This is a genomic window from Fundidesulfovibrio sp. YSD1 (assembly GCF_055397115.1).
This window is the reverse complement of the sequence record NZ_AP043666.1, coordinates 164508-387996: the sequence shown is the minus strand read 5'-3', so window position 1 is coordinate 387996 and position 223489 is coordinate 164508. Positions and strand designations below refer to the sequence as shown.

At 65.5% G+C, this 223489-nt stretch carries 204 protein-coding genes, 5 tRNA genes and 2 other RNA genes (2 of these 211 only partly in view); 125 read left to right on the top strand and 86 right to left on the bottom strand.

Annotated elements, in window-relative coordinates; translation table 11 throughout:
* A protein-coding gene (locus ACZ5V4_RS01915) for an SOS response-associated peptidase (protein WP_464316491.1) crosses the window boundary here: on the bottom strand, positions 1–551 show its 5' portion. It extends 142 nt beyond the left edge of the window; the window shows 551 of its 693 coding nt (coding positions 1–551); the start codon lies at positions 549–551; its stop codon lies off the left edge, out of view.
* 156 nt (positions 552–707) lie between these two features.
* On the opposite strand from ACZ5V4_RS01915, the gene ACZ5V4_RS01910 reads away from it, so the two are divergent.
* Positions 708–1151, top strand: coding sequence for a LexA family protein (locus ACZ5V4_RS01910; RefSeq protein WP_464316490.1), 444 nt, complete (start codon positions 708–710; stop codon positions 1149–1151).
* A 3-nt stretch (positions 1152–1154) separates the two neighbouring features.
* Entirely contained in the window at positions 1155–2417 is a 1263-nt protein-coding gene (locus ACZ5V4_RS01905) for a Y-family DNA polymerase (protein ID WP_464316489.1), read from the top strand.
* Positions 2418–3056: 639 nt separating this feature from the next.
* On the opposite strand, the gene ACZ5V4_RS01900 is transcribed toward ACZ5V4_RS01905, so the two are convergent.
* The 4 genes from ACZ5V4_RS01900 to ACZ5V4_RS01885 form a co-directional block, all read right to left on the bottom strand.
* Positions 3057–3209: a DUF559 domain-containing protein gene (locus ACZ5V4_RS01900; protein WP_464317801.1), complete on the bottom strand. Its 153-nt coding sequence runs from the start codon at positions 3207–3209 to the stop codon at positions 3057–3059.
* Between the two features lie 63 nt (positions 3210–3272).
* A complete protein-coding gene (locus tag ACZ5V4_RS01895) occupies positions 3273–4163 on the bottom strand; it encodes a DNA adenine methylase (RefSeq protein WP_464316488.1) in 891 nt (296 codons plus the stop codon).
* A 39-nt stretch (positions 4164–4202) separates the two neighbouring features.
* Positions 4203–5540 carry a ParB/Srx family N-terminal domain-containing protein gene (locus ACZ5V4_RS01890; RefSeq protein ID WP_464316487.1) on the bottom strand — a complete coding sequence of 446 codons (1338 nt, stop codon included), beginning with the start codon at positions 5538–5540 and terminating at the stop codon, positions 4203–4205.
* A 494-nt stretch (positions 5541–6034) separates the two neighbouring features.
* Positions 6035–6478 (bottom strand): helix-turn-helix domain-containing protein, encoded by a 444-nt coding sequence (locus ACZ5V4_RS01885; protein ID WP_464316486.1) that lies wholly within the window; start codon positions 6476–6478, stop codon positions 6035–6037.
* Between the two features lie 56 nt (positions 6479–6534).
* Between ACZ5V4_RS01885 and ACZ5V4_RS01880 the strand changes: the two genes are divergently transcribed.
* A complete protein-coding gene (locus ACZ5V4_RS01880; protein WP_464316485.1) occupies positions 6535–6933 on the top strand; it encodes a hypothetical protein in 399 nt (132 codons plus the stop codon).
* On the opposite strand, the gene ACZ5V4_RS01875 is transcribed toward ACZ5V4_RS01880, so the two are convergent.
* Positions 6930–7217 (bottom strand): hypothetical protein, encoded by a 288-nt coding sequence (locus ACZ5V4_RS01875; RefSeq protein WP_464316484.1) that lies wholly within the window; start codon positions 7215–7217, stop codon positions 6930–6932. The two genes, ACZ5V4_RS01880 and ACZ5V4_RS01875, sit on opposite strands and share 4 nt — an antisense overlap.
* Before the next feature lie 89 nt (positions 7218–7306).
* Positions 7307–7762, bottom strand: coding sequence for a hypothetical protein (locus tag ACZ5V4_RS01870; RefSeq protein ID WP_464316483.1), 456 nt, complete (start codon positions 7760–7762; stop codon positions 7307–7309).
* 163 nt (positions 7763–7925) lie between these two features.
* Here ACZ5V4_RS01870 and ACZ5V4_RS01865 point away from each other — a divergent pair, with 163 nt between their 5' ends.
* From ACZ5V4_RS01865 to ACZ5V4_RS01850, 4 genes are all read left to right on the top strand, one after another.
* On the top strand, positions 7926–8102 hold the full coding sequence (locus ACZ5V4_RS01865; protein WP_464316482.1) for a hypothetical protein: 177 nt from the start codon (positions 7926–7928) through the stop codon (positions 8100–8102).
* 68 nt (positions 8103–8170) lie between these two features.
* On the top strand, positions 8171–8614 hold the full coding sequence (locus tag ACZ5V4_RS01860; protein WP_464316481.1) for a phage regulatory CII family protein: 444 nt from the start codon (positions 8171–8173) through the stop codon (positions 8612–8614).
* A 2-nt stretch (positions 8615–8616) separates the two neighbouring features.
* Positions 8617–8808 carry a hypothetical protein gene (locus ACZ5V4_RS01855; protein WP_464316480.1) on the top strand — a complete coding sequence of 64 codons (192 nt, stop codon included), beginning with the start codon at positions 8617–8619 and terminating at the stop codon, positions 8806–8808.
* 10 nt (positions 8809–8818) lie between these two features.
* The gene (locus ACZ5V4_RS01850) at positions 8819–9232 is read left to right on the top strand and encodes a helix-turn-helix domain-containing protein (RefSeq protein ID WP_464316479.1); all 414 of its coding nucleotides are present in this window, start codon (positions 8819–8821) and stop codon (positions 9230–9232) included.
* On the opposite strand, the gene ACZ5V4_RS01845 is transcribed toward ACZ5V4_RS01850, so the two are convergent.
* From ACZ5V4_RS01845 to ACZ5V4_RS01835, 3 genes are all read right to left on the bottom strand, one after another.
* A complete protein-coding gene (locus ACZ5V4_RS01845; RefSeq protein WP_464316478.1) occupies positions 9229–10368 on the bottom strand; it encodes a tyrosine-type recombinase/integrase in 1140 nt (379 codons plus the stop codon). The genes ACZ5V4_RS01850 and ACZ5V4_RS01845 overlap by 4 nt on opposite strands.
* 109 nt (positions 10369–10477) lie before the next feature.
* Positions 10478–10554: transfer RNA gene (locus ACZ5V4_RS01840), tRNA-Arg, on the bottom strand.
* 37 nt (positions 10555–10591) lie between these two features.
* Positions 10592–12088, bottom strand: coding sequence for a GGDEF domain-containing protein (locus ACZ5V4_RS01835; RefSeq protein WP_464316477.1), 1497 nt, complete (start codon positions 12086–12088; stop codon positions 10592–10594).
* 117 nt (positions 12089–12205) lie between these two features.
* On the opposite strand from ACZ5V4_RS01835, the gene ACZ5V4_RS01830 reads away from it, so the two are divergent.
* Together ACZ5V4_RS01830 and ACZ5V4_RS01825 are read left to right on the top strand one after the other, a co-directional pair.
* Positions 12206–13855: a glycosyltransferase family 4 protein gene (locus ACZ5V4_RS01830; protein WP_464316476.1), complete on the top strand. Its 1650-nt coding sequence runs from the start codon at positions 12206–12208 to the stop codon at positions 13853–13855.
* Entirely contained in the window at positions 13848–14984 is a 1137-nt protein-coding gene (locus tag ACZ5V4_RS01825) for a glycosyltransferase (RefSeq protein ID WP_464316475.1), read from the top strand. The genes ACZ5V4_RS01830 and ACZ5V4_RS01825 overlap by 8 nt, the downstream gene beginning before the upstream one ends.
* A gap of 90 nt (positions 14985–15074) precedes the next feature.
* Here the strand turns inward: ACZ5V4_RS01825 and ACZ5V4_RS01820 are convergent, their stop codons facing one another.
* A complete protein-coding gene (locus ACZ5V4_RS01820; protein WP_464316474.1) occupies positions 15075–15308 on the bottom strand; it encodes an amphi-Trp domain-containing protein in 234 nt (77 codons plus the stop codon).
* A gap of 454 nt (positions 15309–15762) precedes the next feature.
* On the opposite strand from ACZ5V4_RS01820, the gene ACZ5V4_RS01815 reads away from it, so the two are divergent.
* The 8 genes from ACZ5V4_RS01815 (at position 15763) to ACZ5V4_RS01780 (ending at position 27501) form a co-directional block, all read left to right on the top strand.
* Positions 15763–16827, top strand: a complete 1065-nt coding sequence (locus tag ACZ5V4_RS01815; RefSeq protein WP_464316473.1) for a glycosyl hydrolase family 8 — start codon at positions 15763–15765, stop codon at positions 16825–16827.
* Complete coding sequence (locus tag ACZ5V4_RS01810; protein ID WP_464316472.1) at positions 16824–19589, top strand: cellulose synthase subunit BcsC-related outer membrane protein; 2766 nt, start codon at positions 16824–16826, stop codon at positions 19587–19589. The genes ACZ5V4_RS01815 and ACZ5V4_RS01810 overlap by 4 nt, the downstream gene beginning before the upstream one ends.
* Before the next feature lie 52 nt (positions 19590–19641).
* Positions 19642–19821, top strand: coding sequence for a hypothetical protein (locus ACZ5V4_RS01805; protein WP_464316471.1), 180 nt, complete (start codon positions 19642–19644; stop codon positions 19819–19821).
* A gap of 243 nt (positions 19822–20064) precedes the next feature.
* A complete protein-coding gene (locus tag ACZ5V4_RS01800) occupies positions 20065–22260 on the top strand; it encodes a hypothetical protein (protein WP_464316470.1) in 2196 nt (731 codons plus the stop codon).
* Between the two features lie 270 nt (positions 22261–22530).
* Positions 22531–23115: a rhodanese-like domain-containing protein gene (locus ACZ5V4_RS01795; RefSeq protein WP_464316469.1), complete on the top strand. Its 585-nt coding sequence runs from the start codon at positions 22531–22533 to the stop codon at positions 23113–23115.
* Positions 23116–23309: 194 nt separating this feature from the next.
* Positions 23310–23897 carry a DJ-1/PfpI family protein gene (locus ACZ5V4_RS01790; protein ID WP_464316468.1) on the top strand — a complete coding sequence of 196 codons (588 nt, stop codon included), beginning with the start codon at positions 23310–23312 and terminating at the stop codon, positions 23895–23897.
* Positions 23898–24201: 304 nt separating this feature from the next.
* Positions 24202–25779: a methyl-accepting chemotaxis protein gene (locus ACZ5V4_RS01785; RefSeq protein WP_464316467.1), complete on the top strand. Its 1578-nt coding sequence runs from the start codon at positions 24202–24204 to the stop codon at positions 25777–25779.
* A 615-nt stretch (positions 25780–26394) separates the two neighbouring features.
* A complete protein-coding gene (locus ACZ5V4_RS01780; RefSeq protein WP_464316466.1) occupies positions 26395–27501 on the top strand; it encodes a hypothetical protein in 1107 nt (368 codons plus the stop codon).
* 93 nt (positions 27502–27594) lie between these two features.
* Here the strand turns inward: ACZ5V4_RS01780 and ACZ5V4_RS01775 are convergent, their stop codons facing one another.
* From ACZ5V4_RS01775 to ssrA, 13 genes are all read right to left on the bottom strand, one after another.
* On the bottom strand, positions 27595–30705 hold the full coding sequence (locus ACZ5V4_RS01775) for a type I restriction endonuclease subunit R (protein ID WP_464316465.1): 3111 nt from the start codon (positions 30703–30705) through the stop codon (positions 27595–27597).
* Positions 30706–30731: 26 nt separating this feature from the next.
* On the bottom strand, positions 30732–31658 hold the full coding sequence (locus tag ACZ5V4_RS01770) for a DUF5655 domain-containing protein (RefSeq protein WP_464316464.1): 927 nt from the start codon (positions 31656–31658) through the stop codon (positions 30732–30734).
* Positions 31655–32932: a restriction endonuclease subunit S gene (locus ACZ5V4_RS01765; protein WP_464316463.1), complete on the bottom strand. Its 1278-nt coding sequence runs from the start codon at positions 32930–32932 to the stop codon at positions 31655–31657. Before ACZ5V4_RS01765 ends, ACZ5V4_RS01770 begins: the two co-directional genes overlap by 4 nt.
* Positions 32933–33030: 98 nt before the next feature.
* On the bottom strand, positions 33031–34083 hold the full coding sequence (locus ACZ5V4_RS01760) for a virulence RhuM family protein (RefSeq protein ID WP_464316462.1): 1053 nt from the start codon (positions 34081–34083) through the stop codon (positions 33031–33033).
* Positions 34080–36194 carry a type I restriction-modification system subunit M gene (locus ACZ5V4_RS01755; RefSeq protein ID WP_464316461.1) on the bottom strand — a complete coding sequence of 705 codons (2115 nt, stop codon included), beginning with the start codon at positions 36192–36194 and terminating at the stop codon, positions 34080–34082. Before ACZ5V4_RS01755 ends, ACZ5V4_RS01760 begins: the two co-directional genes overlap by 4 nt.
* 394 nt (positions 36195–36588) lie before the next feature.
* Complete coding sequence (locus ACZ5V4_RS01750) at positions 36589–37602, bottom strand: relaxase/mobilization nuclease domain-containing protein (RefSeq protein WP_464316460.1); 1014 nt, start codon at positions 37600–37602, stop codon at positions 36589–36591.
* Positions 37599–37967, bottom strand: a complete 369-nt coding sequence (locus tag ACZ5V4_RS01745; protein ID WP_464316459.1) for a plasmid mobilization protein — start codon at positions 37965–37967, stop codon at positions 37599–37601. Before ACZ5V4_RS01745 ends, ACZ5V4_RS01750 begins: the two co-directional genes overlap by 4 nt.
* Positions 37968–38182: 215 nt before the next feature.
* A complete protein-coding gene (locus ACZ5V4_RS01740; protein WP_464316458.1) occupies positions 38183–39052 on the bottom strand; it encodes an AAA family ATPase in 870 nt (289 codons plus the stop codon).
* Positions 39053–39158: 106 nt separating this feature from the next.
* Positions 39159–39371, bottom strand: coding sequence for a helix-turn-helix transcriptional regulator (locus ACZ5V4_RS01735; protein ID WP_464316457.1), 213 nt, complete (start codon positions 39369–39371; stop codon positions 39159–39161).
* A 141-nt stretch (positions 39372–39512) separates the two neighbouring features.
* On the bottom strand, positions 39513–39944 hold the full coding sequence (locus tag ACZ5V4_RS01730) for a hypothetical protein (RefSeq protein ID WP_464316456.1): 432 nt from the start codon (positions 39942–39944) through the stop codon (positions 39513–39515).
* Between the two features lie 404 nt (positions 39945–40348).
* Complete coding sequence (locus ACZ5V4_RS01725; protein ID WP_464316455.1) at positions 40349–41563, bottom strand: tyrosine-type recombinase/integrase; 1215 nt, start codon at positions 41561–41563, stop codon at positions 40349–40351.
* Between the two features lie 9 nt (positions 41564–41572).
* Positions 41573–42034 carry an Arm DNA-binding domain-containing protein gene (locus ACZ5V4_RS01720; RefSeq protein ID WP_464316454.1) on the bottom strand — a complete coding sequence of 154 codons (462 nt, stop codon included), beginning with the start codon at positions 42032–42034 and terminating at the stop codon, positions 41573–41575.
* Positions 42035–42209: 175 nt separating this feature from the next.
* Positions 42210–42560: a transfer-messenger RNA gene (gene ssrA / locus ACZ5V4_RS01715) on the bottom strand.
* Between the two features lie 126 nt (positions 42561–42686).
* Between ssrA and ACZ5V4_RS01710 the strand changes: the two genes are divergently transcribed.
* The 16 genes from ACZ5V4_RS01710 to ACZ5V4_RS01635 all read left to right on the top strand — a co-directional run bounded on the left by ACZ5V4_RS01710 (position 42687) and on the right by ACZ5V4_RS01635 (position 59142).
* On the top strand, positions 42687–43250 hold the full coding sequence (locus ACZ5V4_RS01710; RefSeq protein ID WP_464316453.1) for a helix-turn-helix domain-containing protein: 564 nt from the start codon (positions 42687–42689) through the stop codon (positions 43248–43250).
* Positions 43251–43262: 12 nt separating this feature from the next.
* Positions 43263–44927, top strand: coding sequence for an AMP-binding protein (locus ACZ5V4_RS01705; RefSeq protein ID WP_464316452.1), 1665 nt, complete (start codon positions 43263–43265; stop codon positions 44925–44927).
* A 566-nt stretch (positions 44928–45493) separates the two neighbouring features.
* Positions 45494–45895, top strand: coding sequence for an NADH-quinone oxidoreductase subunit A (locus tag ACZ5V4_RS01700; RefSeq protein ID WP_464316451.1), 402 nt, complete (start codon positions 45494–45496; stop codon positions 45893–45895).
* Complete coding sequence (locus tag ACZ5V4_RS01695) at positions 45874–46368, top strand: NADH-quinone oxidoreductase subunit B (protein WP_464316450.1); 495 nt, start codon at positions 45874–45876, stop codon at positions 46366–46368. The genes ACZ5V4_RS01700 and ACZ5V4_RS01695 overlap by 22 nt, the downstream gene beginning before the upstream one ends.
* 3 nt (positions 46369–46371) lie before the next feature.
* Positions 46372–46944 carry an NADH-quinone oxidoreductase subunit C gene (locus ACZ5V4_RS01690; protein WP_464316449.1) on the top strand — a complete coding sequence of 191 codons (573 nt, stop codon included), beginning with the start codon at positions 46372–46374 and terminating at the stop codon, positions 46942–46944.
* Positions 46941–48059, top strand: coding sequence for an NADH-quinone oxidoreductase subunit D (locus ACZ5V4_RS01685; RefSeq protein ID WP_464316448.1), 1119 nt, complete (start codon positions 46941–46943; stop codon positions 48057–48059). Before ACZ5V4_RS01690 ends, ACZ5V4_RS01685 begins: the two co-directional genes overlap by 4 nt.
* A 25-nt stretch (positions 48060–48084) precedes the next feature.
* Positions 48085–49077 (top strand): NADH-quinone oxidoreductase subunit NuoH, encoded by a 993-nt coding sequence (gene nuoH, locus ACZ5V4_RS01680; RefSeq protein WP_464316447.1) that lies wholly within the window; start codon positions 48085–48087, stop codon positions 49075–49077.
* 2 nt (positions 49078–49079) lie between these two features.
* Positions 49080–49523: a NuoI/complex I 23 kDa subunit family protein gene (locus ACZ5V4_RS01675; RefSeq protein WP_464316446.1), complete on the top strand. Its 444-nt coding sequence runs from the start codon at positions 49080–49082 to the stop codon at positions 49521–49523.
* Positions 49520–50050 carry an NADH-quinone oxidoreductase subunit J family protein gene (locus tag ACZ5V4_RS01670; protein WP_464316445.1) on the top strand — a complete coding sequence of 177 codons (531 nt, stop codon included), beginning with the start codon at positions 49520–49522 and terminating at the stop codon, positions 50048–50050. The genes ACZ5V4_RS01675 and ACZ5V4_RS01670 overlap by 4 nt, the downstream gene beginning before the upstream one ends.
* Positions 50047–50373, top strand: coding sequence for an NADH-quinone oxidoreductase subunit NuoK (nuoK, locus tag ACZ5V4_RS01665; protein WP_464316444.1), 327 nt, complete (start codon positions 50047–50049; stop codon positions 50371–50373). The genes ACZ5V4_RS01670 and nuoK overlap by 4 nt, the downstream gene beginning before the upstream one ends.
* A 63-nt stretch (positions 50374–50436) precedes the next feature.
* Positions 50437–51933 (top strand): monovalent cation/H+ antiporter subunit D family protein, encoded by a 1497-nt coding sequence (locus tag ACZ5V4_RS01660; RefSeq protein ID WP_464316443.1) that lies wholly within the window; start codon positions 50437–50439, stop codon positions 51931–51933.
* Positions 51930–52184: a hypothetical protein gene (locus tag ACZ5V4_RS01655; protein ID WP_464316442.1), complete on the top strand. Its 255-nt coding sequence runs from the start codon at positions 51930–51932 to the stop codon at positions 52182–52184. The genes ACZ5V4_RS01660 and ACZ5V4_RS01655 overlap by 4 nt, the downstream gene beginning before the upstream one ends.
* The gene (locus ACZ5V4_RS01650; protein ID WP_464316441.1) at positions 52174–53967 is read left to right on the top strand and encodes a Na(+)/H(+) antiporter subunit D; all 1794 of its coding nucleotides are present in this window, start codon (positions 52174–52176) and stop codon (positions 53965–53967) included. The genes ACZ5V4_RS01655 and ACZ5V4_RS01650 overlap by 11 nt, the downstream gene beginning before the upstream one ends.
* Positions 53968–53988: 21 nt before the next feature.
* On the top strand, positions 53989–55512 hold the full coding sequence (locus ACZ5V4_RS01645; protein WP_464316440.1) for an NADH-quinone oxidoreductase subunit M: 1524 nt from the start codon (positions 53989–53991) through the stop codon (positions 55510–55512).
* 43 nt (positions 55513–55555) lie between these two features.
* Positions 55556–56977 (top strand): NADH-quinone oxidoreductase subunit N, encoded by a 1422-nt coding sequence (locus tag ACZ5V4_RS01640; RefSeq protein WP_464316439.1) that lies wholly within the window; start codon positions 55556–55558, stop codon positions 56975–56977.
* Positions 56978–57363: 386 nt separating this feature from the next.
* Positions 57364–59142 (top strand): methyl-accepting chemotaxis protein, encoded by a 1779-nt coding sequence (locus tag ACZ5V4_RS01635; protein WP_464316438.1) that lies wholly within the window; start codon positions 57364–57366, stop codon positions 59140–59142.
* Positions 59143–59320: 178 nt separating this feature from the next.
* On the opposite strand, the gene ACZ5V4_RS01630 is transcribed toward ACZ5V4_RS01635, so the two are convergent.
* From ACZ5V4_RS01630 to ACZ5V4_RS01610, 5 genes are all read right to left on the bottom strand, one after another.
* Positions 59321–60544 (bottom strand): aldo/keto reductase, encoded by a 1224-nt coding sequence (locus ACZ5V4_RS01630; protein ID WP_464316437.1) that lies wholly within the window; start codon positions 60542–60544, stop codon positions 59321–59323.
* A gap of 28 nt (positions 60545–60572) precedes the next feature.
* Positions 60573–62312: a 4Fe-4S binding protein gene (locus ACZ5V4_RS01625; RefSeq protein ID WP_464316436.1), complete on the bottom strand. Its 1740-nt coding sequence runs from the start codon at positions 62310–62312 to the stop codon at positions 60573–60575.
* A 49-nt stretch (positions 62313–62361) separates the two neighbouring features.
* A complete protein-coding gene (locus tag ACZ5V4_RS01620; RefSeq protein ID WP_464316435.1) occupies positions 62362–63342 on the bottom strand; it encodes a DUF362 domain-containing protein in 981 nt (326 codons plus the stop codon).
* A gap of 37 nt (positions 63343–63379) precedes the next feature.
* Positions 63380–64399: a DUF6599 family protein gene (locus ACZ5V4_RS01615; RefSeq protein WP_464316434.1), complete on the bottom strand. Its 1020-nt coding sequence runs from the start codon at positions 64397–64399 to the stop codon at positions 63380–63382.
* 77 nt (positions 64400–64476) lie between these two features.
* Entirely contained in the window at positions 64477–65088 is a 612-nt protein-coding gene (locus tag ACZ5V4_RS01610) for a hypothetical protein (protein ID WP_464316433.1), read from the bottom strand.
* A 258-nt stretch (positions 65089–65346) separates the two neighbouring features.
* Here ACZ5V4_RS01610 and ACZ5V4_RS01605 point away from each other — a divergent pair, with 258 nt between their 5' ends.
* Both ACZ5V4_RS01605 and ACZ5V4_RS01600 read left to right on the top strand, forming a co-directional pair.
* Entirely contained in the window at positions 65347–65493 is a 147-nt protein-coding gene (locus ACZ5V4_RS01605; RefSeq protein ID WP_464316432.1) for a hypothetical protein, read from the top strand.
* A gap of 26 nt (positions 65494–65519) precedes the next feature.
* Positions 65520–66605 carry an N-acetylmuramoyl-L-alanine amidase gene (locus ACZ5V4_RS01600; protein ID WP_464316431.1) on the top strand — a complete coding sequence of 362 codons (1086 nt, stop codon included), beginning with the start codon at positions 65520–65522 and terminating at the stop codon, positions 66603–66605.
* A gap of 82 nt (positions 66606–66687) precedes the next feature.
* On the opposite strand, the gene ACZ5V4_RS01595 is transcribed toward ACZ5V4_RS01600, so the two are convergent.
* A complete protein-coding gene (locus tag ACZ5V4_RS01595) occupies positions 66688–68199 on the bottom strand; it encodes an alpha,alpha-trehalose-phosphate synthase (UDP-forming) (protein ID WP_464316430.1) in 1512 nt (503 codons plus the stop codon).
* Positions 68200–68228: 29 nt separating this feature from the next.
* Positions 68229–69011 (bottom strand): trehalose-phosphatase, encoded by a 783-nt coding sequence (otsB, locus tag ACZ5V4_RS01590; protein WP_464316429.1) that lies wholly within the window; start codon positions 69009–69011, stop codon positions 68229–68231.
* A gap of 312 nt (positions 69012–69323) precedes the next feature.
* Here otsB and ACZ5V4_RS01585 point away from each other — a divergent pair, with 312 nt between their 5' ends.
* On the top strand, positions 69324–69785 hold the full coding sequence (locus ACZ5V4_RS01585; protein ID WP_464316428.1) for a phage regulatory CII family protein: 462 nt from the start codon (positions 69324–69326) through the stop codon (positions 69783–69785).
* Positions 69786–69799: 14 nt separating this feature from the next.
* Here ACZ5V4_RS01585 and ACZ5V4_RS01580 read toward each other — a convergent pair whose 3' ends face one another.
* From ACZ5V4_RS01580 to ACZ5V4_RS01570, 3 genes are all read right to left on the bottom strand, one after another.
* The gene (locus tag ACZ5V4_RS01580; protein ID WP_464316427.1) at positions 69800–69955 is read right to left on the bottom strand and encodes a hypothetical protein; all 156 of its coding nucleotides are present in this window, start codon (positions 69953–69955) and stop codon (positions 69800–69802) included.
* Between the two features lie 138 nt (positions 69956–70093).
* A tRNA-Met gene (locus ACZ5V4_RS01575) sits at positions 70094–70170 on the bottom strand.
* A gap of 78 nt (positions 70171–70248) precedes the next feature.
* Positions 70249–71049: an undecaprenyl-diphosphate phosphatase gene (locus ACZ5V4_RS01570; RefSeq protein ID WP_464316426.1), complete on the bottom strand. Its 801-nt coding sequence runs from the start codon at positions 71047–71049 to the stop codon at positions 70249–70251.
* 210 nt (positions 71050–71259) lie between these two features.
* Here ACZ5V4_RS01570 and ACZ5V4_RS01565 point away from each other — a divergent pair, with 210 nt between their 5' ends.
* Entirely contained in the window at positions 71260–71445 is a 186-nt protein-coding gene (locus ACZ5V4_RS01565; protein WP_464316425.1) for a hypothetical protein, read from the top strand.
* Positions 71446–71508: 63 nt separating this feature from the next.
* On the opposite strand, the gene yihA is transcribed toward ACZ5V4_RS01565, so the two are convergent.
* Positions 71509–72144, bottom strand: coding sequence for a ribosome biogenesis GTP-binding protein YihA/YsxC (gene yihA / locus ACZ5V4_RS01560; protein WP_464316424.1), 636 nt, complete (start codon positions 72142–72144; stop codon positions 71509–71511).
* A 77-nt stretch (positions 72145–72221) separates the two neighbouring features.
* Between yihA and ACZ5V4_RS01555 the strand changes: the two genes are divergently transcribed.
* The 7 genes from ACZ5V4_RS01555 (at position 72222) to pgm (ending at position 79415) form a co-directional block, all read left to right on the top strand.
* Positions 72222–72692: a type II 3-dehydroquinate dehydratase gene (locus tag ACZ5V4_RS01555; RefSeq protein WP_464316423.1), complete on the top strand. Its 471-nt coding sequence runs from the start codon at positions 72222–72224 to the stop codon at positions 72690–72692.
* A gap of 17 nt (positions 72693–72709) precedes the next feature.
* Positions 72710–73267 carry an elongation factor P gene (efp, locus tag ACZ5V4_RS01550; protein ID WP_464316422.1) on the top strand — a complete coding sequence of 186 codons (558 nt, stop codon included), beginning with the start codon at positions 72710–72712 and terminating at the stop codon, positions 73265–73267.
* 66 nt (positions 73268–73333) lie between these two features.
* Entirely contained in the window at positions 73334–75565 is a 2232-nt protein-coding gene (locus ACZ5V4_RS01545) for a DNA translocase FtsK (RefSeq protein WP_464316421.1), read from the top strand.
* A gap of 6 nt (positions 75566–75571) precedes the next feature.
* Positions 75572–76564 carry a hypothetical protein gene (locus ACZ5V4_RS01540; protein ID WP_464316420.1) on the top strand — a complete coding sequence of 331 codons (993 nt, stop codon included), beginning with the start codon at positions 75572–75574 and terminating at the stop codon, positions 76562–76564.
* An 11-nt stretch (positions 76565–76575) separates the two neighbouring features.
* Entirely contained in the window at positions 76576–77244 is a 669-nt protein-coding gene (lolA, locus tag ACZ5V4_RS01535) for an outer membrane lipoprotein periplasmic chaperone LolA (protein WP_464316419.1), read from the top strand.
* Between the two features lie 28 nt (positions 77245–77272).
* Positions 77273–77746 carry a hypothetical protein gene (locus tag ACZ5V4_RS01530; protein ID WP_464316418.1) on the top strand — a complete coding sequence of 158 codons (474 nt, stop codon included), beginning with the start codon at positions 77273–77275 and terminating at the stop codon, positions 77744–77746.
* 19 nt (positions 77747–77765) lie between these two features.
* On the top strand, positions 77766–79415 hold the full coding sequence (gene pgm, locus ACZ5V4_RS01525) for a phosphoglucomutase (alpha-D-glucose-1,6-bisphosphate-dependent) (RefSeq protein WP_464316417.1): 1650 nt from the start codon (positions 77766–77768) through the stop codon (positions 79413–79415).
* Between the two features lie 204 nt (positions 79416–79619).
* Here the strand turns inward: pgm and ACZ5V4_RS01520 are convergent, their stop codons facing one another.
* Both ACZ5V4_RS01520 and ACZ5V4_RS01515 read right to left on the bottom strand, forming a co-directional pair.
* Positions 79620–80279: a MarC family protein gene (locus ACZ5V4_RS01520; protein WP_464316416.1), complete on the bottom strand. Its 660-nt coding sequence runs from the start codon at positions 80277–80279 to the stop codon at positions 79620–79622.
* A 135-nt stretch (positions 80280–80414) separates the two neighbouring features.
* Positions 80415–80882, bottom strand: a complete 468-nt coding sequence (locus ACZ5V4_RS01515; protein ID WP_464316415.1) for a GNAT family N-acetyltransferase — start codon at positions 80880–80882, stop codon at positions 80415–80417.
* 82 nt (positions 80883–80964) lie between these two features.
* Here ACZ5V4_RS01515 and ACZ5V4_RS01510 point away from each other — a divergent pair, with 82 nt between their 5' ends.
* Positions 80965–82575: an MBL fold metallo-hydrolase RNA specificity domain-containing protein gene (locus tag ACZ5V4_RS01510; RefSeq protein ID WP_464316414.1), complete on the top strand. Its 1611-nt coding sequence runs from the start codon at positions 80965–80967 to the stop codon at positions 82573–82575.
* Between the two features lie 267 nt (positions 82576–82842).
* Here ACZ5V4_RS01510 and ACZ5V4_RS01505 read toward each other — a convergent pair whose 3' ends face one another.
* Both ACZ5V4_RS01505 and infA read right to left on the bottom strand, forming a co-directional pair.
* Positions 82843–83967, bottom strand: coding sequence for a PQQ-dependent sugar dehydrogenase (locus ACZ5V4_RS01505; RefSeq protein WP_464316413.1), 1125 nt, complete (start codon positions 83965–83967; stop codon positions 82843–82845).
* Positions 83968–84091: 124 nt separating this feature from the next.
* Positions 84092–84310 carry a translation initiation factor IF-1 gene (infA, locus tag ACZ5V4_RS01500; RefSeq protein ID WP_027190819.1) on the bottom strand — a complete coding sequence of 73 codons (219 nt, stop codon included), beginning with the start codon at positions 84308–84310 and terminating at the stop codon, positions 84092–84094.
* A 171-nt stretch (positions 84311–84481) separates the two neighbouring features.
* Here infA and ACZ5V4_RS01495 point away from each other — a divergent pair, with 171 nt between their 5' ends.
* From ACZ5V4_RS01495 to ACZ5V4_RS01475, 5 genes are all read left to right on the top strand, one after another.
* Positions 84482–85681, top strand: coding sequence for an aminopeptidase (locus tag ACZ5V4_RS01495; RefSeq protein ID WP_464316412.1), 1200 nt, complete (start codon positions 84482–84484; stop codon positions 85679–85681).
* Between the two features lie 146 nt (positions 85682–85827).
* The gene (locus ACZ5V4_RS01490; RefSeq protein ID WP_464316411.1) at positions 85828–86115 is read left to right on the top strand and encodes a type II toxin-antitoxin system RelE/ParE family toxin; all 288 of its coding nucleotides are present in this window, start codon (positions 85828–85830) and stop codon (positions 86113–86115) included.
* A 132-nt stretch (positions 86116–86247) separates the two neighbouring features.
* Positions 86248–86535, top strand: a complete 288-nt coding sequence (locus tag ACZ5V4_RS01485) for a HigA family addiction module antitoxin (protein ID WP_464316410.1) — start codon at positions 86248–86250, stop codon at positions 86533–86535.
* 150 nt (positions 86536–86685) lie between these two features.
* Entirely contained in the window at positions 86686–87171 is a 486-nt protein-coding gene (locus tag ACZ5V4_RS01480; protein ID WP_464316409.1) for a hypothetical protein, read from the top strand.
* A 109-nt stretch (positions 87172–87280) separates the two neighbouring features.
* Positions 87281–87886 (top strand): TapB family protein, encoded by a 606-nt coding sequence (locus ACZ5V4_RS01475; protein ID WP_464316408.1) that lies wholly within the window; start codon positions 87281–87283, stop codon positions 87884–87886.
* A 176-nt stretch (positions 87887–88062) separates the two neighbouring features.
* On the opposite strand, the gene lysA is transcribed toward ACZ5V4_RS01475, so the two are convergent.
* The 5 genes from lysA to ACZ5V4_RS01450 form a co-directional block, all read right to left on the bottom strand.
* A complete protein-coding gene (gene lysA / locus ACZ5V4_RS01470; protein ID WP_464316407.1) occupies positions 88063–89307 on the bottom strand; it encodes a diaminopimelate decarboxylase in 1245 nt (414 codons plus the stop codon).
* 4 nt (positions 89308–89311) lie between these two features.
* Positions 89312–92008 (bottom strand): DNA mismatch repair protein MutS, encoded by a 2697-nt coding sequence (mutS, locus tag ACZ5V4_RS01465; protein ID WP_464316406.1) that lies wholly within the window; start codon positions 92006–92008, stop codon positions 89312–89314.
* 151 nt (positions 92009–92159) lie between these two features.
* Positions 92160–92537: a LapA family protein gene (locus ACZ5V4_RS01460; protein WP_464316405.1), complete on the bottom strand. Its 378-nt coding sequence runs from the start codon at positions 92535–92537 to the stop codon at positions 92160–92162.
* A 14-nt stretch (positions 92538–92551) separates the two neighbouring features.
* Positions 92552–93052 carry an HIT family protein gene (locus tag ACZ5V4_RS01455; RefSeq protein ID WP_464316404.1) on the bottom strand — a complete coding sequence of 167 codons (501 nt, stop codon included), beginning with the start codon at positions 93050–93052 and terminating at the stop codon, positions 92552–92554.
* A complete protein-coding gene (locus ACZ5V4_RS01450; RefSeq protein WP_464316403.1) occupies positions 93052–93516 on the bottom strand; it encodes a TIGR00725 family protein in 465 nt (154 codons plus the stop codon). Before ACZ5V4_RS01450 ends, ACZ5V4_RS01455 begins: the two co-directional genes overlap by 1 nt.
* Positions 93517–93620: 104 nt before the next feature.
* Here ACZ5V4_RS01450 and uvrC point away from each other — a divergent pair, with 104 nt between their 5' ends.
* The 3 genes from uvrC (at position 93621) to ACZ5V4_RS01435 (ending at position 96425) form a co-directional block, all read left to right on the top strand.
* Entirely contained in the window at positions 93621–95450 is a 1830-nt protein-coding gene (gene uvrC, locus ACZ5V4_RS01445; RefSeq protein ID WP_464316402.1) for an excinuclease ABC subunit UvrC, read from the top strand.
* Between the two features lie 55 nt (positions 95451–95505).
* Complete coding sequence (locus ACZ5V4_RS01440) at positions 95506–96192, top strand: methyltransferase domain-containing protein (RefSeq protein ID WP_464316401.1); 687 nt, start codon at positions 95506–95508, stop codon at positions 96190–96192.
* 71 nt (positions 96193–96263) lie between these two features.
* Positions 96264–96425 (top strand): hypothetical protein, encoded by a 162-nt coding sequence (locus ACZ5V4_RS01435; RefSeq protein WP_464316400.1) that lies wholly within the window; start codon positions 96264–96266, stop codon positions 96423–96425.
* A 101-nt stretch (positions 96426–96526) separates the two neighbouring features.
* Here ACZ5V4_RS01435 and ACZ5V4_RS01430 read toward each other — a convergent pair whose 3' ends face one another.
* Both ACZ5V4_RS01430 and ACZ5V4_RS01425 read right to left on the bottom strand, forming a co-directional pair.
* Positions 96527–97255 (bottom strand): metal-dependent hydrolase, encoded by a 729-nt coding sequence (locus tag ACZ5V4_RS01430; RefSeq protein ID WP_464316399.1) that lies wholly within the window; start codon positions 97253–97255, stop codon positions 96527–96529.
* Between the two features lie 66 nt (positions 97256–97321).
* Positions 97322–97894 (bottom strand): UbiX family flavin prenyltransferase, encoded by a 573-nt coding sequence (locus ACZ5V4_RS01425; protein WP_464316398.1) that lies wholly within the window; start codon positions 97892–97894, stop codon positions 97322–97324.
* 182 nt (positions 97895–98076) lie between these two features.
* Between ACZ5V4_RS01425 and clpS the strand changes: the two genes are divergently transcribed.
* The 4 genes from clpS to ACZ5V4_RS01405 all read left to right on the top strand — a co-directional run bounded on the left by clpS (position 98077) and on the right by ACZ5V4_RS01405 (position 103905).
* Positions 98077–98391: an ATP-dependent Clp protease adapter ClpS gene (gene clpS, locus ACZ5V4_RS01420; RefSeq protein WP_464316397.1), complete on the top strand. Its 315-nt coding sequence runs from the start codon at positions 98077–98079 to the stop codon at positions 98389–98391.
* The gene (gene clpA / locus ACZ5V4_RS01415) at positions 98392–100689 is read left to right on the top strand and encodes an ATP-dependent Clp protease ATP-binding subunit ClpA (RefSeq protein ID WP_464316396.1); all 2298 of its coding nucleotides are present in this window, start codon (positions 98392–98394) and stop codon (positions 100687–100689) included.
* Between the two features lie 207 nt (positions 100690–100896).
* Positions 100897–103074 carry a HAMP domain-containing methyl-accepting chemotaxis protein gene (locus ACZ5V4_RS01410; protein ID WP_464316395.1) on the top strand — a complete coding sequence of 726 codons (2178 nt, stop codon included), beginning with the start codon at positions 100897–100899 and terminating at the stop codon, positions 103072–103074.
* A 39-nt stretch (positions 103075–103113) separates the two neighbouring features.
* Positions 103114–103905, top strand: a complete 792-nt coding sequence (locus tag ACZ5V4_RS01405; protein WP_464316394.1) for a M48 family metallopeptidase — start codon at positions 103114–103116, stop codon at positions 103903–103905.
* Between the two features lie 216 nt (positions 103906–104121).
* Here ACZ5V4_RS01405 and ACZ5V4_RS01400 read toward each other — a convergent pair whose 3' ends face one another.
* Together ACZ5V4_RS01400 and ACZ5V4_RS01395 are read right to left on the bottom strand one after the other, a co-directional pair.
* Complete coding sequence (locus ACZ5V4_RS01400; protein ID WP_464316393.1) at positions 104122–104553, bottom strand: ACT domain-containing protein; 432 nt, start codon at positions 104551–104553, stop codon at positions 104122–104124.
* Positions 104554–104562: 9 nt separating this feature from the next.
* Complete coding sequence (locus ACZ5V4_RS01395) at positions 104563–105867, bottom strand: phenylacetate--CoA ligase family protein (RefSeq protein WP_464316392.1); 1305 nt, start codon at positions 105865–105867, stop codon at positions 104563–104565.
* A 132-nt stretch (positions 105868–105999) separates the two neighbouring features.
* On the opposite strand from ACZ5V4_RS01395, the gene rsfS reads away from it, so the two are divergent.
* Genes rsfS through ACZ5V4_RS01380 form a run of 3 tightly spaced genes read left to right on the top strand, consistent with a single transcriptional unit; the run spans position 106000 to position 108182 of the window.
* The gene (rsfS, locus tag ACZ5V4_RS01390; RefSeq protein ID WP_464316391.1) at positions 106000–106401 is read left to right on the top strand and encodes a ribosome silencing factor; all 402 of its coding nucleotides are present in this window, start codon (positions 106000–106002) and stop codon (positions 106399–106401) included.
* Positions 106398–107936: a 2,3-bisphosphoglycerate-independent phosphoglycerate mutase gene (gene gpmI / locus ACZ5V4_RS01385; RefSeq protein WP_464316390.1), complete on the top strand. Its 1539-nt coding sequence runs from the start codon at positions 106398–106400 to the stop codon at positions 107934–107936. The genes rsfS and gpmI overlap by 4 nt, the downstream gene beginning before the upstream one ends.
* Positions 107937–107939: 3 nt before the next feature.
* Positions 107940–108182, top strand: coding sequence for a hypothetical protein (locus tag ACZ5V4_RS01380; RefSeq protein ID WP_464316389.1), 243 nt, complete (start codon positions 107940–107942; stop codon positions 108180–108182).
* A gap of 114 nt (positions 108183–108296) precedes the next feature.
* Here ACZ5V4_RS01380 and ACZ5V4_RS01375 read toward each other — a convergent pair whose 3' ends face one another.
* Complete coding sequence (locus tag ACZ5V4_RS01375) at positions 108297–109007, bottom strand: TIGR02453 family protein (RefSeq protein ID WP_464316388.1); 711 nt, start codon at positions 109005–109007, stop codon at positions 108297–108299.
* A gap of 143 nt (positions 109008–109150) precedes the next feature.
* On the opposite strand from ACZ5V4_RS01375, the gene ACZ5V4_RS01370 reads away from it, so the two are divergent.
* Genes ACZ5V4_RS01370 through ACZ5V4_RS01360 form a run of 3 tightly spaced genes read left to right on the top strand, consistent with a single transcriptional unit; the run spans position 109151 to position 111186 of the window.
* Positions 109151–109756 (top strand): DedA family protein, encoded by a 606-nt coding sequence (locus ACZ5V4_RS01370; protein ID WP_464316387.1) that lies wholly within the window; start codon positions 109151–109153, stop codon positions 109754–109756.
* Positions 109756–110550 carry a class I SAM-dependent methyltransferase gene (locus ACZ5V4_RS01365; RefSeq protein ID WP_464316386.1) on the top strand — a complete coding sequence of 265 codons (795 nt, stop codon included), beginning with the start codon at positions 109756–109758 and terminating at the stop codon, positions 110548–110550. Before ACZ5V4_RS01370 ends, ACZ5V4_RS01365 begins: the two co-directional genes overlap by 1 nt.
* Positions 110551–111186 (top strand): hypothetical protein, encoded by a 636-nt coding sequence (locus tag ACZ5V4_RS01360; RefSeq protein ID WP_464316385.1) that lies wholly within the window; start codon positions 110551–110553, stop codon positions 111184–111186.
* 21 nt (positions 111187–111207) lie between these two features.
* On the opposite strand, the gene ffs is transcribed toward ACZ5V4_RS01360, so the two are convergent.
* The 9 genes from ffs to hisD all read right to left on the bottom strand — a co-directional run bounded on the left by ffs (position 111208) and on the right by hisD (position 120783).
* An RNA gene (ffs, locus tag ACZ5V4_RS01355) (signal recognition particle sRNA small type) lies at positions 111208–111303 on the bottom strand.
* 8 nt (positions 111304–111311) lie between these two features.
* Positions 111312–111405, bottom strand: a tRNA-Ser gene (locus ACZ5V4_RS01350).
* Positions 111406–111461: 56 nt separating this feature from the next.
* Positions 111462–112226: an enoyl-ACP reductase FabI gene (locus ACZ5V4_RS01345; protein WP_464316384.1), complete on the bottom strand. Its 765-nt coding sequence runs from the start codon at positions 112224–112226 to the stop codon at positions 111462–111464.
* Between the two features lie 163 nt (positions 112227–112389).
* Entirely contained in the window at positions 112390–113412 is a 1023-nt protein-coding gene (locus ACZ5V4_RS01340; RefSeq protein ID WP_464316383.1) for an electron transfer flavoprotein subunit alpha/FixB family protein, read from the bottom strand.
* A gap of 50 nt (positions 113413–113462) precedes the next feature.
* Complete coding sequence (locus tag ACZ5V4_RS01335) at positions 113463–114269, bottom strand: electron transfer flavoprotein subunit beta/FixA family protein (RefSeq protein ID WP_464316382.1); 807 nt, start codon at positions 114267–114269, stop codon at positions 113463–113465.
* A 10-nt stretch (positions 114270–114279) separates the two neighbouring features.
* The gene (locus ACZ5V4_RS01330; protein WP_464316381.1) at positions 114280–116133 is read right to left on the bottom strand and encodes a 4Fe-4S ferredoxin; all 1854 of its coding nucleotides are present in this window, start codon (positions 116131–116133) and stop codon (positions 114280–114282) included.
* 140 nt (positions 116134–116273) lie between these two features.
* Positions 116274–118331, bottom strand: coding sequence for an acyl-CoA dehydrogenase family protein (locus tag ACZ5V4_RS01325; RefSeq protein WP_464316380.1), 2058 nt, complete (start codon positions 118329–118331; stop codon positions 116274–116276).
* 232 nt (positions 118332–118563) lie between these two features.
* Complete coding sequence (locus tag ACZ5V4_RS01320) at positions 118564–119460, bottom strand: phosphoribosylaminoimidazolesuccinocarboxamide synthase (RefSeq protein ID WP_464316379.1); 897 nt, start codon at positions 119458–119460, stop codon at positions 118564–118566.
* Positions 119461–119478: 18 nt separating this feature from the next.
* Positions 119479–120783: a histidinol dehydrogenase gene (gene hisD / locus ACZ5V4_RS01315; protein ID WP_464316378.1), complete on the bottom strand. Its 1305-nt coding sequence runs from the start codon at positions 120781–120783 to the stop codon at positions 119479–119481.
* A 157-nt stretch (positions 120784–120940) separates the two neighbouring features.
* Here hisD and ACZ5V4_RS01310 point away from each other — a divergent pair, with 157 nt between their 5' ends.
* Entirely contained in the window at positions 120941–122203 is a 1263-nt protein-coding gene (locus ACZ5V4_RS01310) for an MFS transporter (protein ID WP_464316377.1), read from the top strand.
* 258 nt (positions 122204–122461) lie between these two features.
* On the opposite strand, the gene ACZ5V4_RS01305 is transcribed toward ACZ5V4_RS01310, so the two are convergent.
* Together ACZ5V4_RS01305 and ACZ5V4_RS01300 are read right to left on the bottom strand one after the other, a co-directional pair.
* Positions 122462–123043, bottom strand: coding sequence for an LOG family protein (locus ACZ5V4_RS01305; protein ID WP_464316376.1), 582 nt, complete (start codon positions 123041–123043; stop codon positions 122462–122464).
* A gap of 168 nt (positions 123044–123211) precedes the next feature.
* The gene (locus ACZ5V4_RS01300) at positions 123212–123700 is read right to left on the bottom strand and encodes a hypothetical protein (RefSeq protein ID WP_464316375.1); all 489 of its coding nucleotides are present in this window, start codon (positions 123698–123700) and stop codon (positions 123212–123214) included.
* A gap of 51 nt (positions 123701–123751) precedes the next feature.
* On the opposite strand from ACZ5V4_RS01300, the gene uvrB reads away from it, so the two are divergent.
* From uvrB to ACZ5V4_RS01270, 6 genes are read left to right on the top strand one after another with little or no spacing between them, the layout of a single operon-like run.
* Positions 123752–125815 carry an excinuclease ABC subunit UvrB gene (uvrB, locus tag ACZ5V4_RS01295; protein ID WP_464316374.1) on the top strand — a complete coding sequence of 688 codons (2064 nt, stop codon included), beginning with the start codon at positions 123752–123754 and terminating at the stop codon, positions 125813–125815.
* A 34-nt stretch (positions 125816–125849) separates the two neighbouring features.
* Complete coding sequence (locus ACZ5V4_RS01290; RefSeq protein ID WP_464316373.1) at positions 125850–126905, top strand: potassium channel family protein; 1056 nt, start codon at positions 125850–125852, stop codon at positions 126903–126905.
* Positions 126902–127558 (top strand): DUF3431 domain-containing protein, encoded by a 657-nt coding sequence (locus ACZ5V4_RS01285; protein WP_464316372.1) that lies wholly within the window; start codon positions 126902–126904, stop codon positions 127556–127558. Before ACZ5V4_RS01290 ends, ACZ5V4_RS01285 begins: the two co-directional genes overlap by 4 nt.
* On the top strand, positions 127558–129621 hold the full coding sequence (ligA, locus tag ACZ5V4_RS01280; RefSeq protein WP_464316371.1) for an NAD-dependent DNA ligase LigA: 2064 nt from the start codon (positions 127558–127560) through the stop codon (positions 129619–129621). The genes ACZ5V4_RS01285 and ligA overlap by 1 nt, the downstream gene beginning before the upstream one ends.
* A 16-nt stretch (positions 129622–129637) precedes the next feature.
* Positions 129638–130423: a 4-hydroxy-tetrahydrodipicolinate reductase gene (gene dapB / locus ACZ5V4_RS01275; protein WP_464316370.1), complete on the top strand. Its 786-nt coding sequence runs from the start codon at positions 129638–129640 to the stop codon at positions 130421–130423.
* Positions 130420–132084, top strand: a complete 1665-nt coding sequence (locus tag ACZ5V4_RS01270) for an NAD+ synthase (RefSeq protein ID WP_464316369.1) — start codon at positions 130420–130422, stop codon at positions 132082–132084. Before dapB ends, ACZ5V4_RS01270 begins: the two co-directional genes overlap by 4 nt.
* 67 nt (positions 132085–132151) lie before the next feature.
* Here the strand turns inward: ACZ5V4_RS01270 and ACZ5V4_RS01265 are convergent, their stop codons facing one another.
* Together ACZ5V4_RS01265 and ACZ5V4_RS01260 are read right to left on the bottom strand one after the other, a co-directional pair.
* Positions 132152–134464 (bottom strand): response regulator, encoded by a 2313-nt coding sequence (locus ACZ5V4_RS01265; protein ID WP_464316368.1) that lies wholly within the window; start codon positions 134462–134464, stop codon positions 132152–132154.
* A gap of 25 nt (positions 134465–134489) precedes the next feature.
* Positions 134490–135920 carry an RtcB family protein gene (locus ACZ5V4_RS01260; protein WP_464316367.1) on the bottom strand — a complete coding sequence of 477 codons (1431 nt, stop codon included), beginning with the start codon at positions 135918–135920 and terminating at the stop codon, positions 134490–134492.
* Between the two features lie 79 nt (positions 135921–135999).
* On the opposite strand from ACZ5V4_RS01260, the gene ACZ5V4_RS01255 reads away from it, so the two are divergent.
* A complete protein-coding gene (locus ACZ5V4_RS01255; RefSeq protein ID WP_464316366.1) occupies positions 136000–136971 on the top strand; it encodes a hypothetical protein in 972 nt (323 codons plus the stop codon).
* 10 nt (positions 136972–136981) lie between these two features.
* Here the strand turns inward: ACZ5V4_RS01255 and ACZ5V4_RS01250 are convergent, their stop codons facing one another.
* Complete coding sequence (locus ACZ5V4_RS01250) at positions 136982–137710, bottom strand: pseudouridine synthase (protein ID WP_464316365.1); 729 nt, start codon at positions 137708–137710, stop codon at positions 136982–136984.
* 273 nt (positions 137711–137983) lie between these two features.
* Between ACZ5V4_RS01250 and ACZ5V4_RS01245 the strand changes: the two genes are divergently transcribed.
* Positions 137984–138355: a PilZ domain-containing protein gene (locus ACZ5V4_RS01245; protein WP_464316364.1), complete on the top strand. Its 372-nt coding sequence runs from the start codon at positions 137984–137986 to the stop codon at positions 138353–138355.
* A gap of 58 nt (positions 138356–138413) precedes the next feature.
* Here the strand turns inward: ACZ5V4_RS01245 and ACZ5V4_RS01240 are convergent, their stop codons facing one another.
* The 4 genes from ACZ5V4_RS01240 to ACZ5V4_RS01225 all read right to left on the bottom strand — a co-directional run bounded on the left by ACZ5V4_RS01240 (position 138414) and on the right by ACZ5V4_RS01225 (position 141671).
* Positions 138414–138761, bottom strand: coding sequence for a hypothetical protein (locus ACZ5V4_RS01240; protein WP_464316363.1), 348 nt, complete (start codon positions 138759–138761; stop codon positions 138414–138416).
* Between the two features lie 98 nt (positions 138762–138859).
* Positions 138860–139891, bottom strand: coding sequence for a hypothetical protein (locus tag ACZ5V4_RS01235; RefSeq protein WP_464316362.1), 1032 nt, complete (start codon positions 139889–139891; stop codon positions 138860–138862).
* 19 nt (positions 139892–139910) lie between these two features.
* Complete coding sequence (locus tag ACZ5V4_RS01230; protein ID WP_464316361.1) at positions 139911–140684, bottom strand: TylF/MycF family methyltransferase; 774 nt, start codon at positions 140682–140684, stop codon at positions 139911–139913.
* 54 nt (positions 140685–140738) lie between these two features.
* Complete coding sequence (locus ACZ5V4_RS01225) at positions 140739–141671, bottom strand: putative sugar O-methyltransferase (protein ID WP_464316360.1); 933 nt, start codon at positions 141669–141671, stop codon at positions 140739–140741.
* A 1130-nt stretch (positions 141672–142801) separates the two neighbouring features.
* Between ACZ5V4_RS01225 and ACZ5V4_RS01220 the strand changes: the two genes are divergently transcribed.
* A complete protein-coding gene (locus tag ACZ5V4_RS01220; protein WP_464316359.1) occupies positions 142802–145135 on the top strand; it encodes a lactate permease LctP family transporter in 2334 nt (777 codons plus the stop codon).
* A gap of 149 nt (positions 145136–145284) precedes the next feature.
* On the opposite strand, the gene ACZ5V4_RS01215 is transcribed toward ACZ5V4_RS01220, so the two are convergent.
* From ACZ5V4_RS01215 to ACZ5V4_RS01200, 4 genes are all read right to left on the bottom strand, one after another.
* Positions 145285–147822 carry an ATP-binding protein gene (locus ACZ5V4_RS01215; RefSeq protein WP_464317855.1) on the bottom strand — a complete coding sequence of 846 codons (2538 nt, stop codon included), beginning with the start codon at positions 147820–147822 and terminating at the stop codon, positions 145285–145287.
* A gap of 39 nt (positions 147823–147861) precedes the next feature.
* Positions 147862–148656: a transporter substrate-binding domain-containing protein gene (locus ACZ5V4_RS01210; protein ID WP_464316358.1), complete on the bottom strand. Its 795-nt coding sequence runs from the start codon at positions 148654–148656 to the stop codon at positions 147862–147864.
* A 595-nt stretch (positions 148657–149251) separates the two neighbouring features.
* Positions 149252–149327 (bottom strand) — tRNA-Arg (locus ACZ5V4_RS01205).
* Between the two features lie 63 nt (positions 149328–149390).
* Complete coding sequence (locus ACZ5V4_RS01200) at positions 149391–149831, bottom strand: pyridoxamine 5'-phosphate oxidase family protein (protein ID WP_464316357.1); 441 nt, start codon at positions 149829–149831, stop codon at positions 149391–149393.
* Between the two features lie 53 nt (positions 149832–149884).
* On the opposite strand from ACZ5V4_RS01200, the gene ACZ5V4_RS01195 reads away from it, so the two are divergent.
* The 9 genes from ACZ5V4_RS01195 to ACZ5V4_RS01155 all read left to right on the top strand — a co-directional run bounded on the left by ACZ5V4_RS01195 (position 149885) and on the right by ACZ5V4_RS01155 (position 159470).
* Positions 149885–150544, top strand: a complete 660-nt coding sequence (locus tag ACZ5V4_RS01195; RefSeq protein ID WP_464316356.1) for a phosphoadenosine phosphosulfate reductase family protein — start codon at positions 149885–149887, stop codon at positions 150542–150544.
* Positions 150545–150651: 107 nt separating this feature from the next.
* Complete coding sequence (gene ispG, locus ACZ5V4_RS01190; protein WP_464316355.1) at positions 150652–151758, top strand: flavodoxin-dependent (E)-4-hydroxy-3-methylbut-2-enyl-diphosphate synthase; 1107 nt, start codon at positions 150652–150654, stop codon at positions 151756–151758.
* Positions 151749–153482, top strand: coding sequence for a proline--tRNA ligase (locus ACZ5V4_RS01185; RefSeq protein ID WP_464316354.1), 1734 nt, complete (start codon positions 151749–151751; stop codon positions 153480–153482). Before ispG ends, ACZ5V4_RS01185 begins: the two co-directional genes overlap by 10 nt.
* Before the next feature lie 49 nt (positions 153483–153531).
* The gene (xseA, locus tag ACZ5V4_RS01180; protein ID WP_464316353.1) at positions 153532–154866 is read left to right on the top strand and encodes an exodeoxyribonuclease VII large subunit; all 1335 of its coding nucleotides are present in this window, start codon (positions 153532–153534) and stop codon (positions 154864–154866) included.
* Positions 154863–155771 carry a M23 family metallopeptidase gene (locus ACZ5V4_RS01175; RefSeq protein ID WP_464316352.1) on the top strand — a complete coding sequence of 303 codons (909 nt, stop codon included), beginning with the start codon at positions 154863–154865 and terminating at the stop codon, positions 155769–155771. Before xseA ends, ACZ5V4_RS01175 begins: the two co-directional genes overlap by 4 nt.
* The gene (xseB, locus tag ACZ5V4_RS01170; RefSeq protein ID WP_464316351.1) at positions 155768–155998 is read left to right on the top strand and encodes an exodeoxyribonuclease VII small subunit; all 231 of its coding nucleotides are present in this window, start codon (positions 155768–155770) and stop codon (positions 155996–155998) included. The genes ACZ5V4_RS01175 and xseB overlap by 4 nt, the downstream gene beginning before the upstream one ends.
* Before the next feature lies 1 nt (position 155999).
* Entirely contained in the window at positions 156000–156887 is an 888-nt protein-coding gene (locus ACZ5V4_RS01165; protein WP_464316350.1) for a polyprenyl synthetase family protein, read from the top strand.
* A 79-nt stretch (positions 156888–156966) separates the two neighbouring features.
* Positions 156967–158877, top strand: coding sequence for a 1-deoxy-D-xylulose-5-phosphate synthase (dxs, locus tag ACZ5V4_RS01160; protein ID WP_464316349.1), 1911 nt, complete (start codon positions 156967–156969; stop codon positions 158875–158877).
* Positions 158878–158879: 2 nt separating this feature from the next.
* Entirely contained in the window at positions 158880–159470 is a 591-nt protein-coding gene (locus tag ACZ5V4_RS01155) for an NAD(P)H-dependent oxidoreductase (protein WP_464316348.1), read from the top strand.
* An 84-nt stretch (positions 159471–159554) separates the two neighbouring features.
* Here the strand turns inward: ACZ5V4_RS01155 and ACZ5V4_RS01150 are convergent, their stop codons facing one another.
* From ACZ5V4_RS01150 to ACZ5V4_RS01140, 3 genes are all read right to left on the bottom strand, one after another.
* Positions 159555–159716: a hypothetical protein gene (locus ACZ5V4_RS01150; RefSeq protein ID WP_464316347.1), complete on the bottom strand. Its 162-nt coding sequence runs from the start codon at positions 159714–159716 to the stop codon at positions 159555–159557.
* Between the two features lie 27 nt (positions 159717–159743).
* On the bottom strand, positions 159744–160130 hold the full coding sequence (locus tag ACZ5V4_RS01145; protein WP_464316346.1) for a RidA family protein: 387 nt from the start codon (positions 160128–160130) through the stop codon (positions 159744–159746).
* A gap of 148 nt (positions 160131–160278) precedes the next feature.
* Entirely contained in the window at positions 160279–161325 is a 1047-nt protein-coding gene (locus ACZ5V4_RS01140; protein WP_464316345.1) for a glycerophosphodiester phosphodiesterase, read from the bottom strand.
* 105 nt (positions 161326–161430) lie between these two features.
* On the opposite strand from ACZ5V4_RS01140, the gene serB reads away from it, so the two are divergent.
* Together serB and ACZ5V4_RS01130 are read left to right on the top strand one after the other, a co-directional pair.
* Entirely contained in the window at positions 161431–162642 is a 1212-nt protein-coding gene (serB, locus tag ACZ5V4_RS01135; RefSeq protein WP_464316344.1) for a phosphoserine phosphatase SerB, read from the top strand.
* A gap of 351 nt (positions 162643–162993) precedes the next feature.
* Positions 162994–163875, top strand: coding sequence for a universal stress protein (locus tag ACZ5V4_RS01130; RefSeq protein WP_464316343.1), 882 nt, complete (start codon positions 162994–162996; stop codon positions 163873–163875).
* A 111-nt stretch (positions 163876–163986) separates the two neighbouring features.
* On the opposite strand, the gene ACZ5V4_RS01125 is transcribed toward ACZ5V4_RS01130, so the two are convergent.
* The gene (locus ACZ5V4_RS01125) at positions 163987–167208 is read right to left on the bottom strand and encodes a DEAD/DEAH box helicase (protein ID WP_464316342.1); all 3222 of its coding nucleotides are present in this window, start codon (positions 167206–167208) and stop codon (positions 163987–163989) included.
* A gap of 75 nt (positions 167209–167283) precedes the next feature.
* Between ACZ5V4_RS01125 and ACZ5V4_RS01120 the strand changes: the two genes are divergently transcribed.
* Positions 167284–168966: a peptide-binding protein gene (locus ACZ5V4_RS01120; protein ID WP_464316341.1), complete on the top strand. Its 1683-nt coding sequence runs from the start codon at positions 167284–167286 to the stop codon at positions 168964–168966.
* Positions 168963–171122, top strand: coding sequence for a RelA/SpoT family protein (locus ACZ5V4_RS01115; RefSeq protein ID WP_464316340.1), 2160 nt, complete (start codon positions 168963–168965; stop codon positions 171120–171122). Before ACZ5V4_RS01120 ends, ACZ5V4_RS01115 begins: the two co-directional genes overlap by 4 nt.
* Before the next feature lie 180 nt (positions 171123–171302).
* On the opposite strand, the gene ACZ5V4_RS01110 is transcribed toward ACZ5V4_RS01115, so the two are convergent.
* Positions 171303–171380, bottom strand: a tRNA-Pro gene (locus ACZ5V4_RS01110).
* 178 nt (positions 171381–171558) lie between these two features.
* Between ACZ5V4_RS01110 and ACZ5V4_RS01105 the strand changes: the two genes are divergently transcribed.
* From ACZ5V4_RS01105 to ACZ5V4_RS01075, 7 genes are read left to right on the top strand one after another with little or no spacing between them, the layout of a single operon-like run.
* Positions 171559–172641: a protein-glutamate methylesterase/protein-glutamine glutaminase gene (locus ACZ5V4_RS01105; protein ID WP_464316339.1), complete on the top strand. Its 1083-nt coding sequence runs from the start codon at positions 171559–171561 to the stop codon at positions 172639–172641.
* A 39-nt stretch (positions 172642–172680) separates the two neighbouring features.
* Positions 172681–174609, top strand: coding sequence for a HEAT repeat domain-containing protein (locus tag ACZ5V4_RS01100; protein ID WP_464316338.1), 1929 nt, complete (start codon positions 172681–172683; stop codon positions 174607–174609).
* Positions 174610–175488, top strand: coding sequence for a CheR family methyltransferase (locus tag ACZ5V4_RS01095; RefSeq protein WP_464316337.1), 879 nt, complete (start codon positions 174610–174612; stop codon positions 175486–175488). It abuts the gene before it with no gap.
* Positions 175489–175536: 48 nt separating this feature from the next.
* Positions 175537–176307 carry a ParA family protein gene (locus ACZ5V4_RS01090; protein WP_464316336.1) on the top strand — a complete coding sequence of 257 codons (771 nt, stop codon included), beginning with the start codon at positions 175537–175539 and terminating at the stop codon, positions 176305–176307.
* A complete protein-coding gene (locus ACZ5V4_RS01085) occupies positions 176304–176996 on the top strand; it encodes a chemotaxis protein CheW (protein WP_464316335.1) in 693 nt (230 codons plus the stop codon). Before ACZ5V4_RS01090 ends, ACZ5V4_RS01085 begins: the two co-directional genes overlap by 4 nt.
* A gap of 9 nt (positions 176997–177005) precedes the next feature.
* Positions 177006–177374, top strand: a complete 369-nt coding sequence (locus tag ACZ5V4_RS01080) for a response regulator (RefSeq protein ID WP_464316334.1) — start codon at positions 177006–177008, stop codon at positions 177372–177374.
* 30 nt (positions 177375–177404) lie between these two features.
* A complete protein-coding gene (locus ACZ5V4_RS01075; RefSeq protein ID WP_464316333.1) occupies positions 177405–180320 on the top strand; it encodes a chemotaxis protein CheA in 2916 nt (971 codons plus the stop codon).
* Positions 180321–180399: 79 nt separating this feature from the next.
* Here the strand turns inward: ACZ5V4_RS01075 and ACZ5V4_RS01070 are convergent, their stop codons facing one another.
* Complete coding sequence (locus tag ACZ5V4_RS01070) at positions 180400–181326, bottom strand: hypothetical protein (protein ID WP_464316332.1); 927 nt, start codon at positions 181324–181326, stop codon at positions 180400–180402.
* A gap of 204 nt (positions 181327–181530) precedes the next feature.
* Here ACZ5V4_RS01070 and ACZ5V4_RS01065 point away from each other — a divergent pair, with 204 nt between their 5' ends.
* The 10 genes from ACZ5V4_RS01065 to ACZ5V4_RS01020 all read left to right on the top strand — a co-directional run bounded on the left by ACZ5V4_RS01065 (position 181531) and on the right by ACZ5V4_RS01020 (position 189932).
* Entirely contained in the window at positions 181531–182730 is a 1200-nt protein-coding gene (locus ACZ5V4_RS01065) for a tetratricopeptide repeat protein (protein ID WP_464316331.1), read from the top strand.
* A 4-nt stretch (positions 182731–182734) separates the two neighbouring features.
* Positions 182735–184114, top strand: a complete 1380-nt coding sequence (dprA, locus tag ACZ5V4_RS01060; RefSeq protein ID WP_464316330.1) for a DNA-processing protein DprA — start codon at positions 182735–182737, stop codon at positions 184112–184114.
* Between the two features lie 25 nt (positions 184115–184139).
* A complete protein-coding gene (locus tag ACZ5V4_RS01055; RefSeq protein ID WP_464316329.1) occupies positions 184140–184466 on the top strand; it encodes a hypothetical protein in 327 nt (108 codons plus the stop codon).
* Positions 184467–184561: 95 nt separating this feature from the next.
* The gene (locus tag ACZ5V4_RS01050; RefSeq protein WP_464316328.1) at positions 184562–185404 is read left to right on the top strand and encodes an HDOD domain-containing protein; all 843 of its coding nucleotides are present in this window, start codon (positions 184562–184564) and stop codon (positions 185402–185404) included.
* A gap of 42 nt (positions 185405–185446) precedes the next feature.
* Positions 185447–186406: a GGDEF domain-containing protein gene (locus tag ACZ5V4_RS01045; RefSeq protein WP_464316327.1), complete on the top strand. Its 960-nt coding sequence runs from the start codon at positions 185447–185449 to the stop codon at positions 186404–186406.
* Positions 186381–187343: a tyrosine recombinase XerC gene (locus ACZ5V4_RS01040; RefSeq protein WP_464316326.1), complete on the top strand. Its 963-nt coding sequence runs from the start codon at positions 186381–186383 to the stop codon at positions 187341–187343. The genes ACZ5V4_RS01045 and ACZ5V4_RS01040 overlap by 26 nt, the downstream gene beginning before the upstream one ends.
* 92 nt (positions 187344–187435) lie before the next feature.
* On the top strand, positions 187436–188206 hold the full coding sequence (locus tag ACZ5V4_RS01035) for an OmpA/MotB family protein (protein ID WP_464316325.1): 771 nt from the start codon (positions 187436–187438) through the stop codon (positions 188204–188206).
* Positions 188207–188224: 18 nt separating this feature from the next.
* A complete protein-coding gene (locus ACZ5V4_RS01030) occupies positions 188225–188944 on the top strand; it encodes an NADase-type glycan-binding domain-containing protein (protein ID WP_464316324.1) in 720 nt (239 codons plus the stop codon).
* Between the two features lie 24 nt (positions 188945–188968).
* Positions 188969–189700, top strand: a complete 732-nt coding sequence (gene aat, locus ACZ5V4_RS01025) for a leucyl/phenylalanyl-tRNA--protein transferase (RefSeq protein WP_464316323.1) — start codon at positions 188969–188971, stop codon at positions 189698–189700.
* Between the two features lie 37 nt (positions 189701–189737).
* Positions 189738–189932, top strand: coding sequence for a hypothetical protein (locus ACZ5V4_RS01020; RefSeq protein WP_464316322.1), 195 nt, complete (start codon positions 189738–189740; stop codon positions 189930–189932).
* Between the two features lie 63 nt (positions 189933–189995).
* Here the strand turns inward: ACZ5V4_RS01020 and ACZ5V4_RS01015 are convergent, their stop codons facing one another.
* Both ACZ5V4_RS01015 and xerD read right to left on the bottom strand, forming a co-directional pair.
* Positions 189996–192686, bottom strand: a complete 2691-nt coding sequence (locus ACZ5V4_RS01015) for a CBS domain-containing protein (RefSeq protein ID WP_464316321.1) — start codon at positions 192684–192686, stop codon at positions 189996–189998.
* A complete protein-coding gene (gene xerD, locus ACZ5V4_RS01010; protein ID WP_464316320.1) occupies positions 192683–193624 on the bottom strand; it encodes a site-specific tyrosine recombinase XerD in 942 nt (313 codons plus the stop codon). The genes ACZ5V4_RS01015 and xerD overlap by 4 nt, the downstream gene beginning before the upstream one ends.
* 79 nt (positions 193625–193703) lie before the next feature.
* Between xerD and ACZ5V4_RS01005 the strand changes: the two genes are divergently transcribed.
* The 4 genes from ACZ5V4_RS01005 to fsa all read left to right on the top strand — a co-directional run bounded on the left by ACZ5V4_RS01005 (position 193704) and on the right by fsa (position 196579).
* Positions 193704–194876: an LL-diaminopimelate aminotransferase gene (locus ACZ5V4_RS01005; RefSeq protein WP_464316319.1), complete on the top strand. Its 1173-nt coding sequence runs from the start codon at positions 193704–193706 to the stop codon at positions 194874–194876.
* 75 nt (positions 194877–194951) lie between these two features.
* Complete coding sequence (gene folK / locus ACZ5V4_RS01000) at positions 194952–195629, top strand: 2-amino-4-hydroxy-6-hydroxymethyldihydropteridine diphosphokinase (RefSeq protein WP_464316318.1); 678 nt, start codon at positions 194952–194954, stop codon at positions 195627–195629.
* Positions 195630–195655: 26 nt separating this feature from the next.
* Entirely contained in the window at positions 195656–195928 is a 273-nt protein-coding gene (locus ACZ5V4_RS00995; protein WP_464316317.1) for a transcriptional regulator, read from the top strand.
* A gap of 3 nt (positions 195929–195931) precedes the next feature.
* Positions 195932–196579: a fructose-6-phosphate aldolase gene (gene fsa, locus ACZ5V4_RS00990; protein ID WP_464316316.1), complete on the top strand. Its 648-nt coding sequence runs from the start codon at positions 195932–195934 to the stop codon at positions 196577–196579.
* 81 nt (positions 196580–196660) lie between these two features.
* On the opposite strand, the gene ACZ5V4_RS00985 is transcribed toward fsa, so the two are convergent.
* Positions 196661–197317 carry a carbonic anhydrase gene (locus ACZ5V4_RS00985; protein ID WP_464316315.1) on the bottom strand — a complete coding sequence of 219 codons (657 nt, stop codon included), beginning with the start codon at positions 197315–197317 and terminating at the stop codon, positions 196661–196663.
* Between the two features lie 287 nt (positions 197318–197604).
* Between ACZ5V4_RS00985 and ACZ5V4_RS00980 the strand changes: the two genes are divergently transcribed.
* Positions 197605–198081 (top strand): acetyltransferase, encoded by a 477-nt coding sequence (locus tag ACZ5V4_RS00980; RefSeq protein ID WP_464316314.1) that lies wholly within the window; start codon positions 197605–197607, stop codon positions 198079–198081.
* A gap of 48 nt (positions 198082–198129) precedes the next feature.
* Here the strand turns inward: ACZ5V4_RS00980 and ACZ5V4_RS00975 are convergent, their stop codons facing one another.
* Together ACZ5V4_RS00975 and ade are read right to left on the bottom strand one after the other, a co-directional pair.
* Positions 198130–200415: a nitric-oxide reductase large subunit gene (locus ACZ5V4_RS00975; RefSeq protein ID WP_464316313.1), complete on the bottom strand. Its 2286-nt coding sequence runs from the start codon at positions 200413–200415 to the stop codon at positions 198130–198132.
* A gap of 438 nt (positions 200416–200853) precedes the next feature.
* Positions 200854–202593, bottom strand: a complete 1740-nt coding sequence (gene ade, locus ACZ5V4_RS00970) for an adenine deaminase (protein WP_464316312.1) — start codon at positions 202591–202593, stop codon at positions 200854–200856.
* Between the two features lie 113 nt (positions 202594–202706).
* On the opposite strand from ade, the gene yedF reads away from it, so the two are divergent.
* Positions 202707–203324, top strand: coding sequence for a sulfurtransferase-like selenium metabolism protein YedF (yedF, locus tag ACZ5V4_RS00965; RefSeq protein WP_464316311.1), 618 nt, complete (start codon positions 202707–202709; stop codon positions 203322–203324).
* 90 nt (positions 203325–203414) lie between these two features.
* Here the strand turns inward: yedF and ACZ5V4_RS00960 are convergent, their stop codons facing one another.
* Positions 203415–204752 carry a UDP-glucose dehydrogenase family protein gene (locus tag ACZ5V4_RS00960; protein WP_464316310.1) on the bottom strand — a complete coding sequence of 446 codons (1338 nt, stop codon included), beginning with the start codon at positions 204750–204752 and terminating at the stop codon, positions 203415–203417.
* Positions 204753–204902: 150 nt separating this feature from the next.
* Between ACZ5V4_RS00960 and ACZ5V4_RS00955 the strand changes: the two genes are divergently transcribed.
* The 7 genes from ACZ5V4_RS00955 to cimA all read left to right on the top strand — a co-directional run bounded on the left by ACZ5V4_RS00955 (position 204903) and on the right by cimA (position 211476).
* Entirely contained in the window at positions 204903–205628 is a 726-nt protein-coding gene (locus ACZ5V4_RS00955) for a pyridoxine 5'-phosphate synthase (RefSeq protein ID WP_464316309.1), read from the top strand.
* Positions 205629–205643: 15 nt separating this feature from the next.
* Positions 205644–206018 carry a holo-[acyl-carrier-protein] synthase gene (locus ACZ5V4_RS00950; RefSeq protein ID WP_464316308.1) on the top strand — a complete coding sequence of 125 codons (375 nt, stop codon included), beginning with the start codon at positions 205644–205646 and terminating at the stop codon, positions 206016–206018.
* On the top strand, positions 206015–207589 hold the full coding sequence (locus ACZ5V4_RS00945) for an NAD(P)H-hydrate dehydratase (RefSeq protein ID WP_464316307.1): 1575 nt from the start codon (positions 206015–206017) through the stop codon (positions 207587–207589). The genes ACZ5V4_RS00950 and ACZ5V4_RS00945 overlap by 4 nt, the downstream gene beginning before the upstream one ends.
* Entirely contained in the window at positions 207576–208028 is a 453-nt protein-coding gene (locus tag ACZ5V4_RS00940) for a CBS domain-containing protein (protein ID WP_464316306.1), read from the top strand. The genes ACZ5V4_RS00945 and ACZ5V4_RS00940 overlap by 14 nt, the downstream gene beginning before the upstream one ends.
* A gap of 3 nt (positions 208029–208031) precedes the next feature.
* Entirely contained in the window at positions 208032–208538 is a 507-nt protein-coding gene (tsaE, locus tag ACZ5V4_RS00935) for a tRNA (adenosine(37)-N6)-threonylcarbamoyltransferase complex ATPase subunit type 1 TsaE (protein WP_464316305.1), read from the top strand.
* Positions 208535–209770: an aspartate kinase gene (locus ACZ5V4_RS00930; protein ID WP_464316304.1), complete on the top strand. Its 1236-nt coding sequence runs from the start codon at positions 208535–208537 to the stop codon at positions 209768–209770. Before tsaE ends, ACZ5V4_RS00930 begins: the two co-directional genes overlap by 4 nt.
* A gap of 101 nt (positions 209771–209871) precedes the next feature.
* Entirely contained in the window at positions 209872–211476 is a 1605-nt protein-coding gene (gene cimA, locus ACZ5V4_RS00925; RefSeq protein ID WP_464316303.1) for a citramalate synthase, read from the top strand.
* Between the two features lie 56 nt (positions 211477–211532).
* On the opposite strand, the gene ACZ5V4_RS00920 is transcribed toward cimA, so the two are convergent.
* The 3 genes from ACZ5V4_RS00920 to ACZ5V4_RS00910 are packed head-to-tail and all read right to left on the bottom strand — an operon-like array spanning position 211533 to position 213572.
* Positions 211533–212285, bottom strand: coding sequence for an alpha/beta hydrolase (locus ACZ5V4_RS00920; protein ID WP_464316302.1), 753 nt, complete (start codon positions 212283–212285; stop codon positions 211533–211535).
* A gap of 14 nt (positions 212286–212299) precedes the next feature.
* Positions 212300–213043, bottom strand: coding sequence for an S-methyl-5'-thioadenosine phosphorylase (gene mtnP, locus ACZ5V4_RS00915; RefSeq protein WP_464316301.1), 744 nt, complete (start codon positions 213041–213043; stop codon positions 212300–212302).
* A 13-nt stretch (positions 213044–213056) separates the two neighbouring features.
* Positions 213057–213572 (bottom strand): adenine phosphoribosyltransferase, encoded by a 516-nt coding sequence (locus tag ACZ5V4_RS00910; RefSeq protein ID WP_464316300.1) that lies wholly within the window; start codon positions 213570–213572, stop codon positions 213057–213059.
* A 162-nt stretch (positions 213573–213734) separates the two neighbouring features.
* Here ACZ5V4_RS00910 and ACZ5V4_RS00905 point away from each other — a divergent pair, with 162 nt between their 5' ends.
* The 9 genes from ACZ5V4_RS00905 to ACZ5V4_RS00865 all read left to right on the top strand — a co-directional run.
* Positions 213735–215039, top strand: a complete 1305-nt coding sequence (locus ACZ5V4_RS00905; protein ID WP_464316299.1) for an amidohydrolase — start codon at positions 213735–213737, stop codon at positions 215037–215039.
* 87 nt (positions 215040–215126) lie between these two features.
* Complete coding sequence (locus tag ACZ5V4_RS00900; protein WP_464316298.1) at positions 215127–215363, top strand: PxxKW family cysteine-rich protein; 237 nt, start codon at positions 215127–215129, stop codon at positions 215361–215363.
* A 238-nt stretch (positions 215364–215601) separates the two neighbouring features.
* Positions 215602–216834 carry a M20 family metallo-hydrolase gene (locus ACZ5V4_RS00895; RefSeq protein ID WP_464316297.1) on the top strand — a complete coding sequence of 411 codons (1233 nt, stop codon included), beginning with the start codon at positions 215602–215604 and terminating at the stop codon, positions 216832–216834.
* Positions 216835–216940: 106 nt separating this feature from the next.
* Complete coding sequence (mnmG, locus tag ACZ5V4_RS00890; RefSeq protein ID WP_464316296.1) at positions 216941–218830, top strand: tRNA uridine-5-carboxymethylaminomethyl(34) synthesis enzyme MnmG; 1890 nt, start codon at positions 216941–216943, stop codon at positions 218828–218830.
* Between the two features lie 18 nt (positions 218831–218848).
* Complete coding sequence (locus tag ACZ5V4_RS00885) at positions 218849–219922, top strand: PilZ domain-containing protein (protein WP_464316295.1); 1074 nt, start codon at positions 218849–218851, stop codon at positions 219920–219922.
* A 43-nt stretch (positions 219923–219965) separates the two neighbouring features.
* Entirely contained in the window at positions 219966–220820 is an 855-nt protein-coding gene (locus ACZ5V4_RS00880; protein WP_464316294.1) for a hemolysin family protein, read from the top strand.
* Positions 220801–222318: an apolipoprotein N-acyltransferase gene (gene lnt, locus ACZ5V4_RS00875; RefSeq protein WP_464316293.1), complete on the top strand. Its 1518-nt coding sequence runs from the start codon at positions 220801–220803 to the stop codon at positions 222316–222318. The genes ACZ5V4_RS00880 and lnt overlap by 20 nt, the downstream gene beginning before the upstream one ends.
* A gap of 6 nt (positions 222319–222324) precedes the next feature.
* Positions 222325–223441, top strand: a protein-coding gene (gene prfB / locus ACZ5V4_RS00870) for a peptide chain release factor 2 (RefSeq protein WP_464316292.1) whose coding sequence is annotated in 2 segments (ribosomal slippage) — positions 222325–222405 and positions 222407–223441 — 1116 coding nt in all. Because the reading frame shifts where the segments join, the coding sequence is not laid out codon by codon here.
* A 16-nt stretch (positions 223442–223457) separates the two neighbouring features.
* A protein-coding gene (locus ACZ5V4_RS00865) for a GGDEF domain-containing protein (RefSeq protein ID WP_464316291.1) crosses the window boundary here: on the top strand, positions 223458–223489 show its 5' end (the start). Its footprint extends 808 nt past the window's final position; 32 of the gene's 840 nt are visible here — the first part of the coding sequence; its start codon is at positions 223458–223460; its stop codon lies off the right edge, out of view.

Here is a 223489-nt window from a genome sequence, read left to right as displayed (position 1 = left end):
GCGTCCGCCCGCGTGGTTCCGGGATCCAGCCAGCGGGCGTCGTCGCCGGGATCGACGATCACGGGCATGCGGTCGTGGATCCCGGCCACCAGGGAGTTGGCCTGGCAGGTGAGGATGGCCACGCTCTCCAGCAGTCCGCCCTGCGGCCCCTCGTGGTGCTCCCAGATCCCGGCCAGGGCCAGCACGCCCCCGTCCTCCCTGGTGAGAAACCAGGGTTGGCGCCTGCCGTTCTCGCTGCTCCATTCGTAGAACCCCTGGGCCGGGATCAGGCAGCGCCGGTAGCGCATGGCCGCCCGGAACGCCGGCTTCTCGGCGGCCGTCTCCGCGCGGGCGTTGATCATCTTGTAGCCGATGGCCGTGTCCTTGGCCCAGGAGGGCACCAGGCCCCACTTGAAGAGCCTCATCCCGCGCCCGGCGGGCGTGGGCGTCACGGCCTCCACCATCTGGCCAGGGGCGATGTTGTAGCGCTCCGGCGCGTCGGGGATCTCCTCGAGGCCGAAGCGCTCCTTCAGGCGCTTGCGCGGCAGGCCAAGGGCGAAGCGTCCGCACATGGGCTGTCTCCTTTTCTTTCCGTGTTTCCTGCCTAGCACGGCGCGCCGGGAAAATCACTCGGGGATGCAAAGACTTGGCTGGACTTTCTGTAGTGCAAAAAGCACCACTGTAAGTATAGCCTTGCCAGCTTTGGAGCGTCCTGCTAGACGACGGACATGGACACCACCCGAAACACCCCTGGAGTCGAGGTCCTCGGATTCAGGCCCGAGGTCATCCTCGAACTGCCGCTTCTGCTGGAGAGCGTCCCGGCCGGGTTTCCGTCCCCGGCCGAGGACTACATCGACAAGCACCTGGACCTGAACGAGCACCTGGTCCGCCATCCGGCCTCCACCTTCTTCGTGCGCGCCACGGGCGAGTCCATGGCCGGGGCGTCCATCCAGCCCGGGGACATCCTCGTGGTGGACCGGGCGCTTCAGCCGGTCAGCGGCCGCGTGGTAATCGCGGCCGTGGACGGCGAGCTCACGGTCAAGCGCCTGCGCGTCAGGGGCGCGCGCGTGTTCCTCGAGCCCGCCAACCCTTCGTTCAAGCCCCTGGAGGTCTCCCCCGAGTCCGACTTCGAGGTCTGGGGCGTGGTCACCTACGTCATCCACAAGGCCTGAGCCGTGGCCCTCTTCGCCCTGGTGGACTGCAACAATTTCTACGCCTCCTGCGAGCGCGTGTTCGCCCCACACCTGGCCACGCGGCCCGTGGTGGTGCTGACCAACAACGACGGCTGCATCATCGCCCGCTCCCCCGAGGCCAAGGCCCTGGGCTTCAAGATGGCCGAGCCCGAGTTCCAGGCCCGGGCCAGGCTCAGGCGCCACAACGTGGCCGTGTTCTCCTCCAACTACGCCCTCTACGGGGACATGTCCGTCCGGGTAATGGCCACCCTGGCGGAGTTCACCCCGAGGATGGAGGTCTACTCCATCGACGAGGCCTTCCTGGACATGGCCGGGCGGCCCGGCGAGCTGGCCCGGCACGCCGCGCGGATCCGCTCCGAGGTGCGCAGGCGCACGGGCATCCCTGTCTCCATCGGCGTTGGCCCGACCAAGACCCTGGCCAAGGCCGCCAACAAGCTGGCCAAGAAGCGCCCTGAGCTGGAGGGCGTGCTGGTGCTGCCGGAAGAGGAGGAGAGGGCTGGGCTGCTGGCCGGGCTGGACGTGGAGGACGTCTGGGGCATCGGCCACCGCCACGCCAGGAGGCTCAAGGCCCGGGGCGTTGCCACCGCGTGGGACTTCTCGCGGCTTTCGCGTGACTGGGTGCTCAAGAAGATGACCGTGGCGGGCCTGCACACGTGGCTGGAACTCAACGGCGTGTCCTGCATCCCCATGGAGCTGGCCCCCAGGCCCAAGCAGACAATCGTGTCCTCGCGTTCCTTCGGGCGGCCCGTGACCGGCCGCGAGGAGATGGTCGAGGCCATGTCCCGCCATGCGGCCCGGGCGGCGGAGCGCCTGCGCGGGGAGAAAGGGGTGGCGTCCTCGCTGCTGGTGTTCATCCAGACCAACAACTTCATCGAGGGCGAACCGCAGTACTGGGCCAGCCAGAGCCGCGCCCTGAACCCGGCCACGTCGCACACGGCGGAAATCGTGCGCGCAGGGCGAGAAGTGCTGGAGCGGATCTTCCGGCCGGGCTTCCGCTACAAGAAGGTGGGCGTGATGCTCTCGGGTATCGAGGCCGAGGGCGCGGCCCAGTATTCGCTGCTGCGCGAGCCGGACGAGCGGGGCGCGCGGCTCATGGAGGCCCTGGACAGGGTGAACGCCAAGTGGGGCAGGGAGACTCTTTTCCCGGCCTCCGTGGGCACCAGGCGCGCCTGGAGCATGAAGCAGAACTTCAGGTCGCCCAGATACACCACGGTGTGGGGGGAGCTGGCGGGGGCGAGGTTGTGATGATCCTTCTGGGCTGCTTGAGAGTCTTCACCTTTGACTGGTCGGGAATTTGAACAATTTCCCAATAATCATGGGATTCTTGGGGTTTTGGGCTTTGACACCGGCACGCCCTGTATTATCAGGACAAATCGTGGTGAAAATGAGAACCAGGAGGATCGGTCCATGGATAAGCATGTCTATTGGTTCGGGAGCAGGGTGAAAGGACTGCACGGTAATTCTCCCGGAACCTGGGTGGCGGAAGGACCTTTCCCCTCTGATGATATTGCCAAACGGGAACGGGAGCTCGCAAAGGCCCCGGACATTGATGTGACTCCGTGTTTTGTGGCTCCCTCTGAAGAGGAGGCTTTGGAGAGGATCAAATGGATGGGTTGATTGAGCGACTATTGAGGGTCTTTGGGCACGACGCGTTGCGGAGCAGGAGAACCCTGGCGACAGCTCTCAAGATACTATAATCAAAGGAGGTGTTGCAATGGTGAAAACAGTGATTCGTAAACCCGGCTGTCAAGCCGCCCTAGTTGCGATTGGTTGGGTCGCATTCGTATTGGGTGTCTTGCTTAAAGTAAAATACCTGTATGTTTCGCTCTTACTACTCGCTGTCGCTAGGGTCCTGCCCAAAGCCTCTCAAAGTTTTTATATCACTTAATCGAACTTGCGTTGGAGTGTTTGGATCACTCCAGCCACCACCGCATCGAAATTCTGTCGCAAATCATGCTCCCAGATACGGATGACAACCCATCCGGCCGATGAGAGTTGCCCGGTGACCAGAGTGTCGCGGGCGACATTACGCGATATCTTGGCTTCCCAGAACTGTTGATTCGTTTTCGGCTGCCGGAAGTGGAGTTGTTGACGCTGATGTTATACGCACGACTGGTTAGTTGACTTATGGAAGTGTTTGCCTGTTGCTGGAGGGAACGGTAATTGGAGGTTGCCGTAAAACATTATCTCTGAACCACGATTGCGTGTTCTGTGCGCAGAATAACATATCGAAAAATCCTCAGCACTTTCATTCTTGTATATGTCTATAATTTCATGTGTTCGATCATATGTTACAATCCAAGGGTGTGCCAAGTCTTTGATAATGGAGGCGACTGAAACATGGTCATCGTGAGAGTAGGAGTTTTTGTAAAGTAAGTCTCCTTTTTTGTAGTATGGCGGATCAAAGTATATGAGCGATTTCTTTGGAAGGTCGTGTTGAATGTTGTTGATTAGTTCGATTGCGTCAGAGTTGTATATGCTAATTCGATTCTTATATTTTGAAATTAACTCAATTCTTTCAATCAGGTTGTCTTTGTTGAATCTGGCGTCAATTTTGTAAGGACCATTTTGATTCTTTCCACCGATAACCCCTCCCTGCAAAATACCTGAACGATTTGTTCTGTTTAAGAAGAAAGTCGAAAAAGCAATATCAAAAGTACTGAAATTGTCTGGTTTATTTTGAATCAATTTCTGTGTATGCCACTCTGATATAGTCACGCGAGTGCTTTTAATTCTATCAATGAAGTCGTTTGGATAATGTATGATTGTATGCCAGAAAGAGTAGATACATTTGTCAATGTCATTGATGACAATGTGGCGAGCAAACCCTTCGAGTAGTAACGTTAAGGCAACGGCTGCTCCGCCAGCATAAGGTTCAACATAAGTCCCATCATGAAGTCGATTTGACCGGAAAATCTCCTTGATAAATGGGGCAAGTTTGCCCTTGCCGCCTGGATAGCGAAGCGGAGTGTAGAATGGTGAGATAGGCATGGGGAGATGGGTAGCAGGAAGTTGTGTGGCTGGCCAGCCTCATTTTGACCAACAACACAAGACGAAAAATTCAATATTGTCCCAGAACATGCAGAGAATTTGAGGGGTTGGGGCATAGTTAGCGTTATGAACCCATTGATTTAAGGTGTGGGCAGACAGAATTTCCTCGCTGTTATTTGTTTTATTGAGAATTTCAAGCTGTTTGTTTGTAATGTGGTTGTTCGACTTTAGGTGGTTAGCTGCTAGTTTAATTTTTTCATAGAGTTTATCCTTGTCGCAGGGTATCGAGTGTTTGTTTAGATAGTAATTCACTCCAAATTCTATTGTCAACCTTAATAGAACTCCAGCTGCATTGGGTGAATTTCTGACATCTATCTTCCTTGAGAGTTCATGGGCAATGTTCCATGCCTTCGTTTCTGTTCTAGGAATGCTGAGACTTGATCTGGGAGGAATGAGTCTCTTCCTGTCCCATGTCGGTTTTATCAGGTGCCGGGATGGATTTTGTTTAGTTGAGGGCGTGGAGTCGGATTCCTGTGTCGGTAAAGTACTGCTTGTTGAATTTGTTACTGTTTCAGATGAAGAACTGGAAGTTGTAGTTAGTGATTTCGGTGTGGGAGGGGTTATTCCTGGGCGTGCCAATAGATTGGTTATGTAGTTCTGTCTATTGTCTTTGTAGTAAATGTCGTCAACTTTGTACCCTCCGTTGACAAAGTCATGAATAATCTCTCTCAAAATCGGGATTAACTCTGAGTTTGTCGTGCTGAATTCCCAGTTTGATCCGTTCCATTTAATGTATAATTTATTCTGTACATCTGAGTCTTGAAATAGTCGCTGTATGTTTGTGATCGGTGCAGATTCAGTTTCGGTAATGCCATTTTCCCGGGCAAAATTAAGAATTTCACGAGCAAGTTTGTTTTCAACTGTTCCGCCGGCAGCTTCACGAACATTGTCCTTTGCTCTGGCATCCCATCGGACTTGCCCGATACCTTCTTGTTCTCCCGCATGAGTAAGAACCATGTATTCGAAAATATGTTCTTCGTCAGATGTTATGCAGTTAATTGAACTTGGTATGTTGCCAAGATGATAATACTTTTCTCTAATTGTTTGGAACTTTTGGCGATATGCTTCTGGTGCTTCTGCTGGATTGTTCAATAATTTGAGTGCTGTAACTCTTCTGTTGCCATCTTTAACAATCCAGTAGCCATCGTTTGAATTAGATACAACTATTGGGTCTGGCGACAATCCTCTTGATGCAATGTCCCGTGCGATAGCTTCAAGTTTTGGGCCACGTTCCTTGTTAAGCATCATTGCAATGCAATCTGATTGGCTTTCAAGTGGACCAAGTCTGTAGTTTGTTTGATCAAGGAGAAGATCCATGACGGGGATTGGTCCAGTGTCAGAAAAGTGTTTGCGCATTAATTGTCCTTTCCTTGTGTATCGTTAGAAGGTTGCCGTTTCGTCAAGCTCTAGCTTGTTGAGTTTGTCAAAAGTTCATTTAATGACTTGGGCGTTGCCTTCTAATCATAGTTTGATATTAATTATTGGATTAATCACTTTTGTTGTGTGAAATCGCAACATGCTCTTTCCCTGCCACATGGCGGCATCGGTCCCCGGCCGGGTTTGTGGCGGCTTCAACTGATGTCATCAACGCTCAGCGAATCTCTTCGGCTGAGACCTCTGCCTTACGTGTCACTCAAACCAGCGACTCCGCCTGTACACAGTCATGATAGTGCAATGAAGACATTATCGTTTTGCGCGGAATTTTTGTGACTCAATATCATTGCACTATATACATTCCGAGTTCCTCACAACAGGGCCTGGCCCTGCCGCACCATCCCGGGCGGTGGCGAGGGCCGCAACCACTGCCCGGGCTACTTGGTGTCGTACGGCGCTTCCGGCTCCTGAACGGAGTAGAGCGGCCTGGGTTCGTTCAGTTGAGGGCTGAGTGCGCGCAGCGAAGCCATGATCGCCTCGCGGACCTCCTCGTCTTTCGCGCCGTGAGCCGCCATGAGGGCCGCGATGCGTTCGGCTCTCGTCACGACAGGGTCAATCGTCAGGTCGTTCGATTTTGTTTCGGCTGAACCGGATACTCCCACCTCATCCCGAAACATCGCTCCTTCACCCAGCAATAGCCAGTTGGCGTTCACCCTGAGTTCTCGAACCCACCGCTCAAGTACATCCAGGCGAGGTTGCGACTCGCCCGTTTTATACTTTGAAAATGTCTGCTTCACGATGCCGCCAACCCTGGCCAGCTCCTGGTCCTCAATCTGGAGAGCATGGGCGAGTTGCTCGAGTCTTTCTTTGAAGTCTGGCAAGGGAGCTCCAGAAAAAATGTTGACTGGTAACTGAAATTTAGTTACCGGATCACTCAATGAATCTGCTGAAACCGACTTCACCAAAAAACCTATTCCGAGGGGACCTTATGCCAAGCCCTGTTGATTTGTCTCCCCTTTGCGATGCCTTCGCCCCGTTCGCCGCTGTCCTTTCACGGCACGGCCTCACTGGCCGCAAACCCTACAGCCAGGAAAAGAACCAGGTCCTCCCGAATGGCGAGCGCAAGATGGTCAGCGCTCTTCTTCATCACTCGCAAAGGTTCGAGGACTCCGTAGCCGTGTACCTCCGCAAGTACGAGTCCCCGCTGATCGAGGGCGACTTTCTCCCGATCCTCACTGTCTGGCGAAGCGATGAGGAAATGGACCGTCCCCTCACTCCAGCCATCCTGGACGGCATCCTGAAACGTCCGGCCGACTTCGAGGCAGGGATATTCTAATGCCCGCCGCCATCGCTCCTGTGCTGGTTTCGCCTATAGAGGCCGTGCTTGGCGTTGGAATCAAGCTCCCTGTTCTCGCCGTAGGCAAGCCTCTCCAGTTCATCTCGCAAGCGGTCCAGCGCCTCCATCGCCCGCAAGGCTCTTCTGTTGGCCACGCTCGTGAGGGGGTATGCCTTGCCAACCTCGACAAAGAGGTCGTTGGTCATATCCCGCGCCGCCAGGAGCTTGTCTCCATAGAACCTGTGCTGGTCCAGGGTGAAGCCTGTTTTCCGCTTGCCAGCCATACGCTTCTCCATGAGGTTTCACGATGAAAGCAAACACAGTGACTGACCGACCCTCTCCTTCATCCGGTGATCGCGATCCTGCAACCTTCTCACTGCTGAGCTGCGTTGGAGGCTTCGTCTGCCTCAAGTGCGGCCAGTATCTGCCGGACAAGACCCGCTGCTCCTGCTTTGGGAAGGCCCAGGCAGATGGGAACACCGCCAACGCGGAAGCCGATCCGGATGGTTCCGTTATCCAAGAGGGCTGCACCCGCATCGTCTGCCATGACAGTTGAGTTAAGCAATAACGGTGCGAGCCGCGGCATGTCGGCGGCGAGTTGCCTTCCGTCGCTTTTGCCACGGGTGTCCAGCCAGGCCTGCAGGAGAGCCATGGCGAAAGGGGGAATCTGGGTGGACGGGAGCAGGAGGGAGGCGCGGTTCTCGGGATTGGACGCCTCAATCAGGACGATATCGCCGTCGGGAGACTTGGCGAGATCCACTGTCTCAGCCAATGTGGCTTTTGCCGCTCTGGCATATTCCAGCCATGCTTTCCTGATGTCATCGTCCATTGTGTCCTCAAGTGAGCCCGACAGGCATGCGCTTGTCTTGTGAGGTTATGCTATGGAATCGACTTTCCCTGATAACCTAACTGATTTATCCCGGGAAGAAAAGCTCCAGATTTTCCTTTCCCGCTCCGGCCTGACCTTTAAGGCCATCGGCGCGCGTCTCGACATGTCCGGCACGGCCGCGGCCAAGCTCTGCCGGGGCGAGACCATACCCACGCGCCGCCACGCCGAGATCGTGGCCCTGGGCATCCCCCCCGAGCTCCTGCCGCGCCCCGAGGACATCAAGCCCGGCCCCAAGTCGCGCCGGGCCCGGCTCGAACCCGGGGCCACCGCTGCGGCCTGAATCCGGCCACATTGCCGTCTAGCGCCCGGCCACGCCCAACACCACGCTAAACCGCCGCGAGGTTTCGCATGAAGCCGTACCCGTCGATCACCTCGATCCTGCACAACCTGGTCCTGCGTTCGCCCTCGGGCATCCCCGCCCAGTCCATCGCGGACCTGCTCTGCTGGCGCTACGCCACCATGATGAGCGAGCTCTCCGGCCAGCCCGGCCACAAGCTGGGCGCGGACCGCATCCTGCCGCTCATGGAGGTCACCGGCTCCGACGCCCCCCTGCATTTTCTCGCCCGTGAGCGCGGCGGGGTGTTCATCAAGCTGCCGCCCGTGGTGGACGGCCTGGCTCCGGTGCAGCAGCAGTGCCTTGTGGCCGTGCGCGAGTTCGGGGAGCTGGTGGGGGGCACGGCGGAGGCCCTGGAGGACGGCACGATCACGAAAGACGAGCGGGAGAGGATCCTGCGGGACGGCCACGAGGCGGTCACGGCCATCATGGGCCTGCTCAAGCTGGTGGGGCAGTAGCCGTGGCCTCCGTCATCACCCATCGCGAATGCGCCGGGCAGGCCCGGCTGGTGCGCGAGATCAAGGGCAGCCTGGACCGCGAGATGGAACAGGATCTGGGTCCGGAGCGCGTGGAGAAGGCCCGCAGGGCCGCCGTCAGGCTCTCCCGCGAGCTCAAGGTGCTTCAAACCATGTGCGCCCGGTGCAGGGCGTGAGGAGGCAGTGATGGAACAGGCAGCGCGTAATCCCATCACCATCGAGCCCGCGGTCAACGGGGTGATCTTCTCGGCCGGTGAGCGCAGGAAGGTGTTCGTGCTGGAGCCCGGCAGCCGCAGCAGGGCGGTGCATGACCTGCTCAAGGAAGTGGCCTCGGCCATGGCCGACGGCCTGGAGGTTAACGTCCAGGTGAGCGACCCCGTGGGCGTGGAGGACCTGGTCTCGACGCGGACCCCAAAGGTCAAGCTCAAGGAGCAGGACGTGTTCCTGGAGTTCGGCGTGCCGGTGAAGACCCTTCAGAGCTGGCGCCGCCAGGGACTCGGCCCCGCATACTCGAAGGTGGGTGCCAGCATCTATTACGACAGGCAGGAGCTCGAGAGCTTCTTCAAGCGTCACACCATCGCCACGACAGGAGGGGCCTAGCCATGCGCACCGCCGAGAATTTCGTCGATGATGCGCAGGCCGTTGCGCTGGTGTCCCGGGATGAGGTGGGCATAGCGCAGGGTCATTTCGATGCGTTCGTGACGCATCAATTCCTTCAGCTCCTGCAGGGTGACCTTGCCGGATTGGGCCAGCCAGGAGGCGTACGTATGCCTGAACGTGTGGAACACGACTTTCCGTCTGTTGTCCGTGACGCCCTCATTGAGCCTGAGCTTGTCGACGGCCCGGTTGAACGTCTCGCTGATGCCGTTGGTGATGGGGCCGCCCTCCCTGGACTGGAACACGTATTCCCCGGGCTTCCGTCCGTAGGCCTTGAGCATCGCGAGGATGTCCTCCCCGGCATGGACGAACTCAGGCTTCTTGGATTTGCCCATGAAATGAATGAGCCCGGCAGCCCGGTCGATGCCCTGGCCCTTGATGGAGAAGATCTCGGTCGAGCGCATCCCGGTCTTGAGGGAGAGCAGGGCCATGTCGTGGATCTGCCGCGACCTGCGGCGATTGAGTTCCTCGAGGAGCAACCTTGCTTCTTCAGGGGAAAGAAACCGCACGGCCGAGTTATCCGCCTTGGGCAGCTGGAAGGGACTTCCCCTGCTGACCGAGAACGGATTCGGGATCTGCAGCCCAAGCGTGGCAATGGCGTGGTTGACGGACTTCCTGACGAAACCGAACGAGTGGCGGATGCTCTGGGCGCTCAGCCGCTTGGACATCCGCCGCTTGAGCCGGGTGAGGATGTCCAGGCTTACGGCGGTGATGGGCAGAGCATCCAGGACGTCCTTCAGGTGATGGTCGTACCGGTTTTTGTCTTGGAGCGTGTTCTTGCCCTCGGCCTCCGCCCAGAGCAGGTATGCCTTGACCGCGTCGCCGACCGTGAAGGTGCGCTTCAAAGCCGGGTTCTTGCCCTGGGCCACCTCGAGGAGCAGTTGCTTGCGGACCTGGCTTGCGTAGGCGGCGCGGACGCCGCTGGAGTGGCGCCCGACGGTTTGCCAGCAGAGCTTGCCGGCGGCGTCCCGGTAGCAGACCGCGTACGTCCTGTCCGGAAGAGCGCCGGGGTTTTGTGCGCTGGACTCCCGGTAGAATACTCCCTCATACTTGGTTTTGAGGTACGGCCTATTCCTCATTGCCGATCAGTAGCCAATGGAAACTTTTCAGGCAATGCCGTTAACCATACGTTAACCAGGGAAAGACGAAGGGGTCACGATTATGCATCGCAACCCCTTGAAATCTATATGGCGGGCAGTACAGGATTCGAACCTGTGGCCTTTGGCTCCGGAGGCCAACGCTCTATCCATCTGAGCTAACTGCCCGCAGAGCCCGATTCAGTATGCCGGGCGGGCAGTCCTGTCAAGCGGGGCGAGCCATCACCATGGACGCGGCCTTCTTCCTGGTCTCGCGCCCCTTGGACACGCAGACCATGTTCCTCCCGCCGGATTTGGCCATGTACAGCGCCTGGTCCGCCTTGCGGATCAGGTCCTCGCGCTTGTCCAGCGACCCGGGGGTCAGGGTGCCCACGCCGATGGACGACGTGACGCGAAACGCCTTGTCCGCGAACCTGAACTCGCGCTGCTCGATCCTGCGCCTGATGCGCTCGGCCAGCACCCAGGCCTGGTCCTCGTTGGTCTGGGGCAGGATGATCACGAACTCCTCGCCGCCGTAGCGCGCCGCGAAGTCCGTTTCGCGGCAGGATTCTTCCAGGATGACGCCCACGTCCTTGAGCACCATGTCGCCGGCCTGGTGGCCGTAGGTGTCGTTGATGGCCTTGAAGTGGTCCAGGTCGAAGAGCAGGAGGCTCATGTCGTGGCGGTAGCGCTGGTGGCGCTTGAGCTCGTCCGCCAGCCTCTCGTCAAAGGATTGGCGATTGTGGATGCGCGTCAGACCGTCGTGGTCGGCCTTGGCCTTCACGTCGCGGTACATCATGGCGTTGCGCAGGGCCAGGGCCAGGTGGTTGCACGCGGCATTGAGCGAGGTGATCTGGTCCTTGCCCAGGCGCACGGCAGCAGCCTTGGCGATGGCCAGGCAGCCGAAGGCGCTCCCGGCGATCTTCAGGGGCAGGAGCATGGCCGTGTCCGGGCCGGGCTCGGGCACGCGGATGTCCGGGCGCGACTGGCAGAGCTGCTCCAGGGTGAAGGCCTCCACGGGGCCGCCCGCCAGCCTGGCGGCGTTGCCCAGCAGGTGCTCCACCCAGAGCTGCCTGGTGTGGGTATCCAGGTCGCAGGCCAGGAAGAGCTCCGCCTCCAGTCTGCCGCCTTCGCCCGGCTGCCAGAACACGCCCTGGAGCGCGGCCAGCGGGAAAAGCAGGTTCAGGTCCTCCTGGGCGTTGGCCAGGATCACGGCCGGGTCCAGCGACTGCGAGGCCCGGGCCAAAAGCGAATTCAGGAAAAGTATCTGGTCGGTCTTGCGGGCCAACAGCTCGCGCTCGAGCATGATCTCGCGGGTCATGCTGAAGATGTCGTCGTAGAGCCCGCGCACTTCCTTGGCCCTGAACACCGCGTCGCGGATCTTGTTTGCCGAGACGGGCGGCGTGAGCGCGGTCAGGAAGCCCAGCTCGAGGATCTCCTCGACGTCCGGGCCGTCGTGCGGCCCGTCGAGCACGAGCACGCGCTGCGTCAGCTCCCAGTCGCGCAGGTGCTTGCGGGAGGAGGGCGGCAGGGCGTTCCAGACCGAGAGCGTGATCCACACGGCCAGGGGGGTGGCCTTGTCCATGTCGCGCTTGGAGGGCAGGCCCGAGACGGGCCAGTTACGCACCTGGTAGCCGTTGCCCAGCGCCACTTCCACGGACTTGGCGAAACCTTCGTCGAGGCCCAGGCCCCAAATGAGATCAGGACGGTTCCCGCGTCGCATCGTATTCCTCCGGGTGTCGTGCTTCCGACGCACCGCCGGTTCCAATGCAAGATGCGGTCCATGCGGCACGGATTGCCGCGATCCGGCATGTTTGACTTCCAGGCGCGCGCGTGATTGATGACCGCCATGACCTCCCCCCGCATTTGGGCCAGCCTGGACCCCTTCATCGAGACAGGCCCCGTGCTCGGCCGCATCCAGGCCAACGCGGGCTTCCTGGGCGGGCTTCTGCGCCTGGACCCCTACGACGCCTACCGCTTCTACCCGCCCAGCCGCTCGGCCTGCGCCGCGCTCTCGGCGGCCCTGGAGGAACTGCGGCCGGACATGTGGGCCGCCGGAAGGCTCCAGGTGGTCGGCCGCGAGGAGCTGCCCCGCAGGCTCGCCCAGGAAGACCACCACGTCTTCCACCTCTCGGACTGCATCGTGCACCCGGGCTATCTGGCGGCCGCGCGCAACAAGTGGTCGCGGCAAATATTTCCGGTCACTTCCGTCACCCACTCGCTGAGCTACGCCCGCTACGGCCTGGAGATGCTCAAGCACCTGGGGCCGCAGGCCACGCCCCGGGACGCGGTGGTGGCCACGTCGCGCACGGCCGCCCGGGTGGTAGCCTCCTTCTTCGGTTTCCTGCGCGAGGGCTACGGGCTTCCGGAGGAGGCCTTCCCTGAGCCGTCCGTCGAAATCATCCCCCTGGGCGTGGACCTGGCCTCCTACGCCCCGGCGGACCCGGGGCTTCGAGCGGGACTGCGCCAGGAGCTCGGCTTCGGCGGCGAAACGGTGTTTCTTGCCCTGGCCAGGCTCTGCCACAGCTCCAAGATGGACTTCCTGCCCATCCTGCGGGCCTTCCAGCGCGTGGCCATGGCCGAAGGCGCGGTCCCCGCGCGCCTGGTCCTGGCCGGATGGACCGACGAGGGCGACTGGGGCCGGGGCACGCTTTCGGACCTGGCGCGCAACATCGGCCTGCCCCTGAGCGTGTTCGAGCGGCCCACGGAGGAGCTCAAACGCAAGCTCTACGCGGCGTCCGACGTGTTCCTCTCGCCCTCGGACAACCTCCAGGAAACCTTCGGGCTCACGCTCCTGGAGGCCCAGGCCTGCGGCCTGCCCGTGGTCGCCTCGGACTTCGACGGCTACAAGGACCTGGTGGACCACGGCGAGACGGGCCTGCTCGTGCCCACCGTGGGGCCGGACCTCACGGACGCCGAGGACGCCATGGCCCCCATGGCCTTCGACAACCACACCCACCTGGTGCTGGCCCAGCGCACCGCCGTGGACGTGGCGGCCCTGGCCCGGGCGGTCACGCGCCTCGCCGCCGATCCGGACGCGCGCGCGGGCATGGGCCGGGCGGCTCGCGAGAAGGCCTCGGGCTACGGGTGGGAGTCGGTCGCGGCGCGCCATGTGCGCCTCTGGGAGGGGCTCTGGGCGAAGGACGTTCCGGGGCGGCCCGCAGCCCGCCATCCTGCGGCCATCCCCTACGCGAGCGTGTTCGGGGGCTACCCCACGCGCACCCTGGACGGGGCGGCGCTTCTGCGCACCAGCCGCTTCGGCAACGCCGTGTACCGGGGGCAGGATTTCCCCGTGGTCTACGAGGCCCTGGCCGGGCGCGTCTCCATGGACGCGGTACGCGCGGCCCTGGTGCTGGCGCGAAAGCCCGTTGACGGGCGCGAGTTGGTCGCGAGGCTTCGCGCCGCGATGCCCGGCGCGGGCAAGGAGGACGCCCAGGCCGTTACCTTGTGGTGCCTGAAGCACGACCTGCTGGAGCTCTGCGATGCCTGAACCCGAAGCCCGGGTGCATCACCACGTCCTCTTGCAGCGGCGCGGGGGCGTGGCCAAGGTGGCGCGGACGCTTCTCACTCTCCAGGGCGCGGGCGCGCGCCTGAGCTACGAGGTCGAGGAGCCCGGGAACACATCCGGAGGCCAGACCGGCCCGGCCGGGGAGCGATGCGGCCCGGGGCAACTGGCCGCAGCCGCGCCGCAGGGCTGGCTGGTCCACGCGCACGCCACGCGCGACTGGCACGCCCTGCTGGCGGGCTTCGCCGCCGCGTCCAGGCCGCTTGTGGTCACGGCACACGACTGCTCGCTCATCACGGGCGGCTGCGTCTACCCGGTCACCTGCCCGCACCACGCCAAGGCCTGCCTGGACCCGTGCCCGCGCGGCTATCCGGAGTCCCAGGCTAACCGCGCCCTGAAGCGCGAGCTCGTGGCGGCCGCGCGCCCGTTGCTGGCCTCGCCGTCCTCGTGGCTGGCGGCCCAGCTGCGCGCGGAGTGGCCCGGACTCGTCGTCAAGGTGGTCCCCAATGGGGTGGACGTCCCGGCCGCGCGGCCGGACAAGGCTTCGGCGCGGGCCCGGCTGGGCATCGCGCCCACGGCCAGGGTGGCGCTCTTCCTGGCCCACGGGGGCGTCCAGGCCGTCTACAAGGGCGGGGACCGCGTCGAGGCGCTGCTTGCGCGGCTGGCGGAGCTCGTGCCGGGATTTCTGGGCATCGTGGCCGGAGGGGAGCGGGCGCGGCGCGACGGGGCCGCGCTTCATTTCCCCTATGTGGAGGACGAGGCGCTGGAGAGGCTGTTCGAGGCGTCGGACGCCCTCGTCTACCCGACGCTTGCGGACAACCACCCCCTGGTGGTCCTGGAGGCCATGGCCAGGGGGCTGCCCGTGGCGTCCTACGCCGTGGGCGGGATCACGGAGCAGGTGGCGGACGGGGAAACGGGCGTCCTGGCCCCTCCCCACCACGACGAAGCGCTCGCCCTGGCCGCGGCGGGCGTGCTCGCGAATCCCGGGCTCGCGCGCTCCCTCGGGGTGAACGCCCGGGCCAGGGCCGAGCGGCTGTTCACGGCGTCGCGCATGGCCCGGGACTACGCCGGGGTGTACGCCCTGGCCCGGCGCGCGGGCTCGCCGGGTTCCTGAGCAGGGGCTGGGCTGGTTTCCGGCCGGCCCGGGAGGCGGCCCCCGCCGGGGCAGGGAAGCTGCCCGGCGGGGAGCGCCGGCAGCAGCGTTCTAGCCGGGAATGCGCCAGCAAAGCTCGATCTTCAGGGAGGCCTTGCTTCCCTCTTCCTTGGACTTCACCTTGCCCTTGGCCTCCAGCTTGACCTGGGGGCCGACCTCCACCTGGCCGGACTCGCAGGCCAGGCGGCCCTGGGCCAGTTCATCGGCCAGCTTCCTGAGCATCACGGCCGCGTCGTAGCGCAGCAGGGTTTCCTCCACGTCCATGAGAACGGTCTTCTCTCCCATGACTTCCTCCGGGATGATGTTTGCGCCACCGTAACCCATCGTCGTGCGTTTTGCATTACAATTGAGAGAAAAAAACAGGCTCGGGCCCGGCGCCTGGATGCGCATCAGACGGTCAGCCACGGCGGAACCATCCCCCCGACTGGGCGGACGGCGGCCCGGTTTTGGGGATTTTCCTCGCTCGATCCAGATTAAAAGGTGTGCGCGTGTGGGTGAAATGCGTTTGCCACGCTTGACATTGCGTTCGAAAAGATATTCAGAAAAGCACGGTATTGTTCGGTGGAGAGCAAGACGCGTCCGTTGTTCGATCCTGGGACGCGATTGCAGTCGGCGAGGCAATCGAACACTTCGCGTGTTGAACGTTGCGACCCGCATGCTGCACCGGTAATGCAGTGAAGCGTCTGTTCCGCTGCGGCCGGGCCGGAATCGCAGGCAACCGCCGAGCCATCCTGAAGGCATGAACGCGATGAAGTCTAGTAAAATCAAACTGTTCCTGGCAGGCGCCCTCATGGCGCTCCTGCCGGTTTTCGCCGGGGCCGCCCTGGCCCAGGACCAGGACGTGTGGGAATACTACAAGGCGCGCTTCATCCAGCAGGACGGCCGGGTCATCGATTTCGCCAACAAGCAGATGAGCCATTCCGAGGGGCAGGGCTTCAGCATGTACCTGGCACTGACCCACGGCGACAAGGCGCTCTTCGACAGGCTCTGGACCTGGACGCGCGACAACCTGATGGTCCCCGGGGCCAAGGGGCTCGCGGCGTGGTCCTGGGGCAGGCGCGACGACGGCTCCTGGGGCGTGCTCGACCTGAACAACGCCACCGACGGCGACATCTTCCTGGCCTGGACGCTCCTGCGCGCGGGCGAGCGCTTCGGCAACGCCGCCTACCTGGAGGCCTCCGGCAAGATCGCCGCCGCTCTGCGTGAAGAGCTGACCAGGGAGGAGGGCGGCCGCCTGGTGCTCCTGCCCGGGCGCGAGGGCTTCGCCAAGCCCGGGGAAACGGCCTTCAATCCGTCCTATTTCATCTTCCCCGCCTTCTACGACCTGACCCGCACCGGCGACCCCGGCTTCTGGCGCAGGCTCCATGCCGACAGCCTGGAGCTCCTGGAGAAGTCGCTCTCCGGGCCGCTCGGGCTTCCTCCCGACTGGGCCGTGCTCTCGGGAGGGGTCGTGAAGCCCTGGGGCGAAAAGGGCGCGCACTTCTCCTACGACGCCATCCGCGTGCCCCTCTACCTCTCCTGGGACCTGAACAGGGCCGCGCTCGCCCGGTTCGAGCCGCTTCTCGCGCTTTTCCGCGACACGGGCCGGATCCCGGCGCGCTTGGCCGTGGTTCCAGGGGCCACGGACCAGGGCGAGGCCCCGGCCGGATTCTACGCGGTCCTCGCCCGCGCCGCGCAGACCCTGGGCGACGCGGCCACCGCGCAACGCCTCCAGGAAAAGGCGCACGGGCTCTTGCAATCGGAAAAGGACGACTATTACTCCCACGCGCTGTACCTGCTCTGCGCCACGCGAGGACTGCAATGATCCGGATTTTTTGCCTCGCTCTCGCCGCATGCGCGGCATTCGCATCCGACGCCCGCGCCCAGTACGCGGTGCGCACGGTCCAGGCGGCCACGGTGGTGCGCGAACAGGCCGCGCCCGAGGTGCAGGCCCCCGCGTCCGGCCAGCCCAAGGTGGAGCGCTCCGCGCAGGAGGCCCGCCGCGCGGGCGGGCAGGACGCCGCCGCGCCCCTCTCGGCCGAGCAGCTCATCGGCCAGGGCTGGGAGCATTTCCGGCAGGGCCGCTGGGCCCAGGCCGAGGAGGCCTTCGCCAAGGCCCTCGGCGTGGCCGAGGGCGAGACGGCCTCGCGGGCGAGGCTCGGCCTTGGCTACGCGGCCGTGCGCCTGGGCAAGCTTCCCGAGGCCAGGGAGAATTTCGAGAAGGCTGCCGCCGCCGGGTACGAGCCGCAGGAGACCCTGCCCGCGCTGCTCACGGTGCTCAAGGCCCAGGGAGACCGCAAGGCCATGGAGCGCTACCTGGCCATGCTCTCCCCGGAGCAACGCGCCCAGTGGCAGGGGGTCAAGCCCGTGGAGAAGGCGGCCCCCGCCGCCGATTCCGGTGTGCGCGGCGCGCTCGCGGACGCCGGGGCCAAACCTTCGGCGGACAGGCTCGAGGCCCTGCTGGAGCGCCACAAAGCCGGGCTCGGTTCCTGCGCGGACGGCGACGTGTACCTGAAGATCGCCCAGGGCCTCGCCGCCCAGGGCCGCCAGGAGCGGGCCAAGCCCGTGCTGGCCAAGCTCGCCGCCTGCCCCGGGGCCGACTTCGGCGTGCGCCTGGGCGCGCTCTACGACCTCGCGTCCCTCACCTCGCCGGACATCGCCCGCGACCACCTGCGCCGCCTGAAGGACGGCGCGCGCGGCCTCTCCGTCAAGCAGCAGGCCGCCCTGGACGAACTCTCACTGACCCTCGACCGCAGGGAGATGGGTCAGGAAGGCCTGGCGAACGCCCGCAGGGTGGAACTCGCCCGGAGCATCCTGGCCGCAAGCCCCAAGGACCCGGACGCCATGGCCGTGCTGGCCTGGGACGACCTCTCCTCCGGCAGGCACGCCAAGGCCCTGGAGGCCTTCGACGCGCTCGCCGCCCGGTTCCCGGAGCGCCCGGACGCGCAGCTCGGACGCGGCTACGCCCTCTACCAGTTGGGCAGGCTGGACGACGCCCTGGCCGTGGCCGGACCCGGCGCGGCCTCCGGCGACCAGGCCATGAGGGAGCTCGCCTACCGCGTCCACGTCAGGAAGGCCTTCGCCGCGCTCGAAGCGAAGGATTACGCGCAGGCCCGCGCCGAAACCGCCAAGGCCCGCGCGCTGTGGCCGGAAGGGGGCGAAGTCCGCGAGGTGGAGGCCTGGGCCGCCCTGGCCGAGGGCGACAACGCCAAGGCCCGCGAGTTCTTCGAAGAGCGCTACAAGGCCACCTCGGACAAGCGCTTCCTCTCGCCCCTGGCCACCACCCTGGCCGGGACGGGGCGGCGCGTCGAAGCCTTCCAGGCCGCCTCGAAGCTCGCCGCCGAGCCCGATCCGCAGGCCAGGAAGGAAGCCGCGCGCTTCTACCAGGAGCAGAAGGCCCCGATGCTCGCGGCCAAGGCCGACCCGGGCAGCGAGTGCTGCGCGGGCGCGGTGACGCAGATGATCGACGCGCGCGGCTTCGTGCGCGCGAAGACCGGCGACCCGGGCACCTCGCGCCTGACCGAGTGGTCCGCACCCGTGGGCTACTCCTGGGCCCACCCGGACGGATGGCGGCTGGGGGCGGTGTACACGCCGAGCCACCTTTACAGCGGCAACTCCCCGGCCGACCCCTACGTGGGCTCCTATTACGCCCGCGTGGCCGGGGCCGGGCTTCGCAACTCGCTGGTCACGGACGTGACCGTGCACACCCCCGACATCTTCCTGGACGTGGAAGGCCCCTACCGCTGGCGCTTCGAGGCCGGAACCACGCCCATCGGCGGCCCGGCCCCGGTGATGGCCACCTTCCTGGCCGGCGTGTCCTCCCCCGATTTCGAGGTTCGCGGGCACCAGAAGCCGGTCACGGAGTCCATCCTCTCCTGGGTCGGCCAGCGCGACCCCTACGGCTCCAAGACCTGGGGGCGCGTGGTGCGCACGGGCGCGCAGGGCACATACGTGTTCTCCCCCTGGCGGGACTGGTTCCTGAGCCTGGGCGGCGGGGCGGACTACCTCTGGGGCCACAACGTGGCGGACAACGCCGGGGTGCGCGGCAACGTGGCCGCCGGGCGCACCTTCACGGCCCTGGACAGCGAGATAGCCCTGGGCGGTTTCGCCACCATCAAGCACTTCGCCAGGAACCTGAATTTCCACACCTTCGGCAACGGAGGCTACTACAGCCCGGACCTTCTCTTCATCGCCGGGCCCTTCCTGCGCCTGCGCTCGCCCGAGTGCCGCGACTATTGGTACGACCTGGAGGGCTCGGTGGGCTACATGTACGAGCGCACGGCCGGGGCCTCCAAGTATCCGCTCGCGGGCGCTCCGTTGGCTTTCGCCGGAAGCGGGCAACTGGCCGAATACGGCGGCAGCTATTCCGGCAAGACCGAATCCAAGTTCGCCTATTCGGCCAAGGGCGAGGCGCTTAAGCTCCTCACCCCGCACTTGGCGGCCGGGGTGTTCGGCGGCTTCGGCAACGCGGCCGACTACAGCGAATTCTACGCTGGGCTCGGCCTGCGGTTCTACCTCGACCCGCAGAAGGCCTTCTGGGCCCCCAAGAGCCTGTTTCGCACCTACACCCCCCTGGACAGGGACTGATGTAACCTGGGGCACCCCCGCGCGGTCATACGATCGAAGAGGAGCAACAGACATGAACAAGTCGCCCTTTCTGGTGAGGCAACCCGGGGCCTGCCCCGGGATGCGGGCCTTTTTCCTGGCCGGGGCCGTCTGCCTGGCCCTGTCCCTGGCCGCCTTGGCCTCCCTGGCCTGTTCCCCCGGCCAGCAGTTCCACCACCACGCGACCTCGCTGGGCTTGTCCCAGCGGCATTGAGAACGCGGCATTGCGCCGCTTCAAACCGAACTGAGTGTTCCATGCTTGTCGTGTAGGCGTTTGTTCACCCCAGGCATTGTTCTAACAAGGTATTTTGATTGAAAATGATGGAGAAGCTGGGAGGAGTGCATGTTGTTCTGGGGTGATTTTGACTAGTTCTCTGTTCGTGGTTGTAATTTTACTTGATATTAAATATCAGTCTCAAGTAATACAATGCCTTGTTAAGCTTCAAGAAGAATTGATATGCTATCATTAGTCGCGGCCCTTGCTGCCGGGGCATGCGCGACCGGCATGACTTGGCTTGTTCTCCCAAAGCTATCCTCTGATCAGCATTGGTATGGAATCCTCTCCCGTATTCTGATTGGAACAGCTCTTTTGTCCTGTTTGCTTGTTCTCCTGCTCTCGGTGCTTCCTGGAAAATATGCCGCATGGATCGCCTTGCTCGTTTCTGCAGGGTGTTCGCTTGTCGCGATGTATAGGGGACTTATTTGTTTTGATAGTTTGAAGATCAATTTATTAATACTTTTGTCAGTGGCGTATGTTGCTTGGAGGTTGGTTGGGTGTCTTGTGGTTGGAAGTGTTGTCCCACTTGAAGGAACTGGTAGCCATGATGAGTTTTGGTTTATTTTTAGCGCTGCGTGGTTGCATGAGAACTCTTTAAGCGATCCTTTTTCTGCGAATGATTTTTTTCCATTTGATTCATCTGCCGGAGTTCAAATTGGACTTCTGCCTCGAATCGGTGCGGAATTATTGCTCGTCATGGCTTCTATATTGAGTGGAAATGGGCCGGTGGAGTCTTTCGTGACGGTTTTTGCTGCAGGAAGCCTTTTGCTTTTGTATTCTGCATTCCTCCCCCTTAGTTCTCTCCTGGAATTGCAACATACGGCGAATCGTGTACCGGTTCTCTTGTTGATAGCCATGTCTCCTGTTTTCTTGTTTATTTATGGGAATATGAATTTTGCAACTGTATTTGGCATGGCATTTCTCGGTGGTTTTATCCATTATTTCTATGATGGCTTGCGCTCGTCGGTCGACAAGGTGACGAATGTCGCCGCTGGTATATTTTTAGGCGCTGTTCTAGCAACGTATCCAGAGATGCTTGCTATTGCACTTCCTGCCGGTGTTATTATATTATTTCAAGTTTATTTTGAAAGCAACCAATTCAAAATACAGTATATTATTCGATCGCTGGGAATTATGATTTTTACGACAATCGTTGTTGCTCCAACGTCAATTGTCGGTGCATTTTCTGTTTTGTTCCATGCCAAGCAGATGGCTTTTTCAAATGGCCCTGAGTTTAGTGAGTTGGTGTCACGCGTCACGTGGTGGAATTTTCCTCTTTGGTTTTCACTGATTGATGTCGATTTTGTGAATAGAGTTGGTGGCAATGTTGGTGTTGCCTTTGTTTCGTTCGTACTCTTTGTTTCGATCCTAGCGGCTCCGATTCGATTGTGGCGTAGATGCCTTGGTCTTATGTGTGCGTGCGCTGTGCTTTATTTTAGTTTTAGAGCGCGAGGGTACGGATACGGGGCAATGAAGTCGTTGGAATTTTTGTCATTACCTCTTGCGCCTCTTTTTGCGACTGGTGCGCTGAGACTTTCTGGGTTGATTTGGAATAATGTATATTATTTGCGTTTTAATTCGTCACTGCGGGTTGCCGCTGCGATTGTTGGTGTTGTCGCAATTTTAACATGGAGCCTTGTTGCTGTCGAACGTAGTGTCTCTTACCTTGCTTTGGCTTATTCAAAACATCTAAGTACTTCATTTCGCGGCTTGGAACAAGTTGTTTCGAAACTAGAGGGGGATCCCGTCGTATTCGTTTCTGGCGACTTAGGCGCGCATCCGTTCATGGCGAGTAGATGGGCTGCCTATCTGCTGCGTTCAGTTCCTCTCATTTTTGAGAAGGTGTTGCATGAAGGAGGATACATTTATAATCTTGGTCGTGTCTATGAAGAGTCTTATCGGAAAATAACTCATGTCTTACGTGTTTCCTCGCCAATTGATTCAGCTATAGATTTTGATGGTCAGATCTTGTCATCTGGTGAATTTGAATTGTACCCTGTTAATAAGGGGGCTGCTATCATTCTAGATGGATTCGGTGCCGCTGAGGGCAATTTCAGATGGATGAGCCAGGAGGGAGTCTTGGCTGTTTTCGGTGATTCTCCAAAACGAATGACTATTGAAATTGTTGGATGTTTCACTGAATCTCCGGAACAGGGTGCGATAGATGTTTTTGTTGACCGCATGGCAGAATCCCAGGTTTTCCTGCCAACAGGAAAGGGGATAATTAATGTATCTTTGCCAGGGGGAGGGCCGCACATAGTTACATTACGTTCTGCAGTTCCCGCACGTTCACCGAAGAGCATGGGGTTGTCTGAAGATTCCCGGATGCTGACCTATTCGGTTGGGAGGATTTCTGTCCAAGCCTCTGGTGGTTGACTCGTTTGGCCCTGCTTATTTCCGTTTCCGGCTTCGCTGGTCGTGAGACAACGGCCAAGCTTTTCGGGTGGGACCTGAAAGGCATCTTCCGCTGCTGGAGTCCTCCCTACTTACCCTGTGTCTTATCGATTCGCTCTTTTCACCGTGTCTCGATGCCCTCACCATGATTCCATAGGGCCATTGCATTCCAAATTACTTGCCGTTACCCTTTGGTCGTGCCTGAAGCACTGTTGTTACCGTTCGACAACACAATATACCTTGGAGGTCGGAATGAGCAGAAGAGCGGCAACGATGGCCTTGATACTGGCACTTTCCCTGCTCGCGGCTCCCGCAGCCATGGCTCAGGACGCAGGAACGAAAGCGCCCTCGGACACGCGCAAGCAGACGACGCTCGGCAAGTACGCAACCGCCATGGAGGCGTATCTGATGTGGCGCGCCAAGCCGAAGGAAGTGGTCATCCTCGACGTGCGCACCCCCGAGGAGTACGTCTATGTCGGCCATCCCGAGATGGCCCCCAACATTCCCGTGATGCTGAACACCGCCAAATTCGACCCCGAGAAGAAGTCCTACCCCCTGGCGGCCAACGAGAAGTTCGCGGAGCAGGTCTCCCAGAAGTACGGCAAGGACACGACCCTGATCGTGATGTGCCGCAGCGGCCAGCGCGCGGCCACGGCCGTGAACCTGCTCGCCAAGGCGGGCTTCACCAACGCCTACAACATGGTGGACAGCTTCGAGGGCGACTCCGTGAGCGATCCCGAGAGCGTCTACAACGGCAAGCGCATGAAGAACGGCTGGAAGAACTACGGCCTTCCCTGGACGTACGAGCTCAAGCCCGAACTGGTCTGGGCCCCGTAGCCCCTCCGCCGGACAGGATTCGAAGGCGGCCGCGCATGTGCTCGGCCGCCTTTCTCGTTTGCGCCGGGCGCATTCCTACCGCGCCGCTTCCTTCGAAACTCACGGATATCACTTGATTTGACACACAGGTAAGGTATTCCCGAAGCAACCTTCGCGGCCGCTTCGCGGACGCGTCCAGCTCAACGGAGGAATACATGTCGGCAAAACGCATCCTCATGCTCGTCGGCGACTTCGTGGAAGACTACGAGGTCATGGTCCCCTTCCAGATGCTCCTGATGGTCGGCCACGACGTCCACGCGGTCTGCCCGGGAAAGAAGGCCGGCGAGAAGGTCAAGACGGCCGTCCACGACTTCGAGGGCGACCAGACCTATTCGGAAAAGCCCGGACACAATTTCCTCATCAATCACGACTTCGACGGGGTTGACCCTGACGACTACGACGCCCTGGTCATTCCTGGCGGGCGCGCTCCCGAGTACATCCGCTTGAACGAGCGCGTGCTGGACATCGTGCGCAGCTTCGCCAAGGCGGGCAAGCCCATCGCGGCCATCTGCCACGGCCAGCAGGTGCTGGTGGCGGCCGGCGTGGTCTCGGGCAAGGCCTGCACCGCCTACCCGGCCGTGAAGCCCGACGTGGTCATGGCCGGGGGCAAGTGGGTGGAGATCAACGACACCTTCACCAACGCCCATGTGGACGGCAACCTGGTGACCGCGCCAGCCTGGCCCGCCCATCCCGAGTGGATGCGCAAGTTCATGGGGCTCTTGGGCTCCAGGATCGAACCCTAGCAGCCCGCCAAAAACTTCCGCCGTGACACGAAAGCGCCGCGACCCCGCCAGGGTCGCGGCGTTTCTTCGTTTCCGCCCCCGGCCCTTCGGATTACGCCAAGGTCGAATGCGATAAATGATTTGAAAAAAGGCTCACCCATGTTATGGGCGGCTTGAAGCTCTGCTTTGCGCCGGGAGCACGCCTTGTACGATATCTGACTGGCTCGGCAAATGCGGCAACGCGTTGCGGTGGGGCCTGGATCACATCCGCCGGGCCGTCGGCGGCTTGTCACCTCAAATGCGGATTCACCCGGGGGATGATGCGATGATGGCGAAGCTCAGCATCAAGTGGCGTCTGTTGGTTATCAGCATGGCCGGACCGTTGGCGGTGACCCTGGTCATGGGGTTCTTTCTCGTCGAGGCCATCGAGGAGTTCTCCTCCGAGGGGCTGGTGGAGAAGAGCCGGGCCATCGTGATCATGGCCGAAGCCGCGCGCGCGAACCTCAGCGCCAAGATCGAGGACGGCCTCATGCGCCCCTTCGAGGAGATCCCCAGGGAGAAGGCGGTGGATGCCGTTCCCGTGGTCACGGCCATCAGGCTGGCCCGCGAGAATGCGCAGAAGGGCGGCTACCAGTTTCGCGTGCCCAAGATAAGCCCCCGCAATCCGGAGAACGAACCCACCGAACTCGAGCGGAGGGTGCTTGGCGAACTGCACGACAAAGGCCTCACCGAGTACATCCTCAAGGAACCCGGGCAGACCCGCTATTTCCGGGCCATCCGCCTGACCAGGGACTGCCTGCGCTGCCACGGCGACCCCAAGGGCGAGCCCGACCCCATCGGAGGGATCAAGGAGGGCTGGAAGGAGGGCGAGGTCCATGGCGCGTTCGAGATCATCACCTCCCACGCGGCGGCCGCGGCCGAGCGCAGGGAAGCCATCCTCAAAACCTCGGCCTGGTCGGGCGGGGTGCTTCTCGCAGTGTTCGCCCTGGTCTGGACGCTTTTGCAGCGCGGCGTGGTCACGCCGCTGGAGAACATTCGCGTCTTCGCCGAGCGGGTGGCCGCCGGAGACCTCAGGACACGCCTGACCGGCGTGTTCCAGGCCGAAATGGGCGCTGTGGCCACCGCCATCGAGACCATGATCGACAAGCTCTCGGACATCATCGGGCGCGTCATCGACGGGGCGTCCAGCCTGGCCGCCAGCAGCGAGGAGCTCTCGGCCACGGCGCGCTCGGTCTCGGACGGGGCCGTTACCCAGGCCTCCTCGGTGGAGGAGGTCTCCTCGTCAATGGAGCAGATGACCGCCAACATCGCCCAGAGCGCGGAGAACGCCGTGAAGACCGACGCCCTGGCCAGGCGGTCGGCCCTGGACGCCGAGGCCGGGGGCCAGGCCGTGATCCAGACCGTGCAGGCCATGAAGCAGATATCGGAGAAGATATCCATCGTGGGCGACCTGGCCCGCCAGACCAACCTCCTGGCCTTGAACGCGGCCATCGAGGCCGCCCGCGCGGGCGAGCACGGCAAGGGCTTCGCGGTGGTCGCGGCCGAAGTGCGCAAGCTGGCCGAACGCTCCGGCCATTCCGCCGCGGAGATAAACGTGCTGGCCACCCAGAGCATGGACATCGCCGAGAAGGCCGGAACCATGCTCACGCAACTTGTGCCAGACATCCGCGACACCGCCGCGCTGATCCAGGAAATGTCCCAGGCGGGCAGGGAACAAAGCATCGGCGCGGAACAGATCAACAAGGCGGTACAGACCCTGGACCAGATCGTCCAGCAGAACGCGTCCGCCGCCGAGGAGATGGCCGCCACCTCGGACAACCTCTCGCTCCAGGCCGTGGAGCTCCAGGCCACCATCGGCCACTTCAGCGTGGACCAGAAGCGCCTGGCGCTGCCGCACGGGTGAGGGGGGAGGATCGCACGCTCCGGACCCGGCCTCGACACCCCTGATGACAGGCAGCATGCACGAACGCATTCAAAATGGTTACCAGCTTGCTGCAAAGCGAAAAAGGCGGCCCTTGCGGGCCGCCTTTTCCTTGAAATTCCTGGGGGATGTGGACTTTGTCGGACTGTACTGGAAGTCCTGTTGGGCGGGGGGAATCATATTACCAAGTTAACATGGTGTTTATACAGGACTTTACAAGTGCATAAAATTCTAGTTGTCCGGAAAGCTGTACGGTTTGCTCACAGCCTAGAAGTTCTATCTTGGGTCTAGCTCCCGCTCGAAGCCCCCCCCATTTCCCCGAAAGATGTCAAAAACAGTGCGCCGAATGATGTCAACGGTCTTCCATTTCGATGGCGCAGATATTTTTCACAGCAGCCCTTGTTTCTTAGCCAAACATCAAGTATTAGAGATTTAAAAGTAAATACATAGCAGGGGGAGTGATTGTGGCGAATATAGGTGATATATATTGGTGGAAAGAACGCAGGAAGAATACTTCACCCGAATGTAGTGAATGGAGCTGTTGGCTTTACGCTTAATTAAGCGGCAAGCATTGATTGCACTTATAGCTCTGATGACATGAATTGGGATGTTGAGATAAAAACAGGACATCGTTCAATAGTTGCACGTTCAAAGGGAGTATTGCTTCGAGACGATATTTTGAAGATTGGATTTGAACAAGTACAACGAGCACTTGACGTATTCGCCTTTGAGTCAAGCTTACTTCTCGCTGTGTCCAATCCAGGAGACTCTCATACACTGTTTTTTTCTCGTGATGGTAAATTAATAGTCCAGCATGTTGGTGTGTCTAGCCTGGGAATAAGTATACAGTCAAAAGTAGAAATTCTGGATAAGGATGGAAATTTAGTTCCACCTGCACCATCATCTCCATCATCGTGGTCTGCTCCGCTGAGATATTATAGATTGTCGCAAACGGCTAGCGACCTATACGAGGCTTACAGATATTTGTATCTTGCATTTGAATCCTTGCTCAATTTAATTTGCCCCAAGATTAGCGGTGAACGTGAGGGTAAATATCTCCGACGAGCGATTGCTGTAGCATCGGTAAAGTCTAGTTTGCAAAGTTTTGTCCCGGTTGGGTCTAACGTGATAGATTATATAATGAATGTGCAATATGTTAATACGCGATGCAAGCTATTTCATGGGAAGAATGAATTGCCAGCAACATTTGAGGGTACTGTAAGCCCAGAAGATGTTGCGGCAGCTTACATGCAATTGCTCCCAATTTGGCGTGAGATTGCACAAAAACATTTGTCTGTTAGGTGTCTTGGGGCAGGGTGTGTAACTTATGCTGGGTTCAAGCAAATGATGGACAATGCCTTGGGAAAAGTTTCTGTATTTTATACTGACGATCCATCGGCTCCAAAAGATGCTGACACGGAAGTTAGTCCTCTAGGGAAAAGCATTTATCAATTCGATGCTGTACGCTATCTTGGTGAAACCATGCCTGGACATGTGTCATATGTCGCAAATCAAGAATTCAACGGATCAGTAGAGCCTACAACTGTGCAAAGAATCTGTTCTAAAATTGATGACACTCTTTTCTCGGTGAATAAAATAGATGATGGGATTCATCCAGATGATGTTGATGTTTTTGAAAGTATTCATGTTGTAAGATTGTTGAATAGGCGGATGCCAAGGGTGTTGTTTCCTGGGGTAGTATGAATAATACAGTTCTTGTTACGGTATGAATCGGCAGGCTTGTTGTTGTATTTTGTGTAAAAGCATTGTTGTGACGAGAACAAAATAATGTTAGGCTTATGAACAGATGGCTGTTCCTCTTGGCCTAACTAGCACGGATGCGTGAATTTCCCTGGCCAAGATTGGCAGTACAGCGCTGTTGAACTGCTGGTCTTCCATGTACTTGGTCACGATTGCGTCATTCTCAGCCATACGTTCAATCATGAAGTCGGCGATGAGCTTCTTGATGCCTAGCGTGAACTTGTCCAAGTCCGGGTTGGCCAGGGCTGTTTTGACCACCTGTTCGTTGCTACATGCCTTTTCCTTGATCTGCTGGAAGAAAAGCCTGTCTGCCTCGGTAAAGTTTGTGCCGAAGCGGTCGTTGAGCACCTGGATGATCTCAGACAGCGGAGCTTGTTCCTCTTTAGTCTTGCCCGTGCCAACGTCTGTGGGGCTTTTCACGCCCTTGTCGTCGCCGTCGTCCAAGTCGATAGCTCCTGCAAACATCCGTTCCATGCGGTAGTAGCGCAGACCAACCTCGTCGCTGACCTTCACCGCCTCTCCCCCCCGGCCAATAGGGAGGTGGGGCAGCAGGAATCGGCCGAAGCTGTAGAGCATCTCAAGCTCAGGGTCCGCATAAGGGATGATCTGGCTCAGGAAGGCGTAGATCTTCACGTAGCCGGAAAGCTTGTCTCGGAAGTCCTCTCTGGCGTCGTCCTCTTGGATTGCCTTGAATCGATCCACAGCCGGTTGCAGCCATTTTTCCATTTCGGCGTGGTCGCGTGGCTTCTGGTGCGCCAGAGGCTTATAGAACACCTTGGCGAAGGCCTCCACTTCGCTCCAGTGGTACACTTGGGCTTGGTCGAGTTCATGCTTGAGGGCTTCCAGTTTCGCCGGGTCCGAGGCCTCCTGCAACTGTGTTTGATCGTAGTAGGGCTTGAAAGCGTGGTAGATGTCAGCAGCATTGTTGACGAAGTCCAGCACGAAGGGTGCGTCCTTGCCAGGGATCATACGGTTGAGCCGGGAGAGGGTCTGCACGGCCTGTACGTTGTCCAGGCGTTTGTCCACGTACATGGTGCATAACAGGGGCTGGTCGAAGCCGGTCTGGTATTTGTTGGCCACCAGCAGGACGTTGTAGTCCGGCGAGGCGAAGCGGCTTGGCAACTGGGCCTCGCCGATGGGCTTGCCGCTTACCACGTCCGTGTTCATGCCCGGCTCGGTGTATTCTAGCAGGGTTTTCGGGTCCTTGACCGTGCCGCTAAAGGCCACAAGAGGACGCACGTCCGAATAGCCGTTCTCGTCGATGTATCGCTTGAAGGCTTGCATGTAGCGCACGGCGTGCAGTCGCGAGGATGTGACCACCATGGCTTTGGCACGGCCATCTAGCTTGTGGCGAACGCTTCTCCGGAAATGTTCAACCATTACTTCGGTTTTCTGTTCGATGTTGTGGGGGTGCAGGCTCATGAACTTGGACAGCGCCCGCGCGGCCTTTTTCTTGGGGAATTTGGGGTCGTCTTCCACCGCTTTGATCAATTTGAAATAGGTGGCGTAGGTGGTGTAGTTGGTGAGTACATCCAGGATGAAGCCTTCCTCAATGGCCTGGCGCATGCTGTAGATGTGGAACGGCTCGGCCTTGCCGCTGGGGCCGGGCCTGCCGAACAGTTCGATGGTCTTGCCCTTGGGAGTTGCGGTAAAGGCGAAGAAGCTCAGGTTGGGCTGCTTGCCGCGTGTAGCCATCACCTGGTCCAGGCGGTCTTCCCAGTCCATCTCACCTTCATCGGTTTCGCCTGCGCCAGTGCCCAGGATGGCCTTCAACTCGCGCGCCGTCTCGCCGGTCTGGCTGGAGTGGGCCTCGTCAACGATGACCGCGTAACGTCTTTCCGCGATGGATTGTTCCCAGTCCTTGGCTTGGCGTTTCTCCTCGTCCGTCGCCTTCTCCTGACTTTCCGCGCCGGTGGCGTGCAGGAGCCCCCGCAGCACGAACGGGAACTTCTGGAGTGTGGTGATGACGATCTTGGTGCCGTCGATGAGGGCAGCCGCAAGCTGCCTGGAGTCCTCGTCGATGGCTTTGACTACGCCCTGGGCATGTTCGATCTGGTAGATGGCGTCCTGAAGCTGCTTGTCCAGGACGCGCCTGTCCGTGATGACGATGACACAGTCATAGATCTTTCGGTCGTCCGCGTCATGCAGGCTGGCCAGTCGATGGGAGAGCCAGGAAATACTGTTGGTCTTGCCGCTGCCCGCTGAATGCTGGATGAGGTAATTGTGGCCTGGTCCCTCGGCCCGCGCTGCGCGCACCAGCTTGCCCACGGCGTCCAACTGATGAAAGCGGGGAAAGATGAGTTTTTCCTTGGTCACGCGCCTGGAGCCGCCTTTGCCGTCGTCCTCCTTCTCTTCCTTGCGCTCCAGGAACATGTAATGCCCCAGGATATCCAGGAAGCAGTCGAAGCCCAGCACGTCTTCCCAGAAGTATCCCGTGCGATAGCCGGAGGGATGGGCCGGGTTGCCCGCGCCGCATTTCAGTTCTCCCGGATGGCTGCCCCGGTTGAGCGGCAGGAAGAAGGTGGAGTCCTTGCGCAGCCGGGTGGTCATGCGCACTTCGTCTGGATCGGCGGCGAAATGCACCAGCGCCCTTTTCTTGAACTCGAAGAGCGACGCGCGCGGGTCGCGGTCCTGCTTGTATTGCCGCACGGCGTTGCGCCAGGTCTGGCCGGTGCTCGGGTTCTTGAGCTCGCAGGTAGCCACGGGCAGGCCGTTCAGGGCGAAGAGCATGTCGATGGTGTCGTGGCGGCCCGGGTGACAGGGGACCTGCCGGGTGACGCTCAGTCGGTTCTTGCCGTAGAGTTCCAGAACATCGGCGTTCAGGCCGTGCGCGGGCTTGAAGTAGGCCATCCTGAAGGTCTTGCCGTAGAACTTGAAGCCGTGTCGCAGCACATGGAGCAGGCCCTTGAGGTCCAGTTCCTTGGTCAGCGTGGAGACGACCATGGCTTCCAGCCCCGCGCCGTGCAGGCCGCGCATCTGCTCCCAGAGCCCGGGCTGGGTGTCCTGGAGGAAGTCCAGGACCCGCGCCGGGAACAGGGCCTTGTCCACGTCCCATTCCGCCACGTTCCCCTGAGTCCAGCCGCTCTTTTCGAGCAGGATGGTTTCCACGTAGGTTTCGAAGGCCTTTTCGGTGGTCTGCTTGGACATCCTCTTCCCCGTCTGTACGGTTGGGTTCAGCTCGATTGGTAGCTCTGGTTCAGAAGCGGCTTGGCGCGCTCGAAGTCGTCCATGGAGGCGATGGAGATTTCCAGTTCGCCCGTGCCCAGGTGGCCGATGTTGGACACGTCGCGGGTGAAGCCCTCGACGATGTTTTCCGGCGTGGGCGGAACCTTCACGAGGATGGTCAGCTTTTTCGTCTGCACGAAGACTTCCACGCAGGCGAAATTCTTGATGCGTTTGAAGGCCACGTAGTGTTTCAGAACCTTCTTGATGACGTCGTCCCCAAGGGCCAGGAGGTAATCTTCAACGGCCTGGTAAAGGTCTTTCAGGTCGGGCGATGCCTGGTCCAGGTATTCCGAAATGGTCTTGTACTGGGGCTTGGCCGGAGATGCGGAGTTGGAAGGGAGTGAAGCGGGACTTTCGCCGCCATTCACAGCCGTCACGGCGTTGACCATCTCCAGGATGAGGAAACCCTCTGGGAAGTGGCGGTAGCGGATCAGCTCAATGTTGCGGTTGATTTGCTGCACGGCGTGTTCGTCGTAGCGGGTGAAGTCACCCGCTATGCACAGAAGGCGCGGGGAGGACCATTCAATGGAGTCGGCAGCCTCTTTGCCGTAGCGCTCCAGGACCAGAAGCTTGAACTCGGCCTGATGGTCCATGAGCCAATCCAGGTAGAAGAGCCCCTGGTTGATGACGTTCTCGTTGGTGGCGCGCTTGTACTCGATGATGACCGGGCAGCCGTTCTCGTCCACGCCCAGGGTGTCGATGCGACCCTTGTGCTTGATGCCGGTGGAGTACTCCGAGGCCAGGAAGCGCACGCCCAGGAGGGTTTCCAGGTTCCGCTCCATGAGGGTCTGGAGGGATTTTTCAAGGGCCAGGGACTGGCCCTTGAGTTCGCAGACGCCCTCGGGCACGAGGTGGAACAGTTTGATGTCGCTCATTGAGTGGCCTCGCGGATGTCGATTTTGCCTGTCACGGCGGCAGTGATGAGGGCGGAGCGGAGTTCAAGAAGCTTAATTGCCGCCGCCTCAGCGAGCGAAATTGCCTTGTCGATTTGAGCACACTGCTTCGCAACATAATCAAGAACAATTCGGCGCTCTGACTTTGGAGGCACAGGAATGTGCAGTTCAATAATACTCCGCGATGAAATTGAAGCTAGGTTTGTGGACTGTTTGGCTGACATAAAAAAATACGATTTCGCGCACAAAGACTGCGTGAATAGGCTAATGTATTCAGGTTCAACATGATGTGGACGAATACAAAAAACATGATTTTGGTGGATACAAGGATTGACATCTCCAGACCAAACAGCACCACGCCCAAGTTTGTCGTTATCACCACCCTCGTTCATCAAGACATCACCCTTACGTAGGGCGTACTTTTCGAGCTCATGCGGCTCGATATCAATTTCTGCGACATCTGTTATGTCGATGTAGCCATCCTGCACATTAGCAACACGAAGGTATGGCACAGATATAGTGTTCTTATGTTTACGGTCCTTCCCAAGGGTGATCCCGGATTGAAGTGTCGCCAAATGCTTCAGCCGTTTCACCCCCCAATGCTCCGGCACCTCCCCCAGCCACTCAACGCCGCTGTCCTTCATCTTGGGGTTGGGATCGAGGCCTGCGGCCTTCGCCGCTTCCGGCGGCAACCCGCGCGTGACAGTGCGGGTGATGAGGGCGGCGCGTTTCTCCTTGAGCTTGTCGATCAGCTCGCGCTTCTTGGCGATGAGGGTGTCGATCTTGGATGTCTGGGCGTCAAGGAAAGCGGCGATGGCGTGTTGTTCAAGGAGAGGTGGGAGGGGAGTGCAGAAATTCTTGTTGAACTCGGGGGGAACTCGCTTCTGCCCACCAGCTCCGTACATCTCGGCCTCGCCTGTCTTACGATAGCCGTTTGACAACGTGAGATAGAATAGAAACTGTGCATCTAAGTATTGAAGAGCACGCAATACATGTAGCTCTGTCGTCCCCATGGCAACGCCATTGAACAGGTTAGTCGCCAAGGCTCCCTTCCAATTTTCAAAACACGGCGTGATCTTCGCGACTATAACATCACCATTTTGAAATTCTGTATATCCAGTGCCAATATCCGCGAGGGGCTTCGTGGTGTCGAGACGTAAACCTCCATATTCCCCAACCGCATCCATTGGAACGAAGGAAACCTCATCATCTGGTCCAAGGGCTCTTAGCTTGTCAGTTCGAGGGTTCACCTGCATACAGAACCGCCCTCGCTTCACCTCCCAATGCTCCGGCACCTCCCCCAACCACTCCACACCACTATCCTTATACTTCGGGTACGAAGGGAACTTCATAACTACTCTCCCCCTCTCTTCTTGACCCGGCGCGAACGTGCCTTCTCCTTCCCCATCCCCTCAAGCGCCTTGGCGGCGGCATCAAAATCCCGCTCCACGGGTGTCACGTCATCCGCGTGCGCCAGCCGGAACTTCTCATATTCATCCCGCGCCTTGTCCAAGGCCGCCTGATGGCTCACCTTCCCGGCGTGCTCCAGCACCTCGCGGCCACTGATCCTCAAGAAGTCGTCGAGCTTCGTGATCCAGTCCTGCATGTGCATGGGGGTGCGGTTCAGGGCCTGCAACTCCGCGAAGTCCAGATAGAGCGAGACGATCCTGTTCAGCGCGTCGAGTTCATCCGGCCCGAGGTAGTTCTTGGCCACCTCGGCGTCCTTCTGGCGCGGCTTCGCCCCGGCAAAAGACGTCAGCCCCATGTTGGGGGCGCTGGCATCGGCGCGCAGGTGGATGACTTCGGCGGCGGTGTGGCCGTGGGCGGCCCAGTGCATCTTGTTCTGCACGGCGGCGAAGAATCGTTTGGAGGCCTCGACGGAGGGGTCGTAGTCGATGCTGGTGGCGTAGATGTCAAGCACCTTGCGCCAGAAGAGCTTCTCGGTGGCGCGGATGTCCCGGATGCGGGCAAGCAGCTCTTCGAAGTAGCCGCCGCTTTCGGGCTGCTTCAAGCGCTCGTCGTCCAGGGTGAAGCCCTTGACCACGTACTCGCGCAGGCGCTGGGTGGCCCACTGCCGGAACTGCGTGCCCCGGTGGGAGCGGACGCGATAGCCCACGGCAATGATGGCTTCTAGGTTGAAATACTCGACATTGTAGGTTTTCCCGTCGGAGGCAGTTGTTGCATATTTTGCAACAACTGCCTCGGGGGTAAGCTCCCCTTCGGCGAAGACGTTCTTGATGTGCCGGGAGATGACGGACTTGTCGCGCTGAAAGAGCTCCGCAAGCTGGTTGAGCGACAGCCAGACGGTCTCGCCCTGGATTCGGACTTCCAGGCGGGCTCGACCGTCCTCGCTGCGATAGAGCAGGAACTCCCCGCCCGGCTGTGTAGGAGTCAGCTCGCCACTCATACAGTCACCTCGCGCAGCAGGTCGAGAATCTCACCTTCCAGAACTTTGATGTCGGCTTCGATGTCCTCAAGAGGACGCGGCGGCTCGTAGCGGTAGAAGTGGCGGTTGAGAGGGATTTCATAGCCGACCTTGGTCTTGGCGTGGTCAATCCAAGCGTCGGGCACGTGGGGCAGCACCTCGCGCGCGAAATACGCCTCCACGTTCTGCTTGAGCGGCACGCTCTCTGTGTCGCGAAGATCTGAATCAGGCTCGGGGTTGCCATGCCGGTCTCGGCAGATTTCCGCTGTTTCGTCCCGATCGGAAAGGGCGCTCAGAACTGCCTTGAGTTCGGGCGCTGTCAAGCGAACGCCGCCAGCCCGGTCGAGCTTCTTGAGGTCGGTCAGGAACTCCACTCGCGAAGTGTAGAGCTTCTCTCCGGAAACGGCGGCCAGGGTCCTCAGCAGCTCACGTATCTGCTCCTGCCGCTGCATGCCCGCCTCGACCTCCTGCTGCCTGGCCTTTTCGGCCTTCTTGTTGCTGGTAGCCAGGTTGCGGAAAGCCGACTCCTCCTCCAGGCGGGTGATGCGCTCTGGGCTTGCCTGGAAATTCAGGCGCAAAGGACGCTCCACGGTGATCTTGCGGAAGCCGAAGTCTTCGTTGTCGAAGACCTTGCTGACGACGAGGACCTTTTCTTTTCCCTCGATGATGAAGGAGCGGGTTTCGCCATCCTGGAAATTGCCCTGAATGCTGGTGATGTCGCCGATATGGTCGGGCTCGTTGATTCCCTCGCCAACCCCTTCGCCGATCTTGCTGCGCTTGTTTCCCAGGCTCTTCTTCATCTTGATGAAGAACTGCCTGGCGTCGATGAGCTGGATCTTGCCCTTACGGTGGGACTCCTTCCGGTTGGTGAGAATCCAGACATAGGTGGAGATGCCGGTGTTGTAGAACAGCTGGTCCGGCAGGGCCACGATGGCTTCAAGCCAGTCGTTCTCGATGATCCACTGGCGGATGGCGCTCTCGCCGCTGCCCGCGTCGCCGGTAAAGAGCGGTGAGCCGTTGAAGACGATGCCTATGCGGCTACCGCCGTCCTTGGGCTGGCGCATCTTGGAGAGCATGTGCTGGAGGAAGAGCAGGGAGCCGTCGTTGATGCGCGGCGTCCCGGCCCCGAAGCGCCCGGCGAACTTGAGTTCGTCGCGCTCCTGTTCGATGAATTTGGCCTGCTGCTTCCACTCCACGCCGAAGGGCGGGTTGGCCAGCATGTAGTCGAAGGTGATCTTGTTTCCCTGGGCGTCGCGGTCAAAGCCGTCCTCGGTGAAGCTGTTGCCCAGACGGATGTTGTCGGCGTCGTCGCCCTTTATGAGCATGTCGGACTTGCAGACCGCCCAGGCCTCGTCATTCCAGTCCTGACCGAAGAGGTGCGGATTGGCTTGATCGTTGAGCGCGCGGATGTGTTGTTCAGCCACGGAAAGCATTCCGCCGGTGCCGCAGGCCGGGTCGTAGATGGTCTTGACCACATGGCTGCGCCCAAGATCCTTTTCGGGCGTGAGCAGCAGGTTGACCATTAGCTTGATGACCTCGCGCGGGGTGAAGTGCTCTCCGGCCTCTTCATTGGATTGTTCCGCGCCGATCCGGATAAGCTCCTCGAAGACGTAGCCCATCTGGAGGTTGTCCACCCGCTCGGCGGAGAGATCGAGCTTGGGACCGCTAAAGGCTTTGATCACCTCATAGAGTATGTTCTTGTCGGCCATCTTGGCGATCTGCACGTCGAAGGCGAACTTCTCCATGATGGTGCGCACATTGGGAGAGAAGGCGTTTATGTAGCTGTTAAGGTTGGGCGCGAGTTGATTGGGGTCGTCCAGGAGGCGGGGGAAGTCCAGCTTGGAGAGGTTGTAGAAGGGCCTCCCGGTGACTTTTTGGAGTATGCCGCTAATAACGTTCTCCGGCTTGGTCTTGATGGCGGAATGCTCTTCGAGGACCTTGCGCTTGGTAGGGGCCAGGAGGCAGTCGAACCGGCGCAGCACTGTGAGCGGCAGGATGACCTTTCGATATTCGTTTCTCTTGTATGGGCCACGGAGCAGGTTGCAGATGCTCCAGATGAAACCGGCGAGCTGGCGATGTGTCTCGGAAGTCATGAAACGTCCTCATTCAAGGAGTGAAACGGGAACCGCTAGCTCAGACAGGGCGGGTATTTCCTCGTGGCGTGAGCGGTTTTGCGCCTATATCATCGGCGCGACTGGAAGAGAAGGGCGGTGAAGCTCGTATATCTAGGAAATCCAGCAGAAAGCGTAGGGCCGCCTTTCGGCGGCCCTACGTTCATGTTAGGAAAACAGTTTAGGCAAAAATACAAACATTGACCCCATGATTGCCCCTACCCCCATGCAAGCCGTAAATAGAAGCAACAGGTAGTTTTGCTCTAACCGTATGTAAGTTGACTTGGTTTTTTCAAATACCTCAGCCGCCCGCTTGGCGGCATCTTCGCAACGGGCAACGCAAACCTCAAGCCTCGTGGACAGTTGTGAGACCACTTCAACGGGATAGCCCCTGACTTCGTGAGCGGATGATCTCACGCTCTCGCTCGCGCTCTTTATGTCCCGCTGCAAGTTCTGCAAAAGAGAGATCACCTCCGACGTACTCTTGGCCCGAAGGAATTCCTGTTTGTTCAAAAGAGCAAGCCTGTCCTGGAGCATGGCGGCCTCGTCCGATTCCGGCATCTGTTGCGTCCTGGTGGCCCCTCCCCATCTCCCTTCCGAGCCAAGCCCCATTCCCAAGCTCTTGTTGCGAACGTCCTCTGTCTTGCTCATGGCGTAAACCTCTTTGCTGAAGTGAATTCCAAGTATAGCCCTTACCGAGCTTGCTTCCCTTGAAGGCGACGCCATCAAGGGCAAAGCTGATCCCCGAGACGAAACCTGTACTGGCCGTGTTCAGGCGGACCTCCACCCCAACCAAGGCCAGCCGGTCACGAAACATCTCCAGCTGACAGCCGTGGCCGAGGGCCGTATCCACTGCGTTTTGCAGCCGCATCCGGGTTGAAGTTTCGCCAGTCCGCAGAGAGTGCTCCAGCTCCCCCTTTTTCGGTGCAGCGCGGCCCACTTCCTGGCTCGGGGCGACCATGCGCAGGCCGAATTGCCGTTCCAGAGCACGCATGATGGGCTCCTGGCGTTTGTAGTCGTGAGCGTCGCTGACCACCTGGCCGCCCAGCGTTATGCGATTGACCAGGATGTGGATGTGCGGATGCTCCGCGTCGGTGTGACGGCTGATGATGTATTGATTGTTCACGAACCCCATGCCCTGCATCCAGGCGTGGGCCGCCTCGCGCCATTGGTCGTCGGTCAGGCGCTCATTGGGATGGATGCTCAGGCTCGTGTGGCAGACCGCCTTAGTGAGCCTGGGACGCATTGCGCGTACGGCCCCGAATTCGGCGGCAAGCGCACGGGGTGTCGATCCTGCCATGTTGGTCTCCAGCATGACGCTCTTGCCTGGCTGGAGGTCATATTCGACCGCCCCTCGAAAGCCTTTGCCCTTGATGAGCTTGGCGATCACGGCGCTTCCCCCAGCAAGGCCTGCTGGAGCTGGATGATTTCCTTGCGGACGCCAAGGAGGAGGGAGGGAGAGACCACGGCTCGCCCCTCGTTTGCGGCTCGGGCGAGCTGGTTGATGTTCACCGCGAGGCGAGTCAATTCGCCGTAGGCTTCGCGGTTGGCCTCGGGCACTGGAGTAGGAGGCAGTTTGCGATCCAAGGCTGCCGTCCGTAGCCACTGGCTGGGGCTCATGCCCATATGCTTGGCTTTTCTGCTCAAGGCTTCCCGCTCGGCTGCGTTGACCCTCACGCCGATGGTGATGTCCCTCACGGCGGCGGGGTCGCCCTTCGGGCGGCCTCCTTTGTCTTTTATTTGGCGTCCATTCATGCTTCAGTCTCCGTTTTGATGGCTACCGCATGAGCGGTGGCACTAAGTCCGAGCCTCGCAGAGCAAGACGTTTGAGCGCAGCGAAAACATGGCTTGCTTCCAACCCGTTCGTGCGCGGCTCGTAGGTGGGTGGTGGACGAGCCCGAGACCGCAGGCAGGGTGTCCCACTGTCCCGGTGCTAGAGAGTGGGACAGTGGGACACCTCGCGTGGTCGCCTATGCGATCCCTTCCAGACGCCGTTTCAAGCGATGGATGGCGGACTTGGACATGCTCATTTCCTCGGCGCAGTCGCGGATGCTGAATCCCTCTGCCAGGAGGCGCTTGAGCTGCTCCAGCTCGACATCCTCAAGCTCCTGGACGTCCCATTGAAGGCTGTTGTCCTCGGTCTTGAGGTGGACCTCGAACGGCTTGGCATCATCGCCAACGATGCCGCGCGCTTTGGTCAGGTGGACCTGAAAGCGAGCGCCTTCCGCCATGCTGTATTGCCGGGGACGCCTGAGGCTGATGACCGTGTCCATGATGTCTTCACGGGCGGACGTGCCGCGCTGGTCTCCTGATTTTCCCGCATGGTGGACCAATAGGACGGAGAGGCCCCGGCGGCGTAGATCGAGCAACCAACTCTGCATGGGCTGCCAGGACTGGGATTCGTTCTCTTTGCCCGTGCGGCAAAGCGTCGAGAGGTTGTCCAGCACCAGCATGTTGACGCCTTCGAGATACGGCTCCAGGGCCATCTGTCCGGCGGTCGTCGCCAAATCCGGCATTGGCCTGGGCTGCATGTCGGGCGTCAGGATGGACAGGTTTTTCATCGCGTGCGCCGGGGCAGCCATGCCGAGTGCCAGGGCTGAGAGACGTTCTTGCATCGCAAGGGCGGGCATCTCTCCGTCCACGTAGAGCACCCGGTTGGCTTTTGCCGCACGCCAACTGAAAACAGACAGGCCGCCTGCGACGGCTATTGAAATCGTCAGGGCGACAAAGGTCTTTCCCACGCCTCGCGGTGCAAACAGGATGACGATGCCTTGGTCTGGGATGATGGGCTGGAGAAGAAACCCGCGATGTGCGAGAGTCATCAAAAGGAAATCATCCATTGAGAGCACCACAAAAGGCGGTAGGCCGCCGTTGGTGTTGTTTGGAGCATTGTTGCACTGTGTCACCGGCTCAACCTCAGCATGAACTTTGTGTCGATCATGACGGCTAATCCTGTGAGAAACGGGTGATGAGGGCGCGGATATCCTCAACCTTCCAGGCGGTGGTCCTGGGGCCAAGTTTTACTGGAGCCGGGAAGCGTCCAGATTTTACGCCATCCCAGAAGCTGGTTTTGCCGATGCCGAGCACATGGAGAACCTGGGGGAGCCGGACAAAACCTTCCGGCGGAAGAGGGGAGGAGAGAATTTTGATTCGAGACATGAGACCTCCGTGGAATGGGGCCGTCTCAAAACGAAAACGGCCCATGTCGTTCAACATGGGCCGTTTGTGGCATGTCCCGCTTGTGGTACTGTCAAGCGCTTGGTACGGTACAAATGCGGTGGTACCTCCAGGTGGTACTTTCTATATAATTCCCCGTAATTTCTTGCCTTGTTTGACCTTTGCGTGATGACTAACCTTGGTTCCTTCACGGGCTGGGAGTAAATCTCCCATCTCTCCGTTGGTCAGTACGCCAGGGAAGAAATCGTCAACCAGCCTTGCCAAGGTTTTATTGTCAGTAATGCCGTTTTGCTTCTGCTGCTCGCAAAATTTGATAACTACTGAAAGATCTTTCGTCTTTCTCCTGGATTTTCGAGCGTGGTGAGGTGATGTCGATGGCCATATTATACTGTTTGGCAGTATCCAATATTTTCTGTCATCATTGAAGCAGAAGTGTAGACTGATGTCGGTTGAGTTTATGTCGTTGGCGACGATGTTGTCGTCAAATATCTTGGCGTTTGATTTGTTGCTGTATTTGCAGATTGCATATGCAAGTTGTGGTGCGTATCTGTTCATGTTTTCAATTGAACATGATTCAAACTCATTATTGCTTCTTCGCATCGATCGCAATGTGTAGAATGGTTTTTTAGATTCTATTGTTTTGATTTGTTTTGTTTTGAATATGATGGTCAAAAAATGGTTGCATAGAAACTTGTGTGTCATGTATTTCGTGTCAAGCTTAACGATTTTATAGTGAATGTCATTCGTGTCGTTTACAAATTCTCCGATCGTTGTGTAAGTGCAGAGTTTGTTCTTGAAGATCTCTTTGCAAATCTTAACATGCCGTTGAAACGGCCACCTAAGGGCAATGTCGGCTAGGTGAATGACGTCACTTGCCTTTACAATTTGAATGTCGTTTACTTTGCGCATAGTGAATTATTTGTTGATGCAGGGATGGGGTTGTAAATTAAATAGGCCGGTTACATGTCTGAAGCATGAAGATAGCTGGCTTTGGCCCCTGCCCTGAGTTTATCAAGGTAGTCCGCCCATCCCTGCATCATCTTGCGTCGCTCAGGCAGAAACTCCGCGAAATTGTAGGCCGCGCGTATGGAATTTCGCTCGGCATGGGCAAGCTGGCGCTCTATGGCGTCCCGGTTCCATCCCATCTCGTTGAGGAGAGTTGACGCCATGGAGCGGAAACCGTGGCCGGTCATTTCGTCTTTTGCGTAGCCCAAGCGGCGCAATGCTCCGTTGACCGTGTTTTCCGACATAGGCCTTGCTGCTGTCCTTACCGAGGGGAACAGGTAGCGGCCCGATCCGGTCAGGGGGTGCAAGTCCTGCAAGATACGCACGGCTTGCTTTGCCAGCGGTACTATATGCTGCTGGCGCATTTTCATCTTTGCTCCGGGTATGCGCCATTCCGCTGTGTCCATGTTGATCTCTTCCCATTCCGCATGACGCAACTCGCCGGGGCGGACGAAAGTCAACGGGGCCAGTCGAAGGGCGCACATGGTAATGAACGATCCCTGGTACGTCTCGATGGTGCGGAGGAGCGCGGCGACCTCTTTCGGGTCCGTGACGCTTGCGTGGTGCTTTTCCTTGGATGGGGGGATGGCCCCCCGAAGATCGCCGGAGATGTCCCGGTCGGCGAAGCCGGAGGCCACGGCGTAGCGGAAGACCTGGCCACAGTTTTGGAGTGCTCGATGCGCCGTCTCGATGGCTCCTCGCGCCTCGATGCGCCGAACGGTGGTCAGGAGTTCCGGAGCCAGAATGTCTTTGATAGGCTGCGCGCCAATCCAGGGGAAAATGTCCTTCTCGAAACGGCGCATGATTCGATCACCGTGGGAGGCTGTCCATGTGGGCTGGAATTTTACGAACCACTCACGAGCCACTCGCTCGAAAGTATTGGCAATTTCTGCTGCTTCGGCTTTCTCGGCTTTGCGTACTTGGCTTGGGTCAATGCCGTTTGCGATCTGTCGGCGAGCATCGTCCCGGCGTGTGCGGGCGTCCTTAAGGGAGATGTCAGGATAAACTCCAAGGGAAATCCAGTTCTCACGACTGTTGATCCAGTATCGCAATCGCCAACGCTTGCTACCTTGCGGTGTTATTTCCAGGTGTAGTCCGCGTTCGTCCTTGAGACGATACAACTTCTCTTTTGGCTTGGCATTGCGAATCTGTACATCCGTAAGCGGCATAGGATACCTCTATGACAGAAGTTTATCCAGAAGACCTTTCAGAAAGACGGCCTCATCGTGTGTGAATCTTATCCTGGCTTTGCCCCTTCCAAACTCAATTGATCCGTCACCATACTCACTGGCACGAATTTTCGCCTTCGGGACTAAGGCCAATCGTTCGGCGTCTATTTGGGCTTGTAGCGCTGTAGCCTGCGCTTGGCTTTTTGCCTTCTGGAGCTTTGCCCAGGAAGATGGGTTGATCCCCTCTCTGGTAAGCCCCCGGAGGTCATCCCTTCGTGCGATCGCTTCAGCAACGCCAACGTCAGGGAAGATGCCCAGGGAAAGCATGTTGGCCTTCCCATTGAACTGGAAACGATAACGCCACCACTTCCCACCCTTGGGGCTGACTTCCAGAAAAAGGCACTTGTCCACTCGGATTCGAAAGGACCTGCCAGTGGGGGAAATCGTTGCTATGTCTTCATTTGTGAGCATAGACCGTATACCTTTTGGGCGTGGAGTCCAAAAAACATCTCGCATACGGTTCGGTATACGGTCGCGGGGATGGATGTCAACGGCCCGAAACGGACGAAGGCGGCCCTTGCGAGCCGCCTTTTTCCTTAAATTCCTGGGGGATGTGGACTTTGTCGGACTGTACTGGAAGTCCTGTTGGTGGAGGCGGGGGGAATCGAACCCCCGTCCGAGAACGCTTGGGCAAAGCTTCTACAGGCGTAGGCCGGAAATTGATCTCGATTCGGACGTGCCTTCCGGCCGGGCGTCCCGAATCCAGACCGTTTAGGTTCTTACGCTCGATTCAACGGACAACTTCGAGCGCCAGCCCGGTGGGGTGTCCCCCACATCCGGCTTACCAGGCGTCGGCCGGAGGGAGGCTGGCCTTAAGCGGCCAGGGCGTAGTCGTAATCGTTGGCGATTGACTTGTTTCCGCGTGTTTAACGAGGCCTCGCGGAACCTCGGCCTGCAACCTTGTCGTCGCAATCCCCGTCGAAACCAGTGCGCCCCCAGGGATGTGCCGACACTCCATATAAGACGTCCGGGCCCTTCGGCAAGTCTCAAGAGTGTGAAAAAAACTCGTATTCCGGACCTTTTTGGGATATCTCGCCCCCATCTACAGCCAAGGAGGGACTCGATGAGCCTGCCCAAATCCTTTGATCGCGACATCTCCCGCCGCATCAAGGACCTGCGCGAAGCCATGAACCTCACGTACGAGGACCTGGCCGCCCGCGTTGGAGTCGCCGTGGACGAAATCGCCGCCTACGAATCCGGGGAAAGCGAAGTGCCCGTAAGCTACCTCTACGCGGTGGCCAAGGCCACGGGCGTGGACCTGACGGCGCTGATCACCGGCTCGGAGGCCAAGCTGCACCAGTACAGCCTGGTCAAGAAGGGCAGCGGGCTCTCCGTGACCAGGCGAAAGGCCTACAAGTACCAGGCCCTGGCCTACCGCTTCAACCGGCCCTCCATGGAGCCCTTCCTGGTCACCGTGCCGCCTTCCCCGGCCGGGGCCGAGGTGCACTACAACCAGCACACCGGCGAAGAGTTCGTCTACATGATCGAAGGCCGCATGGAGGTGCTCCTGGGCAAGGACACCGCGACCCTCGAACCGGGCGACAGCCTCTACTTCAGTTCGTCCATCCCCCACGCCATGCGCGCGCTGGACGGAAAAGAGGCCGTGTTCCTGGACGTCATCATCTAAGAGGGGTCGAAAATGCTGCCCGAGTTCAAACGCTTTGATACCTTCGAAGAGTTCCGCGCCGGATACGGCGTTGCGATCCCCGAGAACTACAACTTCGCCTTCGATTTCCTGGACGCGCAGGCTCAGGCCGACCCCTCGCGCCCGGCCATGGTCCATGTGGGCCCGGACGGAACCCGCCGCGACTACGACCTGGGCTACTTCAGCACCCAGTCCTCGCGCATGGCCAATTCCTTCAAGTCCCTGGGCGTGGCCAAGGGCGACAAGGTGATGATCGTGCTCCAGCGCCGCGTGGAGTTCTGGGTGGCGGTGCTGGCCCTGCACAAGCTGGGCGCGGTGCCCGTGCCCTCGCCGCACCTGCTCACGGCCCACGACGTGGAGTTCCGCGTGAACAAGGCCGGGATCACCGCCTGCGTGGCCGAGGAAGACTTCGTTGAGCGCGTGGAGGCGGTCAAGGCCGTCTGCCCCACGCTCAAGACCCTGGTGCGCGTGGGCGAGAAGCCCCTGGCCGACGGCTGGCACGCCTACGAGGAGCTCCTGGCGGCCGGTTCGCCGGACTTCCCTGTCCCGGCGGACAAGCCCGGCGGCAAGGACATCATGTTCATCTTCTTCTCCTCCGGCACCACGGGCATGCCCAAGATGGTGGTGCACAACCACAATTACCCCCTGGGCCACGTCACCACCGGCGTCTACTGGCACGACCTGCGCCCGGGCGACCTGCACCTCACCGTGGCGGACACGGGCTGGGCCAAGTCCATCTGGGGCAAGTTCTTCGGCCAATGGTACGCCGGGGCCTGCGTGTTCACCTGGGACTACCGGGGCAAGTTCATCCCCTCGGAACTCCTGCGCGTGATGAGCGAGAACGGCGTGACCGTGTTCTGCGCGCCGCCCACCATCTACCGCTTCCTGGTGCGCGAGGACCTCTCCAAGTTCGACCTCTCCAAATTGCGCCACTGCACCACCGCGGGCGAGCTTTTGAACGAGGGCGTGTTCCACGCCTGGAAGAAGACCACGGGCATCACCATCTACGAGGGCTACGGCCAGACCGAGACCACCCTCCAGATCGCGGCCTTCCCCAACATGAACGTCAAGCCCGGCTCCATCGGCAAGCCGTGCCCGGGTTGGGACATCGTGCTGCTCGACCACAAGGGCAAGCCCTGCCCGCCGGGCGAGGAGGGCGAGATCTGCATCCGGCTGGGCGACGGCAAGCAGCTGGGCCTGTTCGAGGGCTACCTCTACGAGCCCGAGAAGACCGCCTCGGTGATGTTCGGCGGCTACTACCACACCGGCGACAAGGCCTGGATGGACGAGGACGGCTTCTTCTGGTTCCTGGGCCGCAACGACGACCTGATCAAGTCCAGCGGCTACCGCATCGGGCCCTTCGAGGTGGAGAGCGCCCTGGTGACGCACCCGGGCGTGGTGGAGGCGGCCGTGACCGGCGTGCCCGACCCCGAACGCGGCCAGGCCGTGAAGGCCACCGTGGTGCTGGCCGCTGGCTTCGAACCCTCGCCGGAGATGGTCAAGGACATCCAGGACCACGTGAAGAAGGTCACCGCGCCCTACAAGTACCCGCGCATCGTGGAGTTCGTTCCCGAGCTGCCCAAGACCATCAGCGGCAAGATCAAGCGCGCCGAGATCCGCGCCAAGGACGAGGGCAAGAAGCCCGAGCCGACCATCTAAAACCCGGAGCGCGCGGCCGGGGAGGCCCCAACCTGCCTCCCCCGCGCGAAACCCGTCCCTCCGCATGTTCGCGCCGCGGCCTTCGGGCCGCGGCGTTTTCTATTGCCCCCCGCAGGAGGCCCGGCGCGCCGCGATCCGGGTCGCGGATCGTTTGATCTTGGTCAATTGTCGATTATTTCATGGTGGTTAGTTTGTGGGATGACGCTCTTGAAGGCCTTGCTTGCGTTCTGGCACAGCCGGTCCGGCCGTGCTGGCGAAAAGGTGCCACGGCGAATATTTCTTTGAAATAGTTGATTTAATCATTCTGAATCGAGGTGCCGAGGCGTGTTTCACGCCCCAAGCGGTGCGTCCTTCATGTGAAAAAAAGGATGATCTAAGGAAAACATTGTCAATGTTCCCTTTTTGGTGCTAGGCCATCTTCAAAAGACACCACATCCGCGTTCTCCCCGCTCAGGTAGGGTTTGCGGCGGAAGAGTGGCTTCTTCGGAGGCGATGTACAGGTATTTTCTTTGATTTGACCGGCGCGCATACTTGCAATCGAGAGAGCGGAGAAGGAGTTCCCCCCGATGGACAAACTCGCCTCGACCGATCTGTTGTATATTGCCGTTTTCTTCCTCGGAGGCCTGGGCTTCGCCCTTGGCCCGTTCATCGTAGTCTATCTGCTCGCACCCCGTTCCACACGCAACACCAGAAAAAAGACCACGCAGCTCATCGAGTGCGGCATGGACCCCATCGGGGACGCCTGGATAAAGTTCGGCGTCGTGTACTACCTGTACGCCCTGATGTTCGTCGCGTTCGCCGTTGACGTGCTGTTCCTCTTTCCGGCTGCAATCGTCTACAACAAGCCGGGATTCGTCGACGGATTGCAGGCCTTCCTCGAAATACTGCTGTTCGTCGGCATCCTTTCACTGGTCATCTATTATGCGTGGAAGAAGGGAGTGTTCAGGTGGGAACGCAAGACCTATTGAACCCTGTCGTCCATTTCTCGAAGCTGGCCCAGCTTCTGGACCTGTGTAGGGCCAACTCCCTCTGGCCCATGACCTTCGGCCTGGCCTGCTGCGCCATCGAGATGATGGCCACCGGAGCCTCGCGTTTCGACCTGGCCCGCTTCGGGGCCGAGGTCTTCAGGCCCTCGCCCAGGCAGAGCGACGTGATGATCGTGGCCGGAACCATCAGCAAGAAGATGGCCCCGGCCGTGCAGACCCTCTACGACCAGATGCCCGAGCCCAAGTGGGTCATCGCCATGGGCAACTGCGCCATCTCCGGCGGGCCCTTCGTGTTCGAGGGCCAGTACGGCATCGTGGAGGGGGCCTCCAAGCTCTTCCCCGTGGACGTGGTCATCCCCGGCTGCCCGCCCAGGCCCGAGGCGCTCATCGAAGGCATCCTCACCCTCGAGGAGAAACTGACGGGCACGCGCCGCTGGCCCAGGGTGGAGGCCTAGACCATGAAGGACACCATCGCCAAAGCGCTGGCCGGGGCTTCACCCCTGGCAATCGCCGAGACCGACCACAAGGCCAGGGGCTTCCACCTGGACGTGAGCCTGGCCCCCGGCTCGCTGGTCAAGGCCGTGACCATCCTGGATCAGCACAAGTTCTTCATCGAGACCATCACCGGCGTGGACTGGCTGGGCGAGAAGGAAGCCCGGCGCAAGGAGGCCGCCGCCGCGGCGGCAGCGGCCGCCAAGGCCGCCAAGGCCAAGGCCGCGGAAGGGGAGGGCGAAGCCGCCGCCCCGGCCGAACCGGCGCCCGAGCCCGGCCCCGCTGGCCCCGACGACCTGGAGGCCGTCTACGACTTCAACCATTACGCCGCGCTTTGCCGTGTGACGCTTCGCGTGCGCGTGCCCCGCGACAACCCGGTGGTTCCGACCATCTCGGACATCTACCAGGCCGCCCACTGGCACGAGCGCGAAACCAGGGAGTTCTTCGGCTTCACCTTCGAAGGCCACCCGTACCCCGTGCCGCTGCTCCTGCCCGAGGACGCGGACTTCCACCCCCTGCGCAAGGACTACCAGCCATGAGCTCCTTCGCCCAGTCCACCTCCGGCGAGACCTTCGTTCTCAACCTGGGGCCGCAGCACCCGGCAACCCACGGCGTGCTGCGCATCAAGCTGATCATGGACGGCGAGTACATCGCGGACGCCGAGCCCGTGCTCGGCTACGCGCACCGCATGCACGAGAAGATGGGCGAGAACAGGGGGTGGGCGCAGTTCATGCCCAACACCGGCCGCCTGGATTACCTGCACGCCCTGGCCTACAACCACTGCTTCTGCTGTCTGGTTGAGCGCGCCACGGGCATCGAGGTGCCCGAGCGCGCCGAGTACGTCCGGGTGATCACCTCGGAGCTCAACAGGATATCGAGCCACCTGCTCTGGTTCGGGGCCTTCGTGCTGGACCTGGGCGGCTTCTCCCCGCTGCTCTACGCCTTCGACGACAGGGAGCAGATCCTGGACCTCCTGGAGAGCGTCACGGGCTCGCGCCTGACCTACAGCTACTTCCGCTTCGGCGGGCTCTACAACGACATCGACGAGAACTTCGTGCCCGGGGCCAGGGCGTTCGTCAAACGCATGCGCGAGCGCCTGCCCATGTACCACGATCTCGTCACCAAGAACGTCATCCTGATCAAGCGCCTGAAGGACGTGGGCTTCGTGGACGCCGAGATGTGCCGCAAATACGGCGCCACCGGCCCCGTGGCCAGGGGCGCGGGCATAAACTTCGACGTGCGCAAACATGAACCCTATTCGGTCTACCCCGAGCTCGACTTCGACATCCCCGTGTACCCCGAGGCCGACTCCATGGCCCGCTACATGGTGCGCATGGACGAGATCGTGCAGAGCCTGCGCATCATTGAGCAGGCCCTGGACAAGCTGCCCGAGGGCCCGGTGATGGCCCCCAAGGTGCCAAAGAGCATGAAGCCCCCCAAGGGCGACTACTACCACGCCGTGGAGACCGCGCGCGGCTCCTTCGGCATCCGCGCGGTGAGCGACGGGACCAACGTGCCCTGGCGGCTCAAGCTGCGCACCCCGGGCTACTCCAACCTGATAGTCTTCGGCGAGGCCTGCCGGGGGATGCTCCTGCCGGACGCCCTGGCGCTTCTTGGCAGCCTGGACCTCGTCATCCCCGAGATAGACCGGTGAAGCGCCCGAGCGAGGAGCATCCGTCATGAGCATCCATCCCGAGGTCCTTAGGCTTGTGGCCATCCTGGTGGGCGTGATCGGCTTCGTGGCCCTGAACGCCGCCTACCTGGTCTGGCTCGAACGCAAGGAGGCCGGGCGCATCCAGCGCCGCATAGGCCCCAAGGAAGTGGGCCCCTACGGCCTCTTGCAGCCCCTGGCGGACGGGCTCAAGCTCATGAGCAAGCAGCTCATCACCCCGGACGGCGCGGACGTGACGCTCTTCAAGATCGCGCCGCTTCTGGTGATGATCCCGGCCATCATGAGCTTCGTGACCATCCCCTTCGGCGAGGGCCTGGTGGCCCGCAACCTGGACGTGGGCCTTTTGGCCGTGTTCGCCTTCGCCTCGGTGAACGTGCTGGGGCTTCTCTTGGGCGCGTGGGGCTCGCGCAACAAGTACGCCATCATCGCGGCGGCGCGCGTTGTCTCGCAGAACGTGGCCTACGAAATCCCCATGCTGGTGATCGTGGTGACCATGGTCATGGTGGCGGGCACGCTCGACCTCACCGAGATCGTCACGCTCCAGTCCGGCGGGTTCTGGAACTGGTACGTGTTCAGGCTCACGGCCAGCCCGCTCATGCCCGTGGCCTTCCTGATGTTCTACATATGCATGCTGGCCGAGACCAACCGCGCGCCCTTCGACATGGCCGAGGCCGAGAGCGAGTTGGTGGCGGGCGCGTTCACCGAATACCCGGGCATGGGTTTCGGCGTGTTCTTCATGGGCGAGTACGCCAACATAGTGGTGGGCTCGTGCATGGCCACCATCCTCTTCTTAGGCGGCTGGAACTGCCCGTTCGGGCTTTTCCCGGGCGTGCACTGGTTCCTGATCAAAATGTACCTGATCATCTTCACGGTGATCTGGGTCCGCTGGACCTATCCGCGCACGACCTTCTACGGGCTTCTGAACCTGTCCTGGAAGGTGCTCATACCCATATCGTTCTTCAACCTGATCCTAACCAGCGCCATGTTGAAGGTGTTCTGACCATGACCGCCTACATCAAAGAGATCGCCCTGGGCACCTGGAGCCTGTTCGTGGGCCTGGCCATCACCATCCGGTACTTCTTCATGCCGGTGGTCACGGTGCAGTACCCGCGCGAGACCATCCCCATGACGCCGCGCTACCGGGGCCACACCGAGCTGGTCTGGGACGAGCAACGTGGGGGCCACAAGTGCATCGTCTGCGGCGCGTGCCAGAAGGGCTGCCCCTCGGGGTGCATCACGCTCGAGAGCGAGAAGAAGGAGGGGGCCAAGCAGAAGACCCTCACCGCCTACACGCTCGACTTCACCAAGTGCAGCCTGTGCGGCATCTGCGTGGAGGTCTGCCCCACCGAGGCCCTGGATTTCTCCAAGGAATACAACCTGGCCGGGCTTCACGAGAGCGAATTCGTCTACGACCTGCTGAAACGGCTGGAGGACAAGCACTCATGACCCCCTCCCTGTTCTCGCCGGAAGGCCTCTCGGGGCTCCTCTTCCTGGTCTTCGTGGCCGTCACCGTGGCCGGGGCCTTCGTGGCCGTGGGCTCGGGGCAGCTGGTCAGGAGTGTTGCCGGGCTGGCCCTGTGCTTCGTGGGCGTTGCCGGGCTCTACTGGCACCTCGGCAGCCCGTTCGTGGCGCTGATGCAGGTGCTCATCTACGTGGGCGCGGTCTGCGTGACCATCATCTTCGCCGTGATGCTGGCCAACACCGGGCCGGGCGAGCGGCGCAGGCGCAGGCCCGTGCTGGTGTCCGCCCTGGCGGCCGTGGCGGGGGCGGGGCTCCTGTGGACCCTGACCGCCCTGGCCGTGCGCTCCCAGTGGACGAAGATCCCGGGCCCGGCCGGGCGTCCCGGCCTGGAGGGGCTCGGCGCGGCGTTTCTCAACACCTGGGGGCTTTCGTTCGAACTGATCTCGGTGGTGCTCTTCCTGGCCATCGTGGGGTCCTTGGTCCTGGCGCGCCAGGGAAGGAGCAGACAGTGAACATCCTCACCCTGGGCGACAGCCTGGAGACCTACCTGGCCGTGGGCGCGTTTTTGTTCGCCATCGGCGTGTATGGGGTGATCCAGCGGCGCACGTTCATCGGCATGCTCATCGCGTCGGAGCTGATCCTGTGCGGGGCCTCGGTGAACTTCATGGCGTTTGGCCGCTTCACCTCGCCGGACCCGGTGACGGGACAGGTCTTCACCCTGTTCGTCATGGCCATCGCGGCGGCCGAGGCGGCCATCGCGCTCTCGATCATCATCGCCGTGTACCGCAATTTCAAGTCCATCGAGACCGACGACGTCTCGGACCTGAACGGATAGCCCCGCCGGGGCGGCAAGCATTCCCGGACGCCAGGGCGCGGGGAAGAGGAAGGGGACAAGGGCATGGAAAGCATCGTTTCGGTAAAACCGCTGCTCGCCATACTCGCGGCGCTGGCCGGGTCGTTTCTGGTCATGCTCACGGGGCGCAAGCCCAACGTGCGCGAGTCGTGGTCGCTGGTGGCCGCGCTGGCGATGTTCGCGGTGATCGCCTCCATGATCACCACCGTGGCCCCGGCCCCGCTGGGCCAGGGCAGGGAGCTCCACTACCAGCTCTTCAAGATACTGCCCGGGCTCACGGTGTCCTTCAGGGCGGACGCGTTCTCCATGGTCTTCGCCCTGGCCGCGTCGTTTCTGTGGATCATCGCCGTGTTCTACTCGGCCGGGTACATGAGGGGCTTGAACGAGCACGCCCAGACGCGCTTCAACGCCTGCTTCGCCCTGGCCCTGTTCGGGGCCATCGGCGTGGCCTTCTCCGACAACCTCTTCACCCTCTACCTCTTCTACGAGATAGTGAGCATCTGCACCTACCCCCTGGTGGCCCACCACCAGGACGCGGAAAGCTACGAGGGGGCCAAGAAGTACATCATCTACCTGACCACCACGGCCAAGGGGCTGATCCTGCCCGCCATGGTGCTCATCTACGTGCTCACCGGCACCCTGGACTTCGCGCACAACATCCACCAAGGCGTGTTCGCGGCCGGGACCAGCCCCGTGTTGATCACCGTGCTCTACGCCTGCTGCATCCTGGGGTTCGCGAAAAACGGCATCATGCCGCTGCACAACTGGCTGCCCAGCGCCATGGTCGCGCCCACGCCGGTCTCGGCCCTGCTGCACGCGGTGGCCGTCGTCAAGGTGGGCGTGTTCTGCACCACGCGCGTGATGCTCTACACCTTCGGCACGGACACCATGAGCGCGCTCAACCTGGGCCTGCCCACGGCGTACTTCGTGTCCTTCACCATCCTGACCGCCTCCATCATCGCGCTCTCCAAGGACAACCTGAAGGCCCGGCTGGCCTATTCCACGGTCAGCCAGCTCTCCTACATCGTGCTGGGCGTGGCGCTCCTCACCGTGGACGGCATCCAGGGCGGCATCGTGCACATCGCCAACCACGCCTTCTCCAAGATCACGCTGTTCTTCTGCGCGGGCGCCATCTACGTGGCCACGCACAAGAAATCCATCTCCGAGATGGGCGGGCTGGGCCGGGCCATGCCCTTCACCTTCGGGGCCTTCGCCGTGGCTTCCTTGAGCATGATCGGCGCGCCCCCGGTGGCCGGGTTCGTGACCAAGTGGAAGCTCATCGTGGGGGCGCTGGAAATGCCCGCCCACACCATGGGCATCCTCCTGGTGCTTCTGGCCAGCACCATCCTGAACGTGGCCTACTTCGCGCCGGTCACCTACAAGGCCTTCTTCGGCAAGCCGCCCGAGGGGCAAACCTACACCAAGGTCCAGGAGGCGCCGCTGTCCATGGTCATCCCGATCATGGTGGCCGCGACCATCTCCGTGATCATCGGCATCTACCCTGATTTCTTCATGATCTTCGTCAAGGCGGTGACGGGATGATAGTCAAGCTCATAGGCTTCCTGCGCGAGCGCCTGCCGCTCGTGATCAAGTGCTGCTGCGTGCTGCTGGCCCTGCTGGTGCTCTGGGACGCGGGCTTCGTGGACAAGGGCCACGCCCACACCGCCGCCGAGCGCATCCCGGGCTTCTGGTCGGCCTTCGGCTTCGGGGCCTGCGTGCTGATCATCATCTTCTCCAAGTGGTACGGGCACCTGGGCATCATGACGCGCGAGGACTACTACGATGATAAATGAGTTCTGGCTCCACCCCTCGCTGATATTGATCGTCGGCGCGCTCGTGCTGCCGCTCTTGCCGAAGGCGCTCAAGAAGGCCTGGCTGGTGGCCGTGCCCGTGCTGGCCTTCGCCGACGTGCTCTCCATGCAGGGCCACAGCGGCACCTACGGCGTGACCAGCTTCCTGGACTGGACGCTGACCTTCGGGCGCGTGGACTCCCTGGCCATGGTCTTCGCCTACATCATGACGCTCATGTGCGTGATCGGGACCATCTACGGCCTGCACGTGGAGGAGGACGCCCAGCACGTGGCGGCCTGGTTCTACGTGGCCGGGTCGCTCGGCGTCATCTTCTGCGGCGACTACCTGGTGCTCTTCCTCTTCTGGGAGCTCATGGCCTTCTCCTCGGTGTTCCTGGTCTGGTTCAGGCGCAGGAAGGAATCCCTGGCCACGGGCTACCGCTACCTTCTTGTGCACACCGCCGGCGGGCTCCTGCTGCTGGCCGGGTTCGTGCTGCGCTACAAGGCCACGGGGGACCTCTCTTTCGGCCCCGTGGGCGTGGACAACCCCACCCTGGACACCTGGCTGATCATGGCCGGGTTCATCCTGAACGCGGCCGTGCCCCCGCTGCACGCCTGGCTGCCCGACGCCTACGGCGAGGCCACGGTGTCAGGCGCGGTGTTCATGTGCGCCTTCACCACCAAGACCGCTGTCTATGCCCTGGCGCGCGGCTTCGCGGGCATGGAGATACTGGTGCCGCTCGGCGTGTGCATGGCCCTCTACGGCGTGGTCTACGCGGTGCTGGAGAACGATTCGAGGAGGCTCCTGGCCTACCACATCATCAGCCAGGTGGGCTACATGGTGGCTGGCGTGGGCATCGGCACGCAACTGGCCATCAACGGGGCCTGTGCGCACGCCTTCGCGCACATCCTCTACAAGGGGCTTCTCTTCATGGGCTGCGGCGCGGTGCTCCAGATGACGGGCAAGAGCAAATTCACCGAGCTCGGCGGGCTGTGGTCCCGGATGCCGCGCACGTTCGTGTTCACGCTCATAGGCGGGCTCTCGATCTCGGCCTTCCCGCTCTTCAGCGGCTTCGTGAGCAAGGCCATGATCGTGGCCGCCGGGTTCGAGGAGCACAACTACTGGGCGGCCTTCCTGCTCACCCTGGCCTCGGCCGGAACGTTCCTGCACACAGGGCTCAAGGTCCCGTACTTCATCTGGTTCGGCAAGAACAACTGCTCGAAGGAAACCTGGGAGAAGGCCGCGGACCCGCCGAAGAACATGCAGGTGGCCATGTTCGCGGCCTCCGTGCTTTGCATCTTCATCGGCTGCTACACTCCCTACCTCTACCAGATGCTGCCGTACCCCGAGGTGGCCGCCAACTACCACCCCTACACGGCCTACCACGTCTCCGAGACCCTGCAGATACTTCTGTTCACGGCCTTGGGCTTCTTCCTGCTGATCAAGAAGCTCACCCCCGAGCCCAAGATCAGCATCGACCTGGACTGGTTCTACCGCATGGGCGGGCGCGGCTTCTACTGGCTGGCGAGAAAGCCCATCCAGGCGGCGGACAACGCCGTGAACGAGGCCTACCGCGTCATCGGGCTCGTCCCGCTGATGTTCACGGCGCGGTTCTGGGGCAAGTTCGACTGGCACGTGATCGACGGCGTGGTGGACGGCATCGCCCACGCCGTGGGAGGAGTCGGGGCGACGCTCAGGCACCTGCAGAGCGGGCGGCTCCAGTACGTGATCCTGTACGCGGCCCTGCTGGTGGCTGCCGCGCTTACGCTTTTGGTGTTCGCCTGATCATAACCGAGGAGCGAGGGCATGGATTTTCTCACGATGAACACCCTGGGGTACCCGGCCCTGAGCGCGTGCGTCTTCCTGCCGCTGGCCGGGGCCCTGGTGCTTCTGCCTCTCAGGGGCAACGACGCGGCGCGCTGGTGGACCCTGGCCGTGACCCTGGCCACCGCGGCGGCCTCACTGCCCCTGTTCTGGGCCTTCGACCCGGCCACGGCGCGCTACCAGTTCGGCGAGCACGCGTCCTGGATCAAGGCCCTGGACATCAACTACACCCTTGGCATCGACGGCATCTCGCTCCTTCTCGTGCTCATGACCACGCTGATCATGCCGCTTTGCGTGCTGGGTTCGTGGAAGTACATCGAGAAGCGGGTCAAGGAGTTCATGATTTGCCTGCTGCTCATGGAGACTTCCATGATCGGCGTGTTCGTGGCCCTGGACTTCGTGCTCTTCTACATCTTCTGGGAGGCCATGCTCATCCCCATGTACCTGCTCATCGCGGTGTGGGGCGGGCCCAGGAAGGTGTACGCGTCCATCAAGTTCTTCCTCTACACCCTGGCCGGGTCGGTGCTGCTGCTTGTCGCCATCATCGCCCTGTACATGAGCCAGGGCACGTTCTCGATCCCCGCGCTCATGAGCCAGGCCTACCCGGTGAAGTTCCAGGTGCTCGTGTTCCTGGCCTTCTTCCTGGCCTTCGCCATCAAGGTGCCCATGTTCCCCTTCCACACGTGGCTCCCGGCCGCGCACGTGGAGGCCCCCACGGCGGGCAGCGTGATCCTGGCCTCTGTGCTCCTCAAGATGGGCACCTACGGCTTTTTGCGCTTCTGCCTGCCCATCACGCCCGAGGGAACGGCGGCGTTTCTGCCCTACGTGCAGTGGCTCTCGGTGATCGGCATCCTCTACGGCGGGTTCACGGCCCTGGCCCAGCAGGACATGAAGAAGCTCATCGCCTACTCGAGCGTGGGGCACATGGGCTTCGTCACCCTGGGCATCTTCGTGCTCAACCAGCGCGGAGTGGAGGGGGCGATCCTGCAGATGATCAACCACGGCGTGACCACGGGCGCACTGTTCCTCTGCGTGGGCATGGTCTACGAGCGCACCCACACCCGGGAGCTGGCGGCCACGGCGGGCATCGGCAAGATCATGCCCATCTACGTGACCTACCTGGCCTTCTTCTCGCTCTCGTCGCTGGCCTTCCCGGGCACCAACAGCTTCGTGGGCGAGTTTCTGATCCTGGCGGGCAGCTACGCGGACAACAAGCTCCTGACCAGTTGCGCCATCCCCGGAGCGGTGCTCGCGGCGGCCTACATGCTGAGGCTTCTCCAGCGGGTGGTCTGGGGCGGCACGGACAACCCGGCGCACCCGGGGCTTAAGGACCTGGGCATGCGCGAGGTGATCACCCTGGCGCCGCTTCTGGTGTTCGTGTTCTGGATCGGGCTGTCCCCCGAGCCGTTCACCGAGGTGATGCACGCGAGCGTCACCCACCTGCTCAAGCAGGCCAGCGTGGGCGCGAACGGGATGGTGGCGGCCGCCGGGCTGGTGACGCCGTAAACGGGCGGCGCAACAACACAGGAACCTACGCAAAGGCACGACCATGAAGCTTACGTTGTTCGTCCCCGAGCTGATCCTCCTCCTTGGAGCCCTGGCGCTTTTGTTCATCAGCGCGGGCAAGGCGGGCGCCAGGCTGGCCCGTCCCATCACCCTGCTTCTGGCCGTGGCCTCGCTCGCGGCCTCGGCGGCGAGCCTGGGACAGGAAGGGCTCATGTTCTTCGAGGCCTACAAGGTGGACCTCTTCTCCCAGGCCCTGAAGCTGGCCATCGCGGCCGGGTTCGCGGCGGTGCTCGTGCTCGGGACCGAGCTCAAGGGCGTTTCGGAGGACGTGCGGCCCGAGTACTACCTCTTCTTGACGCTCGGCGTGCTGGGGCTCTTCATGCTGGTGAGCAGCGTGGAATTGGTGACCATGTTCGTCGCCCTGGAGCTCTCGTCCTATTCGCTCTACCTGCTGGTGCCCATGCGAGACGACCACCAGGGGCTTCGCATGCAGATGGAGTCCGCGGTCAAGTACATCCTCTTCGGGGTGGTGGCCACGGGCGTGATGCTTTTCGGCATGAGCTACATGCTGGGGCTCACCGGCACCACGTACTTCGCTGGCCTCATGCCCGGGCTCAAGGCCCTGGGCGGCAGCCCGGCGGCCGTGGCGGCCGTGGCCATGGTGCTCGGCGGGTTCTTCTTCAAGCTGGCGGTGTTCCCGTTCCACTTCTGGGTGCCGGACGTCTACCAGGGCGCGTCCAACGAGACCACGGCTTTCATCGCCTCCGTGCCCAAGGTGGCGGCCGTGGCCCTTCTGGTGCGCGTGGCGGCCATGGCCAACCCGGGCGATCAGGCGCTCACCCCGGTGCTCGTGGTGCTGAGCGTCTGCTCCATGTTCTACGGCAACCTGGTGGCCCTGGTGCAGACCGACATCAAGCGCATGCTGGGCTTCTCGGGCATCGCCCACGCGGGCTACATGCTCCTCGGCTTCGTGGCCCTGCGCGAGGCGGGCTACGCCACGGCGCTCTATTACGTCACGGGCTACCTGCTCATGACCATCGCGGGCTTCGTGGTGGTCTGCGCCGTCTCTTCCGACGGGCGCAACCTGAAGATAAGCGACCTGGGCGGCCTGCACCGCCGCTCGCCGCTCCTGGCCTTCACCATGGCCGTGAGCATGTTCGCCCTGGCCGGCATTCCGCCCTTCGTGGGCTTCATGGGCAAGTTCCTGCTTCTGGCCGGGGCCTACAAGGCGGGCTTCGTCTGGCTGGTGATCCTGGCGGCCATCAACACGGCCATCTCCATCTACTACTATTTGTCGGTGGTGCGCGTGGTCTACACCGTAAACTCCGACGAGCGTCCCGAAGTGGCGGTGGGCGTGCCGGTGAAGGCTCTCAGCGTGGTGCTGGTGGCCGTGATCATCCTCCTGGGCCTGGCCCCGGACATGGTGATGGAGGTGGCGGCCAGGGCCGTGCGCTCGATTCTCTAGCGGGCGAACGCGAAATTGACGTTGGTGCTCGGCCAAGAGCAATAATGACTCCACTTCTGGCCACGTTGTCGGGGCGTGCGGGAAGCACGCTTCGCGGATGAAATGACGTGTTGAAATAAGAGGTTGATTCGACTCGGCCTCTCTCGCGTTCTCCGGTTGCACCAAGCTTACGGCGGTTTCCGGCTGCTACTAAGCGAGCGGTTCAGGAAGGATCACAAAAAATAATTTCATTTTAGTTTGGATAGTTAACTATTTTTTTCGTCTTTCCCTACCTTTTCGGATTGATATTCTCCTGCTATCGACGCGATTCCAAACCGAAAATTTTCCCAATATGGATGCCTGTTGTCCATAGGGGTAGTCTATTGCTTGCCGTCAAGGAGGGGGGGATGAGCTGGGCCGACGTGAGCATCGGGAAAAAGATACTGGCGGGCTTCTGCCTCGTGGCCGCGATTTTCGCGGCTGTTCTGCTGAGCACCGCGCGGGCGGTCCATGACGTGGACCAGCACGCCAACGCCACCGTGACCAAGTACGACCTCTCCATGAGCCTCTTGCAGCGCGAGATAGACCATCTCAAGTGGGCGCAAAACCTGGGGCAGTTCGTGCACGACCACGAGGCGCGCGACCTGCCCGTCTCGGCCGACCACACCAAGTGCGCCTTCGGCAGGTGGTTCTACGGCGAGGAGCGCGCGGGCCTGGAAAAGGGCAACCCCGCCGTGGCCACGCTCCTGGCGTCCATCGACGAGCCGCACCGCAAGCTCCACGAGACCTCCGCCGTCATCCGCGACCTCAAGGGCAAGGGCCAGCAGGAGCAGGCCGAGGGCGTCTACAACTCGCAGACCATGCAGCACCTGGGCAAGGTCCAGGAGGTGCTCTCCGGCCTGCGCTCCCAGGTGAGCGAGGGCATCCGCCACGACAAGGCCGAGCTCATAGAGGACGTCACGTTCATGAAGGTCCTGGTCTGGGCGTCCACGGGCGTCTCCGTGGTCCTGGCGCTCTGCCTGAGCGTGTTCATCGCCCGCAGCATCTCCAGGCCGGTGCGGTTTTTGGCCGAGAGCTCGCAGGTAATCGCCTCGGGTGATCTCTCGGTGGAGTGCCGCCTGCCGCGCAAGGACGAGCTGGGCCAGCTTTCCGAGTCCATGGCGGCCATGGTCGCAAGCCTCAAGGAGAAGATCGCCGAGGCCGACGCCAAGGCCGCCGAGGCCGACAGCCACGCGGCGAGCGCGGAGGAGGCCCTGCGCGCGGCCGAGGCCAAGGAGCGCCAGATCGCCGGGATGCTCGAGCTCATCCGGAACATCGCGGGCGAGTCCATGGCCCTTTCCGACAGCCTGACGGGTTCGGCCGGGCGCCTTTCGGCCCAGGTGGAGCAGGTGCGGCGCGGCACCGAGGTCCAGAAGTCACGGCTCTCCGAGGCGGCCTCGGCCATGGAGCAGATGAACGCCACCGTGCTGGAGGTGGCCCGCAACGCCAGCGGCGCGGCCGAGAGCGCGGGCAAGGCCCAGACCAAGGCCCAGAACGGGGCGGACATCGTCATCGAGAGCGTGAAGGCCATCGAGCAGGTCAGCCGGGCCACGGGTCAGTTGCGCCAGAACATGAACGAGCTTGGCGACCAGGCGCGTTCCATCGGCGCGGTGATGAACGTGATCTCCGACATCGCGGACCAGACCAACCTGCTGGCCCTGAACGCGGCCATCGAGGCCGCTCGGGCCGGAGAGGCCGGGCGCGGCTTCGCCGTGGTGGCCGACGAGGTGCGCAAGCTGGCCGAGAAGACCATGGGCGCGACCCAGGAAGTGGGCGGCAAGATCAAGGCCATCCAGGATTCCGTGGAGCGCTCCGTGCGCGACATGGAGGAGGCGGCCACGGCGGTCTCGCGCTCCAACGACCTGGCCGGGGCCTCGGGCCAGGCCCTGGGCGAGATAGTCTCGCTCACGGACCTGAACACCCGCAACGTTCAGAGCATCGCGGCCGCGGCCGAGGAGCAGTCCTCGGCCTCGGAGCACATCAACGGCAGCCTTGCGGACGTGAACTCCGTGGCCCACGAGACCCAGGAGGGCATGACCGAGACCGTGGACATCGTGCAGTCCCTGGCGGCCATGGCCGACCAGTTGCGCGAACTGATCGGGCGCATGGGGGCGCACGACGGCGCGGACGCGCGGGCCCTGGCGTGACCGGATCAACTTAAAGTTCCTGTTTAACAAAAGAGGCGGTCCGGGTTCACCCGGACCGCCTATTCTTCATATTGCAAGGGTTTCTCTCGCCCGGCGCGAAGCCCGGTGCCGGGGTCCGGGGGGAGGCGCTCCCCCCGCCGGGGCGTGGGGCGGCGCCCCACTTCTCGAAGGTTCCGCCTCAAGCCAGCAGCGACCCCGCCTCGCGCATCAGTTCCGCGATGGCCAGCCCGTGCGGGCAGGCCTTTTCCGCTCCGGAGTAGTCCACGTCCAGAAGCCTCGCGCGCACCTCCTCGGGCAGGGCGGCGAACACCTCCCTGGCCAAGTCGCGCTCGCCGTAGTCGCGGTAGTACATCAGGCAGCGCATCACGTCGTTGACCGGCACGAGCCCGGCCACGGCCCCCTGGCAGATGCTGCCGCACCCGGCGCAGTAGCCGCCGCTGGTGGAGGAGGCCAGCCGGGCGAAGACGTCCAGGTCCTCGCGGGCCAGGGCGGTCTTGTCGCGCGCGGCGGCCACGTTGGCCGAGAGGATGGTCAGGTTGGGCATCTGGGAGCAGACCGAGGCGATGGCTGGCTCCTCCCACACGGCCTTGAGCTTGGCCTGTTTGTCGGTGAAGCCGCGCTCCAGGAAGCGGCCCGCGAGCCTGAGCTCCTCCTCGGAGCCCGTGGCCACCGGCCCGCCGCCCTGGGTCTTCATGGCCACCACGCCGATGCCGGTGTCCACGCAGGCCTTGAGCGCCTCGCGCATTTTGGGCGTCTGCATCAGGCGGTAGTTGTAGGTGACCATCACGGCGTCGATCCAGTCCAGGCCCTTGGCACCCAGCATGCAGTCTTCCATGTTGGTGTGCGTGCTGAAGCCGAAGTGGCGCATCTTTCCGGCCTTCTTCATCTCGGCCGCCCACTGCTTGTAAGGTTTCATGTCCTCGATGCTGGAGATGGCGTGGATGAAGAACATGTCCACGTAGCTGGTCTTGAGCCGCTCCAGGGCTTCGTCCAGGCGCTTGGCCGGGTCGCCTTCGGCGTGGGTCGTGGAGAACTTGGTCACCAAAAAGATGTCCTTGCGGGCCGCCGGGTTGCGCTGGAAATAGCGCCCGAAGCCGTCTTCGGACAGGCCGTTGCCGTAGCCCTCGGCGGTGTCCCAGTAGGTGACGCCCCAGGTGTGGGCCTGCTTGAGCAGGAGCTGGTTGTTGATGGTGTCGAACATGCCGCCCAGGCCCAGGATGGGCACCTCCACGCCGGTCCTGCCCAGCTTGCGCCTGGGCATGACGGCGGGCTGGGCGGCCCCGGCAGGATCGCCGGCGGCTAGGGCGGCGGCCGGGGCGACCCCGGCGGCCAGGCCGGTCACTCCAGCGGCCTTCAGAAAGCCCCTGCGGGACAGGCCCCGGGCATCGTCCTTGGTGCTCATGGTCGCTTCCTCCTTGCGCCCGCGCGGGTCAGACGGTCATCCTGCCCGAGCGGGAACGCGATTCGTTCTCGCTGTATACCCTGATGGCGCGAAGCCCGGAGACCGGGCAGTCGTGCTCGCACATGCCGCAGCCGATGCAGCGCGAGGGGTCGATGAAAGGCCGCTGCAGCCTGACCACGATATCCACCCGTTCCCCAGCCTGCACCCCGGGCCAGCCCTGGGGCGGCCGGTCCAGGACCAGGCGCGGCCCCAAGGCCCCGAGGATGCGCCTGGGCGGGACGCCGGGGGCATTCGCCGGGCGCACGGCGTAGTCGCCGCCGCCCAGGTTGAGCCCGGCCGGGGGCAGGGCTGCGAGCTCCAGCCCGTCGGGCAGCATACTCCTGGCCACGGCCGCGCCGCCGCGCACCGGCTCGAACACGATGCGCGTGAAGATGGCCTTGGGGCTGACCGGGCAGACCTCCTGGCAGACGATGCAGGGCCGGTCCATGACCCAGGGCAGGCAGCGCGAGCGGTCCACGAAGGCGGTGCCCAGGCGCACCGGGCCTGCCCCGGCGAAAGAACCCGCCCCGTGCTTCTCCTCCAGGCTCAGGGGCCTGACGGCGGCGGTGGGGCAGACCTGGCCGCAGGCCACGCAGTTGATCTGGCAGCCGCTGCGGCCCATGCGGAAGTTGAGCGACGGGGTCCAGAGCCCTTGCACGCCCGAAACAAAGAGCGAGGGCTCGATGATGTTGGAGGGGCAGGCGCGCATGCACTGGCCGCAGCGCAGGCAGCGCGCCAGGAAGCGCTCCTCGTCCAGGGAACCGGGCGGGCGGATGAGCGAGGCGTCGCGGCCCGTGCCCGCCAGCGCGCCCACGCCCCAGAGCGGCGCGGCGAACGCCCCGGCGGCCACGGCGGCCATGGCCCCGCGCCTGGAGAGGTCCGGCAGGTGGCGCTCCCCGGCGGCGGAAGGCGCGCTGGAGAAGCCGATCCGGCCCGAGGGGCAGCGGTCCAGGCAGTTCATGCAGAGCACGCATTCGCCAGAAACTATCTCACCCGAGGGGCGGCAGCCGCCCTCGCAGTATTCCTCGCACATGCGGCAGTCCCCGCATTTTCCTTCCACGGCCTTGCCCACGCGCCAGGGCGCGAAGCGCGAGATGAACGAGAGGAGCGCGCCGAGCGGGCAGAGGTGGCGGCAGAAGAAGCGCGGCCGCGCCATGTTCAGCCCGAGCACGGCGAGAAGCACCATCCCGAGCACCCAGGCGGATTCGTAGAGGCGCGGTTCCTCGCTGGTCACGGCCGCGCGGGAGTCGGCCAGGGGCAGGAGCGCCAGGTTCACAGAGCGGTGCAGAAGCGGCAGCGGGTCCAGAAGCCCGGTCTGGAGCGAGCCGAAGACCGCGCAGGCCAGCATGAAGGCCAGCACCAGGTGCTTGAACCCGCGCCATCCGCCGTAGGCGTTGGCCTGGACCCTGGCCTTGGCGCTCAGGAACCGCCCCCGGGCCCATCCGGAGATATGGTTGAGCGTGCCCATGGGGCAGACGAAGCCGCAGAAGGCCCGGCCGAGGAAGGCCGTGAGCGCGACCACCGCGAGCGACCAGGCCAGCCCGGAGTAGAGCCTGCCCGTGGTCAAAAGCGTGCCCAGGGCCGTGAGCGGGTCCAGCTCCAGAAACCAGTTCACGGGCCAGCCGCGCAGCTGCCACCACATGGCCCCCACCGTGGCCACGACGCAGAACCACAGGAAAAGCGCGAGGAAGAACCCCTGGCTTATGCGCCTGGCCACCACTATGCGCATGGGCGGCCTTCCGGGGACGGCGCCTGGGCGGGTGAGCGCGCGGCCATGGTCAGGCCCCCGAATCCAGGCGCACGGGCGAGAGCGACTCGAAGTCGGCCGTGCCCGCGCCAAGGGCCTGGGCCATGCGGATGTAGGGCACGTCGTCGACCGAGCGCCCCAGGAGCCCCACGCCGAAGGCGTCGGCCGCCACTGGGTCGGTGGTGACCACGAGCATGCCCGTGGCCTTGAGGTCGTCGATGGAGCCCCCGGTGGGACCGTTGGTCATCATGGCCACGGCGCCGTCCAGCACGGAGAACGTGGGCCTGGCCAGGAGCGAGAGCTCGCTCACGATCCCGTTGATGTCCTGGTGGAAGACGTTTCGCCTGCCGCCCAGCAGCCCGTACATGTTTTTCAACAGCATGGACGCGCCTGCCCTGGCGTGGTCCTTCACCGGGGCCAGGGCTATGAGCTTGGTGACGCCCTTGAAGGCCCCGGCCAGCACGGGCCAGTCACGGATCAGGCGGCAGCCGGGCAGGGTGGCGGCGGCAAAGAGACCTGAGCGGGGGATGATCAGCGAGGCCCCGGCCTGCCTGGCGGCCCCGGCGATCCCGGAGATCTCGAAGCAGCTCTCCGGGCTGTTGATGGGGTTGTCCGTGACCGTGACCCGGGCCGCCCCGGCTTTCATGCAGGCGGAGGCCACGGCCAGGAGAAGCTCGGGGCTGGTGGTCGCGCCGAGGGCCGCCGGGGTGGCGAAGGCGGCGTTGACCTTCACGAGCACCACGTCGCCCTTGCCTATGAAGCGCTCGATGCCGCCCATGGCGCGCATGCCCTGCTCGAACATGGCGGCGCGGTCCGTGCCGCGCACGATGGCCATGCGCGCGGCCCCGGCGGGGTGATCCTCCGGGGCGAAGCTGCCGAGCCCGGGCAGGGCCTTGAGCTCGGGCAGAGGAGGGGGGGCGGCCGGGTCGTGCAGCGTGAGCCCGAGCCCGCTCGCGCCCGCGGCCACGGCCGTGGCCGCCGCTGCCCGTTTGAGAAAGTCCCTGCGGTTCATGAAAGGCCTTCCGGATGGCGTGGACGAAACATGCGGGTCACTGGGCGTCCTTGAGGTTGTCGTGGAGCCTGGAGGCCAGGAGCAGGGCCTGGGCCATGTCCAGTGCGTCGTGGACGCCGGCGACCACGGAGCCCCTGGCCATGACCACCTGGACCATGCCCTCCATGGCCATGACCACTGCCCCCGGCGGGGCGTCCGGGGCCTCGACCTGCTTGAAGCCGTTCTCGGCCAGGAAGGCCGCGTAGGCCTTCGCCTGGGCCTGGGCCTCCCCGGGGGTGGCCCGGGCGGCCAGGAAGGCCCCGGCCACGCCGTTATCCAGGGTGTAGTCGGCGGTGAAGACGTTCTGGAAACCCTGCATGCCGAGCGCGTCCGAAGCGGCCAGGCGCACGCTGTCGCGATCCAGGCCCTGGGCCGGGAAGAGGTCCGCCACGGAAGCGCTCGCGGGCTTGCCCGCGGCCTCGGCCGGAAGGGCGGCCAAAAGCGCGGCGGCCATGGATTCCAGGGACGCCAGCACGTCCGCCGAGGCCTTGTCCGCCACGAGCTCCGCGTAGAAGCCGCCGCTGGCGAAGAACACGGCGTTCCCGGCCGAGTAGGCGTTGGCGGTCAGGGCCAGGGGGCGCGAGCCCGGGCGGCGCTGGCCGCTGAACACGGAGAAGGCGTTGTCCGGGGTGTCCAGGGCGTAGAGGAAGGCCTCGGCCCTGGCCTGGCCGGACTCGCCCACGGCGAACGACCGGCAGGACATCTCCTGGAAACCGGCGGCGAGGTAGAGCTCGGCCTTGCCGTCGATTTTGTCCGACAGGGTCTCCGCGTTGTAGGACTCCACGGGGGACAGGGGCGAAAACCCAGGGAGACCCTCGATCAGCGAGGACGTGAGAGAGGCTTGGACGGCCTGGGCGGCGGGAGCGGAGCCCTTGGGGTGGGCCATGGACACGACCACGGCGGGGTTGAAGCGCGCCTGGGCGGCGAAGAGCCAGACGGCCACGGCCGCCAGCACGGCGAGAACGCCGTACGAGGCGAACCTTTCGGCCGCGCCGAGCCTTGCCTGTCCCCTGCGCATGGGTGCCGCCCTCCGAGGCGTCTTCACGGGATGTCGCGGCCGGGCCCGGCGCGGTTACACGCCGGGCGGGGCCTTGCCTATTTGGACAGCCGCGCGCCGCTCTTCAGGTCGTAGACGGGCCTGAAGGCGAGGTCCTGGCTGAGCGCCGCTTCCGGCGTCTTGGCGCATGAGAGCTCCCCGTCGCGCATGATGAAGCGCAGCTCTCCGCCCATCTTGACGCCTTCCGCCACAGCCTTTTCGAGGCGGTCGCGCGCGGCCCCGTATTCGCCTTCGGCCTTGTTCTTGTGGAACTGCCTGCGCCATTCGATCCACTGCTTGGGCGTCATGGCGCTCTGGTCCACGAAGACGTAGTAGTTCACGCCGTCCGGGCAGTCCTCCTCGAGGTACAGCGTGTACTCGAGGGGCTTGCCAGCGGGCTGGGGCTTGCCGATACGCGCCTTCTCCCCTTCCTCGATGAGCCAGGTCACCGGGCATTTGCGCGAGGAGGCGAATTCGCCCACCGTGCCGAAGAGAAAGGCCGGGTCCATTTCATCGGCCAGGAAGCAGCCGGCGAGCAGCGTCGGCGGCGGGGTGAACGGTGCAAGCGAGTTGGCTTCGCGCAGGCGCGCCGCCTTGTCTGAAGCGGCGAGGGCGGGCGAAAGCCCGGACAGGACGAGAAGGCACCCAACGAGCAGGATGATCCGGGGCATGGCGGCCCCTCCTTCCATCGGCGGTTTATGAGACTCGAGGTTTTCCCTTTTTAGTCAATCGGGGCGGCAGTGGTCAAGGACGATCCGGGGCGGGAAAGGGTCGCCGCGATCATTTGGGAGTTTTCGGGACGGGGCGCGGTGAAAAGCATTTGATATTTTCCGGCACGCAATATAATTCCAGGGGCGCATACGCCTGTGTAGCCAGGGAAGCATCATGGAAATCCGAACGATGTTTCCCTTTTCCCAGGGGGGATGATCATGATGTACATCCATGCCCTTGGAGCAATCGTCGTCGTCGTGCTTATCGTGCTGTTCGCAGCGTCTTGGAAGAAGCGATCCCTGAAGCAGTTTGATTTCGACGGCGCCAAGCAGAGCGAAAAGGAGAAGAGGGGACCCTTGCAGTGACATGCAGGTCAGCCAGATGCGCGTCGTTGGCCGCGGCATTCGCGGCCGTTCTCCTGCTCGTCCTCGGGCCACTGGCCCCGCTCGCGCAGGCCCGGTTCGGAAGCGGCAAGGAGCAGGCTTCCACGTCCGTGGCGGCCAAGAAGAAGCCTTCCGCCAAGAGGTCCCCGGGCGCGGGCAAGGCCGCGCGGGCCAAGCCTTCGGCCGGAAAACAGGCCGCGACGGCGAAGCCCGCCGAGAAGAAATCGAAGCATGCCGCGCGCGACAAGGCGGTCAAAGCCTCTCCCCCGTCCAAGGCCAAGCCCGCGAAGCCTCTCGCCGCCAAGACTCCGAAACCCGTAGCGGCCAAGCCCGCGAAATCCGCCAAGGGCAAGGCGCCCACCCCCTCCGGCGTGAGAGCGGCCGCATCCGCGACGTCCGAACCCGCCAAGGCGAAGCGCGCCAATCCCCCTCTCTCCAAGGCAGCCAAGTCCAAGCGCCCGCTGGTGCTCATCGACCCGGGCCACGGCGGCCAGGACCCCGGAGCCATGGCCGGCGGGCTGGTGGAGAAGCACGTCACGCTCAAGGTGGCCAGGCTTTTGCGCGCGCAACTCGAGCGCAAGGGCTTCGCCGTGAAGCTGACCCGCTCCACGGACAAGGCCATGACCCCGGCCGCCCGGCTGCGCATGGCCTCGCGGCTGAGGCCGGTGCTGTTCGTCTCGCTGCACTGCAACTGGTCGGCCTCGGGCAGGGAGAAGGGGATAGAGACCTTCGCCTACCTGCCAAAGCGCCTGCATTCCGGAAGAGGGTCGGTGGTGCCCTTGGAGGACGCCCCGGCCGCCACCGTTTCGGCGGACCACGCCGGGGAGCTGCACCACGAGCTCGCCCGGGCTCTGGGCGCGCGCGGCGTGACGGACAACGGCGCGCGCCTGGGGCGTTTCGCGGTGCTGACGCCCAGGCCCTGGCCGTCGATCCTCATCGAGATGGGCTACCTGTCCAACAAGTCCGACGCCAAGCGCCTGGCCTCGGCGAATTTCCAGTCCTGGTTCGCCGCCCGGCTGGCTGACGCCGTGGCGGACCGCTTCGCGCCCGGGGCCAGCCTGCTGGCGGGCCGCGAGCCCGCCCCGCGCTCCTGACGCCCCGGCTCGCCGCTTCGTTGCGGGACTCCCGGGCTTGGGCCCGCGAGGGAAACACGTCCGCGTTCCCAGGGACGCCGCGCTAGGCGTCCTCCTCGTCGCCCCAGGGCGGGCCGAGCTTCTCCTGGGCCGCCAGGTAGTAGTCCCCGTTGGTGGTCGGGAAGTCGCCCAGGCGCCTGGAGAAGGCGGCCATCAGGAACGAATCCACCCAGTGGAAGATGTCGAAGCGCCTGACGATGTCGCGCATGGCGCGCATCCTGCGCCTGCGCTCGCGCGTGGGCATGTCCATGGCCTCGCACATGGCCCGGGCCGTGCCCTGGACGTCGAAGGGGTTGATCATCACCGCGTAGCGGTGGAACTCCATGGCCGCGCCCGCGAACTCGCTCAGGCAGAGCACCCCCGTCTCTTTCAGGTTGCAGGCAACATACTCCTTGGCCACGAGGTTCATGCCGTCCCTGAGCGGCGTGACCAGGGCCATGTCTCCGGCCAGGTAGTAGTCCACCAGCTGCACGTGGGGCAGGTTGCGGTAGACGTAATGCACCGGGGTCCAGCCCGGGGCGGCGTGGCGGCCGTTGATGGCGCTCACGGTGCGCTCCACGCGGGTCTTGGTCTCCTGGTACATGGGCACGTCCTCGCGGCTGGGCACCATGACCTGGACGAAGCAGACCTTCCCGGCCAGGTCCGGGCGCTGCTCCAGGAGCAGGCCGAAGGCGTCCAGGCGCTCGGGGATGCCCTTGGAGTAGTCCAGGCGGTCGGCCCCGAAGATCACGTAGCGCCCCCCGAAATCCTCGCGGAGCTTGGCCGCGCGTTCCTTGGCGTCCGGCTGGGAGGCCTGGTTGACGAAGGAGCGGAAGTCGATGCTGATGGGGAAGCTGCCGATGCGCGTCTGCCTGCCCCCCGCCGACACCGAGACCACCTGGCCGCGCCCGCGCTTGACCGCCTTGGGGTAGATGCGCCTGACCGCCTCGAAGAAGTTCACCCTGTCGCGCAGCGTCTGGAAGCCCAGCAGGTCGAACTCCATGAGCGCGTCCAGCACCTCCTTGCGCCAGGGCAGCTTCAGGAACACGTCCGCCGGGGGGAAGGGGATGTGCAGGAAGAAGCCCATGCGCGCCTTGAGCCCCATCTGCCTGAGCTGCGCGGCCACGAGCATCAGGTGGTAGTCGTGCACCCAGATGAAGTCCTCGGGCGTGCTGACCTTGGCCACGGCCGCGCTGAACTTCATGTTCGCCCGGTTGTAGGCCTCCCAGTAGGAGGGCAGGAAGTTGCAGGGGATCAGGAACTCGTGAAAGAGCGGCCAGATGATCTCGTTGGAGAAGCCCTGGTAGAAGCCCGTGACGTCGTCCTCGTCCAGGGTCACGGGGCCGAGCAGGTAGCCCGCCTCGCGCGAGAACTCCCGGCAGAGCCTGGCCATGCCCTTTTCCACGGCTCCGGGCCAGCCGATCCAAAGCCCGCCCCTGTCGCGCAGCACCGGGGCCAGGGCCGTGACCAGCCCTCCCGCCCCCTGCTTGAGCGTGAGCTTGTCGCCGTCGCGGGCCACGGCGACCGGCAGGCGGTTGGAGACGACCACCAGGCGTTTGTCCATGATTTCATCCATGATGTTCTCCACTGTGTCCCACGCCCCTCTCAGGGGCCGGGAGAAAGAAAGACCGCCAGGAACGCCGCCAACTCGCCGGGGGGCGTGATCCGGTAGGACGCGGCCGTGGGCCTGGGCTCCTCGCGAACGAGCACGCCGACTCCCCCGCCGCGCAGGGCCGCGAAGGCGTCCTCGTCGGTGAGGTCGTCGCCCAGGAAGAAGATGACCGAACCGGGGTTCTCCAGGGCCAGGGTCCGGATGGCCGAGCCCTTGTCCAGCCCGGGCGGGCGAAGTTCGATGCCCCCGTCGAAATCGTGCAGTTCGAGCCCCGAATCCAGGGCGATGTCCATCCACGCCGGCCTCACGGCGGCCTCCAGCAGGGCCTTTTCGGCGTGGTTCATGCCACGCCAGTGCAGGGCCAGGGAGCAGGGCTTCACCTCGAGGGTCGAAGGGTCGTCCACGAATTCCCGGGCCGTGTGCAGGCCTTGCCTCTGGCGGCCGCTCATGCCAGCGGTCATGAGGTTCCCGCCGGGGAGCAGGCGCTGCATGCCGTGGCAGCCCCAGATCTCGGGCAGGGGGTCGAGCCCGAGCAGCCCGGCCACGGTTTCGCAGTCCCTGCCGCTGACGATCACGAAGCGGTCCGGCCCGCTGGCGGGGAGCCGGCGCAGCACGGCCACGGCCTCCGGGTAGGGCCGGGCCTCGTCGCGCTTGGGAGTGAAGGGCGCCAGCGTGCCGTCGTAATCGAGGGCCAGGAGCCAGCGCCTTTCTCCGCGCAGGACGCTTAGGAGCTGCCGGTCTCGGGCGAGGGCGGACAAACCGGGAAGCGACTGCATTGCGATCCCTCCTTTGCGGGTGCTTGCGCGGGGAGGACCCGGCGGCGCTCATTCGGCGCGGATCACCGGACGACGGAGTTGACCATTTCAAAAAAGTAATACAGAAGAAGGAAGTCCGTGGTCAAGACAATACGAAATTCGCAACTCTGCCGGGAGGCTCTGTTGCAGGTTGTTCAATAATTCCGGTATGTTTTTGTTTTCGAAGGTTGGTTGCGCCCTCCCCGTGCCGTCCTCCATGCGTTTTTTCGGCGATTGTTTCCGTGCGCGCCGCGCGGCGCGCCCCATCATTTTGCCCACAGGTTGCCAGGAATCATGACCAAGACGGTTTACGACGTGATTCGAGACATGGTGCTGACAGCCCCCAAGCCCGCCAAGGCGCTGGCCGAGGAGCTGGGCAAGCCCTATTCGACCTTCATGCGCGAGATCAACGCGGACGACAGCGGCGCCAAGCTCGGCGTGGAGATGCTCGTCCCGCTGATGCTGGCCTGCGATTCGATCATGCCCTTGCGTTATCTGGCTTCGCGCATGCACTGCCGCGTGGTCTCCATGCGCGAGGTGGTGCCGGACAAACCCTCCCTTCTCGAGGAGCTCTTGGACACGTATCCCGCCCTTTCGGAATACCACAGGGCCATCATGGGCAAAGCCTCCCTGGAGGACGTGGCCAAGCTGAAGGAAGAGGTCATCAGGCAGGTGCAGGAGGATTACGTGGCCTACGCCACCTCCAACAAGGCCGATGCCGGCCTGGTCTCCACGGGCGGCCCGGAAGGCCGGTAGCGGGCCGTCGCGCCCTACCAGTAGAGCGCCCAGACCACGGCGCCCACCACCAAGGTGAGCACCGCCAGGATCACGGCGTTGACGATGACGTCGCGGGCTTCGATGCGGCAGCAGGGCTTCCTGTCGTCCGGCGCGCCGTGGGTGATGGAATCGGTCCGGTCCGTGGGCATGCCCCGGGTTATGGGCGCGCTTTCGCGATTGCGGAATGGGGGAAACTGGAATTTCCTTCCAATGGAAACGAGGAATGATCTCCGGGCGAGCGCCGGAAACGAAAAGGGCCGGACGATTCGTCCGGCCCTGTTTTTACGTGGTAGCGAGGGAGGGAATTGAACCCCCGACACTGCGGATATGAGCCGCATGCTCTAACCGACTGAGCTACCTCGCCACGTTTCCCGCCTCGCGGCAGGAGGGGCTAACTACACATTCCAGCCCCCTTTGGCAAGCCCCTTTTTCGACCCGGCGCTCACTTGGGCCAGAAAATGAAGACCGCCGCCGCCAGGGCCACCCGGTAGACGGCGAAGGGCTTAAGCGTCACGCGGCTCACCAGCCCGATGAACCACTTCACGGCGAGCCACGCCGAGAAGAAGGCCACCACGAAGCCCACGGCCAGGAACTGGATGTCCCCCGCGCTGAATTCCGCCCAGCTCTTGTAGGTCTCGTAGCCCGTGGCCGCGACCATGATGGGCACGGCCGCGATGAAGGAATACTCCGCCGCCAGCTTGCGCCTGGCCCCCAGGATCATGGCCCCCAGGATCGTCGCGGCCGAGCGCGAGAACCCGGGCCACAGGGACAGGCACTGGAACAGGCCGATGCCCAGGGCCAGGGCGGGCGAGATGTCGTCCAGGTCGTAGTATTTGTCGTGCGCGGACCTGCGCCGCTCCACGATGAAGATCATCACGGAGCCCGCCAGCAGCGCCAGGGCCACGGACATGGGCTCGAACAGGTGCGCCTTGATGGCCTTGCGCGCGAAAAGCCCGAGCAGGGCGGCGGGCAGGCAGGTCAGGCCCAGGAGCATGATACCGCGAAGCCCGGCGAACCGCTGCCTGGGCTTGGGGACCACCAGCGAGGCGAAGCGGTCGCGGTAGATCACCACCACGGAGAGGATCGCGCCCAGCTGGATGATGATGTCGTAGGAGGCGGCCTTGTCGCCGGTGTGCCCGAGGAGCACTCCGGTGAGGATCAGGTGCCCGGTGGAGGAGACGGGCAGAAACTCGGTCAGGCCTTCGACGATGCCCAGGATGATCGTGCTGAACCAGGGGTCCATGAAAGAGTCCTCTTGGCAGGACGGGCTTTGGTCAGCCCTGCCGGGTGCGCGCGTTTGATTCCCCGGAGGCGGGCCTGGAGGCGTTTGCCCCACGGGGAGACCGGAGCGGACGGGGTACGACACTCCACCGCGCCTTGCAAGCGGTCAAGGCTTGGGATATATGAATCATTGCCGCATGGTAATGAACGAAACACACGGAGCGAGAAACAGATGACCACCGTCATGCCGCAGTCGGAACTCCTGCGCAAGGCCGTCCAATGGATTTCCGAGGAGCGCGCCGGGTCGGGCAAATCCCTGGCCAAGCTCATCGAGGAGGCCGGGATGCGTTTCAACTTGAGCCCCAAGGACCAGGACTTCCTGCGCGGGTTCATGGCCGAGGCCGAAAAGGGGAAGTAGTCCCTTGCCGTGCTCCCATCCCGCGCCGGGCGAGGCCGGCGCGGCGGGAGCCGTTGCCCGGGGCTATTGCCCGGTTCCGGGATCGGCGGGAGCCTCGTCCGGGGCTTCCCCGGCCGCCGGTTCGGGGGCGAGAAGCGCGTCCAGGCGCGCCCAGAGTTCATCCATGCCCATGCCGGTGACGGCAGAAAAGAGCACCGGAGCCTCACCGCCCAAGAGCGCGGCCCAGCGCTTCTGCTGGGCGTGGCGGTCGTTCTGCTTGATCTTGTCGACCTTGGTTAAAACGCCCGTGACCCTTATGTCCGAGGCGCGCAGCCAGGCAACCATGTCCAGGTCGCTCTCCTGGGGCGGCAGGCGGCTGTCGAGGAGCACGGCCACGGCCTTGAGCCACGGGTTGCCCGAGAGGAACCTCTCGATCAGCTTGCCCCAGCGGGCGCGCTCCTCCTTGGAGCGCCTTGCGTAGCCGTAGCCGGGCAGGTCGATCAGGTAGGAGTCGCCGGGCTCCACGCGGTAGAGGTTGATGCTCTGGGTCTTGCCCGGGGTGGAGCTGGTCTTGGCCAGCTGCCTGCGCCCGGCCAGGCGGTTGATCATGGACGACTTGCCCACGTTGGAACGTCCGGCCAGGGCCACCTGGGGGGCTTCGGGAGTGGTCAGGTCGTTCTGTCCGTATATGGTCTTTTCGAGATGAAGTGTCTTGCGCATGTCCTCAACTTCCGTATAGCGTCGTTATCCGGCGCAGGATACAGCGAATCCGTGCGAAAGCAAGCAAAGGCGAACACATGACCAATTGCCGCATACTGGTGCTGAACGGCCCCAACCTGGGCCACATAGGTCAGCGCCAGCCCGAGATCTACGGCTCCAGGGGCCTGGACGCGCTGCCCGGCATGGTGGCGGACATGCTCGGCCCCGAGGCCGCCTCGCGCATCGAGTTCGCGTTCTTCCAGTCCAACGGGGAGGGCGCGCTCATCGACCGGCTGGAGCAGGCGAGGCAGGGCGGCGTGGACGGGATAGCCTTCAACGCCGGGGCCTACACGCACACCAGCCTGGCCCTTTCGGACTGCCTGGCCTGGATCGGCGTGCCCTGCGTGGAGGTGCACCTCTCCAACATCTTCGCGCGCACGGACCAGCCCCTGCGCCAGCAGAGCCTGATCGGCCGGAGCTGCATCGGGGTGATTGCGGGTTTCGGCCTGATGAGCTATGCCCTTGCGGTTTGTGCCCTCTGGCAACAGTGGCTCAATAAGAATATTTGATTTTCCAAGGAGATACGATGCTTTCCACCACCGACTTCCGCCGCGGCCTCAAGATCGAGCTGGACAATATCCCCTACGAGATCGTCGACTTCCAGCACGTCAAGCCCGGCAAGGGCGGCGCTTTCGTGCGCACCAAGCTGCGCAACATGCTGAACGGCCGCGTCGTGGAGAACACCTTCCGCTCCGGCGAGAAGATGGGCAAGCCCGACATGGAAACCAAGAGCATGCAGTACCTCTACAAGGACGGTACCGGCTTCGTGTTCATGGACATGGAGAACTACGAGCAGTTCTCCGTGGGCGACGACGTGCTGGGCGGCAAGGGCGGTTACCTGGTGGACGGCATGGAGTTGACCATGCTGATGTACCGCGGCAAGGCCCTGGACCTGGACCTGCCCGCCTCCGTGGTGCTCCAGGTGACGCACACCGAGCCCGGCGTGAAGGGCGACACCGTGAGCGGCGCCACCAAGCCCGCCACGCTCTCCACGGGCATCACCGTGAACGTGCCCCTGTTCGTCAACGAGGGCGAGAAGATCAAGGTGGACACCCGCTCCGGAGACTACCTGGGCCGCGTGTAGTGCGTTCGGTCCGAAAATGAGCTAAGAGGGCCGTGGAGCGTGGCTTCATGGCCCTCGCCTCGTTATATGGAACAGCAAGAGCAACCACCGGTCGAGCACACTGAGCGCAAGAGGATCCTCCAGGAGCTGGCGGGCTTGGCCCTCGTCTTCCTGGCGGCGTTCACGGCGCTTTCGCTGTACTCCTTCGACCCCCGCGACCCCACCCTGAACCAGACCCGCATCCCGGGCCGGGCCATCGCCAACATGACCGGCATCGCCGGGGCCTGGCTCTCGGGGCTTTTGGCCGAGCTCTTCGGGTTGGCCGCGTGGTTCGCGCCCGCGCTGACCGGCTTCGCCGGGGTGCGCAGGCTCTTTCCCCTGCTGGAGATCGGGCGCAGGCACTGGGTGGGGCTCTTCGGGCTCTTCGCCTGCTGCCTCGTGGCCCTGGGCTCGGACTGGCCCGGAACGGGATTCTCCGTGGGCGCGCTCTCCAAGGGCGGGGTGATCGGCGGCGGGCTCTACCGGTTCGGGGCAGGGCTCATCCACCCGGTGGGCATGTACCTGCTGGTGACGTTCATGGCCATCGTCTCGGCGCAGCTCTTCTGGGGCATCTCCTGGGACGAGCAGCGCCAGAGGGCGCATGGCGCCGTGGCCTCGTTCTGGGCGGCCGTGGGGCCTTCGGTGATGCGCTTCCTCTTCGGCCCTGGCAGGGGCGCGCCCGCGCCCGAGGTTTCCGGGGACCACGAGGAGTTCGCGGACGGTCCAGTTGACGCCGACGAAGAGTTCCAGGTCAGGAAGCCCTCGGGCAACGGCAAGCCCGCCAAGGCCAAGCCCAAGCCGCGCCCGAAACCGGCCCCTGCTCCCGCTCCCGGCGGCGACGGCCTGCCGCCCCTTTCGCTTCTGACCCAGCCCCCGGCCCAGGCCGGAGGCCCGGGCGAGGACGTGCTGCGCGCCCAGGCCGCGAGCCTGGTCACCTGCCTGGCCGACTTCGGCATCCAGGGCGAGGTGGTGCGCATCATGCCCGGCCCGGTGGTCACCTCCTTCGAGATAAAGCCCGCCCCGGGCGTGAAGGTCAGCCGCATCGCCGGGCTCTCCAACGACATCGCCCTGGCCATGAAGGCCCTGGCCGTGCGCATCGAGGCCCCGATCCCGGGGCGCGACACCGTGGGCGTGGAGATCCCCAACGCCAAGCGCCAGACCGTCTACCTGCGTGACGTCCTGGAGTCCGACGCCTTCGCGGGCCAGCCCGCCAGGCTCACGCTCTCCGTGGGCAAGGACATCCAGGGCCGCCCCTTCACGGCGGACCTCGCGCGCATGCCGCACCTGCTGGTGGCCGGGGCCACCGGCAGCGGCAAGAGCGTGTGCATCAACGGCATCCTGCTCTCCATCCTCTACAAGGCCCAGCCCGAGGAGGTGAAGCTCCTGCTCATCGACCCCAAGCGCATCGAGCTGGCCATGTACGCCGACCTGCCGCACCTGGTGCACCCGGTGGTCACGGACATGGCCCTGGCCAAGTCCGCCCTGGACTGGTGCGTGGCCGAGATGGACAGGCGCTACGAGGCCATGGCCCAGCTCGGGGTGCGCAACATCGACGGCTACAACGAGCGCGCCGCCAAGTCCGCCGCCAACCCCGGCCCGGACGGCGAGGTCATCGAGCACATGCCGTACCTGGTGCTGATCATCGACGAACTGGCCGACCTGATGATGACCGCGGCCAAGGAAGTGGAGATCGCCATCGTGCGCCTGGCCCAGTTGGCGCGCGCGGCGGGCATCCACATGATCCTGGCCACCCAGCGCCCCAGCGTGGACGTGGTCACGGGCCTCATCAAGGCCAACTTCCCCACGCGCATCGCCTTCCAGGTCACCAGCCGCCACGACTCGCGCACCATCCTGGACACCGTGGGCGCGGAGCACCTGCTCGGCCGGGGCGACATGCTCTACAAGCCCAGCGGGGCCAAGATGGTCCGCATGCACGGGGCCTTCGTCTCCGACGAGGAGTCCGCCCGGGTGGTGGAATACTGGAAGGCGCGCCAAGCCCCGAGCTACCTCATGGACCTCTCCAGCTGGAACGACGAGGCGCAGGGGGGCGAGGGCGGCCACGGCGGCCCGGGGGACGGGGAATCCCTGTCCGATCCGGTCTATCCCCAGGCCTTGGAATTCGTTATGGAGCAGGGCAAGGCCTCCATCTCGCTCATCCAGCGCCGCTTCCGCATCGGCTTCAACCGCGCGGCCCGCTTCATCGAGCAGATGGAGCGCGACGGGCTTTTGGGACCGGCCGACGGCAGCAAGCCGCGCGTCGTGCTCAAGGGAAAGGACTAGGCCGCTATGCGCATCATTGTGGAAGAAGCGGAAATCAGGCGCGCCGCCAGGTCCTTCATGCAACACTTGAAGAAAGGCTGCGACCCGGTCACGGCGCGCCTGTGCTGGGGCGGCCCGGCCCAGGAGACGGAGGTCTCCTGGAACCCCAGGTTCCGCTTCTGGTCCGCCTGCCGGGAGACCGGCGGAGGCTGCTGGATCAAGTTCGGCATGGGCGAGCCCCACGGCAGGGCGGCGGTCCGGTCGGTGTGCGACATGCGCTTTTCCTTCGAAGGCTTCGACCCCGCGCTCGAAGGGCTCTTCGCGCGCTTCGGCAGCGACGTGCTGGCCCTGCACACGGGCGTGGGCGCGGCCTCCGGCGGCGACGGGGAGAGCCTGGCGGGGTTCCTGGAACTGCACGGCCACGGCCCCACGGTGCACGAGCTCGAAGCCCCCGGGGGCGCGACCCTGCCCGCGGCCGTGGTTTCCAGCGCCACCAGCCCGGAGCTGGCCTTCGACGTGTTCCGCTTCGTCAGCGCCGTGAACGACCACCGGCAGTGGGCCGCCCAGGGGCTTCTGGCGGCTGGCCCGCCCGAGGAGCCCAGGCCCGGCCGCTGCGAGGATGCCGAGCACGCCCAGGCCCCGTCCCTGGCCGCGCTCATGCTTGCCGGCGTGCGCGAGCAGTTGGAGAAGCTTTTGCCCGCCCGCGCGCCGGGGCTCGCGGTGGGAGCTTCTCCCGCCGGAGGGCTCGCGCTGCGCTCAAGGGACGGCTCGGCGCGGGCCGTGGTGCACGTCACGGCGGACCTCTCGCCCGAGAGCCTCTTTTGCGGGGTGGGGCGGCTCCTGCTGCCGCGCGAGAACCTGCGGGCCGCCAAATTTCTCGTCATGCCGGGCTCGCCCGGCCCGCATCTGGCCCAGACCCTCTACATGCACGGCGTCCACGCCGTGCCCTGCAAACTGACCCAGGAGACGGCCGTCGTCCTCGACCTCGAGGCGATCCTCGCGGCCGCCGCCTCGGCATAGGTGATCCTCATATGCTCAACCGTATCCTGGCCGCTTTCGCCCTCGTCGCCCTGGCCGCTTCCGCCGCCCTCGGCGCGGACGTGGCCGCCGTGTCGGACAAGGTGCAGAAGCGCTATCAATCCCTGACGTCGTTTTCCGCCGACTTCACCCAAGTGCTGGTCAACTCCACCAGCAAGGAGCGCGAGACGCGCTCGGGCAGCCTCGTGTTCTCCCAACCCTCCCTGATCCGCTGGGAGACGCGCGTACCCGAGCCGGAGCTGCTGGTGGTGGGCCCGGACGCGGTCTGGAACGTCTTCCCGGCCGAGAAGAGCGCCTACCGCTACACCGTGGACGAGGTGCTGGGCTCCAAGACCATGCTGCGCTTCCTCTCGGGCAAGGGCAACCTGCGCGAGGACTTCCACGTCCAGGAGGAGAAGGGCGCGCCCGAGGGCCAGGCGCTCCTGAAGCTCGTGCCGCGCGAGGCCGAGCCGAGCCTGGTGCAGGCCTTCGCCTGGGTGGACCTGAAGACGGACATGCTCGCGCGCATCTCCATCGAGGACTTCTACGGCAACACCAACGACGTGACGCTCTCGAACGTGAAGCTCAACCCCTCGGTGGCCAAGGAGCAGTTCCGCTACGCCCCACCCAAGGACTACACCATCTTCGACAACGCGGGCATGCAGAGCCTGCCCAGGAATTAGCCAAGCTCCGAAAAGAAGGTACATCCACATGAAATGCGCATTGAAGGTCAACTCCAGCGTGCTGGGCGTCGAGATCGACATCGAGGCCACCGACTACGGCTTCGCCCTCGAGGTCATCCCGACCATCGACGGCAAGCCCGTGTTCAACCCGGCCCTGCACGTCACGGACGACTACTCCATAGCCCGCATGAACCTCTACTCCGACGGCGTGAAGTTCACCCTGGACGGCCTGGAGGCCTTGAACACCGGCTTCGGAGCCAGCCGCATCGACCTGATCGACCCCGACGGCAGCATCATCTTCAACCGCTACTTCGAGAAGCCCAACACGGTCTACGTGGACATCGAGTTCGACGTCTGCTGCTTCTCCGACTCGCACTGCTTCTCCTCCGAAGCGATCTGCCTGAAGACGGACATGACCTTCGAGGACTACCGCGACTTCGTGAAGCAGTTCTCCTCCATGCTGGACAAGTTCCACGCCCCGGCCGACTACAAGCACCAATAGAGCAAAGGAGCCACGCCCCATGTCCGTGCATCCCCTGGCAGGCAAGCCCGCGCCGCGCTCCATGCTGGTCGACATCCCCAAACTGGTCAGCGCCTACTACGCCTTCGCGCCGGACCCGGCCGACCCCGGGCAGGCCGTGTCCTTCGGCACCTCCGGCCACAGGGGCACGTCCCTGAACGGCACCTTCAACCAGGACCACATCTGGGCCACCACCCAGGCCATCTGCGACTACCGCGCGGCCATGGGCGTCAACGGGCCGCTCTTCATCGGCATGGACACCCACGCCCTGTCCGCCCCGGCCATGATTTCGGCCCTCGAGGTGCTGGCGGCCAACGGCGTGGACACGCTCATGAACTGGGAGGGCTACACGCCGACCCCCGTGATCTCCCACGCCATCCTCACCTACAACCGGGGCCGGGCCTCGGGCCTGGCCGACGGCATCGTGATCACGCCCTCGCACAACCCGCCCCAGGACGGCGGCTTCAAGTACAACCCCCCCGCGGGCGGCCCGGCGGACACCGACATCACCGGCCAGGTGCAGGCCATGGCCAACGCCTACCTGGCCAAGCGCCTGGAGGGCGTGAAGCGCGTCCCCTTCGAGCGCGCGCTCAAAGCCCCGTGCGTCAAGGCCCACGACTTCGTGCCCCCCTACGTGGACGACCTCGCCTCGGTCATCGACATGGCCGCCATCGCGGCCAGCGGACTGCGCATCGGCGTGGACCCCCTGGGCGGCTCGGGCATCGCCTACTGGCGGCCCATGGCCGAGCGCCACAAGCTCGACATCACCGTGACCAACGACGTGGTGGACCCGACCTTCTCCTTCATGACCGTGGACCGCGACGGCAAGATCCGCATGGATTGCTCCTCGCCCTACGCCATGGCCGGGCTCATCGGGCACAAGGACTCCTACGACGTGGCCTTCGGCAACGACCCGGACTACGACCGCCACGGCATCGTCACCCCCTCGGGCGGGCTCATGAACCCCAACCACTACCTCGCCACCGCCATCTGGTACCTGTTCCAGAACAGGCCGGGGTGGCGCGCGGACGCGGCCGTGGGCAAGACCCTGGTGTCGAGCGCCATGATCGACCGCGTGGCCGCGTCGCTTAAGCGCACGCTCCGGGAGGTGCCCGTGGGCTTCAAGTGGTTCGTGGACGGGCTTCTGGCCGGGGACCTGGGCTTCGGGGGCGAGGAGAGCGCAGGGGCGTCGTTTTTGCGCAAGGACGGCACGGTCTGGACCACGGACAAGGACGGGATCATCATGGACCTGCTGGCCGCCGAGATCACGGCCGTCACGGGAAAGACCCCGGACAAGCACTACCGTGAGCTCACCGAGCGCTTCGGCTCGCCCGTGTACGAGCGCACCGACGCGCCCATCACCGACGCCGAGAAGAAGGCCTTTGCCGCGCTGACCCCTGAAAAGGTTGCGGCCACGACCCTGGCGGGCGAGGCCATCACCGCCAAGCTGACCAAGGCCCCGTCCAACGGCGCTGGCATCGGCGGGCTCAAGGTGGTGGCGGAGAACGGCTGGTTCGCGGCCAGGCCTTCGGGCACCGAGCCCATCTACAAGATCTACGCCGAGAGCTTCAAGGGCGCCGAGCACTTGAGGCGCGTCCAGGACGAGGCCAAGGCCATGCTGGACGAGGCCTTCAAAGCCGCCGGGGCGTAGCGGCCCGTTGAAAAAGCCTCGCTGACTGCCTTGCGAGAAAGAGCCAAACCCTCGCGTATGCGAACTACGCGTCGGGCTTGGCTCTTTCGCGCGCCTTGCCGGCGAGTTTTTTGAACGGGCTGCCGGGAGCGGACCGTCCGCCCCGTCCCGGCCGGTGACAGTCGCGAAGCCGTTGCCGGGGTCCGGGGCGAAGCCCCGCTCTGCTCAGCGCAAGAGCGCCGAGAGCTCCCGGATGCCCGTCCAGACGATCTCCATGCCGATGCACACCAGGATGAACGCCGACAGGCGCAAAAGCACGTTCACCCCGGCCTCGCCCAGCCCGGAGACGATCCTCCTGGCGAAGCGGAAGCAGACGTACACCGTGGCGCAGATGGCGGCCAGCCCGAGCATGGCGGCCAGGCCGAGCAGCGCGATGTGCGTCAGGTCCACGTCGCCCATGGGCCTGCGGCTGCCCAGGGTGATGGCCACCGAGAGCGAGCCCGGCCCCACCGTGAGCGGCAGGGTCAGGGGGTAGAAGGCGTCGCCGAGCCCCATGGAGCGGCTGTTGCCGTCCGGCTGGGAGTGCTCCCGGGGCTTTGACCCCGTGTGCAGGAGCTTCCAGCCGAAGGCCGTGACCACCGAGCCGCCCGCCACGCGCAGGATGGGGATGGAGATGCCGAAGAACTCCAGCACGTGCGAACCCACGAACAACGCGCTCAGGAGCAGGAAGAACCCGTTGACCGCCACGCGCCAGGCCAGGGCCTTGCGGTCCTCCTCGGTGCGGTCCAGGGTCATGCCCAGGAAGATGGGCGCGCTGCCCACGGGGTTGATGATGGGGAAGAGGGCCGCGTAGACCAGCAAGAATGTGTTCAGGAATTCGTTCATGGGGTGCTTCGCGCTTTGTCGGCTCGGCCGGGTTCGTCTTGGGCCGGTTTAGCAGGTTTTCCCGGCTCGCGCACGGGGAACGTGCCGTTAATCCCCCGGCGGGCGCGCGTCAAGGCCCCGGGCGGCCCCAAGCCTTCACAGGACGAGCTCCATGTAGCGCACGCCCTCGTGCGGGTTGTGGCAGTAGGGCGCGATGTCCTTGAACTCCAGCCTTTCGTACATGGCCATGGCGGCCTTCATGGCGGGCAGTGTATCCAGGCGCATGCGCGCGTATCCCGCCAGCCTGGCGTTTTCGATCACCGTCCGGGCCAGCATCCCGCCCAGGCCCAGGCCACGGGCGTTCTCGCGCACGTAGAGCCGCTTCATCTCGCAGACCCCGCGCTCGTCCAGCGGGCGCATGGCCACGCATCCGGCCGGTTCTCCGCCGCGCAAGGCCACGAGGATCGTCCCGCCGGGAGGGGCGTAGCGCCCGGGCAGCCCGGCCAACTCCTCCTCGAAGCCCTGGAAGCACAGCGAGATGCCGAGCGTCGCCGCGTATTCCCTGAACAAGGCCCGGACCTCGCCGAGCAAATCCCCTCTCGTCGCCTCGATCAGTTCGACCACCCGGCCCTCCTTGGAATCCTCTTGGCATTGGTGTAGCGTTCGCTCCCTGTCGCCACGCAACCGTAAACTGCCGAGGAGTCGCATGAAGATCAAGTTTCTGGGCGCGGCCAAGACCGTCACGGGCTCGTGCTACGTGCTGGAGACCGGCGGCGTCCGCTTCGCCATCGACTGCGGCCTGCACCAGGGCAACCGCGAGATCGAGGCCCGCAACCTGGACGTCTCCGTCTACCAGCCGCGCAAGATAGACTTCTTTCTCGTCACCCACGCGCACATGGACCACTCCGGGCTTTTGCCGCGCATGGTCCGCCACGGGTTCTCGGGCAAGGTGTTCGTCACCTCCGCCACCAAGGACCTCCTGTGGCTCATGCTCCAGGACAGCGCCCACATCCAGGAGATGGAGGCCGAGTGGGCCAACCGCAAGAACGCCAGGCGCGGCGGCAAGCCCATCGAGCCGCTCTACACCCAGGCCGACGCCACCGCCGTGATGCCCATGATGCAGGTGGTCACCTACAACGAGCCCTTCGAGCCCGCTCCCGGCGTGAAGGTGATCTACCGCGACGCCGGGCACATCCTGGGCTCGGCCTTCATCGAGCTGTGGATCACCGAGAACGGCAGCACCAACAAGCTCGTCTTTTCCGGCGACCTGGGCAGGCCGGACCAGATGATCATCAAGGACCCGACCACCACCACGGGGGACGCGAACTACCTCTTCCTGGAGTCCACCTACGGCGACCGCGACCACAAGGACCTGGGGTCAAGCCTGGACGAACTGGCCGAGGCCATCTCCTATTCCTACGCCCACGGCGAGAAGGTGATCATCCCGGCCTTCGCGGTGGAGCGCACCCAGGAGGTGCTCTACTCGCTGCACATGCTCTCCAAGGCCGGAAAGCTGCCGCGCGACATGCCCGTGTACGTGGACAGCCCCCTGGCAATCCGCGCCACCGAGGTCTTCCGCCAGCACCCTGAGTACATGGACCCCGAGATCGCCAGCCTGATCAAGTCTGGAGAGGACCCCTTCAGCCTGCCCAACATCAAGTTCACCCTCACGGCCGACGAGTCGCGCTCCATCAACACGTCCGAAGGCCCGGCCGTGGTCATCTCGGCCAGCGGCATGTGCAACGCGGGCCGCGTGAAGCATCACCTGCGCCACAACCTCTGGCGCAAGGGCGCGAGCGTGGTCTTCGTTGGCTACCAGGGCCAGGGCACGCCCGGGCGCAAGATCGTGGACGGGGCCAAGTCCATCAAGATCCTGGGCGAGGACGTGCAGGTGGCCGCCAGGATCTGGACCATCGGCGGCTTCTCCGCCCACGCGGGCCAGAGCCAGATCCTCGAATGGCTCAGGCACTTCAAGCCCAACGGCATGGAGGTGTTCCTGATCCACGGCGAAAACGGAGCCATCGACACCCTGGCCGGGCTCATCGAGTCGCGCTACGGCTTCAAGGTGCACAAGCCCGAATACCTCGAGGAATGCACCCTCAAGCCCGGCGTGGCCACGGCCGTCACCCTGGATACCGAGCACGCCCTGCCCCGCGTGGACTGGGAGTTCCTGCTCGCCGACACCGAAAGCAAGTTCGTCCTGCTCAGGCAGCGCATGGGCAAGGTCTCGGCACGCCCCTGGGTGGACCAGGTGGAACTGCGCGACCGCCTGCTGGAAGTGAACAAGGACCTGATGGAACTCATCTCGCAGACCTAAGACGGAGGAGCGGGGCGCTGCCCCGCGCCCCGCGAGGGCTTTGCCCTCGACCCACCAAGGGCAGTGCCTGCCCCTGGACCCGGCGAGAGCTTCGTGGGTTTCACCAGAACCATGAAATGGCCGCCCGGCTGCCTGGAAGCAAGCTTCCAGGCAGCCGGGCGGCCGATTTTCACGCAACCGGTGATCGACGCGAAGCTACCCGCGGGTGCAGGGGCATCATGCCCCTGCCGGTGGGGGGGAGGCAGCGCCCCCCCGAGGAGCATTGGGCTACTTGTAGGTTATCCGGTAGAGCAGCCCGGCCCGGTCGTCGCTGACCAGGAGCGCGCCGTCCGGCATCACCAGCACGTCCACGGGCCGCCCCCAGGCGGACTTTCCCTGAAGCCAGCCCGTGGCGAAGGGCTCGTAGCCCGCCGTGCCGTCCGCGTTGGCCGTGGCCACGGCCACTTGGTAGCCCACCGGCGTGGAGCGGTTCCAGGAGCCGTGCTCGGCCACGAAGATACGGTCGCGGTATTCTTTGGGGAACATGCCGCCCGTGTAGAACTTCATGCCCAGGGGCGCGCTGTGGGCCTGGATGAGCGCGGCGTTGGGGGCGAAGCGCGAGCAGTCCGCGCCCTTGCCGAACTCCGGGTCGGGCTGGCCCGCGTTGCAGGAAGGGTAGCCGAAATCGAGCCCCGGCGCGGGCGCTCGGTTCAGGCTGTCCGGCGGCACGTCGTCGCCCAGCCAGTCACGGCCGTTTTCCGTGAACCACAGCTCTCCTGTCCGCGGGTGCCAGTCGAAGCCCACGGTGTTGCGGATGCCCCGGGCGAAGGTCTCCTGGCGGCCGGTGGCGGTGTCCAGGCGCTGGATGGTGTCGTAGGGCGGATCGCGGCGGCAGGCGTTGCAGGGCGCGCCCACGGGCACGTAGAGTTTCCCGTCCGGGCCGAAGGCGATGTACTTCCAGCCGTGGTGCCTGTCGCTTGGCAGGCTGGCGGGCACGCGCTCGGGCTTTGGCGGGGTGTCCAGGCGGTTCTCGATGTCGCGAAAGCGCAGGATTTTGTCTATGGCGGCCACGTAGAGGTCGCCGTCCCGGAAGGCCACGCCGTTGGGTTCCGTCAGCCCCGAGGCGATAACGCGCACGGTGACGCTTCCGGGGTCGCGCCCGGTCACGGCGTAGACCTTGCCCGCGTCGCGGGTGCCCACGAAGACCGTGCCCCTGGCTCCGAGCGCCATGGAGCGGGCCCCCGGCACTTCGGCGTAAACCTGGATGGAAAACCCGGGCGGAAGCTTGATGGCCGCCAGATTGGACCTGGCGCAATACGCGGGGCCGAGCCCGGTCAGCATGCCCGCCAGCGTGGCCAGGGCGGCCACGAGCCACAAGCGGGGGCGCGGACTTCTCGTGTCGCGGTTCAGCACGGTGCGGCTCCTCGAAGGACGGATGGTGCCGCGACCATACCAGAGCGCGGCCCGCGCGCAAGAACGGGGAGCCGGTCGCCGGGTCGGAAAGGTGGGGGAAGGAAGGCGCTGTTTTCCGGGAGGCCTATTTCATGCGGTAGGTGATGCGGCCGCGGCTGAGGTCGTAGGGGGAAAGCTCCACCTTGACCTTGTCGCCGGGGAGAATGCGGATGTAGAATTTGCGCATCTTGCCGGAGATGTGCGCCAGCACCTCGTGCCCGTTCTCCAGTTCCACCCGGAACATGGCGTTGGGGAGGGCTTCCTGGACGGTGCCGTCCACCTCGATGGCGTCTTCCTTTGGCATTTGCCGCCTCCTTAGAGCTCGTGAAGCAGCGCCCTATATCCTATTTCGCCGCGCGCATCAAGCGCAGGCCCGTGCAAGCCGTGCCGCGCCGGGCGGCCGCGCTTTACAAGCCGCCCCGATTTGGGCACATCCCGGGTACGGCCGCAACATTCTCCACGGAGCCCGATCACAGTGCTGACACCCAAATTGATTGACAAATACGCCGACGTCCTGCTCTGGGGCCTGACCACCTCCCGCCCCAACCCCTACAAGCCCGGCGACAACGTCCTCGTCCAGTTCGACCTGGCGGGGCTCAAGCTGGCGGAGTGCCTGTTCGCCAAGCTGGTGGACAAGGGCATCAACGTGGTGCCGCGCCTGTCCTTCACCTCGCACATGGAGCTGGACTTCTACCAGAAGGCCAGCGACGGTCAGCTCGCCTTCATCGCGCCCGGCACCAAGGAGCTTTTCGAGAACCTGCACGGCGCGGTCTACGTCATCGCGCCCGACAACCTGACGCACCTCTCCTGCATCGACCCCAAGCGCATCGCCCAGACCGCCATCGCGCGCAAGCCCTACCGCGACATCCTGGTCAAGCGCGAGGAAGTGGGCGACTTCGGCTGGACCCTGTGCGTGTACCCCACGGACGAATACGCCCGCTGCGCCGGGCTGACCAAGAAGGAGTTCACCGAGCAGGTCATCAAGGCCTGCCACCTGCGCGCCAAGGACCCCATCGCCGAGTGGCGCACCATCTTCACCGAGTCCACACGCATCAAGAACTGGCTGAACGCCATGCAGGTGGAGTCCTGGCGGGTGGAGTCCGACAACGTGGACCTCACGGTCACGCCCGGAGAGCACCGGCGCTTCAAGGGCATCTCCGGCCACAACATCCCGAGCTTCGAGCTGTTCACCTCGCCCGATTGGCGCGGCACCGAGGGCGTCTATTTCGCGGACCAGCCGTCCTACCGCAACGGCAACCTGGTCAAGGGCGTGCGCCTGGAGTTCAGGAAGGGCGAGGTGGTGGACGTGAAGGCCCAGGAAGGCGAGGACTTCGTGAAGAAGCAGGTGGCCATGGACGGGGGCGCGAACAAGCTGGGCGAGTTCTCGCTCACGGACCGGCGCTTCTCCCAGATCGACCGCTTCATGGCCAACACCCTCTTCGACGAGAACTACGGCGGCGAGTGGGGCAACTGCCACGTGGCCCTGGGCAGCTCCTACTCCGACACCTACGACGGCGACCCCGCCACCCTGACCGAGGCCCGCAAGGCGGAGCTGGGCTTCAACGACTCCGCCCTGCACTGGGACCTGGTGAACACCGAGCGCAAGCGCGTGACCGCCAAGCTCAAGGGCGGCGGCTCGCTGGTGATCTACGAGGACGGCCAGTTCGCGGTCTAGGCGCCGGGCTTTTTTCGTGTGATTCCGAGGGCGGCGGGCCGGTTGACGGCCCGCCGCTTTTTTATGGGTGATTTACGCTTGACGTCTCGCGTACAATGCTTAATATGTGACTTGCCGTGCGGTAGGCAGTCGGATCGAGGAGGAACATGATTCGAAGTTACGCGTGCAAAAAGACTGAAGCGCTCCTCAAGGACGGAAACTGCGACAAGAAGTTCAGTGGATTCCGCAAACAGGCGGAGAAGAGGGGAAGAATCCTCGCCGCCGCCGAGAACATTCACGATCTCATGGTGTTGCCGAGCAACCGTTTCGAGGCGCTCTCCGGAGACAGGCAAGGGCAGTTCAGCATCAGCATCAACATGCAATGGAGGATTTGCTTCACCTGGGGACCGGATGACCCGGGTCCGGAAAACGTCGAGATAGTGGATTATCACTGATCCGGTTGGCGCATGCCCGAGAATGACTGAATTCGATTCGCGTATAGTAGAGCAGGGAACGGCCACTAAAGGCCACGAGAGCGCTCGTATAAACTCATTATTATCAGATAGATAGCTATAGAGGGCAAAGCAATGCGCACCCCGATCCATCCAGGGACCATCCTGGCGGATGAACTGGAGTTCATCGGAATGAACGGAACCCAACTGGCCGAACGGCTGAACGTGCCCCCGAATCGCATCTCGCAAATCCTGAAGGGAAAGAGAGCGATCACTGCCGACACCGCACTACGCCTCGGGAGGGCGTTCGGCACTTCGGCCGGGTTTTGGATGAACCTTCAGAAAACGTACGAACTCGACCAGGCCATGCAGGAGCACGCGGCTGAAATCGAGGCCATCCGGCCGCTCAGGGAAGTCGCCTGATCCTGGCGATGGAGGGCGGGCCGGATCCGCGTACAGGCATCCCCGAACGCCCGGCCGATAGGCCGGGCGTTTCTTTTCGCGCGGCATCTTTACACCCCGGGGCGACGGATATAACTAAGCGAACTGCCGAAAAACCGTTCCGGAGGAAACATGAGATTCTCTATCCGTGCCTCTCTCTTCGCAGCCCTGGCCGTGCTCTGCCTGGGCGCCGTGGCCTTCGCCGCCGACGTCAAGGGCTGGGAAAAGGGCGGAGCCTACGACAAGTTCTACGACGCCAAGGAGACCGATTCCTTCAAGGGGCGCGTGGAGGACGTCATCGAGATCACGCCGATGCCCGGCATGGCCAAGGGCGTGGGCCTCGTCGTGCGCGACAAGAAGGACAACAAGGCCGAGACCGTGCACCTCGGCCCCAAGGATTTCGTGAACCTCGACTCCGTGGGCCTGCGCAAGGGCGACTCCGTGAAGGTCTACGGCGTGTGGGCCACCGTGGGCGGCAAGGACGTGGTCATCGCCTCCAAGGTGAAGAAGGACGACGACAAGCAGCTCAAGGTGCGCCGTACCAAGGACGGCATGCCCTGGTGGAGCATGAGCCCCGACGAGTTGGCCGCCGAGCAGAAGGCCGCCGAGACCGACTAGGATTCGAGCCGAAAGGCCGCCCGGTTTTTTCCGGGCGGCCTTTTCCGTAGTGCCGCCCCGGAAACCAGAAACCAGCCGCGTCGGCGAAGCCGTGCGGCCCGGAGGCCACATGCACCCCAGACGGATCATCCTCGCGCTGCTGGCGGCCGTGCTTCTCTCCGGCTGCGCAGCCAAGACCGCACCCATCGCCTCGCTGCCGCCCGCCCAGGCCCCGCAATGGAAGCCCGGGGACTACTGGGTGTTCTCCGGCAAGACCAGGAGCCCTTTCGCCCTGGCCGAGCGCATGGAGGTCGCCTCCGTGGGCGACGAGATCGTGCTCGTGGGCGACGGCGACCCGGCCAAGTCCGCCCGGCTGGACAAGGACTTCTCGGTCAAGCAGTCCAACGGGGCCTTGCTCGCCTACTCGGTGGAGAGCGGCAAGGACGCCTACTTCTTCTTCCCCATGGCCGTGGGCGAGACGCGTACCTTCACCCAGGGCACGTCCACCAAGCGCGGCACGCAGAACTACGTGAACACCGTGACCGTGGAGGGAGCGGACGAGGTGAGCGTCCCGGCCGGGACCTTCAAGGCCTTCCGCATCCGCGTGAACAAGAAGAACGACACCGGCTGGAGCGGCAGCTACCGCATGTGGTACGCGCCCGAGGTGGGCTATTTCGTGCGCATCGTGGACACCCACGACAACTCCGCCGTGCTGGAACGTTTCGGGCGGCGTTAGGCCTGGCTGGCCCCTTCCCGGCGCGAAGCAATCGAGGGTCCAGGGGGATCATCTCCCTGGCAGGTGCAGGACGGAGTCCTGCCGGGGCGCGGGGCAGCGCCCCGCTCGTGAATCTCCCAAAAGAAGAGGCGCGCCCTAGGGCGCGCCTCTTAGCTTTTCTCTTGATCCCCTGAAACTCAGCCGTTCTTTTCAAGCGCGATCAGGTCGTCGTAGGTCTCGCGCCTGCGGGCCAGGGTCGCCTTGTCTCCGTCCACGATCACCTCGGCCGCGCGGGGCCTGGAGTTGTAGTTGGAGGACATGGTGAAGCCGTAGGCCCCGGCCGAGAACACGGCCAGCAGTTCGCCCTGCTCCACGCCGGGCAGGTCGCGGTCGCGGGCGAGGAAGTCGCCGGATTCGCAGATGGGGCCGACCACGTCCACGTTCACGTCCGGGCGCCCCTTGGGTTCCACCTCCCTGATGGCGTGGAAGGAGCCGTAGAGCGAGGGGCGCACCAAGTCGTTCATGGCCGCGTCCACGATGACGAAGCTCTTGGACGGGGTCTTCTTGGTGTAGACCACCTCGGTGAGCAGGATGCCGGAGTTGCCCGCGATGACGCGCCCGGGCTCCAGGATGAGCGTCATGGGGTGGTCCTTGAGCACGCTGACCAGGGCCTTGCCGAACTCGGTGGGGTGGGGGGGCTCTTCCTCGTTGTAGGTGATGCCCAGGCCCCCGCCCAGGTCGAGGTATTCGATGCGGATGCCCATGGCCTTCAGGCGGTCGTAGAAGCGGATGATCCTGTCCAGGGCCTCCAGGAAGGGCTCCAGGGTGGTCAGCTGCGAGCCGATGTGGCAGTCGATGCCCACGGGTTCGATGCCGGGCAGGGTCACGGCGCGGGAGTAGGCGGCCAGGGACTGCTCGATGTCCAGGCCGAACTTGTTCTTCTTGAGCCCCGTGGAGATGTAGGGGTGGGTCTTGGGGTCCACGTCGGGGTTGATGCGCAGGCTGATGCGCGCGGTCTTGCCCATGTCCGAGGCCACGGCGGAGATGCGCTCCAGCTCGCCCATGGACTCCACGTTGAACATCAGGATGTCGGCGGCCAGGGCCTGGCGGATCTCGTCCGCGCGCTTGCCCACGCCGGAGTAGACGATCTTGGAGGCGGGCACCCCGGCTGCCAGGGCGCGGTGCAGCTCGCCCCCGGAGACGATGTCCATGCCCGCGCCGCAGTCCTTGAGCAGCTTGAGCAGGTTCACGTTGGAGTTGGCCTTCACCGAGTAGCAGGTGAGGTGCGCCAAGCCGTCGAAGGCGGAGTCGAAGGCCTGGAAGTGGCGGCGCAGGGTGGCGGCGGAGTAGACGTAGAGCGGCGTGCCGTACTTCTTGGCCAGCTCGGCGGCGGGGACGCCCTCGGCGAAGAGCTGTCCGTCCTTGTACTCGAAGAAATGCATGGGGCTAGTCTCCTTGAGTATTCGTGTCCCCGCTCCACCTGGACTTGAGTTCGCCCAGGATGTTCAGCGCGTCGAGCGGGGTTATCGTATCCAGTTGGATTCGCTTTAGTTCCTCGATCAGTGGGTGTTCTTGCGGGGCTTCTTCGCGCCCCTCGCCGTCCTTCACCGGCATCCCCGGCAGCAGCGTCTGGCAGGTCCTGGGCGCGGCCGGGGAGAACTGCCTGGCGTCGCGGGCCTTCTTCTCGAGCCCCGCGAGCACGTCCTTGGCCCGCTGCACCACCCGGCCGGGCACGCCCGCGAGCCGGGCCACCTCGATGCCGTAGCTGCGGTCCGACGGCCCGGGCACGAGCCTGCGCAGGAAGATGATGTCCCCCCGGAATTCCTTTACAGCTATGTTCACGTTGCGCAAGCCCGGAAGCTTGCCCTCGAGCTGGGTGAGCTCATGGTAGTGGGTGGCGAAGAGCGTGCGGATGCCGCCCACCTCCCTGGAGTCGGGCTTGCGGCCCCTGCCGCAGAGGTCCTCCACCACGGCCCAGGCCAGGGCTAGGCCGTCGAAGGTGGACGTGCCCCGGCCGATCTCGTCCAGGATCACCAGGCTCCTGCGCGTGGCCTGGCGCAGGATGCGCGCGGTCTCCATCATCTCCACCATGAAGGTGGACTGGCCCTGGGCCAGGTTGTCGGAAGCGCCGACGCGCGAGAATATCCGGTCGGTTATGCCGATCTGGGCCTTGGCCGCCGGAACGTAGGAGCCGATCTGGGCCAGGAGCGCCATGATGGCCACCTGCCTGAGCACCGTGGACTTGCCCGCCATGTTCGGGCCGGTGATGAGCAGCAGGCGGGTGTCGCCGGTCAGGTGCAGGTCGCTCGGGATGTAGTTGGCCGGGCCCTGCACGGCCTCCACGGCCGGGTGGCGCCCCGCCTGGATGACGATGTCCAGGCCCTGGTGCAGGGCGGGGCGCGTCCACTCCCAGCGGCGGGCCGCGTCGGCCAGGGCCTGCCAGTAGTCCAGGCGCGAGAGCGTGCGGGCCATGGCCTTGAAGCGCGGCTGGGCCTGGGCCACCCGCTCGCGCAGTTCCCCGAACAGGCGGTACTCGAGCTCCTTGCGGCGCTCGCTGGCCGAGAGCAGGCGGTCCTCCAGGGACTTGAGTTCCGGGGTGACGTAGCGCTCGGCGTTGGCCAGGGTCTGGCGGCGCTCGAAGTGCTCCGGAGGCTGTCCCGAGGCGCGCGTCAACTCGAAATAGTAGCCGAAGACCCGGTTGTAGCCGAGCTTCAACTTGGGCAGGGAGTTCTCGAGCTGCTCCTTTTCCAGGAGTTCCTTGAGCTTGCCCTCGCCGTGCTCGGTGAGTTCCATGAGTTCGTCGAGCTTGGGGTCGAACCCGGCCCTGAAGAGCCCGCCCTCGGTGATCACGGCCGGGGGCGTGTCCGCCAGGGCCGAGAGCAGGAGCTCACGCACGTCCTCCAGGCTGTCCCAGGAGGAGAGCTCCTTGCCCAGGGCCTTGGGCTTCTCGGTGGAGAAGCTCTCCCCAGCGAGCCCGTCGCGCACGAGAAGCCCGTGCAGCCCGGGCAGGGCCGAGAGGCTGTGGCGCAGGGCCAGGAAGTCCTTGGGCGTGGCCCGGCCCAGGAAGATGCGCGTGGAGAGGCGCTCCAGGTCGTAGACGTCGTCCAGGGACGAGCGCACGGCCTCGCGCAGGGCGTCCTCCTTGAAGAAGAAGCGCACGGCTTCCTGCTGGGCGGTGATGGTGTCGAGATCCACCCAAGGCTGGCGCAGCCTGGTTTCCAGGAGGCGCCCCCCCATGGGGGTGACGGTGCGGTCCAGCACGTGGAGAAGCGTTCCGGGGCCCTTGCGGCCGTCCAGGCGGCGGAAGATCTCCAGGTTGCGCTCCGTGACCTCGTCCACCAGCAGGTGGCGGCTCAGGTTCACGGGCCTGAAATTCGAGAGGTGCCCGAGCCGCTGCTTCTGGGTCTGCTCCAGGTAGGAGAGCAGCGCGCCCATGGCCCGCACCAACTGGGGCTTGTCGTCCACGTCCAGCGCAGAGAGCGAGGCCACCTTCTGAGCTTCGAGCACGCGCCTGGAGGCCGTGGCCAGGTCGAAATGCGGCTTGAGCGGGTAGCGGGTGATCTGGATGCCGAGCTCGGGCAGGTGCCGGGGCGGGTTCTTCATGTCGGGCAGCAGGAGCTCGCGGGGGCCGAGCTTCTCCACCCACTGCCAGAGCAGGGCCTCGTCGCGCCCGAAGAGCCCTGACCATTCGCCCGTGGAGAACTCGATCCAGGCCACGCCGCCCGCGCGCTCCTCCGGCTCCCAGAAGAGGGCGGCCAGGTAGTTGCTCTCCTTGGCCTGGAGGTTGATGTCCTCCACCACGGTACCCGGGGTGAGCACTCGAGTGACCTCGCGCTTGACCAGGCCCTTGGCCTGCCTGGGGTCTTCCACCTGGTCGCAGACGGCGACCTTGTAGCCCTTGTCGATGAGCTGGCTGGCGTAGGTGGCCAGGGCGTGGTGGGGCACGCCGCACATGGGCACGGGCGCGTCGGAGTTCTTGTCGCGCGAGGTGAGCGCGATCTGGAGCTCGCGCGCGGCCACCTCGGCGTCCTCGAAGAACATTTCGTAGAAGTCCCCCATGCGGTACATGAGCAGGCAATCAGGGTGTTCGCCCTTGATCGACAGGTAGTGCTCGAGCATGGGGGTGAGCTTGATGGTGCTCATCGCGCGGAGGTCTTTTTTACGATTTTGTGAATAAAAGCCTGTGCGGGCATGAAGACACCTTGCACGGACATTTTTGCCACGTCAACCGGGAAAAAAAGGCCGGACGCGTTCGCGCGTCCGGCCGTATCCACATGGCAGGCGCCTGAAACGATCAGGACTTGGCCTCTTCGGCTGCGGGGGCGGCGGGAGTCGGGCTGGCGGCGGGGGCCGGAGTGAACGTGGAGATGCCCGGCTTGGCCTTCTGGGCGTCCAGTTCGGACTGGAGGCTCTTGGCCTTGGACTGGGCCTCGCGGCAGATGGAACCCACGCGGATGCGGTCGATGACGAAGAAGACCGTGCTGAAGAGCGCGCCCAGGACGAAGAAGATCAGCACAACCAGGTAGAACGGCATGGGCTGGGCCTGCCAGTTCAGGTTGAAGAGGCTGAACTTCAGTTCGAGCGCGGCGGAGAGCTGCGCCTGGTTCTGAACGAAGAACACCATGAAGAACAGGAAGAACAGCACAAGCAGCACGAATTTGATGAAACGCATACCCGCCTCCCTCGTCAGATGTTTATGAATGGGGCCGCGCCCAGGAAGCGCGGTTTTATCCTGTCGTATGTCTCGAGCAGAAGCTCGGGGATCACGTGGGTCTCGCCGAACACCGCCATGAACGAGTTGTCGCCGTTCCAGCGCGGCACCAGCTGGAAGTGCATGTGCGCCGCTATGCCCGAACCGGCGGCCTCGCCCAGGTTCAGGCCCACGTTTATCCCGTGGGGCCTGAAAGCCTCCTTGAGGATGGCCGTGCAGGCCTGCACCGCGGCCATGGCCTCGGAGCCCTCCTCGGGGGTGAGCTCGGTCAGGCAGCTCACGTGCCTGTACGGGCAGACCATCAGGTGCCCGCTGTTGTAGGGATACTTGTTCATTATCACGTAGTTGAACCGGGCGCGCGCGAGCACCAGGCGCTCGCGGTCCTCCCCGGTGTGCTCCGGGATGCAGAACACGCAGGAATCGGGCTTGGGGCCCAGGATGTACTGCATGCGCCAGGGAGCCCAGAGCACGTCCATCAGTTCTCCCGGCTCCCGAGGATACGCAGGGCGGCCTCGATGGCCTCGTCGGCGTCCGAAGCGGGATGGACCCCGTCGAGGCCTGCCCAGCGGCCGATGGCCACCACGGGGATGCCGGACTTGAGCGCGAGGCCGATCTCGGAGAGCGTGCCCGAGCCGCCTTCAACGGCCACGGCCACGTCTCCGTTCTTGACCACCAGGAAGTTGCGCATGTGGCCCAGGCCCGTGATCACGGGCACGTCCACGAATTCGTTGGCCTGGGAGAAATCGAGCCCGGGAAGGATGCCGACGGTGAGCCCGCCCGCGGATTTCGCGCCCCGGCAGGCCGCGCGCTGCACGCCCATGCGCCCGCCGCAGACCAGGTCGAACCCGTTTTCGGCGATGAGTCGGCCGAGCCGTTCGGCCACGGCTTCGGTCAGGGGGCCGCAGGAGCCCGCGCCGATCACGGAGATTCTTTTTTTCATCCTATTTTTCCACCCGGTTGGCTTCCCCCCGTACACTTTTGCGGCCCGGAGGGCAAGACGCAGGGGGCTTGTGGAGCGGGCCGCTTGAGTGCATCCTTGCGGACATGTTCGAGTTCATTCCCAGGGACTTCCCCACCGACCCCGGCGTTTACCTCATGAAAAACGCCCAGGGGAAGGTCATCTACGTCGGCAAGGCCGTGAACCTGCGCTCGCGCCTCTCCTCGTATTTCCGGGGTGAGGTCGCCCACCCGAAGACGCGCGCCCTGGTGGCCAGGGTGGCGGGCGTGGACGTCTTGGTCACGGCCACGGAAAAGGAGGCCCTGCTTCTCGAGGCGAGCCTGATCAAGAAGCACCGGCCGCGCTACAACATCGTCCTGCGCGACGACAAGAGCCACATCCTCTTCAAGCTCGACAAGACCCACGAGTTCCCCAAGATCGCCTTCACGCGCCGCGTGGTGCGCGACGGCTCCACCTACTTCGGCCCCTTCACCTCGGCCCAGGCCGCGCGCAAGACCTGGCGGGAGCTGGGCAGGCTCTTTCCCTTGCGCAAGTGCCGCGATTCGAGCTTCGCCAACCGTGTGCGGCCCTGCCTGTACCATTTCATCGGCCAGTGCCTGGCCCCGTGCGTGGGCTACGTCAGCCGCGAGGACTACGCCGTGCTGGTGCGCAGGGTGGAGGCCTTCCTGTCCGGGCGCTCGGGCGACGTGCTCAAGCGCCTGGAGCGCGAGATGACGGAGGCCTCGGAGGCCCTGGCCTTCGAACGCGCGGCGGAGCTTCGCGACCTGATCAAGGCCATGCGCGCGACCATCGAGGGCCAGGCCGCCGTGCTGCCCAACCACGCGGACCTCGACGCCCTGGACGTGTTCGCGGCCGGGGGCGGCATGGGGCTTTCGGTGGTTTTCGTGCGCCAGGGCAGGCTTCTGGACCGGGCCAACTTCTTCTGGCCGGAATTCGGCGAGGAGGAGCTTCCCGACGCCCTGCCGAGCTTCCTCACCCAGTACTACCGCCCGGAGAGCTTCGTGCCGGGCAGGGTGCTCCTGCCCGCGCGGCTCCTGGAACTCATGGGGCCGCAGGCCGTGGCCACCGTGGCCGAGGCCCTGGCCGAGCGCCGGGGGGGCAGGGTAGTTCTGTCCGGGCCGAAATCACCGGAGGAGACCGGGCTTCTGGAGATCGCCTCGGCCAACGCGGCCCGGGCTACGGCCGAGGGCCGGGCCAAGGGCGAGGAGGAGTCCGCGCCCGCGCTCCTCGGGCGCAAGCTGCACGTGGGCCGCGAGATCGGGCGCATTGAGACGGTGGACGTCTCCCACCTGGGCGGCAAGGGCGTGCGCGTGGGCATGGTGGTCTTTGACGGCGGGCGCTTCGACAAGGGCTCCTACCGCCAGTACTCCATGCCCGGCCTGGAGGGTTCGGGCGACGACTACGCGGCCCTGGCCGGGTGGGTGGAGCGGCGTCTGGCTGCTGGCGAGCCCTGGGCGGACCTTGTGCTCATCGACGGCGGCAAGGGCCAGCTGGCGGCGGTGGAGCGCGCCCTGGAGAACGCCGGGTTCCCGCGCCTGTGGGAGCTCGCCTCCATCGCCAAATCGGGCCGGAGCAAGAACGCCATGGATGACCAGATCTTCCGCCCGGGCCGCAAGAACCCCATCGCGCTTCGCCCGGGCAGCCGGGAATTGCTCTTTTTGCAGCGCCTGCGCGACGAGGCGCACCGCTTCGTCATCGGCAGGCAGCGCCAGGCCCGGGGGAAAACGGCGCTCAAGAGCGAGGTGCTCTCCATCCCCGGGGTGGGCCCGAACATCGCCAAGCTGCTCTGGGAGCGCTTCAAGACCCTGGAGGCCATGCGCGCCGCCACCCTGGAGGAGCTTCTGGGAGTGGCCGGGCTCGGGCCGAAAAAGGCCCGGGTGGTGTTTACGCATTTCCAGGGTGATGGGACGCATTGATTTTCCCGGTAAAAATCTGTATCCGCGCCGTGTCACGCCAAGCCAAGGAGACCTCATGCCCCGCTTCCAGAGGCTGCGCGAGCTCGTGTCCGGCCTCGACCCCGAGCACGTCTACCGCACCATCTACGACGAGACCTACTGCCCGGTGATCCAGGGCACGGAGCCGTTGGACCCCCAGGGCCTGGAGGATTTCCGCAAGGTGGACTTCAAGGGCAAGACCGTGGTGGACCTCGGCTGCAACTTCGGCTTCTTCGCCTTCGAGGCCAAAAGGCTCGGCGCGAAAAGCGTGCTGGCCGTGGACCGCGAGGAGCGCGTGCTCGAGGGCGGGGCCCTCTTGCGCGACGTCTTCGGGCTGGACGGGGTGGAGTTCGTGTCCTGCGACATCGAGGTCTCGCCCAACTGCCTGACCGGGCGCACCTTCGACATGGCCATGCTCGTGGAGTTCATCGGCAAGACCTTCGTGCGCGAGGGCTTCGTCCCCCGCACCCTGGCCTTCCTGGAGACGCTCTCCGAGAAGGAGCTGGTCCTCTCGGTGCAGAAATCCTACATGATCCGCAAGGAGTTGGGCTCCACTCCGGAGGCCATGCTCCGGCACTACCCGGCGAAGTACATCCGGGGCGGCGACGTGCTTGTGCTCGATTACGTCCTGGATTTCTTCAGGGATCGCTGGCAGGTGGAAATGCTTTCAACAATAATCGAGGGTTATGAAAAGCCGCGGAAATATTTGCGGCTTTACAAATAATCCACTTTTTTCTTCCCACGTCCGTCCGGACAGGTTAGAGTGTCGAATCATCCCCTTCCCCGGAGGACACCATGATTACCCTGCGCGCCTTTCTGGCTCTGGCGCCGCTTGTCGCCATCCTGCTGCTGCTGATATTCGGCCCGGCCATTTCGCAAGTCCCCGCCAACCACGCCGGCCAGCAGTCCTCCACGGTCGCCCTCAGGGACGCCGCCAGGGGCGCGGCGCGCCCCTAGCCAGCACATCACGTGCCGGGCCCCTTCCAGGCCCGGTGTCCGCAAGAAGCCGAACATTTTCCGCGCAAGCGCCCAAGGCCTCGAGTCCGTGGCGCGCGGCCTCAGTCGCAGCCGCAATCCTCGTTGAAGAGCGCCTTTTCCAGCGTCACGCTCTGGCCGGGCTTGCATTCCACGAGGTGCGTGTCCACGCCCAGGTCGTCCAGGGCCAGGGCGAAGGCCCGCGTGTTCTTCTCGAGCACGGGGAAGGTCCCCCAGTGTATGGGCAGCACCTTGGCGCAGCGCAGCATCTTGCAGGCCACGGCGGCCTGGCGGGCGTCCATGGTGAAGGTTCCGCCCACGGGCAGAAGCGCCATGTCGATGTGGAAGAGCTTGCCGTAGATCTCCATGGTGGCGAAGATGCCCGTGTCGCCCGCGTGGTAGAGCGTGTAGCCGTTGCCGAGCGTCAGGATGTAGCCCACGGGCAGCCCGGATTCGCTCGAATGCACGGCCTGGACCATGGTGGCGCGCACCCCGCCCAGGCTCACCGTGCCGCCGATGTTGATCCCGATGCCGTTGACCACCTGGCCTTGGGGCAGGCCCTGGCCCACGAGCTTGGCGCAGGTCTCCACGATGGCCAGGAGCTTGGCTCCCGTGGCCTTGCAGATCTCCACGGCCTGGCCCACGTGGTCGCCGTGATCGTGGGTCACGAGCACGTAGTCGACCTTGCCCAGGTCGCGGGAGGAGAGCGCGGCGGTGGGGTTGCCGTCGAAGAAGGGGTCGATGAGGAAGGTCAGTCCGTCGGTCTTCAGGGTGAAGTTGGAGTGGCCGTTCCAGGTGAGTTCGTTGCTCATGGCGTCCTCCCGGTGCCGAGGCCCTTCGCGCCTGGCGCGGGGCCGGTGTTGTCGGTATGCGGCGGCCTATTTGTCGTCCTGCCAGCGCTTGCCCAGCCCGTGGGGCACGTCCAGGAGGTCCAGGGCGCGCGCGGCGATGAAGTCGGCCAGCTCGCCGATGGTTTCGGGCCTGCCGTAGAAGCCCGGGCAGGCGGGCAGGATGCGCGCCCCGGCCTGGCTGGCCGAGAGCATGTTGCGCAGGTGGATTTCGTTGAAGGGGGCCTCGCGCGGCACGAGCACGAGCTTGCGGCCCTCCTTGAGGGTCACGTCGGCCGCGCGGTGGATCAGGTTCGAGCCCAGCCCGCTGGCGATGGCGGCCAGCGAGGCCATGGAACACGGGCAGACGATCATGCCCGCGTGCCGCCAGGAGCCGCTCGCGGGCCCGGCGGCCAGGTCGTTCTGGGAGTAGGCGGCGTGGGCCATGGCGGCAAGCTCGTCAGCGCCGGTGTCGGATTCGAGCTCGAGGACCTTTTTCGCGGCCTCGGACACGATCAGGTGCAGCTCCGTCTCCGGGTTGCGGGAGAGCTCGCGCGCCAGGGAGAGCGCGTAGGGCATCCCCGAGGCCCCGGTCACGGCCAGGATGATTCGTTTTCTCGTCATGGCCGCGACTATATCCTGGCTTCCTGCAATGTCCAGCGGGCTTTTGCGCTCCTTGCGGGGCCTTGCGTTTTTCAGTAGACGGTAAAGGCCGAGGTGGTATCCCGGGGGCGCGCCACTCGACAACGCGCACCGAGGACTTATTGAAAAAGCCGTGCCGCGAGCCACGCGGCGGAGTTCTCCATATGACCGACCCCATGCATCAGGACGAATCGGAGTTCGGGACCGGACTCGACGAGGAAGTCCGGGAACCGAGAAAATACAAGGTGCTTCTGCACAACGACGACTACACCACCATGGAGTTCGTGGTGGAGGTGCTCATAACCGTGTTCCACAAGGCCGAGGACGAGGCCACCAGGATCATGCTCGCCGTGCACAAGAACGGCGTGGGCGTGTGCGGCGTGTACACCGCCGAGGTGGCCGAGACCAAGGTCGTGGCCGTGCGCCAGCTGGCCCGCAGGGGCGGATATCCGCTCAAGTGCACCATGGAAGAGGAATAGATGCTCGGAAAAAGACTGGAACGTGTCCTCACCAACGCGGTGAAGGAAGTAAAGCGGCGCAACCACGAATACCTGACGCTCGAACACCTGCTGCACGCCATCGTGCAGGAGGAGAGCGGCAAGTCCATACTCATCAGCTGTGGCGCCAACGTGGTCAAGCTGCGTCACCAGCTCGAACGCTTCTTCGCGGAACACATGGAGGTCCTGCCCAGCGAGCAGGCCACCGAGGTCGTCCAGACCATGGGCGTGCAGCGCGTGCTCCAGCGGGCCATCATGCAGATGCAGTCCGCCGGGAAGACCCGGGTGGAGGTCGGCGACGTGCTGGCCGCCATCTTCGAGGAGGACGACTCCTACGCGGTGTATTTCCTGAAGTCCCACGGCGTGACCCGCCTGGACGTGCTCGAGTGCATCGCCCACGGCCAGGGCGCCGAGGAGGAAGCCGAGGCCGGGGGCGCGGCCAAGCCCTCCGAGCCCGGCAAGAAGCAGGAGAGCGCCCTGGAGCAGTTCACCCAGGACCTGGTGGCCAAGGCCCGCGAGGGCCGCATCGACCCCCTGGTGGGGCGCGGCGAGGAGCTCGACCGCACCATCCAGGTGCTGGCGCGCCGCCGCAAGAACAACCCGCTCTACGTAGGCGACCCCGGCGTGGGCAAGACCGCCCTGGCCGAGGGCCTGGCCCTGCGCATCTCCTCCGGCGACGTGCCGGAGGTGTTCAAGGACGCCGAGGTCTACGCCCTGGACATGGGCGCGCTTCTGGCCGGAACCAAGTACCGGGGCGACTTCGAGGCGCGCATGAAGAGCGTGCTGGGCGAGCTCAAAGCCAAGCCCGGGGCGATTCTCTTCGTGGACGAGATCCACACCATCGTGGGCGCGGGCGCCACCAGCGGCGGCACCATGGACGCCTCCAACATCCTGAAGCCCGTTCTGGCCTCGGGCGACCTGCGCTGCATCGGCTCCACCACCTACGAGGAGTACCGCAACCACTTCGAGAAGGACCGCGCGCTGTCCCGGCGCTTCCAGAAGATCGACGTGCGCGAGCCCACCCAGGACGAGGCCGTGGAGATACTCAAGGGCCTGAAGCCCCACTACGAGGAGCACCACGGCGTGCAGTACACCCCGGCGGCCCTGAAAAGCGCGGTGGAGCTCTCGGCCAGGCATATGAACGACCGCTACCTGCCCGACAAGGCCATCGACGTCATCGACGAGGCCGGGGCGGCCTTCAGGCTCTCGGGCAAGCCCGGCAAGAACGTCGTGGGCGTGCACGAGGTGGAGAAGGTGGTCTCGCGCATGGCCCGCATCCCGGCCCAGCGCGTCAGCGCCAACGACCGCAACCGCCTGGCGGGCGTGGACGAGGAGCTCAAGAAGCTCATCTTCGGCCAGGACGAGGCCATCGACGTGCTCTGCAAGGCCATCAAGCGCTCCCGCGCCGGGCTCTCCCAGGCGGGCAAGCCCACGGGCAACTTCCTGCTCACCGGCCCCACGGGCGTGGGCAAGACGGAGCTGGCCAAGCAGCTGGCCTCGGTGCTCGGCATCCACTTCATGCGCTTCGACATGAGCGAGTACATGGAGAAGCACGCCGTGGCGCGCCTTATCGGCGCGCCTCCGGGCTACGTGGGCTTCGACCAGGGAGGCCTGCTCACCGACGGCATCCGCAAGAACCCCCACTGCGTGCTCCTGCTCGACGAGATCGAGAAGGCCCATCCGGACATGTTCAACATCCTGCTCCAGGTGATGGACTACGCCACGCTCACCGACAACAACGGGCGCAAGGCCGACTTCAGCCACGTGATTCTGCTCATGACCTCCAACGCGGGGGCGCGCGAGATGGCCTCCAAGTCCATCGGCTTCGGCCAGCAGAAGCCCGAGGACACCGCCTTCCAGGGGCAGAAGGCCCTGGAGCGGCTGTTCACCCCGGAATTCCGCAACCGCCTGGACGCGACGATCAGCTTCAGGCAGCTCTCGCCCCAGGTCATGGAGATGATCGTGGGCAAGTACGTGGCCGAGCTCAACGCCCAGCTCAAGGAGCGCAAGGCCTCAGTGGAACTCACCCCGGCGGCGCTGGCCTGGCTGGCCGAGCGCGGCTTCGACCCGGCCTACGGGGCGAGGCCCCTGGCCAGGCTCATCCAGGAGAAAATCAAGGACCCCCTGGCCGACGAGATGCTTTTCGGCTCCCTCCAGAAGGGCGGCACGGCCAAGGTGGACGTGGCCGAAAAACCCGGGGAGGGCGAGGCCGGGCCCGAGGCGGCGCTCGCCTTCGTCTTCGAACCTCGCGCCAAGGAGAAGGACTCCGCGCGCCGCTAACGGCGCGGCTCGAATTGTCCGAAGGCCCGCGCCCGGCGCGGGCCTTCTTTGTTTTGGGGCAACTTCCCGGAATCGTTTTCAATCAAGCTTTTTTTGGGGGTGAATTGACGTTTGTGTGATTTACTTCGCGGGACAAATTGGGCATGTGACGGCCTCCGGGGCGTGCCGCCCCGGGCATCCGTTCGGTTTCGCGGTGGGGAATTTCGCATGAAGAACATGAAGGTCGGCCTGAAGATCGGGCTCGGTTTCGGCATCCTGATCCTTATCTCCTGCGTGCTCGGCGGCATGGCCGTGTGGAGCATGAACTCGGTCGGGCACAACGCGGCGCGCATGGCCGGGGAGTACGTCCCCGAGGTGGAGATCGCCAACAACCTGGAGCGCTCCGCCCAGCAGGCCATGTACGCCATGCGCGGCTACGCCATGAGCGAGGCGCCCGCCTTCCGGGAGCAGGCGCTCAGGGAGCTCTCCGAACTGGACAAGCACATCGCCAAGGCCCAGGAGCACGCCAAGGCCTATCCCGGCCTGGTCCGGCTGAACAAGGACGCCCAGACCGCCAGGCAGAAGCTCGACGAATACTCGGCCCTGGGCGTCGAGACGCAGAAGCGCATCACCGGCCTGGCGGCCCAGCGCAAGCGCATGGACGAGACCGCTGCTGCCTACGTCGCGGCCGCGCACACCTGGATGGAGAACCAGGGCAGCCAGTTCGAGAACGAGATCAAGAACGCGGCCCTGCAGGGCATCATCCTGGAAAGGTGGGAGAAGATCGCCAAGCTCCAGGGCATCATCGAACTCGGCACCGAGCTTCGCGTCCGCAACTTCAAGTCCCAGGCCGTGGACGACCCCAAGATCATCGAGGAGGCCCTCGGCAACTTCGGCAAGATGGACGCGCTGCTCGAATACCTCAAGGACAAGACCTTCACCGCCACCAACCTCAAGGCCCTGTCCGACGTGCAGGAGTCGCTCGCGAGCTACAACAAGGCCGTGGACGATTTCCTCGTGGACTGGAAGGCCCTGAAGCAGCTCGAAACCAGGAGCGCCAAGGCCGGCGAGGAGCTTCTGGAGGCCGCCAAGGCCACGGCAGCGGCGGGCATCTCCACCACGCGCGCCATCGCGGACCAGGGCGTGGGCGACCTCTCCCGAGCGTCTTCGGTGATGGTCGCGGGCCTGGTGGCGGCGCTGATTTTGGGCGTGGCCATCGCCGTGTACCTGACCAGGCTGATCACCCGCCCGCTGTTGATAAGCGTGGCCTACGCCGACCTGGTGGCCTCGGGCAACCTGGAAGGGCGCCTCGACGTGCGCCAGGGCGACGAGGTGGGCCGGCTCGCCGACAGCCTGCGCACCATGGTGGGCAACCTGAAGGAACGCATCCGCGAGGCCGACGCCAAGTCCCAGGAGGCCTCGCGCGAGGCCGAGCGCGCCCGCCAGGCCATGGCCGAGGCCGAGGCCGCTCAGCAGGACGCCCTGGCCAAGCGCGACGCCATGCTCGAGGCGGCGGTGATGCTCCAGCGCGTGGCCGAGGTCACGTCCTCGGCCTCCGAGGAGCTTTCGGCCCAGATCGAGCAGTCCAGCCGGGGAGCGGAGCAGCAGTCCGCGCGCGTCTCCGAGACGGCCACGGCCATGGACCAGATGAACGCCACCGTGCTGGAGGTGGCGAAGAACGCCGCCGAGGCCGCCGAGACCTCGGGCCGCGCCCGGGGCCAGGCCCAGGACGGCGCGGCGATAGTGGGGCAGGTGGTGGACGGCATCGGCGCCGTGCAGAAGCAGGCCCTGGCCCTCAAGGAGGACATGGCCGCCCTGGGCGTGCGCGCCGAGGGCATCGGCGCGGTGATGAACGTCATCAGCGACATAGCCGACCAGACCAACCTCCTGGCCCTGAACGCGGCCATCGAGGCCGCCCGCGCGGGCGAGGCCGGGCGCGGCTTTGCCGTGGTGGCCGACGAGGTGAGGAAGCTCGCCGAGAAGACCATGCAGGCCACCCGCGAGGTGGGCGAGGCCATCCAGGGCATCCAGGAGAGCGCGCGCACCAACATGGCCAACGTGGACGCGGCCGTGCGCGCCATCCAGGACTCCACGGGGCTCGCGGGCAAGTCCGGAGAATCCTTGAACGAAATTGTCCATCTGGTGGACATGGCCACGGACCAGGTGCGCTCCATCGCCACGGCCTCCGAGGAGCAGTCCGCCGCCAGCGAGCAGATCAGCCGCTCCATCGAGGAGGTGAGCACCATCTCCTCGGAGACGGCCCAGGCCATGGTCCAGGCCTCCCAGGCCGTGGCCGAGCTCGCCGGGCAGACGGCGGAGCTGACCAGGCTCATCGAGCGCATGCGCTCGGGCGACGATTCCGGCGCGCGCGCCCTGGCCCCGGCCGGAAGGTCCGCGCTGCGGTAAGGCGCGGGACGCAAAACCCTTTCGAAGGCGACGACCTTGATGAAGAAACCCCGTTTCGCTCTACAGTACGCCCTCGCCGCCCTGCTCCTGTGCGCGGCGCTGTTGCCCGGGTGCGACTCCGCGCCCGTTACGGACCGCAAGCAGCTCATCGTGATCTCCGAAAGCCAGGAGAAGGCCATGGGCGCGCAGGCCGCCCAGGACATCCTGCGTTCCGAGAAGATATCGCGGGACCAGGCCATGACCCAGGCCGTGCGCCGCGTGGGCGAGCGCGTGGCCCGGGCCAGCGGGGCCAAGGGCATGGACTGGGAGTTTCACGTCATCGACAACGACGCCGTGCCCAACGCCTTCTGCCTGCCGGGCGGGAAGATCTTCGTCTACAGCGGGCTCTTCAGGTACGTGCGCAACGAGGACCAGCTGGCCACGGTGATCGCCCACGAGGTGGCCCACGCCCTGGCCCGGCACGGCGCGGAGCGGGCCACCATGGAGATGGGCGCGAAGCTCGGCGGCGTGATCCTGGATTTCGTCATGAGCGAGGAGGACCCGCGCCTGGGCAGGATAGCCTCCACCATCTGGGGCTACGGCTCCAACCTGGGGGTCATGCTGCCCTACAGCCGCAAGCAGGAGTTCGAGGCGGACAAGATCGGCCTGCACCTCATGGACAAGGCGGGCTACGACATGAACGCGGCCGTGGCCTTCTGGGAGAACATGAGCAAAAACCCCCAGGCCAATAAAGGATTCGCGTTCCTCTCCACGCACCCGGCCGACGGCAAGCGCATCGAGCGCATCAAGAAGGACATGGCCGAGATCCGCGCCATGCGAAGCGGGAGCTAGCAGGCCGCTACCGCGCCCCGGCCGCCTTGAGCCTTTCGCCCGTGGCGGATGGAGCCGTTCGCCATGCTGCCCGCACCGCGAACGAAGTGCCTGCGATGCGCCAGCAGGCAGGCGGCGCCAACCCCGCCGCAAAATTCGAGGGCCCCTTCCGGCGTAAGCCGGAAGGGGCCCAATGCTTTCATCGCGGCCTGGCCCCGCGGCCAGGCGTCACGCGCCCTACAGGTTGTACAGCACGTCGCCGGGGATGATCTTGATCCCCTTCTGGCCGAGCAGTTCGATGGCCTGGTCGGTCTTGTCGAAGCGAAAGACGATGATGGCGGTCTTGGAGCTCTGCTGCACGAAGGCGTACATGTACTCCACGTTGACCCCGCCCTTGGAGAGGATCTGGAGGATGGTGTTCAGGCCGCCGGGCTGGTCGTCCACCTCCACGGCCACCACGGAGGTGCGGCCCACGGTGAAGCCGTTCTCCTTGAGGGCCTTCTTGGCCTTCTCGTGGTCGGAGACGATCAGGCGCAGGATGCCGAAGTCCGAGGTGTCGGCCAGGGAGAGCGCGCGGATGCTCACCCCGCACTCGGAGAGGATGCGGGTGACTTCCTCCAGGCGTCCGGCCCGGTTCTCCAGGAAGATGGAAATCTGTTCGACTTTCATGGGTTCCCCCTAGTTCAGCTTTCGCAGATCGAGGATGCGTTTGGCCTTGCCTTCGGAACGCTGGATGCTCCTGGGCTCCACGAGCTTCACCTGCGCGGTGACGCCCAGGTAGTCCTTGATGTTTTTCATGATCTTGCCCTCGATGCGCTGGAGGTTCTTGATCTCGTCCGAGAAGAGCTTCTCGTCCACCTCCACCTGCACCTCCAGGGTGTCCAGGTTGCCTTCGCGCTTGACCACCAGCAGGTAGTGCGGGGCCAGGCCCTCGGTCTCCAGCAGGATCGACTCGATCTGGCTGGGGAACACGTTCACGCCGCGAATGATGAGCATGTCGTCGGAGCGGCCCATCATGCGGTGCACGCGCGCGAAGGTGCGTCCGCAGCGGCAGGGCACGACGTCGAGCTTGCTGATGTCGCGGGTGCGGTAGCGGATCAGGGGCTGGGCTTCCTTGGTCAGGGTGGTGATGACCAGTTCGCCGATCTCTCCCGGGGGCAGCACCTCGCCGGTGTCGGGGTCGATGATCTCCACCAGGAAGTGGTCCTCCATGATGTGCAGGCCCTTCTGGGCCACGTCGCACTCGATGCCCACTCCCGGCCCCATGATCTCGGAGAGGCCGTAGATGTCGATGGCCTTGATGCCCATCTTCTCCTCGATCTCCCGGCGCATCTCCTCGGTCCAGGGCTCGGCCCCGAAGATGCCGATGCGCAGCGGCAGGCCCTTGATGTCCACGCCCGCCTCCATGGCGGCCTCGTGGAGCACCAGGGCGTAGGAGGGCGTGGAGCAGAGCACGTTGGGGCCGAAATCCTTGAGCAGCATCACCTGGCGCTTGGTGCCGCCGCCGGAGATGGGCACGATGGTTGCGCCCAGTTCCTCCGCGCCGTAGTGCGCGCCGAGCCCGCCCGTGAACAGGCCGTAGCCGTAGGCGTTGTGGATCACGTCCTTGGCGGACGCGCCGGAGGCCACGAAGCAGCGCGCCATGAGCCTGGCCCAGTTGCGCACGTCACGGTGGGTGTAGCCCACCACCGTGGACTTGCCCGTGGTGCCGGAAGATGCGTGGATGCGCACCACGTTCTCCTTGGGCACGGCGAAGAGCCCGAAGGGGTAGTGGTTGCGCAGGTCCTGCTTTTCGGTGAAAGGCAGCAGCTTGAGATCCGAGAGCGAACGGATGTCGGAGGGCTTCACGCCCCTCTCGTCGAACTTCTGCCGGTAGAAGCCCACGTTGGCGTAGGCGCGTTGCGCCAGCGACTTGAGCCGGCCGAGTTGCAGGGCTTCCAGGTCTTCCCTGGGCAGGGTCTCCAGTTCCACGTCGTAGATCATATGGGCGTCACCTCCGTCTTGCGCGCGTCTGGCGATTAGTGCCCGAATGCTGGCGGGCGCGTCAATAAGCCCGGGCAAATTGCGTTTGCGGGCGGCGGTCAAAGTCTGTACGAAGGGGCACGGAAAACACATATGACAACAAGCAAGAAACCGATCATCCCCACCGCCGACAAGGTCCGCCTGGTGGCCTCCTGGCTGCGCGAGAAAAAGGCGAAGGACGTCACCGCCCTGGACGTGAACAAGGTCTGCAGCGTCACCGAGGCCATGATGGTGGCCACGGCCGCCAACGTGCGCCAGGCCCAGGCCATGGCCGACCACGTGCTGGAGAAATGCGCCGCCGAGGGCGTCTCCTTCCTCGGCATGGACGGCTACAAGACCGGACAGTGGGTCCTCGTGGATTTGAACGATGTAATCGTGCACATCTTCCAGGAGGACGCCCGCCAGTTCTACAACATCGAAGGCCTCTGGGCCGAGGGCGTCCAGATCACCCTGCCCGAGGAAGCCCCGGCCGAGAAGAAAGGCGAGGGCCAGTGAGCGCCTCCCGCACCCTGCTTCTGATCCTGGACGGCTGGGGCATGGCTCCGGCCGGGCCGGGCAACGCCGTGGCCTGCGCCAAGACCCCCTACCTCGACGCCCTGGCGGGCGAGTACCCGCACGCCACGCTCAAGTGCTCGGGGCGCGCCGTGGGCCTGCCCGAGGGCTTCATGGGCAACTCCGAGGTGGGGCACATGAACATCGGCGCGGGGCGCGTGGTCTACCAGGACATGACCCGCATCGACGTGTCCATCGAGGACCGCTCCATCTGGTCCAATCCCACGCTCCTGGACGTGGCCGCCAGGGTCAAGGCCTCCGGCGGGAGGCTGCACCTGATGGGGCTTCTCTCGGATGGGGGCGTGCACAGCCACCAGCGCCATGTTGAAGCGTTGCTTGAAGTTTTCAAGGGCGCGGGCGTGGCCGAGATCCTCGTGCACTGCTTCATGGACGGCCGCGACACCCCTCCCCAGAGCGGCTCTGGCTATGTGCGCGAGCTCGCGCGGGCCATGGAGCGCACAGGCGCGGGCAAGGTGGCCTCGGTCATCGGCCGCTTCTACGCCATGGACCGCGACAAGCGTTGGGACCGCGTGGCCCAGGCCTACGCCGCCCTGACCTCGGGCGAGGGCGAGCTGGCCCGCGACCCCGTGGCGGCCGTGGAGCAGGCCTACGCGGCCGGCGAATCCGACGAGTTCGTGAAGCCGCGCCTGATGGAAGGCCCGGACGGCAAGCCCCTGGGCCTGGTGCGGGACGGCGACGCCGTGTTCTTCTTCAACTTCCGGGCGGACCGCGCCCGCGAGATCACCAGCGCCTTCATCGCCCGGGACTTCGACGCCTTCCCCCGGGCGAAGGTCCCCAAGCTTTCGGTCTACGCCACCATGACCGAATACGACTCGACTTTCGGGCTGCCCGTGGCCTTCGCGCCCGAGGAGCTCATCGACACCCTGGGCCAGGTCTATTCCGGCGCGGGGCTCAGGCAGCTGCGCATCGCGGAGACCGAGAAGTACGCCCACGTGACCTACTTCCTGAACGGCGGGCGCGAGGAGCCCTTCCCGGGCGAGGACCGCGTGCTGGTGCCTTCCCCGCGCGACGTGGCCACCTACGACCTGAAGCCCCAGATGAGCGTGCGCGAGGTCACCGAGGCCTTCGTCTCGGCCTGGGCCAAGGGCTACGACCTGGCGGTGTGCAACCTGGCCAACCTGGACATGGTCGGGCACACGGGCATCCTGGACGCGGCCGTGGCCGCGTGCGAGGCCGTTGACGAGTGCGTCGGGCGCATCGTGTCCACGGTGCTGTCCTCGGGCGGGCGCGTGCTGGTCACGGCGGACCACGGCAACGCCGAGGAGATGATCGACGCCAGCGGCGGCAGGATGACCGCGCATACGCTGAACGTGGTGCCGCTCATCCTGGTGGACCCCGCGCGCAAGGATGCGAAACTCAAGGACGGAAAGCTGGCGGACATCGCGCCGACCATCCTCGGACTGGCCGGGCTCGCCCAGCCTAAGGCCATGACCGGCAGTTCCCTGCTGGAGGAGTAGAGCGTGTCGGAGAAGAAGAAGCCGCTGACCCCGGTGAAGCCCTGCGGGCTGGAGCTGGTCTACCTGTACCCGTGTCCGTTCTGCGTGCGCGAGGTGCCCCTGATCGCGCCCACCAAGCCGACCATGGCCCAGTGCGACGCCTGCCACCAGCGTTTTCCGGTGGTCCCGGCGGACGAGAAGACCGTCCGGTTCCTCAAACTCATGACCTCCAACGGCCGGGCCGGCATCGACCCGGACTACCTGTAATTCCTTCTTTTCACCGGTGAAACCCGCGAAGCTGTAGCCGGGTCCAGGGGCAGGCGCTGCCCCTGGCGGGAGAGTCCAGAGAGGGCGGCGCCTTCTCTGGCCGCCGGAGGCCTCTTACTCTTCTCTCCTCAGCGCCTCCCAGCCGAATTCCAGGAGCGGCAGCACCTGCATGCCGAACCCGGCCAGCTTGTCCACCAGCGAAGCGTCCATGACCTCGTCCGTCTCCAGCGGCTTCATCACCGTGTAGCCCTTGAGCTTCACGGCCGTCGCCAGGTCTTCGTCGTGCACGTCCTCGAAGCCGCGCGGCAGGCGCTTGAGCGTCTCGTCCGCGTCGAGCGACAGCCCCTTCGAGGCCAGCGCCTTCACGACCTCCCTGAAACGCCCGGGGTACTCCCTGATGTGCGCGCGCAGCTTGGCCAACTCGCCGGGCTCGGGCCGGTAGAAGCCCGCGGCCATCAGGCAGCCAGTGGGGGAGACGTGCATGTAGAGCACGCCCTGCTCCTTGCGCGACCCGGTGGGGGTGAGCACCGCGCCGGAGTGGGTCTTGTAGGGGCTCTTGTCGCGCGAGAAGCGCACGTCGCGGTTGATGCGGAAGAGCGACGACCTGCGGTCGCCCTTCAGGGGCACGCCTTCAGCCTGAAGCCTGGCGGCCACCTCTTCCATCAGCGCGCCCAGCGGGGCCTTGAGCTCGCGCTCGTGCACGGCCTTCTCGCGGTTGAAGAACTCGCGCGCGCCGTCGTAGTCGCCCTTGTCCTGCAGGCGCAGGAGTTCCGCGAGGAACGCGGGGCCTTCGGGCCTGAATCCGGTGAAACCGGCGGACTTCATGTGCTCCCCCTTGGTGTTTCAGGGCTTGTACAGGCCGGGAGCCGGAAAATCCATCCGGTTGCGGGAGAGCTTGCGCGGTACGGCGTCGGCCGCGTATGGTGGGAGAAGCGTCCGCCCCGGGCGGGCGGCCGCAAGGAGTGCCCATGCCGTTTTCCCCCACGCAACTGCTGGCCCAGTACGGCTATCTGGCTGTCTTCGCGGGCAGCGTGATTGAGGGCGAGACGATCCTTCTGCTGGCCGGGTTCGCCGCGCACCAGGGGTATTTGAGCTTCCCGCTGGCCGTGTTCTGGGGCTTCGCCGCGGGGCTTGCGGCCGACCAGGCGTTTTTTCACCTGGGCCGTTGCCGCGGGCCGTGGCTCGTGCGCCGCTTTCCCTCGGTGGGCGGGCACGTCAGGCGCGTGGACGGGCTCGTGGCCCGCTACAGGTCGCTGGTGGTGCTCATGCTGCGCTTTCTGTACGGGCTTCGCGTGGCGGGACCGGCGGTGATCGGCATGAGCGAGATCGGCGCGTGGCGCTTCGCCGCGCTCGACGCACTGGGGGCGCTCACCTGGTCGCTGGTGATGTGCGGGGCGGGGTACCTGTTCGGCGGGGCCCTGAACGCCGCCCTCGACGACCTCAAGCGCTACGAGGAGGCCGCCCTGGTCCTGCTGGCCTGCGCCGGGGCGGGAGTGTGGCTCTGGAGGAGAAGGCGCGAGCAGGGCAGGAAACCGAAGGACGAGGCGGGCGGTCCCGCCGGTGAGGAGAAGTGATGAAGCGCTGGTACGAGGAGCTTTTCGAGAACTACGCCCGCAAGTACGACCGCGAGAGCTTCACCCAGGGCACGGCCGGGGAGTGCGACTTTCTGGAGCGCGAGATGGGCTTCGACAAGTCCAGGCGCATCCTGGACATCGGCTGCGGCACGGGCAGGCACGCGCTGGAGCTCACGCGGCGCGGCTACCGGGTGCTGGGCGTGGACCTGTCCGCCGCGCAGATCGGGCGGGCGCGGGAAAAGGCCCGCGAAGAGGGGCTCGAGGTCGACTTCAGGCTCCACGACGCGCGCGACCTGCCTTTTCAGGGCGGTTTCGACGTTGCCGTGATGCTCTGCGAGGGCGGTTTCTCGCTCATGGAGACCGACGAGATGAACTTCGAGATCCTTCGCGGCGCGGCCCGTGCGCTCGATCCGGGCGGGAAGTTCGTCTTCACGACGCTCAACGGCCTTTTCCCGCTCTTCCACAGCGTGAAGGACTTCCTGAACGCCGGGCAACAGGAGGGCAACTCGGCCTGCGAGTCGTCCAGGTTCGACCTCATGACCTTCCGCGACTACAACGCGGTGACCTTCGAGGACGACCTCGGCAACGTGAAGACGCTCGACTGCAACGAACGCTACTACGTGCCCAGCGAGATCACCTGGCTGCTCAAGTCGCTGGGGTTCGCTTCCATCGGCATCTTCGGGGCCAGGCTCGGGGCCTTCAGCAGGGAGCACGCGCTCACCACCGAAGACTACGAGATGCTCGTGGTGGCCACGAAGCAGGGCGGGGCTTGCCTCGACGCGAACGGGGATTAGATGAGAGGCATGGGCACGCTTGGCGCGAAGGCACGGGAGATATTCGAGTCCGTGGTGGACCGGGGCATCGAGGGGCTGCCGCCCTTCGCGTCGTCCTGGGAGCTGGCCGTGGGCTACCTTGGCGACGGCTCCTTCGCGGACAACCACGAGCGCGTGGCCGCGCTGATCGCCAGGGAATCGCGCAAGAACGCCGTGAGCACCGCCGTGACCAACCTTGGCGGGCTTCTCACCCTGCCCGTGGCCGTTCCGGCCAACGCCTACGCCTCCTTCGCCTACCAGGCCCGCCTGGCGGCCGCCGTGGCCCTGGTCTACGGCCACGACATCCGCTCGCCGCGCGTGCGCGCGCTGGTGGGGATCTCGCTCGCGGGCAGGCGCGCGGTGGAGGCGCTCAAGGGCGTGGGCGTGAAGGCGGCCACCGCGCTTCTGGAGCGCGGGGCGGCGCAGCTCGCCGAGAAGCTGGCGGCTGACGTGGGCGCGGGCGTGGGCATGCGCATCCTGGGGCAGGGGAGCCAGCAGCTGCCGGGGCTGATGCTCAAATCCATCCCCCTGGCCGGGGCCGCGGTGTGCGGCTTCATCGACTGGCGCTACTGCCGGGCCGTGGGGCGCGTTTCGCGCGCGATATTCGGCGGGAAATAAAAAAGGCCCGGAAATCCGGGCCTTTGAAGGAAACCAGGCACCCAAAAGCAACCGTTACCGTTGCTCCCTCTCGGGCCTGGCGGGGTTGGCGGCGCCTTCGCCGCCTGGCTTCCTTGAAATGCTAGTGGCGGAGAGGGAGGGATTCGAACCCTCGGTAACGGTTTTGCCGCTACACACGATTTCCAATCGTGCACCTTCGGCCAGCTCGGTCACCTCTCCGTTAGCCGCGAGACGGAGTTAGTTATAGTTTCCGGCTCCGCTTGGCAAGCGTTTTTTCATATCCCCATGATATTGTATCCACTGTCCACGTGGATCACCTCGCCGGTCACACCGCCGGAGAGCCCGGAAGCCAGGTAGACCGCCGTTCCCGCCACGTCGTCCTGGGTGACGTTGCGCCGAAGCGGCGAGCGTTCCTCAACCACTGGCAGGATGTTCTTGAAGCCCGAGATGCCCGACGCGGCCAGGGTCTTGATGGGGCCCGCGCTGATGGCGTTCACGCGCACGCCCGAGGGGCCGAGGTCCGAGGCCAGGTAGCGCACTGAGCACTCCAGCGCGGCCTTGGCCACGCCCATGACGTTGTAGGAGGTGATGACCTTCTCCGAGCCCAGGTAGGTCATGGTGATCACCGAGGCGTCGGGGGAGAGGAGCTTCTCGAAGCCCTTGCACAGAGCGGCGAGCGAGAAGGCCGAGACGTCCAGGGCCAGGGCGAAGCCCGAGCGGGAGGTGTCCACGTAGCGGCCCTTGAGGTCGTCCTGGCTGGCGTAGGCCACGGAGTGCACGAGCACGTCCACCGAGCCCCATTTTTCGGCCACGAGGGCGGCGGCTTCCGCGATCTGCTCGTCGCTGGTCACGTCGCAAGGAAAGATGAAATCGCCGCCGAGCTCTTCGGATATGGGCTCCAGGCGCTTGAGGATGGCCTCGCCGGGGTGGTTGAAGGCCAGCCTGGCCCCGTGGGACTTGAAGGCCTTGGCCACGCCGTAGGCGATGGAGCGGTCGTTGGCCACGCCGAATATGAGGGCTTTCTTGTTTTCGAGGAGCATTCCCCCCTCCTTTGGAATCAGGATAGTGAATGCTCTTCATAACACGCCTGCGCCGCGAAGCAATGACCTGGGTCACATTGCGAAAAAGTGGACGCGGCGTAAAAAAGCCCCCCGTCCTTGCGGACGAGAGGCTCGGTCGGCACGAGTTCTTGGCAAGCCGCCGCTAGGGCATCATCTCGATGACCTTGCGCATCACCTCGAAGGCGTCGGCCACGTAAAGCACGTCCGCCTTGCCCTGGGCCCAGCCGCAGTTGGGGTCCAGGTTCACGGCGCGGCGCTCGCCGATGAAGCGCCAGCCAACGGTGTGCGGCTCCTCGCCGTGGCAGCACGTGGCCAGGCCCTTGGCGTGGCGCGGGGTGGAGCCGGTCTGCCCCACCTGGTGCATGTGCGTGAGGAACGACATCACCTGCTGGCCCTCGCCGGAGAGGTCCACCAGGGACTTGGACGTGCCCAGCGACGCCTGGGCCTTGTTCAAGAAGCCCAGGATCAGCTTCTCGGCGTCCTCCATGTGGGTCGCGCCGTCGGCCTGCTTCTTGGTCCAGCCCGCGCCCGCAACGAAGAGCAGGGCGGCGTCGGGGCGGATGGTCTGCTCCTCGGCGGAGGGGCAGATCATGCCCGTGACCTCGGTGCGCACCGGCTCGGGCAGGGCTGCGGCCACGGCCGTGACCTGGGCGGAGCCCGCGCACCCCTCGGGCGCGGCGAAGCAGCCCGGGGCGACGCTCACGAACCAGGGGCGCTCCTGGCGGGTAAGCTCCGCGAACATGCGCTGGCGGTAGTACCAGCGGGTGACCACGGGCTTGCCGTCGGCCACGGTGAGCGCGGTGACGCCGGTGTCGGAGCGTCCGCCCGCGCGGGCGGCGGCTCCGGGCAGCACGCGGCTCAGGCGCGGGGTGGCCGCGCCGATGACGATGCCAGCGCCCGAGGCTTCGCGCAGGGCGGTCAGCGCCGCGCAGTCCGTGGCGTAGCGGGGCTGGGAGAATTCGGGTCCGGCAACGCCGTAGAAGGCTTCCGCGCCGCATCCGGCCACGGAGTCGGCCGCGGCCTGAACGTCGGCGCCGACGATGCCCACGCAGAAGGGGGCGCCCAGCTGCCCGGCCAGGGCCTTGGCGGCGGCCAGGGCCTCCAGGGAGGCCTTGCCCAGGGAACCGTCGCATTCGGTGTGGGCGACGAAGAGAATCTTGTCCATATCTTCCTCCGGTTATCCGGCCGCGAGGGCCGGATGGCCAGTGCGCGCCGCTAGGCGCTCAGCCAGTCGACGATTTCCTTGGCGATGGTCTCGGCCGGGGTGTCCTTGACGATGCGGGTCTCGCGCTTCTGGCTGGGGATCTGCACCCCGGCGTACTCGGCCCCGCCCTCGATCTTCACGGGCTTGGCCTTCTGGAGCGCGGGCATCACCAGGCGCATGTTCTGCATGCCCACCTGGGGGTTGTTGGGCGGCTCGGGCAGCTCGCCCGTGGCCCAGCCGAACACGGCCGGGGCGGCCGCGAGCACGGACTCCTGGTAGCTGCCGCCCTCCACGCGCTCGAGCACGCGCATGGAGCCGTCGGCGCGCACCTCGAGCTTGTCCACGCCCTGGAACTGCTCGAAGACGCCCAGCTTCTCGCCCACGATCTGCATGGTGGCGCCGGCCCCGCGCGAGGCGGACTGCCAGCCGCCGAACACCAGCAGGCGGGACTTGTCGAGCCCGGGGATGGCCGAGATGGCCTCGGCCAGGGCCGAGCCCACGGCGTCGGCCTCCACGAAGCCTCCGGCCGGGCCGTCCAGCACCACCAGCTCGAAGGGCACCTTCTGGGCGATGGTCATCATCACCTGCTGGAGCTTGGCCTTGGGGCCCATGCTCACCAGCCAGACCTTGCTGCCGGGGGCCTTCTTGGCCAGGTCGGCGGCCTCGAACAGGGCGTGGGAGGCCCAGGGGTCCAGGATGGCGGGGAGCATCAGCTCGTTCTTCAGTCCCCAGCCGGCGGGACCCTTGACGGGTTCCAGAGTCTGGAGCGGATCGGGCACGATGCCGCCGCAGACGACGATATGAAAGCCTGCGCTCATGGTTTCTCCTTTAATTTTCAGCGGAATGCAGCCCACCGGCCCCGGACCGGAACTCGATGTTGGTCTTTTCCGGGTCCTTGGGATGGGGCTTCGAGCAGTTCCAGAGGCACGCCCCGCAGTGCACGCACTTCTCGCGGTCGAACAGCGGCACGCCGTCGTCCGGGTTGGTGGCGATGGCCTGGCCGGAACACATGTCGATGCAGATCTTCTCGTTGCAGCGGCGGCAGGCGTCCGGGTCGGCGAAGACCACGTGGTCCGCGTAGCCGAAGGGGGCCTGGACCTTGCCGCCGATGAGCAGCGCGTCCTGATGCGACACCAGGAGCTGCCCGTCGTACTCTATCTTGGGCCAGCCCACGCGGTCCATCACGGCCTCGTGCAGGGGCTCGCCCTTAGCCTGGCACTCGCGGCGCATGGCCTCGAGCTCCTCGGCCGGAATCTGGGGGTAGTAGGCGTCCTCCAGGGAGGGCACGCGCTCGTGCGGGGGCCTGTGGTCGCCGGGCCAGTTGTACTTTCCGCCGGAGAACCCGGCCATGGCCATGCCCAGGAGCCCCTGGATGAAGCCCTTGCCGAAGCCGTCGCGCGACTTCTCGGCGATCCTGGCCTCTTCCTCCAGGCGCGACGCCCTGCGCCTGGCCACGTAGGCGTCCTTCAGGTTGGCGCGGCTGAAGGGCTTGCCCGCCTTCATCAGTTCCAGCACGCCTTCGGCCAAAAGCACGCCCGAGGTCCAGGCCTCGTCCACGCCAGAGCCGGTGAGCACGTTGGTGGTGCCGGAACCCTCGCCGATGCGCGCGTACCCGTCGCCAGCCAGCCAGGGCTCGCCCCTGCGCCCGGCCTCCAGGAGCGACTTGGCTCCCCAGGAGCGCATCCGCCCGCCCTTCAGGTGCTTCCAGAGGTAGGGGTGGGTGAGCCAGTGCTGGAGGTAGCGGTAGCCGGTGCGCACCGGGATGTCGAGCCAGGAGGGCACGAAGATGCCCGCCGCGGCCACGCGTTCGGGCAGCACGTAGAGGAAGCCGAAGATGTCGGGCTCGGGGTAGCCGAAGGTGTGCAGCACGAAGCCCTCGGGCAGGGTGCAGCCCTCGGGCAGGTCGATGACCATCTTCATGCCGAGAGCCCAGTCGCGGCGGTGATGGCCGTGGGGCATGCCCATGGCGTCGTCCAGGTCGCGTCCCACGGGGCCCACGGGGCCGTCGCCGATGACCGTGAGGGCGGCCTTGATGTCCATGCCGGGCATGAAGCCCGCGTCCGGCTCGCCGGACTTGGTCACGCCCTGGTCCGCCAGGCGTACGCCCCTGACCTTGCCGTCCTCGATGATCACCTTGGAGACGGGCATGCCGGGCCAGATCTGCGCCACGCCGCCGCCCATGACCTGCGAGCCCACCCACTGGTTGAACTGGCCGATGGAGAAGACCAGCCCGGGCTCCTTCTGCAGGAAGGGCGGGATGTAGGGCAACTCATAGGCGTGGTCGCGCACCTTGAGCAGGCCCCCGAGGGCCCCAAGCACGTCGTCGCCGAAATCGAGCAGGTCCTGGCGGCGGCTGGCCCCGTGCGGGTCCAGCAGGTAGGCCACCTTCTCGCCCGTGACCTCGGCGCACATGGGGAACATGGCGGGCTCGAAATCGGGGTAGGATTCGCGGATGCCCCTGGCCCTGGTGACCACGCCCGAGACGCCCGCGCCGATGTCGTCCGCGCGCTCGTAACAGATCACCTGGGGCGCCGTGCCGGGCATCACCGCGCTTTCGACCACGGGAGCGCCGTCGTGGTCCACGAGGCCCTTGGTCAGCGTGGTGAGGAAACCGCCCATGGCGGGGCCGAAGCCCACGCAGACGATGTCCACGTCCATGCTCTGGCGTTCGATGTCGGACATATTCCTCCCTTGTGGCGTGCTGGCCCGGGCTCGGGCCGGATCCCGGCCCGGTTCCGGGCGTCTTGAGGGGATGCGGAAAGCGAAACCCCGGCGGCCGGGCGGGCGGTGCCGCCACGCCCGGCCGCCGGGTCAAGATGTTCCTACAGCGGGTAGTCCAGGGCCTCGGGGATCATCACCTGGGTCAGGGCCGCGCCGGCGCGGTCCTTGGCCAGGGCGGTCCCGGTGAGGGTCCTGTCCAGGTCCGCGCGCAGCTTGGAGAAGGCCGCGAGTTCGGCCTCGTCCTGCGGGCCGAAGCCGTAGACCATGCTGGCGCAGATGCGCGCGCACTCACCGGCGGCCCTGGCGGCCTGGAGCACGGCCAGGTCGGCGAAGAAGCCCACGGTGCCTTCCAGGCCCTCGGCCACGATGGGGTTCTCGGGGCCCTTGGCCTCGAGCTCCAGCACGTCGTCGATCTGGCAGCGGGTGGCCACGGCCCAGCACAGGGCGTCGGCCATGGGGAAGGTCACGTTCTGGCGGCGGTTGTGGTACAGGCGCGCGCCCGAGGGGTCCTTGGCGCGGTGCAGGAATTCGAGCGTCCACAGCCACATTCCCAGGGTCTTGGCCGAGATGGCCGCGCCGGTCTCCGGACGGTCCTTGCCGAGGGCGGCGAACTCCTCGATCCAGATGCGCAGCCTGGCCAGGAAGACCTCGTTGGTCATGGTGATGGACAGGTGGCGGCGCTGCACGGCCTCGGGGCCTTCGTAGGTGGCTTCGAGCTGGGCGTCCGTCCACTTGTGGAAGAGGAAGCCCGGGCAGTCCTCGGTGATGCCGTAGCCGCCCATGAGCGCCAGGGACTCGCGCATCACGGTGGCGCCCTGGCCGGTGTTCCAGAGCTTGCAGGCCGGGCAGAGGATGTTGGCCAGGGATTCCAGCAGCGTGTAGCTCACCAGCGGGTCGGCCTGGAGCTCGGCGAAGCGGGCGGCGTCGCGCTCGGACTCGGGCTTGGACTCGAGCGCGATGTACTCCAGGGCCAGCTTCTCGATCTTGCGCAGGGCGGAAAGCTGCGACTTGGGCCCGGTGATGCCCTGCTCGGCGAAGATGCGGTCCTTCTGTTTTTCGGAGGGGTCCAGCTGGTCGAACAGGCGGGCGGTGGCGAAGCCAAGGGAGGCTCCGGCCTCGCCCATGGCCCAGATCTCGGCCAGGCGCAGCACGGCGTCCTGCTTCTGCTGGATGCCCAGGTCGTACTTGGGCGTGCCGGGCTGGGCGTCGCCGCCGCGGTAGCGCTGGCGCTGGTAGCGGATCACCGGCTCCACGGCGGAGAGCAGCTTGGCCGTGGTCATGAGGGCCACGGGCACGCGGGTGCGGTGGAACACCGCGCCGATGATCTCGGCGTGGGTGTAGTTGGGCACGATCACGCCGTCCTTCACGGTGTAGCCGCCCACGATGCGGCTCGCGGGCACCTTCACGTTGAACACGGGGTCGCGCGTGGAGGAAAGCTGGTGCACCATCTTGAGCGTGGGCGCGCCCCGGTCGAAGACGCCCTCGTCGGTGTCCTCGACGATGACGATGCAGGAGGTCTTGATGCGCGGGTCACCGGTGTCCACGGCGCAGGTGGCGAAGTTGGCGAAGTCCATGCCGGTGATGAAGCGGCCGCGCTTGTCCACCTGGAGGATGGGCTCCTTGCCTTCCTCCCACTCGGCCACGCGCAGCTTGCCAACCAGGGTGTTGGTCTCCACGCCCACGTAGGGCAGGGGCTCGGTGAGGGCGAACGCGCCGCGCATGACCTGGCGGTCCTCGCCGGGCTGGGGGGGCACGCAGCTGCTCATGTAGTAGTCGCGCTGCTCGGGGGTGCCGCGCTCGTGAATGGGGGCCAGGGCCAGGTTGGTGGCCAGGGAGCAGGTGGCCGCGCCGGCGTCCACCCAGGCCAGCTCGAAGGCGACCAGGGCCAGGGCCAGGTTCTTGGGGCCCTCGATGAAGCCGCCCTGGTGGGGGTCCATGAAGAGCGCGGTCAGGCCGGAGGAGTCAAAGGCTTCCAGGAGCTGGGCCTTGTGATCGGTCCATTCGTGGGTGTTGCGCGCGCCCTCGGCAACCAGGCGGGCCACCAGGGAACGGGCGAGGGAGCGGGCGGATTGGACGACCATCTGGACATCGTAGCGGTCGGCGAAGCGCCACATGATCTGGCGAACGTCGTCGCCAGGAAGGGTGCGAAGGGTCTCCATGCGTGTTCCTATCACCTTGAATGTTGAGAAATCCGGCCGGGGACGGCTTGAAAAACTTAGTCTCGTTACGACATGAGCCCGCCCGCGTCAATCCAACGGGCGTTTCCAAAGGCCTCCGGACACGGCCGGGTCTTCAGCCCACCCTCGAAGAACGCAGGAGCGATTTTTCGAGGGTGGCAATTATTTCAGCAGATTGGGCGTGAAACGAACAGCAGTCCGCTTCGCGCGGCCGTTAGAAGGCCAGGGCCTCGCCGGTCAGGGCGCGGTAGGCCTCCAGGTATTTGTCGCGGGTCCGCTCGGCCACCTCGGCGGGCATGTGCGGCGCGGGCGGCTTCTTGTTGAAGCCCACGGATTCCAGCCAGTCGCGCAGGTACTGCTTGTCGAAGCTGGGCTGGCCGCCTCCCGGGGCGTATCCGGCCGCTGGCCAGAAGCGCGAGGAGTCGGGGGTGAGCACCTCGTCGATGAGGGTCAGGCCCTCGGCCGTGACGCCGAACTCGAACTTGGTGTCCGCGATCAGGATGCCCCGGCCCGAGGCGTAGTCGCGCGCCTGGGAGTAGATGGCCAGGGCGGTGTCCTGGGCCTTGGCGAAGAGGTCCTCCCCGGTCAGGGCGCGGGCCTGGTCCAGGGTGATGTTCTCGTCGTGCTGGCCCAGCTCGGCCTTGGTGGAGGGCGTGAACAGGGGCTTCTCGAGCTTCTCGGACTCCCTGAGCCCGGCGGGCAGGGCGTGTCCGCAGACCATGCCCGTGGCCTTGTAGTCCTTCCAGCCCGAGCCCGTGATGTAGCCGCGCACGATGCACTCGATGGGCAGGGGCTTGGCCTTCTTCACCAGCACGGCGCGGCCCTCGAGCATGTCCGCGTGCTTCTTCAGCGGCGCGGGGAAGTCGGCCGGGTCCACGGCCAGCAGGTGGTTCTTCACCAGACCCTCGAACATGCGCATCCAGAAGATGGTGATCTTGTTCAGGATCACGCCCTTGAAGGGGATGGGGTCGGGCAGGACCACGTCGAAGGCCGAGATGCGGTCCGTGGTGACGATGAGCAACTGCTCGTCCGACACCTGGTAGATGTCGCGCACCTTGCCGCGAGAGAGGAGCGGGTACTCTTTGATGTCCGTGGTGGTGATCACTTGCATGGGTGTGGTCTCCGGGAATTATTCGTTGCGGCACTCGACCGAGCGGGCGTGGGCCTCCAGGCCCTCCAGCCGCGCCAGGCGCGCGATCTTGGCCCCGTGCCTGCGCGCGTACGAGGGCGGCGCGGCGATGAGGCTCGACTTCTTGGTGAAGGTCTCCACTGAAAGAGCCGAGGAGAAGCGGGCGTTGCCCATGGTGGGCAGCACGTGGTTGGGGCCGGCGAAGTAGTCGCCCACGGGCTCGGGGCAGCCGCAGCCCAGGAAAATGGCCCCGGCGTGGCGTACCCTGCCGAGAATGCCCCAGCCGTCGGCCACGGCCAGCTCCAGGTGCTCCGGGGCCAGCTTGTTGACCACGTCCAGGCCTTCCTCGATGCCGGGCACGGTGACGATTGCCCCCCAGTCGGCCAGGGATTTGCGGGCGATCTCGTTGCGGGGCAGCACCGCGAGCTGGCGTTCCAGCTCCTTTTCCACGGCCTGGGCCTGTTCAGGGCTGACCGTGACCAGGATGGAGGCGGCCAGCGGGTCGTGCTCGGCCTGGGAGAGCATGTCGGCGGCCAGCCAGGCCGCGGGGGCGGACTCGTCGGCCAGGATGACGATCTCTGACGGCCCCGCGATCATGTCGATGCCCACCTGGCCCACCAGGAGCCTCTTGGCCGTGGTCACGTAGATGTTGCCCGGGCCGGCCAGCACGTCGGCCGGGGCGATGGTGCGCGTGCCCAGGGCCAGGGCCGCGATGGCCCAGGCGCTGCCCACGCGGTAGATCTCGTCCAGGCCCAGCACCGCCGCGGCGGCCAGTATGTAAGGATTGAGCGTGCCGTCCTTGCGCGGGGGCGAGACGGCCGCGATGCGCGTAACCCCGGCCACCTGGGCCGGGATGGCGTTCATGAGCAGCGAGGAGATGAGCGGCGTCTCGCCGCCCTGTCCGCCCGGGACGTAGAGGCCCACGGAGTCCACGGGCCTGACGATCTGGCCGAGCACGGTGCCGTCCTCGGCGGTGGTCATCCAGGACTTTTCCTTCTGGTTCTCGTGGAAGCGGCGGATGTTCTCGGCCGCCTCCTCGATGATGGCCAGGTCGGATTCGTCCACCTCCCGGAGCGCGCGGTCGAAGTCCTCCCGAGGCACGCGCAACATGGAGGCCTCGAACGAGGGGCAGTCGAAGCGGCGGGTGTAGTCGGCCAGGGCCTCGTCGCCCTCCCGGGCCACCCGGGCCAGGATCTCGCGCACGCGCGACTCCACCGCCTGGTCGGGGTTCTCCCGGCCTTTGAGTTTTTCGAGCAGTGGGGCGATATCCTCGGGACGCTGGTATGTGAGCTGAGGGCAGGGCATGAATGCTCCGGGGGGCGTCGTTGGCGGCTTGATAGACGATGACACCGTATTTGTCGAGTGCCGGGAACAATGCTACAAGCCCGCCCGGCGCGCCGGAAGGCGGCGCGTTTTCGCGCACACATTCCTCACGGGCCGCAACGGCCCGAGACCGGCGGACATGGACCAGACACTCGAACGCGCCCTCTCCAAGACGTCCTGGCGGCTCCTGCCGCTTCTCTTCGTGCTCTACATCGTGGCCTACCTGGACCGCATCAACGTGAGCTTCGCGGCCCTGGGCATGAACCAGGACCTGGGACTCTCCCAGACCGCCTACGGGTTGGGGGCCGGCATCTTCTTCCTCGGCTACATCATTTTCGAGATACCAAGCAACCTCGTGCTCGAAAAGGTGGGCCCGCGCCGCTGGATCGCGCGGATCATGGTCAGCTGGGGCCTGGCCACCATGGCCCTGGCCTACGCCCAGGGGCCCATGTCCTTCGCGGCCCTGCGCTTCCTCCTGGGCGCGGCCGAGGCCGGGTTCTTCCCCGGGATCATCCTCTACCTTACTTACTGGTTCCCGCTGGCCAGGCGCGCCCGGGCAGTGGCCCTGTTCATGACCGCAACAGCCGTGGCCGGGCTGGTGGGAAGCCCCATCTCGGGCTGGATCATGCAGCTGCACGGGGCCGTGGGCCACGCCGGATGGCAGTGGCTCTTCCTGCTGGAAGGCCTGCCCGCCGTGCTCCTGGGCGTGGCCGTGCTCTTCGTGCTGCCCGACGGGCCGCGCCACGCGCGCTGGCTCACCCCGGACGAGCGCGAGGCGCTGGAAACCGCGCTCGCCTCCGAGAGCGCCCAGGTGGCCTCGCTGCACGCATCGAGCCTGCGCCAGGGGCTCGCGAGCCCGCGTGTCTGGCTCCTGGGGTTCGTCTACTTCTGCTCGGTGCTGGCCATGTACGGGCTGGTGATGTGGCTGCCGCAGATAGTGGCCGGGGTGACCGGGGCGGGCACGCTCTCCGTGGGCTTCTACGTGATGGTCGCCTACTTCTGCGCCGCCGTGGGCATGGTGGCGGTGGGCGCGAGCTCCGACCGCCTGGGCGAGCGGCGCTGGCACGCCGTGGGCTCCATGGGCATGTGCCTGGCCGGGATGATCGTGCTGGCCGCGAGCACCAGCCTGCCAGGCATCCTCGCCGGGGCGAGCCTGGCGGCCGTCGGCATCTGGAGCGTGCTGGGGCCGTTCTGGGGCCTGGCCACGGGGTACCTGACCGGCACTGCCGCCGCTGCGGGCATCGCGCTGATCAATTCGCTGGGCAACGTGGGCGGATTCGCCGGGCCGTACCTGATGGGCTGGGTGAAGACGCACACCGGGCACTACACCGAGGCGTTTCTCTACATCGCTGCGGTGGTGGTTGCCGGGATGATTCCGATTTTATTCATGAAGAAGAGATAAGATGCCTCCGGCGGCCAGGGGGAGAAGCCTCCCCCTGGACCCTGCTTTTTGCTTCGCATTCTCTCACCGGCCACGAATCAGAGGATCGTCTCTCCCGATCCCCGGCCGCGCGTCCATGCCCGGGTGCCCGTCCGGGCCGGGAGGCCGTCCGGGCCGGGAGGCCGCCGCGCCGAGGGCGACGGATCGTCTTCAAATCGGTCCTAGCCCACGGCGAGCGGGGCTCGCGGCCTGGGCGGGCGCTCGGGCGAGGGTCGAATCCTAGCTCTTCTCCAGCCCGTACCACTTGCCCAGCACGGCGGGCTTGAAGGCCATCATCAGGTCGAGCAGCTCCGCCGCATCGTCCGAACGCAGCAGGTTGTTCCTGTGCGGCGGCTTGAGAAACCCCTGGGCCACCATGTGGTCCAGGAATCCGGCCAGCCTCTCGTAATACCCGGCCACGTCGAAAAATCCCACCGGCTTGGCGTGCAGCCCGAGCTGCCCCCAGGTGGCCACCTCGAAGATCTCCTCCAGGGTGCCGAGCCCCCCGGGCATGGCGATGAAGCCCTCCGAGAGTTCGGCCATCTTGGCCTTCCTCTCGTGCATGGATTCCACCTCGTGCATCTCGTCCAGCCCCTCGAAGGCCAGCTCCTTGGCCTTGAGGAACCCCGGCAACACCCCCGCCACCCTGCCGCCCGCGTCCTTCACGGCCTTGGCCAGGATGCCCATCAGGCCGTTTCTCGCCCCGCCGTAGACCAGCGTGACGCCCCGGGCGGCCAGAAGCCCGCCCAGCGCCACTGCGGCCTCGGCATACGCCGGGGACGCGCCCGGGTTGGACCCCAGAAAGACGCAGACGCTTTTCATGTTCGTTCTCTCCTTGGGCATTGCCCGTGGACCGGTTGTACGGTCGAAAATAGCAGGTTTTCCCGGCCTGTCCAAGACGCCTGGGCGGGGACGGGCGCAAAAAAGTCAAACCCGCGCGCGTGCGCGAGTTTGACTTTTGTTCGTTGGCCCGGCCGCCAGCGGCGGGCGCTAGGCCTGCTCCGCCTCCACGATGGGCGAGTGCTGGCTCAGGTCGAAGAACCCCCTGATCACGAAGGGCAGGGGATAGCCGGGGATCTTGTCGAAGAGAACGAACCCGACGTCCTTGCCTTCGGTCAGCGAGCACAGGGCCGGGATACCCAAGGGAATGGGGAAGTCGATGGGGCAGGAGGAGATGGATTCGAGCTTCCCGGCGTAGCGCTCCTTGAAGTAATTGATCACCATGTCGCGTTCCTCGGGCGTGAAGGACTCCATCACCAGCTTGCGGCCGGAGGCGATGTCCGCGTCCATGTCCGGGTGGATGGGGTCGCCCAGGATCACGTCCCAGTCGTAGGACTCCTCCTCCAGCATGTCCCAGCAGGGGCGGAAGAGGTGGACCTCCACGTCCTTGCGTCCCTTGAAGCTCTTGATCACGACGGTGATGGACCAGGCCCGGTCCGTGGGCAGCTTTTCCAGGGGAGGGACGATATCGATGAGCATGGTGGCCTCCGAGCTTGTTTTATGGCCTGCAAGGCCGTAGAATTCCGAAATATGACGCCGAGAGGGGAAGATTTGAGAAATCAGGACAAAAGTCAATCGGGGTTTGTGCTTTCCAGCACATTCTCCCCCCAGGGCGACCAGCCCCAGGCCATCGAGGAATTGACGGCCAACCTCGCCTCCGGCGTGCGCGACCAGATTCTGCTCGGGGCCACGGGCACGGGCAAGACCTTCGCCATGGCCCAGGTGATCGCGCGCAGCAACCGCCCGGCCCTGGTCATGGCCCCCAACAAGACCCTCGCTGCGCAACTCTACAACGAATTCAAGGGGCTGTTCCCGGAAAACGCCGTGGAGTACTTCGTCAGCTACTACGACTACTACCAGCCCGAAGCCTACCTGCCGCGCACCGACACATATATCGAAAAGGACTCCTCCATCAACGAGGACATCGACAAGCTGCGCCACGCCGCCACCCACGCGCTGCTGACCCGGCGCGACGTGGTCATCGTGGCCTCGGTGAGCTGCATCTACGGCCTGGGCTCGCCCGAATACTACGCCAAGATGGTCATCCCCCTGGAGGAGGGCCAGCGCCTCTCCATGGAGAGCGTGATCGAGCGGCTGGTGGAGGTGCAGTACGAGCGCAACGACGTGGACTTCCACCGGGGCGTGTTCCGCGTGCGCGGCGACGTGCTCGAGGTCATCCCGGCCTACAGCCGGGAGCGCGCGCTTCGCGTGGAGTTCTTCGGCGACGAGATCGAGGCCATGTTCGAGACCGACCCCCTCACGGGCGAGGTGCTCTCCAAGCTCAAGAAGACCGTGATCTTCCCCAACTCGCACTACGTGTCGGACCGCGACAACCTCACCCGGGCCATGGGCGACATCCGCGACGAATTGCGCGAGCGGCTGATCTACTACAAGGCCAACAACATGCTCGTGGAGGCCCAGCGCCTGGAGCAGCGCACCCTCTACGACCTGGAAATGATCGAGGAGCTGGGCTACTGCAACGGCATCGAGAACTATTCGCGCCACCTGGACGGCAGGACGGCCGGGCAGCCTCCGGCCACGCTGATCGATTATTTCCCGAAGGATTTCATATTGTTCGTCGACGAGTCGCACATCACCGTGCCCCAGATAGGCGGCATGTACAACGGCGACCGCTCGCGCAAGTCCACCTTGGTGGACTACGGCTTCCGCCTGCCCTCGGCCCTGGACAACCGACCGCTCAACTTCGCCGAATTCCTGGAGCGCATCGGCCAGGCCGTGTTCGTCTCGGCCACGCCCGGCCCGTGGGAGCTCGAGCGCGCCCAGGGGCTGGTGGTGGAGCAGATAATAAGGCCCACTGGGCTTCTCGACCCCGAAGTGGAGGTGAGGCCCACCAAGGGCCAGGTGGACGATCTGCTCTCGGAGTGCAAGAAGCGCATCGCCAAGAACGAGCGCGTGCTGGTGACCACCCTGACCAAGCGCATGGCCGAGGAGCTCACGGATTACTTCAACAATTTCGGGGTCAGGGCGCGCTACCTGCACTCGGACATCGACACCCTGGAGCGCGTGGCCATCCTCCAGGCCCTGCGCGCGGGCGAGTTCGACGTGCTGGTGGGCATCAACCTGCTGCGCGAAGGGCTCGACCTGCCCGAGGTGTCCCTGGTGGCCATCCTGGACGCGGACAAGGAAGGATTCCTGCGCAGCACGCGCTCGCTCATCCAGACCTTCGGCCGCGCCGCGCGCAACGTGGGCGGGCGCGTGATCATGTACGCCGACGCCGTGACCCGCTCCATGAAGGACGCCATGGACGAGACCGCGCGCCGCAGGGCCAGGCAGCACGCCCACAACCTGGAGCACGGGATCACGCCCAGGACCATCGCCAAGGAGATGGACAACGTCCTGGAGGCCATTTACTCCCAGGCCAAGGCGGAAAAGGCGGCCGGGGCCGTGAAGGCCAGCTTCGTGGACGAGGTCATGGAGCGCGCCAGCGACCCGGCAAAGGCCGCCAAGCTCTTGAAGCAGATGGAAAAGGACATGCGCGCCGCGGCCAAGGACCTGGCCTTCGAGCGCGCCGCCGAACTGCGCGACGCCATCACGGCCCTGCGCCTGAAACACGGCGGGGAGGAAGGGAAATGAGCGCAACGCACCTTGGCCGCGCGGCCATGCCCGCATGATCTCCAGGAGGCGCTTCAGGCGCAGGTTGGGCGCGGTGCACACGCTCAGGCGCAGGTTCGGCGTGCTCTGGCCTGTGCTCGCGGGCCTGGCCGCCGTGTTCGTGATCTTCGTCAGCGGCACGGCCGCCTACATGATCGTGGAAGGCTGGGACCTGTTCGACAGCCTGTACATGGTGATCATCTCGCTGACCACGGTGGGTTACGGCGAGGTCCATCCCCTCACGCGCGACGGGCGCATCGTCACCTCGCTCATCCTGCTTTTCGGGGTGGGCACCTTCTTCTACCTCGCCGGCGCCATCGTGCAGCTCATGATCGAGGGCCACCTGCAAAACATGTTCGGGAGGCGCTGGATGCGCAAGACCATCGAGAGAATGAGGGGCCACACCATCATCTGCGGCTACGGGCGCATCGGGGCCATCGTGGCGCGCGAGATAGTGGCCGAGGGTCACGACGTGGTGGTGGTGGAGCGCTCGCACACGCTCATCGAGGAGCTGGAGCAGAAGGACGTGCCCTTCGTGGCGGGCGACGCCACCAAGGACGAGGTGCTCCTGGCCGCCGGGCTCCAGCACGCCAAGGCCCTGGTCTCGGCGCTCACGGACGAGTCGGCCAACGTCTACGTCACGCTCACCGCGCGTCAGATGAACCCGGAGATCTACATCGTGGCCCGTTCCGACTCGCCGGACCACTCCCAGCGCCTCACGCGCGCCGGGGCCAACCAGGTGCTCTTCCCGCACCTCTACGGCGGCATGCGCATGGCCCAGTCCGTGCTGCGGCCCACGGTGCTCGGGTTCATGGACCTGGCCATGCGCGGCGACATCGAGGACCTCCAGATGGAGGAGCTGACCATCTCCCAGGGCTCGCCCGTGGCGGGCAAGGACCTCATCTCCTCGCAGTTGCGCCAGCGCTACAACGTCATCGTCATCGGCATCAAGAAGACCGACGGCAAGCTGATGTTCAACCCCCAGCCCCAGGCCGTGCTGGAGCCCGGCGACACGCTCATCCTGGTGGGCAGCAAGGTGAGCCTCAATTCCATGCAGGCGGAGCTTGCGTGACGCGGCGCGCAAGCGTCGAGGTGGTTGTCGCCCGCTACAGGGAGGACGTCTCCTGGACGGAGGGGCTGGGCCTGCCCTGCGTGGTCTACGACAAGTCCGGCGCGCCGGGGCCCCTGGCCCTGCCCAACGTGGGGCGCGAGACGCACACGTACCTCACGCACATCGTCAGGCGCTACCGGGATCTGGCGGACTACACGGCCTTCCTGCAGGGCGGCCCCTTCGGGCACATGGGCGAGGGCGCGGACGCGGCCCGGCTGCGGGAGCGCATCGAGGCCAACGTGCGCATGGGCGTCAAGTTCACGGGTTTCGCCTGGTTCAAGCTCAAGTGCGACCGGCTGGGCCGCCCGCATTCCCTGGGCGAGCAGGAGAAGCGCGGGCGCTGGAAGGGCTGGGGCAAGGACATCCCGGTGGGGGAGGTCTACGCCAAGCTCTTCGCCGGGGAAGTGCCGGAGACGTTTCTTGTGACGGCCCCGGCCGGGATGCTTTTCGTGAGCAAGGAGAGGATATTGGCCCGCCCCTTGCGTTTCTATGAGCGTTGCTTGAAACTGGTGGAGGCCGATCCCGAGGACGAGCACAACACCGGCCACGCCTTCGAAAGGCTCTGGCAGGTGATCTTCAACGCCAACACCCCCATCAACCAAGAGATACGGTGATGACCGCACCCACCACAGACCCGGCCGGACGCGCGCGCCAGTTGCGCGAGCAGATCCGGCATCACGACCACCTCTATTACGTGCTCGACGCGCCCGTGCTCTCCGACGCCGAGTACGACGCGCTCTACCGCGAGCTCAAGGCCCTGGAAGAGGCCCACCCCGAGCTGGACGACCCCAACTCGCCCACGAAGCGCGTGGGCGGCACCGTGGCCAAGGCTTTCGCCTCCAAGGACCACCGCCTGCCCATGTACAGCCTGGACAACGTGCTCGCCGTCGAGGAGTGGCACGCGTTCCTGGAGCGCCTGGCCCGCGTGCTGCCGGACATCGACGCCAAGGACTTCGCCTTCTGGGCCGACCCCAAGTTCGACGGCCTGGCCCTGGAGGTGATCTACGAGAACGGCGTCTTCGTCTCGGCGCTCACGCGCGGCGACGGCCAGAAGGGCGAGGACGTCACCGTGAACCTGCGCACGGTGCGCAACCTCCCCCTGGACCTGCGCGCGCACGCGGCCAAGGCCGGGCTGCCCGTGCCGGACATCCTCGAGGTGCGCGGCGAGGTGGTGATGACCAAGGCCGAGTTCCACGCCCTGAACGAGGCCCAGGACGAGGCCGGGGGCAAGGTGTTCGCCAACCCCCGCAACGCCGCCGCCGGGAGCGTGCGCCAGCTCGATTCGCGCGTCACGGCCTCGCGCCCGCTCAAATTCTTCGCCTACGGCCTTGGCGTCACGCGCTGGCCGCTTGGCGACCCGTGGCCCACGCAGCACGCTGCCATGGAGGGGCTTTCGCGCCTGGGCTTCAGCGTGGCCAGGGAGGGCAAGCTCGTGGACGCGGCCGGGGTGGAGGCGCTCTACGCAAAGCTCGAGCGCGACCGCGACAAGCTGCCCTTCGAGATCGACGGCATGGTGGTCAAGCTGAACCGCCTGGACCTGCAGCGCGAGGCGGGCTTCACCGCGCGCTTCCCGCGCTGGGCCGTGGCCTGGAAGTTCGCGCCCAGGCAGGCCGAAACGGTCCTTGAGCGCATCGACGTCCAGGTGGGCCGCACGGGCGTGCTCACCCCTGTGGCCGTGCTCGAGCCGGTGCAGCTCGCCGGGGTCACGGTGTCCCGGGCCACGCTGCACAACGAGGACGAGATCAAGGCCAAGGACCTGCGCGAGGGCGACACCGTGGTGGTGCAGCGCGCGGGCGACGTGATCCCCGAGGTGGTCCGCCCGGTGCTGGAGAAACGCCCGCAGGGCTCCAGGGAGTTCGAGTTCCCGCGCATCTGCCCTTCCTGCCGCCAGCCCGCCGAGCGCATGGAGGGCGAGGCCGCCTGGCGCTGCCTGAACCTCTCCTGCCCGGCCGTGCTCAAGCAGGCCATCGTGTTCTTCGTGTCCAAGTCCGGCCTGGACGTGGAGGGCGTGGGCAAGCGCTGGGTGGAGATCCTGGTGGAAAAGGGCATGGTGAAGTCCCCGGCGGACCTCTTCGAGGTCACGGCGGAACAGCTTCTCCCGCTCGAGCGCATGGGCGAGAAGCTGGCCTCCAACTTCGTCGCCTCCATCGACAAGGCCCGGCGCGAGACGCCGCTTTTCAAGCTCATCGGGGCGCTGGGCATCCGCCACGTGGGCGCGCAGACCGCGCGCACCCTGGCGGCGCGCTTCGCGGACCTGGACGAGCTGAGCCGCGCCTCCCTTGAGGACCTCACGGCCCTGCCGGACATCGGCCCCGAGGTGGCCGCGTCCGTGCGCGCCTTCTTCGACAACCCGGCCAACATGGAGCTCCTGGAGCGCTTCCAGCGCTTGGGCCTCTGGCCCGTGAAGCCCGGCGAACAGGAGCGGGAGGGCGAGCCCGGCCCCCTGGCCGGCAAGCGCTTCCTCTTCACGGGCTCGCTTTCCGGCATGACCAGGAGTGAGGCCGAGGCCAAGGCGGAGGCCCTGGGCGCGGTGGTGGCCGGGTCTGTGTCCAAGAAGCTCGACTACCTCGTGGTCGGGCAGGACCCCGGGTCCAAGCTGGATAAAGCCCGCGCACTTGGTGTACAGGTACTGACTCAAGAGCAATTCGAGCGCCTTCTCGAAGGCGAAACCATCTGATCCCTGCGAGGACACAATGAGCGTGTGCGACGTCATCATCATGGGCGCCGGAGGGCGCATGGGCCAGACCCTGGCCGGGCTGGCCATGGCCGACCCCGCCTACAGGCTGGCTGGAGTGGTGGAGAGGCCACAGAACGCGCAGGCCCTGAACCGCTACGACTGCGTGCGCGGCGTTGAAATGGAGGACGTCTTCGCCAAATGCCCCGGCGCGGTGATCATCGACTTCACCGCCCCCGAGTCGAGCCTCAAGGTTGCCAACGCGGCCACGCGCCTGGGCAACCCGGCGGTCATCGGCACCACGGGCTTCACCACCGCCCAGGTCAAGGAGCTGGAGGCCGCGGCCGTGCACGGCCAGATCTTCTGGGCCCCGAACATGAGCGTGGGCGTCAACGCCCTGGTGCAGGTGCTGCCCAAGCTGGTGGAGGCCCTTGGCCCGGCCTACGACCTCGAGATCATGGAGATCCACCACAACAAGAAGGCCGACTCGCCCAGCGGCACCGCGCTCAAGCTGGGCCAGGCCATCGCCGCCGCCCGGGGCGAGGACCTCGACGACGTGAAGAAGTGCTCCCGCGAAGGGATCATCGGCGCGCGCACCCAGCGCGAGATCGGCATCGTGGCCGTGCGCGGCGGCGACGTGGTGGGCGACCACACCGTCTACTTCCTGGGCCAGGGCGAGCGCATCGAGGTGACCCACCGCGCCCATTCGCGCGAGACCTTCGCCAGGGGCGCGCTCAGGGCCGCCCTGTGGATCGGGAGCCAGAAGCCCGGCAGGCTGCACTCCATGTCGGACATGCTGCGGTGAAAATCGGCCTTCTCCAGGTGAACACGGTGGTGGGCGACCTCTCGGGCAACGCCGCGAGGATCGCCGCCGCCGCCAGGAAGGCGGCCCAGGCCGGGGCGCGGCTCTGCATCACGCCGGAACTCGCGCTCACGGGCTACCCCCCGCGCGACCTGCTGCTCTCCTCCGCCTTCGTGGACGAGGCCGCAAAGGAGTTGGGCCGCCTGGCCAAGGCGCTCGAGGACGGCCCCATGCTGCTTACGGGCGTGGCCGCCAGGACCGGGATTGCCGAGGGCAGGCCCCTGCGCAACTGCGCGGCGCTTTTGAAGGACGGCGAAGTGGGGGCGTACTTCCCCAAGAAGCTCCTGCCCACCTACGACGTCTTCGACGAGGACCGCTACTTCGAGCCCGGCGGCTGCCTGGGCTACCTGGAGGCCGGGGGGCTGCGCCTGGGCGTGACCATCTGCGAGGACATCTGGAACGACAAGGACTTCTGGAAGTCCAGGCGCTACGCCGCCGACCCCGTGGAGGCCCTGGCCGAGGAGGGGCTCGACGCCATCCTCAACCTCTCGGCCTCGCCGTTCATCCTGGGCAAGCAGGCCATGCGCGAGAAGATGCTCTCGAGCACCGCGCGCAAGTACGGGCTGCCCGTGCTCTACTGCAACCAGGCCGGGGGCAACGATGACCTGATCTTCGACGGCCGCTCCATGGCCGTGGACGCCTCGGGCAGGCTGGCCGCCAGGGCCGCCGGTTTCGGGGAAGACGTGCTCGTGGTGGACCTGGCCGGGCTCACGGAAGGCGCGAAGCCCCAACCCGGGCGCATCGAGCCAGACGACTTCTCGCCCGAATCCGAGGCCTGGCGCGCGCTCGTGCTCGGCGTCAGGGACTACGCGGCCAAGTGCGGCTTCAAGGGCGCGCTGCTCGGGCTCTCGGGCGGCATCGACTCCGCCCTGACCTGCGCCATCGCGGCCGAGGCCCTGGGGCCGGGAAACGTCACCGGGGTCCTCATGCCGAGCCCCTATTCCAGCCAGGGCAGCATCGACGATTCGCTGGACCTGGCCGTGCGCCTGGGCGTGGCCACGCACACCATCCCCATAGAGCCCATCATGGAGCGCTTCGAAGAGGCCCTGGCCGGGCCGTTCGCCGGGCGCGCCCAGGACGTGACGGAAGAGAACGTCCAGTCGCGCATCCGGGGCAACCTGCTCATGGCCATGTCCAACAAGTTCGGGTCGCTGCTCCTGACCACGGGCAACAAGTCCGAGCTGGCCGTGGGCTACTGCACCATCTACGGCGACATGTCCGGCGGGCTGGCCGTGATCTCCGACGTGCCCAAGACCATGGTCTACCGGCTGGCCGAATACGTGAACGCCAAGGGCCGCGAGGTCATCCCCCGCGCGGTGATCGACAAGGCCCCCTCGGCCGAGCTTCGCCCGGGCCAGACCGACCAGGACAGCCTGCCGCCCTACGAGGAGCTGGACGCCATCCTGAAGCTTCGGGTGGAGCTGCACATGTCCGTTGAGGAGATCGCGGCTGCCGGGTTCGACAGGGAGGTGGTGCGCAAGGTGTGTTCGCTGGTCAAGGGCGCGGAGTTCAAGCGTCGCCAGGCCGCGCCCGGGCTCAAGATCACCGACAGGGCCTTCGGCACGGGCTGGCGCATGCCCGTGGCCTGCCGGGTGCCCTGCTGAGAGCGGAGAGGGCGCTGCCCTCTCCGTGCCTCTCCCGCCAGGGACACAGTGCCTGCCCCTGGACGGCTTAACTGTCCATGAAGCGCCGCATGGCCTGCATGGTGGCCTCCAGTTCGCCGGTCAGGGCGTCGAGCTCCTGCCCGGCCTGGGCGGCGTCGCCGTCCTTGGCGGCCTTTTCCACCAGGAAGGCCCGCTCCTTGAGCACCTCCGCGCCCATGGTGGCGGCCCCGCCCTTGAGGGTGTGGGCCATGAAGGCCAGTTCCTTGAGGTCGCCGGTGTCCACGGCCAAGCGCATCTCCTCAGCCTTGCGGGGCTGCTGTTCCACGAACACGGCGAAGAGCTTCTTCAGGAAATCGCGGTTGCCCCTGGCTTTCTCGAGCAGCCACGCTTCGTTCAAAATGAGCGGTCCGGGCAAATCCGCCTCCTTGTCTGAATCCGCGCCCGCGCGCGAGAGCACCTGGTGCAGGGCCGCCTGGATCTCCTCGGAGCCCACGGGCTTGGAGAGGTAGCCGTCCATGCCCGATTCCAGGAAGCGCTCCCGGTCGCCCTTGAGGGCGTGGGCGGTCATGGCGATGATGGGAAGGTCCCTGGGGACTCCGGCGGCCTCGCCCGAGCGGATGCGGCGCGTGGCCTCCAGGCCGTCCATCTCGGGCATCTGGATGTCCATGAGCACCACGTCCGCCTTCTGGCGGGAGAGGGTCTCAAGGGCTTCCGCGCCGTTGGCCACGGCGATGACCCTGTGCCCGTCCTGCTCCAGTATTTCGGTGGCGAACATCTGGTTGATCAGGTTGTCCTCGGCCAGGAGGATGGTCAGCGGCCGGACCTTGCCCGTGGCGGCGGACCTGGGCGCGGGTGGGGGGACGTCCTCCTGGGCCTTGGCCAGCTTGACCTCGAAGGTGAACTCGCTGCCCCGGCCCTCCTCGCTGTTCACCCAGATCCTGCCGCCCATGCGCTGCACCAGCTGGCGGCAGATGGCCAGTCCCAGGCCGGTGCCGTAGTATTTGCGGGTGATGGAGTTGTCGGCCTGGGTGAAGCTGTCGAAGATCGTGTCCAGCTTGGCGTGCGCGATGCCCGGGCCGGTGTCGGTCACGCTCATGCGCAGGAGGGCCTTGCCGGGGTCGTCCGGAGAGCAGCCTTCCAGGCACGCCGCCTTGAGGTGGACGGTGCCCGATGCCGTGAACTTCACGGCGTTGCCCACCAGGTTGACGATCACCTGCCTGAGCCTTCCCGAATCGCCGCGCACCTTCCTGGGCACGTTGTCGGCGATGTTGTAGCCGAGCGTCAGGCCCTTGTTCTGGGCCAGGGCGGTGAAGATGCGGATGGCGCTGCGGATGGTGGCGTGCAGGTCGAAGGGCTGGTCCTCGATCTCGAGCTTTCCCGCCTCGATCTTGGAGAAGTCCAGGATGTCGTTCAAAATCTCCATGAGCGAGCTGGCCGACTGGCGGACCATGTCCAGGTAGTCGCGCTGCTTGCGGGTGAGGTCGCTGGCCAGGAGCAGTTCGGTCATGCCCAGGATGCCGTTCATGGGCGTCCTAATCTCGTGGCTCATGTTGGCCAAAAACTGGCTCTTGGCGCGGTTGGCGGCCTCGGCGGCCTCCTTCATGGTGGTCAGGTCGCGCTCCAGGCGCTTGCGCGAGCTGATGTCGCGCAGCGAGGCTAGGTAGACGAACTCGCCCGCGTCCCAGCGCGACTGCACCACGCGCATTTCCAGCGTCTTGAGCACGCCGTCGCGCGAGGTGACCTCGATCTCCATGCTCGACCCCGGGATGAGCGCGTGCCCGAAGCGCTCGCCGACCATCTCCTCGGCGCTGGCCCCGAAAAGCTCCTCGGCGCTGGCGTTCAGGAAGCGGATGCGCCCGCTCAGGTCCACCACCACGATGCCGTCGGCGTTGTTGACGATGATGTTCTGGAAGCGCTTGTCCGAGGAGAGCAGCGTCTCCTCGGCGAAGCCCAGCCTGCGGCAGAGCCCGGCCTGGTTGACGGCGGCGCGGATGGCCTGCTCCAGCAGGTGGTTGTCCAGGCGCGAACGCGGCAGGACGATGGTCACGTTGCCGCCGAGCGACGGGTGCAGGAAATGTGTGGAGCCCGAGTCGCTGAACCCGACCACGGGCAGATGCGAAAAAACAGTGGCCAGCTCGCCCAGGTCCGCCCCCGGAGGGGAGGGCAGGGGCAGCCCGGCCAGGATCAGGTCGAAGCTCTCCAGCGCCAGGGCCTCCCATGCCTCGGAGACGGTGGCCGCCGTGGAGCGCTTGAAGGCCCCTGACCGCAGCCCCTGGAGCCTGTTTTCGAGCGAGAGGGCGAACTCCGGGGAGGGCTCGATGATGAGGACGCGCAGCGCCGGTGAGTCTTGTGGCGAGTTGGGCATGGATTGAGGGCTCATACCAACTTTTCAACTCAATGCAAACTTAACCCTTGATGCAGGCGAGAGGGCGCAGCCGGGCCGTGCGCGAGACGAGCCCGGCGCCCTCGGCGCTGTCCACCACGGCGTCGATGTCCTTGTAGGCCCCGGGGGCCTCCTCGCTTAAGCCCTTGAACCCGTGGGCGCGGACGACGATGCCGTTTCGCGCGAGTTGTTCCAGCACGTCGCGGCCCTTCCAGCGCTTGAGCGCCTGGGAGCGCGACATGGCGCGCCCCGCGCCGTGGCAGGCCGAGGCGAAACAGCATTCGTGCAGGCAAGCCGCGCCCGTGAGGATGTAGGAGGCCGTGCCCATGCTGCCGCCCACGCTCATGGGCTGGCCGATATCCTGAAGCCACGGGGGGAGGGCGGGATGGCCCGGGCCGAAGGCGCGCGTGGCCCCCTTGCGGTGCACGAAGAGCGAGCGCGGCCTGCCCTCGACCGTGTGGACTTCCTCTTTGCAGGTGTTGTGGGAGACGTCGTAGAGAAGCCGCAGCCTGGCCGCCGGGAAGAAGCGGGCGAAGACCTCTCGCGCCAAGTGCGTGAGCACCTGGCGGTTGGCCAGGGCGCAGTTGATGCCCGCGCGCATGGCGGCAAGGTACTCCCGGCCGAGCCCGGAGGACAGGGGCGCGCAGGCGAGTTCCGCGTCCGGCAGGGTGATGCCGTGCTTCGGCGCTGCCTTGCGCATCCTGTCCAGGAAGTCCGAGGCCACCTGGTGGCCGAGCCCTCGGGAGCCGCAGTGGATGCTCACCAGAGCTTCGTTCGGGGCCAGGCCCAGCACCTGGGCCGCGCCCGGGTCGAAAATCTCCTCCACCAGCTGGATCTCCAGGTAGTGGTTGCCCGAGCCCAGGGTGCCCGTCTCGGCGAGCTGGCGCTTCTTGGCCTGGTCCGAGACGAGGGAGGCGTCCGCGCCGTGGGCGATGCCGCCGTCCTCCACGCGCTCCAGGTCGGCTTTTTCGCCGAAACCCTGCTTCACGGCCCAGACCGCGCCGCCGGTGAGCATGGCGTCCATGTCCCTGCCCTTGAGCACAAGCGCCCCCGTGCCGCCAACGCCCGCCGGGATGGCCGAGAACAGGGCGTCGGCCAGCTTTTCCAGCACCGGGGCCAGCTCATCCGCGTGGATGCCCGTGGTCAGGGTGCGCACCCCGCAGGCGATGTCGTAGCCCACGCCCCCGGCGGAGACCACGCCGCCCTCGTCCGGGTCGAAGGCGGCCACGCCCCCGATGGGGAAACCGTAGCCCATGTGGGCGTCGGGCATGACGCAGGCCTCGCCCACGATGCCGGGCAGCCCGGCGACCCCGGTTATCTGGCGCGCCGTGGCGTCGTCCATGGCGTGCACGAGCTCGCGCGAGCCTATGAAGAGCGCCGGGACGCGCATCGCCCCCCGCCTTGGCATCCGCCAGCGCCACGCGTCGACTTTCTCCAGCAGGCCCATGTCCATGAAGGCCCCATACACCAATCACCGGCTTGACAAAAGCCCCGGCGCGGGCGCATTGCCCCTTACCCGAGGAGACCACATCATGCGCCCGATCCTAGTCCTGCTTCTGTCCCTGACCCTCACCGCCTGCATGGGGTCCGCGCCCTTTTCCGGGGACGGCTCCGAGACGGAGTTGGCCGCTTCCGACGGCTCTTACCGCCTGAAGCTGCCTCCGGGCTGGAGCGTGAAGCAGCGCGCGGGCGGCGAGGACGGCCGCGTGAGCGTCATCGCCCACAAGGACGCGGCGGACACGGGCAAGGGCTACCCCACCCTGGTGGTCAAGGAAGTGCGCGTGCCCACCCCGCAGGGAGTCCTGCACCTGATGGCCGGGGACAAGGCGCTGGAGTTCTCCGAACTCTGGACAGTCTCGCCGGACAAGTACCAGCTCAAGCAGTCCCGGCTGGACCCGGCGGCGCGCGTGCTGGTCTGCTGGCTCTCCCCGCAGGGCGGGCAGGGGCTCGAATACTACCAGGCCATCGTGCTCACGCGCTTCGGGCGCATCGAGATGACCGGCGTGGCCCAGGCCGGAACCGTGGAGAAGTACGCCAAGGACTTCGACCTGATGTTCGCGTCCCTCGAGGTCTCGGAGCAGGCCGCGTTCAAGGCCCAGGCCGCCGGGGACACGGCCTCGAGCCTGCGGGCCACGTACGCGCTCGCCATGGAGCGCGAGCGCGGGGTGCTCGCGCGCCAGGCCTCGGAGACTGCCTCCTGGGCGCAGGCCCAGGGCGTATCCGCCCAGGAGAAGGGATTTCTTTCAGGGGCCTACGTTCGCGCCGTGGATCGGGCGCTCGCCGACGCGGGCGAGATGAAGGAAGCGGTGGAGAAGACGCACGGCGGGTCCGGCCGCGCGGAGCTCGCGCGCCTGGCCGAACGGCTGGACGAGGCCGCTACAGCCCTCGAAACCATCCAGTTGAACATCCGCGACGCCAAGGCCAGGGCCTCGGTGGAGAAAAGCGCACAGCGCGCGAGGCGCCTGGCGCAGCTCGGGCGCGAGGCGGCCAGGCTGCCCATATGACCTTTGCCGGTTAGAGCCCCACGGCCGAGCGCAGGGCAGCTATCTCGTCGAGGGACAGCGCGCGACTCTCACCCTTGGCCAGCCTGCCCAGGCTGAGCGGCCCCTGCCCGAGGCGCTCGAGCTTGAGGATGGTCAGCCCCAGGTCGCGGCACATGCGCCTGATCTGGCGGTTCACTCCCTGCACGAGCTCCATCTCGACCACGCTCGCGCGTGCGTCCGAGCGGGCCACGCGCGCCTTCACGGGCGCGAGCTCCTCCCCCTCGGCCAGGGTCATGCCCCGGCGCATGGGCTCCAGGGCCGCGTCCGCCACCGCGCCGCGCACCGTCACCCGGTAGCGCTTGGGCAGGTGCCAGCGCGGGTGCATGAGCCGGTTGGCCATCTCGCCGTCCGTGGTCAGGATCAGAAGCCCCTCCGAGAAATAGTCGAGCCTGCCCACGGGGAAGAGCCTGCGCCCCTGGGACTTGTCCGCCATGATGTCCAGCACCGTGCGTCTGCCCTGGGGGTCCTTGGCCGTGGTGACCACTTCCACGGGCTTGTTGAGCAGGAAGTAGAGGTGCTGGCCGTCGTCCTGGGCACCCACGGGCCTGCCGTCCACGCGCACGTCGTCGGCGCCGGGGCGCACGGCGGTTCCGAGGCCGGCCGGGCTGCCGTTGACGCTCACGCGCCCCGAATCGATCATCTCGTCGGCGGCGCGGCGGGAGCACACGCCCGCCTGGGCGAGAAACTTGTTCAGGCGCACGCCCGGTTGGTCCCCGGCGGGGCCGGAGGCTGGGGGAAGGGACTGCGGGTTTGGTCTGTTCGGCTTGCGCATCCGGGCATCATAATACCCGAGGCCCCGGCGCGCCAGCCCCGGCCGGGGCTTTTCGACGCAAAAGGCGGGTCTAGAGGCCGGGAAGGACGCCGGAGAATCGGACAGGGGATTTTCCCCAGATTGACGCGAGGGTTATTCCTGATAATGATGGGCGACGTTCGATAACGCCGGATCAACCCGCCAGAGGACGAGGGGGGCTACATGGTGCAGGACAAACGCAGGCGCAGCAGGGTGCCCAGCAGTGTGGAGGCCGTCTTGTCCTGCGGCGGCCTTGATAGATTCCCGGTGAAGGTCCGCAACCTGAGCCTCAAGGGCATGCTCTGCGATCCCGAGCCCAGGGTCTGCTGCCTCAAGGACTGCGTGGTGATCTTCAAGCTCACCGACAGCCTGACCTTCCGCGTCGAGGCGCGCATGGTCCGCAACGACGGCAACGGCCTGGCGCTCGACTTCGAGGGCATGGACGAACAGGCTTTCTTCCATCTGCGCAACCTCGTGCGCTACCACTCCCTGGACCCCGACGCCATCGACAAGGAACTCGCCACCCCCGCCTTCAAGCGCCCGCCGGGAGCGTGATCCGAGCCGGAACAGGCCCGCGTTGCCGTCAGGGCCGCGCCGTGGTCCGGAAACCGGCTCAATGCGTCACGCCGTTGCCTGCGTGCTCGTCCTTCACCGTCTGCTGCGGATGGAAATGGAGCTTGATCTCCTGGCCGGGCATCTCCTCGACCAGGTAGGTGCCGGAGAGCCCGAGCTCCAGGCCCAGTTCCTCCGCCCTGGCGTAGAGCGTCAGGGCCGCCAGCGCCGCCTTGTCCGGCGGGCATTCGCGGTTGAAGCACAAAAGGAGCAGGCCGTCGGCGCGCGCGTCGATGACCAGGAAAAGGTTGTGCTCGACGAAGTATATGTCCTCGAAGGCGTGGGTCACCTTGAGCCCGAGGGTCTGGAGCAGGGAATTGACCGTATCCAAAGCCGACTGTTCGCTCATGCCTGAAAATCCTCTTGTGGGCCTGGAAAAGCCTAGTCTCTCTTCATAGCGTCCGAAAGGCGCGCTTGCCAAGCGCGCATTGCCCGGAGCCGCGCGCGTCAGCGGGCCGCCGGGCGCAGGCCGATGGCTTGGGCCTTCAGGTCGTAGAGGATGTCCAGCCGCCTGAAGACGCCGCCGCCCAGGATGATTCCGCCCTTGGCGTCCCGGGCGAGCACGATCCTCTCCGACCAGGGGGCCAAGTCGGTGGTGGCCGCGATGTCCGGCAGGCCGTCGATGGAAAGCCTGAAGGCCTTGCCCGCGGGCACCACGCCGCCGGGGAGCAGGGCGGGAGGGGCCGGCATGTCCGCCACGCGCACAAGGCTCAGCGAACTGCCGGTGTCGAAAAGTATCCTGCCGCACTGGCGCGGGATGGAGCCGTCCTCGAACGCGAGGCAGCCGTGGACGGAGTTGCCGGTGAAGAACCCGTCGCGCTTGGTCGCGCGCGTCTCGCCCTTCCGGGAGGAGAACATGGCGAAGCCGTTCCTGCTCTCGCTCGAGAGCCCGAGAGTCAGGGCCGCCGCGCTGCCCTTGCCCGCGCCCCGGACCATGAACCCGTTGGAGCGCGGGGCGCCGAAGAACTCGAAGGGGTGGTCGAGGGCCGTCGTTCCGCCCAGGCCCACGCCGATGATCCCGGCCACGGGGGATTTCCACAGCGCGTCGGCGGGGCAGTCGGGGCGGTCCTTGCGGCAGTAGGCCTTGTCCACTGCCAGGGCGAAGATGGGCTCGGAGCTGACGGCCGGGCCGAGCCTTAGCGGCACGCGCACGACCTCGCCCTCGAAGACAGTGCCGTCCTGGAATCCCTGGCGCATGCGCCTGCCCGTGCGCGCCACGTTCTTGCCCATGCGCTCGGCGCGGATCATAAGCCCCTTGGAGCCCGTGTCCAAAAGGGCCAGGCAGGGCTCGCCGCCCCCGGCCTGGAGCTTGATCCAATGCCCGATGCGCCGTCCGTCGGGGAGTTGGTCGAGGATGGGCAGGGTGAGGGGCTCCTCGCAAAAGGCGCTGGAGGCGAAGGCCAGGGCCGCAGCCACGGCGAAGACGCACGCGGCGAGCGCCCTCGCCTCGCGGACCCAGCGGCTCGGGGCGCGTTTCATCTGGGGACGATGCGGCCCGTCACCGCGCTTTTCTCCAGAAGCTGCACGCCCAGTCAACTGTGCGAAGCTCCTCGCGTATTCCCCTGGCCTTGCGGAAATCGTCCACGGCGGCCTGGCAGCCCGGCACGCAATTGTAGTCGTCGATGATGATGTAGCCCCCGGGAGAGACCTTGTCGTACAGCGCCTCCAGGGCGACTATGGTCGATTCGTACATGTCCCCGTCCAGGCGGGCCACGGCGATGCGCTCCACGGGCGCGCCGGGGAGTGTGTCCTGGAACCAGCCGGGAAGGAACTCGACCTGTTCGTCCAGCAGGCCGTAGCGTTCGAAATTGCGCCTGACGGACTCCTGGCTGATCTTCAGGTTTTCGTAGGTGTGGTGGACATCCCCGGCGTCCTGGGGGAATTGCTCGGGCTTGGGCTGGGGCAGGCCCTGGAAGGAGTCCGCCACCCAGACCTTCCTGCCGGAAACCCCGTGCGCCTTCAGCACGGCGCGGGCGAAGATGCACGCGCCGCCCCGCCAGACGCCGGTTTCGATGAAGTCCCCGGGGATTTCATCCTCGATGCAGCTCTCGAGGCAATGTTGCAGGTTATCGAGCCGCAGCAGGCCGACCATGGTTTCGGCGCGCTTGGGCCAATCACGGCCCTCGCGCCTGCTCTTCAGGCGTTCCTCGTAGTCGGGATCCACGACATGGTGAAACACCGTTCCGTCGTCGGGGCCCACGTGAATGTAGTCCGTGAGGGTTTTCTTCAGGAGATCCAGGTACAGGGACGCCGTTTCACACTTGTTCAGCATTGTGGTCTCCTGCGAGACGGTGATTGTTGAGGGCATGGAGCATGATGCGAGCCGTCACCCGCCGCACGAATACAGCAACCGGTCGATGCTCGGGATGTGGTCGCCGAAGCTGTGCTGAATCTCGGGGACTCGTCCTTTCCATGCGGGAGGGCCAAAAAAGGCGGTCAATTCGCCGGTAAGGTTCTCGACGAGGCCTTTTTCCCTGGCGATGCCGGGTTCGTGCGAATCGAGGTTGCACGAATAGAAATAACGCGAGTGTTTTTTGATGAAGTCGATATAACGGAATACCTGCGATCTCTTCATTTCCTGAAGCGATTGCTGGTTTATCGTGAGGTCGAAAGAGATGCCGTCGATGTTGTGTATCGCGGACTGTGGGGTCAAGTATACGTTCCCTGGGGCCATGGCGGATTGGTCGAGCCTGTGTTCGATCAAATGCACCTTGTCTTCCCCGAGCATGTTCGAAAGATAAACGAACGAGAAGAAAAGCGTTTCCTCAAGGTCGCATATGCAGTAGCTGCACTGTTTGTTGTAGGTCAGGAGGCAGCGGGCCAAGCCTCCGTAGCCTCCACCGAGCTCGAGGACGGTTTGCGGGGCATGCAACGGAAAAGGCGACTCCTGCAAGTCGACAAGTATCCCCAGGTAACGCAAGGAGTCGTGGCTGACCCGGCAGAGGGGGCCTTCGACTCCGATTCCGTATTCCGTTTCGTCGTAGACGAACCCGCCGAGCAGGCCCGAGAAGAGGTCGAACCCCGAGAGGATGAGTTGCTTGTATTCCTTCGAGGCGAAATAGTAACGCTGGTATATGTCGCTCGTGAGATGGTAGGTGTGCCGCCTGATGTATTTCAGTTCGTCGGCGTCAAGCTTGAACACATATTTGAAATAATTGCAAAAATCAGCCCAGTAGTCCGATGGCTTCAGCGAGGGGTCGGTCAGTGCGTTTCTGCTGTCTATCAGTCCGTGGAGCTTTTCCACCAATTCATTTCTCATGGCGTGTTCCGGTGGTGTCGCAGATTGTGGCGAGGTGGTGGGGAAATGTGTTGCGCTGAGTAAGGTGTTCAGGTGCCGTTCACTATTGCTTCTGGGAGCTCTCCGCAGCCACTGCGTGGACGTAAAAGGAATTTTCGGTAGAGCAATGCCTGAGATTTCCTTTGAACGTTTGCGCCCGATCACAATGCATTTTGCATGTTTCTAGCCCATGGATTGCGCCTTGTAAACCCTGGGACGGCCGCTCCGGGCCTTGCCTGACGGGTGGGGTGGATGCGGCTCCCGGGTGCGGCCGGCGATCGCCACCGCCACGGTGAACGCATCCCGATGCATGTTTCGCCGCAGGGGCGCGACTGGTGCTTCGCCTGCCTGCTGCGCGATTTCGCCCTGGGCCATTGCGGGAATGCAGCCGCGTATTTGACGGTATTGTCGTTTTTCGTCTTCCGGTGGCCTGGGATGGCAGGGCTGCCTCCGGGAGGTGGCGTGTCCGGACGTCTTGTTTCGTCAGTGAAATCGAACAGAAAATGTCGTCCTGTTGGCTTCTCCTGTTCGAAGCCGGTTGCCAGGTGTCCGATCTGGTCTGTTTTTAAAGACTTGTCCTTGATCGTTCGCTGCATTCAATTGCAACGCAGCGGCATCATCCAGGATGACTGGTGCGTCGCGCTGTGACATTGGTGCAGTGACGGCCGTCCATTTTCCCATACAAATGACGAAGGCGTATATTTCGCCTCAAAAAGTATATTCTCCATTCGTTCGAAATCACGTTTGATTTTTCACCTTCAGTTTGTGGCATGTCTGTTGCTTTTGCATGTCGCCCGCAGACTCGCGTTGCCTGGATCCGCGCCAGACACCACGTTCCCCGAATTCCTGCCCAGCCGGACCTGGATTTTCCCGCGAACGCCCTGACGTCATCCCGCACCGGGCTGGCGGCCCCCAACCGATCACAACGCACGACGAGCGTCGAATCCGCAGGTGCGGCAATCATCAGGGTGCTGGCCGCATGCGCGGCTGGCTGCCCATGAACAATACAGAGGATAGTGATTATGTGTCGAATCGCCCACGCATCGAAATGCCTTGACCGTGCCGCGCGCGCCCTCGCGCTTGCCTTGTTGGCCTCGCTCCTGTTGGCGTTTGTGCCCGCGCTGAAGGGCGGCGCTCTGGCGCAGGACAGCGCCGAGGCCCGGGAAGACGGGCCCGAAGCCATAGAGCCCAAGGACTACAAGCAGGAAGTCGTGTCCCTGGTGGAAAGGGCGCAGGCCTACATCAAGGAGAACGGCAAGGAGAAGGCTCTCGCCGCGTTCAACGACCCCGACGGGCCGTTCGTGAAAAACGGCCTGTACGTCTTCGCCTACGATTTCTACGGAGTGAACAAGGCCCTGGCCACCAACCCCGCCCTGGTCGGCAAGAACCTGATCGACATGCAGGACGCCGACGGCAAGGACATGATCAAGGACCTGATCAAGGTCGCCAAGGGCGGCGGAGGCTGGTACGACTACAAATGGGAGGGCCACGACAAGTCCTCCTACGTGGTGAAGGTGGACGACTCCCTCTGGATCGGCAGCGGCGACTACAAGAACGAAGCCGTGGCCATGGTGGAGAAGGCCCTGGCCTACATCGAGAAGAAGGGCAAGGACCGCGCCGTCGCCGAGTTCAACAACCCCAAGGGGCTCTTCGTCGATCGCGGCCTGTACATCTTCGCCTACGACTTCGGCGGGGTGAACAAGGCCCTGACCACGCATCCGAACCTGATCGGCAAGAACCTCCTCGACATGAAGGACGCCGACGGCAAGGAATTCATCAAGGACATGATCGCCGTGGTCAAGAAGGGCGGCGGCTGGTACGACTACGAGTGGGACGGCAGGCAGAAGTCGTCCTACGTGGTGAAGGTCGACGACACCCTCTGGATCGGCTGCGGCGAGTATACCGAAAGCGCCGCGCGCGTGTACTCCCTCTTCGCCATGGCGCTCATCCCCATCGCCTGGCTCATGGTCTCCCTGGGCGTCCTGAAGATGCCCGCGCACAGGGCCACCATGATCGGGCTGGCGGCCACGGCCATGCTCGCGTTCTTCGTGTTCAAGATGCCCCTGCTCTCCGTTTCCACTGCCGCGCTGGAGGGCATGGCCCTTGGGCTGTGGCCGATCATGATCGTGATCATAGCCGCCATCTTCACCTACAACATGGCTCTGCACACCAAGAGCATGGACACCATCAAGGACATGCTCGCGGGCATCACCACGGACCGGCGCATCCAGGTGCTCATCCTGGCCTGGGGCTTCGGCGGGTTCTTGGAGGCGGTGGCCGGGTACGGCACCGCCGTGGCCATCCCGGCGAGCATCCTGGCCGCGCTCGGCTGCGACCCGCTGTTCGCCGCGCTCATCTGCCTGACCGCCAACACGGTGCCCACCGCCTTCGGGGCCATCGGCATCCCGGTCTTGACCCTGGCCCAGCTGACCAACCTGGACGTGAACATCCTGAGCTACCAGATCGCGCTGCAACTGACGCTGTTCATCGTGGTCATCCCGGCGCTGCTCGTGGTGCTGACCACAAGGAGCTTCAAGGGCTTGAAGGGCGTGATGGGCATCTCCCTGGCCTCGGGCGCGGCCTTCGCCATCCCCGAACTCCTGTGCGCCAGGTTCCTGGGCGCGGAACTGCCCGCCCTGGCCGGGAGCATCTGCAGCATGGCCGTGACCATCCTCATCGCCAAGGCCTTCTACAAGGAGGAGCGCCCCGAATCGGCGGCCAAGGCTCGCATCACCTTCAGGCAGGGCTTTCTGGCCTGGCTGCCCTACATCCTGGTGCTCGTGTTCATCGTGGGCACGAGCCCGGTGGTGGAGCCGGTCTTCGCCGCGCTCTCCAAGGTGAAGACCTCGGTGACGATCTACCAGGGCAAGGACGCCGCGCCTTTCGTGTTCAAGTGGATCGCCACTCCCGGGACGCTGATCATCCTGGCCACGCTGGTGGGTGGGCTGATCCAGGGCGCGCGGATCGCGGAGATCGTCCAGGTGTTCTTCCACACCGTGAAGAAGCTCTGCATGTCCACGGTGACGGTGTTGTGCATCGTGTCCATGTCCAAGGTGATGGCCTACAGCGGCATGATCTCGGCCATAGCGGTGGTGCTGGTGAAGACCACGGGGCACTACTTCTCGTTCATCTCGCCGCTGATCGGGGCGCTCGGCACCTTCGTCACCGGCAGCGACACTTCGGCCAACGTGCTTTTCGGCAAGCTCCAGGTGGAGGTCGCCTCCAAGACCGGCATCAACCCCTACTGGCTGGCCGCCGCGAACACGGCCGGAGCCACCGGGGGCAAGATGATCTCGCCGCAGAGCATCGCGGTGGCCACGGCGGCCACGGGGCTGGTGGGGTCGGAAGGAAAGCTCCTGAACCAGACGCTCAAGTACTGCATCGTCTACGTCGCGTTCCTGGGCGTGTTCGTGTACCTGGGCAGCATCTACTTCGCGGGGCGCTGACGCGGCGTCCGTCAAGCGAATGCGCGTTCGCTTGGCGGACATGACGAGGCATAGATCGCGCGGCCCCGGGCCGGCGCGAGAATTGACGGCGCTTCCTCCCGTCGGCGGGCTTCAGGGCCCGCCCCGGGGCAGGGGGCGCCGTCTCGCGTTCAGGGGGCGCGGCGCCCGGACATGGCCCTGGCGATGATCTCCTTGAGCACGGCGATGTCCACCGGCTTGGAGATGTAGTCGTCCATCCCGGCGGCCAGGAATTTCTCCCTGTCGCCGGTCATGGCGTAGGCCGTCATGGCGATGATGGGGATTTTCGCCTTGGCCTCGTACTCCTTCGCGGTCCTGATGGTCCGCGTGGCCTCCATGCCGTCCATGATGGGCATCTGGATGTCCATGAGCACGAGGTCGAAGTCCTGCTCGGACAGGAGCTTCAACGCCTCCAATCCGTTCACGGCCCTGGTCACCCCGTAGCCGGACTTGGCGAGCAGCCGCGAGATCGCGATGGCGTTCACCAACTCGTCCTCAGCGAGCAGGATGGCGGGGGAGGCGGGGCTCGGCGGCTCGGGCCCGAGTTTCGCGCCTTCCGCCTCGGCCGGAGCGGCGGGGGGGACGGAGAAGGGAAGCGAGATGTAGAACGTCGTGCCGCTCGATTCGGTGTTGTCGATGCACAGGTCGCCGCCCATCAGGGCCACCAGGCGCCGCACGATGGAGAGGCCCAGCCCCGCGCCCTGGAAGTCGCGCCGCCGTGTGTTCACTCCCTGGACGAAGGGCTCGAAGACGACCTTCAGGAGGTCGTCGGGGATGCCGATCCCGCTGTCCTCCACGGTGAAGAGCAGCTTGCACGCAGCGCCTGCCTGGCCATTCAACAAGGATACGCCGATCAGTATGCGGCCCGCGGTGGTGAATTTCACGGCGTTTCCCACGATGTTGAACAGTATCTGGCGCAGGCGCGTTTCGTCGCCGGCGAGCATGGGGGGCACCCGCGCGTCGATGCGGAAATCGAAGTCGAGCCCCTTCTGGCTGGCCGCGTCGGCGAACAACTCCAGCACGGACTCCTTCATCTTCCTGATCTCGAAAGGGGCCTCCTGGATCATCAGCTTGCCCGCCTCGACCCTGGACAGGTCCAGGATGTCGACGAGCAGTTGCGTCATGCGGCGCGAGGATTTGATCGCCGCGAGCACGTACTCCTTCTGCTCGTCGTCGAGGGGCGTGGTCTCCAGAAGCTGGAGCATCCCGAGCACGCCCGTCATCGGCGTCCTGATCTCGTGGCTCATGTTGGCCAGGAACTCCGACTTGGCGAGGCTGGCGCTCTCCGCCTGCTCCTTGGCCTCGATCATGGCCGCCTCGAAGCGTTTGCGTTCGCTGATGTCGCGGGCGATGCTCAAAAGAAAGTCCCGGCCCTCGGACTCGAGGCAGACCATGCTCAGGCCCACCGGGAACGAGCTGCCGTCCTTGCGAAGGTGGCGCGCCTCCATGGTGGCCCGGGGCTGGCGGGAGAGCTGCCCGGCGAGCGCGGCCATGCCTTCCTTCGAGAGGTCCGGGTCGAGGTCCGTCAGGGACTTGCCCAGAAGCTCGCCGCGCGTGAAGCCGGTCTGGTGTTCCGCCTCCTGGTTCACTTCCAGCAGGCGTCCGCTCGAGTCGGTCAGGTAGATCGCGTCGCCCGCGTTCTCGAAAAGAAGCTTCAGCCTCTCGAGGGCGAGCTGCTTGTAGTTCGAGTTGATGAGCATCAGGATCGCGGCGAAGATGATCAGGCAAAGCAATGTGATGACGCTGGTGGTGAACCAGGGGGGGATGGTGCCCAAGAGCTCGTTCGCCTGGATCGCCGAGATGACGCTCAAGGGGGTTTCCCCGACCCTGGCGCGCACGACGATGTAGAGCCCGGCGACATCCGGGGTCCGCGCGATGCCCGGGGGGAAGGGCACCTTGGCGAAGTCCGCCGCCGGAGCGAGGCCGGGGCTGAGCGGTCCCAGGTCGAAGCGGTCCCCGCCGTACAGGTAGGCGACGGGCCCCTTGGGGGCGGCGATGCACAGGACGCGGTGGTTGTGCAGTTGAGGCGCGTTGACCAGCGGCGTGAGCAGCGAGGCGAAATCCAGGACGGCCACCAGGTGCCCGGCCTGCCGGTTGTTTACGAGCACCGGGTGGCGCAGGATGATCCTGGCCGGCTCGGCGGAGAAATCAACCTGGATGAACCCCGGCTGGCCGTCGTCTCCGGTGAAGCGTTCCAGCCCGGACGGGCCGGGCGCGGTTCCCTGGTTGCCGCCGCCCCGGGCGGGGATGTCCGCGATGATGTTCCCGTCCATGTCGAACAGCGTCAGCCGCGAATAGATCAAAACGTTGCCGATCCGGCGGTCCTGGATCAACCGCGAGAATTCGTCGTCGATGCCCATCCTGCTGGCGAGCAGGCCGTAGGCCACGGACATGCCCAGGGCCTCGTTCTCGAAGTAGGTCAGCACCTGCCTGCTGTCGGACAGGTTCTTGATGTCGTTTACGCGCTCGTAGAGAAAGTAATCGATCAACGAGGCTATCTTGCGGGCGTCGTCCTTGAACTCTTCTTGTGCGTTGCGATTGCGCTCGGTATTTGACGTGTGATTGAGCCATATCAGGATGGCGATCATCACGACCAGCAGGACAACCGACCCCGATACGAGAGAGTTGTCCCGGATCGCCTTCAGCGCGGCGGACATCCTGGTGCGCATTTCTTTCACTCGAACGCTCCATCACTCGGCGGGCAGCCGTTATTTGCTGAAGAATTCCGGAAAGTAGATGTACACCAGAGGATAGTATTTCTTCACGAGCCTGTCGTATTCCCCCGACTTTTTCAGGTCCGCGAAAAAGGTGTTGAATGCTTCGAGCAGCTTCTTCTGGTCTTTCGCAAAGCCGACGGCCATGTCCTGCATTTCGCTCATAGGGCCGATGACCTTGATTTTTCCGGGGTACTTCTGCAAGGCCACCAGGGCGTCCGGGACGTCGAGCAGGGTGGTTTCCGCTTCGCCCATGATCACCGCCGGGGCCAGGTCGTTGGGGCTTCCGGGGAAGATCTTGGGCTTCGCCCCGGTCTGCTCGAGGTTGTAGAGCGCGGGGTCGAGGCAGCCGCCCGTCTTGCAGAGCACGCGGACGTCCTTGAGCTTAGCCCGGGTCAGGGCGATGTCCTGGTTGATGTCGCCGGTGGGTTTGATGGGGGTGATGTTCGAGTCCGGCCTGGCTATCAGCCAGACCTGCGTGGGAAAGGTGGGGACGGAGAAATCGACGATGTTGTGCCGCCACGGCAGTATGGTCAACCCGTTGGCGATGACGTCTCCCTTGCTTTGCGTCTTTCCGGTTATCTTGAAGTCGTTCCCCTTCAACTCGAACGTGACCCCCGTGAGGTCGGTCAGCACGTCGTCCCAGTTGGTTGGCACGTATTCGTATTTCACGCCCAGACGCTTGGCGAACAACTGCATGAGCTCCACGTCGAGCCCGTCGCCGAGGCCCGTCACGAAGTTCGCGTAGGCTACGCCAAGATGGCGCAACGTACCGGTGCGTTTAACCATGTCAAGGTCGTTTGGGGCGGCGAGGGCTGTCCCGCACAGGAAGATGAAGCAGAGCAAGAGGAGCAGTGCCGGTTTTGCGCCAGGAAGGCTGGTTCTCATGGGTGGGCTCCTGTGATCGGCCGTTGGTTCTTCCGGCGGGGAAAGCAGGCGTCATGCCGGGCTTGGGGTTGAATGCGTCGTTCTTGTCCTCCTGGCCGGTCCGCCATGTCGGGCGGTCCGGCCGAACTGTTTTTCCTGTCTGGCGATTCAGTCCGGGCCTGACTGGGCAGGTGTATTTCTACGTTTTAATTATATATCAGTCTTTTCATTTTAAAAATCAAGGGGGAATTGGTCCGGGTATTCTACCCTGGTCGTCGGAAAGATGGGCAGTGGCTGCCAGTAAAACAGGGAGTAAACCTCTACTGCCTGCACAAGCCTTCGTTCAGCACGCATGGGCTGGGAGAATGGTCCGGTTGAACAGACCGGCCCGGGCGAACTTCCCATGGGCCAAGTGAGGGGGATGGGACCGGAAGGGGATGGATGGGAGCGCAAAACCGGGCGAAAACGCCCAAACGAAATCAGGGACCTAGGCCGTTGCCTAAGTCCCTGTTTTCGTTGGTGCGCCCGACAGGATTTGAACCTGTGGCCTACGGATTCGTAGTCCGGCGCTCTATCCGCTGAGCTACGGGCGCGTCGTCGAGAAGAGGGTGTTTAAAGACTTGGCCCCTTTCCGTCAAGCAATCTTTTCGACTTTTTTACAGCTCGATGAACTCCGCATCCTTCGCTCCTCGTAAAAGCAAGAGCTGGAGCGGCCTGAAGCGGATCACCTCCATGTCCGGCCCGGTGAAAAAATCTTTCAGGTGGCCGAACTTCGCGCCCAGGAGATCGAGGACCTTCCTTTTCGAGGCCTCGCCGGGGAGCGGGTCGAGCACGCCGAGCACGGTCAGCGCCCGGACGGAGTTCCGCGACCCGGCCGTGTCCCTGTCGTCCACCAGCAGGGCCGCGCGCGGATTCGCCGTCAGGTTGGCCCACTTGCGCGAGTTTGCAGGCGTGGCCATATGGATGTATCGCAGGCCCGGCTCCGCCGAGTAGGCCATGAGCGACGCGTGCGGCTCGCCTCCGGGCGAACTCGTGGACAGCACGCACAGGTCCCGCTCCAGGACGAAGCGGGCGATGTGTTCGGGGACGGCTTGCATGGGGGGCCTCCTCGCTTGAAAAGAAACAGGAACCTCAACGACTAGCTGAACATATGCGAAGCCTGCAAGACAAGCTCGAAGAGACCCGCGAATTCCTGCGCTCCCTGGCCGCAGGGAGGGACACGGCGGGCATGGCCGTGGCCTGGACCGGCGGCAAGGACTCCACCGTTGTGCTCGCCCTCTGGCGCGAGATCGCCGGAGGCCCGGCCAGGACCATCAACCTGGACACCGGGCACAAGTTCCCGGAGATCCTGTCCTTCCGGGACAGGATCGCCCGGGAGTGGGGCGTGGACCTCGCCATTGCCCGCCCGGACCCGGCGGACGTCCCGGCCGAAATCGCCTTGGACAAGCTGGCCTGCTGCGGCGCGCTCAAGGTGCGCCCGCTCAGGCGCGCCGTGGCCGAGGCCGGGGTCGCGGTCCTTTTCACGGGCATCCGCGCGGACGAGAACCCCTCGCGCACGGACCTTGCCCTCCTCGATGAGCGCGAGGGCTACGTCCAGGCCAACCCGATCCTCCATTGGACCGAGATGGACGTCTGGGCCTACACCTCCATGGCCGGGCTGCCGTACTGCGAACTCTACGACCAGGGCTACCGGTCGCTGGGCTGCGTGCCGTGCACGTCCCGGGCGGGCTTCGCCCAGGCCGAGCGCGCGGGCCGCGACCAGGAGAAGGAGGCCCGCATGGCCGAACTTCGCGCCCTGGGCTATTTCTGAACGTTCACGGGCCGTTGCGGGCCTGCACGTAGGGGCCGCTCCGGAAGCGGGAAACGGCCTTGTTTCGATTGGCTTTGGCGTCGAAATCCGCTACTTTCCTGCCTCCCATGAGCCACGCACAGACTGCATCGCCCATCATCCGGCACAAGACGCGGGTCATCCGCCTGGGCAACCTGCTTCTCGGCGGGGACAACCCCATCCGCGTCCAGTCCATGACCAACACCGACACCCGCGACGTGGCCGCGTCCACGGCCCAGGTGCTGGCCCTGGCCGAGGCCGGTTGCGAGATCATCCGCCTGGCCGTTCCCGACGAGGAGGCCGCCCGGGCGCTGAAGGAGATCAAGGCCGCCTCGCCCATCCCGGTCATCGCGGACATCCACTTCGACTACCGCCTGGCCCTGGCCTCGCTGGAGGCCGGGGTGGACGGGCTGCGCATCAACCCGGGCAACATCGGCGGGCACGAAAAGGTCCAGGCCGTTGTCCGCGCCGCCAGGGAGCGGGGCGCGCCCATCCGCATCGGGGTCAACTCGGGCTCGGTGGAGAAGAATCTCCTGGAGAAGTTCGGCGGCCCCACCCCCGAGGCCATGGTGGAGAGCGCGCTGGGGCACGTGCGCCTGCTGGAGGACGAAAGCTTCGACCAGATCAAGATTTCGCTCAAGTCCTCCTCGGTGCCCGCCACCATCGCGGCCTATTCCCTGCTGGCGAAAAAGGTGGACTACCCGCTGCACGTGGGCATCACCGAGGCGGGCACGCCGCTTCGCGGCGCGGCCAAGTCCGGCGTGGGGCTGGGCATCCTCTTCTGGCTGGGCCTCGGGGACACGCTTCGGGTGTCGCTCACTGGCGACCCGTTGAACGAGATGGACGCCGCCTGGGAGATCCTGCGCTGCCTGGGCATCCGCTCGCGCGGCCCGGAGATGATCTCCTGCCCCACGTGCGGGCGCACGGAGATCGACCTGGCGGGCATGGCCGAGGCCGTGGAGAAGAAGCTCCGCCACGTGAAGGCCCCGATCAAGGTCGCCGTGATGGGCTGCGTGGTCAACGGTCCGGGCGAGGCCCGCGAGGCCGACATCGGGCTGGCCGGAGGCCGCGACTGCGCGGTGATCTTTCGCAAGGGCGAGGTGGTGCGCAAGGTGCGCGGAGAAGCCTCGGTCCTTGCCGAATTCATGAAGGAACTCGATCAGATCATACAGGAGTTTGAAGACAGATGCGCCTAAGCCGCTACTACGCCCCGACCCTCAAGGAAGACCCGGCCGACGCCGAGGTGGTCAGCCACAAGCTCATGCTGCGCGCGGGGATGATCCGCAAGCTCACCTCGGGCATCTACACGTTCCTTCCCCTGGGGCTCAAGTCCCTGAACAAGGCCGCGCGCATAACGCGCGAGGAGATGGACCGCGCCGGGGCGCTGGAGATCCTCATGCCGGGCGTGCAGCCCGCCGACCTCTGGCAGGAGACGGGCCGCTGGGAGTTCTACGGCAAGGAGCTCCTGCGCTTCAAGGACCGCCACGACCGCGACTACTGCCTCGGGCCCACGCACGAGGAGGTCGTCACGGACCTGATCCGCCACGAGGTGCGCTCCTACCGCCAGCTGCCGCTGAACCTCTACCAGGTGCAGACCAAGTTCCGCGACGAGATCCGGCCCCGCTTCGGGCTGATGCGCGGCCGCGAGTTCGTGATGAAGGACGCCTACTCCTTCGACAAGGACGAGGAGGGGGCCCTGGCCAGCTACAAGGCCATGTACGACGCCTACTGCCGCATCTTCACCCGCCTGGGCCTGCGCTTCAGGGCCGTGGAGGCCGACACGGGCTCCATCGGCGGAAACTATTCGCATGAGTTCATGGTCCTGGCCAGCACCGGCGAGGACACGATCGCCGCCTGCCCGGCCTGCGAGTACGGGGCCAACCTGGAGAAGGCCGAGGCCGTGGCCGTTGTGGGCAAGAAGCCGGTCAACTTCCCCGAGCGCACCCTGGTCTCCACCCCGGGCAGGCACACCGTGGAGGAAGTGGCGGAGTTCCTCAAGATTCCGGCCAGCAAGGTGGTCAAGACGCTCCTCTACGACGTGGACGGCCAGCCCGTGGCCGCCCTGGTGCGCGGCGACCGCGAACTCAACGAGGTGAAGCTGAAAAACGCCCTGAACGCCCAGGACGTCTCCCTGGCCACCCCGGAGCAGGTCGTGCAGTGGACCAAGGCCCCCGTGGGCTTCGCCGGGCCCGTGGGCTTGAGTGCCGACGTGGTCAAGACCATCCTGGCCGACCGCGAGCTGGCCATGGACTCCGACTACGTGGTCGGGGCCAACAAGGCCGACGCGCACTACATGCACGTGGACCTGGACGACGACGTGCTGCTGACCAACTACGTGGACCTGCGCTCCGTCACCGAGGGCGACCCCTGCCCCAAGTGCGCCACGCCCCTGACCCTGACCAAGGGCATCGAGGTGGGCCACGTGTTCAAGCTGGGCTACAAGTATTCCGAGGCCATGCACGCCGCCATCCTGGACGAGCAGGGCAAGGAGCGCCTGGTGTACATGGGCTGCTACGGCATCGGCGTGTCGCGCGTGGTGGCGGCCTGCATCGAGCAGAACCACGACGGGTTCGGCATCAAGTTCCCGCCCGCCCTGGCTCCCTTCGAGGTTGCCGTGGTCTGCCTGGACACCAAGGGCGAGCCCATGGCCAAGGCCGAGGAGATCTACGCCTGGCTGAACGGGCAGGGCATCGAGGCGGTGCTTGACGACCGAGACGAGCGCCCGGGCGTGAAGTTCAAGGACATCGACCTCATGGGCTTCCCCATGCAGGTGGTCGTGGGCGGCAAGGGCCTGGCGCGCGGCGTGCTGGAGGTCAAGGATCGCCGCACGGGCGAGAAGTCCGAGCTGCCCGTCGAGGGCTTCGCCGAGGCCTTCTCGGCCTGGCGCGCGGGCGTTCTGGCGGGGTGGGAGGCCAGGTGAACCCTCCGGGCCGGATCGCCGCCGAAGCGAGCGTCGCGGAGGGTCGCGCTTGACGCCGCACGTCTTCCGCGTGAGCGAGATGGCCCGGGCCCTCAAGGACGTGATCGAGGGCCAGTTTCCCTTCGTGTGGGTGCGCGGGCAGGTCTCCAACCTCTCGCGTCCCGCGTCGGGGCACGTGTACTTCTCGCTCAAGGACGAGGAGGCGGTGCTCAACGTGGTCTGGTTCAAGGGCAGCCAGAACGGGCTGTCGCTCAGTGAGACCGAGCGCTACGACCCCTTGACCGGCGAGATATTGCCCGCCGAGGGCGGCTCGGCCTGGCTCGCCGACGGCGTGGAGGCCATGTGCGCCGGGAGGCTCACCCTGTACCCCCCGCGCGGGGCCTGCCAGATGGTGGCGGAGCTCGTGCAGGACATGGGGCAGGGCAGGCTGCACCTGGAGTTCGAGGCCCTCAAGCGAAAGCTCGCTGGGCTCGGCTGGTTCGACGCCTCGCGCAAGAGGGCGCTGCCGGGCCATCCGGCCCGCGTGGCCGTGGTCACCGCGCCCACCGGGGCGGCCATCCGGGATTTTCTGCGCGTGGCTTCTTCGCGCGGGACCGGGGCCGAGGTGCGCGTCTACCCCGCCCAGGTGCAGGGCGACGCGGCCCCGGGCCAGATCGCAAAGACCCTGGCCCAGGCCGGGGCCGACGGCTGGGCCGAGGTGGCGGTGCTCATCCGGGGCGGCGGCTCCATCGAGGACCTCTGGGCCTTCAACACCGAGGCCGTGGCCGAGGCTGTGGTGAACTGCCCGGTCCCGGTTGTGTGCGGAGTGGGCCACGAGGTCGACGTGACCATCGCGGACCTGGCCGCCGACGTGCGCGCGGCCACGCCCAGCCACGCGGCGCAGCTTCTGTGGCCGGAGCGTTCCGTGCTGGCCCAGCGCGCCGACGAGGCCGAGACCGCGCTGTCGCGTGCCTTCACGCGCTTTCTCGCCTCCCGCGAGCAGGCCCTGGCCGGGTACGAGAAGGCCCTGGCCTGGCTCTCCCCGCGAAACCGCGTGGAGCGCCTGGGTGAGCGTCTGGCTAGCCTCGCGCTTCGCCTGGAGTCCGCCGGGGAGAGACGGCTTTCGGGGGCGCAGCGCACGCTGGACGGGCTCGCGGACAGGCTCTGCCCCGCCTGGAACAGGCTGGCCGACCGCGCGCAAAACCGCCTGGATGTGCTCTCGGCGCGCCTGGAAGGGTTGGACCCCGAGGGGCCGTTGGCGCGCGGCTACGCGCTGGCGCGCAAGGCGGACGGGACTTTCCTGCGCGGCGTGGACGAAGTTTCCGCCGGGGACGCGTTGGAGATCGTCGTGCGTGACGGCTCGGTGAAGACGTCCGTGTTGGGCGTGGAGCGGGGGCGGCGGTGATCCGGCTCGTCCTGGCTCTTTTCGCTCTCCTGGCCCTGGCCTCCGGTTCCGCCCTGGCGGCGGAGGTCACCCAAGGGCCGCTTCGCGTGTCCTTCCCCGAGAGCGTGGCCGAGGGCCAGCCGTTTCTGGTGGAAGTGACCCTCGCCGGCCAGGCCGGCGGCGCGACGGTGGAGTGGCTGGGCAAGCGCGCCCCGGTGGCCCTGGAGAAGCGCGGCAACGTGCTGCGCGCCGAGGCGCTCCTTGGGGCTGGGCTCGGCACGGCTGGCTCGTCGCGCGTGCTCCAGGTGGAGGCTTCGGTTGGCGGGGTGCGCGAGACCGCGCTGTGCGGCGTCAAGGTGACGCGCTCGGCTTTTCCCGAGCAACGCCTCAAGCTGCCCCCGCGCATGGTCACTCCGTCGAAGGAGGACCAGGAGCGCATCGAACGCGAGCGCGAGGTGATCAACAAGGCCCTGGCCGAGGTCAGCGCGATCAGGTATTGGGGAGTTCCCTTCCTGCGCCCGGTGCCCGGAGTGGTGACCAGCGCCTTCGGGCTCAGGAGGATACTCAACGGCCAGCCGCGCAGCCCGCACACGGGCATCGACTTCGACGCGTCGATGGGCGAGGAGGTCCGCGCGGCGGCGCGGGGCAGGGTGGTTCTGACCGGGGATTTCTACTACAACGGCAACTCCGTTTTCCTGGACCACGGCCAGGGCGTGATCACCATGTATTTCCACCTCTCCCGCGTGAACGTGGCCAACGGCCAGGTGGTGGAGAAGGGGCAGGTGGTCGGCCTGGCCGGGGCCAGCGGGCGCGCCACCGGCCCGCATCTGCATTTCGGCATGAGGCTTCTGGGCCAGTCCGTGGACCCCATGGCGCTTTTCGCGCCCGGGTGGCCTTCGGCAAGGCGGCCCGGGGAGGGGTCATGAGCGCCAAGGAAATGAATTTCGAGAACAACATAGAGCGGTTGCGGAAGATAGTCGAACAGCTCGAATCCGGGGAGCTTCCCCTGGAAAAGGGCGTGGCCCTCTACAAGGAAGGGGTCGGGCTGGCCGGGGCGTGCCGCGCGCAGCTGGATAAGGCCAGGCTGACCGTGAGCCAGGTCGCCCCGGACGGGCTTGCGCCTTTCGACGCCGCCGCGAGCGAGGAGAATTGAGGTGACGGTCAAACAACGCCTTTCGGCCTACGCGCAGGAAGTGGAGAACAGCCTGCGCACGGCGCTCAGGAACAAGGGCGTCCCTTCGGGCCTGCTGGAGGCCATGGAATACAGCCTGCTGGCCGGAGGCAAGCGCCTGCGGCCCGTGCTCTGCCTGTGCTTCGCCCGGATGATGGGCGCGCCGAAAGACGCGGTGCTGCCTTTCGCCTGCGCGTTCGAGCTCATCCACACCTATTCGCTGGTGCACGACGACCTCCCGGCCATGGACGACGACGACCTGCGCCGGGGGCGGCCCTCCAACCACAAGGTCTTCGGCGAGGCCATGGCCATCCTGGCGGGCGACGGCCTGCTCACGGAGGCCTTCGTGCTCATGGCCTCCACGGCCAAGGACGTCCCGGCCGAACGCGTGGTCCAGGCCACGGGCACCCTGGCCCGGGCCGCAGGAGCGGCCGGGATGGTCGGGGGCCAGGCCCTGGACATGGCCTACACGGCCAAGGCCGGGGTCAGCCTGGAGGAGCTGCGCGAGATGCAGGCCTTGAAGACCGGGGCGCTCATCACGGCCGCCTGCGTCTGCGGGGCCGAACTGGCCGGGGTCGCCCCGGACCTGGTGGCCCGTGCCAGGAGCTACGGCCAGTCCGTGGGCGCGGCCTTCCAGATCGTGGACGACGTGCTGGACGTGGTTGGCGACGAGAAGACGCTGGGCAAGCCCGTGGGCTCCGACGAGGAGCAGGGCAAGACCACCTACCCCTCGCTCATCGGCGTGGAGCGCAGCATGGACCTGGCCCGCAGGCACGCGGCGCACGCCCTGGAGAGCCTCGCGCCCTTCGAGGGCCCGGAGGCGGTCTTTTTGCGCGACCTGGCCCAGTACATCGTGGACAGGGTGTCCTGACCGCGCGCGGCCGGGCGGCAACAGGCGCGTGGGCGCACACACACATTCGTCATCGCGACGCCAGGAGTAACGAGAAGCAATGTCCCTGCTTGATGGACATCCCCTGAAGATGCTCGCCCGGGCCGGAAACCCTTCCGACATCGCCGGGCTTTCCTGCGAGGAGCTCGAGGAGCTTGCCCAGGACGTGCGCGAACTGATCATCGCCACCGTCTCCGAGAATGGCGGCCACCTGGCCCCGTCCCTGGGAGTGGTGGAGCTGACGCTCGCCCTGCTCAAGACCTTCGACCCCTCGCGCGACAAGATCGTCTGGGACGTGGGCCACCAAGCCTACGCCTACAAGATCCTCACCGGGCGGCGCGAGCGTTTCCACACCCTGCGCACCCTGGGCGGCGTGAGCGGATTTCCGCGCATGGCCGAGAGCCCCTTCGACCACTTCGGCACCGGGCACTCCAGCACATCCATCTCGGCGGCCTCGGGCATGGCCATGGCCCGCGACGTGCTGGGCAAGGACAACAAGGTGGTGGCCGTCATCGGCGACGGTTCCATGACCGCCGGGCTCGCTTACGAGGGCCTGAACCAGGCGGGCGGCGACGGGCGCGACCTGGTGGTGGTGCTGAACGACAACAAGATGTCCATCTCCAAGAACGTGGGCGCGCTTTCGCTCTTTCTCTCGCGAAAGCTCTCCAACCGCTGGGTCACGCGGGCCAAGCGCGAGTTCGAGGCCATGGCCCGCCTTGTGCCCTTCGGCCAGGAGATGGTGGAGATCGTCAAGCGCGGCGAGGAGTCCTTCAAGGGATTCTTCACGCCGGGCATGCTCTTCGAGGCCTTCCATTTCAACTATGTGGGCCCCATCGACGGCCACGACCTGCCCAAGCTCCTCTCCGTGTTCAAGGAAGTGCGCGAGATGAAGGGGCCGGTGCTGGTGCACGTGCTCACCCAGAAGGGCAGGGGCTACACCCCGGCCGAGGAGAACCCCACCTACTACCACGGCGTGGGCTCCTTCGAGCCGGAGACCGGCGAGATCATCAAGTACTCGGCCTCCAAGCTGCCCACCTACACCGACGTCTTCGGCGACACCCTGTGCAAGCTGGCCGAGCGCGACAAGCGCGTCATCGCCATCACGGCGGCCATGCCCGAAGGCACCGGCCTGGCCTGCTTCTCCCAACGCTTCCCCGAGCGCTTCGTGGACGTGGGCATCTGCGAGCAGCACGCCGTGACCTTCGCCGCCGGCCTGGCCACCCAGGGGCTCAAGCCCGTGGTGGCCATCTACTCCACGTTCCTGCAACGCTCCTACGACCAGATCGTGCACGACGTCTGCCTCCAGGATCTGCCCGTGACCCTCTGCCTGGACCGGGGCGGGCTCGTGGGCGAGGACGGGGCCACGCACCACGGCGTGTTCGACGTCTCCTTCTTGCGCCACATCCCCAACCTGGTGCTCATGGCCCCCAAGGACGAGGCCGAGCTCCAGCGCATGCTGGCCACGGCCATGGCCCACCCCGGGCCGGTGGCCATCCGCTACCTGCGCGGCGTGGGCGTGGGGGCTGGGCTCTGCGACGACCCCGAGCCCATTCCGCTCGGCCAGGGCGAGCTTCTGCGCGACGGCTCCGACGCGGTGATAGTGGCCCTGGGCAGCAGGGTGATGCCCGCGCTGGCGGCCGCCATGGAGCTCGAATCGGAACACGGGCTCAAGGTGGCGGTGTACAACGCCCGCTTCGTCAAGCCCCTTCCCGAGGCGGACCTTTTGGACCTGGCCGCGCGCTTCGAGGTGCTCCTGACCGTGGAGGAGAACGCCCTGCAGGGCGGGTTCGGCTCGGCCGTGCTGGAATTCCTGGGCGACTCGGGCGCGCTTCGCGGCCAGAAGATCAAGCGCCTGGGCATCCCGGACCATTTCGTGGAGCACGGGCCGCAAAAGGCCCTGCGCGAGATGCTCGGCATCCACAAGGACGGCATCCGGAAGGCCGTGCTCGAAGCCTGCGGACGGGAGGTGTAGCCGTGCCGGTCTCGGTGATCCTCTGCCACCCCTCTCCGGGCAGCTTCAACCACGCGGTGGCCGAAACCGCCCGGGAAGAGCTCTCGGCAATGGGCCGGGAGGTGCGCTTCCACGACCTCTACGCCGAGCGCTTCGCGCCCGTGCTGCCGGACATGGAGATCCCCCGCGACGGGCTGGTGCCGGAGTTCGTGGCCCGGCACTGCGAGGAGATCGCCGATGCCTCCGGGATAGTGGTCGTGCACCCCAACTGGTGGGGCATGCCCCCGGCCGTGCTCACGGGCTGGGTGGACCGGGTGATGCGCCCGGGCGTGGCCTACGAGTTCAAGGAGGGCGACGGCGGCGAGGGCGTGCCCGTGGGGCTCCTCAAGGCGGACGCGGCCGTGGTCTTCAACACGGCCAACACCCCGGCCGCCCGCGAGCGGGAGGCCTTCGGCGACCCGCTGGAGCGCATCTGGCGCGACTGCGTCTTCGGCCTGTGCGGCGTGACCCGCGTGCACAGGCGCACCTTCGAGGTGATCGTCACCTCCACCCCTGAACAGCGCGCCGCCTGGCTCGGCGAGGTGCGCCGCACCATGCGGGAGATCTTCGGCTAGCCGCGCCGGGTTCGGCTTTTTCGAGGCAAAACCGCCGGTGGGCGCTTTTCAGCGGGCCGCCGGGGCTCCTGGCCGTTTCTACTGCTAGCGCCTCACGTGCACGGGCACCACGCGCACGTCCTTGTTCGGGTTCCCGGCGGCCCTGGGTTGCGCCGGGCTCCCTTGCGCCACGTAGACCTGCTCCCGCCTGTCCTTGAGCGGCGCGACCACTTCGCGCACGCATTCACGCGGGCAGTTCCATTCCATCCCGCGCCGCCCAAGGGCCGGATGGCCCTACTTCCTGGCGATCACCTCGATCTCCACCAGTACGTCGCGCGGCAGGCGCGCCACCTCCACGCCGGAGCGGGCCGGGTAGGGGGGCGTAAAGAACGAGGCGTAGACCTCGTTCACGGCCTGGAAATCCTTCATGTCCTTGAAGAACACCGTGGCCTTGACCACGTTCTCCATGCCGAGCCCGGCGGCCTCCAGCACGGCCTTCACGTTGGAGAGCACCTGCCTGGCCTGGGTGGCCGCGTCGCCCTCCACCAGTTGGCCCGTGGCCGGGTCGATGGGGATCTGGCCGGAACAGAAAAGGAACTCGCCCGCCCAGACCGCCTGGGAATAGGGGCCGATGGCCGCCGGGGCGTTTTTCGTCTCAACGGCTGTCTTCTTGGCGTTCATGCGTCTCTCCTTTGTGCGGATGCCCGCAGCATAGCGCATGATCCGGCCCGGGCCAACAGGCGCGCGCACGTCCCGCCAACGCCGGGAGAGGAGCGGGCGCGGGTGGCGGCCCTGGCCGGGCCTTGGCGCGCCGCCTGATCGCCGCGGGCTATTTCTTCAGGAAGGCTTCCCTGGCGGCGAAGGCCGTGTCCGGGAAGTCCGAGAACACACCGTCCACGCCGATCTCGAAGAACTGCCTGTACTCGGCCTTGGGGTCGCCCTTGTAGTCCGGGGCCAGGAAGCGCGGCTCGTCCCGGAAGGTGTAGGGGTGCACCAGGAGACCGGCGGCGTGGGCGTCCTTGACCAGGGCGTTCGGGGCCTTGAGGGACTTGTCCGGGTTCTCGCCCACTATGAGCCGCTTCCAGGGGCCGATGCCCTTGGCGAAGGCCGCGATGGCCTTAAGCTCCTCGGGCCTGGTCAGGTCCAGGTAGGTTCGCGTGTCGCCGGAGGCCACGAAGTCGTAGGGCCGCATGCCCGGCTCGTCGAAGAGAAACACCAGGGGCACGTCGATCATCTTCTTCAGGTCCTTGAGATTGGCCATCTCGAAGGACTGGATGAACACGGGCGAATCGGCCTTGTCCCACCCGGCGGCCTCGAGCTCCTTGACCAGGGGCCCCTCCAGGGCCAGGCCGATGGAGCGGAAATAGGTCGGATGCTTGGTCTCGGGATAGATGCCGATCACGCGGCCCTTTTCGGCACTCATGCGCTTGGCCAGGGCGATCACCTCGCCCAGCGTGGGCACCTCGTGCTTGCCGTCGTGGGACTTGTCGCGGAAATCCAGGCGCTCCCTGGCCTTCAGGGTCTTGAGCTCCGCCAGGGTGAAGTCCTCGGTGAAATAGCCCTCGACCTCGGCCCCGTCGATGATCTTCTTCTTCCTGCGGTCGGGGAACTTCCGGGCCACGTCCGTGGTGCCGGAGATTTCGTTCTCGTGGCGGGCCACGAGCACGCCGTCCTTGGTGGAGACGAGGTCGGGCTCGATGAAGTCCGCGCCCATCTCCACGGCCAGCCTGTAGGATTCCAGGGTGTGTTCGGGCCGGTGGCCGCAGGCCCCCCTGTGGCCGATGACGATGGGCTTGGATGCTGCGGACACCGGGTCGTCCTCCATGATCAGGTTCAGCGTGAGCAGGGCCATGAGAGGGTACACGAGAAGGCGCATGCTGTCCTCCGGGCTCGGGTTCGCTTCCGGGATGGCCACGGGCATTTACCCCGGGCCGGTTTTGTGGGAAAAGGCCTCTCGCGTTTCTCGCTCAAGGACCCCGCCATGAAAGATCTCATGCTCGTGCACATCTTCGGCCCCGACCGCCCCGGCATCGCCTCCACCGTCTCCGGGCTGCTGGCCCAGTACGGCGTGGACATCCTGGACGTGGGCCAGTCCGTCATCCACGACGCCCTGTCGTTGGGCGCGCTCATCCGCATCCCGGAGGGCGCGCAGTCGGCGGCCGTGGTCAAGGACCTGCTCTACGCCGCCCACGAAATGGGCGTGGGCTGCAAGTTCACACCCGTGAGCCCGGACGGCTACACCCAGTGGGTGGAGGCCGCGGGCAAGCCGCGCTGGATCGTGAGCCTGCTCGGGCGCACCATCAGCGCCGCCCAGGTGGCCGCCGTCACCAGCGTGATAACGGCCAACGGCCTGAACATCCAGTCCGTGAACCGCCTCACCGGCCGCCCCAGCATGGAGGACGACGACCGCGACCGCCCGGCCTGCATCGAGTTCTCCGTGCGCGGCACCCCCGTGGACGTGGGCGCCATGCGCAAGGAATTCCTGCGCATCGCAAGCCAGCTGGGCGTGGACATCGCCCTGCAGGAGGACAACGCCTTCCGCCGCAACCGCAGGCTGGTGGCCTTCGACATGGACTCCACCCTGATCCGCGTGGAGGTCATCGACGAATTGGCCAAAGCCTGGGGAGTGGGGGAGCAGGTGGCGGCCATCACGGAGTCGGCCATGCGCGGCGAGCTCGATTTCCGCCAGAGCCTGAAGAAGCGCCTGAGCCTGCTTCGTGGCCTGCCCGTGGAGACCCTGGAGAACGTCGCGGCCGACATCCCCCTGAACGACGGTGCCGAGAAGCTCGTGCGCAACCTCAAGCGCTTCGGCTACAAGACCGCAGTGATCTCCGGCGGCTTCACCTTCTTCGGCGAACGCCTGCGCGAGCGCCTGGGCATCGATTACGTGCACGCCAACGAACTGCGCATCGAGGACGGCAAGCTCACCGGCGAGGTGGCGGGCGAGGTGGTGGACGCCAAGCGCAAGGCCGACCTGCTCAAGGCAATCGCCGAGAGCGAGAACATCTCGCTCATGCAGACCATCGCCGTGGGCGACGGGGCCAACGACCTGCCCATGCTCAACCTGGCTGGCCTGGGCATCGCGTTTCGCGCCAAGCCCCTGGTGAAGGAAGGGGCCGGGCACGCCATCTCCACCCTCGGGCTGGACGCGGTGCTGTATCTTTTGGGCTTCCGCGACCGCGACATCGAATAGATCGTTTTTCTGGAGAGGGCGCTGCCCTCTCCAGGCCTCTCCCGCCAGGGAGCTTCGTTCCCTGGACCCGTTATAGCTTCGCGTCGGTCACCGGATGCAACGAAGTTGTCCGCCCGCCTGCCTGGAAGCGCGCTTCCAGGCAGGCGGGCGGACAAAGTTCATGGCAAGGGTGAAATCCGCGAAGCGGAAAGCCGGGGCCCGGGGGGAGGCTTCTCCCCCCGGCGGGTGCAGGGCAGAGCCCTGCCGGGGTGCGGGGCAGCGCCCCGCTCCGTTTCTTTTCTTCCAAGCCTTGCCTATTGCTTCCCCTCGGGAGTATCTCTGAAAAGATCCGGAAAAAGGGAGGGAAAAGCCATGATCCGCAACATCCTTGCGCCCGTGACTCCGTCCGGCGCGTGCGCCAGGTCCGCCGAGGTCGCGGCGGGACTGGCCAGGCGTTTCAGCGCGGGCCTGACCATCCTGCACGTTTTCGGTTTCGAGCACCGCTGGGGGGAGGCCGAGCTGCTCGCCCGGCCGGGCGAGCTGGAGAACATTCGCGAAGCCATGGGGAAGCGCTTCGCCCCGCTCCTGGAAGGCCTGGGCGGGCGGGGCATCGTGGCGGCCCAGGGCGTGCCCCACGTGGAGATCCTGCGCCTGGCCCGGGAGGACGGCGCGGACCTCATCGTCATGTGCCCGGCCAGCGGCGACATCCCCGCGATGGAAACGGAGATCGCCCGCGTGGGGCACACGGTGGAGCGCGTGCTGGAGTTCGCGCGCTGCCCGGTGATGCTCACCGGAGCCGCGTTGCGCGAGCCGGGCCACGTCGGGCACGTGCTCGCGGCCACGCGCCTGGGCCCGGCGGACATGCCGGGCGTCGAGTACGCCGGGCGCCTGGCCCGGGAGTGCGGGGCCGGGCTCACCGTGCTGAACGTGCTGGACACCTGCGTCGAGGCCGCGAACATGAGCCAGGGGGCAATCGGGCGCGAAAGCGCCGCCAGGATCGAACGCATGGGCAGGGACTACGCGGCCGCCCTGTCCGGCGTGAAGAGCGTGGAGTACGCCTGCTGGGAAGGCGACACCGAGGTGGAGATACTGAAGCTCGCCCGCAGGCGCGGCGCGGACGTCATCGTCATGACCCATCGCGGTGGGGAAACCGATCCGGAATGCGCCTTCGAGCGCTCCCTGGTGCTCCGCGTGGCCTGCAAGGCGCTCTGCCCGGTGCTCAGCGTGAACAAGGGGAGCGAGGCGCAGGCTTAGGCTTGCTGGCCGGGCTGCCTGGTTTCAGGGCGAGCGCGCCCGATCACAAAAAAACGCGCGGCCGGACGAATTGTCCGGCCGCGCGCTTCTTTTGCGTGCAAAACCCGGGTTCTAGACCTCGAAGAGCATCTCCAGGTCGTTTCTGGTCAGGCTCTTCCAGGCGTCCTGGCCGGGGATGATGGCCTCGGCCACGCCTTTCTTCATGTCCTGGAGCTTCAGTATCTTCTCCTCCACGGTGTTGGAGCAGATCAGCTTGTAGGCGAACACCTGGCGCTTCTGGCCGATGCGGTGCGTGCGGTCCGTGGCCTGGTTCTCCACGGCCGGGTTCCACCACGGGTCGTAGTGGATCACGTAGTCCGCGCTGGTCAGGTTGAGGCCCGTGCCGCCCGCCTTGAGCGAGATCAGGAAGATGGGGATTTCCGGGGTGTTGTTGAAGCGGTCCACCTGCTCGAAGCGGTCCTTGCTGGAGCCGTCCAGGTAGGCGAAGGGCGTCTGGTTGATCTGCAGCCAGCTGCGGATGATGTGCAGCATCTGCACGAACTGCGAGAACACCAGCACCTTGTGGCCTTCCTCCACGATGTCCGTGACCAGGTCCTTGAAGGTGTCGAACTTGCCCGAGGGCAGGTTGGTGTTCACGCCGGGCATGTCGAGCTTCAGAAGCCTGGGGTGGCAGCAGATCTGGCGGAGCTTGAGCAGCGCGTCCAGGATGGACATCTGCGACTTGGCCATGCCCTTCTCGTCCACGTCCTTGAGCACCTGGTCGCGCAGCTTCTTGGCCAGCTGGGAGTAGAGCTCGGCCTGCTCGTCGATGAGCGCGCAGTACTGGACGTTCTCCACCTTGGGCGGCAGGTCCTTGGCCACCTCGGACTTGGTGCGGCGCAGGATGAAGGGCTTCACGCGGCCGCGCAGGTAGTCGAGCGTCTCCTCGTCGCCGTCCTTGATGGGCTTGACGATGCCGCGCTGGAAGGAGTTCTGGCTGCCCAGGAAACCGGGCATGAGGAACTCGAACAGGCTCCAGAGCTCGAAGAGGTTGTTCTCGATGGGCGTGCCCGAGAGGCAAAGGCGCATCTTGCCCCTGAGCCTGCGCACGGAGCGCGCCGTGATGGTGTTGGGGTTCTTTATGTTCTGGGCCTCGTCCAGGATGATGGTGCTGAACTCGAAGTTGAGCAGCTCGTCCAGGTCGCGGCGCAGGAGCGCGTAGGTGGTGATCACCAGGTTCGATTCGGCGATCTTCTTGAAAAGCCCTTCGCGCTTGGCCCCGTAGACGATCAGCCGGGTGAGCCGGGGCACGAACTTCTCGGCCTCGCGGTCCCAGTTGGGCAGCACCGAGGTGGGCACCACGATCAGGTTGGGCGCGCGCGAGCCCTTGTCCACCATGTGCTGGATGAAGGAGAGCGTCTGCACGGTCTTGCCCAGGCCCATCTCGTCGGCCAGGATGCCGCCGAAGCCGTACTCGCGCAGGAAGTTCAGGTAGCTGAGGCCCTGCAACTGGTAGGGGCGCAGGCTGGCGTTCAGGTGCGCGGGCTGCTTGAGCGGCACGATCTCTTTGAAGCTGTGGATCTTTTCGCGCAGGCTGTTCCAGAAAGAGTCGGTGTGGGCCTCGGGCAGGTCCTCGAGGATCTTGTCCAGCACCGGGGCCTCGAACTGCTTGAAGCGCTTCTGGGGCGGCTTGTCCGCGTCGTAGCCCAGGGCGCGCAGCTTGTGGCCGATGCGCTTGAGCCAGCTCTCGGGCAGGCTCGTGTAGGAGCCGTCCTTGAGCTGCACGTAGCGCTTTCCCTGGGTCCAGGCCTTCCAGATCTTCTCGATGGGCACCTTCTGGTCGTCGTACTGCACGGCCAGGTCCAGGTCGAACCAGTTCTCCTTCTCGTTGGACTCCACCTCGGCCACGATCACCGGCTGGGAGAGGCGCACCTTGTAGCGGGTGAGGTTCTTCTCGCCGAAGACGCGGTACTTCTCCACGAGCTTGGGGTAGGCGTCCAAGAGGAAGACGATGGCTTCCTCGGGCTCCAAAAACCAGTTGGCGTTGTTGCGCGGCTGGAAGCCCATCTCCTGCAGCACGGCGATGAGCGCCGCCTCGGCCTCCTGCTCGCGGGCCATGAGGAAGCTCTTGCCCTCGAAGGAGTAGGAGCCTGTCTGCAATTCGGGGTTGGGGCCTTCCTGGAAGACCTCGCCGTGCTCGGTCTCGTAGACGTTCTGCACCTGGAGCGTGAGCAGGCTGCCTTCCTCGTCCAGGTAGAGCTTCGGATTGTACCTGGCGGGCAAAAAGCTCGGCTTCATGCGGTCGAGGAATTCCTGCTGGCCGTGCAGGTCCGAGGCGGGGAACTTGGTCCAGACCCGGTCCAAAAATTCCGAGACGTCGCCCGAGGGCACCAGCGGCGGGTTCTCCACCATCTCGCGGATGAAGGGCGCGGGCAGGCCGGTCTGCACCGGGTAGAAGCTCTTGTTCCAGCAGACCCACAGGGGCAGCTGGCCGTAGAAGAAGGTCTCCTGGCCCTGGATGGCGAAGGGGGCCTTGCCGGGGCGGGCCAGGTAGATGTCGAAGCGCAGGCCCTGGGCCTCGTCCATCACCGGGCGCAGCTGCAGGCGCATGGTGGAGCGCTCGATGCGCACCGGGTGCTCGGTGTCCTGCCAGTAGAGGTAGTACTCCTTGCCGATGGACCACAAGAACCAGGAGATGAGCCCGGCCGGGATGTCCACCCGGTGGCCCCGGTAGTCCAGGAAGTGGCCGATCTGCTCGGCGACGAGCGGCAGGCTGGGCGAGGTCTCGCACCAGTCCGGGTTCTGGATGATCTGCTCGAGGGTGATCTCCTGGTGCACCTGGGAGAGCCCGGACTTGTTCTGGCGGCCCCGGAAGAAGGCCACCTGGAGCCGGCCGGGCTCGGGGTGGAAGCGGTAGATGACGTAGTGCTTGCCCGCCTCGGGCTCGAAGGCCGTGGCGAAGAAATGCCTGAAGGTCTGGCGCCACTCCACGTTCTGGGCCGCCTCGGCCTGGCTGTCCTGGCTCTTGCGGCCCTCCAGGCTTTTCACGAACTTGAGCGCGGTGGCCCCCACGTGGCGGCACACTCCGGAGAACGACTCGGGGCAGTTGCAGAAGAAGGTGACGGTCTCGTCCTCGAGGTTCAGCCCCAGTTCGGACGTGTAGACCTGGAAATCATCCCCCTGGACTTGCCCCTCCACATCCCAGTACTGTTCGCGCTTCTTGACGTCGATTTTCTGGACGCCGTCCTGCGCGACGATTGAATGCGAGCCGTCAATGATATATTCGGGAATCGTCTCCCGGACGAATTCCTGGAGGATTTGCTTGGCTTTGCTCTCCTCGCTGGTGAGGGCCATGTTTATCGATACTCCGTGAGAGGCGGAAAAAGGTTTCTTACAAATTCCATACCCAATTGCCTAACCCCACACTCTATGCATTTTCAGACGCAAAGCAAGCATTTCTCCCTCGGCGGGAGGTTTTTCCGGTATCTGGGACCGGTGGCGCTTTTTCTCGCCCTGGCCCTTGCCGGATGCGACTCCCAGCCCGGGGGCGGGCAGGCCCCGAAGGCCTCCGGCGACGGCGGCAAGCCCGAGCACGGCGGGCGCATCATCATGGCCACCCTGGGCGAGCCCAGCAACCTCATCCCGCCGCTTTCCACGGATTCGGCCTCCCACGAGGTGGCCTCGCTCATCTACGTCTCGCCCCTGCGCTACGACAAGGACATCAAGATCGAGCCCTACGCCGCGCAGTCCTTCGAGATCCTGGACGGAGGCCGCCACTTCAAGTTCAAGCTGCGCGAGGACATCCGTTGGTTCGACGGCAGGCCCCTCACCGCCGACGACGTGGAGTTCACCTACAGGCTGATGATCGACCCCAAGACCCCCACGGCCTACGCCGGGGATTTCCTGGCCATCAAGGAGTTCAGGAAGACGGGCGCGTACACCTTCGAGGTGTTCTACGAAAAGCCCTTCGCCAGGGCCGTCTCCACCTGGGCCTCGGACATCCTGCCCAAGCACGCTCTCGAGGGCGAGGACCTGACCAACACCAAATACGCTCGCGAGCCGATGGGCGCTGGCCCCTACAAGCTGAAAGAGTGGGTGGAGAACCAGCGCGTGGTGCTCACGGCCAACAAGGACTACTTCGAGGGCAAGCCCTACATCGACGAGGTGGTCTACCGCTCCGTGCCGGACCAGACCACCCAGTTCATGGAGCTCAAGGCGGGCAACCTGGACTACATCGGGCTCACACCGCCGCAGTACCTCTTCCTGACGAACGGCCCCAGGTGGGAGGCGGGCTGGCGCAAGTACAAGTACCTGGCCTCGGGCTACACGTATCTGGCCTACAACCTGGAGCATCCGCTCTTCAAGGAGAAGAAGGCCCGCCAGGCCCTGGCCCACGCCATCGGCAAGGAGGAGATCATCAAAGGCGCACTCCTGGGGCTCGGGGTGCCCACCATTGGCCACTACAAGCCGGACTCCTGGGCCTACAACCACGACATCAAGCCCTACGGGTACGACCCGGGCAAGGCGCTCATGATGCTCGGCGAGCTCGGCTGGAAGCGCGAGAAGCCCACCGGGCCGCTCATGAAGGACGGCAGGCCCTTCGCCTTCACGGTGATAACCAACCAGGGCAACGAGCAGCGCATCAAGGCCTGCGCCATCATCCAGGAGCAGCTGGCGCGCATCGGCATCCGGATGCAGGTGCGCACCCTGGAGTGGGCCACCTTCATCAAGGAGTTCGTTGACCAGCGCCGCTTCGAGGCCGTGCTCCTGGCCTGGTCCATCCCGCAGGACCCGGACGCCTTCGACGTCTGGCATTCCTCCAAGGCGGCAAGGCCGGGGCTCAACTTCGTGGGCTACGCCAACCCGGAGGCGGACGCGCTCCTGGAGGCGGGCCGCAACCTCGTGGACCCGGCGCAAAGAAAGCCCATCTACGACCGCTTCCAGGAAATCCTGCACGAGGACCAGCCCTACTGCTTCCTCTACACCCCCTACGCGCTGCCCATCCTCACCGAGAGGGTGCACGGCGTCGAGCCCGCCCCGGCGGGCATCTCGTGGAACTTCGTCCGCTGGTGGATCCCCAAGTCCCAGCAAAGAACCGTGCTCTCTAAATGATCCGCATCAACGAAATAATGGACAAGGTCGCGCCGTACATGGATCAGGCCGGCCAGGACCTCATCACCAAGGCCTACGTGTATTCGGCGGCCGCCCACGCGGGCCAGACCAGGCTCTCGGGCGAGCCGTACCTCATGCACCCGCTCTCCGTGGCCAACATCCTGGCCGAGATGCGCCTGGACGCGCCCAGCATCTCCGCCGGCCTCCTCCACGACACCGTGGAGGACACCATGGCCACCATCGACGAGATAGAGGAGCAGTTCGGCGAGGAAGTGGCGGACATCGTGGACGGGGTGACCAAGATCAGCCTGATGTCCTTCGAGTCCAAGGAGGAGGCCCAGGCCGAGAACATCCGCAAGATGGTCTTCGCCATGGCCGAGGACATCCGGGTGATCCTGGTCAAGCTGGCCGACAGGCTGCACAACATGCGCACCCTGGACTTCCAGAAGCCCATCAAGCGCCAGCTGATCAGCCAGGAGACCATGGACATCTACGCCCCGCTGGCCAACCGGCTGGGCCTGCACCGCATCAAGGTGGAACTGGAGGACCTCTCCTTCAAGCACCTGAAGCCCGAGATCTACGAGCAGCTCAAGCAGGGCGTGGACAGCCACGAGGTGCTGGACGAGGCCTACATCGAGAAGGTCATCTCCGTCATCCGGGGCCTGATGGAGGAGAACGCCATCAAGGGCAGGGTGCTCGGGCGCAAGAAGCACCTCTGGAGCGTGCACAACAAGATGAAGGCCCAGGGCCTGGCCCTGGACCAGGTGCACGACATCGTGGCCTTCCGCATCATCGTGGGCACCCTGAAGGACTGCTACGCCATGCTGGGCCTGGTGCACTCGCTCTGGAAGCCGGTGCACGGGCGCTTCAAGGACTACATCTCCATGCCCAAGGCCAACATGTACCAGAGCCTGCACACCACGGTGATAGGCCCGGACGGCGAGCGCATCGAGATACAGATCCGCACCGAGGAGATGAACCAGCTGGCCGAACACGGCGTGGCCGCCCACTGGGCCTACAAGGAGCGCGGCAAGTCCGGCAAGATGGCCGCCCGCGACGCCGAGCGCTTCACCTGGCTGCGCCAGATCATGGACTGGCAGCGCGAGGCCACGGACTCCAAGGAGTTCATGCGCTCCCTGCGCTACGACCTCTTCCAGGAGGAAGTCTACGTCTTCACGCCCAAGGGCGACGTGAAGGAACTGCCCGACGGGGCCACCCCCGTGGACTTCGCCTACGCCATCCACACCGAGGTGGGCAGCCACTGCTCCGGGGCCAAGGTCAACGGCAGGCTGGTTCCCCTCACCACGGCGCTGAAAAACGGCGACACCGTGGAGATCTTCACGGACAAGAACCGCAACCCCAGCAAGGACTGGCTCAAGTTCGTCAAGACCGCCAAGGCCCGCACGCGCATCAAGCATTGGGTGAAGACCCAGGAGCGCGAGGAGGCCATCGCCCTGGGCAAGGAGCTCCTGGAGAAGGAAGGCCGCAAGCTCGGCGTGAACGTGAACCGCCTGGTCAAGGAGGACGCCTTCGCCCCGGTGCTGGCCGAGTACAACTTCCCGGGCGTGGAGGAACTCTTCGTGGCCGTGGGCTACTCCAAGCTCACGCCCAGGCGCGTGCTGCGCGCGTTTCTGCCCAAGCCGGAGGCCAGCAAGCAGGAGGCCCAGGCCGAGAGCCAGGCCGACCAGGGCAAGGCCAAGCCGGGCGAGTCCATCCGCATCAAGGGCGTGGACAACGTGCTGGTGAGCTTCGCCGGGTGCTGCACCCCGCTGCCGGGCGAGCCCGTGGTGGGCTACATCAGCCGGGGCAGGGGAGTGATCGTGCACACCCACGACTGCCCGAACCTGGGCAGGCTGGAGCCCGAGAGGCTCCTGCAGGTGTCCTGGGAGGGCCAGGAGGACAAGCCCTATCCGGCCAAGATCACGATCCTCACGCACAACAAGAAGGGCGTGCTGGCCAAGATCGCGGCCATCCTGGCCGAGGACGGCGTGAACATCGACGCGGGCACGTTCAACTCCAGCGTGGACGGCCGCACCGAACTCGTGCTCACCGTGGAGGTCAAGGACTCGGGGCACCTCTACAGGACCATCGAGCACATCCAGAAGCTGCCCGAGGTGGTGGAGGTCAAGCGCATGGTGGAGGAGTCCCCGGCCTAGGGCCGGGGCGCTTCAAGATTTCAAAACTGAAACGGTGCGGTGGCCGCTTCGGGCGTGGGAGAGGGGCGCGAATGGCGCGCGGCTGTCCTGCGATTCGCGCCGGGCGTCCGCTTCCCGGCCGGCCATGCGGCCAAAACGAATCAGGGGCTTACGGCGGTTGCCGCAAGCCCCTGTCTTTCTTGGTCGGGATGAGAGGATTCGAACCTCCGGCCTCTGCGTCCCGAACGCAGCGCTCTAGCCAGACTGAGCTACATCCCGTCGTGCGAGGAGGCCTTTTATACAAGTGGGACAAGTTTGGCAAGCATGATTTCGTGTTGTCAAAATACCGGGTCTTCACGTATCTTTTCAACTGCCCCGCCATCTGCGCCACGAAGCGGAGGCGTGTCCACCACGGCCGGCCGTCCGGCCGTCACGCGAAACGAGAAAGGATTCCACAGTGATCAGTGTCGTCGTCGTCGATGATTCCGCCTTCATGCGCAAGGCGCTCGCTTCCATGCTCGAAAAGGACCCCGAGATCCGCGTCGTGGCCACGGCCCGGGACGGGCAGGAGGGCCTGGACCTCATCCGCAAGCACAATCCCGACGTCATCACCCTGGACATCGAGATGCCGCGCATGGACGGCCTGACCGCGCTCAAGCACATCATGATGGAGATGCCCAAGCCCGTGCTCATGGTCAGCTCGCTGACCGTGGAAGGGGCCGAGGCGACCCTCAAGGCCATGGAGCTGGGCGCGGTGGACTTCATTCCCAAGCAACTCTCCAAGGTCTCCCTGGACATCGTCAAGATCGAGGAGGACCTCCAGGCCAAGGTCAAGCAGATCGCGCGGCGCAAGTTCCGCCCGCCCCTGGCCATGCGCAGGCCCACGCCGGCGGCCCCGGCCGGGGCGCACGCGGCGGCGCACGAGGCCGAGGCGAAGAAGGAGTTCGTGAAACCGTCGGGAACGCTCACGCGCGACGTGGTGGCCATCGGCGTCTCCACGGGCGGGCCCCCGGCGGTGCAGAAGGTGCTCTCCGCGCTCCCGGCCAGTTTCCCGGCCTCCATCGTCATCGCCCAACACATGCCAGCGGCCTTCACCGGCCCGTTCGCCAAGCGCCTGGACGGCGTGTGCCAGGTCAGCGTCAAGGAAGCCGAGACCGGCGACAGGCTGGCTCCGGGCCACGTCTTCATCGCCCCGGGCGGCAAGCACCTGAAGCTCATCCAGAAGGTCAGCCGCGTGGAGATCGAGGTGACAACCGAGCCCGCCGAGGCGCTCTACAAGCCCTCCGCCAACGTCCTGGTGGGCTCGGCGGCCGAGGCCGTGGGGAAAAGGGCGCTGGGCGTGATTTTGACGGGCATGGGATCGGACGGACTCGAAGGCGTCAAGATTCTCAAGCAAAAGGGCGGGCGCGCCTTGGCCCAGTCGGACGCGTCCTGCGTCGTCTACGGGATGCCCAAGGCGATCGTGGATGCCGGCCTTGCCGACGAAATCCTGGACATCGACGACATGGCCCAGGCGATCATGAACAACCTGTACAAGTAGGCCCGCTCACTTCCGTCGGGAGCGGCTGCCGGGGACATTATGGGCGATCATGAAGAACTGCTGAACCAGCTTCGTTCCGGTGACGTGGAACTCGAACGCGAAGCCGCCTTCGCCGCCGGGGAGGGCAAGGTCGAGGAGGCCGTGCCTCTTCTGGCCAGGCTGGTCCAGAGCCAGAACCTTGGCGTGCAGGAGGCGGCGGACAGGGCCCTGCGCAGGATCGGCGGCCCGGCCGTGGTGCGCGCCGTGGCCCCGCTTTTGCGCTCCGACGACCCGCCCTCGCGCAACATCGCCATGGACGTGATGCGCGAGGTGGGCGACCAGGACTTTCCCACGCTCATCGACCTCTTGCACGACGACGACCCGGACATGCGCATCTTCTCCTCCGACATCCTGGGCTCCACGGGCAACCTCATGGCCGTGTCGGCGCTGTGCGAGGCCCTGCTCAAGGACCCGGAGGTCAACGTCCGCTACCAGGCGGCCGTGAGCCTGGGGGCGCTGGGCAGGCCCGAGGCGGCCAAGTGCCTGAACAAGGCCCTCTCCGACGACGAGTGGGTCCAGTTCGCGGTGATCGAATCCCTGGCCAAGATCCGCGACGAGTCCTCGGTGAGCGCGCTCATCGGGGCGCTCGGCAAGTCCACCGACCTGGTGGCCTCCATGATTGTGGACGCCCTGGGCGAGATCGGCAACGTCAAGGCCGTGACCATGCTGATCAAGCGCCTGGAGGACTCCCCGGCGGCGCTGCGCAACAAGATCTGCAAGTCGGTGGTGAAGATCCTGGGCGGCAAGTCGCTCACGCTGCTCTCGGAGCAGGAGCGCGTGAAGTTCAGGGACTACCTGCTGGCCGCGCTCTCCGACGAGGACGTCGAGATCCAGGACGCGGCCATCCACGGGCTGGCCTTCGTGGGCGGGGAGAAAGCCTCGCGCGCGGTGCTCGCCCTGGCCGGGCAGTTCGACCCCGACCGCGACCAGGACCGCCTTGAGCTCGCCGTGGAAGCCCTGGCCACCATCGGGCTGACCCCGGCGCTGGAAGAGGCCATCAAGGGCGGGCCCCACGCCTCCTCCATGATCGCGGTGGAGGCCCTGGCCAGGATCGGCGGCGCGGAAATCTCCGGGCTGCTCATGGCCGCCTTCTGGCAGGGCGACCGGGACATCCAGCGCGAGATCGCCAGGGCGCTGGCCACCGTGGGCGGCGAGGAGGCCGTGGAGTTCTTCCAGGACGTGCTCGCGCGCCACGAGGACGGCACCGTGCTCAAGGGGGCGTTGGCCTTCCTGGGCCAGAAGATGCGCGTGGAAAAGGCCGCCGGAGCCTTCTTCGAAAAGCTCTTCCACCCCTACGACGACGTCAAGGAAGCGGCGCTCGAGGCCTGCGTGGCCCTGGGCGGCCCGGAAATGGCCGCGCGCTTCCGCGAAATGAGCCGTTCCGAGGAGCCGCTCGAGCGCCTCATCGCCATCTACGCCCTGGGCAGGATCGACCCCGAGGCCAACCTGGAGACCCTGCGCGCCGCCCTGGAAGACGAAATCCCGGACATCCGCAAGGTCGCCCTGGAGGCCGTGGCCGGGCTCTGCGGCATGGAGGGCGAGGGCCTGCGGCTCCTCGTCTCCAGGCTCTCCGACGAATCCCGCGAGGTCCGCCTGGCGGTGGTGGAGCAGATGGGCCACTGCTCGCTCTCCGAGTGCGTGCCCTACCTGATCCAGGCCCTGGACGACTCCGACGACTGGGTGCGCATCCGGGCCATGGAGTCGCTCGGGCGCAGCATGGCCGCCGAGGCCGTGCCCAAGCTCGTGTCGCTCCTGGACAGCCCCAACAAGCTGGTGGCCCTCAAGGTGGTTGAGACGCTTGGGGACATCGGGGGCAACACGGCCTTCCGGGCGCTCCTCGATGTGCTCGGTTCCGGCGACGAGGAGCTCTCCGGCGCGGCAGAGGCGGCAATCTCCAAGATACAGGAAGAGCACGGAGAGGACCGCTAGATGTCGTCACTTTTCTCCAAGACGATCACCCTGCGCAAGGAACTCAAGATCGCGGACTCGGAGTTCGCGCAGCTCAGGGATTTCATCTACCAGCAATCGGGCATCTACATCGCGGACAACCGGAAGTACCTGCTCGAGAACAGGCTGGCCAACCGCCTCAAGGATCTGAACCTCAAGAGCTTCGCCGAGTATTACCACTTCCTGCAGTACGACCCCGGCAAGCGCCAGGAGATGAACCGCCTCTTCGAGGTGATCACCACCAACGAGACGAGCTTCTACCGCAACCCCCCGCAGCTGGCGGTGTTCCAGAACAACGTCCTGCCGGAGGTGCTCGAGAAGCAGCGCAAGCTGGGGGCCAAGAAGCTGCGCATCTGGTCCGCCGGGTGCTCCACGGGCGAGGAGCCCTACACCATCGCGATCATCCTGCACGAAGTGCTGCGCGCGGAGATAGCCTCCTGGGACATCAGGATCACCGCCAACGACCTCTCCGAGGCCGTGCTCGCCTCGGCGCGCCAGGGCGTCTACAACGACTACACCCTGCGCACCACGCCCAAGGAGATCGTCTCCAGGTATTTCCAGGCCGAGGACGGCAAGTTCACCGTGAAGCCCGAGGTGAAGCGCCTGGTGAGCTTCGGGCAGATCAACCTGAGCGACAGGGCCATGCTCAAGCGGGTGGAACGTTCCCAGATCGTCTTCTGCCGCAACGTGATCATCTATTTCGACGACGAGATGAAGAAGAACGTCATCGGCTCCTTCTACGACAATCTGCTGCCCGGCGGCTACATGCTCATCGGGCATTCGGAGTCGCTGCACAACATCTCGCGGGCTTTCAAGCCGAAGCATTACCCGGGCGCGATCGTCTACCAGAAGGAAGGGTAAAGACATCCGGCAGTTGGCCGAACAATACGATTGCGGCTGGGAGGCTTCGTGGCGGTATCCGTAATTGCCGTCGCCAACCAGAAGGGCGGCGTGGGCAAGACCACAACGGCCCTTTCGCTTGGGGCGGCGCTCGCGCGCATGGGCAGACGGACGCTGCTCATGGATCTGGACCCGCACGGGTGCGCCTCGGTGCACCTGGGGCTCTATCCGGAGAACGTGTCCGTGTCGGCCCACGACCTGCTCATGGCCGGGGAATTCGACCGGCAGCTGTGGAGCGGGGCGGTGTTCCCGGCGGGCAAGGCCGGGATGGACGTGGTGGCCAGCAACGTGAAGCTTTCGGAGCTGGACATCGACCTCAAGGGCCGGGAGAACAAGGGCGTCTTGCTGAAGAACCTGCTCGAGCGGGCTGCGGAAGGCTACGACTTCGTCGTGCTGGACTGCCCGCCGAACATGGGGGTCCTGCTGGTGAACGCGATGGTGGCCTCGAACCTGCTCATCATCCCCATCCAGACGGACTTTCTGGCCCTGCACGGCTTGAGGCTCATTTTCGACTCGATCAGGCTTTTGAACAAGGTGCTGCCCCGTCCGGTGGCCTGGAGGGCCCTGGCCACCATGTACGACCGCAGGGCCGGGGCGTGCCGCAGGGTGCTGGAACTGGTGCGCGGCAAGCTGGGCGACAGGCTTTTCACGACGGTCATCGGCATGGACACCCAATTCCGCGAGGCCAGCGCCCGGGGGCAGGTGATCTACGACGTGGCCCCCGACTCGCGCGGCGCGAGGGAATATATGGCCTTGGCCAAGGAAATACTGGCGGCATGAAGACACTCGAGAACTATTTCCAGCAGGACGTGGTCCTGCCCGAGGCCCGGGAAGAGGGCGCGGAGCTCACCGGCTCCGAGCGCGCCTTCCTGGAGAAGTACGTCGGCGCGGGCTGGGAGAACACCCCGGCGGGAAGGGCGCTCTCCACCCCGGTGGAGGGCGAGCGCGTCCTGGACGCCCAGGCGGTTCCCGAACAGGCCGCGCCCGCGGCGCAGGCCCCCTCCGAGGAGGACCTGGAAGCGGGCCTCATGGCCCAGGAGGAGATCAGGCTGGTCAGCTTCCGCGTGGCGGACCAGCTCTTCGCGGTGCCCATCATGCTGGTGCAGGAGGTGCTGCGGGCGGTCCCCGCCACCAAGCTCCCGGCCGCGCCGCCCTTCCTGGCCGGCGTGACCAACCTGCGCGGCAGGGTCACGCCGCTGGTGAACCTGGCCCGGCTGCTGGACATCGATTCCGGCGACGGCGGGGAGGACCGCTTCCTCATCGTCTGCCGCCTGCGCGACATTCAGATCGGGCTCATGGTCCGGGCCATCGACACCATGCACAAGCCCGCCCAGAGCGACATGGAATGGAACATCGAAGCGCGCGTCGGAGTCAGCGCCGACCTCATGTCCGGCCTGCTCAAGACCGGCGACCGCCTCATCAAGATATTGTCCGTCAGCCGCCTTTTCACCAAGGTGCTCAAGAGCTAGGAGCCGAACATGTCCAAGACCATCCTGATAGTCGACGACTCGAAGACCGTGCGCAACCTCGTGGCCTTCATCATGAAGAAGGAGGGCTTCAAGGTGGTCACCGCCGAAGACGGCCTGGACGGCCTGGAAAAGCTCTACTCCTCGGAGAGGATCGACCTGATCGTCTCCGACATCAACATGCCCCGCATGGACGGCTTCACGTTCATCAAGAGCGTGCGCGAGCAGGACGCCTACCGCGACATCCCCATCGTGGTCCTCTCCACCGAGGGCCAGGAGAAGGACATCCAGGCGGGCCTGTCCATCGGGGCCAACATGTACATGGTCAAGCCGGCGCAGCCGGAGAAGATGGTCAAGAACATCAAGATGCTCCTTGGCTAGACGTCAGCAACACGCCTTACAGAGGTGCGCATGAGCCAGGATTTCATGGATCCGGAACTCTTCGCAGACTTCATCGTCGAAGCGAAGGAACACCTTGAGACCATCGAGCCCAACCTGCTCGAGCTCGAAAAGAACCCCGGCAACCTGGGGCTTCTGAACGAGATCTTCCGTCCGATGCATTCGCTCAAGGGAGCTTCCGGGTTTCTTGGCCTGAACCAGATCAACGGCTTGGCGCACAGGGCGGAGAACATCCTGGACGAGCTGCGCAAGGGCAAGATCGCGGTCACGGCCGGAATCATGGACGTGATCCTCTCGGCAACCGACGCGTTGCGCACCATGATCGACAGCCTGGAGACCCAGGGCTACGAGGGCGAGGTCGAAACAGCCTCCATCATCGCGCGCATCGAGGCCATCATGGCCGGAGAGGCCGAGGAGGCAGCGGCCGCGCCAGCGGGCGAACCCGAGGCCCCGGAACCCGCCCCGCAAGCCGCCCAGACCGAGCAACCCTCCGCCGAGGCGGCCCCCATGGCGGCTTCCGCCCCGGCAGGCGGGGAGGGCAGGGGCTTCGTGCTGCCCCCGCCCGTGGAGACCGGCCCCCCCTACGCGCTCCAGGCCATCGGCGAGGGCCACCTGACCGACTTTCTCGAGGAAGCCCAGGAGATCATCGAGAACCTCAACTCCTCGCTTCTGGAACTGGAGAAGGACCCCGGCGCGGGCGGCGAGCTGGTCAACGACATCTTCCGCTACTTCCACAACCTGAAGGGCAACTCCGGCATCATCGGCCACAAGGAGCTGAACGCGCTCACCCACGAGGCCGAGACCCTGCTCAACAAGGTGCGCAAGGGCGAGATGGTCCCCACGCCCTCCATGATCGACCTGCTGCTGGGCACCGTGGACATGATGGAGACCCTGGTCTCCAAGATCGACGCCAAGCACAACCAGACCACGCCCATGGACATCACCGTCCTGGCGGACAAGCTCCAGCAGGCCACGGCCACGGGCGACGTGGACCTGAGCGGCTTCCGCCCCGAGGCACCCGCGCCCGCCGCCCCGCCGGAGCAGGCCGAGGCCCCCGCGCCAGTGGAAGCCCAGGCCCCAGCCGAGCCCGAACCCGCGCCGGAAGCGGCCGCCGGGGAGGCTCCCGCGCAGGCCCAGGGCTTTGACGAGGAAGACACCGAGATTTTCGCGGAGACCGTCACCCAGCAACTGGCCAACATCGACCTGGCCCTCAAGGAACTGGGGAAGGACGCCTCCAACAAGGAGTACGTCGACGGGCTCTACCGCTCCCTGGACACCCTGCGCAACTCCACGGGCTACATGGGCTTCTCCGAGCTCAAGACCTACGCCGAGCGCACGGCCGGGCTCGTGGACCAGGCGCGCAAGTCCGGGCTCGATTTCGACTTGATGCTGGACCTCTTGAGCCAGGAATGCGGCATCATCAAGGACATGGTGGGCAAGGCCCTGGCCTCCCTGGGCAGGAAGCTCGGCGAGCAGGCCCAGGCGGCCCCCTCGACGGCCGAGTCCGAGCCGAAGAAAGATGAGGCCCCCAAGGCTCCTCCCGTGGAGGAACCCAAGCCCGCGCAGGCTTCCGCTCCGAAACCGGCCCCGGCTGCTGCCGCTGTCGCGCAGCCCGCGCCCGTGCAGGCCGCCCCGAAGCCCGCGCCGCCCGCCCCGGCGCAGCCGGCGCAGGCCGCCCCCGCCCAGGGCGCGGCCCCCGGCGCGGCCAAGGTTTCCTCCACCATCCGCGTGGACCACGAGAAGCTCGACCACCTGATGAACCTCATCGGCGAGCTGATCATCAACCGCAACCGCTACGCCCTGCTGGCCCGCTCCCTGGAGGAGGGCAAGCTCGACGTCCAGGCCATCGCCCAGCAACTCACCGAGACCACCTACGCCATGGCCCGGCTCTCCGACGACCTCCAGGACACCATCATGAAGGTGCGCATGGTGCCCGTGTCCTCGGTGTTCTCGCGCTTCCCCCGCCTGGTGCGCGACCTCTCGCGCAAGTCGGGCAAGGAAGTGGAGCTGGTCATGGAGGGCGAGGAGACCGAACTGGACAAGTCCGTGGTGGAGGTCATCGGCGACCCGCTGGTGCACCTGATCCGAAACAGCGTGGACCACGGCCTGGAGACCGAGGACGTGCGCCTGGGCGCGGGCAAGTCCGCGGTGGGCAAGGTCTGGCTGCGCGCCTACCACCGGGGCAACTCCGTGGCCATCGAGGTGGAGGACGACGGCAAGGGCATCGACCCGGCCAAGATGCGCGAGGTGGCCATCCGCAAGGGCCTGGTCACGCCGGACGAAGCCAAGAATCTGGACGACCGCGACGCGCTGGAGCTGATCTTCATGCCCGGCTTCTCCTCGGCGGAGACCATCACCGACATCTCCGGGCGCGGCGTGGGCATGGACGTGGTGCGCACCAACATCAAGAACCTCAAGGGCACCGTGAACGTGACCAGCGAGGTGGGCAAGGGCACCAAGTTCACCATGACCCTGCCCCTGACCTTGGCCATCATCGACGCGCTCATGGTCATGGTGGGCGACCAGACCTACGCCATCCCCCTGGACGCCGTGTCCGAGACCACCAAGATCGAGGTCAAGCGCATGACCGAGGTCAACAAGCGCAAGTGCGTCACGCTGCGCGGCGAGGTGCTGGGCATCGTGGAGATGCGCGAGGTGCTGGACCTGCCTCCGGCCCCGGAGGAACAGAAGGAGATCGCCTCAGTGGTCATCCTCCAGGACAACGACCGCCGCCTGGGCGTGATCGTGGACCGGCTGCTGGAGCGCCAGGAAGTGGTCATCAAGCCGCTGGGGGCCTACCTTTCGGAATTCGACATGCGCGGGCTCTCGGGCGCGACCATCATGGGCGACGGCTCGGTGGTGCTCATCCTCGACCCGCACGAGATCTACCTGATGTCCACCTCGCAGCGCGGATCGTCCGGCATGTAGCCTTAAGGCGCGAATGAAAAGAAGAAGGCGGCCTCCTCGCGGGGGCCGCCTTTTTTCGTCATCCGGAAAGGCTGCGCGCCTAGCCGAAGCAGAGCCTGGCCAGGGCGGCCAGGATGCCCGAGAAACCGGCCAGGGCCAGGAAGTAAGCGGCCACGCAGTGCAGCTTGAGCCGCAGGGGGTTCTGGTTCTTCAGCACCAGGACCCAGAGCGTGCAGGCCATGAGAAAGCACGTGAGCCCGGCGGCCGAGCTCCAGAAGAAGAACGGACGGATGGGCAGGTTGCGCACCACCGGCCAGAGCGCGGCGAAGTACCCGGCGAACGCGGCCAGGGCCGCCAGGGAGGCGAAAAGCGCCCACTTGCTGGCCAGCTTCAGGGTGTAGTTGTAGTAGTCGCGGCCGAAGTCGTCCTTGTCGCGCCGGTGGATCAGGTAGAGCGAGGCCGTGGAGCCCGCGAAGGCCAGGCTCAGGGCCAGGGCGGCCGGGAACACGAACCAGGCCCCGGATTCCAGGGGCGGCAAAAACAGGGCCGGGTCTGCCTGGGGCTCCACCGGGGTGGCCACGAAGTGCCGCAGGAAGGTCACGAAGAGGTAGCCCAGGGCCCAGCCGCAGGCTGTGGCCCCCACGCCGATGGCCGCGTGGGCCGGGCGGTTGTCGCGCATGTTCTGCCACACCGCGCGGTAGGCGCAGGCCAGAGCGGCGGCCAGGGCGGCCGCGCCGGCCAGCGGGGCCAGGGGCAGGGGCCAGCCGAGCCAGAAGGAGGCCGCAGCCGGGTACTGCTTCCAGACGAAGGCCGCGCCACCGGCCATGGCGGCCAGGGCCGCGAGCCCGGCGAAGAGGCAGAAGGTGGCGGTCTGCTGGCCGAACTTGTCCCTGAAGACCTTCACCCGCTTGGGCGGATTGAAGAGCAGCACGGCGCTCGCCAGGGGCAGCCCCGCGGCGGCCAGGGCCAGTGATAGCGGCAGGCAGACGAGGACGGCGGCCGCCGGGAAGAGAAGATGCTCGTTCACGCTGATCCGGACTCCTTGGGGGCTTCGCGCGGCCTGAGGCCGTGCGGCGCGGCTTTTTTGCCTCAAATCCCGGCGGGATGCAATCGGCTTGCCGGGCATGGGGGAAACCCGCAAGTCCTGCTTTTTTGCGCGGTTGAAAGTGGCGCGCCACTTGCTTTCGTTGCAACGGTCGATTATCGCATGGGAAAACGCCTGGAGGATGCTGTGAAAGCAACCGGCCTGACCGTTCTGGCGCTCCTCGTAGCGCTGGGCGGATGCGCGCAAAAGAAAGGCAACGCGCCGAAAGAAGCCTCGAAGCTGGAAAGCCTGGAGGCCAGGTTCAACAGTTTCCAGGAGCAACAGCGCGCACGAGACGCCGATATAGATTTCAAGTTGCGCGAGATCGCCTCCAGGCTGGACCAGTTCTCCGCCGGAAAACCCCCGGCGCAGGCCCGCCCCGCCAGGGAGCAGTCGCCCAGGGCCGCGTCCCAGGCCCCGGCGCGAGGCCCAGTCAGGGCCGGGCAGGTCATCCCCTATTCGCAGATCGCGGGCGGCGCGGCGCAGGCCCCCCAGGCGGCCGCTCCCGCGCCGCTGCCCCAGGCAACGCCCGGATCGCGCGCGCCCTCCCCCTTGCAGGCCCCCGCCCAGGCCGCTGCGCAGCCTACGGCACCGGCCGCGCCCCGGCCGCTGGACGCCGCCATCTCGCCGCCCGTGGTCACCCTGAGCGAATCCATGCGCAACGTGCCCCCGGCCGCCCAGACCCGCCAGCCCGTGACCGTGGACTCGCGCCGCGCCCGTCCGGCCAAGGCCGAGGCCCCCGCGCCCAGGCCCGTCGCCGCCCCGCGTCAGCCCGAACCGTTGAGCGCCCCCCAGGCCGCTGCTCCGGCCGCCGCGCCGGCGCCCGTGGCCCAGGCCCCCGAGGTGCCGAACCTCGAACCGGCGCTCCCCACGGCCCCGGTCCCGGCCTCGCCCCAGCCCAAGCCGCTGGCCCCGCAGGCCCAGGCTCCGGCCTCCCCAGCGAGTCCTCCGGCGAGTTCCCAGGTGGGCATGGACGAACAGATGCTCTACACCGAGGCCCTGCGCGCGGTGTCGGCCAACAAGAACGACGACGGCCGCAAGAAGTTCAACGAATTCATGGCCAAATACCCCGGCTCCGCCAAGACTCCCGAAGCCCTCTACTGGATCGGAGAGAGCTACATGGGCGACAAGAGCTACAACCAGGCCATCCTCAGCTTCAAGGACGTCTCCAGCCGCTTCCCCAAGGATCCCAAGGCCGAGGCCGCGCTCTACAGGGCCGCCGAGGCCTACGAGTTCCTGGGCGACAAGGCCAACGCCGCCTTCCACCTGAAGGTGCTCGTGGAAGAGCACCCCAACTCGGAGTTCGCGGGCAAGGCCCGCCAGAAGCTCAAACAGTTGGGCCAGTAGCCGCGTGACCGATCCCTCGCGCCAGGAGTTTTGGGCCTGCCTGAGCCTCAAGCACGCGCCGGGCCTGGGGCCCCGCACGTCCAAGAGGATCCTTGAACGCTTCGGCTCGGCCGCGCGCGCCGTGGAGATGGCCGGGTCCTGGCGCGAGATGGGCCTCGTCACCGGCCAACAGCTCCAGGCCTTCCTCGCCGAGGGTTGGCGCGCCCACGCCGAGGAGGAGATGGCCAAGGCCGAGGAGCGCTCGATCCCCGTGCTCTCCTGGGCGGACCCGCGCTTCCCGGAAAGGCTCCGCGAAATCCCCGATCCGCCGGTGTTCCTCTACGCCGTGGGCGACCTGGGCCTGCTCGAGAACCCGGGCGTGGCCGTGGTCGGCTCGCGCGAGTGCTCGCGCTACGGCATCGAGCTGGCCCACCGCATCTCCATGGAGCTCTCGGCCCAGGGCGTCACCGTGATCTCGGGCCTGGCCTACGGCATCGACCGGGAGGCGCACCTGGGCGGGCTCACCGGACCCGGCAGCTCGGTTGCGGTCATGGGCACGGGGCCGGACCTAGTCTACCCGGCCGCCAACCGCGACATCTGGCGCGAACTTTCGCAAAAGGGGCTGATCCTCTCGGAGTTTCCGCCCGGCACCAAGCCCCTGGCCGGGAATTTCCCGCTCAGAAACCGCATAATCAGCGGCCTGTCCCTGGGCGTCCTGGTGGTTGAGGCCACCACCAAGTCCGGCAGCCTGATCACGGCGCGCCTGGCCATGGAGCAGGGCAGGGAGGTGTTCGCCGTGCCCGGGCCCGTGTCGCTCAAGAGCTACCGGGGCTGCCACGAGATCATCAACAAGGGGGCCAAGCTGGTGCACGGCGCGGAGGACATCCTTTTGGAGCTCAGGCCCCAACTGGAGGCCTTCCTGGCCGGAAAAGCAAGCCCCGGGCCCGCCCCCGCCCGGGCATACCCCGAGCAGGCCAGGCTCGTGCCTCCCCGCGCGTCCAAGGCCCCGCCCAGGCGCGCCAGGGGGACGGGGCCCGAAGCGCCCGAGACGCAAACCTCGACGCAGGGCGTGGCCCCCGCTTCTCCCCGGGCGGGCAAACCGAAACGTGGCTCCGGTACGCCGCCTTCCGGGCGGTCCGGGCGCGCGCAGGCCCCGGCGAAGCAGGCGGCCCGCGCGGTTGAGGAAACCCCGGTCCCGCAAGCCCCGGCCACGAGCGCGGCCGAGGCCTGCACTCCCTTCGAGCAGGACCTGGCCGGGCATCTGGCCGCCATGGGCGCGACCCACATCGATTCGCTCTGCCGCGTGTTCGGCCGCGACGCCTCCGAGATGAGCCGCACCCTGGTGGTGCTGGAGCTGAAAGGGGTTGTGCGCAGGCTGCCCGGCGGGTACTATCTCACGGCCTGAGTTCCCGTAGGAGCGTAGCCCAAGCATGCAGAAGATTCCGCTCAACCTGGCCAAGGCCGGATTCGTGCTGGCCAAGCCCGTGGCGAGGGCCGACGGCATGGTCGTCGCTCCCCAGGGCGCGGAGCTGACCGAGGCCATGCTCGACAAGTTCGACATGATGGGCGTGGAGTACGTGGTGGTGGAGGGCGAGCCCGTGCAGACCGACGGCGTGGCCTCCGGCACCAACTACGACCAGCGCCTCCAGCGCCTGGACCACCTCTTCAGGCGTCACGCCCAGGACCCCTGGATGAACCAGGTCAAGGCCCTGCTCAGCCACTACTTCAAGATGAAGGTCGCCTCCAAGGCCGGGTAGCGCACGCCCCGGAGCCGAGGCGGCTCAACGCTGACTTTCCCGCCGCCGGGCCGCTGCCCAAGCGGCCCGGGGCGCAACGCCGGGAGCGGATTTCAATGGCCGAAGAAGACCTGAAGCTCGAACGCAAGGACCGCATCCTGGCGGTGAAGGACCTGCCCACGCTGCCCAAGGTCCTGGACGAGGTGTCGCGCCTGGTCAAGGACCCGGACTCCTCCACCGAGCAGATCGCCAAGCTCATCTCCATGGACCAGGTGCTCTCGGCCAAGGTCCTCAAAATGGTCAACTCGCCCATCTACGGCTTCCCCGGGCGCATAAGCTCCATCCACCACGCTCTGGTGCTCCTGGGCTTCAACGTGCTGCGCGGCGTGGTGGTCTCCACGTCGGTGATGGACATCATGGTGCAGAACATGGTCGGGCTCTGGGAGCACTCCGTGGGCTGCGCCCTGGCCAGTTCCACCGTGGCCAGGCACGTGGGCCTGAAAGACGTGGAGGACATCTCCGTGGCCGGGCTCCTGCACGACCTGGGCAAGGTGGTCACGGCGGTGCAACTGCCGGACCTCAAGGCCGGGGTGGAGGCCATGGTCAAGAGCCGGGACATCTCCTACCTGGAGGCCGAAAAGGCCGTGATGGGCTTCGGGCACGACCGCGTGAACGCCTGGATCGCCGACCACTGGAAGCTGCCCCCCGGCATCAAGGAGGGCATCAGCTACCACCACAAGCCCCAGCTCGCTAGGCTCTACCCCGAGGCCGCCTGCTGCGTGCACCTGGGCGACTTCATGGTGCGCGTGTTCGAGTACGGCTCGGGCGGCGACGACAACGTGCCCTACCTGGAGCCCGAGGCGCTCAAGAAGCTGAAGCTCAAGCCCTCAGACCTGGAGGCCATCCTGGACAGGCTCTCGGAGCAGTTCCTGGACATCGCGGACCTGAGCTTCGTCTAGCGGCCCTTGCCAGGCTCCAACGCATCCCGTATCGCCCAATCCATGACAGCCAAGCACGCCTGCGACCTGCCGCGCCCCCAGAAGGTCTACCTGCTCTCCGCGGACAAGGAGCTCAAGGAAACGCTGGCCTCGCTCTGGGGCGAGGGCCAGATGGAGATCGTCCATTTCGACCGGGGCAGGGGGGCCATCGAGGTGCTCTTCAACGAGCTGCCCGACCTGCTCATCGTGGACCACGGCCTGCCGGACATGCCCGGCCTGGACGTGGTCAACCTGGTCAAGAGCGAGAACGTCTACCGGCAGCTGCCCGTGATCCTGGCCATCAAGGAGGAGGACCTGCTCGCCGGGGCCGACTGGTGCGCGGCCGAGGTGGACGACCTGATCGTCGTGCCCTCCACCCCGGCCCGGCTCAAGGCGCGCATCTTCCTGACCCTGGCGCGCGCGTCCAGGGCCTTCGACGCCAACCCGCTGAGCAAGCTGCCCGGCAACACCTCCATCATCCAGCGCATCCAGGAGATGATCGACCGGCGCGAGGACTTCGCCCTGGCCTACGCCGACCTGGACTACTTCAAGAGCTTCAACGACAAGTACGGCTTCTCGCGCGGGGACGAGGTGCTCATGATGACCGCGCGCGTGATCGTGAACACCATCCGGGGCTTCACGGGCGTGCGCTCCTTCGTGGGCCACGTGGGCGGCGACGACTTCGTGTACATCCTGCCGCCGGACAAGGTGGAGCTGGCCTGCAAGCGCATAGTCGAGAACTTCGACTCCATCGTGCCCCACTTCTACGACGAAGAGGACCGCGCGCGCGGCTACATCCAGTCCACGGACCGCGAGGGCAACATGCGCACGTTCCCGCTCATGGCCATCTCCATCGCCGTGGTCTTCAACGTGAACGGGCGGCTCAAGCACTACGGCGAGGCCTCCCAGATCGCCATGACGCTGAAAAAGAAGGCCAAGGAAAACCCCAAGAGCTCCTATGTGCTCGACAAGCGCCAGTCCTGAGGCGGCCCTCGGGGACAACGCCAAGGCGTACCTGGCCTGGCTCGCGGTGGAGAAGGGCTACTCCCGGGCCACGGTGGACGCCTACCGGCGCGACCTGGAATACTTCGAGCATCACTTGAAGGGCAGGGGCAAGTCCCTGGAGGAGCCGGGCGTTCTGACCCGGCGCGACGTCCAGGGTTTTCTGGCCGAGCAGCACCGGGCGCGCCAGGCCAAGACGTCCATGTCCCGACGGCTGTCGTGTTTGCGGGGCTTCTTCAAGTTCCTCATGCGCCAAGGGATACTGTCCAAGTCTCCCGCCGACGGGGTCTCCAACCCCAAGCTCTCCAAGCCGCACCCCAAGAGCCTGAACGTGGACCAGGCCTTCGCCCTGCTGGACGCCCCGGCCGAGCCCGGCGACCCCGAGGCCCTGCGCGACGCGGCCCTGGCGGAACTCCTCTACGGCTCCGGGCTTCGCGTGAGCGAGGCGCTTGGGCTCTCGCTCTACGACGTGGACCTGGGCTCGCGCATAGCCCGGGTACTGGGCAAGGGCGGCAAGGAGCGCTTGGCCCCGCTGTCGGACACGGCGGTCACGGCCCTCAAGGCCTATTTCGGGGTGCGGCACGCCTTTTCGAGCGACCCTGCGCAGACGGCGCTTTTTTTGGGCCAGCGCGGCAAGCCCTTGCAGCGCAGGCAGGCCAACAGGATCGTCGAGCGCCTGAGCAGGGAGGCCGGGCTGCCCGGGGCAGTGAGCCCGCACGTCCTGCGGCACAGCTTCGCCAGCCACATGCTCCAGTCCGGGGCGGACATGCGCGCCGTGCAGGAGCTTCTGGGCCACGCCAGGCTCTCCACCACCCAGCGCTACACGCACCTGAACCTGGACCAGCTGGCGCGCGCCTACGACAAGGCGCATCCCAGGTCCAGGCCCCAGCGGGACGCAAGCGCCACTGACGAGGAGTAGAGTCCTCGCGCCGTCACATATTCCTGTGTTGAATTCCGGCCGCCAACGAACTATAGAATGCTCCCTGAGCGAGGGAGCATTCAAGAACCGCCATGTCCAAGAACAAGCCCGCACCGATAATCGTCAAGCGCGAAGAGGAAGGCCACGCCGGAGCCCACGGAGGCAGCTGGAAGGTGGCCTACGCGGACTTCGTCACGGCCATGATGGCCCTTTTCCTGCTCCTGTGGTTGACCATGGCGCTCAAGCCCCAGCAGAAGGAGCAGCTCTCCGTCTTCTTCCAGGACCAGGACCTGCCCAAGCGCGAGAAGCCCCAGGAGCAGGTGGTCCTGCCCACCTACATCGCCAAGGACGCCCAGCAGGGCACGCCTCAGTTCAAGCTCTCCCAGGAGGAGAAGTTCAAGTACGAGGTGGCCCTGATGATCAAGCAGCTCATGGAGAACAACCCCACGCTGCAAAAGAACTCGGGCATAAGCTCGGACAAGGTCGGGGTGCTCCTGCACGTGAACAACGCGGTGATGTTCGTGCCCGGCTCGGCCCAGCTCAAGCCCGAGGGCTACAAGCTCCTGGACGACGTGGTCGCGGTGCTCCGGAAGGTCAAGGTGGACCTGGTGGTGCGCGGCCACACCGACGACCAGGAGGCGGGCAAGAACGGCGGGCTCTCCAAGTTCGAGCTTTCGGCGTTGCGCGCGGCAGCCTGCGTGCGCTACATAGTAGAGAAGGGGCAGATCCCCGCAACGCGGGTCAAGGCGGCCGCCTACGCGGACAGCCAGCCCATCGCCCCGAACACGTCCGACGAGAACAGGGCCATCAACCGCCGCGTGGAATTCCTCTACCACTCCCAGGAGATGGCCAACCTCTACTAGGGCATCGCGGTTCGCATCATGAAAATCCTCTCCACGCTTCTTCTCGTTCTGTCGCTTTCAGTCCCGGCCCTGGCCGCCGAGAAACCGGTATCCACGCCCCTGGCCTTCCAGATCGACGCGGCCGCGGCCCCGGAATCCGGAGCCAACCTTGCCCGCCTCGTGGAGCCGGGCAACAGCGCGGGCGTGCCCGTGGGCCAGTGGATCGGCTTCGATTTCGGCAAGAGCGTCACGCTCACCCGCATGACCATCGTCAACGGCTGGGCCGCACCCGAGAGCTTCAGGCAGCATCCCAGGTTGAAGACCGTGCTGCTCGAGTTCGCCGACGGCTCCAGGCAGTCCGTGACCCTGAAGGACACCTCCGAACCGCAGTTCGTGGCCTTGAAGGGCGGGGGCAAGGGCGTGAAGCTCACGGTCAAGGACGTCTACCCTGGCTCCGAGGGCGAGACGCCCTACGTTTCGGGCGTGTCCTTCGAGGGCTTCGACCCGTCCCAGCGCCAGGTGACGCTTACCGGACGCTTCGAGGGCTGCGTGCAGTCGCGCTCCAGTTCCAGCTGGAGCGGCGAGGAGGCCCCGCTGTACTACTGCTCGCGCTTCCGCGCCGACGACGGCCGCCTCTTCGGCTGCATGGACGACCTCTGCTTCCATCCCAAGGAGATGGTCAACGTGCGCCTGAAGGTCACGGGCCTGGTCAAGGAAGGGGACGTCCTCCAGGTGCTGGAGGCGGCCCCGGCCAGATGACCCGGCCCTAACCGGGACAAAGGCGTGATCACGCTTCTCTCCCCCCTGTCCGTGGCCTTTCCTGACCCGGAGAGCGCGGACCCCGAAGGCCTCCTGGCCGTGGGCGGCGACCTGAGCGTGGCCCGGCTCCGGGAGGCCTACAGCCACGGCATCTTTCCCTGGTACAACGAGGACCACCCCATCCTCTGGTGGTCGCCGGACCCCAGGCCCGTGCTCGTTCCCAAGGACTTGCGGATCGACAAGCGTTTCGCCCGGTATCTGCGCGGGCACCCCTTCGAGGTGTCCGTGGACCGGGACTTCCAGGCCGTGATCAGCGCCTGCGCCACCATGGACCGCCCCGGCCAGCCCGGGACCTGGATCACCGACGAGATGATCCGGGCCTACGTGCGCCTGCACCACGCGGGCTACGCCCACAGCGTGGAGTGCCGCCTGGACGGGCGGCTCGTGGGGGGCATCTACGGCGTGGCCGTGGGCCGGGCGTTCTTCGGGGAATCCATGTTCCGCACGGTTCCCCAGGCCTCCAAGGTGGCCTTCACGCACCTGGTCCTGCTCCTGGAAGAATTAAAGTATCACTTCATGGATTGCCAGCAAGCCACGCCGCACGTGGTCCGCTTCGGTGCGCGCCAGATACCCAGGCGGGTGTTCACCCGGCTGGTGGAGCGCGCGGCGGCCATGCCCCAGGAACGCGAGGGCTGGCGCGAGCCCGGCTGGTGGAACGACCTCGAGAAACGAAAGGAGCATTTCCATGCACGCTGAGAAGATCGTGCTCGACGCCCGCGGCAAGTGCTGAGGCGTGGGCGCGGAGGTCGGGTGGCACCTCCGGTTCGTTCAGGCACGCGAGATAGACGTCTGGGCCAAGCCCTCGCAGGCTTCCATCTTCGAGGAGTTGGCCGCGACGTTCGGGCAGTGGAGCCTCACGCGCGAGGAGGTCGACGGGGCCGTGTGCTTCCGGTTCTCCCGTACGGGCGCGGCCAAGGAAGGCCAGTAATCATCGGACGGGCGCGCGGCGGCGATTCCCAGCCTCCCGCGCCCCGCGAGCCTCGCGTGGGGGTCAGGCCGTCCCGGGCATCCAATCCAGGCCGATGTCCCCTTCGGCCAGCCTCTTGGCCAGGGCGATTTGCTCGGCGCGGCACGTGGCCTTGCCGTCCAGCATGGCGCCGGTGACGGCGCGAAGTATCTCCCCGTAGCGCGGCCCGGGGGGGACGCCCAGGGCCTTCAAGTCCTCCCCGCCGATCTCGATGCGCTGGACGCGCAGGGTGGTCAAGAAGAGCGAGATGGCCCGGCGCACGGTCTCCTTGGGGTTTCTGGCCATGAGGTAGAGCACGCCCTCCAGCGTGAGGTCCTTCAGCATGAAGTACAGCTCGCTGTAGAGCCCCTTGCGGTACTCCCACTCGAAAATGGATTGCGCCGTGTCGCGGATGGAGTGGCGCATGGCCAAAAACTCGTGCTGATGGTGCTTGGAGAAGCCCAGGCGCGCGGTGACGCTGGCGGTCTGCTCGTCGTCCATGCCCGCGCACAGGCCCAGGAAGTATATCCGCCAGATCTCGGGCTGCTCCTCGAGGTAGAGCAGGCGGTACCAGGTGATGACCCTGTCGGCCTCGGCCAGCACCTCCTCCTTGCGCGCGTCCAGGGCCAGCAGGGGGTGGATGGCCGAGAGGAGGCCCAGTTCGTCCATGCGCCGCACGCAGGCCACGGGGTTGTCGTCCTCGAAGATGTGGCGGACCTCGTGGAACACGCGCGAGCCCGAGAGCTTGTGCACGAACTGGTTGCTGATGGCGTTTTTGATCAGCCGCTCGGTCTGCGCGCCGATCTTGAAGGAGAAACGCTGCTCGAAGCGGATGGCCCGCAGGATGCGCGTGGGGTCCTCCACGAAGGACAGCGAGTGCAGCACGCGGATCACCCGGTCCTTGATGTCGCGCTGGGCCCCGAAGAAGTCCACCAGCCTGCCGAAGCTGCCCGGCGAAATGTGCACGGCCAGGGCGTTTATGGTGAAGTCGCGCCGGTAGAGGTCCATCTTGATGGACGAGAGCTCCACCGTGGGCAGGGCGGCCGGGTATTCGTAGTATTCCAGGCGGGCCGTGGCCACGTCCACGCGCGTGGAGTCCGGCAGGATGACCACGGCGGTCTTGAACTTGTGGTGCGATTTGACCCGGCCGCCCTTCTCGCGGGCCAGGGCCTCGGCGAAGAGGATGCCGTCCCCCTCGATGACCAGGTCCATGTCCAGGTTGGGGCGGCCAAGCAGGATGTCGCGCACGAACCCGCCCACCACATAGGCCTCGTAGCCCATGGACTTGGCCAGCGACCCCGCGCGCCTGAGCAGATCGTAGATGTTCTTGGGCAGGCGGTCGCGCAGGTGCCCGGCCACGTTGCGTTCGTTCTTGCGCTCCGCGCCCACGGTCTCCGGGATGCGCGCCGGTTCGCTGACCAGGATGTTGATCAGGTCCGTGCGCGTGATCACCCCGGCCACCGAGTCGTTCTCCATCACCGGCACCAGGCGCTGGCGCTGGCCCAGGATGATCTCCGTGATGCGGTAGAGTTCGGTGGCTGGCGAGACGGTAAGCGCCCCTTGCATCATGTAGTCGCCCGCGTCGGAGCTGGCCAGCCCGTGCTTGATGGCCTTGTCCACGATCTCGTGCTCCAGGATGCCCACGCAGCCCTTGCCGTCCGGGCCGATGACGGGCACGGCCTTGAGCCCGAAGCGCGACATCACGTCTTCGGCCTCGGAGAGCGGCGTGTTCTCCTCCACGGAAACGGCGGGCCTGCTCATGATGCTCGCCGCCAGTATCTGCGGGTTGACCTGGGAGTAGAGCAGGCCAAAGAGCTCCTCCTTGGCCTGGGTCAGGGTCTTGTCCTTGAGCGAGGCCGAGGCCGCGTAGGTGTGCCCGCCGCCGCCGAGCGAGGCGCAGATGCGGCCCACGTCCACGTCCGCGGTGCGCGAGCGCGCCACCAGGTGCACGCGGTCCTTCATCAGCGCCAGGGCGAAGAGCACCCGGACGTTCTCCATGTCCATGTACTTGTGGGCCAGGAGCGCGAAGTCGCCCACGTAGCTGTCCAGGCTGACCTCGGCCACCACCACCTCCACGCCGTTGATGTCGTAGCTGGCGGCGGATTCGATGAGCGCGCCCATGATCTTGATCTGCTCGGCGGAGAGCTCGCGCGTGAGCAGCTCCGAGAGGGTGGCCATGTCCATGCCCTGGCCCTTGAGCCAGGCAGCGGCGGTGAAGTCCTCCTGGGTCGTGGAGGTGAAGGTGAAGGAGCCCGTGTCCTCGTAGATGCCGAGCGCCAGGAAGGTGGCCTCGTCCGGGCTCAGGGTGATTCCCTTGTCCATGATCATGTGCGCGAGGATCGTGGTGGTGGAGCCCAGGGGCTTGACCACGGAGACGTCCGCGCGCACGTCCTCCTCGGTGTCGGGATGGTGGTCGTAGACGTGCACCGCGATCCCGGGCACGGCCAGGATGGCCGCCGCGTGGGGCACGCGCGAGGCCTGGCGGGTGTCCACGAGCACCAGGGTGCGCACGGACTCGGGGTCGATGTCCTTGTAGCTCTTGAAGTTGAAGAGGTAGGTGGCGCTCTGGATGAAGAAGTTGCGCAGGTTCTTCTCCTGGCTGCCAGGGAAGATGAGCGTGGCGTCCGGGTAGAGCTTGCTGGCCGCGATCATGGCGGCCAGGGCGTCGAAGTCGGCGTTGATGTGGGCGGTGATGACCGTGGGAGCGGACAAGCCCTTGGCAGGCTTGGGGATCATGAACCCTTCCTTGATGCGTTGCTGCGGGGGTGGTGGCTCTGGTGCACGCGGGTGAGCCGGTCGGCCTGGACGTGGGTGTAGATCTCCGTGGCCGAGATGTCCGCGTGACCGAGCAGTATCTGCACGGTGCGCAGGTCCGCGCCCCCTTCCAGGAGGTGCGTGGCGAAGGAGTGGCGCAGGCTGTGCGGGGAGATCTTCTTGCGGATGCCCGCCTCCAGGGCGTAGCGCTTGATGAGCTTCCAGACGCCCTGGCGGGTGAGGCCCTTGCCGGAGCGGTTCAGGAAGAGGAATTCCTTCACGGGCCTGAACCCCGGGCGGATGCTCTGCACGTAGCGCGCGAGCAGGTTCTGCGCCAGGGTGTGGATGGGCACGAGCCGCTCCTTTTCGCCCTTGCCGAAGACCTTGAGCACCCCCGACTGCGGGTCGAAATCGAGCGGGGTGAGCGTGATGAGCTCGGTGACGCGAAGCCCGGCCGCGTAGAGGAGCTCGAGCATGGCCCTGTCGCGGAAACCCAGGCTCGTCTCCATGTCGGGCCGGGCCAGCAGGGTGTCCATCTCCGTTCGCGTCAGCACGTCCGGGAGACTGCGCGGCAGCTTGGGCGTCTCCACCAGCTCGGCCGGGCTGGCCTCGATCCAGCCCTCGGAGGCCGCGTGGCCGAAAAAGCCTCGCAGGCTCGAGATGTGCCTGGCCATGGACCGGCTGGTCAGGCCCTTCTGGCGCAGAAACATCAGGTAAAGGAAAATGGTCTGGCCGGAGACGTCGTCCAGGGCGAAGTCGCGCTCGCCCAGGAACTCCTGGAAGAGCTGCATGTCCTGGGCGTAGGCGGCCAGGCTGTTCTCCGAGAGGCCCTTGACCACCAGCTGGTGCTCGAGCCAGGCATCCACCCAGGGATGCGCGGAGGGGGGCGCGTCGCGCTTCTGCTTTGTTTTTATTGACACCGCGGGGGGCCTCTTCTTATGACCTGGGCTCGTTTATTCCATTTCTTGCGCCCGCGCGCAATCGCCCAAGGAGCGTATCATGCCTCAGTTCAAGATGGCCGATCGCCTGGCCGCTCTTCCCCCGTACCTCTTCGCCGAGATCGACCGCGTCAAGAACGAGGTCAAGGCCCGGGGCGTGGACATCATCAGCCTGGGCATCGGCGATCCCGACATGCCCACCCCGGACTTCATCGTGGACGCCCTGTACCAGTCCGCCAAGAAGCCCGAGAACCATCAGTACCCCTCCTACGTGGGCCTGCGCACCTTCCGCTCGGCCGTCTCCACCTGGTACAAGGGCCGCTTCGGCGTCGACCTGGACCCGGACAACGAGGTGGTCAGCCTGATCGGCTCCAAGGAGGGCATCGCCCACTTCCCCCTGGCCTACGTGAACCCCGGCGACCTGGTGCTGGTGTGCTCGCCCAACTATCCGGTGTACAACGTCGCCACCGGCTTCGCGGGCGGCGTGACCAAGTTCCTGCCCCTGACCGACGCCAACAACTTCCTGCCCGACCTTGACTCCGTCACCGACGAGGAGTGGGACAAGGCCAAGATCATCTTCACCAACTACCCCAACAACCCCACCTCGGCCTGCGCGCCCAGGAGCTTCTACGAGAAGCTGGTGAAGAAGTGCGTGGAGACGAACACCATCCTCGTGGCCGACGCCGCCTACACCGAGATGTACTACAACGAGGCCGCCAAGCCCATATCGGTCTTCGAGATCCCCGGCGCGCGCGACGTGGCCATCGAGTTCCACTCGCTCTCCAAGACCTACAACATGACCGGCTGGCGCATCGGCATGGCCGTGGGCAACGAGTCTTTGGTCAAGGGCCTGGGCAAGATCAAGGAGAACATGGACTCGGGCATCTTCCAGGCCGTGCAGGAGGCGGGCATCGCGGCGCTTGAGCAGGGCGAGCCTTATGCCGCCAAGTTCCGCTCCGTGTACAAGGAGCGCCGCGACACCCTGGCCGCCGGGCTCAGGAAGATCGGCATCGACTTCCGCCTGCCCGAGGCCACCTTCTACTTCTGGTGCAAGACCCCCAACGGGGCCGACTCCAAGTCCTTCGTCACCAGGGTGCTCCAGGAGACCGGCGTGGTGGTCACCCCGGGCAACGGCTTCGGCCTGCCCGAGGCGGGCGAGGGCTACTTCCGCATCGCCATGACCGTGGGCAAGGAGCGCATCGAAGAGGCCCTGTCCCGCCTGGCCAAGATGTAGCTTCGGGCCGGAACACCCCGCGCGACCACACGCTTGAACGCCGGTGTTTCGAACGCGAAAACCCGGAAGCGGGGCATGAACTGCAACATTGCCTGCGTCGCCCTGGGCTCCAACCTGGGCGAACCGGCGAAAACGCTTGCCAGGGCGGCCGGGCGCATGGACGGGATACTCCCCGGCGTGCGCCTGGCCGCCCTTTCGCGCGTCTGGCACAGCGCGCCGCATGAAATCGAACGGCTGGAGGCCCACCCCCTGCCCGAAGTGCTGCGGGCGGCGTACGCCCTTGAAGCTGCCGCCGGTCCGGGGAGCAGACGCCAAGGCCCGGCCGCCAGGGACAGGATCGTCCGCCAGGGGCCAGGGCCATCCCCGGGGTGCGTGCGCGGGGCAGGGCAGGGGGGCGAGGGCTCTGCATCCGCTCCTCGAGCGCCCGCTCCCTGGTACGCCAACATGGCCGCGCGCCTGGAGTGCGACCCGCGCGTCACGCCCGAGACCCTGTTCGAGGCGCTCATGGCCCTGGAGGCCGAGATGGGCCGCGACAGGATCATGGAGCGGCGCTGGGGCCCGCGCGTGATCGACATCGACCTTATCCTGTTTTCCGGCGAAACCCGCGCCACCCCTTGGCTCACGCTGCCGCATCCGCGCTGGGAGATGCGGGCCTTCGTGGCCCTGCCCCTGGCCGAGGTTGCCCCCGGGGCCGTTTCGCCTGAAATTTTCCAACGTTTGTCTTTTTGCTCGTCCGGGACTATGCTATTCTGAACCCCAGCCAAAGGATCAGCCGCAGTATGTGGAAATTCGTCATCATCGCCGTTGCCGCGTTCATCCTCTGGAAGATGTTCGCTGGCGACATGAAGCGCCGCAAAGAGGACGCCAAGAAGGAGCAGGAGACCCTGATCGCCAAGGGCGAGATGGTGAAGGACCCCGTGTGCGGCTCCTACGTTTCCGTGGACGACTCCGTGAAGGTCCGCGACGGGGCGCAGACCCGCCACTTCTGCAGCTACGAATGCCGGGACAAGTACCTGAAACAGCTCGAAGCCTCGAAAACAAAAGAGGGGTGACGCATGAAGTTCTTCCTGGACAGCGCGAGCCTGGACGAGATCAGGGCCGCCAAGGACATGGGCATGCTCGACGGCGTGACCACCAACCCCACCCTGTTCTCCAAGGAGAAGGGCGACTGGCACAAGATCGCCGAGGCCATCTGCAAGGAGGTCGAAGGGCCGGTGAGCCTCGAGGTCGTCGGCGTCACGGCCGAGGCCATGCTCGCCGAGGCCAGGGAGCTCGTGAAGTTCGGGCCCAACGTGGTGGTGAAGATCCCCATGATCCTGGAGGGCCTGAAGGCCATCCGGGCGCTCAGCGAAAAGGGCGTGGCCGTGAACACCACGCTGATCTTCCAGCCGCTCCAGGCCCTGATGGCCGCCAAGGCCGGGGCCACCTACGTCAGCCCCTTCGTGGGCCGCATCGACGCCATCGGCGGCGACGGCATGGCCATGGTGGAGGAGGTGGTGACCATCTTCCGCAACTACGACATCCAGACCCAGGTGCTGGTGGCCAGCGTGCGCAATCCCACGCACCTGGTGCGCGCGGCGCTCATGGGCGCGGACGTGGCCACGGTGCCCTTCTCCGTGATCAAGGAGATGGTCAAGCATCCGCTCACCGACTCCGGGCTCGAGACCTTCCTCAAGGACTGGGGCAAGGTGCCCCAGAGCTAGCCTGGGAGCTCAACGAAAAAAGAAGGACGGCTCCTCGCGGGGCCGTCCTTTTTTTGTGCGGAAATATCAGCCGGGCCGGTCTTATCCGGCCTGCAGGGTCTCGCAGCGCGCCACCAGGGCCTCGAAGGTGCCGGTCTCGGGCAGGTAGCTCAACAGTTCGCCCCTGTTCAGGTCGAAATACCAGCCGTGCAGGTGGATGCGCCCGGTCATCACGCGCTCCCATATCCACGGGAAGGTCAAAAGGTTCTCGAGGGAGACGAGCACGGAGGCCTGCTCGCAGGCGCGCTGGCGCAGGGGCTGCTCCTTGTCGGAGAGCTCGCGGGAAACCTCGCGCAGGGCCGGTTCCGCGATGCTCACCCAGGGGGCGATGAATTCGCCAAGGCCCGCCCTGTCCGGGACCATCAGCGCCTGGATGCCGCCGCAGCACGAATGGCCGAGCACGATGACGTGCTCCACGCCGAGCACCTTCACCGCGTACTCCAGGGCGGCGCTGACGCCGTGGTGGCCGGGGGAGGTCTCGTAAGGCGGTACGAGGTTGGCCACGTTGCGCACCACGAACATGTCGCCGGGCTCGCAGCCGAGCAGGATGGCGGGGTCCACGCGCGAATCGGAGCAGGCGATGACCAGCACCTTTGGGCTCTGTTCCTTCTTCAGGCTCTTGAAGAACTCGTTGTCGGAACAAAAGTAGGTGCGCTGGAATTCCTTGAAACCGGAAAGAAACCGGGCGATGTCCTTCATGTACGGGGTGGCTCCGGGAAAGGCTGGAATAACGTTGCCTGCCAAATAAAACAGAACCGGGCCGCGCGCAAGCGGCAAGGGCGTCTATCTCTATGGATTCCGATTATCAACTGGATGGCCTTGCCCTGCCGGAAAACCGGCCTCCAGAATCGCGCGAGGATGCGTTTTCAGAGTGTTGAACGCGTGTCGGGTCGCGAAAAGGGGCATCTTTGATCCTGGGACGTTTACGGGCGCTTTTTAGCGTGCAAGCTTTTTCAGTCACATTTTGAATCATTCTGGAGGATCGTATGGCGGATGGCAGGCCCATGGGGGGCAACGCAAAGGCGTTCGTGAACATAAGGCCGGTCCGGCCGGGCGAGGCGGAGCCGCTGTACGCGGTCTGGCGGGCCTCGGTGGAGGCCACGCATGATTTCCTCGATCCGGATGATCTGGAGTTCTACGCGCGCTTCGTCCGGGAGGAGTATTTGCCGGGAGCGCGCCTGACGGTCGCCGTGGATGGCGACGGCAGTCCGGTGGCCTTCATGGGCGTGAGCGGCGACAGCGTGGACACGCTCTTCGTGCATCCGGACTGGCGCGGCCAAGGCGTGGGGAGGCTTCTTCTGGAATGCGTGCTGGACAAGAACGGAGTGGTGCGCGTGGACGTGAACGTCCAGAACGAACAGGCGGTCGGATTCTATGAGCGCATGGGGTTCCGCCAGGTCGGGCGGAGCGAAACGGACGGGTTCGGCAAGCCGTACCCGCTGGCGCACATGCGGCGGGGTTGATGAAAAGGGGCCTTCCGGCCCCTCTTTCATTCGCTCTCCGGGCAACTCTTACGCGGTCGCCAGCCTCGTCTTCTTCATCTCCAAATACGTCAGCACGGCAGCTACGGCCATGGGCGCCGCGCCGAAGGCGATGAACACCACGTCGCCGGGCATGCGGGCCCATTCGATGAGCCGGACCATATCCTGGTTCAGGTAATCCAGGCCGCGCGCGTGCCAATAACCGTTCTGCAGCACATCGTAGAGTTGCATCACGCCGCCCGGGAAAAGGCTCCCGGCCAGCATCAACGCCAGACCAGCGTTCAGGCCCCAGAAGGAGATCTTCACGAACTTCTCCGGCTTTTTCCACTGCTCGTCATCAAGCACCTGCCGGAACGCCAGCACCATGAGCGCCATGGCCTCCATGCCGAACACACCCATGAGCGCCGCGTGACCGTGGTTGGGCGTCAGGAGTGTGCCCACCTCGAAGTAGCTCACGATGGGCAGGTTGATGAGGAACCCGAATATGCCCGCGCCGACGAAATTCCAGAATCCCACGGCCATCAGGAAGAAAAACGCCCAACGGTGCGGGATGTTCACCTGCTTGCCGCACACGGCGCACTCCGATTGCGTAAGCTTGACGAAATCCCAGGCGTCGAGGGTCAGAAGCGTCAGCGGTACCACCTCCATGGCCGAGAACAGGGCGGACAGGGCCATGTTCAGGTTGGTCTGGCCGGTAAAGTACCAATGGTGCCCAGTGCCCACGATGCCGCTACCCAGAAAGAGAATGGCATCCAGGTAGATGACCCGCGTGGCCGTGATGCGCGACACGAGGCCCATGCGGAAGAAGATCACAGCCACCATGACAGTGACGAACAATTCGAAGAAGCCCTCCACCCACAGGTGGATGATCCAGAAGCGCCAGTTGTCCGCCACGGTGAAGTTGGTGGTGCTGCCGAAGAAGAAGGCGGGAAGGTAGAACACTGGAATGGCCAGGGCAGCCAGCAGAAAGAGCGAGGTGATCTCGCGGCGTCCCGGGTCCTGGAGGGCCGGCTTAACGGAACGCAGGAGCATCGCCACCCAGCCTATGAGTCCGATGGCCAGGAGCACCTGCCACAAGCGGCCAAGTTCCAGGTATTCCCAGCCCTGGTGGCCCAGCCAGAACCAGAGTGAACCGAGCATCTGGTTGATGCCCAGGATCTCGCCCAGGAAACTCCCGGCCACCACTACCACCAACGCCCAGAAGAGCGCGTGAATGCCGACGGTCTGTCCCTTGGGCTCGGCCTCGCCCAGCGCCTGGGCCAGCAGCAACCCACCGGCTACGAAGGCGGTGGCGATCCAGAAGATGGCTGACTGCAGGTGCCAGGTGCGCAAGATCGTGCTGGGGAAATACTCCGCCAAATCGAACCCGTAGAAGCTGCCGGGATCTGCCCGGAAGTGGGCCGTTGCTCCGCCAAGCATCACCTGCACCAAGAAGAGCAGGGCCACCACCACGAAGTACTTGATGGTGGCGCGCTGGGTTGGACTGGCCACGCCTGGCAGCATGTGCGGATGCACGTGCTCGCCGGTGCCCTTCCAGCCGAGGTAGTTGAACTTGCCGAAGGCGAACAGCACGACGGCCGTTCCCGCCAGCAGGGTGACCAGAGAAAGTCCGCTCCAGAGCACGGCGGCGCTGGTGGGCTTGTTGCCGAGCATGGGCTCGTAGGGGAAGTTGTTGGTGTAGGAATAGTCCTCGCCGGGCCGGTTGGCGATGCTCACCCAGGCCGTCCAGGCAAAGAAGGCGGTCAGGACACGTAATTCACCTGGATCGCTGATGTATTTCTTGCGCAAACCGCCGTTGGCCACAGTGTTGCTGAAGTAATCGCCCCACAATCCGATCTGGTTGCGGAAGGATGATGTCTCGGAGGCAGTGAAGAGCAGAACGTCCTTTTTCGGATCGTACCGATTCTCCTTGAGCAATGCCGAGGACTCGGCCGACACCACGTCCTTCTCGTCGGGGCTGAGGGTATCGAAGTCGCGCTGGAACAGCTTTTTGGCCAGCAAACGGTTGGCCTCAAGCCCCAGGGTGTGCAGGTACTGCGCCGAGTAGTCCGGCCCAAGATAGGCCCCGTGCCCCCAGATCGAGCCGTTCTCCATGAGTGCGTACTTGAGGAATACTTCCTGCCCGGCGGTAACGTCCTGGCCGGTGAAGACCACCTGGCCCGACGGGTCGAGTACCTTGCCTGGAATAGGAGGTGCATTGTCGTAGGACTTGACTGCAATAAAGATTTGTATGGAGAAACCAATCAGCAGCGTCAGGATGACGCCTTGTTTCCACCATGGGGAAAGGGCTTCCCGGATCTGTGATGTCGTGTGCATTTCAGACCTCCGAGGACTACAATATTGCAGATGTACAAACCATATTGGGGGAAAAGAAGGCAAAGTCAACGGCGAGCGATCAGAAATGCTAGAAGTTATCCTGGACGGCGTTCAAAAGGCAGCAGTCAACTGATCAAGCATGCATGTGCATGGTGTCTCAACAGACGACGGCCCGGAATGTTACAGCATCTCTGGTCATGGGCAGGGGTCTCCGGACTCCAGGTTTGAGCCTGAAGAGCATTCCCGGAACATCCCGGGATTGTTGAAAAGTCCCCTCTTGGGGCATATCCGTGGTTGTCTCATAATGTAAATTATGTAAACTTTAAAAACAGGACCAGAAAGGGCGGGCCAAAAGCAAGGGCGCGGCCGGTGGGTCTCTCCACCAGGCCGCGCCCTCTTGCCCTCGCGGGCAGCGACTTCCTTTCACCGCCCAGGCGGTCACACCCAGAGGTCCACCACCTCGAAGCGCGCCACGTCCACCAGGCCCTTGTCCGTGAGCTTGAGCTCAGGGATAACCGCCAGGCTCGAAAACGACATGGCCATGAACGGATGCGTGTACACCTCCGGGTTGATGGCCACGGCCCTGAACGCCGCGCGCAGCTTGCCGTAGGCCTCGACCACATCCTCAAGCGGCTCCAGGCTCATGAGCCCGGCCAGGGGCAACTCGAGAAGCGCCAGCACCTCGCCGTCCGCCACCACGCAGTAGCCGCCGCCCGTCTTGGCCAAGGTGTTCCCGGCCAGAGCCATGTCCTGGTCCGAGACGCCGGCGATGATCAGGTTGTGCGAATCGTGCGCCACCGTCCCGGCCACGGCCCCGCGCGCGATCCCGAGTCCGTGCATGAACCCCAGGGCCACGTTGCCGTTCACGCCGTGGCGCTCGACAACCGCCAGCTTGGCCAGGTCCCTGGACGGATCGCCCACGGCCAGCCCCTCTTCGAACAGAGGGGCCAGGGTCAACGACCTGGTGATGATCTGCCCGGGGATCACTCCGATGCAACGAACCTCGTCTTTAACTTTAACTATTTCGAGTTGGCTTGGCTCCAGCATCTTCCCGGAAAGATTGATTTTAACGGTGTTTCGCGCTGTGGGCTCACCCTTGGGCGCGAACCCGATGCCCGCCACGTCCCGGCCCGCCAGGAAGGCCTTCCAGACCGAGAACTCCTCCAGGTCGTCCAGGACCACCATGTCCGCCCGGTAGCCCGGGGCCACGGCCCCCCTGCCCCGCATGCCGAAATGCCGGGCCGTGTTGATGCTGGCCGCCTGGATGGCCCGGATGGGGTTCATGCCCAGGCTCACGGCCATGCGCACGTTGTGGTCCATGTGCCCGTTGGCGGTCAGGTCCAGGGGGTCGCGGTCGTCGCAGACCATGGAGACGTTCTGGGCGTTGAACTCGTTCACCACGGAGATCAGGTCGTGCAGGTTCTTCTCGTCGCTGCCCTCGCGCATGAACAGGTGCATGCCCTTGCGCAGCTTCTCCAGGGCCTCGGAAACGTTCGTGCATTCGTGGTCGGAGCTCGGGCCGGCCATGATGTAGGCGTTCAGCTCCCTGCCCGCGACCAGCGGCGCGTGCCCGTCGATCACCGCGCAGCCGCAGGCCGCGATCTTGGCCAGCACGGACTTGTCCCGGGCCAGCACGCCCGGGTAGTTCATGAGCTCGGCCAGGCCCAGCACGCGGCGGGGATGCCTGTTCACGAGCCAGGCCACGTCCTCGGCCGTCACCTCCGCGCCGGAGGTCTCCATGTTCGTGGCCGGGACGCAGCTCGAGGCCATGAAATAGAACGTCAGCGGGCTGTCCTCGGTCAGGGCGAGCATGTCCTCGATGCCCGGCCTGCCGAGCACGTTGGCGATCTCGTGCGGGTCCCAGACCACGGCGCACGTGCCGCGCGGGGCCGCCGCCCTGGCGAACTCCCACGGGGCCAACAGCGTGGATTCTATATGGATGTGGCCGTCGATCAGCCCCGGGCAGACGTAGCGGCCCTGGCAATCGACCACTTCGCGGGCTTCGTAGGCGCCGAAACCGACGACCAGGCCGTCCGACACGGCAATGTCCGCTTCGTGGATGTCCCCCGAAAGCACGTTCACCAGCCTGGCATTCCTCAGAAGCAGGTCCACCGGTTCCTCGCCCAGGGCCTGCCTGATTCTTCCTGCTATGACCTCCACTGGCTCCCTCAAGTCCATGAAACCTCCGGCATTGGCCGTCTCGAACCGGACGGGCTTTTGGTATCGGGCAATACTATTTGACCCGCCGCGTGGTGTCCATGTTAATTCAAACGAAAAAGGACGGATACGCCATGAGCGAAATAACCCTGGATTGCCTGGGCATGACCTGCCCGCAGCCCCTGATGGCCTGCCGGGACTGCATCGGGAAGGAGGCCCCCGAAAGCCTCAAGGTGCTGGTGGACGACGAGGCCGCCTTGGAGAACGTCACCCGCTACCTCACGGCAAGCGGCTACGAGGCCTCCAACGCCAGGCAAGGGCGCGCCTGGGTGATCTCGGCCACGCGCGGAGCGCAGGCGGCCAAACCCGCCGCCGTCGAGGACTTCCCCTGCCCCGTGCCCGGCCAGGACGAGCGCCAGCGCATCGCGGTCTTTTTGACCTCGGACGTGGTGGGGCGCGGCGACGACTCGCTCGGTGCCAAGCTCATGGTCAACTTCATCAAGACCCTGCCCGAAATGGGGCCGGACCTCTGGCGCATCGTCATGGTCAACGCCGCCGTGAAGCTGGCCGCGCAGGACAGCCCCCACCTCGAGACCCTCAAGGCCCTCGAGGCCCAGGGCGTGACCATCCTGGTCTGCGGCACCTGCCTGGAGTTCTTCGGCCTGCTGGACAAGCGCGCCGTGGGACAGACCACCAACATGCTCGACGTGGTCACGAGCCTGCAACTGGCCACGAAAGTCATCGATATCTAGCCAGCAAAAAAAGCCGCCCGCCGGGTGAGCGGCGGGCGGCGCATATCGCAAGGCCTGGGGTCCGGGGCGAAACCCCGGGTCACCCGATCACTACTTGGGGTCCTTCCTGCCGATGCTGAAGTAGGCGAAGCCCATCTCACCCAGCAGCGAGGGGGAGTACAGGTTGCGGCCGTCGAAGATCAGCGGGGCCTTCAGGGTCTTCTTGATGCGGTCGAAGTCCGGGTTGCGGAACTGGTTCCACTCCGTGACCACGGCCAGGGCGGCGGCACCGTCCAAGGCGGCGTACTGCTGGTCCACCACTTCCACCAGGTCGTTGCCCGCGAACTCCTTCTTGGTGTTCGGTCCGGCAACGGGGTCGAAGCAGCGCACCTTCATGCCCTGGGCGGTCAGGTCGCGGATGAGCTCGAACGAGGCGGCCTCGCGCACGTCGTCGGTGTTGGCCTTGAAGGCCAGGCCCCACAGGGCCAGGGTCTTGCCCTTCACGCCGCCCTGCGGCTCGAAGTACTTGAGGATCTTGCCCGAGAGCACGTGCTTCTGGCGGTTGTTCACCTCATCCACCGAGGAGAGCAGCTGCGGCTCGAACTCGTACTGGCGCGCGGTGTCGATGAGCGCCTTCACGTCCTTGGGGAAGCAGGACCCGCCGTAGCCCATGCCGGGGTAGATGAACTGGTAGCCGATGCGGCTGTCGCTGCCGATGCCCACGCGCACGTCGCGCACGTCCGCGCCCACGCGCTCGCAGATGTTGGAGATCTCGTTGATGAAGGAGATCTTCGTGGCCAGCATGCAGTTGGCGGCGTACTTGGTCATCTCGGCCGAGCGCACGCCCATGACGATCAGCTTGTCGCGGCTGCGGGCGAAGGGCGAGTACAGGGCCTTCAAAAGCTCGGCGGTGCGCACGTTCTCGGTGCCCACTACCACGCGGTCCGGCTTGAGGAAGTCGCTGACGGCGTCGCCTTCCTTGAGGAACTCGGGGTTGGAGACCACGTCGTATTCGATGGCGAGGCCGCGCTTCTTCAGCTCCTCGCCGATGATTTCACGCATCTTGTCCGCCGTGCCCACGGGCACGGTGGATTTGTCCACCACGATCTTGTAGTCGGTCATGTTCTGACCGATCTCCTTGCCGACCTGGTAGACGTAGCTCAGGTCGCAGGAGCCGTCGGGCTTCGAGGGGGTGCCCACGCACACGAACACGAAAAGGGCGCCTTCCATGCCTTCGGCGATGGAAGTGGTGAACTTCAGGCGGCCTTCCTCGGTGTTGCGCTTGACGAGCTCTTCCAGGCCGGGCTCGTAGATGTGGACCTTGCCGTTGCGAAGGTTCTCGACGATCTTCGGGTTGATGTCCACGCAGCAGACATCGTTGCCCATCTCGGCAAAGCAGGCGGCGCTCACGAGGCCGACGTATCCGGTTCCGACAATGCACAGGTTCATTTCCGCGCATCTCCATGGTTTAGGTTCTGGCCCTCGAAATTGGGCAGCTTCCGATAAGAGCGCGCCGGGACTTTGTCAACAGAAGTCTTGAGGCCGGACCCGCCAAAGGGTAGGATATTTTTTTCAACGAAGAACTTCAGGAGCCTTTCCATGCCCATATTGGCCGTGAACGTCGATCACGTGGCCACCCTGCGCCAGGCCCGCCTGGGCAAGGAGCCCGAACCCGTCACCGCCGCGCACCTGGCCGAGATCGCCGGAGCCCGGGCCATCATCGTGCACCTGCGCGAGGACCGCCGCCACATCCAGGACCGCGACGTGGCCCTCATGCGCCAGCTTTTGAAGACCAGGCTGCACCTGGAGATGGCCGCCACGGACGAAATGGGCCGGCTGGCCTTGGGCATCAAGCCGGACATGGTCTGCCTCGTGCCCGAGAAGCGCCAGGAGCTGACCACCGAGGGCGGCCTGGACTGCGCCAGCCGCGTGAACGAGTTGAAGCAATACCTGGCCCCGCTGCACGCCGCCGGGATCGGGTCGAGCCTGTTCATCGACGCCGAGCCCTCGCAGATCAAGGCGGCCCGGGAGATCGGCGCGCAGTACATCGAGATCCACACCGGGGCCTACGCCGACGCGCTGACCCCGGCCGCGCGCGACAAGGAACTGGCCCGGATACTCGAGGGCATCCGCCTGGGGCGCGAACTCGGGCTCAAGGTGAACCTGGGCCACGGCCTGAACTACGACAACATCTGGGCCTTCGCCAAGGTCCCGGGCGTCAGCGAGTATTCCATCGGGCACAGCATCATCTCCCGGGCCGTGCTCACGGGCATCACCGAGGCGGTCTCCAAGATGGCGGACATCATCCGCACCTTCGCGGACTAGGGGCAAGGCTACGAGATGATCGTTGGTCTCGGAATGGACGTTACGGAGCTCGACCGCATCGAGAAGGCCTTCGCAAGCCACGGCGAGCGCTTTCTGGGCAAGATACTCACCCCGGCGGAGCGCGCGGGCCTGCCCCGGCTGGCCGTGCCGTACCTGGCCGCGCGCTTCGCGGCCAAGGAGGCCGCGGTGAAGGCGCTGGGCACGGGCTTTCGCGCGGGCATATCCTATAAGGATATCGACGTGACCGCCGACGAGCTGGGCAAGCCCCTCCTGCGCCTGACCGGCAAGGCGAGCGAGCGCGCCAAGGAACTCGGCGTCACGCGCGCTCACGTCAGCCTGACCCACGGCCGCGACGTGGCCGCCGCCGTGGTGGTCCTGGAGGCCCCGTGAACGATCCCCTGCTCTCTTCCCCCCTGCCCACCCCGGCGGAGATGAACGCCTGGGACAGGGCCGCCGCCGAAATGGGCCTGACAACGGCGCTGCTCATGGAGAACGCCAGCCGCGAGGCCCTGCACGCGCTCACGCACAAGCTCGGGAGCCTTCGCGGCATGACCGCCCTGTGCCTTGCCGGCCCGGGCAACAACGGCGGGGACGCCATCGCCCTGGCCAGGCACCTGCACGACGCGGGCGTGGACGTGACGCTCGCGCTCACGCGCCCGTCCCACGCCTACAAGGGAGCGCCCGGCTTCCACCTGCGCCTGGCCAGGAAGGCGGGGGTGACGGTGGAGGCAGCGGCGCGGTTCGAGGCCCTGGCCGCGAGCGAGCCGGACATCGTGGTGGACGGGCTGCTCGGCACCGGGCTTTCGGGCGAACCCAGGCCCGAGTACGCGGCGCTCATCGACGCGGTGAACCGCCTGGGCGAGCGCAGCTTCGTGCTCTCCCTGGACATCCCCTCGGGGCTCGACGGCGAGACCGGCGTGCCCGCCCGGTCCACGGTGATCGCGGCCATGACCGTGACCTTCGAGGCCGCCAAGCTGGGCCTCTGCCTGCCCGGGGCCTCGCCCTACGTGGGCGAACTCCAAGCCAGGCCCATAGGCGTCCCGCGCGTGGTCAGGGAGGCCAACCCGGCCTCGCACTACCTGATGACGCCCGACCTTGCCGCCATGCTCCCGGGGCTGGACCCGGCCATGCACAAGGGCAGCGCCGGGCGGCTTCTGATAATAGGCGGCTCCCCGGGGCTCACGGGAGCGCCCATGCTGGCGGCTCTCGGGGCCTTGCGCGCGGGCGCGGGGCTGGTCACCGTGGCCTGCCCGCGCGGAGTCGAGCCCGTGCTCAAGGCCGGATGCCCGGACGTGATGACCAGGCCCCTGGGTCAGGGCGAGGCCTGGAGCGCGGACATGGCCCGCGAGGTGCGCGAGCGCCTGGACGGCTACGACGCCCTGGTGATCGGCCCGGGCATGGGCCGTGGCGCGGACGCGGCGCAGTTTCTCGAAGCCCTGGGCACGGAGCTGCCCCCCACGGTCTGGGACGCGGACGCCCTTTTCTGGCTGGCTGGCCACCCGCGCGAACTGGGCGAGGCCGTGATCACGCCGCACCCGGGCGAGGCAGCCCGGATGCTCGGCACGGACATCCCCGGGGTGGAGTCCGGGCGCACGCGCGCCGTGCGGGAGCTTTCCGCGCGTTTCGGCGCGGCGGCCGTGCTCAAGGGAGCCGGGACGCTCGTCTGCCGGGCCTCGGGCGTGCTCGGGGCCGAGGGCCAGGCGCAGGCACCGGTGTTCGTCTCGCCTTTTTGCGAGCCCAACCTCGCTGTGGGCGGCTCGGGCGACGTGCTGGCCGGAATCGCCGGATCGCTCCTGGCCCGCGATCTTTCCCCCTTGCTAGCGGCCTGCCTGGGGGTGTATTGGCACGGTCTCGCCGGGCGTCTGGTGTCCGGCGATTTCCCTTACCGGGGCAACCTGGCCTCCGAACTGGTCCAGGCCCTGCCCCACGCCCTGACGGAGTGGCTTGATGCAGAAAGCTAAAGACATCATGACCGCCGACGTGGTCACCTTCACCGCCGAGACCCCCATTTCCGAGGCTGCGCGCACGCTTCTGGAAAAGCACATCAACGGCTGCCCCGTGGTGGACGCCTCGGGCGCGCTGGTGGGCATCCTCTGCCAGTCCGACCTGGTGGCGCAGCAGAAGAAGCTGCCCCTGCCCACGGTGTTCACCCTGCTGGACGGCCTCGTGCCCATGACCTCCATGGCCGAGTTCGACCGCGAGATGGAGAAGATCGCGGCCATCACCGTGGGCCAGGCCATGAGCAAGGACCCCGAGTACGTGGGCCCCGACGCCCCCATCGAGGACATCGCCACCGTGATGGTGGAGCGCGGCTTCCACACCCTGCCCGTGGTCGATGGCGGCAAGGTGGTGGGCGTCATCGGGATGGAAGACATCCTGCGCACCATCTCCGGCCGCTAGACGGTGTCCGGCGGGCTCTTCCTGCCGGCCGAGGGCGACACCCTGGCGCTCGGCCGGGTGATGGCGCGCACGCTTCCGCAAGGCTGGCGCGAGCCGTTCGCGCTCTTGCGCGCGGGCCTGGGATCGGGCAAAACCACGCTCACGCGCGGATTCGTCCAGGCCCTGCCCGGCGGCCACCTCGCCGAGGTGGCCAGCCCCAGCTTCAACCTGGCCAACGTCTACCCCACCTCCCCGGTCGTGGTGCACATCGACCTGTACCGCCTGGGCGAAGGGGTCATGGACGAGAGCCTCGAGGAAATGCTGGACGAGGCCCCTGGGCCCCATGGGCGCGTGGTGCTGGTGGAATGGGCGGAGTACCTGCCGGAGCGACTGAAACCGCGTGACCGGCTCGAAGTCGGGCTGTCGGCCCTGGGCGGCGGACGCGAGGCCCGGTTCGAGGCCCACGGCCCCCGGGCGTCAGCGTGGCTTCAGGACATCCTTTCAACCTATTCACAGAGCGGCAAGTCATGAAAATCATGGTTCAGAAGTACGGCGGCACCTCCGTTGCCGGGCTGGAACGGATGAGGCAGGTGCTGTCGAGGGTCAAGAAGGGCATCGCCGGGGGCTACAAGATGATCGTCGTGCTCTCGGCCATGTCCGGCGAGACCAACAAGCTCCTGGCCCTGGCCAAGGAGTTCTCGGCCAGCCCGGACCCGGAGGAGCTCGACTCGCTGGTGGCCAACGGAGAGAACGTGTCCATCGCGCTTTTCTCCATGCTGGCCAAGTCCGAGGGCGTGAAGGCCAGGTCACTCCAGGCCTGGCAGGTTCCCATCCACACCACGGACGCCTACATGAAGGCCCGCATCATCAGCATCGACGAGAAAAAACTTCGAGCGATGCTTGAAGAAAACGACGTGCTCGTGGTGGCCGGCTTCCAGGGCGTGGACTGCAAGGGCCGGGTGACCACCCTGGGCCGGGGCGGCTCCGACACCACGGGCGTGGCCCTGGCCGCGGCCATCAAGGCCGACGTGTGCGAGATCTACACCGACGTGGACGGCGTGTTCACCACCGACCCCCGCGTCTGCTCGGCCGCCCGCAAGCTGAACGTCATCTCCTACGACGAGATGCTCGAGCTCGCCAGCTCCGGCTCCAAGGTGCTCCAGATCCGCTCCGTGGAATTCGCCAAGAAATACAACGTGCCCGTGCGGGTGCGCTCCACCTTTACCGACGACCCGGGGACCTTGGTCACCCAGGAGGACGACGCCATGATGGAAGATCTCGTCATTTCCGGCATCGCTTACGACCGCGACCAGTGCCGGGTCACCGTGTACAAGGTCAAGGACAAGCCCGGCGTGGCGGCGGCCATCTTCGGGGCCATCTCGAAGAAGCGCATCGTGGTGGACATGATCGTGCAGAACACCTCCAGCGACGGCATCACGGACATGACCTTCACCGTGCCCCGCGCCGACCTGGAGCAGACCCTGGGCATACTCGAGTCGGTCAAGGCGGACATCGGGGCGGAGCTCGTGCAGCACGACCTGAACGTGGCCAAGGTCTCCGTGGTGGGCGTCGGCATGCGCAACCACTCGGGCGTGGCCTCGCTGATGTTCCAGGCCCTGCGCGACGAGAACATCAACATCAAGCTGATTTCCACCTCCGAGATCAAGATCACCTGCCTGATCGACGAAAAATACGTGGAGCTGGCCGTGCGCGCCCTGCACACCGCCTTCGGCCTGGACAAGAAAGAGTCCGCCGCCTGCTAGCTTCCTCACGGGGAGGGGTCGCGTCAGGCGCGCCCTCCCCTTTTTCCACGCCTCCCAGCGCAACCCGGGCTCAAGCCTGACGACCCGGGTCCGGAAACCACATGGTCAAGGTAAAAATCTACGACACCACCCTTCGCGACGGGGCCCAGGCCGTGGACATCAACCTCACGGCCGAGGACAAGATGCGCATCGCGCTCAAGCTCGACGAGCTGGGCCTGGACTACATCGAGGGCGGCTGGCCCGGGTCCAACCCCACGGACAAGCGCTTCTTCGAGGACATCCAGGGCCATAGCCTCAAGCACTCGCGCATCGCGGCCTTCGGCTCCACGCACAACCCGCGCAACTCAGCCGAGGCCGACCCCAACCTGAAGGCGCTCGTCGCCAGCCAGGCCCCGGTGCTGACCATCTTCGGCAAGTCCTGGGACAGGCACGCCACGGAGGCCCTGCGCGTGGAGCTTCCCCGCAACCTGGAGCTCATCGAGAACTCCCTGGCCTTCCTGCGCCCCAACTGCAAGGAACTCTTCTTCGACGCCGAGCACTTCTTCGACGGCTTCCGGGCAAACCGCGACTACGCCCTGGAGTGCCTGAAGCGCGCCCTGCATGCGGGCGCGGACGTGCTGGTGCTCTGCGACACCAACGGCGGCACCCTGCCCTGCGACATCCGCAAGATCTGCGACGCCGTGCTCAAGCACCTGCCCCTGGCCAAGATCGGCATCCACGCCCACAACGACACGGACATGGCCGTGGCCAACTCGCTCATGGCCGTGCAGGCCGGGGCCGTGCAGGTCCAGGGCACCATGAACGGCTACGGCGAGCGCTGCGGCAACGCCAACCTTTGCTCCATCATCCCCACCATGGAGCTGAAGCTGAAGAAGCAGGCCCTGCCCAAGGGCAACCTGGCCCTCATCACGCCCGTTTCGCGCTTCATAGACGAGGTGGCCAACAAGGTGCCCTTCGCGCGCCAGCCCTACGTGGGCGAATCGGCCTTCACGCACAAGGCGGGCATCCACGTGGCCGCAGTGGCGCGCGACTCCAGCCTCTACGAGCACACCCAGCCCGAGAAGGTGGGCAACGTCCGCCAGGTGGTGCTCTCGGACATGGCCGGGCAGTCCAACATCCTCTTCAAGGCCAAGGAGTACGGCATCGCCCTGGAGAAAGGCTCCCCCGAGGTCCTGGAGATCCTGCGCGAGGTCAAGGAACAGGAGGCCAAGGGCTACGAGTACTCGGCCTCCGAGGCCTCCTTCGAACTGCTCATGCGCCGGACCCTGGGAATGACCAGGCGCTATTTCGCGCTGGTGAAGTACCGCGTGCTGGACTGGAAGCAGGCCGACTGCGACGATCCCCTGGCCGAGGCCACGGTGATGGTCCAGGTGGGCGGGCACGTGGAGCACACGGCCTCTGTGGGCCTGGGCCCAGTGAACGCGCTGGACAACTCGCTGCGCAAGGCCCTGACCCGCTTCTACCCGCGCATCTCCGAGATCAGGCTTTTGGACTTCAAGGTCCGCGTGCTGAACTCCAAGACCAGGCATGACTCGGGCACGGCCTCGCACGTGCGCGTGCTCATCACCTCCGGCGACCAGCAGGAGAGCTGGACCACCGTGGGCGTCTCGCACAACATCATCCAGGCAAGCTGGCAGGCGCTGGAGGATTCGGTGAACTACAAGCTCATGAAGGACGACCGCGCCAAGCTCGGCAACAAGTGCTGAACCGCGCGGCGGCAACGGCGAACAAGGCGGGGAGGCGAAGGCCTCCCCGTTTTTTTTCAGTCTCCGGCGATCTCCCGGACAAATTCCACGCAGAGCCCGGCCACCTTGCCGCGCGTCTCGCGGTGGGTGGTCAGCAGGTGGTGCTTGGTCACGGTCTCCTCGATGGGCAGGAGCACGGCCTTGCGCCAGGGCGAGCCCACCCGCCTGGCGATCTCCCAGAGGTTGCCGAGTGGCACGTGGCGGTCCAGGGGGGAATGGATGGCCAGAAGCGGCGCGGTGATCCTGCCCAGGTTCTGGCGCACGTGGCGCAGGCCGTCCATGAAGCTGTGCAGGGCCTCGAGCGACACGGCCTCCTCGTAGCCGCGCCAGGGCGCGATGGCCCGCGATTCCGGGGTCTTGGGCGTGGCGGGCCAGACCGGGCGCAGCTTCTTGAGCAGCGGCGTGGCCACCAGCCGCCAGTCCGTGGCCTCGGGCGGCAGGAAGCGGTAGAGGAACACCGGCGAGGCGATGGTAGCCACCCCGGCGGGCTTGAAACGCTGGGCCAGGGCCAGGCAGATGCTCCCGCCCATGGAGAGCCCCAGCAGGAAGACCTTCTCGTATTCGGCGGAGAGGCGCTCGTACTCGGCCGCCGCGTGCTCGACCCAGTCCTTCCAGCCGGTGCGCCGCCAGTCCTCCACGGTGGTGTCGTGGCCCGGCAGCGTGGGCGCGCTCACGGGGTAGCCCGCGTCCGTCAGGGCCTCGCCCACGGGCAGCACCTCGAAGGGCGTGCCCCCGAAACCGTGCACCAGCAGGCAGGCCGTGGAGCGCATGGCGGTCCCCTCCCTTACATGGAGCCTATGACCCGGGTGAGCACGTTGGTCACCTTTTCGGCGTTCTGCTTGAAGATGTGCAGGATATCCTCCCAGGTGACGGGCGGCTCGTCGGTCTTCCAGCAGTCGTAGTCCGTGGACATGGCCACGGCGGCGTAGGGCACGCCCGCCTCGGCGGCCAGGATGGCCTCGGTGGCCACGCTCATGTTGATCACGTCGGCCCCCCACATGCGGAACATGTTCGATTCCGCCCTGGTGGAAAAGCGCGGGCCTTCGATGGTCACAACAGTGCCCTTGGGGTGGTGGGGATAGCCGAAGCTCGCGCACGCGGCCACGAGCTTCTCCCGGAGGGCTTCGTCGAACGGGTCGGCCATGGGCGTGTGCACCGGGGCGTGGGGCTCGAAGCGCTCGTGGAAGGTCACGGGGCGGTGGCGGGTGAAGTCGATGAACTGGTCCAGGATCACCAAGTCGCCCCGGCGGATATCAGCCCTGAGCGAGCCCACGGCCGTGGTGGCCAGGATGTGCGTGCAGCCCGCGTTTTTCAGCGCCCAGACGTTGGCCCGGTAGTTAACCCAGGTGGGCGGACAGGTGTGGGCGCGGCCGTGCCTGGCCAGCAGGATGACGTCGCGGCCCTCGATGCGCCCCTGGCGCAGCGTGGAGTTGGGTGCGCCGTAGGGGGTGTCCAACTCCAGATCCGAAGGGTTCTGCAGGATGTCCGGGTTGTCCAGGCCGCTGCCGCCGATGATGCCGATCTTCATGCGAGGATATCCTTCAGCTCACCTGGACCAGGCTGTCCAGGGGCAGGCCTTCGAACTTGTCGCGTCCGTTGAGGAAGCAAAGCTCAACCAGCACGCCGATGCCGACCACTTCGGCCCCGAAGCCGTCCATGAGCTGGAGCACGCCCTTGAGCGTGCCGCCCGTGGCCAGCACGTCGTCGATGACCAGCACCTTCTCCCCGGCCAGCAGGGCGTCCTCGTGCATGCACAGGGTGTCCGTGCCGTACTCCAGGTCGTAGGTGACGGAGGTGGTCTTCCAGGGCAGCTTGCCGGGCTTGCGCACGGGCACGAAGCCGAGGCCCATCTTGTAGGCCAGGGCGGCCCCGAAGATGAAGCCGCGCGCCTCGGCGCAGACCACCTTGGTGGCGCCGCTTGCGGCGAAGCGCTCGGCCATGCTGTCGATGGCGTGGCGAAAGCCCTCGGCGTCGCCGAGAAGCGGGGTTATGTCCAAAAAGATGATGCCGGGCTTGGGGAAATCCGGGATGTCGCGGATGAGTGCGCGCAGGTCCATGGGCGTGTCTCTCCTCGAAAAATATAGGTGCCATGGCGTCGCTACGTCAATTGGGGCCACCCGTCAAGCAGCCCTCGGCATCGTGTTGAAAAGCATGAACATTTCAAGGACGTTCCCGCCAGGCTTGACAGCCCAGGCCGCGCGCGGCCACAAGGCGCGATCATGCGATGCGACACGCTCATCCGCGCCGGGACCCTGCTCACCCAGGACGAGGACCGGACAGTGCTCCAGGACGCCGCCGTGGCCGTGGCCGGCGGGCTCGTGGAGAAGGTCGCGCCCTGGGAGGAACTCCATGACGCCCAGGCCGGGGAGTTCATCGACTGCTCGGGCGACATCGTCCTGCCCGGGCTCGTGAACGCCCACACCCACGCGGCCATGACCGTGTTCCGGGGCCTCAAGGATGACCTGCCCCTGATGGAGTGGCTCACCGGGCACATCTGGCCCGCCGAGGCCAGGCTCACCTCGGAGGTGGTGGCGCTCGGAACGGAGCTGGCCTGCGCGGAGATGATCGCCAGCGGCACCACCACCTTCTGCGACCTCTACATCTTCGAGAAGGCCGTGGCCGAGGCGGCCAAGGCCGCGGGCCTGCGCGCGGTGCTGGGCGAAGGCGTGTTCGACACGCCCAACGCCTCCTACCAGACCCCCGGCCAGGCCATGGCCAAGGTGGAGGAACTGGAGCGCATCTGCGCGGGCAGCGCCATGCTCACGCCCTGCCTGGTGGCCCACTCGGTCTACGCCACGTCCCACGACACCCTGCGCATGCTGGGCGAGCGCGCCCGGGAACGCTCGCTCACGCTGACCCTGCACGCGGCGGAATCCCCGGCCGAGACGGCCATGTGCCTGGAGCGCTTCGGCAGGAGGCCCGTTGATATCCTCGATGCCCTCGGGCTCCTGAACGAAAGGCTCCTGATGGCCCACGCCGTGGACGTGAACCAGGCCGAGATCCAGCTCTTGGCCGCGCGCGGCGTGCGCGTGGCCCACAACCCCAGGAGCAACATGAAGCTCGCCTCGGGCATGGCCCCGGTGGCGGCCATGCGCGCCTGCGGCGTGCGCGTGGGCCTGGGCACGGACGGCGCGGCAAGCAACAACGCCCTGAACATGTTCGCGGAGATGGCCACGGCCGGGCTTCTGGCCAAGGTCCGGGAAGCCGACCCCACCGCCCTGCCCGCCCGGGCGCTCCTGGACATGGCCACCCTGGACGGCGCCCGCGCGCTCGGCCTTTCGCGCGTGGGGGCCATACGCCCCGGCTGGAAGGCCGACATCATCGCCCTAAGGGGAGATGCGCCCGCGCTCAACCCCAGGCACGACCCCGTGTCGCTCATCGCCTACAGCGCCAGCGGCGGCGAGGTGCGCCTGACCATGGTCGGGGGCAAGGTGCTCTACCGCGGCGGCGAATTTCTGACCCTCGACGCCGGGAACCTGCTTGAAAAGATGGGGTTCGTGCGGAAATGGGCGCTCGGCTCTTGACACCGACTCGGAAATGATGAAAGAGATCGCGTTTCCGGAAGGATCGAATCGTATCGCCCATCAGGGCGTGAACGGAGGATAATCTAAATGAGCTATGTGGTGAACGGCGTCGAGTGCGCCCCCGTCGTGGAGAAGTGCGTGGGTTGCGAGCGTATCAAGGAAGTCGAGGGCGACAAGTACTGCTCCAGCTACCCCATGCCCGAGCGCAAGTGGTCCCATGGCGTGTGCAACTTCGCCACCCACGTCAAGGCCGAGAAGGACAAGACCGGCAAGGTGAAGGTCAACCCGCTGAAGGCGTCCAAGCGCGCTGCCCGCGGCCGTTAGGCGAATTCGTTCTTTTCCGGGCGGGAGCGCGAGTTCCCGCCCTTTTTTTTCGCCGCGCCAGGGCCTGTTTCCTGGCGCAACACGCCGGCTTCCTTATGATTGTTCCGCATACTATCCCGGGTGAGGCCATCAAGCGCCCGGGTTTGCCCCTCCCGCCTTGCCAGCGGCCGCCCCACAGGATACAGGATGGGGCGGACATCCTCATTTCCAGCCAATAAACAATCACTGGGAGCTTCCGATGCTTTCCGGCCTGCTCGACCACATCTCGGCCTCGCGCGACACCGTCATCGACCTGCAACGCCTCATGGTTTCCATCCCGGCCATCGGCCCGGACAACGGCGGCGCGGGCGAGCGCGCAAAGGCGGACGCCATGCTCGAGTGGCTGGCGGCCAACGGCATCACGGACGTGACCGAATACCGCGCCCCGGACACGCGCGTGCCCTGCGGCCACCGCCCGACCATCAAGGCCGTGATCCCGGGCAAGGACGCCTCGCGCACCTTCTGGGTCATCTCGCACCTGGACGTGGTGCCGCCGGGCGACGCCACGCTCTGGGCCACCGACCCGTTCGAGCTCACGGTGGACGGCGAGGCCCTGGTGGGCCGTGGCGTGGAGGACAACCACCAGGGGGTGATCGCCTCGTTGCTGGTGGGCAAGGCCCTGGCGGAGAAGGGCGTGGTCCCGCCCATGAATTTCGGCATGCTCCTGGTGGCCGACGAAGAGAACGGCTCCAAGTACGGGCTGGACTGGATGCTCAAGAACCATCCGGAACTCTTCGGGAAAAACGACCTCTTCCTGATCCCCGACTTCGGCATCCCCACGGGCGAAATGGTGGAGATCGCCGAGAAGAGCATGCTCTGGCTGAAGATCACGCTCTCGGGCAAGCAGTGCCACGCATCCTCCCCCGAGGAGGGCGTGAACACCCTGGTGGCCACGGCCGCCTTCATCCTGCGCCTGACCAAGCTGCACGACCGCTTCCCGGCCGTGAACGAGCTCTTCAAGCCCGCCAACTCCACGTTCCAGCCCACCAAGAAGGAGGCCAACGTGGAGAACGTGAACACCATCCCGGGCCGGGACGTGTTCTACATGGACTGCCGCGTGCTGCCCCAGTACGAGCTCGACGACGTGCTGGAGGCCATCTACGAGATGGGCCGCGACATCTGCAAGACCTACGGGGTCACGGCCCAGTACGACATCGTGCAGAAGGAACAGGCCGCGCCCGCCACGCCGCGCGACGCCGAGATCGTCACGCGCCTGCTCAAGGCCGTGAAGGAGGTCTACGGCGGCGAGCCCAGGCCCATGGGCGTTGGCGGCGGCACCGTGGCGGCGTATCTGCGCCGCGCGGGCCTGGACGCTGCCGTGTGGGCCACCTGGGTGCCCAACGCGCACCAGCCCAATGAGCGCTCGTTGATCAAGAACAACGTCGGGGACGCGCTGGTCGTGGCCAGGGCGCTCTTCGGCCAGGAGTCCTGAGCCGAAGCGAAAGCCCGGGTGGCGAGCCGGAACGATCCGGCGGCCCCGCACGCGCTCCAAGACCATGAACGACGCCGTATCAGACCCCCCTCCTCCCGGTCCGGCCATGGCCAAGGCCCCCTTCCCGGACGTCTTCGACCTGATAGTGGTCGGGGCCGGCCACGCGGGCTGCGAGGCGGCCATGGCTTCGGCGCGCCTGGGCCTCAAGACCCTGCTCCTGACCATCAACGCCGACCGCATCGGGCACCTCTCCTGCAACCCGGCCATCGGCGGGCTGGCCAAGGGCCACATGGTCCGCGAGATCGACGCGCTGGGCGGCATGATGGGCCTCTGGGCGGACGCGGCGGGCATCCAGTTCCGCAGCCTGAACACCCGCAAGGGCCCGGCCGTTCGCGCGACCCGCGCCCAGATCGACCGCGACGAATACCCGCGCGTGGTCAAGCGCTCGCTCTTCTCCCAGCAGAACCTCTGGATCCGCCAGGACACCGCCGTCTGCGTGCTGGCCGAGAACGGCCGCGCCGCCGGGGTGGAGACCGCGCTCGGCGAGCGCCACCCCTCGCGCGCCGTGCTCCTGACCACGGGGACGTTCTTGCAGGGGCTCATTCACGTGGGCCTGACCAGCTTCCCGGGCGGCCGCCTGGGCGACCCGGCCTCCGTGGGTCTCTCGGCCAGCCTGCGCTCCTTCGGCATCGATCTCGGCAGGCTCAAGACGGGCACGACGCCAAGGCTTCTGCGCGACTCCTGCGATTTCTCCGTGATGGTCATCCAGCCCGGCGACGACCCGCCCCCGCGCTTCAGCTTCCGCTCCACCGGCTCAATTGGCGAGCGCCTGCCCCAGTTGCCCTGCTGGCTGACCTACACCAACCCGGCCACCCACGAGGCCATCCGCCAGGGCTTCGACCGCTCCCCCATGTTCACGGGCGTGATCAAGGGCACGGGCGCGCGCTACTGCCCCTCCATCGAGGACAAGGTGGCCCGCTTCCCGGAGAAGGAGCGCCACCAGATCTTCGTGGAGCCCGAAGGCCTTACGAGCCCGGAGGTCTACCCCAACGGCATCCCGACCAGCCTGCCGCTCGAGACCCAGAAGGCCATGCTGGCCACCATCCCGGGGCTCGAGAAGGCCCAGATCGTGCGGCCCGGCTACGCCATCGAGTACGATTTCGCCTTCCCCACGCAGCTCTCGCCCACCCTGGAGGCCAAGGCCTTGCCCGGGCTCTATCTGGCCGGGCAGCTGAACGGCACCTCCGGCTACGAGGAGGCCGCTGCCCAGGGGCTCTGGGCCGCGCTGAACGCCTTCTGCGCGCTTGAGGGCCTGCCGCCCTTCCTGCCCGGGCGCGACAAGGCCTACATGGCCGTGCTCGTGGACGACTTGGTGACCAAGGGCACGTCCGAACCCTACCGCATGTTCACCTCACGCGCCGAGCACAGGCTTTTGCTGCGCGAAGGCAACGCCGACGAGCGCCTGACCGCCATGGGGCGCGGGCTGGGACTGGTGGACGACGCCCACTGGGCGCTCTTCTCGGCCAAGCGCGCGGCCCTGGCCGAAGTGGTCGAGGGCCTGGAATCCATCCGCATAAAGCCCGACGCTCCCACGCGCGACGTGCTCGCCTCCATGGGCGCGGCCATCCCGGGCAAGTCGGTCAGCCTGGCGGACGTCCTGCGTCAGCCGCAACTCGAGATCGAGAACCTGGCCCCGCTCTGGCCCGCCCTGGCGGGCTACCCCGGGGACGTCTTGCGCGAGGCCGAGGCCAAGGTGAAGTACGAGGGGTACCTGAAGCGCCAGGAGCAGCTGGCCGAGAAGCTCGGGCGCATGGAATCTGTGGCGCTTCCGGACGATCTGGAGTATCGGGAAGTGGCCGGGCTCTCCCGGGAAGTGGTGGAAAAACTTGGCAGGACGCGCCCGCTCACCCTGGGCCAGGCCTCGCGCATCTCCGGCGTCACGCCCGCCTCGCTGGCCTGCCTGGAGATCCACCTGAAGAAGACGGGCCGCCTGTAACGAGGACCAAGCCAGCGCATGGACGACATCCCGATACCGCATCTCTACTCGGCCCAGTTCCAGGATTTCGTCTCCAGGATATTCGAGGACATCCTGGCCGGGCGCGTCACCTCCGAGTCGGTCTTCCTGGTCCTGGCCTTCTTCGGCTTCTTTTTCCTGCTCACCGCCCTCTCCTACGTCTTCGCCCGCAAGCCCAAGGAAAAAATGCTCGAGCACCCGGTGACCTGGGTGACGGACTACAACCGCATGGCACAGCTTTTGGACGCGGCCGTGACCCAGCGCAGCAAGGTCCGCGTGAGCTTCCACCGCGACATGGGCGGGGCGCGCTCCACGGACGCCGTCCTTCTGGAGGCGGGCAGGGACGGGCTGACGCTCGAACTGTCGTCGCTGAAAAACGCCAGCCAGTCCTGGGTGGGCAGGACGCTCGACCTCTCCTTCAGGCTGCGCCTGCCCGAGCAGCCGCAGGTGCAGTCCATCTTTTCCTTCGTCTCGGACATAATTTCGCTCTCGCGCCAGGCGGGCGACGTGGTCGTGATGCGCATCTCGCGCCCCTTGCGCCTGGAGCTCAACCAGAACCGCCAGTTCCTGCGCGTGGAGCCGCCCGAGAAGTACGTGCGCGCGTTCAAGCTCTGGACCGAGGACGCAGTGCGCCGCCAGGGCGACCCCGAGGACCCCGAGACCTGGGGCGAGCCCCTCTACGCCTGGGAGTTCGGCGGCGTGCGCGAGGTGGTGCTGGAGAACATCTCCGGCGGCGGCCTGCTGGCCGAGGTCACGCCCGAGGCCCTGCGGGCCAAGCCGGGCAAGATCACCGTGGGCCAGCACTACTACTGCTCGCTCACCGTGGCCGCGCCGGACTTCACCTCCTTCTCCACCCACTACCTGGCCCTGCGGGTGGTCAAGTGCCACGACGACTGCGACTCGAAGGTCAAGCTCTCCCTGGGCCTGGCGTTCACGGGTTCGGGAACGCCGCAGGAAGCCCCGCTCACGGGGCTTCGCTGGCGCGCGGCCAACAGGGATTACGGCGTGCGCGAGATAGACGACTGGGCCTACGAACTGCATCTGGAACTGTACCGTAACAAAGGCATCGCATAGTGCGGCGCTTCGAGACGTTCGAAAAAGTCTGGAGGACGTGAAGTTGGACGACGGATCGGAAGGACGATTCTGGAACCTGGTCAACAAATTCTTCAGGGGGCGAAACGACCTGCCCCTGGAGGAGCTCATCCTGGCGGCCCGCGAGGACGGCGAGGTCGGAGCCGAGGACGCCTCGGTGCTGCTCAAGTTCCTGGAGCTGGGCAAGAAGCAGGTGGCCGACGTGATGGTGCCGCGCACCGACATCGTCTGCGCCGACGAGGAGGACGGCCTGGGCGAGGTGGTCCGCCTGGTCATCGAGCGCGGGCATTCGCGCATCCCCATCTACCGGGAGAACCGCGACCACATCATCGGCGTGGTCCACGCCAAGGACCTGCTCCAGTTTCTCGTGAACAAGCCCGCCAAGGCCCCGTCGCTCTCGGGCGTGATGAGAAGGCCCCTCTACATCCCCGAGACCAAGAACCTGAAGGACATGCTCGCCGAGTTCCAGAAGGGGCGCATCCACATCGCCATCGCCCTGGACGAGTACGGCGGCACCTCCGGGCTCGTCACCCTGGAGGACGTGCTCGAGGAGATCGTGGGCGAGATCGAGGACGAGCACGACCCCACCCGCCCCGCCGAGTTCCAGGAGTTGGGCGAGGGACGCCTGAAGATCCACGGGCGCTTCCCCCTGGAGGAACTCGAGGAACGCTTCGGCATCGCGCTCAGGTCCGAGCAGGTGGAGACCCTGGGCGGCTACCTGAGCGAGCTGGCCGGGCGCGTTCCCAGGCAGGGCGACGCCTTCGAGGCCGCCGGGCACCGCTTCACCGTCAGCGAGGCCGACAGGCGGCAGGTGCGCTGGGTCCTGGCCGAGCCGTTACCGGAAGAGGCCCCAGAGGGCGATGACCAGACCGCATCCTGACGCGTCCTGGGGGCTCGTCCTCCTGGGCGCGATAGCGTCCTTCCTGGCCTTCGAGAACCCGCTGGCCAGGTTCCCCCTGTTGGTGCTGGCCGTGCCCTGGACGTGGGCCTTGCTCGCCTCCACGGCCCCGGACGCCGGAAGCGCGCTCAAGCGCGGCTGGCTCTCGGGTTGGCTGGGGGCTTCGGCCAGCCTCTACTGGATCGCCATCCCCGTGCACGACTACGGCTTCCTGCCGTGGGTGCTGGCCGTGCCCTGCCCCTTGCTCATGGGCGCGGTGCTGGGCGGCTACCCCGCGCTCTTCTGCTGGGGCCTGCGCCTGGCCGGGAGGCGTTTCGGGCCGCTCGTGCTGGGAACGTTCGCGGCCCTGGCCTGGACGGCCATCGAGGCCCTGCGCGGCTACCTCTTCTCCGGCTTCCCCTGGCTTCCCTTCGCCGCGGCCCTGGCCCCGTGGCCCCTGGCCATCCAGGGCGCTTCGGTGGTGGGGGCCTTCGGGCTCTCCGGGCTCGTGGCCGGGTGCGGGGTCTGGCTGGCCGGGCCGGGCGCGGCTCCTCGCGCGGCCGCCGCGCTGACGCTTGCGCTCCTCGCGGCCCACGGGGCGTGGTCGCTCGCCAAGCCCGTGGAGACCACCGGCACGTTCAACGCGGCCCTGATCCAGGGCAACATCGACCAGGCCGCCAAATGGGACCCGCAGACGCTCAGCAGGGCCGTGCAGACCTACGTGGACCTGAGCAGGTCCGTGCTGGCCTCCAAGCCCGACCTCATCGTCTGGCCGGAGACGGCCCTGACCTTCTTCGTGCAGGAGCCGAGCGCCCAGACGTCCATGGCCCAGGCCTTCGCGGCCTTCTCCGGGGCGGCGCTGGTGGCCGGGGCTCCGGGGTACGAGCGGCGCGGGCGGGACGCGGACATCTTCAACCGGGCGTACCTGATCACCGGGGAGGGGCCGGGGGCCTTCTACGACAAGGAGCACCTGGTGCCCTTCGGCGAGTACGCCCCCTTCGGCAAGGACATACCCATCCTTTCCGAGCTCATGCAGGGCGTGGGGGCCTTCACCCCGGGCGAGAAGACCGCCCCGCTCAGGTCCGGCCGCCTTGCCATGGGCATGCTCATCTGCTACGAATCCATTTTCCCGGGACTTGCCCAGGCCCGCGTGGCCGACGGGGCCAACGTCCTGGTGAACATCTCCAATGACGCCTGGTTCGGCCGCTCCGCGGCTCCCAGGCAACACCTGGAGCTGGCCGTGTTGCGGGCCGTGGAACAGAACCGTTTTCTGTTGCGCGCCACCAACACGGGCATCACCGCCCTCGTAGACCCCAAGGGCCGCGTGAGCGGTGAGACGACGCTCTTCACCGAGGCCGCGGCGGCCTTCGGCGCGGTGGGGCTCGTGAGCCAAACCACCGCGTACCACCGCCTGCACGGCCTGCTGGAATTCGCCTCGGGGCTTGCCGCGCTGGCCCTTCTTGGCATTGCGGCATTCACGAACAAACGCACGCGCGGCTGACAACACATGGCACTTCTGCAATATCCCGAGCTCAAGACCCAGGCCAAGGACATCCAGGACAAATTCGACTCCCTCTGGGGGCGTCTTTGACCTGGAGGGCAAGCGCAAGCGCCTGGAGACCATAGAAGCCGAGCTTTCCAAGCCCGACGCCTGGCAGAACCCGGAACGGCTCACCCCCTTTTTGCGTGAGAAGTCCATCCTCACCGGCAAGACGGCCTCCTACGAGGCCCTCCAGAAATCCCGAGAGGACCTGGACGAATGGATCGTCATGGCCCAGGACGACCAGGGCCAGGAGGTGCTCCAGGCGCTCTCCGACCAGGTCGAGGCGCTGGCCAAGCAGGTGGAGGAGGCCGAACTGGCCACCCTGCTCTCCGGGGCCGAGGACGCCTCCGGGGCCATCCTTGAGATCCACCCCGGCGCGGGCGGCACCGAGGCTCAGGACTGGGCCGAGATGCTCCTGCGCCTGTACCGCCGCTGGTGCGAACGCCACCAGTTCGCCGTGGACGAACTGGACTTCCTGCCCGGCGACGAGGCCGGGGTGAAGTCCGTGACGCTCCAGGTGAACGGGGCCTACGCCTATGGGTTCCTCAAGGCCGAGAAAGGCATCCACCGCCTGATCCGCATCTCGCCCTTCGACTCCTCCGGCAGGCGGCACACGTCGTTCGCCTCCGTGGACGTCTACCCCGACGCCGGGGCCGACATCCAGATCGAGGTCAAGGAGGAGGACATCCGCGTGGACGTCTTCCGCGCCAGCGGGCCCGGCGGGCAGCACGTGAACAAGACCAGCTCGGCCATCCGCATCACGCACATGCCCTCGGGCATCGTGGTGCAGTGCCAGAACGAGAAGAGCCAGCACCGCAACCGCGAGTCGGCCATGAAGGTGCTCAAGGCGCGCCTCTACGACCTGGAGATCAAGAAGCAGCAGGCCCAGCGCCAGGCCGAGTACGAGTCCAAGGAAGCCATCGGCTTCGGAAGCCAGATCCGCACCTACACCCTTCAGCCCTACCGGCTGGTCAAGGACCACCGCACGGGATGCGAGATGGGCGACGTGGAGGCCGTGCTCGACGGCGCGATCGACACCTTCATCAGGGAATACCTGCTGCACTTCCATGCCGGAAAATAGCCCCGCAGGCGAGCCTTTGACCGACGAACGGCGCGAGCTCCTGGAGGA

Bases quoted from the DNA above. Each gene is read 5' to 3' on its own strand.
- ACZ5V4_RS01910 (WP_464316490.1), top strand. From the start codon at position 708: ATGGACACCACCCGAAACACCCCTGGAGTCGAGGTCCTCGGATTCAGG.
- ACZ5V4_RS01895 (WP_464316488.1), bottom strand. From the start codon at position 4,163: ATGCCTATCTCACCATTCTACACTCCGCTTCGCTATCCAGGCGGCAAG.
- ACZ5V4_RS01890 (WP_464316487.1), bottom strand. From the start codon at position 5,540: ATGGATCTTCTCCTTGATCAAACAAACTACAGACTTGGTCCACTTGAA.
- ACZ5V4_RS01880 (WP_464316485.1), top strand. From the start codon at position 6,535: ATGAATCTGCTGAAACCGACTTCACCAAAAAACCTATTCCGAGGGGAC.
- ACZ5V4_RS01875 (WP_464316484.1), bottom strand. From the start codon at position 7,217: ATGGCTGGCAAGCGGAAAACAGGCTTCACCCTGGACCAGCACAGGTTC.
- ACZ5V4_RS01870 (WP_464316483.1), bottom strand. From the start codon at position 7,762: ATGGACGATGACATCAGGAAAGCATGGCTGGAATATGCCAGAGCGGCA.
- ACZ5V4_RS01865 (WP_464316482.1), top strand. From the start codon at position 7,926: ATGTCCGGCACGGCCGCGGCCAAGCTCTGCCGGGGCGAGACCATACCC.
- ACZ5V4_RS01860 (WP_464316481.1), top strand. From the start codon at position 8,171: ATGAAGCCGTACCCGTCGATCACCTCGATCCTGCACAACCTGGTCCTG.
- ACZ5V4_RS01850 (WP_464316479.1), top strand. From the start codon at position 8,819: ATGGAACAGGCAGCGCGTAATCCCATCACCATCGAGCCCGCGGTCAAC.
- ACZ5V4_RS01845 (WP_464316478.1), bottom strand. From the start codon at position 10,368: ATGAGGAATAGGCCGTACCTCAAAACCAAGTATGAGGGAGTATTCTAC.
- ACZ5V4_RS01835 (WP_464316477.1), bottom strand. From the start codon at position 12,088: ATGCGACGCGGGAACCGTCCTGATCTCATTTGGGGCCTGGGCCTCGAC.
- ACZ5V4_RS01830 (WP_464316476.1), top strand. From the start codon at position 12,206: ATGACCGCCATGACCTCCCCCCGCATTTGGGCCAGCCTGGACCCCTTC.
- ACZ5V4_RS01825 (WP_464316475.1), top strand. From the start codon at position 13,848: ATGCCTGAACCCGAAGCCCGGGTGCATCACCACGTCCTCTTGCAGCGG.
- ACZ5V4_RS01820 (WP_464316474.1), bottom strand. From the start codon at position 15,308: ATGGGAGAGAAGACCGTTCTCATGGACGTGGAGGAAACCCTGCTGCGC.
- ACZ5V4_RS01815 (WP_464316473.1), top strand. From the start codon at position 15,763: ATGAACGCGATGAAGTCTAGTAAAATCAAACTGTTCCTGGCAGGCGCC.
- ACZ5V4_RS01810 (WP_464316472.1), top strand. From the start codon at position 16,824: ATGATCCGGATTTTTTGCCTCGCTCTCGCCGCATGCGCGGCATTCGCA.
- ACZ5V4_RS01805 (WP_464316471.1), top strand. From the start codon at position 19,642: ATGAACAAGTCGCCCTTTCTGGTGAGGCAACCCGGGGCCTGCCCCGGG.
- ACZ5V4_RS01800 (WP_464316470.1), top strand. From the start codon at position 20,065: ATGCTATCATTAGTCGCGGCCCTTGCTGCCGGGGCATGCGCGACCGGC.
- ACZ5V4_RS01795 (WP_464316469.1), top strand. From the start codon at position 22,531: ATGAGCAGAAGAGCGGCAACGATGGCCTTGATACTGGCACTTTCCCTG.
- ACZ5V4_RS01790 (WP_464316468.1), top strand. From the start codon at position 23,310: ATGTCGGCAAAACGCATCCTCATGCTCGTCGGCGACTTCGTGGAAGAC.
- ACZ5V4_RS01785 (WP_464316467.1), top strand. From the start codon at position 24,202: ATGATGGCGAAGCTCAGCATCAAGTGGCGTCTGTTGGTTATCAGCATG.
- ACZ5V4_RS01780 (WP_464316466.1), top strand. From the start codon at position 26,395: ATGAATTGGGATGTTGAGATAAAAACAGGACATCGTTCAATAGTTGCA.
- ACZ5V4_RS01775 (WP_464316465.1), bottom strand. From the start codon at position 30,705: ATGTCCAAGCAGACCACCGAAAAGGCCTTCGAAACCTACGTGGAAACC.
- ACZ5V4_RS01770 (WP_464316464.1), bottom strand. From the start codon at position 31,658: ATGAGCGACATCAAACTGTTCCACCTCGTGCCCGAGGGCGTCTGCGAA.
- ACZ5V4_RS01765 (WP_464316463.1), bottom strand. From the start codon at position 32,932: ATGCAGGTGAACCCTCGAACTGACAAGCTAAGAGCCCTTGGACCAGAT.
- ACZ5V4_RS01760 (WP_464316462.1), bottom strand. From the start codon at position 34,083: ATGAGTGGCGAGCTGACTCCTACACAGCCGGGCGGGGAGTTCCTGCTC.
- ACZ5V4_RS01755 (WP_464316461.1), bottom strand. From the start codon at position 36,194: ATGACTTCCGAGACACATCGCCAGCTCGCCGGTTTCATCTGGAGCATC.
- ACZ5V4_RS01745 (WP_464316459.1), bottom strand. From the start codon at position 37,967: ATGAATGGACGCCAAATAAAAGACAAAGGAGGCCGCCCGAAGGGCGAC.
- ACZ5V4_RS01740 (WP_464316458.1), bottom strand. From the start codon at position 39,052: ATGGATGATTTCCTTTTGATGACTCTCGCACATCGCGGGTTTCTTCTC.
- ACZ5V4_RS01735 (WP_464316457.1), bottom strand. From the start codon at position 39,371: ATGTCTCGAATCAAAATTCTCTCCTCCCCTCTTCCGCCGGAAGGTTTT.
- ACZ5V4_RS01730 (WP_464316456.1), bottom strand. From the start codon at position 39,944: ATGAACAGATACGCACCACAACTTGCATATGCAATCTGCAAATACAGC.
- ACZ5V4_RS01725 (WP_464316455.1), bottom strand. From the start codon at position 41,563: ATGCCGCTTACGGATGTACAGATTCGCAATGCCAAGCCAAAAGAGAAG.
- ACZ5V4_RS01720 (WP_464316454.1), bottom strand. From the start codon at position 42,034: ATGCTCACAAATGAAGACATAGCAACGATTTCCCCCACTGGCAGGTCC.
- ACZ5V4_RS01710 (WP_464316453.1), top strand. From the start codon at position 42,687: ATGAGCCTGCCCAAATCCTTTGATCGCGACATCTCCCGCCGCATCAAG.
- ACZ5V4_RS01705 (WP_464316452.1), top strand. From the start codon at position 43,263: ATGCTGCCCGAGTTCAAACGCTTTGATACCTTCGAAGAGTTCCGCGCC.
- ACZ5V4_RS01700 (WP_464316451.1), top strand. From the start codon at position 45,494: ATGGACAAACTCGCCTCGACCGATCTGTTGTATATTGCCGTTTTCTTC.
- ACZ5V4_RS01690 (WP_464316449.1), top strand. From the start codon at position 46,372: ATGAAGGACACCATCGCCAAAGCGCTGGCCGGGGCTTCACCCCTGGCA.
- ACZ5V4_RS01685 (WP_464316448.1), top strand. From the start codon at position 46,941: ATGAGCTCCTTCGCCCAGTCCACCTCCGGCGAGACCTTCGTTCTCAAC.
- nuoH (WP_464316447.1), top strand. From the start codon at position 48,085: ATGAGCATCCATCCCGAGGTCCTTAGGCTTGTGGCCATCCTGGTGGGC.
- ACZ5V4_RS01675 (WP_464316446.1), top strand. From the start codon at position 49,080: ATGACCGCCTACATCAAAGAGATCGCCCTGGGCACCTGGAGCCTGTTC.
- ACZ5V4_RS01670 (WP_464316445.1), top strand. From the start codon at position 49,520: ATGACCCCCTCCCTGTTCTCGCCGGAAGGCCTCTCGGGGCTCCTCTTC.
- ACZ5V4_RS01660 (WP_464316443.1), top strand. From the start codon at position 50,437: ATGGAAAGCATCGTTTCGGTAAAACCGCTGCTCGCCATACTCGCGGCG.
- ACZ5V4_RS01655 (WP_464316442.1), top strand. From the start codon at position 51,930: ATGATAGTCAAGCTCATAGGCTTCCTGCGCGAGCGCCTGCCGCTCGTG.
- ACZ5V4_RS01650 (WP_464316441.1), top strand. From the start codon at position 52,174: ATGATAAATGAGTTCTGGCTCCACCCCTCGCTGATATTGATCGTCGGC.
- ACZ5V4_RS01645 (WP_464316440.1), top strand. From the start codon at position 53,989: ATGGATTTTCTCACGATGAACACCCTGGGGTACCCGGCCCTGAGCGCG.
- ACZ5V4_RS01640 (WP_464316439.1), top strand. From the start codon at position 55,556: ATGAAGCTTACGTTGTTCGTCCCCGAGCTGATCCTCCTCCTTGGAGCC.
- ACZ5V4_RS01635 (WP_464316438.1), top strand. From the start codon at position 57,364: ATGAGCTGGGCCGACGTGAGCATCGGGAAAAAGATACTGGCGGGCTTC.
- ACZ5V4_RS01630 (WP_464316437.1), bottom strand. From the start codon at position 60,544: ATGAGCACCAAGGACGATGCCCGGGGCCTGTCCCGCAGGGGCTTTCTG.
- ACZ5V4_RS01625 (WP_464316436.1), bottom strand. From the start codon at position 62,312: ATGCGCATAGTGGTGGCCAGGCGCATAAGCCAGGGGTTCTTCCTCGCG.
- ACZ5V4_RS01620 (WP_464316435.1), bottom strand. From the start codon at position 63,342: ATGAACCGCAGGGACTTTCTCAAACGGGCAGCGGCGGCCACGGCCGTG.
- ACZ5V4_RS01615 (WP_464316434.1), bottom strand. From the start codon at position 64,399: ATGCGCAGGGGACAGGCAAGGCTCGGCGCGGCCGAAAGGTTCGCCTCG.
- ACZ5V4_RS01610 (WP_464316433.1), bottom strand. From the start codon at position 65,088: ATGCCCCGGATCATCCTGCTCGTTGGGTGCCTTCTCGTCCTGTCCGGG.
- ACZ5V4_RS01605 (WP_464316432.1), top strand. From the start codon at position 65,347: ATGATGTACATCCATGCCCTTGGAGCAATCGTCGTCGTCGTGCTTATC.
- ACZ5V4_RS01595 (WP_464316430.1), bottom strand. From the start codon at position 68,199: ATGGATGAAATCATGGACAAACGCCTGGTGGTCGTCTCCAACCGCCTG.
- otsB (WP_464316429.1), bottom strand. From the start codon at position 69,011: ATGCAGTCGCTTCCCGGTTTGTCCGCCCTCGCCCGAGACCGGCAGCTC.
- ACZ5V4_RS01585 (WP_464316428.1), top strand. From the start codon at position 69,324: ATGACCAAGACGGTTTACGACGTGATTCGAGACATGGTGCTGACAGCC.
- ACZ5V4_RS01580 (WP_464316427.1), bottom strand. From the start codon at position 69,955: ATGCCCACGGACCGGACCGATTCCATCACCCACGGCGCGCCGGACGAC.
- ACZ5V4_RS01570 (WP_464316426.1), bottom strand. From the start codon at position 71,049: ATGGACCCCTGGTTCAGCACGATCATCCTGGGCATCGTCGAAGGCCTG.
- ACZ5V4_RS01565 (WP_464316425.1), top strand. From the start codon at position 71,260: ATGACCACCGTCATGCCGCAGTCGGAACTCCTGCGCAAGGCCGTCCAA.
- yihA (WP_464316424.1), bottom strand. From the start codon at position 72,144: ATGCGCAAGACACTTCATCTCGAAAAGACCATATACGGACAGAACGAC.
- ACZ5V4_RS01555 (WP_464316423.1), top strand. From the start codon at position 72,222: ATGACCAATTGCCGCATACTGGTGCTGAACGGCCCCAACCTGGGCCAC.
- efp (WP_464316422.1), top strand. From the start codon at position 72,710: ATGCTTTCCACCACCGACTTCCGCCGCGGCCTCAAGATCGAGCTGGAC.
- ACZ5V4_RS01545 (WP_464316421.1), top strand. From the start codon at position 73,334: ATGGAACAGCAAGAGCAACCACCGGTCGAGCACACTGAGCGCAAGAGG.
- ACZ5V4_RS01540 (WP_464316420.1), top strand. From the start codon at position 75,572: ATGCGCATCATTGTGGAAGAAGCGGAAATCAGGCGCGCCGCCAGGTCC.
- lolA (WP_464316419.1), top strand. From the start codon at position 76,576: ATGCTCAACCGTATCCTGGCCGCTTTCGCCCTCGTCGCCCTGGCCGCT.
- ACZ5V4_RS01530 (WP_464316418.1), top strand. From the start codon at position 77,273: ATGAAATGCGCATTGAAGGTCAACTCCAGCGTGCTGGGCGTCGAGATC.
- pgm (WP_464316417.1), top strand. From the start codon at position 77,766: ATGTCCGTGCATCCCCTGGCAGGCAAGCCCGCGCCGCGCTCCATGCTG.
- ACZ5V4_RS01520 (WP_464316416.1), bottom strand. From the start codon at position 80,279: ATGAACGAATTCCTGAACACATTCTTGCTGGTCTACGCGGCCCTCTTC.
- ACZ5V4_RS01510 (WP_464316414.1), top strand. From the start codon at position 80,965: ATGAAGATCAAGTTTCTGGGCGCGGCCAAGACCGTCACGGGCTCGTGC.
- infA (WP_027190819.1), bottom strand. From the start codon at position 84,310: ATGCCAAAGGAAGACGCCATCGAGGTGGACGGCACCGTCCAGGAAGCC.
- ACZ5V4_RS01490 (WP_464316411.1), top strand. From the start codon at position 85,828: ATGATTCGAAGTTACGCGTGCAAAAAGACTGAAGCGCTCCTCAAGGAC.
- ACZ5V4_RS01485 (WP_464316410.1), top strand. From the start codon at position 86,248: ATGCGCACCCCGATCCATCCAGGGACCATCCTGGCGGATGAACTGGAG.
- ACZ5V4_RS01480 (WP_464316409.1), top strand. From the start codon at position 86,686: ATGAGATTCTCTATCCGTGCCTCTCTCTTCGCAGCCCTGGCCGTGCTC.
- ACZ5V4_RS01475 (WP_464316408.1), top strand. From the start codon at position 87,281: ATGCACCCCAGACGGATCATCCTCGCGCTGCTGGCGGCCGTGCTTCTC.
- lysA (WP_464316407.1), bottom strand. From the start codon at position 89,307: ATGCATTTCTTCGAGTACAAGGACGGACAGCTCTTCGCCGAGGGCGTC.
- mutS (WP_464316406.1), bottom strand. From the start codon at position 92,008: ATGAGCACCATCAAGCTCACCCCCATGCTCGAGCACTACCTGTCGATC.
- ACZ5V4_RS01460 (WP_464316405.1), bottom strand. From the start codon at position 92,537: ATGCGTTTCATCAAATTCGTGCTGCTTGTGCTGTTCTTCCTGTTCTTC.
- ACZ5V4_RS01455 (WP_464316404.1), bottom strand. From the start codon at position 93,052: ATGGACGTGCTCTGGGCTCCCTGGCGCATGCAGTACATCCTGGGCCCC.
- ACZ5V4_RS01450 (WP_464316403.1), bottom strand. From the start codon at position 93,516: ATGAAAAAAAGAATCTCCGTGATCGGCGCGGGCTCCTGCGGCCCCCTG.
- uvrC (WP_464316402.1), top strand. From the start codon at position 93,621: ATGTTCGAGTTCATTCCCAGGGACTTCCCCACCGACCCCGGCGTTTAC.
- ACZ5V4_RS01440 (WP_464316401.1), top strand. From the start codon at position 95,506: ATGCCCCGCTTCCAGAGGCTGCGCGAGCTCGTGTCCGGCCTCGACCCC.
- ACZ5V4_RS01435 (WP_464316400.1), top strand. From the start codon at position 96,264: ATGATTACCCTGCGCGCCTTTCTGGCTCTGGCGCCGCTTGTCGCCATC.
- ACZ5V4_RS01430 (WP_464316399.1), bottom strand. From the start codon at position 97,255: ATGAGCAACGAACTCACCTGGAACGGCCACTCCAACTTCACCCTGAAG.
- ACZ5V4_RS01425 (WP_464316398.1), bottom strand. From the start codon at position 97,894: ATGACGAGAAAACGAATCATCCTGGCCGTGACCGGGGCCTCGGGGATG.
- clpS (WP_464316397.1), top strand. From the start codon at position 98,077: ATGACCGACCCCATGCATCAGGACGAATCGGAGTTCGGGACCGGACTC.
- clpA (WP_464316396.1), top strand. From the start codon at position 98,392: ATGCTCGGAAAAAGACTGGAACGTGTCCTCACCAACGCGGTGAAGGAA.
- ACZ5V4_RS01410 (WP_464316395.1), top strand. From the start codon at position 100,897: ATGAAGAACATGAAGGTCGGCCTGAAGATCGGGCTCGGTTTCGGCATC.
- ACZ5V4_RS01405 (WP_464316394.1), top strand. From the start codon at position 103,114: ATGAAGAAACCCCGTTTCGCTCTACAGTACGCCCTCGCCGCCCTGCTC.
- ACZ5V4_RS01400 (WP_464316393.1), bottom strand. From the start codon at position 104,553: ATGAAAGTCGAACAGATTTCCATCTTCCTGGAGAACCGGGCCGGACGC.
- ACZ5V4_RS01395 (WP_464316392.1), bottom strand. From the start codon at position 105,867: ATGATCTACGACGTGGAACTGGAGACCCTGCCCAGGGAAGACCTGGAA.
- rsfS (WP_464316391.1), top strand. From the start codon at position 106,000: ATGACAACAAGCAAGAAACCGATCATCCCCACCGCCGACAAGGTCCGC.
- ACZ5V4_RS01375 (WP_464316388.1), bottom strand. From the start codon at position 109,007: ATGAAGTCCGCCGGTTTCACCGGATTCAGGCCCGAAGGCCCCGCGTTC.
- ACZ5V4_RS01370 (WP_464316387.1), top strand. From the start codon at position 109,151: ATGCCGTTTTCCCCCACGCAACTGCTGGCCCAGTACGGCTATCTGGCT.
- ACZ5V4_RS01365 (WP_464316386.1), top strand. From the start codon at position 109,756: ATGAAGCGCTGGTACGAGGAGCTTTTCGAGAACTACGCCCGCAAGTAC.
- ACZ5V4_RS01360 (WP_464316385.1), top strand. From the start codon at position 110,551: ATGAGAGGCATGGGCACGCTTGGCGCGAAGGCACGGGAGATATTCGAG.
- ACZ5V4_RS01345 (WP_464316384.1), bottom strand. From the start codon at position 112,226: ATGCTCCTCGAAAACAAGAAAGCCCTCATATTCGGCGTGGCCAACGAC.
- ACZ5V4_RS01340 (WP_464316383.1), bottom strand. From the start codon at position 113,412: ATGGACAAGATTCTCTTCGTCGCCCACACCGAATGCGACGGTTCCCTG.
- ACZ5V4_RS01335 (WP_464316382.1), bottom strand. From the start codon at position 114,269: ATGAGCGCAGGCTTTCATATCGTCGTCTGCGGCGGCATCGTGCCCGAT.
- ACZ5V4_RS01330 (WP_464316381.1), bottom strand. From the start codon at position 116,133: ATGTCCGACATCGAACGCCAGAGCATGGACGTGGACATCGTCTGCGTG.
- ACZ5V4_RS01325 (WP_464316380.1), bottom strand. From the start codon at position 118,331: ATGGAGACCCTTCGCACCCTTCCTGGCGACGACGTTCGCCAGATCATG.
- ACZ5V4_RS01320 (WP_464316379.1), bottom strand. From the start codon at position 119,460: ATGCAAGTGATCACCACCACGGACATCAAAGAGTACCCGCTCCTCTCT.
- hisD (WP_464316378.1), bottom strand. From the start codon at position 120,783: ATGCCCTGCCCTCAGCTCACATACCAGCGTCCCGAGGATATCGCCCCA.
- ACZ5V4_RS01310 (WP_464316377.1), top strand. From the start codon at position 120,941: ATGGACCAGACACTCGAACGCGCCCTCTCCAAGACGTCCTGGCGGCTC.
- ACZ5V4_RS01305 (WP_464316376.1), bottom strand. From the start codon at position 123,043: ATGAAAAGCGTCTGCGTCTTTCTGGGGTCCAACCCGGGCGCGTCCCCG.
- ACZ5V4_RS01300 (WP_464316375.1), bottom strand. From the start codon at position 123,700: ATGCTCATCGATATCGTCCCTCCCCTGGAAAAGCTGCCCACGGACCGG.
- uvrB (WP_464316374.1), top strand. From the start codon at position 123,752: ATGACGCCGAGAGGGGAAGATTTGAGAAATCAGGACAAAAGTCAATCG.
- ACZ5V4_RS01290 (WP_464316373.1), top strand. From the start codon at position 125,850: ATGATCTCCAGGAGGCGCTTCAGGCGCAGGTTGGGCGCGGTGCACACG.
- ligA (WP_464316371.1), top strand. From the start codon at position 127,558: ATGACCGCACCCACCACAGACCCGGCCGGACGCGCGCGCCAGTTGCGC.
- dapB (WP_464316370.1), top strand. From the start codon at position 129,638: ATGAGCGTGTGCGACGTCATCATCATGGGCGCCGGAGGGCGCATGGGC.
- ACZ5V4_RS01265 (WP_464316368.1), bottom strand. From the start codon at position 134,464: ATGAGCCCTCAATCCATGCCCAACTCGCCACAAGACTCACCGGCGCTG.
- ACZ5V4_RS01260 (WP_464316367.1), bottom strand. From the start codon at position 135,920: ATGGACATGGGCCTGCTGGAGAAAGTCGACGCGTGGCGCTGGCGGATG.
- ACZ5V4_RS01255 (WP_464316366.1), top strand. From the start codon at position 136,000: ATGCGCCCGATCCTAGTCCTGCTTCTGTCCCTGACCCTCACCGCCTGC.
- ACZ5V4_RS01245 (WP_464316364.1), top strand. From the start codon at position 137,984: ATGGTGCAGGACAAACGCAGGCGCAGCAGGGTGCCCAGCAGTGTGGAG.
- ACZ5V4_RS01240 (WP_464316363.1), bottom strand. From the start codon at position 138,761: ATGAGCGAACAGTCGGCTTTGGATACGGTCAATTCCCTGCTCCAGACC.
- ACZ5V4_RS01235 (WP_464316362.1), bottom strand. From the start codon at position 139,891: ATGAAACGCGCCCCGAGCCGCTGGGTCCGCGAGGCGAGGGCGCTCGCC.
- ACZ5V4_RS01230 (WP_464316361.1), bottom strand. From the start codon at position 140,684: ATGCTGAACAAGTGTGAAACGGCGTCCCTGTACCTGGATCTCCTGAAG.
- ACZ5V4_RS01225 (WP_464316360.1), bottom strand. From the start codon at position 141,671: ATGAGAAATGAATTGGTGGAAAAGCTCCACGGACTGATAGACAGCAGA.
- ACZ5V4_RS01215 (WP_464317855.1), bottom strand. From the start codon at position 147,822: ATGCGCACCAGGATGTCCGCCGCGCTGAAGGCGATCCGGGACAACTCT.
- ACZ5V4_RS01210 (WP_464316358.1), bottom strand. From the start codon at position 148,656: ATGGTTAAACGCACCGGTACGTTGCGCCATCTTGGCGTAGCCTACGCG.
- ACZ5V4_RS01200 (WP_464316357.1), bottom strand. From the start codon at position 149,831: ATGCAAGCCGTCCCCGAACACATCGCCCGCTTCGTCCTGGAGCGGGAC.
- ACZ5V4_RS01195 (WP_464316356.1), top strand. From the start codon at position 149,885: ATGCGAAGCCTGCAAGACAAGCTCGAAGAGACCCGCGAATTCCTGCGC.
- ispG (WP_464316355.1), top strand. From the start codon at position 150,652: ATGAGCCACGCACAGACTGCATCGCCCATCATCCGGCACAAGACGCGG.
- ACZ5V4_RS01185 (WP_464316354.1), top strand. From the start codon at position 151,749: ATGCGCCTAAGCCGCTACTACGCCCCGACCCTCAAGGAAGACCCGGCC.
- xseB (WP_464316351.1), top strand. From the start codon at position 155,768: ATGAGCGCCAAGGAAATGAATTTCGAGAACAACATAGAGCGGTTGCGG.
- dxs (WP_464316349.1), top strand. From the start codon at position 156,967: ATGTCCCTGCTTGATGGACATCCCCTGAAGATGCTCGCCCGGGCCGGA.
- ACZ5V4_RS01150 (WP_464316347.1), bottom strand. From the start codon at position 159,716: ATGGAATGGAACTGCCCGCGTGAATGCGTGCGCGAAGTGGTCGCGCCG.
- ACZ5V4_RS01145 (WP_464316346.1), bottom strand. From the start codon at position 160,130: ATGAACGCCAAGAAGACAGCCGTTGAGACGAAAAACGCCCCGGCGGCC.
- ACZ5V4_RS01140 (WP_464316345.1), bottom strand. From the start codon at position 161,325: ATGCGCCTTCTCGTGTACCCTCTCATGGCCCTGCTCACGCTGAACCTG.
- serB (WP_464316344.1), top strand. From the start codon at position 161,431: ATGAAAGATCTCATGCTCGTGCACATCTTCGGCCCCGACCGCCCCGGC.
- ACZ5V4_RS01130 (WP_464316343.1), top strand. From the start codon at position 162,994: ATGATCCGCAACATCCTTGCGCCCGTGACTCCGTCCGGCGCGTGCGCC.
- ACZ5V4_RS01125 (WP_464316342.1), bottom strand. From the start codon at position 167,208: ATGGCCCTCACCAGCGAGGAGAGCAAAGCCAAGCAAATCCTCCAGGAA.
- ACZ5V4_RS01120 (WP_464316341.1), top strand. From the start codon at position 167,284: ATGCATTTTCAGACGCAAAGCAAGCATTTCTCCCTCGGCGGGAGGTTT.
- ACZ5V4_RS01115 (WP_464316340.1), top strand. From the start codon at position 168,963: ATGATCCGCATCAACGAAATAATGGACAAGGTCGCGCCGTACATGGAT.
- ACZ5V4_RS01100 (WP_464316338.1), top strand. From the start codon at position 172,681: ATGGGCGATCATGAAGAACTGCTGAACCAGCTTCGTTCCGGTGACGTG.
- ACZ5V4_RS01095 (WP_464316337.1), top strand. From the start codon at position 174,610: ATGTCGTCACTTTTCTCCAAGACGATCACCCTGCGCAAGGAACTCAAG.
- ACZ5V4_RS01085 (WP_464316335.1), top strand. From the start codon at position 176,304: ATGAAGACACTCGAGAACTATTTCCAGCAGGACGTGGTCCTGCCCGAG.
- ACZ5V4_RS01080 (WP_464316334.1), top strand. From the start codon at position 177,006: ATGTCCAAGACCATCCTGATAGTCGACGACTCGAAGACCGTGCGCAAC.
- ACZ5V4_RS01075 (WP_464316333.1), top strand. From the start codon at position 177,405: ATGAGCCAGGATTTCATGGATCCGGAACTCTTCGCAGACTTCATCGTC.
- ACZ5V4_RS01055 (WP_464316329.1), top strand. From the start codon at position 184,140: ATGCAGAAGATTCCGCTCAACCTGGCCAAGGCCGGATTCGTGCTGGCC.
- ACZ5V4_RS01050 (WP_464316328.1), top strand. From the start codon at position 184,562: ATGGCCGAAGAAGACCTGAAGCTCGAACGCAAGGACCGCATCCTGGCG.
- ACZ5V4_RS01045 (WP_464316327.1), top strand. From the start codon at position 185,447: ATGACAGCCAAGCACGCCTGCGACCTGCCGCGCCCCCAGAAGGTCTAC.
- ACZ5V4_RS01040 (WP_464316326.1), top strand. From the start codon at position 186,381: ATGTGCTCGACAAGCGCCAGTCCTGAGGCGGCCCTCGGGGACAACGCC.
- ACZ5V4_RS01035 (WP_464316325.1), top strand. From the start codon at position 187,436: ATGTCCAAGAACAAGCCCGCACCGATAATCGTCAAGCGCGAAGAGGAA.
- ACZ5V4_RS01030 (WP_464316324.1), top strand. From the start codon at position 188,225: ATGAAAATCCTCTCCACGCTTCTTCTCGTTCTGTCGCTTTCAGTCCCG.
- ACZ5V4_RS01015 (WP_464316321.1), bottom strand. From the start codon at position 192,686: ATGATCCCCAAGCCTGCCAAGGGCTTGTCCGCTCCCACGGTCATCACC.
- ACZ5V4_RS01005 (WP_464316319.1), top strand. From the start codon at position 193,704: ATGCCTCAGTTCAAGATGGCCGATCGCCTGGCCGCTCTTCCCCCGTAC.
- folK (WP_464316318.1), top strand. From the start codon at position 194,952: ATGAACTGCAACATTGCCTGCGTCGCCCTGGGCTCCAACCTGGGCGAA.
- ACZ5V4_RS00995 (WP_464316317.1), top strand. From the start codon at position 195,656: ATGTGGAAATTCGTCATCATCGCCGTTGCCGCGTTCATCCTCTGGAAG.
- fsa (WP_464316316.1), top strand. From the start codon at position 195,932: ATGAAGTTCTTCCTGGACAGCGCGAGCCTGGACGAGATCAGGGCCGCC.
- ACZ5V4_RS00985 (WP_464316315.1), bottom strand. From the start codon at position 197,317: ATGAAGGACATCGCCCGGTTTCTTTCCGGTTTCAAGGAATTCCAGCGC.
- ACZ5V4_RS00980 (WP_464316314.1), top strand. From the start codon at position 197,605: ATGGCGGATGGCAGGCCCATGGGGGGCAACGCAAAGGCGTTCGTGAAC.
- ACZ5V4_RS00975 (WP_464316313.1), bottom strand. From the start codon at position 200,415: ATGCACACGACATCACAGATCCGGGAAGCCCTTTCCCCATGGTGGAAA.
- ade (WP_464316312.1), bottom strand. From the start codon at position 202,593: ATGGACTTGAGGGAGCCAGTGGAGGTCATAGCAGGAAGAATCAGGCAG.
- yedF (WP_464316311.1), top strand. From the start codon at position 202,707: ATGAGCGAAATAACCCTGGATTGCCTGGGCATGACCTGCCCGCAGCCC.
- ACZ5V4_RS00960 (WP_464316310.1), bottom strand. From the start codon at position 204,752: ATGAACCTGTGCATTGTCGGAACCGGATACGTCGGCCTCGTGAGCGCC.
- ACZ5V4_RS00955 (WP_464316309.1), top strand. From the start codon at position 204,903: ATGCCCATATTGGCCGTGAACGTCGATCACGTGGCCACCCTGCGCCAG.
- ACZ5V4_RS00950 (WP_464316308.1), top strand. From the start codon at position 205,644: ATGATCGTTGGTCTCGGAATGGACGTTACGGAGCTCGACCGCATCGAG.
- ACZ5V4_RS00940 (WP_464316306.1), top strand. From the start codon at position 207,576: ATGCAGAAAGCTAAAGACATCATGACCGCCGACGTGGTCACCTTCACC.
- ACZ5V4_RS00930 (WP_464316304.1), top strand. From the start codon at position 208,535: ATGAAAATCATGGTTCAGAAGTACGGCGGCACCTCCGTTGCCGGGCTG.
- cimA (WP_464316303.1), top strand. From the start codon at position 209,872: ATGGTCAAGGTAAAAATCTACGACACCACCCTTCGCGACGGGGCCCAG.
- ACZ5V4_RS00920 (WP_464316302.1), bottom strand. From the start codon at position 212,285: ATGCGCTCCACGGCCTGCCTGCTGGTGCACGGTTTCGGGGGCACGCCC.
- mtnP (WP_464316301.1), bottom strand. From the start codon at position 213,043: ATGAAGATCGGCATCATCGGCGGCAGCGGCCTGGACAACCCGGACATC.
- ACZ5V4_RS00910 (WP_464316300.1), bottom strand. From the start codon at position 213,572: ATGGACCTGCGCGCACTCATCCGCGACATCCCGGATTTCCCCAAGCCC.
- ACZ5V4_RS00905 (WP_464316299.1), top strand. From the start codon at position 213,735: ATGCGATGCGACACGCTCATCCGCGCCGGGACCCTGCTCACCCAGGAC.
- ACZ5V4_RS00900 (WP_464316298.1), top strand. From the start codon at position 215,127: ATGAGCTATGTGGTGAACGGCGTCGAGTGCGCCCCCGTCGTGGAGAAG.
- ACZ5V4_RS00895 (WP_464316297.1), top strand. From the start codon at position 215,602: ATGCTTTCCGGCCTGCTCGACCACATCTCGGCCTCGCGCGACACCGTC.
- mnmG (WP_464316296.1), top strand. From the start codon at position 216,941: ATGGCCAAGGCCCCCTTCCCGGACGTCTTCGACCTGATAGTGGTCGGG.
- ACZ5V4_RS00885 (WP_464316295.1), top strand. From the start codon at position 218,849: ATGGACGACATCCCGATACCGCATCTCTACTCGGCCCAGTTCCAGGAT.
- lnt (WP_464316293.1), top strand. From the start codon at position 220,801: ATGACCAGACCGCATCCTGACGCGTCCTGGGGGCTCGTCCTCCTGGGC.